The sequence below is a fragment of the Staphylococcus roterodami genome (assembly GCA_022493055.1).
Classification (GTDB): domain Bacteria; phylum Bacillota; class Bacilli; order Staphylococcales; family Staphylococcaceae; genus Staphylococcus; species Staphylococcus singaporensis.
The window spans coordinates 576,716-807,401 of sequence record CP092781.1 but is presented as its reverse complement, the minus strand read 5'-3'; the positions used below and the strand labels follow the sequence as shown (position 1 = coordinate 807,401).

At 31.0% G+C, this 230,686-nt stretch carries 225 protein-coding genes and 5 pseudogenes (1 of these 230 only partly in view); 72 read left to right on the top strand and 158 right to left on the bottom strand.

Annotated elements, in window-relative coordinates; translation table 11 throughout:
* Window positions 1-106: 106 nt before the first annotated feature.
* From uvrA to fakB1, 11 genes are all read right to left on the bottom strand, one after another.
* A complete protein-coding gene (gene uvrA, locus ML436_03880; protein UMT78881.1) occupies window positions 107-2,953 on the bottom strand; it encodes an excinuclease ABC subunit UvrA in 2,847 nt (948 codons plus the stop codon).
* A gap of 7 nt (window positions 2,954-2,960) precedes the next feature.
* Window positions 2,961-4,946 carry an excinuclease ABC subunit UvrB gene (uvrB, locus tag ML436_03875; protein UMT78880.1) on the bottom strand — a complete coding sequence of 662 codons (1,986 nt, stop codon included), beginning with the start codon at window positions 4,944-4,946 and terminating at the stop codon, window positions 2,961-2,963.
* 266 nt (window positions 4,947-5,212) lie between these two features.
* The gene (locus ML436_03870; protein ID UMT78879.1) at window positions 5,213-5,449 is read right to left on the bottom strand and encodes a CsbA family protein; all 237 of its coding nucleotides are present in this window, start codon (window positions 5,447-5,449) and stop codon (window positions 5,213-5,215) included.
* Window positions 5,446-6,096, bottom strand: coding sequence for an HD domain-containing protein (locus tag ML436_03865; GenBank protein UMT78878.1), 651 nt, complete (start codon window positions 6,094-6,096; stop codon window positions 5,446-5,448). The genes ML436_03870 and ML436_03865 overlap by 4 nt, the downstream gene beginning before the upstream one ends.
* A 167-nt stretch (window positions 6,097-6,263) precedes the next feature.
* Window positions 6,264-7,091, bottom strand: coding sequence for a CHAP domain-containing protein (locus ML436_03860; GenBank protein ID UMT78877.1), 828 nt, complete (start codon window positions 7,089-7,091; stop codon window positions 6,264-6,266).
* Between the two features lie 408 nt (window positions 7,092-7,499).
* A protein-coding gene (prfB, locus tag ML436_03855) for a peptide chain release factor 2 (protein ID UMT78876.1) occupies window positions 7,500-8,610 on the bottom strand; the annotation gives its coding sequence in 2 pieces (ribosomal slippage) (window positions 7,500-8,537 and window positions 8,539-8,610; 1,110 coding nt in all).
* A gap of 331 nt (window positions 8,611-8,941) precedes the next feature.
* On the bottom strand, window positions 8,942-11,473 hold the full coding sequence (secA, locus tag ML436_03850) for a preprotein translocase subunit SecA (protein UMT78875.1): 2,532 nt from the start codon (window positions 11,471-11,473) through the stop codon (window positions 8,942-8,944).
* Between the two features lie 412 nt (window positions 11,474-11,885).
* Window positions 11,886-12,458: a ribosome-associated translation inhibitor RaiA gene (gene raiA, locus ML436_03845; GenBank protein ID UMT78874.1), complete on the bottom strand. Its 573-nt coding sequence runs from the start codon at window positions 12,456-12,458 to the stop codon at window positions 11,886-11,888.
* Window positions 12,459-12,518: 60 nt separating this feature from the next.
* Window positions 12,519-13,193: a ComF family protein gene (locus ML436_03840; GenBank protein ID UMT78873.1), complete on the bottom strand. Its 675-nt coding sequence runs from the start codon at window positions 13,191-13,193 to the stop codon at window positions 12,519-12,521.
* Window positions 13,186-14,307: a DEAD/DEAH box helicase family protein gene (locus ML436_03835; protein ID UMT78872.1), complete on the bottom strand. Its 1,122-nt coding sequence runs from the start codon at window positions 14,305-14,307 to the stop codon at window positions 13,186-13,188. The genes ML436_03840 and ML436_03835 overlap by 8 nt, the downstream gene beginning before the upstream one ends.
* A gap of 324 nt (window positions 14,308-14,631) precedes the next feature.
* The gene (gene fakB1, locus ML436_03830; GenBank protein ID UMT78871.1) at window positions 14,632-15,498 is read right to left on the bottom strand and encodes a fatty acid kinase binding subunit FakB1; all 867 of its coding nucleotides are present in this window, start codon (window positions 15,496-15,498) and stop codon (window positions 14,632-14,634) included.
* Window positions 15,499-15,641: 143 nt separating this feature from the next.
* Here fakB1 and ML436_03825 point away from each other — a divergent pair, with 143 nt between their 5' ends.
* Entirely contained in the window at window positions 15,642-16,283 is a 642-nt protein-coding gene (locus ML436_03825; GenBank protein ID UMT78870.1) for a YigZ family protein, read from the top strand.
* 112 nt (window positions 16,284-16,395) lie between these two features.
* Here the strand turns inward: ML436_03825 and ML436_03820 are convergent, their stop codons facing one another.
* Window positions 16,396-17,451 (bottom strand): undecaprenyl/decaprenyl-phosphate alpha-N-acetylglucosaminyl 1-phosphate transferase, encoded by a 1,056-nt coding sequence (locus ML436_03820; protein UMT78869.1) that lies wholly within the window; start codon window positions 17,449-17,451, stop codon window positions 16,396-16,398.
* A 317-nt stretch (window positions 17,452-17,768) separates the two neighbouring features.
* Between ML436_03820 and ML436_03815 the strand changes: the two genes are divergently transcribed.
* The 4 genes from ML436_03815 (at window position 17,769) to pepT (ending at window position 21,549) form a co-directional block, all read left to right on the top strand.
* Window positions 17,769-18,839 (top strand): GGDEF domain-containing protein, encoded by a 1,071-nt coding sequence (locus ML436_03815; GenBank protein ID UMT78868.1) that lies wholly within the window; start codon window positions 17,769-17,771, stop codon window positions 18,837-18,839.
* A gap of 196 nt (window positions 18,840-19,035) precedes the next feature.
* On the top strand, window positions 19,036-19,797 hold the full coding sequence (locus ML436_03810; GenBank protein ID UMT78867.1) for a threonine/serine exporter ThrE family protein: 762 nt from the start codon (window positions 19,036-19,038) through the stop codon (window positions 19,795-19,797).
* Window positions 19,798-19,814: 17 nt separating this feature from the next.
* Entirely contained in the window at window positions 19,815-20,309 is a 495-nt protein-coding gene (locus tag ML436_03805) for a threonine/serine exporter family protein (protein UMT78866.1), read from the top strand.
* Between the two features lie 13 nt (window positions 20,310-20,322).
* A complete protein-coding gene (gene pepT / locus ML436_03800) occupies window positions 20,323-21,549 on the top strand; it encodes a peptidase T (protein ID UMT78865.1) in 1,227 nt (408 codons plus the stop codon).
* 241 nt (window positions 21,550-21,790) lie between these two features.
* On the opposite strand, the gene ML436_03795 is transcribed toward pepT, so the two are convergent.
* The 3 genes from ML436_03795 to ML436_03785 form a co-directional block, all read right to left on the bottom strand.
* Entirely contained in the window at window positions 21,791-22,915 is a 1,125-nt protein-coding gene (locus ML436_03795; protein ID UMT78864.1) for a glycerate kinase, read from the bottom strand.
* 420 nt (window positions 22,916-23,335) lie between these two features.
* On the bottom strand, window positions 23,336-23,656 hold the full coding sequence (ytxJ, locus tag ML436_03790) for a bacillithiol system redox-active protein YtxJ (GenBank protein ID UMT78863.1): 321 nt from the start codon (window positions 23,654-23,656) through the stop codon (window positions 23,336-23,338).
* A gap of 153 nt (window positions 23,657-23,809) precedes the next feature.
* Window positions 23,810-24,688, bottom strand: coding sequence for an EMYY motif lipoprotein (locus ML436_03785; GenBank protein ID UMT78862.1), 879 nt, complete (start codon window positions 24,686-24,688; stop codon window positions 23,810-23,812).
* Between the two features lie 119 nt (window positions 24,689-24,807).
* On the opposite strand from ML436_03785, the gene ML436_03780 reads away from it, so the two are divergent.
* The 3 genes from ML436_03780 (at window position 24,808) to ML436_03770 (ending at window position 26,708) form a co-directional block, all read left to right on the top strand.
* Entirely contained in the window at window positions 24,808-25,326 is a 519-nt protein-coding gene (locus ML436_03780; GenBank protein ID UMT78861.1) for a GrpB family protein, read from the top strand.
* 126 nt (window positions 25,327-25,452) lie between these two features.
* Window positions 25,453-26,376, top strand: a complete 924-nt coding sequence (locus ML436_03775) for a UDP-N-acetylmuramate dehydrogenase (protein ID UMT78860.1) — start codon at window positions 25,453-25,455, stop codon at window positions 26,374-26,376.
* A 17-nt stretch (window positions 26,377-26,393) separates the two neighbouring features.
* Window positions 26,394-26,708: a CHY zinc finger protein gene (locus ML436_03770; GenBank protein UMT78859.1), complete on the top strand. Its 315-nt coding sequence runs from the start codon at window positions 26,394-26,396 to the stop codon at window positions 26,706-26,708.
* A gap of 128 nt (window positions 26,709-26,836) precedes the next feature.
* Here ML436_03770 and ML436_03765 read toward each other — a convergent pair whose 3' ends face one another.
* The 7 genes from ML436_03765 to nrdI form a co-directional block, all read right to left on the bottom strand.
* A complete protein-coding gene (locus tag ML436_03765; GenBank protein UMT78858.1) occupies window positions 26,837-27,865 on the bottom strand; it encodes a siderophore ABC transporter substrate-binding protein in 1,029 nt (342 codons plus the stop codon).
* A 113-nt stretch (window positions 27,866-27,978) separates the two neighbouring features.
* Window positions 27,979-28,740, bottom strand: a complete 762-nt coding sequence (locus ML436_03760; GenBank protein UMT78857.1) for an ATP-binding cassette domain-containing protein — start codon at window positions 28,738-28,740, stop codon at window positions 27,979-27,981.
* Window positions 28,737-29,693: an iron chelate uptake ABC transporter family permease subunit gene (locus ML436_03755; protein UMT78856.1), complete on the bottom strand. Its 957-nt coding sequence runs from the start codon at window positions 29,691-29,693 to the stop codon at window positions 28,737-28,739. The genes ML436_03760 and ML436_03755 overlap by 4 nt, the downstream gene beginning before the upstream one ends.
* On the bottom strand, window positions 29,680-30,651 hold the full coding sequence (locus tag ML436_03750) for an ABC transporter permease (GenBank protein ID UMT78855.1): 972 nt from the start codon (window positions 30,649-30,651) through the stop codon (window positions 29,680-29,682). The genes ML436_03755 and ML436_03750 overlap by 14 nt, the downstream gene beginning before the upstream one ends.
* Window positions 30,652-31,028: 377 nt before the next feature.
* Window positions 31,029-32,000 (bottom strand): class 1b ribonucleoside-diphosphate reductase subunit beta, encoded by a 972-nt coding sequence (gene nrdF / locus ML436_03745; protein UMT78854.1) that lies wholly within the window; start codon window positions 31,998-32,000, stop codon window positions 31,029-31,031.
* 116 nt (window positions 32,001-32,116) lie between these two features.
* The gene (gene nrdE / locus ML436_03740; GenBank protein ID UMT78853.1) at window positions 32,117-34,222 is read right to left on the bottom strand and encodes a class 1b ribonucleoside-diphosphate reductase subunit alpha; all 2,106 of its coding nucleotides are present in this window, start codon (window positions 34,220-34,222) and stop codon (window positions 32,117-32,119) included.
* Window positions 34,185-34,583, bottom strand: a complete 399-nt coding sequence (gene nrdI / locus ML436_03735; protein ID UMT78852.1) for a class Ib ribonucleoside-diphosphate reductase assembly flavoprotein NrdI — start codon at window positions 34,581-34,583, stop codon at window positions 34,185-34,187. The genes nrdE and nrdI overlap by 38 nt, the downstream gene beginning before the upstream one ends.
* An 806-nt stretch (window positions 34,584-35,389) precedes the next feature.
* On the opposite strand from nrdI, the gene ML436_03730 reads away from it, so the two are divergent.
* The 5 genes and pseudogenes from ML436_03730 to ML436_03710 all read left to right on the top strand — a co-directional run bounded on the left by ML436_03730 (window position 35,390) and on the right by ML436_03710 (window position 39,951).
* Entirely contained in the window at window positions 35,390-36,259 is an 870-nt protein-coding gene (locus ML436_03730; protein UMT78851.1) for a DMT family transporter, read from the top strand.
* A 19-nt stretch (window positions 36,260-36,278) separates the two neighbouring features.
* The gene (gene queF / locus ML436_03725; GenBank protein UMT78850.1) at window positions 36,279-36,779 is read left to right on the top strand and encodes a preQ(1) synthase; all 501 of its coding nucleotides are present in this window, start codon (window positions 36,279-36,281) and stop codon (window positions 36,777-36,779) included.
* 35 nt (window positions 36,780-36,814) lie between these two features.
* Window positions 36,815-37,042 (top strand): annotated as a pseudogene (locus tag ML436_03720) (hypothetical protein).
* 75 nt (window positions 37,043-37,117) lie between these two features.
* Window positions 37,118-38,623: a peptide MFS transporter gene (locus ML436_03715; GenBank protein UMT78849.1), complete on the top strand. Its 1,506-nt coding sequence runs from the start codon at window positions 37,118-37,120 to the stop codon at window positions 38,621-38,623.
* Window positions 38,624-39,036: 413 nt separating this feature from the next.
* Complete coding sequence (locus ML436_03710) at window positions 39,037-39,951, top strand: diacylglycerol kinase family lipid kinase (protein ID UMT78848.1); 915 nt, start codon at window positions 39,037-39,039, stop codon at window positions 39,949-39,951.
* A gap of 371 nt (window positions 39,952-40,322) precedes the next feature.
* Here the strand turns inward: ML436_03710 and ML436_03705 are convergent, their stop codons facing one another.
* The 13 genes from ML436_03705 to ML436_03645 all read right to left on the bottom strand — a co-directional run bounded on the left by ML436_03705 (window position 40,323) and on the right by ML436_03645 (window position 56,223).
* A complete protein-coding gene (locus ML436_03705) occupies window positions 40,323-40,865 on the bottom strand; it encodes a 5'(3')-deoxyribonucleotidase (GenBank protein ID UMT78847.1) in 543 nt (180 codons plus the stop codon).
* A gap of 485 nt (window positions 40,866-41,350) precedes the next feature.
* The gene (gene hisC, locus ML436_03700; protein ID UMT78846.1) at window positions 41,351-42,409 is read right to left on the bottom strand and encodes a histidinol-phosphate transaminase; all 1,059 of its coding nucleotides are present in this window, start codon (window positions 42,407-42,409) and stop codon (window positions 41,351-41,353) included.
* Between the two features lie 230 nt (window positions 42,410-42,639).
* Complete coding sequence (locus tag ML436_03695; GenBank protein UMT78845.1) at window positions 42,640-44,154, bottom strand: ABC transporter permease/substrate-binding protein; 1,515 nt, start codon at window positions 44,152-44,154, stop codon at window positions 42,640-42,642.
* Entirely contained in the window at window positions 44,147-45,124 is a 978-nt protein-coding gene (locus ML436_03690; GenBank protein ID UMT78844.1) for an ABC transporter ATP-binding protein, read from the bottom strand. Before ML436_03690 ends, ML436_03695 begins: the two co-directional genes overlap by 8 nt.
* 221 nt (window positions 45,125-45,345) lie before the next feature.
* A complete protein-coding gene (gene recQ / locus ML436_03685) occupies window positions 45,346-47,127 on the bottom strand; it encodes a DNA helicase RecQ (protein UMT78843.1) in 1,782 nt (593 codons plus the stop codon).
* Window positions 47,128-47,137: 10 nt separating this feature from the next.
* The gene (locus tag ML436_03680; protein ID UMT78842.1) at window positions 47,138-49,021 is read right to left on the bottom strand and encodes an ABC-F family ATP-binding cassette domain-containing protein; all 1,884 of its coding nucleotides are present in this window, start codon (window positions 49,019-49,021) and stop codon (window positions 47,138-47,140) included.
* Between the two features lie 381 nt (window positions 49,022-49,402).
* Window positions 49,403-51,343 (bottom strand): polyglycerol-phosphate lipoteichoic acid synthase LtaS, encoded by a 1,941-nt coding sequence (ltaS, locus tag ML436_03675; protein UMT78841.1) that lies wholly within the window; start codon window positions 51,341-51,343, stop codon window positions 49,403-49,405.
* 475 nt (window positions 51,344-51,818) lie between these two features.
* Complete coding sequence (locus ML436_03670; protein UMT78840.1) at window positions 51,819-52,823, bottom strand: biotin-dependent carboxyltransferase family protein; 1,005 nt, start codon at window positions 52,821-52,823, stop codon at window positions 51,819-51,821.
* A complete protein-coding gene (locus ML436_03665; GenBank protein UMT78839.1) occupies window positions 52,807-53,517 on the bottom strand; it encodes an allophanate hydrolase subunit 1 in 711 nt (236 codons plus the stop codon). The genes ML436_03670 and ML436_03665 overlap by 17 nt, the downstream gene beginning before the upstream one ends.
* Window positions 53,518-53,615: 98 nt before the next feature.
* The gene (locus ML436_03660; protein ID UMT78838.1) at window positions 53,616-53,822 is read right to left on the bottom strand and encodes a hypothetical protein; all 207 of its coding nucleotides are present in this window, start codon (window positions 53,820-53,822) and stop codon (window positions 53,616-53,618) included.
* Window positions 53,823-53,886: 64 nt separating this feature from the next.
* The gene (locus tag ML436_03655) at window positions 53,887-54,495 is read right to left on the bottom strand and encodes an aminotransferase class IV (GenBank protein UMT78837.1); all 609 of its coding nucleotides are present in this window, start codon (window positions 54,493-54,495) and stop codon (window positions 53,887-53,889) included.
* The gene (locus ML436_03650) at window positions 54,495-55,646 is read right to left on the bottom strand and encodes an anthranilate synthase component I family protein (GenBank protein ID UMT78836.1); all 1,152 of its coding nucleotides are present in this window, start codon (window positions 55,644-55,646) and stop codon (window positions 54,495-54,497) included. Before ML436_03650 ends, ML436_03655 begins: the two co-directional genes overlap by 1 nt.
* Window positions 55,630-56,223, bottom strand: a complete 594-nt coding sequence (locus ML436_03645) for an aminodeoxychorismate/anthranilate synthase component II (protein ID UMT78835.1) — start codon at window positions 56,221-56,223, stop codon at window positions 55,630-55,632. The genes ML436_03650 and ML436_03645 overlap by 17 nt, the downstream gene beginning before the upstream one ends.
* A 353-nt stretch (window positions 56,224-56,576) precedes the next feature.
* Between ML436_03645 and queC the strand changes: the two genes are divergently transcribed.
* The 8 genes from queC to saeS all read left to right on the top strand — a co-directional run bounded on the left by queC (window position 56,577) and on the right by saeS (window position 62,300).
* Window positions 56,577-57,245, top strand: coding sequence for a 7-cyano-7-deazaguanine synthase QueC (queC, locus tag ML436_03640; protein ID UMT78834.1), 669 nt, complete (start codon window positions 56,577-56,579; stop codon window positions 57,243-57,245).
* A gap of 1 nt (window position 57,246) precedes the next feature.
* Entirely contained in the window at window positions 57,247-57,666 is a 420-nt protein-coding gene (gene queD / locus ML436_03635; GenBank protein UMT78833.1) for a 6-carboxytetrahydropterin synthase QueD, read from the top strand.
* Window positions 57,667-57,669: 3 nt separating this feature from the next.
* Window positions 57,670-58,383 (top strand): 7-carboxy-7-deazaguanine synthase QueE, encoded by a 714-nt coding sequence (gene queE / locus ML436_03630; GenBank protein UMT78832.1) that lies wholly within the window; start codon window positions 57,670-57,672, stop codon window positions 58,381-58,383.
* A gap of 98 nt (window positions 58,384-58,481) precedes the next feature.
* Window positions 58,482-59,066, top strand: a complete 585-nt coding sequence (locus tag ML436_03625; protein ID UMT78831.1) for a hypothetical protein — start codon at window positions 58,482-58,484, stop codon at window positions 59,064-59,066.
* Window positions 59,067-59,321: 255 nt separating this feature from the next.
* Window positions 59,322-59,762, top strand: a complete 441-nt coding sequence (locus tag ML436_03620; protein UMT78830.1) for a DM13 domain-containing protein — start codon at window positions 59,322-59,324, stop codon at window positions 59,760-59,762.
* Between the two features lie 348 nt (window positions 59,763-60,110).
* Window positions 60,111-60,584 carry a DoxX family protein gene (locus ML436_03615; protein ID UMT78829.1) on the top strand — a complete coding sequence of 158 codons (474 nt, stop codon included), beginning with the start codon at window positions 60,111-60,113 and terminating at the stop codon, window positions 60,582-60,584.
* Complete coding sequence (gene saeR, locus ML436_03610; GenBank protein ID UMT78828.1) at window positions 60,559-61,245, top strand: response regulator transcription factor SaeR; 687 nt, start codon at window positions 60,559-60,561, stop codon at window positions 61,243-61,245. Before ML436_03615 ends, saeR begins: the two co-directional genes overlap by 26 nt.
* Window positions 61,245-62,300, top strand: coding sequence for a two-component system sensor histidine kinase SaeS (gene saeS / locus ML436_03605; protein UMT78827.1), 1,056 nt, complete (start codon window positions 61,245-61,247; stop codon window positions 62,298-62,300). Before saeR ends, saeS begins: the two co-directional genes overlap by 1 nt.
* 66 nt (window positions 62,301-62,366) lie before the next feature.
* Here the strand turns inward: saeS and ML436_03600 are convergent, their stop codons facing one another.
* The 10 genes from ML436_03600 to norA all read right to left on the bottom strand — a co-directional run bounded on the left by ML436_03600 (window position 62,367) and on the right by norA (window position 74,209).
* A complete protein-coding gene (locus tag ML436_03600; protein UMT78826.1) occupies window positions 62,367-63,356 on the bottom strand; it encodes a glycosyltransferase family 2 protein in 990 nt (329 codons plus the stop codon).
* 129 nt (window positions 63,357-63,485) lie between these two features.
* On the bottom strand, window positions 63,486-64,325 hold the full coding sequence (locus tag ML436_03595) for an aldo/keto reductase (protein ID UMT78825.1): 840 nt from the start codon (window positions 64,323-64,325) through the stop codon (window positions 63,486-63,488).
* A 232-nt stretch (window positions 64,326-64,557) separates the two neighbouring features.
* Window positions 64,558-65,907, bottom strand: coding sequence for a hemolysin family protein (locus ML436_03590; protein ID UMT78824.1), 1,350 nt, complete (start codon window positions 65,905-65,907; stop codon window positions 64,558-64,560).
* 220 nt (window positions 65,908-66,127) lie between these two features.
* Window positions 66,128-67,309: an N-acetylglucosamine-6-phosphate deacetylase gene (gene nagA, locus ML436_03585; protein ID UMT78823.1), complete on the bottom strand. Its 1,182-nt coding sequence runs from the start codon at window positions 67,307-67,309 to the stop codon at window positions 66,128-66,130.
* Between the two features lie 349 nt (window positions 67,310-67,658).
* Window positions 67,659-69,617, bottom strand: a complete 1,959-nt coding sequence (locus ML436_03580) for a fructose-specific PTS transporter subunit EIIC (GenBank protein ID UMT78822.1) — start codon at window positions 69,615-69,617, stop codon at window positions 67,659-67,661.
* A 5-nt stretch (window positions 69,618-69,622) separates the two neighbouring features.
* Window positions 69,623-70,543, bottom strand: coding sequence for a 1-phosphofructokinase (gene pfkB, locus ML436_03575; GenBank protein UMT78821.1), 921 nt, complete (start codon window positions 70,541-70,543; stop codon window positions 69,623-69,625).
* The gene (locus ML436_03570) at window positions 70,540-71,304 is read right to left on the bottom strand and encodes a DeoR/GlpR family DNA-binding transcription regulator (protein ID UMT78820.1); all 765 of its coding nucleotides are present in this window, start codon (window positions 71,302-71,304) and stop codon (window positions 70,540-70,542) included. The genes pfkB and ML436_03570 overlap by 4 nt, the downstream gene beginning before the upstream one ends.
* Window positions 71,305-71,677: 373 nt before the next feature.
* On the bottom strand, window positions 71,678-72,160 hold the full coding sequence (ybaK, locus tag ML436_03565) for a Cys-tRNA(Pro) deacylase (GenBank protein UMT78819.1): 483 nt from the start codon (window positions 72,158-72,160) through the stop codon (window positions 71,678-71,680).
* A gap of 146 nt (window positions 72,161-72,306) precedes the next feature.
* Window positions 72,307-72,750, bottom strand: a complete 444-nt coding sequence (locus ML436_03560; protein ID UMT78818.1) for a hypothetical protein — start codon at window positions 72,748-72,750, stop codon at window positions 72,307-72,309.
* Between the two features lie 298 nt (window positions 72,751-73,048).
* On the bottom strand, window positions 73,049-74,209 hold the full coding sequence (norA, locus tag ML436_03555; protein UMT78817.1) for a multidrug efflux MFS transporter NorA: 1,161 nt from the start codon (window positions 74,207-74,209) through the stop codon (window positions 73,049-73,051).
* Window positions 74,210-74,416: 207 nt separating this feature from the next.
* Here norA and ML436_03550 point away from each other — a divergent pair, with 207 nt between their 5' ends.
* The 3 genes from ML436_03550 (at window position 74,417) to ML436_03540 (ending at window position 75,930) form a co-directional block, all read left to right on the top strand.
* A complete protein-coding gene (locus tag ML436_03550; GenBank protein ID UMT78816.1) occupies window positions 74,417-74,839 on the top strand; it encodes a DNA-binding protein in 423 nt (140 codons plus the stop codon).
* 192 nt (window positions 74,840-75,031) lie between these two features.
* Window positions 75,032-75,649: a DUF1361 domain-containing protein gene (locus tag ML436_03545; GenBank protein ID UMT78815.1), complete on the top strand. Its 618-nt coding sequence runs from the start codon at window positions 75,032-75,034 to the stop codon at window positions 75,647-75,649.
* Entirely contained in the window at window positions 75,646-75,930 is a 285-nt protein-coding gene (locus ML436_03540; protein UMT78814.1) for a hypothetical protein, read from the top strand. Before ML436_03545 ends, ML436_03540 begins: the two co-directional genes overlap by 4 nt.
* 70 nt (window positions 75,931-76,000) lie before the next feature.
* Here the strand turns inward: ML436_03540 and ML436_03535 are convergent, their stop codons facing one another.
* From ML436_03535 to ML436_03515, 5 genes and pseudogenes are all read right to left on the bottom strand, one after another.
* On the bottom strand, window positions 76,001-77,374 hold the full coding sequence (locus ML436_03535) for a DNA photolyase family protein (GenBank protein UMT78813.1): 1,374 nt from the start codon (window positions 77,372-77,374) through the stop codon (window positions 76,001-76,003).
* Between the two features lie 86 nt (window positions 77,375-77,460).
* Window positions 77,461-79,001, bottom strand: a pseudogene (locus ML436_03530) (anion permease).
* A gap of 280 nt (window positions 79,002-79,281) precedes the next feature.
* Entirely contained in the window at window positions 79,282-79,569 is a 288-nt protein-coding gene (locus tag ML436_03525; GenBank protein ID UMT78812.1) for a hypothetical protein, read from the bottom strand.
* Window positions 79,570-79,601: 32 nt separating this feature from the next.
* Window positions 79,602-80,510 carry an aldo/keto reductase family oxidoreductase gene (locus ML436_03520; GenBank protein ID UMT78811.1) on the bottom strand — a complete coding sequence of 303 codons (909 nt, stop codon included), beginning with the start codon at window positions 80,508-80,510 and terminating at the stop codon, window positions 79,602-79,604.
* A 99-nt stretch (window positions 80,511-80,609) separates the two neighbouring features.
* On the bottom strand, window positions 80,610-81,548 hold the full coding sequence (locus ML436_03515) for a GTP-binding protein (GenBank protein ID UMT78810.1): 939 nt from the start codon (window positions 81,546-81,548) through the stop codon (window positions 80,610-80,612).
* Between the two features lie 226 nt (window positions 81,549-81,774).
* On the opposite strand from ML436_03515, the gene mgrA reads away from it, so the two are divergent.
* Window positions 81,775-82,218 (top strand): HTH-type transcriptional regulator MgrA, encoded by a 444-nt coding sequence (gene mgrA / locus ML436_03510; protein UMT78809.1) that lies wholly within the window; start codon window positions 81,775-81,777, stop codon window positions 82,216-82,218.
* A 127-nt stretch (window positions 82,219-82,345) separates the two neighbouring features.
* Here the strand turns inward: mgrA and ML436_03505 are convergent, their stop codons facing one another.
* Window positions 82,346-84,019 (bottom strand): amino acid ABC transporter ATP-binding/permease protein, encoded by a 1,674-nt coding sequence (locus ML436_03505; GenBank protein ID UMT78808.1) that lies wholly within the window; start codon window positions 84,017-84,019, stop codon window positions 82,346-82,348.
* Window positions 84,016-85,647: an ABC transporter ATP-binding protein/permease gene (locus tag ML436_03500; GenBank protein UMT78807.1), complete on the bottom strand. Its 1,632-nt coding sequence runs from the start codon at window positions 85,645-85,647 to the stop codon at window positions 84,016-84,018. The genes ML436_03505 and ML436_03500 overlap by 4 nt, the downstream gene beginning before the upstream one ends.
* Window positions 85,648-85,865: 218 nt before the next feature.
* Here ML436_03500 and ML436_03495 point away from each other — a divergent pair, with 218 nt between their 5' ends.
* The 4 genes from ML436_03495 to ML436_03480 all read left to right on the top strand — a co-directional run bounded on the left by ML436_03495 (window position 85,866) and on the right by ML436_03480 (window position 88,618).
* Entirely contained in the window at window positions 85,866-86,741 is an 876-nt protein-coding gene (locus ML436_03495) for an undecaprenyl-diphosphate phosphatase (protein UMT78806.1), read from the top strand.
* Window positions 86,742-86,905: 164 nt separating this feature from the next.
* Window positions 86,906-87,589 carry a hypothetical protein gene (locus tag ML436_03490; GenBank protein UMT78805.1) on the top strand — a complete coding sequence of 228 codons (684 nt, stop codon included), beginning with the start codon at window positions 86,906-86,908 and terminating at the stop codon, window positions 87,587-87,589.
* A gap of 2 nt (window positions 87,590-87,591) precedes the next feature.
* On the top strand, window positions 87,592-88,050 hold the full coding sequence (locus ML436_03485) for a YaiI/YqxD family protein (GenBank protein ID UMT78804.1): 459 nt from the start codon (window positions 87,592-87,594) through the stop codon (window positions 88,048-88,050).
* Between the two features lies 1 nt (window position 88,051).
* A complete protein-coding gene (locus tag ML436_03480) occupies window positions 88,052-88,618 on the top strand; it encodes a TIGR00730 family Rossman fold protein (protein ID UMT78803.1) in 567 nt (188 codons plus the stop codon).
* 98 nt (window positions 88,619-88,716) lie between these two features.
* Here the strand turns inward: ML436_03480 and ML436_03475 are convergent, their stop codons facing one another.
* The 4 genes from ML436_03475 to ML436_03460 form a co-directional block, all read right to left on the bottom strand.
* On the bottom strand, window positions 88,717-89,259 hold the full coding sequence (locus ML436_03475) for a GNAT family N-acetyltransferase (GenBank protein UMT78802.1): 543 nt from the start codon (window positions 89,257-89,259) through the stop codon (window positions 88,717-88,719).
* 81 nt (window positions 89,260-89,340) lie between these two features.
* Window positions 89,341-89,640, bottom strand: a complete 300-nt coding sequence (locus ML436_03470; GenBank protein ID UMT78801.1) for a hypothetical protein — start codon at window positions 89,638-89,640, stop codon at window positions 89,341-89,343.
* 138 nt (window positions 89,641-89,778) lie between these two features.
* Complete coding sequence (locus ML436_03465) at window positions 89,779-90,159, bottom strand: hypothetical protein (GenBank protein UMT78800.1); 381 nt, start codon at window positions 90,157-90,159, stop codon at window positions 89,779-89,781.
* Between the two features lie 66 nt (window positions 90,160-90,225).
* Window positions 90,226-90,669, bottom strand: a complete 444-nt coding sequence (locus ML436_03460) for a GNAT family N-acetyltransferase (GenBank protein UMT78799.1) — start codon at window positions 90,667-90,669, stop codon at window positions 90,226-90,228.
* A 127-nt stretch (window positions 90,670-90,796) separates the two neighbouring features.
* On the opposite strand from ML436_03460, the gene ML436_03455 reads away from it, so the two are divergent.
* Window positions 90,797-91,486, top strand: a complete 690-nt coding sequence (locus tag ML436_03455; protein UMT78798.1) for a DUF1129 family protein — start codon at window positions 90,797-90,799, stop codon at window positions 91,484-91,486.
* A 97-nt stretch (window positions 91,487-91,583) separates the two neighbouring features.
* On the opposite strand, the gene ML436_03450 is transcribed toward ML436_03455, so the two are convergent.
* The 9 genes from ML436_03450 to ML436_03410 all read right to left on the bottom strand — a co-directional run bounded on the left by ML436_03450 (window position 91,584) and on the right by ML436_03410 (window position 100,928).
* Window positions 91,584-92,072, bottom strand: coding sequence for a DUF456 domain-containing protein (locus ML436_03450; GenBank protein ID UMT78797.1), 489 nt, complete (start codon window positions 92,070-92,072; stop codon window positions 91,584-91,586).
* Window positions 92,069-93,289, bottom strand: a complete 1,221-nt coding sequence (locus ML436_03445) for a sugar efflux transporter (protein ID UMT78796.1) — start codon at window positions 93,287-93,289, stop codon at window positions 92,069-92,071. The genes ML436_03450 and ML436_03445 overlap by 4 nt, the downstream gene beginning before the upstream one ends.
* A 133-nt stretch (window positions 93,290-93,422) precedes the next feature.
* Window positions 93,423-94,289 (bottom strand): LysR family transcriptional regulator, encoded by an 867-nt coding sequence (locus ML436_03440; GenBank protein ID UMT78795.1) that lies wholly within the window; start codon window positions 94,287-94,289, stop codon window positions 93,423-93,425.
* Window positions 94,290-94,399: 110 nt separating this feature from the next.
* Entirely contained in the window at window positions 94,400-95,050 is a 651-nt protein-coding gene (locus tag ML436_03435) for a DUF402 domain-containing protein (protein UMT78794.1), read from the bottom strand.
* Between the two features lie 483 nt (window positions 95,051-95,533).
* Window positions 95,534-96,013: a cupin domain-containing protein gene (locus ML436_03430; protein UMT78793.1), complete on the bottom strand. Its 480-nt coding sequence runs from the start codon at window positions 96,011-96,013 to the stop codon at window positions 95,534-95,536.
* Window positions 96,013-96,729 (bottom strand): YebC/PmpR family DNA-binding transcriptional regulator, encoded by a 717-nt coding sequence (locus tag ML436_03425; protein ID UMT78792.1) that lies wholly within the window; start codon window positions 96,727-96,729, stop codon window positions 96,013-96,015. Before ML436_03425 ends, ML436_03430 begins: the two co-directional genes overlap by 1 nt.
* A gap of 189 nt (window positions 96,730-96,918) precedes the next feature.
* The gene (gene sarX / locus ML436_03420) at window positions 96,919-97,278 is read right to left on the bottom strand and encodes an HTH-type transcriptional regulator SarX (protein UMT78791.1); all 360 of its coding nucleotides are present in this window, start codon (window positions 97,276-97,278) and stop codon (window positions 96,919-96,921) included.
* Window positions 97,279-97,423: 145 nt separating this feature from the next.
* The gene (locus ML436_03415; protein ID UMT78790.1) at window positions 97,424-99,574 is read right to left on the bottom strand and encodes an AraC family transcriptional regulator; all 2,151 of its coding nucleotides are present in this window, start codon (window positions 99,572-99,574) and stop codon (window positions 97,424-97,426) included.
* Window positions 99,575-100,274: 700 nt separating this feature from the next.
* Window positions 100,275-100,928 (bottom strand): Bax inhibitor-1 family protein, encoded by a 654-nt coding sequence (locus ML436_03410; protein ID UMT78789.1) that lies wholly within the window; start codon window positions 100,926-100,928, stop codon window positions 100,275-100,277.
* A gap of 356 nt (window positions 100,929-101,284) precedes the next feature.
* Here ML436_03410 and ML436_03405 point away from each other — a divergent pair, with 356 nt between their 5' ends.
* The gene (locus ML436_03405; protein UMT78788.1) at window positions 101,285-102,082 is read left to right on the top strand and encodes a LysM peptidoglycan-binding domain-containing protein; all 798 of its coding nucleotides are present in this window, start codon (window positions 101,285-101,287) and stop codon (window positions 102,080-102,082) included.
* 741 nt (window positions 102,083-102,823) lie between these two features.
* Here ML436_03405 and ML436_03400 read toward each other — a convergent pair.
* The 7 genes from ML436_03400 to graX form a co-directional block, all read right to left on the bottom strand.
* Complete coding sequence (locus ML436_03400) at window positions 102,824-103,831, bottom strand: inorganic phosphate transporter (protein ID UMT78787.1); 1,008 nt, start codon at window positions 103,829-103,831, stop codon at window positions 102,824-102,826.
* 15 nt (window positions 103,832-103,846) lie between these two features.
* Complete coding sequence (locus tag ML436_03395; protein UMT78786.1) at window positions 103,847-104,464, bottom strand: DUF47 domain-containing protein; 618 nt, start codon at window positions 104,462-104,464, stop codon at window positions 103,847-103,849.
* 654 nt (window positions 104,465-105,118) lie between these two features.
* Window positions 105,119-107,008 (bottom strand): ABC transporter permease, encoded by a 1,890-nt coding sequence (locus ML436_03390; GenBank protein UMT78785.1) that lies wholly within the window; start codon window positions 107,006-107,008, stop codon window positions 105,119-105,121.
* Entirely contained in the window at window positions 106,998-107,759 is a 762-nt protein-coding gene (gene vraF / locus ML436_03385) for an ABC transporter ATP-binding protein VraF (GenBank protein UMT78784.1), read from the bottom strand. Before vraF ends, ML436_03390 begins: the two co-directional genes overlap by 11 nt.
* Before the next feature lie 143 nt (window positions 107,760-107,902).
* On the bottom strand, window positions 107,903-108,943 hold the full coding sequence (gene graS, locus ML436_03380; protein ID UMT78783.1) for a histidine kinase GraS/ApsS: 1,041 nt from the start codon (window positions 108,941-108,943) through the stop codon (window positions 107,903-107,905).
* Window positions 108,936-109,610, bottom strand: a complete 675-nt coding sequence (gene graR, locus ML436_03375; GenBank protein ID UMT78782.1) for a response regulator transcription factor GraR/ApsR — start codon at window positions 109,608-109,610, stop codon at window positions 108,936-108,938. The genes graS and graR overlap by 8 nt, the downstream gene beginning before the upstream one ends.
* A gap of 15 nt (window positions 109,611-109,625) precedes the next feature.
* Window positions 109,626-110,549, bottom strand: a complete 924-nt coding sequence (graX, locus tag ML436_03370) for an auxiliary protein GraX/ApsX (protein ID UMT78781.1) — start codon at window positions 110,547-110,549, stop codon at window positions 109,626-109,628.
* Window positions 110,550-110,661: 112 nt separating this feature from the next.
* On the opposite strand from graX, the gene ML436_03365 reads away from it, so the two are divergent.
* On the top strand, window positions 110,662-111,168 hold the full coding sequence (locus ML436_03365; GenBank protein ID UMT78780.1) for a GNAT family N-acetyltransferase: 507 nt from the start codon (window positions 110,662-110,664) through the stop codon (window positions 111,166-111,168).
* A gap of 207 nt (window positions 111,169-111,375) precedes the next feature.
* Here the strand turns inward: ML436_03365 and ML436_03360 are convergent, their stop codons facing one another.
* From ML436_03360 to ML436_03295, 14 genes are all read right to left on the bottom strand, one after another.
* Window positions 111,376-111,804: a hypothetical protein gene (locus ML436_03360; protein ID UMT78779.1), complete on the bottom strand. Its 429-nt coding sequence runs from the start codon at window positions 111,802-111,804 to the stop codon at window positions 111,376-111,378.
* A 319-nt stretch (window positions 111,805-112,123) separates the two neighbouring features.
* On the bottom strand, window positions 112,124-113,167 hold the full coding sequence (locus tag ML436_03355; protein ID UMT78778.1) for an alpha/beta hydrolase: 1,044 nt from the start codon (window positions 113,165-113,167) through the stop codon (window positions 112,124-112,126).
* 151 nt (window positions 113,168-113,318) lie between these two features.
* On the bottom strand, window positions 113,319-114,386 hold the full coding sequence (locus ML436_03350) for a hypothetical protein (protein UMT78777.1): 1,068 nt from the start codon (window positions 114,384-114,386) through the stop codon (window positions 113,319-113,321).
* A 659-nt stretch (window positions 114,387-115,045) separates the two neighbouring features.
* Window positions 115,046-115,543: a hypothetical protein gene (locus tag ML436_03345; GenBank protein UMT78776.1), complete on the bottom strand. Its 498-nt coding sequence runs from the start codon at window positions 115,541-115,543 to the stop codon at window positions 115,046-115,048.
* 116 nt (window positions 115,544-115,659) lie between these two features.
* On the bottom strand, window positions 115,660-116,022 hold the full coding sequence (locus tag ML436_03340) for a PTS-dependent dihydroxyacetone kinase phosphotransferase subunit DhaM (protein ID UMT78775.1): 363 nt from the start codon (window positions 116,020-116,022) through the stop codon (window positions 115,660-115,662).
* Window positions 116,015-116,599, bottom strand: coding sequence for a dihydroxyacetone kinase subunit L (dhaL, locus tag ML436_03335; GenBank protein ID UMT78774.1), 585 nt, complete (start codon window positions 116,597-116,599; stop codon window positions 116,015-116,017). Before dhaL ends, ML436_03340 begins: the two co-directional genes overlap by 8 nt.
* A gap of 44 nt (window positions 116,600-116,643) precedes the next feature.
* Window positions 116,644-117,609 carry a dihydroxyacetone kinase subunit DhaK gene (dhaK, locus tag ML436_03330; GenBank protein UMT78773.1) on the bottom strand — a complete coding sequence of 322 codons (966 nt, stop codon included), beginning with the start codon at window positions 117,607-117,609 and terminating at the stop codon, window positions 116,644-116,646.
* 355 nt (window positions 117,610-117,964) lie between these two features.
* On the bottom strand, window positions 117,965-118,981 hold the full coding sequence (locus ML436_03325) for an iron ABC transporter permease (protein UMT78772.1): 1,017 nt from the start codon (window positions 118,979-118,981) through the stop codon (window positions 117,965-117,967).
* Window positions 118,978-119,982 (bottom strand): iron ABC transporter permease, encoded by a 1,005-nt coding sequence (locus ML436_03320; protein UMT78771.1) that lies wholly within the window; start codon window positions 119,980-119,982, stop codon window positions 118,978-118,980. Before ML436_03320 ends, ML436_03325 begins: the two co-directional genes overlap by 4 nt.
* A gap of 31 nt (window positions 119,983-120,013) precedes the next feature.
* Window positions 120,014-120,811 carry an ABC transporter ATP-binding protein gene (locus tag ML436_03315; GenBank protein ID UMT78770.1) on the bottom strand — a complete coding sequence of 266 codons (798 nt, stop codon included), beginning with the start codon at window positions 120,809-120,811 and terminating at the stop codon, window positions 120,014-120,016.
* A gap of 271 nt (window positions 120,812-121,082) precedes the next feature.
* Entirely contained in the window at window positions 121,083-121,916 is an 834-nt protein-coding gene (locus ML436_03310) for a YitT family protein (GenBank protein UMT78769.1), read from the bottom strand.
* A 175-nt stretch (window positions 121,917-122,091) separates the two neighbouring features.
* Window positions 122,092-122,184, bottom strand: a complete 93-nt coding sequence (locus tag ML436_03305; protein ID UMT78768.1) for a hypothetical protein — start codon at window positions 122,182-122,184, stop codon at window positions 122,092-122,094.
* 249 nt (window positions 122,185-122,433) lie between these two features.
* Window positions 122,434-123,663: a NupC/NupG family nucleoside CNT transporter gene (locus ML436_03300; protein UMT78767.1), complete on the bottom strand. Its 1,230-nt coding sequence runs from the start codon at window positions 123,661-123,663 to the stop codon at window positions 122,434-122,436.
* Window positions 123,664-124,029: 366 nt separating this feature from the next.
* Window positions 124,030-125,757, bottom strand: coding sequence for an ABC transporter ATP-binding protein/permease (locus ML436_03295; protein UMT78766.1), 1,728 nt, complete (start codon window positions 125,755-125,757; stop codon window positions 124,030-124,032).
* 548 nt (window positions 125,758-126,305) lie between these two features.
* Between ML436_03295 and pbp4 the strand changes: the two genes are divergently transcribed.
* Window positions 126,306-127,601 (top strand): penicillin-binding protein PBP4, encoded by a 1,296-nt coding sequence (pbp4, locus tag ML436_03290; protein UMT78765.1) that lies wholly within the window; start codon window positions 126,306-126,308, stop codon window positions 127,599-127,601.
* Between the two features lie 80 nt (window positions 127,602-127,681).
* Here pbp4 and tagD read toward each other — a convergent pair whose 3' ends face one another.
* From tagD to tagG, 4 genes are all read right to left on the bottom strand, one after another.
* Window positions 127,682-128,080 carry a glycerol-3-phosphate cytidylyltransferase gene (gene tagD, locus ML436_03285; GenBank protein ID UMT78764.1) on the bottom strand — a complete coding sequence of 133 codons (399 nt, stop codon included), beginning with the start codon at window positions 128,078-128,080 and terminating at the stop codon, window positions 127,682-127,684.
* Between the two features lie 56 nt (window positions 128,081-128,136).
* Window positions 128,137-129,204 (bottom strand): glycosyltransferase family 2 protein, encoded by a 1,068-nt coding sequence (locus ML436_03280; protein UMT78763.1) that lies wholly within the window; start codon window positions 129,202-129,204, stop codon window positions 128,137-128,139.
* Complete coding sequence (locus ML436_03275) at window positions 129,201-130,301, bottom strand: CDP-glycerol glycerophosphotransferase family protein (protein UMT78762.1); 1,101 nt, start codon at window positions 130,299-130,301, stop codon at window positions 129,201-129,203. The genes ML436_03280 and ML436_03275 overlap by 4 nt, the downstream gene beginning before the upstream one ends.
* A gap of 98 nt (window positions 130,302-130,399) precedes the next feature.
* A complete protein-coding gene (gene tagG / locus ML436_03270; protein ID UMT78761.1) occupies window positions 130,400-131,212 on the bottom strand; it encodes a teichoic acids export ABC transporter permease subunit TagG in 813 nt (270 codons plus the stop codon).
* A 346-nt stretch (window positions 131,213-131,558) separates the two neighbouring features.
* Between tagG and tagH the strand changes: the two genes are divergently transcribed.
* Window positions 131,559-132,353, top strand: coding sequence for a teichoic acids export ABC transporter ATP-binding subunit TagH (gene tagH / locus ML436_03265; GenBank protein UMT78760.1), 795 nt, complete (start codon window positions 131,559-131,561; stop codon window positions 132,351-132,353).
* A 61-nt stretch (window positions 132,354-132,414) separates the two neighbouring features.
* Here the strand turns inward: tagH and ML436_03260 are convergent, their stop codons facing one another.
* Entirely contained in the window at window positions 132,415-133,179 is a 765-nt protein-coding gene (locus tag ML436_03260; protein ID UMT78759.1) for a WecB/TagA/CpsF family glycosyltransferase, read from the bottom strand.
* A 236-nt stretch (window positions 133,180-133,415) separates the two neighbouring features.
* Between ML436_03260 and ML436_03255 the strand changes: the two genes are divergently transcribed.
* Window positions 133,416-134,168, top strand: coding sequence for a M50 family metallopeptidase (locus ML436_03255; GenBank protein UMT78758.1), 753 nt, complete (start codon window positions 133,416-133,418; stop codon window positions 134,166-134,168).
* Between the two features lie 74 nt (window positions 134,169-134,242).
* On the opposite strand, the gene ML436_03250 is transcribed toward ML436_03255, so the two are convergent.
* Window positions 134,243-134,887: a metal-dependent transcriptional regulator gene (locus ML436_03250; protein ID UMT78757.1), complete on the bottom strand. Its 645-nt coding sequence runs from the start codon at window positions 134,885-134,887 to the stop codon at window positions 134,243-134,245.
* Window positions 134,888-135,008: 121 nt separating this feature from the next.
* Between ML436_03250 and ML436_03245 the strand changes: the two genes are divergently transcribed.
* From ML436_03245 to ML436_03220, 6 genes are all read left to right on the top strand, one after another.
* On the top strand, window positions 135,009-135,752 hold the full coding sequence (locus ML436_03245) for a metal ABC transporter ATP-binding protein (protein UMT78756.1): 744 nt from the start codon (window positions 135,009-135,011) through the stop codon (window positions 135,750-135,752).
* Window positions 135,746-136,582, top strand: a complete 837-nt coding sequence (locus tag ML436_03240) for a metal ABC transporter permease (GenBank protein UMT78755.1) — start codon at window positions 135,746-135,748, stop codon at window positions 136,580-136,582. The genes ML436_03245 and ML436_03240 overlap by 7 nt, the downstream gene beginning before the upstream one ends.
* On the top strand, window positions 136,579-137,508 hold the full coding sequence (locus ML436_03235; protein UMT78754.1) for a metal ABC transporter substrate-binding protein: 930 nt from the start codon (window positions 136,579-136,581) through the stop codon (window positions 137,506-137,508). Before ML436_03240 ends, ML436_03235 begins: the two co-directional genes overlap by 4 nt.
* Window positions 137,509-138,404: 896 nt before the next feature.
* On the top strand, window positions 138,405-139,415 hold the full coding sequence (locus ML436_03230) for a YqcI/YcgG family protein (GenBank protein UMT78753.1): 1,011 nt from the start codon (window positions 138,405-138,407) through the stop codon (window positions 139,413-139,415).
* 32 nt (window positions 139,416-139,447) lie between these two features.
* Window positions 139,448-140,089, top strand: a complete 642-nt coding sequence (locus tag ML436_03225; GenBank protein ID UMT78752.1) for an HAD family hydrolase — start codon at window positions 139,448-139,450, stop codon at window positions 140,087-140,089.
* Between the two features lie 3 nt (window positions 140,090-140,092).
* On the top strand, window positions 140,093-141,247 hold the full coding sequence (locus ML436_03220) for an MFS transporter (protein ID UMT78751.1): 1,155 nt from the start codon (window positions 140,093-140,095) through the stop codon (window positions 141,245-141,247).
* A 92-nt stretch (window positions 141,248-141,339) separates the two neighbouring features.
* On the opposite strand, the gene ML436_03215 is transcribed toward ML436_03220, so the two are convergent.
* The 9 genes from ML436_03215 to ML436_03175 all read right to left on the bottom strand — a co-directional run bounded on the left by ML436_03215 (window position 141,340) and on the right by ML436_03175 (window position 150,136).
* On the bottom strand, window positions 141,340-143,382 hold the full coding sequence (locus tag ML436_03215; protein ID UMT78750.1) for a sodium:proton antiporter: 2,043 nt from the start codon (window positions 143,380-143,382) through the stop codon (window positions 141,340-141,342).
* Between the two features lie 340 nt (window positions 143,383-143,722).
* Window positions 143,723-144,163 carry a Na+/H+ antiporter Mnh2 subunit G gene (gene mnhG2 / locus ML436_03210; protein ID UMT78749.1) on the bottom strand — a complete coding sequence of 147 codons (441 nt, stop codon included), beginning with the start codon at window positions 144,161-144,163 and terminating at the stop codon, window positions 143,723-143,725.
* The gene (gene mnhF2, locus ML436_03205; protein UMT78748.1) at window positions 144,138-144,440 is read right to left on the bottom strand and encodes a Na+/H+ antiporter Mnh2 subunit F; all 303 of its coding nucleotides are present in this window, start codon (window positions 144,438-144,440) and stop codon (window positions 144,138-144,140) included. The genes mnhG2 and mnhF2 overlap by 26 nt, the downstream gene beginning before the upstream one ends.
* A complete protein-coding gene (gene mnhE2, locus ML436_03200; protein UMT78747.1) occupies window positions 144,437-144,919 on the bottom strand; it encodes a Na+/H+ antiporter Mnh2 subunit E in 483 nt (160 codons plus the stop codon). The genes mnhF2 and mnhE2 overlap by 4 nt, the downstream gene beginning before the upstream one ends.
* Complete coding sequence (gene mnhD2 / locus ML436_03195) at window positions 144,920-146,416, bottom strand: Na+/H+ antiporter Mnh2 subunit D (protein UMT78746.1); 1,497 nt, start codon at window positions 146,414-146,416, stop codon at window positions 144,920-144,922.
* Window positions 146,406-146,750, bottom strand: coding sequence for a Na+/H+ antiporter Mnh2 subunit C (gene mnhC2, locus ML436_03190; protein UMT78745.1), 345 nt, complete (start codon window positions 146,748-146,750; stop codon window positions 146,406-146,408). The genes mnhD2 and mnhC2 overlap by 11 nt, the downstream gene beginning before the upstream one ends.
* Window positions 146,747-147,172 carry a Na+/H+ antiporter Mnh2 subunit B gene (mnhB2, locus tag ML436_03185; protein ID UMT78744.1) on the bottom strand — a complete coding sequence of 142 codons (426 nt, stop codon included), beginning with the start codon at window positions 147,170-147,172 and terminating at the stop codon, window positions 146,747-146,749. The genes mnhC2 and mnhB2 overlap by 4 nt, the downstream gene beginning before the upstream one ends.
* Window positions 147,159-149,561, bottom strand: a complete 2,403-nt coding sequence (gene mnhA2 / locus ML436_03180) for a Na+/H+ antiporter Mnh2 subunit A (protein ID UMT78743.1) — start codon at window positions 149,559-149,561, stop codon at window positions 147,159-147,161. Before mnhA2 ends, mnhB2 begins: the two co-directional genes overlap by 14 nt.
* Before the next feature lie 14 nt (window positions 149,562-149,575).
* Window positions 149,576-150,136 carry a tyrosine-type recombinase/integrase gene (locus tag ML436_03175; protein ID UMT78742.1) on the bottom strand — a complete coding sequence of 187 codons (561 nt, stop codon included), beginning with the start codon at window positions 150,134-150,136 and terminating at the stop codon, window positions 149,576-149,578.
* 153 nt (window positions 150,137-150,289) lie between these two features.
* Here ML436_03175 and ML436_03170 point away from each other — a divergent pair, with 153 nt between their 5' ends.
* From ML436_03170 to sarA, 4 genes are all read left to right on the top strand, one after another.
* Entirely contained in the window at window positions 150,290-150,493 is a 204-nt protein-coding gene (locus tag ML436_03170; GenBank protein ID UMT78741.1) for a DUF1659 domain-containing protein, read from the top strand.
* 16 nt (window positions 150,494-150,509) lie between these two features.
* Window positions 150,510-150,734: a DUF2922 domain-containing protein gene (locus tag ML436_03165; GenBank protein ID UMT78740.1), complete on the top strand. Its 225-nt coding sequence runs from the start codon at window positions 150,510-150,512 to the stop codon at window positions 150,732-150,734.
* Window positions 150,735-150,914: 180 nt separating this feature from the next.
* The gene (locus tag ML436_03160; protein UMT78739.1) at window positions 150,915-151,844 is read left to right on the top strand and encodes a DMT family transporter; all 930 of its coding nucleotides are present in this window, start codon (window positions 150,915-150,917) and stop codon (window positions 151,842-151,844) included.
* Between the two features lie 941 nt (window positions 151,845-152,785).
* Entirely contained in the window at window positions 152,786-153,160 is a 375-nt protein-coding gene (gene sarA, locus ML436_03155) for a global transcriptional regulator SarA (GenBank protein UMT78738.1), read from the top strand.
* 288 nt (window positions 153,161-153,448) lie between these two features.
* On the opposite strand, the gene ML436_03150 is transcribed toward sarA, so the two are convergent.
* From ML436_03150 to ML436_02990, 33 genes and pseudogenes are all read right to left on the bottom strand, one after another.
* A complete protein-coding gene (locus tag ML436_03150; protein ID UMT78737.1) occupies window positions 153,449-154,237 on the bottom strand; it encodes an alpha/beta hydrolase in 789 nt (262 codons plus the stop codon).
* Between the two features lie 168 nt (window positions 154,238-154,405).
* Window positions 154,406-155,122 carry a hypothetical protein gene (locus ML436_03145; GenBank protein ID UMT78736.1) on the bottom strand — a complete coding sequence of 239 codons (717 nt, stop codon included), beginning with the start codon at window positions 155,120-155,122 and terminating at the stop codon, window positions 154,406-154,408.
* Between the two features lie 167 nt (window positions 155,123-155,289).
* Window positions 155,290-155,796, bottom strand: a complete 507-nt coding sequence (locus ML436_03140; GenBank protein ID UMT78735.1) for a hypothetical protein — start codon at window positions 155,794-155,796, stop codon at window positions 155,290-155,292.
* Window positions 155,797-155,931: 135 nt separating this feature from the next.
* Window positions 155,932-156,732 carry an alpha/beta hydrolase gene (locus ML436_03135; GenBank protein ID UMT78734.1) on the bottom strand — a complete coding sequence of 267 codons (801 nt, stop codon included), beginning with the start codon at window positions 156,730-156,732 and terminating at the stop codon, window positions 155,932-155,934.
* The gene (locus tag ML436_03130) at window positions 156,716-157,435 is read right to left on the bottom strand and encodes an HAD family hydrolase (GenBank protein ID UMT78733.1); all 720 of its coding nucleotides are present in this window, start codon (window positions 157,433-157,435) and stop codon (window positions 156,716-156,718) included. Before ML436_03130 ends, ML436_03135 begins: the two co-directional genes overlap by 17 nt.
* A 54-nt stretch (window positions 157,436-157,489) precedes the next feature.
* Window positions 157,490-158,440: an iron ABC transporter permease gene (locus tag ML436_03125; GenBank protein ID UMT78732.1), complete on the bottom strand. Its 951-nt coding sequence runs from the start codon at window positions 158,438-158,440 to the stop codon at window positions 157,490-157,492.
* 146 nt (window positions 158,441-158,586) lie between these two features.
* Window positions 158,587-159,471 (bottom strand): helical backbone metal receptor, encoded by an 885-nt coding sequence (locus tag ML436_03120; protein UMT78731.1) that lies wholly within the window; start codon window positions 159,469-159,471, stop codon window positions 158,587-158,589.
* A 326-nt stretch (window positions 159,472-159,797) separates the two neighbouring features.
* Window positions 159,798-160,433 carry an endonuclease III domain-containing protein gene (locus ML436_03115; GenBank protein UMT78730.1) on the bottom strand — a complete coding sequence of 212 codons (636 nt, stop codon included), beginning with the start codon at window positions 160,431-160,433 and terminating at the stop codon, window positions 159,798-159,800.
* A gap of 481 nt (window positions 160,434-160,914) precedes the next feature.
* Window positions 160,915-162,576: an arginine--tRNA ligase gene (gene argS, locus ML436_03110; GenBank protein ID UMT78729.1), complete on the bottom strand. Its 1,662-nt coding sequence runs from the start codon at window positions 162,574-162,576 to the stop codon at window positions 160,915-160,917.
* Window positions 162,573-162,989: a DUF1934 domain-containing protein gene (locus ML436_03105; GenBank protein ID UMT78728.1), complete on the bottom strand. Its 417-nt coding sequence runs from the start codon at window positions 162,987-162,989 to the stop codon at window positions 162,573-162,575. Before ML436_03105 ends, argS begins: the two co-directional genes overlap by 4 nt.
* 273 nt (window positions 162,990-163,262) lie before the next feature.
* Entirely contained in the window at window positions 163,263-164,273 is a 1,011-nt protein-coding gene (adhP, locus tag ML436_03100; protein ID UMT78727.1) for an alcohol dehydrogenase AdhP, read from the bottom strand.
* Window positions 164,274-164,776: 503 nt separating this feature from the next.
* Entirely contained in the window at window positions 164,777-165,298 is a 522-nt protein-coding gene (locus ML436_03095) for a YwhD family protein (GenBank protein UMT79483.1), read from the bottom strand.
* Between the two features lie 27 nt (window positions 165,299-165,325).
* Complete coding sequence (locus ML436_03090) at window positions 165,326-166,621, bottom strand: HD domain-containing protein (protein UMT78726.1); 1,296 nt, start codon at window positions 166,619-166,621, stop codon at window positions 165,326-165,328.
* A gap of 36 nt (window positions 166,622-166,657) precedes the next feature.
* On the bottom strand, window positions 166,658-167,134 hold the full coding sequence (locus ML436_03085) for a GNAT family N-acetyltransferase (protein UMT78725.1): 477 nt from the start codon (window positions 167,132-167,134) through the stop codon (window positions 166,658-166,660).
* 168 nt (window positions 167,135-167,302) lie between these two features.
* Complete coding sequence (locus ML436_03080; GenBank protein UMT78724.1) at window positions 167,303-167,839, bottom strand: flavodoxin family protein; 537 nt, start codon at window positions 167,837-167,839, stop codon at window positions 167,303-167,305.
* 621 nt (window positions 167,840-168,460) lie between these two features.
* Window positions 168,461-169,399, bottom strand: a complete 939-nt coding sequence (locus ML436_03075) for an aldo/keto reductase (protein ID UMT78723.1) — start codon at window positions 169,397-169,399, stop codon at window positions 168,461-168,463.
* A 270-nt stretch (window positions 169,400-169,669) separates the two neighbouring features.
* A complete protein-coding gene (locus ML436_03070; GenBank protein ID UMT78722.1) occupies window positions 169,670-170,296 on the bottom strand; it encodes a DUF443 domain-containing protein in 627 nt (208 codons plus the stop codon).
* A pseudogene (locus ML436_03065) lies at window positions 170,297-170,514 on the bottom strand (transposase). It abuts the gene before it with no gap.
* A 16-nt stretch (window positions 170,515-170,530) separates the two neighbouring features.
* Window positions 170,531-171,166, bottom strand: a complete 636-nt coding sequence (locus ML436_03060) for a DUF443 domain-containing protein (GenBank protein ID UMT78721.1) — start codon at window positions 171,164-171,166, stop codon at window positions 170,531-170,533.
* Window positions 171,167-171,202: 36 nt separating this feature from the next.
* Window positions 171,203-171,844, bottom strand: coding sequence for a DUF443 domain-containing protein (locus tag ML436_03055; GenBank protein ID UMT79482.1), 642 nt, complete (start codon window positions 171,842-171,844; stop codon window positions 171,203-171,205).
* Between the two features lie 125 nt (window positions 171,845-171,969).
* Window positions 171,970-172,599, bottom strand: a complete 630-nt coding sequence (locus tag ML436_03050) for a DUF443 domain-containing protein (GenBank protein ID UMT78720.1) — start codon at window positions 172,597-172,599, stop codon at window positions 171,970-171,972.
* 461 nt (window positions 172,600-173,060) lie between these two features.
* Window positions 173,061-173,690, bottom strand: coding sequence for a DUF443 domain-containing protein (locus tag ML436_03045; protein ID UMT78719.1), 630 nt, complete (start codon window positions 173,688-173,690; stop codon window positions 173,061-173,063).
* Between the two features lie 46 nt (window positions 173,691-173,736).
* Window positions 173,737-174,371, bottom strand: a pseudogene (locus ML436_03040) (DUF443 domain-containing protein).
* 22 nt (window positions 174,372-174,393) lie between these two features.
* On the bottom strand, window positions 174,394-174,510 hold the full coding sequence (locus tag ML436_03035; protein UMT78718.1) for a hypothetical protein: 117 nt from the start codon (window positions 174,508-174,510) through the stop codon (window positions 174,394-174,396).
* 56 nt (window positions 174,511-174,566) lie between these two features.
* Window positions 174,567-175,196 carry a DUF443 domain-containing protein gene (locus ML436_03030; GenBank protein ID UMT78717.1) on the bottom strand — a complete coding sequence of 210 codons (630 nt, stop codon included), beginning with the start codon at window positions 175,194-175,196 and terminating at the stop codon, window positions 174,567-174,569.
* Window positions 175,197-175,270: 74 nt separating this feature from the next.
* Window positions 175,271-175,888, bottom strand: a complete 618-nt coding sequence (locus tag ML436_03025) for a DUF443 domain-containing protein (GenBank protein UMT78716.1) — start codon at window positions 175,886-175,888, stop codon at window positions 175,271-175,273.
* Between the two features lie 87 nt (window positions 175,889-175,975).
* Window positions 175,976-176,617: a DUF443 domain-containing protein gene (locus tag ML436_03020; protein ID UMT78715.1), complete on the bottom strand. Its 642-nt coding sequence runs from the start codon at window positions 176,615-176,617 to the stop codon at window positions 175,976-175,978.
* Between the two features lie 125 nt (window positions 176,618-176,742).
* Entirely contained in the window at window positions 176,743-177,369 is a 627-nt protein-coding gene (locus tag ML436_03015) for a DUF443 domain-containing protein (protein UMT78714.1), read from the bottom strand.
* Between the two features lie 74 nt (window positions 177,370-177,443).
* The gene (locus ML436_03010) at window positions 177,444-178,064 is read right to left on the bottom strand and encodes a DUF443 family protein (protein ID UMT78713.1); all 621 of its coding nucleotides are present in this window, start codon (window positions 178,062-178,064) and stop codon (window positions 177,444-177,446) included.
* 186 nt (window positions 178,065-178,250) lie between these two features.
* A complete protein-coding gene (locus ML436_03005; protein ID UMT78712.1) occupies window positions 178,251-178,877 on the bottom strand; it encodes a DUF443 domain-containing protein in 627 nt (208 codons plus the stop codon).
* Between the two features lie 130 nt (window positions 178,878-179,007).
* The gene (locus ML436_03000; GenBank protein ID UMT78711.1) at window positions 179,008-179,631 is read right to left on the bottom strand and encodes a DUF443 domain-containing protein; all 624 of its coding nucleotides are present in this window, start codon (window positions 179,629-179,631) and stop codon (window positions 179,008-179,010) included.
* Window positions 179,632-180,005: 374 nt separating this feature from the next.
* On the bottom strand, window positions 180,006-180,644 hold the full coding sequence (locus ML436_02995; protein UMT78710.1) for a DUF443 domain-containing protein: 639 nt from the start codon (window positions 180,642-180,644) through the stop codon (window positions 180,006-180,008).
* Between the two features lie 3 nt (window positions 180,645-180,647).
* Complete coding sequence (locus tag ML436_02990) at window positions 180,648-182,045, bottom strand: LXG domain-containing protein (GenBank protein ID UMT78709.1); 1,398 nt, start codon at window positions 182,043-182,045, stop codon at window positions 180,648-180,650.
* Window positions 182,046-182,646: 601 nt separating this feature from the next.
* Between ML436_02990 and ML436_02985 the strand changes: the two genes are divergently transcribed.
* Window positions 182,647-183,087 carry an Rrf2 family transcriptional regulator gene (locus tag ML436_02985; GenBank protein ID UMT78708.1) on the top strand — a complete coding sequence of 147 codons (441 nt, stop codon included), beginning with the start codon at window positions 182,647-182,649 and terminating at the stop codon, window positions 183,085-183,087.
* A complete protein-coding gene (locus ML436_02980; protein UMT78707.1) occupies window positions 183,074-184,396 on the top strand; it encodes an FAD-containing oxidoreductase in 1,323 nt (440 codons plus the stop codon). The genes ML436_02985 and ML436_02980 overlap by 14 nt, the downstream gene beginning before the upstream one ends.
* Before the next feature lie 51 nt (window positions 184,397-184,447).
* On the opposite strand, the gene ML436_02975 is transcribed toward ML436_02980, so the two are convergent.
* The 6 genes from ML436_02975 to pta all read right to left on the bottom strand — a co-directional run bounded on the left by ML436_02975 (window position 184,448) and on the right by pta (window position 190,369).
* Entirely contained in the window at window positions 184,448-184,789 is a 342-nt protein-coding gene (locus tag ML436_02975) for a YuzB family protein (protein ID UMT78706.1), read from the bottom strand.
* 176 nt (window positions 184,790-184,965) lie between these two features.
* A complete protein-coding gene (locus tag ML436_02970) occupies window positions 184,966-186,042 on the bottom strand; it encodes a phosphomevalonate kinase (GenBank protein UMT78705.1) in 1,077 nt (358 codons plus the stop codon).
* Between the two features lie 12 nt (window positions 186,043-186,054).
* Window positions 186,055-187,038: a diphosphomevalonate decarboxylase gene (mvaD, locus tag ML436_02965; protein ID UMT78704.1), complete on the bottom strand. Its 984-nt coding sequence runs from the start codon at window positions 187,036-187,038 to the stop codon at window positions 186,055-186,057.
* Window positions 187,039-187,042: 4 nt separating this feature from the next.
* The gene (gene mvk / locus ML436_02960; protein ID UMT78703.1) at window positions 187,043-187,963 is read right to left on the bottom strand and encodes a mevalonate kinase; all 921 of its coding nucleotides are present in this window, start codon (window positions 187,961-187,963) and stop codon (window positions 187,043-187,045) included.
* Window positions 187,964-188,543: 580 nt separating this feature from the next.
* Complete coding sequence (locus ML436_02955; GenBank protein ID UMT78702.1) at window positions 188,544-189,380, bottom strand: lipoate--protein ligase family protein; 837 nt, start codon at window positions 189,378-189,380, stop codon at window positions 188,544-188,546.
* A 2-nt stretch (window positions 189,381-189,382) separates the two neighbouring features.
* Window positions 189,383-190,369: a phosphate acetyltransferase gene (gene pta, locus ML436_02950; protein ID UMT78701.1), complete on the bottom strand. Its 987-nt coding sequence runs from the start codon at window positions 190,367-190,369 to the stop codon at window positions 189,383-189,385.
* Window positions 190,370-190,536: 167 nt separating this feature from the next.
* Between pta and ML436_02945 the strand changes: the two genes are divergently transcribed.
* From ML436_02945 to ML436_02935, 3 genes are all read left to right on the top strand, one after another.
* The gene (locus tag ML436_02945; GenBank protein ID UMT78700.1) at window positions 190,537-191,289 is read left to right on the top strand and encodes a heme-dependent peroxidase; all 753 of its coding nucleotides are present in this window, start codon (window positions 190,537-190,539) and stop codon (window positions 191,287-191,289) included.
* A gap of 543 nt (window positions 191,290-191,832) precedes the next feature.
* Window positions 191,833-192,597 (top strand): threonine/serine exporter ThrE family protein, encoded by a 765-nt coding sequence (locus ML436_02940; protein UMT78699.1) that lies wholly within the window; start codon window positions 191,833-191,835, stop codon window positions 192,595-192,597.
* A 13-nt stretch (window positions 192,598-192,610) separates the two neighbouring features.
* Entirely contained in the window at window positions 192,611-193,063 is a 453-nt protein-coding gene (locus ML436_02935) for a threonine/serine exporter family protein (GenBank protein ID UMT78698.1), read from the top strand.
* Between the two features lie 107 nt (window positions 193,064-193,170).
* Here the strand turns inward: ML436_02935 and ML436_02930 are convergent, their stop codons facing one another.
* The 4 genes from ML436_02930 to ML436_02915 all read right to left on the bottom strand — a co-directional run bounded on the left by ML436_02930 (window position 193,171) and on the right by ML436_02915 (window position 196,308).
* The gene (locus tag ML436_02930) at window positions 193,171-194,655 is read right to left on the bottom strand and encodes an APC family permease (protein ID UMT78697.1); all 1,485 of its coding nucleotides are present in this window, start codon (window positions 194,653-194,655) and stop codon (window positions 193,171-193,173) included.
* Between the two features lie 120 nt (window positions 194,656-194,775).
* Window positions 194,776-195,144 carry a DUF423 domain-containing protein gene (locus tag ML436_02925; protein UMT78696.1) on the bottom strand — a complete coding sequence of 123 codons (369 nt, stop codon included), beginning with the start codon at window positions 195,142-195,144 and terminating at the stop codon, window positions 194,776-194,778.
* Window positions 195,145-195,276: 132 nt separating this feature from the next.
* On the bottom strand, window positions 195,277-195,651 hold the full coding sequence (locus tag ML436_02920) for a YwdI family protein (GenBank protein ID UMT79481.1): 375 nt from the start codon (window positions 195,649-195,651) through the stop codon (window positions 195,277-195,279).
* The gene (locus ML436_02915; GenBank protein UMT78695.1) at window positions 195,652-196,308 is read right to left on the bottom strand and encodes a uracil-DNA glycosylase; all 657 of its coding nucleotides are present in this window, start codon (window positions 196,306-196,308) and stop codon (window positions 195,652-195,654) included.
* 183 nt (window positions 196,309-196,491) lie between these two features.
* Between ML436_02915 and thiD the strand changes: the two genes are divergently transcribed.
* Window positions 196,492-197,322 carry a bifunctional hydroxymethylpyrimidine kinase/phosphomethylpyrimidine kinase gene (gene thiD, locus ML436_02910; GenBank protein UMT78694.1) on the top strand — a complete coding sequence of 277 codons (831 nt, stop codon included), beginning with the start codon at window positions 196,492-196,494 and terminating at the stop codon, window positions 197,320-197,322.
* 505 nt (window positions 197,323-197,827) lie between these two features.
* On the top strand, window positions 197,828-197,995 hold the full coding sequence (gene vraX, locus ML436_02905) for a C1q-binding complement inhibitor VraX (GenBank protein UMT78693.1): 168 nt from the start codon (window positions 197,828-197,830) through the stop codon (window positions 197,993-197,995).
* 202 nt (window positions 197,996-198,197) lie between these two features.
* On the opposite strand, the gene ML436_02900 is transcribed toward vraX, so the two are convergent.
* From ML436_02900 to nagB, 9 genes are all read right to left on the bottom strand, one after another.
* Complete coding sequence (locus tag ML436_02900; GenBank protein ID UMT78692.1) at window positions 198,198-198,464, bottom strand: hypothetical protein; 267 nt, start codon at window positions 198,462-198,464, stop codon at window positions 198,198-198,200.
* A complete protein-coding gene (locus tag ML436_02895) occupies window positions 198,454-198,831 on the bottom strand; it encodes a protein VraC (protein ID UMT78691.1) in 378 nt (125 codons plus the stop codon). The genes ML436_02900 and ML436_02895 overlap by 11 nt, the downstream gene beginning before the upstream one ends.
* On the bottom strand, window positions 198,806-199,945 hold the full coding sequence (locus ML436_02890; protein ID UMT78690.1) for a thiolase family protein: 1,140 nt from the start codon (window positions 199,943-199,945) through the stop codon (window positions 198,806-198,808). The genes ML436_02895 and ML436_02890 overlap by 26 nt, the downstream gene beginning before the upstream one ends.
* Complete coding sequence (locus ML436_02885; protein UMT79480.1) at window positions 199,946-201,322, bottom strand: AMP-binding protein; 1,377 nt, start codon at window positions 201,320-201,322, stop codon at window positions 199,946-199,948. It lies immediately after the preceding gene.
* Window positions 201,323-201,872: 550 nt separating this feature from the next.
* Window positions 201,873-203,273 carry an MFS transporter gene (locus ML436_02880; protein ID UMT78689.1) on the bottom strand — a complete coding sequence of 467 codons (1,401 nt, stop codon included), beginning with the start codon at window positions 203,271-203,273 and terminating at the stop codon, window positions 201,873-201,875.
* Between the two features lie 500 nt (window positions 203,274-203,773).
* Window positions 203,774-204,421 (bottom strand): HAD family hydrolase, encoded by a 648-nt coding sequence (locus ML436_02875; protein ID UMT78688.1) that lies wholly within the window; start codon window positions 204,419-204,421, stop codon window positions 203,774-203,776.
* 112 nt (window positions 204,422-204,533) lie between these two features.
* Window positions 204,534-205,082: a 6-phospho-3-hexuloisomerase gene (hxlB, locus tag ML436_02870; GenBank protein ID UMT78687.1), complete on the bottom strand. Its 549-nt coding sequence runs from the start codon at window positions 205,080-205,082 to the stop codon at window positions 204,534-204,536.
* A 1-nt stretch (window position 205,083) separates the two neighbouring features.
* Window positions 205,084-205,716: a 3-hexulose-6-phosphate synthase gene (hxlA, locus tag ML436_02865; GenBank protein ID UMT78686.1), complete on the bottom strand. Its 633-nt coding sequence runs from the start codon at window positions 205,714-205,716 to the stop codon at window positions 205,084-205,086.
* A 75-nt stretch (window positions 205,717-205,791) separates the two neighbouring features.
* The gene (gene nagB, locus ML436_02860) at window positions 205,792-206,550 is read right to left on the bottom strand and encodes a glucosamine-6-phosphate deaminase (GenBank protein ID UMT78685.1); all 759 of its coding nucleotides are present in this window, start codon (window positions 206,548-206,550) and stop codon (window positions 205,792-205,794) included.
* Window positions 206,551-206,827: 277 nt separating this feature from the next.
* Here nagB and ML436_02855 point away from each other — a divergent pair, with 277 nt between their 5' ends.
* The 4 genes from ML436_02855 (at window position 206,828) to ML436_02840 (ending at window position 210,496) form a co-directional block, all read left to right on the top strand.
* Complete coding sequence (locus ML436_02855; protein UMT78684.1) at window positions 206,828-207,190, top strand: YojF family protein; 363 nt, start codon at window positions 206,828-206,830, stop codon at window positions 207,188-207,190.
* A gap of 13 nt (window positions 207,191-207,203) precedes the next feature.
* The gene (bshB2, locus tag ML436_02850) at window positions 207,204-207,869 is read left to right on the top strand and encodes a bacillithiol biosynthesis deacetylase BshB2 (protein UMT78683.1); all 666 of its coding nucleotides are present in this window, start codon (window positions 207,204-207,206) and stop codon (window positions 207,867-207,869) included.
* Window positions 207,870-207,881: 12 nt separating this feature from the next.
* Entirely contained in the window at window positions 207,882-208,760 is an 879-nt protein-coding gene (gene folE2 / locus ML436_02845) for a GTP cyclohydrolase FolE2 (GenBank protein ID UMT78682.1), read from the top strand.
* Window positions 208,761-209,005: 245 nt separating this feature from the next.
* Window positions 209,006-210,496, top strand: a complete 1,491-nt coding sequence (locus tag ML436_02840; protein UMT78681.1) for a glycosyltransferase — start codon at window positions 209,006-209,008, stop codon at window positions 210,494-210,496.
* Between the two features lie 115 nt (window positions 210,497-210,611).
* Here ML436_02840 and ML436_02835 read toward each other — a convergent pair whose 3' ends face one another.
* From ML436_02835 to tadA, 5 genes and pseudogenes are all read right to left on the bottom strand, one after another.
* Window positions 210,612-212,078: a glycosyltransferase gene (locus ML436_02835; GenBank protein ID UMT78680.1), complete on the bottom strand. Its 1,467-nt coding sequence runs from the start codon at window positions 212,076-212,078 to the stop codon at window positions 210,612-210,614.
* A 118-nt stretch (window positions 212,079-212,196) separates the two neighbouring features.
* Window positions 212,197-214,848, bottom strand: a pseudogene (locus ML436_02830) (MSCRAMM family adhesin SdrC).
* Window positions 214,849-215,302: 454 nt separating this feature from the next.
* Window positions 215,303-215,869 carry an NAD(P)H-dependent oxidoreductase gene (locus ML436_02825; GenBank protein ID UMT78679.1) on the bottom strand — a complete coding sequence of 189 codons (567 nt, stop codon included), beginning with the start codon at window positions 215,867-215,869 and terminating at the stop codon, window positions 215,303-215,305.
* 19 nt (window positions 215,870-215,888) lie between these two features.
* Window positions 215,889-216,758 (bottom strand): Cof-type HAD-IIB family hydrolase, encoded by an 870-nt coding sequence (locus tag ML436_02820; GenBank protein UMT78678.1) that lies wholly within the window; start codon window positions 216,756-216,758, stop codon window positions 215,889-215,891.
* Window positions 216,759-216,905: 147 nt separating this feature from the next.
* The gene (gene tadA, locus ML436_02815; protein UMT78677.1) at window positions 216,906-217,376 is read right to left on the bottom strand and encodes a tRNA adenosine(34) deaminase TadA; all 471 of its coding nucleotides are present in this window, start codon (window positions 217,374-217,376) and stop codon (window positions 216,906-216,908) included.
* Window positions 217,377-217,442: 66 nt separating this feature from the next.
* Between tadA and ML436_02810 the strand changes: the two genes are divergently transcribed.
* The 16 genes from ML436_02810 to ML436_02735 form a co-directional block, all read left to right on the top strand.
* Window positions 217,443-218,060: a deoxynucleoside kinase gene (locus tag ML436_02810; protein UMT78676.1), complete on the top strand. Its 618-nt coding sequence runs from the start codon at window positions 217,443-217,445 to the stop codon at window positions 218,058-218,060.
* Window positions 218,053-218,715: a deoxynucleoside kinase gene (locus tag ML436_02805; GenBank protein UMT78675.1), complete on the top strand. Its 663-nt coding sequence runs from the start codon at window positions 218,053-218,055 to the stop codon at window positions 218,713-218,715. The genes ML436_02810 and ML436_02805 overlap by 8 nt, the downstream gene beginning before the upstream one ends.
* 175 nt (window positions 218,716-218,890) lie before the next feature.
* Entirely contained in the window at window positions 218,891-219,175 is a 285-nt protein-coding gene (locus tag ML436_02800; protein UMT78674.1) for a hypothetical protein, read from the top strand.
* Window positions 219,176-219,315: 140 nt separating this feature from the next.
* Window positions 219,316-219,618, top strand: a complete 303-nt coding sequence (locus ML436_02795) for a transposase (GenBank protein UMT78673.1) — start codon at window positions 219,316-219,318, stop codon at window positions 219,616-219,618.
* 42 nt (window positions 219,619-219,660) lie between these two features.
* Window positions 219,661-219,996 (top strand): YdcP family protein, encoded by a 336-nt coding sequence (locus tag ML436_02790; GenBank protein ID UMT78672.1) that lies wholly within the window; start codon window positions 219,661-219,663, stop codon window positions 219,994-219,996.
* Window positions 219,997-219,999: 3 nt separating this feature from the next.
* A complete protein-coding gene (locus ML436_02785; protein UMT78671.1) occupies window positions 220,000-220,302 on the top strand; it encodes a hypothetical protein in 303 nt (100 codons plus the stop codon).
* Window positions 220,303-220,481: 179 nt separating this feature from the next.
* The gene (locus tag ML436_02780) at window positions 220,482-221,582 is read left to right on the top strand and encodes a replication initiation factor domain-containing protein (GenBank protein ID UMT78670.1); all 1,101 of its coding nucleotides are present in this window, start codon (window positions 220,482-220,484) and stop codon (window positions 221,580-221,582) included.
* A gap of 16 nt (window positions 221,583-221,598) precedes the next feature.
* Window positions 221,599-222,660 (top strand): conjugal transfer protein, encoded by a 1,062-nt coding sequence (locus tag ML436_02775; protein ID UMT79479.1) that lies wholly within the window; start codon window positions 221,599-221,601, stop codon window positions 222,658-222,660.
* Window positions 222,661-222,664: 4 nt separating this feature from the next.
* Window positions 222,665-222,925: a TcpD family membrane protein gene (locus tag ML436_02770; protein ID UMT78669.1), complete on the top strand. Its 261-nt coding sequence runs from the start codon at window positions 222,665-222,667 to the stop codon at window positions 222,923-222,925.
* Between the two features lie 5 nt (window positions 222,926-222,930).
* Window positions 222,931-223,320 carry a conjugal transfer protein gene (locus ML436_02765; GenBank protein UMT78668.1) on the top strand — a complete coding sequence of 130 codons (390 nt, stop codon included), beginning with the start codon at window positions 222,931-222,933 and terminating at the stop codon, window positions 223,318-223,320.
* Window positions 223,321-223,354: 34 nt separating this feature from the next.
* Window positions 223,355-225,850, top strand: a complete 2,496-nt coding sequence (locus ML436_02760; protein ID UMT78667.1) for an ATP-binding protein — start codon at window positions 223,355-223,357, stop codon at window positions 225,848-225,850.
* Between the two features lie 870 nt (window positions 225,851-226,720).
* Window positions 226,721-228,079, top strand: coding sequence for a cell division protein FtsK (locus tag ML436_02755; protein ID UMT78666.1), 1,359 nt, complete (start codon window positions 226,721-226,723; stop codon window positions 228,077-228,079).
* Between the two features lie 5 nt (window positions 228,080-228,084).
* Window positions 228,085-228,252, top strand: a complete 168-nt coding sequence (locus ML436_02750; GenBank protein ID UMT78665.1) for a hypothetical protein — start codon at window positions 228,085-228,087, stop codon at window positions 228,250-228,252.
* An 18-nt stretch (window positions 228,253-228,270) separates the two neighbouring features.
* On the top strand, window positions 228,271-228,504 hold the full coding sequence (locus ML436_02745; GenBank protein ID UMT78664.1) for a hypothetical protein: 234 nt from the start codon (window positions 228,271-228,273) through the stop codon (window positions 228,502-228,504).
* Between the two features lie 47 nt (window positions 228,505-228,551).
* Window positions 228,552-228,836: a hypothetical protein gene (locus ML436_02740; protein ID UMT78663.1), complete on the top strand. Its 285-nt coding sequence runs from the start codon at window positions 228,552-228,554 to the stop codon at window positions 228,834-228,836.
* A gap of 15 nt (window positions 228,837-228,851) precedes the next feature.
* Window positions 228,852-230,686: the 5' portion of a hypothetical protein gene (locus ML436_02735; protein ID UMT78662.1), read on the top strand. The gene runs 79 nt beyond the window's last position; 1,835 of the gene's 1,914 nt are visible here — the first part of the coding sequence; the start codon lies at window positions 228,852-228,854; its stop codon lies beyond the right edge, outside the window.

Genomic DNA, 230,686 nt, shown 5'->3' with positions numbered 1-230,686 from the left:
TATATTAACATACTTCATTTCAACAATCTTAAATAATGATGTTCGTATATCACAATATAAAAAGAAGTGAAAGATCTCCAAATAACATCTTCCACTTCTTTTATTATTATTTATTTTCAGTATATTGTTTATCTCGTTCAAGTACTTCTTTTAAATATTTACCTGTATATGATGCTTCTGTTTGTGCAATATCCTCTGGCGTACCTGTTGCTACAATCGTACCGCCACCATTTCCACCTTCAGGTCCTAAATCAATAATATAATCAGCAGTTTTAATCACATCTAAATTATGCTCAATTATAACTACAGTATCACCATTTTCAACTAATCGATTCAATACCTTTAATAACCTACTAATGTCATCAACATGTAATCCAGTCGTTGGTTCATCTAAAATGTAAATTGATCGTCCAGTAGAACGTTTATGCAATTCTGAAGCAAGTTTTACACGCTGTGCTTCACCACCAGATAATGTTGTAGCTTGTTGACCTAACGTTACATAGCCTAGTCCAACATCCACAAGCGTTTGAAGCTTACGATTAATCTTAGGTATATTTTCAAAAAATTGCGTTGCTTCTTCCACAGTCATTTCCAAAATGTCTGCGATATTTTTACCCTTATATGTTACTTCTAACGTTTCGCGGTTGTATCGTTTACCATCACATACTTCACATGGCACATATACGTCAGGTAGAAAATGCATTTCAATTTTAATAATACCGTCGCCTTTACAAGCTTCACAACGCCCACCTTTTACGTTAAAACTAAAACGTCCTTTTTGATAACCACGAATTTTAGCTTCATTCGTTTGCGCAAATACATCGCGTATATCATCAAATACACCTGTATACGTTGCCGGATTAGAACGTGGCGTTCTACCGATTGGAGATTGGTCAATATCGATAATTTTATCTAATTGATCAATACCTTCAATTTTGTCGTATAATCCCGGTTTAACTTTTGATTTATTAATTTTTTGTGCTAATGATTTGTATAATACTTCATTCACTAAAGAACTTTTACCAGATCCTGATACACCAGTTACTACTGTCATGATTGATAATGGTATGTCTACATCCACACCTTTAAGATTATTACTTCTTGCACCACGAATCGAAATTTTACGATCTGAAGCAGGTCTACGGTATTCTGGAACTTCAATTCGTTTTTTCCCACTTAAATATTGACCTGTTAAAGACTTTTTATCTTTCATTACTTTCTGAGGCGTACCACTAGAAACAATTTGACCACCATGTTCACCGGCACCAGGGCCAATATCAACCAAATAATCAGCTGCCCTCATCGTATCATCGTCATGTTCTACTACGATTAAAGTATTTCCTAAATCTCTCATTTCTTTGAGAGTATTTATTAATCGATCATTATCTCTCTGATGAAGACCAATTGAAGGTTCATCCAATACATATAATACACCTGTTAATCGGGATCCTATTTGTGTTGCCAATCGAATACGTTGTGCTTCACCACCCGATAACGTTCCAGAAGATCTATTTAACGTTAAATATTCCAATCCTACATTATTTAAAAATGTTAATCGAGAAATAATTTCTTTTAGTATTTGATTAGCAATCGCTTGATCTTGTTCTGACAAATTAATGTTTTCATAATAGTTTAATGCTTGACTAATTGAATACTCAACAACTTCTCCAATGTTTAATCCACCTACATACACCGATAAAGCCTCCCGACTTAATCGTTGCCCGTGACAAGTTTCACATGGTAATTCTGTCATATATTTACTCATCATTTCACGTGTATATTCTGATGGAGATTCATGGAATCGACGACTAATATTTGGAACAACGCCTTCAAATACCATCGTTCTTTTTCTAGTCCCACCTTGACGTTGAGTAAACGTAAACTCTATTTCTTTTTCACCTGAACCATATAATAAAATATCACGTTGTCGCTCTGTTAACTTTTTAAATGGCTTATCCATATTAATTTTATATACTTCACAAACACGCTTTAATAAAGTTGGATAAAAATCAGAACTTGTAGGTATCCATGGTTCAATGGCACCTTCATTTAATGTTTTATCTTTATCTGGTACCACTAAATCAACATCTACTGTTAACTTTTGGCCTAAACCATCACAGGTCGGACATGCACCAAATGGGCTATTAAAACTAAACATTCTTGGTTCTAATTCTCCTATTGAAAAGCCACAAATTGGGCATGCATGGTTTTCGGAAAATTTTAAGTCTTCACCATCGATAACATCAACAGTTAATTGACCTTCAGCAAGTTCAAGTGCTGTTTCAATAGAGTCAGCCAGTCGTGTTTCAATGCCCTCTTTTACAACTAAACGATCGACAACAACCTCAATTGTGTGATTTTTATTTTTATCTAATGCTGGCACTTCATTTACATCAACAATATCTCCGTCAATTCTTAGACGTACATATCCTTTTTTGCCGATATCTTCTATTAGCTTTTCATGACTACCTTTACGATGAGAGATGACAGGTGCTAATAATTGAATCTTTGTACGTGTATGTAAATCCATTATACGGTCAACCATTTGTTGTACCGTTTGAGATTCAATTTCTATATTGTGATTTGGACAATATGGCTTACCTACACGTGCATATAACAGACGAATATAATCATATATTTCTGTTACCGTAGCTACAGTAGATCTTGGGTTCTTACTCGTTGTTTTTTGATCTATTGAAATTGCTGGTGATAATCCTTCAATCGTATCAACATCAGGTTTATCCATTTGACCTAAAAATTGACGCGCATAGGCACTTAATGATTCAACGTAACGACGTTGACCTTCAGCATAGATTGTATCAAATGCTAATGAAGATTTACCTGACCCTGACAAACCAGTCATTACTATTAATTTATTTTTGGGTAATTCAATATCAATGTCTTTCAAGTTATGCGCACGAGCACCTTTTACTACTATAGATGGTTCTTTCATTTACTTGTCACCCTTCTGCTTTTAATTCAAATAACATATCTCTTAATTCTGTAGCTCTCTCGAAATCTAAATCCTTCGCTGCTTGTTTCATTTCTTTTTCTATATTTTCGATAGTTTTTTGTCGTTCTTTTTTTGTCATTTTCTTAGGTATTACAGTTTGTTCTTTATCATTATTTTCATCATTTTCAACAGTTGCACTAATTAAATCATGAATCTTTTTATTGATGGTTTTAGGCGTAATGCCATGTTTTTCATTATGCTTCATTTGAATATCACGACGACGTTGCGTTTCATCAATTGCATATTTCATCGAATCCGTCATTTTATCAGCATACATTATGACTTCACCTTTTTCATTACGTGCAGCTCTACCAATTGTTTGAATTAATGATCTATTTGAACGCAAAAAGCCTTCTTTATCTGCATCTAAAATCACAACTAAAGAGACCTCTGGTATATCAATACCCTCTCTCAATAAATTAATACCTACAATGACATCATACGTACCCATACGTAAATCTCTAATTATTTCAATTCGCTCTAATGTCTTAATTTCCGAATGCAAGTAGTTAACTTTAATACCTGCCTCTTTCATATATGTTGTCAAATCTTCACTCATTTTTTTAGTAAGCGTTGTTACTAAAACTCTTTCATTTCGTTCAACTCTTGCTTGTATTTCACTTATTAAGTCATCGATTTGATTTTCAGTAGGTCTAACTTCAATTTTAGGATCTAGTAAACCTGTTGGACGAATAATTTGTTCAACCATTTTATCTGTATGTTCTATTTCATAAGGTCCTGGTGTTGCCGAAACATATACTAACTGTTTCGTCTTTTCTTCAAATTCTTCAAATTTAAGTGGTCTATTGTCCAAAGCACTAGGCAACCTGAAACCATGGTCTACAAGTACTTGTTTACGTGCTCTGTCTCCATTATACATACCTCTAACTTGAGGTAATGTCACATGTGATTCGTCAATCATTACTAACCAGTCATCCCCAAAATAATCTAATAATGTATAAGGTGTTGAACCTAGTGGACGTAATGTTAAATGTACGGAATAATTTTCAATTCCTGAACAGAATCCCATTTCTCTCATCATTTCTAAATCATAATTAGTTCTTTGCTCTAGGCGCTGTGCTTCTAATAATTTATTTTCATCACGCAATTCCTTTAATCGTTCTTCTAATTCTTTTTCAATACGTTCTATTGCAACTTTCATTTTTTCTTCACGCGTTACGAAGTGAGACGCTGGGAAGATCGCAAAATGCTCTCGTTCCTTTAAAACTTCCCCTGTTAAATAGTTAACTTCTCTTATTCGATCTATTTCATCTCCAAAAAATTCAACCCTAATGCACAACTCTTCTTTTGAAGCTGGGAATATTTCTACAACATCACCACGAACTCGAAAAGTACCACGTTGGAAGTCGATATCGTTACGTGTATATTGAACATCTACAAGTTTTCTAAGTAACTCACTTCTATCCATTTCCATACCAACACGGACACTTACTACTAAATCTTTATATTCTTCAGGATTACCTAAACCATATATACAACTTACACTTGCAATAATTATTACATCATCACGCTCAAACAATGCACTTGTAGCTGAGTGACGTAATTGATCTATTTCATCATTTATGGATGCATCTTTTTCAATGAATGTATCTGTAGATGGAACATATGCTTCAGGTTGATAATAATCATAATAGCTCACGAAGTATTCTACTCTGTTTTCTGGGAAAAATTCTTTGAATTCACTATATAATTGACCTGCTAATGTTTTATTATGTGCGATGATTAAAGTCGGTTTACCAACTTCTTTAATTACATTACTCATAGTAAATGTTTTACCAGTACCAGTAGCACCTAATAGTGTCTGATGCCTCTTACCTTCTTGAATACCTTGTACAATTTCTTTAATTGCTTGTGGTTGGTCACCTTGAGGCTCAAATTCAGAATGTATTTTAAAAGGATAATGTTCAACCATTGTTGCATACGCCTCCTATTTATCGTGTTATTTATATACCCGTTCAAATTTGCTCGTTCTTACATCATATTTTATCAAAACAAATGCTAAAAAAGCAAACATTTGTTCGTAATATTTTAATGCAAAGAAAAACAAACATAGTTGTTCTAACTATGCTTGCATTTAATCAATTCATTTATCTAGTTATATTTTGTGTGCATATACACTTTATATCATTCATCTTATTGTTTCAATTAATTTGTTTTACCCTTTTACTTAGGTTAAAATTAGCTGTCTCCATCTTGATGCTTATGAAACTCAAGCTGATCTATTATAAGATAACCTGCCAATAGTGATACTACATCAATAAAGATAATCCACTCATTATGAAAGTATTCCTTATATATGGAAGCTCCTATTAATATCAATGTTAGTGTTGTACCAACCCATTTACTTCTTGTTAATACACTAAATAACACTACTAAGACACATGGAAAGAATGCAGCGCTAATATACCATATCATTCATTTTCCTCTTTTCTTTTGTTTAAAATGTTCATGGTAGTTTCTCTTAATTCTGTTTTAGGAATGAAGTTTTCAGTTAACATTTCCGGAATGATATTATTGATGAAATCTTGTACAGAAGCTAAATGATCGAATTGAATAATTGTTTCTAAGCTCATTGCATAAATTTCAAAAAATAATTCTTCAGGATTGCGTTTTTGAATCTCTCCGAATGTTTCGTATAATAAATCGATTTTATCTGCAACTGAAAGTATTTGTCCTTCTAAAGAATCATCCTTACCTTCTTGCAATCGTAGTTTATAAACTTCTCTATATGGCAATGGAATTTCTTCCTCTATAAATGTTTCTACCATTTCTTCTTCAACTTGTGAAAATAGTTTTTTCAATTCACTGCTTGCGTATTTCACTGGCGTTTTAATATCACCAGTAAACACTTCCGCAAAATCATGATTTAATGCTTTTTCATATAAACTTTTCCAATTTATTTCTTTTCCATGATATTCTTCTACAGTCGCTAAATACTGAGCAATTTTAGTTACTTTAAAGGAGTGTGCCGCAACGTTATGTTCAAAATATTTAAATTTTCCAGGTAATCTTATAAGTCTTTCCATGTCTGATAATCTTTTAAAATATTGATGTACACCCATTTCAATTACCTCCTTATTATTTAATCATAAATTATACTTTCTTTTTACATATCATTCAATTAAATATCATTTAAATATCTTAATTGTTTAACTTCGTACATATTATAACAAAAAAATCCTCCTAACCCATTTCAAAAAATAGGCAAAGAGGATGATTTAATATCAAATTAGTGAATATAATTATATTTACCTGGATTTAAAATTGTTCTAGAAGATTTTACATTAAATCCTGCATAGTTCATTTCAGATACTGTTATTGTTCCGTTAGGATTTACTGATTCAACTACACCAACATGACCATATGGACCAGCAGCAGTTTGGAAAATAGCACCAACTTCTGGTGTTTTATCTACTTTAAATCCTGCACTTTTCGCTGCATAATTCCAATTGTTTGCATTACCCCATAGACTACCAATACTTCTACCTAATTGTGCACGGCGATCAAACGCATAATACGTGCAGTTTCCATATGCGTATAAATTACCTCTATTCGCAACAGATTTATTGTAGTAATGTGCAACTGGTTTATTTGATGCTACTGTGTGTGATTTCACAGGTTTATATGCAACATTAACTGATTTAGCAGCAGTTTGCTTAGTTGCTACATGTTTTGAAATTTGCTTAGCAGGTTGCTGTGTTGACTTTGTTCTTTGAGTTGCTTTACTTACTGGTGTTTTAACAACCTTAACTTGTTGTGCTTTATTTTGAGGTACTAATGAAAGTACGTCACCAGGGAAAATTAATGGTGTTACACCAGGATTGTATGAGTATAATTGATTCAATGTTAAATGATGCTCTAATGCAATTTTATATAATGAATCTCCAGGAACAACTGTGTATGTTGTTTGAGATTGTGTTTGAGCTTGAACATCTGATACATAATTATGTTTAATTGGTGATTTAACCACTGTGCCTTGTTGTTGTGCATGTGCTGCATTATTAAAAGCTAAAAAAGCTAACACTGACGAAACTGTCACTGTAAGAGTTTTCTTCATCTTGTTGTCATTCCTTTGCTGTTAGTATTTTAAGTATGAAAATACTATAGCACAATACATTTTATCAAAAGCTATTGTTATGACGATGTAATCAAATGGTTAACAATACAAAAATCTTACTAACACATATTTTAGTGTAAAACATTTTGATTTCAACGATTCGGTAACGCTTTCACAACTTTATTTCTAGCTGTAAATTTAGTAATAGGTAATATTTCTTAATGTACTCTACATGTTTTCTATAAATAAATACATCATTCAAAAAGGTCCATCCACCGATTTAAAAAATAAATTGTACTAATTTATTCATAATCTCATTTTTCTATTTGTGAGCCTCATTAGAACTGAAAATTTCTTATTTACACACAAAAAACCGAAACCAAATACGGTCTCGGTTTAACATATAATTTAGTCATGTGACATTGTTTGTCTCAAATATGATTCAATGAATGGACCTATTTCTCCATCCATTACAGCATCGACTTTACCAGTTTCTTCGTTTGTACGATGATCTTTAACCATTGAATATGGATGGAAAACATACGATCTAATCTGACTTCCCCACCCTATTTCTTTTTGTTCACCACGAATTTCAGCCATTTCACGTGCCTGTTCTTCTAATTTTAATTGATATAATTTAGACTTCAGCATTTTCATTGCCGCTTCACGGTTTTTAATTTGAGATCGTTCATTTTGGTTATTAACTACGATACCAGACGGATGATGGGTAATTCGAATAGCTGATTCTGTCTTATTAATATGTTGTCCACCTGCACCAGAGGCTCTAAATGTATCTACTGTAATGTCATCTGGATTGATTTCAATTTCTATTTCATCATTATTAAAATCAGGTATCACATCACATGATGCAAATGATGTATGGCGACGACCAGATGAATCGAATGGAGAAATTCTAACAAGTCGATGTACACCTTTTTCAGCTTTTAAATAGCCATAAGCATTATGTCCTTTAATAAGTAATGTCACGCTTTTAATTCCAGCTTCATCTCCAGGTAAATAATCAACCGTTTCAACTTTAAACCCTTTCTTTTCACAATAACGTTGATACATTCTAAATAACATATTTGCCCAGTCTTGTGATTCCGTACCACCCGTGCCTGGATGTAACTCTAAAATAGCATTATTAGCATCATGTGGGCCATCTAAAAGTAATTGTAATTCATATTCATCCACTTTGGCTTTGAAATCAATTACCTCTTGTTCTAAATCATCTTTCATTTCTTCATCAAATTCTTCTTGTAATAATTCCCAAGTTGCTTCCATATCATCTACATCTTGTTGTAACGTTTTATAACCATTAACAATTGATTTTAATGCATTATTTTTATCTATAATATCTTGAGCCTTTGTCTGATTATCCCAAAAATTCGGTTCAGACATCATCTCTTCAAATTCTTGAATATTGGTTTCTTTGTTCTCTAAGTCAAAGAGACCCCCTAATTTGTGTTAAATCTTGATTATATTTATCAATATTACGTTTTATTTCTGATAATTCCATAGTTTTCGCTCCTAGCTTTAATTCAAATAATGTCACACTCTAGTACAATTTATAATGTTAAATTCTAACATAAATTAGTTAAATAACGATAATAATAAATTTAAGTGCATTCAAATTTTATCGTCGCAATTAGAATGACACACTTTTGTTTACTTCCCATACTTTGATATAAAAATCCTCATTATTATAAGGTACTAGAATATTAGTATAATATACACTAATCAGTGAATTCATGAACATCTCTAACTAAATTTTTATTCATTAGATATTAAAAAATTACTCCTTCCAAAAATACCATATTGGTTTTCTTGGAAGGAGTAATTAATATCATTTATTTACCGTGACAATTTTTATATTTTTTACCACTGCCACATGGACATTCGTCATTTCTACCAACTTGTTCACCTTTTACGATTGGTTGTGCTTTAACTTTTTCTTTACCATCTTCAGCTGAAACGTGTTTAGCTTCACCAAATTCAGTCGTTTTTTCGCGTTCAATATTATCCTCGACTTGTACTACAGATTTCAAAATGTATTTACATGTATCTTCTTCAATATTTTGCATCATAATATCAAATAATTCATGACCTTCGTTTTGATAATCACGTAATGGATTTTGTTGGGCATATGAACGTAGGTGAATACCTTGACGCAATTGATCCATTGTATCGATGTGGTCAGTCCAATGACTATCAATTGAACGCAATAATATCATACGTTCAAATTCATTCATTTGGTCTTCTAGAATATCTTTTTGACCTTGATATGCTTTTTCAATTTTAGCCCATACAACTTCAAAGATATCTTCAGCATCTTTACCTTTGATATCATCCTCTGTTATATCGCCTTCTTGTAAGAAGATATCATTAATATAGTCGATAAACGGTTGATACTCAGGCTCATCATCAGCAGTATTAATATAAAAGTTTATACTACGTTGCAGCGTTGAACGTAACATTGCATCTACAACTTGAGAACTATCTTCTTCATCAATTATACTGTTTCTTTCATTATAAATAATCTCACGTTGTTTACGTAACACTTCATCATATTCTAATATACGTTTACGTGCATCGAAGTTATTACCTTCCACACGTTTTTGCGCTGACTCAACAGCTCTCGAAACCATTTTTGATTCGATCGGTGTAGAATCATCCAATCCTAATCGACTCATCATTTTTTGTAAACGTTCAGAACCAAAACGAATCATTAATTCATCTTGTAATGATAAGTAGAATCGACTATCACCTTTATCACCTTGACGTCCAGAACGACCACGAAGCTGATCATCTATACGACGAGACTCATGACGTTCTGTACCTATTACTGCTAAGCCGCCTAGTTCTTCTACACCTTCGCCTAATTTGATATCTGTACCACGACCAGCCATGTTAGTTGCAATTGTAACTGCACCTTTTTGTCCTGCTCCTGCAACAATTTCAGCTTCTCGTTCATGGTTTTTCGCGTTTAATACATCATGGCGAATGCCTCGTTTTTTAAGTAAGTTAGAAATATATTCTGACGTTTCAACTGCAACTGTACCTAATAATACTGGTTGTCCAGCTTTATGCTTTTCAACAACATCTTCAACTACGGCATCAAATTTACCTTTTTGGCTAATATAAATTAAATCTGACTTATCGTTACGCTGCACAGGTTTATTAGTAGGAATTTGAGTAACTGTCATATTGTAAATGTTTCTAAACTCTTCTTCTTCAGTTTTTGCTGTACCTGTCATACCTGCAAGTTTATTGTACATTCTAAAATAGTTTTGGAATGTAATTGAAGCCATTGTTTTAGACTCATTTTGTATTTGCACGCCTTCTTTAGCTTCAATAGCTTGGTGTAACCCTTCTGAAAAACGACGTCCAGGCATTGTACGTCCTGTAAATTGGTCGACAATTAATACTTCGCCATCAACAACCATATAGTCTACATCACGTTGCAATGTAACGTGCGCACGTAATGCTGTATTAATGTGGCTAATAACATCAACATTTTGTACATCATATAGGTTTTCAACTTTGAACATACGCTCTGCTTTATCTGCACCTTGCTCAGTTAAATGTACTGCTTTTGTTTTTTCATCATATTTATAATCTTCATCTTGCTTTAACATTTTCGCAAATACATTTGCTTGTGTATAAAGTGACGTTGACTTTTCAGCTTCTCCCGAAATAATCAATGGTGTACGCGCTTCATCAATTAAAATCGAGTCAACCTCATCTATGATTGCAAAGTGCAAAGGACGCATAACTCTATCTTCAGAGTAATTCACCATATTATCTCTTAAATAGTCAAAACCTAACTCGTTGTTAGTACTATAAGTAATATCTTGAGCATAAGCTTCGCGCTTCTCTTCAGTTGTCTTACTATTTAAGTTCAATCCAACAGTCAAACCTAAGAAATTATATAATTCTGCCATTTCTTCACTTTGAACACTTGATAAATATTCATTGACTGTAATAACGTGAACGCCTCTACCAGCAAGTGCATTTAAATAAGTTGGCATTGTTGCTGTCAACGTTTTACCTTCACCAGTTCTCATCTCAGCGATATCGCCCTTATGAATTGCAATACCACCCATAATTTGAACTTTATATGGTGTCATATTAAATACACGTTTAGAACCTTCTCTAACTAGTGCATATGCTTCTGGCAAAATTTTATCTAAATAGTCATTCTGTTTTTTGACATTTTCTATGTCAGCTAATTCTGTTTGGAATTGTTTCGTTTTATTTCGAATTTCTTCATCAGTTAAAATTGCCGTTTTTTCTTCTAAAGCGATTACTTTATCAGCAAGTTTACCTAACTGTTTAATTTCTTTATTATTGCCATCAAGAATTTTTGATAAAAATCCCATTTCGTTCGCTCCTTTAGCTAAAAAACTGTTTGGCCTACAACAATATATCTTATCATTTATAGTTATAAAATTATACTTATTTACTCATTTAAGGAAACAATATAAATATATTTACGACAAACTTCATTCACATTCTGTTGATAACAAGTTTATCACTATTAAATATAATCTCAATACACATTAATACTTCCCTGTAAAATATAACATCATTATTTTACGATTATTTAAGTGGATTGTTCAATAAACTGACATACTATAATTAACTTTTCATTCAAATATATACATCCATTAACATTAGCATAGACACTATGTTTCATTCAACAAATTACATAAGTGAATCCTGAAATAATTAAACTAACCATTTTGAATTAAAAAAGCACTTGTGCTAGAACACAAGTGCTTAAAATTTCATTTATTGTTCGCTAGTTTGAATTAAACCATATTTACCATCTTTACGACGATAAACTATGCTTGTTCCATCTGTTTCTCTATCTGTAAATACAAAGAAATCATGACCAAGAAGATTCATTTGTAGTACAGCTTCTTCTGAATCCATAGGCTTTAAGCTGAATTCTTTAGAACGAATAATTTCGATTTCGTTTTCATCATAAGTCTCATTGTCAATTGGAGTTTCTTGCATTTCTTGCAACTCTGCAACAAACACTTCTTGATCTCCACGATCACGGCTCTTACGATTAACACGTGTTTTATATTTTCTAACTTGTCTTTCAAGTTTATTGTTAATTAAATCAATTCCTGCGTATAAATCATCGTTGCGCTCTTCAGCTCGTAACGTTACATTTTTCAATGGAATTGTTACTTCAATTTTAGTTGCTGAATTTGAATAAGTTTTAACTTTTACATGCGCGACTGCATTTGGTACGTCATTAAAATAACGTTCCAACTTACCAATTTTTTCCTCAATATAGTTGCGAATAGCATCTGTGATAGTGAGGTTATCTCCATGAATTTCAAATCTAATCATAGTAATCTCTCCTTAAACCTCTTTATTGGTAACTCTTTATTATATTTTAACATTTTTACGCTATCGTGCAAACGCAAACACTTTGAATTTTCTGATATTTGTAGTATATAATTTACACCCAGCACGATGAATTGTTAATCCTGTTGTATAAATATCGTCAATGAGTAATATTTCTTTGTCTTTTAAATCTAAACTTGTATCAACTATAAATGGATTCTCTTCTATAAGTCGTTCTTTTTTAGATAGACTGGCTTGTTTGGGCCGATCAACCATTTTTAAAATCTTATCAAAATGAATTCCCTTCGCTGTTAAAACCGCTTCAACGGGATTAAATGTTCTATATTGATCATTTGATACAGATGAAGGTATTGGCACAATATAATCATACGTTGTCGAAGGTATTTCAATTAAATGCGCCAACAATTCACATAAATAATAGTCTTTCATAAATTTAAATTGATGAATAATTTCTTTCATTATCCCATTATAATTATATCCACAATACAATTGTTCCATTAATTTAAAATGTGTTGCTAAAAATTCACAATCTAAGCATATTTCTTCCTCATCACTTAAACATTTAAGACATTTTTCACATCGTCTTTCTTTATGATTGATTTTCATCTGTTCCCATTTACTCTCGCAAAGTTCACATAATCTATTAGGCCTCTTAAATAAATTATAAATTGAAATAGTTTCATTAATATTTCTACCACAACTCAGACACTTATTCATCAATCCACCCTCTTTTTAAAGCTAATCGATTCATTTGCAAGATTTCTTTTCTTGCTAGCATCATGCTTAAACTAACACCTTGATGAAAATATAATACTTTACCTTTTGGACATTCTAATTTACGACCAACCCTTCCAGCTATTTGAATTAATGCTTCTTTAGAAAACTGATGCGCATCGATGACGATAACATCCAAATTAGCCATCGTGAATCCTCGTTCTAAAATCGTTGTAGTAAAAATGACATCATAGTTTCCATTTCGTAAATTTTCTACTTTTTCAAAACGAAAAACGTCTTCACTATGTACATATGTTAATCTTGAAATTTCGTTCTTATAAGTCGAGAAAGTTTTAATCATTATATCTATATTATTAAAAAAGACAAGTGTGTAACGTTTATTAGAAGTTTGTTCTATTAATAATTTATACAGCGAATGCTGAATTTTACTTTCCTTTAATTTGAAATATTGGAATTTTGGAGCTGGTAGTGACTTTTTATGAAAACGTGCAGGTAATTTAATAATATTTTCTCGAGGAATTGTTGCTAAAAGATGCTTTGGGGGTGTAGCAGTCATATAAGTCATTGTGTGAATTTCTTTAGCGGATGAAATTAATGCTTGTTGTAAAGTATTGTTCATTGCTAATGGAAAAGCATCTACTTCATCAACAAAAATAGTATCAAAATGTTTTTTGAAGCGGTAAAGCTGGTGAACAGTACTTACTACAAAATGACCGTTAAATTGTTGCTGTGACTGTTGATGTAAGACATCTATATTTTCTCCTTTAAACGCGTCTTGAATTCGTTTGCTAATTTCCACGACTACATCTACACGCGGTGATACTACAGCAATGTTATCTCCTTGACGTCTTGCATATTGAATACCTTGAAACATCATTTCTGTTTTACCAGCTCCTGTAACTGCATATAGCAAAATTGTTTGCCGGTTCTGAATTGCCTGAACAATATGTTCAGAAGCATATGCTTGTTGTGCAGATAATTCAAATGGTAGATTATAATAGGCTTGCGAAGGATTCTGAAAACTCTCAGTTATTTTATATATTGTTATATCATCTATACGGCCAAGTGAGATACAATTTCGACAATACACAATCATTTTTGAAAGCGTTGATGAATAATATTGATAAAAATGTTGAGGCTCGTTACTTCCGCATTGAAGACACCTATAAAATCGTCCTTCTTTTGTTATACCAGTAGCTTCAGTTTTAATTACCTCAGTCGTTAGTTGCGTTCGTGGGTGTATTAATTTTCCATAATGTTTGATGTGATTTACCTCTTTTCAATAAAAAAGTCTACATTTAATAATTATTATGTTTTAACTATAGAATTTCAGCATTCAAATGATAAATCATATTAATACTTAAAATACTAAACTTAAAACTTTAATCATAATGTAGACTCTTCAATTAAAATTTTATAATTATGTTAATCTTATTTTTCTACCAACGTATCCTAAACCTAATCCACCAGAACCTAAATGCGCTGCAATTACTGGACCAAATTCTGAATATGCAACTTGATAATTTGAAGGACAATCTTCTAACAACTTTTTGTATAATGCTTGACCATCTTCATAGTGATCTCCATTAATGACAAATAACGTTACTTCCTCGTAGTCCTTAACAATTTCTAACACTTTCTTTTCGAGAGTTTGGATTGCACGCTTTTTAGTACGGACTTTTTCTTCAGGTATAATCTTACCATCTTCAAATTTAAGCACTGGTTTCATTTTTAATAATGTTCCAACCCATGCTTGTGCTCCAGTAATTCGACCACTTTTTTGTAAGTTTTTTAAATCATCAACAATTAAAAATGCACCTGTATGTTTTCGCATCTCAGTTAAATCATCAATAATATGCTGTGGTTCATACCCTTCGTCAACCATTTCAATAGCTCTTAAAACATAGCAACCTTCAATCATCGCTGCTAGTTTACTATCGAAAGCATGTACATTAACTCCGTCAACCATTTCTCCTGCTTGATAACTAGATTGGTAACTACCACTAATTCCACTTGATAAACAAATGACAATGATATCTGTGTAACCTTGATCTCTTAGCATTTCATATTTTGTAATCCATTCGCCAATTGCGGGTTGGCTTGTCGTTGGTATCGTTTGTGACGATGCCATTTTATTATAAAATTCATCAATTGCTATTTCATTACTTTCTGTAAAATTCTTACCATCATCAAATGTCACACTTAATGGCGCGATTTGAATGTTATATTTATCAATTAAGTCTTGCGACAGATAACTTGTAGAATCGGTCATCACAGCAATTTTCATAGTCGTCCTCCTCAAATATACTCATAGTCATGATACAATATTTCTGTTAAAAAGAAAATGGCAATCAAACGATTTATTGTTGTGTCATTTTCAGTGTATAATGAAGTTTAAATAATCTTAAGTTGATGAATTAAGGAGTTATTATGACACAAAATATCATTACTATTAAAAAAGAACACACCATAGAAAATATAATTAGTAAGTCGAAATTTATTGCTCATATTAAGCCAGTTCAAAGTGAGGATGACGCTAAAGCATTTATTGCCAAAATAAAAAAAGAACATAAAGATGCAACACATAACTGTTCAGCATATACAATAGGTCCTGAGATGAATATTCAAAAAGCCAATGATGATGGTGAACCTACAGGTACTGCCGGTGTACCAATGTTAGACATTTTGAAAAAACTTGAAGTTCATAATACATGCGTTGTTGTTACAAGATATTTTGGTGGTATCAAATTAGGTGGTGGTGGCTTAATTCGCGCATATAGTGGTGCAGTAAGAGATGTCATTTATGATGCTGGACGTGTTGAACTACGTGAGGCAATACCTTGTATTGTCACACTTAATTATGATCAAACTGGAAAATTCGAATATGAATTAGCCTCTACACATTTCATGTTAAGAAATCAAACTTATACTGATAAAGTTAGTTATTATATCGATGTCGTTAAAACTGACTACAACGATTTCATCAATTTTTTAAATCAAATAACTGCTGGTAATTTTGAATTAACTGAAGAGAATACAAAGCAGTTACCTTTCGATATTCCAACAACATAAAAGCACTAGCAAATGATGGTGTATTTCAAATACAATTGAATTACCACGATTATGCTAGTGCTTTATTTATAATCTTTTTTAATTCCATTAGTATATTAATCCAAAACCCTTCTCACTCTTCTTTATGAGAAGACTTACGACTAATTAAATTCAAAATTGGTCTATAGTTATTATCAATTAGCCCTGTGAATTCAACAATCAACTCAATACTAAAAATAATTAACACAAACATCAATACGACACCTAATGGTGGCGATACATATAAAATAATACTGGAAAGGCTAAATAAAATAGAAATTGAATAGATTAATAATACTGTTTGTCTATGCGTATAACCTAAAGCCAATAATTTATGATGTAGATGAGACTTATCAGCTTGCATAATATGCTGACCTTTTTTAACACGTCGAATCATGGCAAATAAGGTATCGATAAATGGCACTGCTAAAATAACGATTGGGAAGAATAAAGCAATGATTGTAATATTTTTGAACCCTAATAAAGATAAAAATCCAATAATAAATCCAATCATTAATGCCCCGCTATCTCCAAGGAATATTTTTGCCGGATGGAAATTATAAAATAAAAATCCAATCAATGAACCTAATAATACGCAACAAATCATAGTAATAAATATGTTCGCTTGTAAAATCGCAATAAATCCAATTGTAATAAGTCCGATTGCTGAAACCCCAGATGCCAATCCATCTAATCCATCAATTAAATTAATTGCATTAGTAATTGCAACAATCCAAATAACTGTAATTGGTATACTTAAAAATCCAAAGTGTATCGTCGTACCCATTGGTAATGAGATAAAGTCAATGGTCACACCATAAAAAGCAACAACTAAAGCTGCAGCTATTTGGCCAGCAAGCTTAATATAAGGTTTCAAATCATAGATATCATCTACAAGTCCAAGTATGTACATAATAATCGCACCAATAATAAGTGGCTTGATTTCTGTTTCAATAGGATGTCCAATCCAAATACCTATTAAAAATGAAAAGAGAATCACAGTCCCACCCATTACAGATACAGGCTTTGTGTGTACTTTTCTAAAATTTGGTTTATCAACTAAATTTAATCTTTTCGATATTGCAATAATGATTGGCGTTATAATTAAACTGACAATCATCGTGACTGCAACAAGTAATAATGTAACCATTTATTCACCTTCATCGATATTAATTGTTTTTAACGTTGTATTTATTTAATATAATCTTTATAGAATGACTTATATACTCTCTAGGTATATCTTATGCCTTTATTATAAATTAATTTGCTCAATAAATGATATCATATTTACAACTATACGATTCATTTTGTTTATATCGTTTATTACTCATTTTTTTATCATATCATTTAAGGCAACATTTTAACATTAAAGTCTATATTAAGCGTTAATTTTATATATAAATTAATGACAAAATGTAAGTTTTCACTTACAATAGCTAGTGGTCAATTAAAGGAGTCGATTAAGACATGTTCGAAGCATTTATATACAATATATCTGTTATCGTCGCTGGAATTTATTTATTCCATCGATTACAGTATTCAGAAAACAAACGTATGGTTTTTTCTAAAGCCTATGTCACAGTATTAATGACACTTGTTTCATTATTATTATCTGTTTACCCTATTCCTTATCGTGAGGATTATTTAATTCATTTAACATTCGTTCCTTTATTGTTTTTAGGTAGATTTACCAATATGGTCTATACATTATCTGCTACTTTAATTGTATCAATTGTTGAAATTGTAGTATTCAACAACTCAATTATGTACGGTGTCACATTAATCGTTATTGCTGCCGTAACAAGTGCTATAGGACCATTTTTAAAACAAAACGATGTACTATCATTATTAATTCTAAATGTTGTCACAATTATTATTTTATTCGGTGTTGCATTAGTGAGTCCTATTTACACGCTATCGGAAGTTATCATTTTAATACCAATATCATTAATTATCACGTTAGCATCTGCAATAACTTTTGTAGATATATGGCACTTCTTTTCACTTGTTAATCGTTATGAAAATGAGGACAAGTATGATTATTTAACAGGATTAGGCAATGTAAAAGAATTCGATAGACATTTAAATGAGATTTCACAAAAAGCTGAAAAAGAACATCAAAGCATCGCGTTATTATTAATTGATATCGATGGCTTTAAAGATGTCAATGATACGTATTCACATAAATCTGGTGATGCAGTATTAAAACAAATGTCACAATTACTTAAAAACTATGTACCAAATCAATTTAAAATTTTTAGAAATGGTGGCGAAGAGTTCTCTGTAGTTATACACAATTATTCACTAGATCAAAGTGTTAAATTAGCTGAAAACATTCGTTCAGGCGTTGAAAAATCTTCATTCCATTTACCAAACAAAGAAGTTATTAAATTATCTGTATCAATAGGTGTCGGTTATCTAACAGACGAAGACCCTAAATCACAGCGAAAAGTATTTAAAGATGCAGATGACATGGTACACGTAGCCAAAAACCAAGGGCGAAACAAAGTCATGTTTAACCCTATTATCAATTTATAACAACGACAAAACTGTTAATCATTTGCTATTATTAAATCATGATACAATAGCAAAGATTAACAGTTTTTTATTATTTTAATTTTAACCTTGCAATTACTTCATACAGACACAGTGTCTCACTATTGAAAGTTGCAACGACAAGTTGTAAACTTCAATTGTTCAAATAAATAAACAAAATCATTGGAGGTGAATTGATATGCCTGATTCAATCACAATTATAGATGAAAATAAAGTGATTGATGTTGTATTGATTGCAGGAAGAATTTTGCTAGAGTCCGGTGCAGAAACATATCGAGTTGAAGATACGATGAATCGTATTGCACATAGTTATGGTCTTCATAATACATATAGTTTTGTCAGTTCAACTGCAATCATCTTTTCATTAAATGATCGAACAAGCACGCGATTAATTCGTGTACAAGAACGTACTACGGATTTGGAAAAAATCGCTTTAACAAATAGTCTTTCACGTAAAATATCAAACCAAGAATTAACAATTGATGAAGCAAAGTCAGAGTTCATTCATTTACAACATGCATCATTGCAATACTCATTTTTAACAAATTTCTTTGCAGCAGCCATCGCATGTGGCTTTTTTCTTTTCATGTTTGGTGGCGTTGCATCAGATTGCTGGATAGCAGTAATAGCAGGTGGTGCAGCATTTTTAACGTTTAGTTTTGTACAACGTTATATTCAAATTAAATTTTTCTCAGAATTTGTTGCAGCAGCAGTCGTCATATCGATTGCCGCCACGTTTACGAAATTAGGCATTGCAACAAATCAAGATATTATAACTATTGCCAGCGTTATGCCACTAGTACCTGGTATATTAATTACCAATGCGATTCGTGATTTACTAGCTGGTGAATTACTTGCCGGTATGTCGCGTGGTGTTGAAGCTGCCTTAACGGCATTCGCAATAGGCGCTGGTGTCGCAATTGTTTTACTAATCATTTAAGAAAGGACTGTTAAAGCATGTTATTTTATTTATTTCATTTTACGATAAGCTTTATTTCAACAGTACTTTTCTCTATTATCTTTAATGCACCAAAAAAACTTTTAGTAGCATGTGGTTTTGTTGGTGCCATTGCATGGACAATTTATCAATTAACAGTTGATTTAGAATTTGGAAAAGTTGGCGCGTCATTTTTAGGAAGTTTAATTTTAGGTTTAATGAGTCATACGATGAGTCGTCGATATAAACGCCCCGTAATCATTTTCATAGTGCCAGGTATCATTCCATTAGTACCAGGTGGTGCTGCTTATCAGGCAACTCGATTTTTAGTCTCAAATGATTATACAAGTGCTGTAAATACCTTTTTAGAAGTTACTCTAATATCAGGTGCCATTGCATTTGGTATTTTAGTATCCGAAATACTGTATTACCTCTACACACGTATCAAACAACTGTATGGTAAAATTAAAGGTAAGACATATAAAAAATCTTATAACATGAATAATAGAGTTTAAGGGGTCGAATAGGATGAAGAAACAATTAATAGATAGATTAACAAGATATGCGACAATTGATACACAATCTGATCCACAATCCACAACAACACCTTCTACCGAGAAACAATGGAATTTGCTACATGTATTAGAAACAGAATTACAACAATTAGGATTACCGACTGATTTAGATGAAAATGGATATTTATTCGCTACATTAGAAAGCAATATTGATGCTGATGTACCAACAGTCGGTTTTCTAGCACATGTAGATACTTCACCTGATTTCAATGCTTCTAATGTCAAACCACAAATTATTGAACACTATGATGGTAAACCATATAAATTAGGTAATACGAAACGTGTATTAGATCCTAAAGTATTCCCGGAACTCAATAGTTTAGTTGGTCATACATTGATGGTTACTGATGGCACATCTTTATTAGGGGCAGACGACAAAGCTGGCATCGTTGAAATTATGGAGGCCATTTGTTATTTAAAAGCACATCCCGAAATTAAGCATGGTACAATTCGCATTGGATTTACACCCGACGAAGAAATTGGTCGCGGGCCACATAAATTTGATGTCGAACGATTCAATGCTGACTTTGCCTATACGATGGATGGTAGTCAATTTGGTGAATTACAATACGAAAGCTTTAATGCGGCTGAAGCGGTGATTACATGTCATGGTGTAAATGTTCATCCAGGTTCTGCTAAAAATGCAATGGTAAATGCGATACGTTTAGGTGAACAATTTGACAGTTTATTACCTGATAGCGAAGTACCTGAACGCACAGAAGGCTACGAGGGCTTTTATCATTTAATGCGCTTTGAAGGAACTGTCGAAAAAGCAACATTGCAATATATTATTCGTGACCATGATAAAAAACAATTTGAATTACGTAAGAAACGTATATTAGAAATTCGCGACGATATCAATGCACATTTTGAAAATTATCCTGTAAAAGTTGATATTACTGATCAATATTTTAATATGGCTGAAAAAATATTGCCGTTACAACATATCATTGATATTCCAAAACGAGTATTTGATAAATTAGATATCCCAGCAAATACTGAACCTATTCGTGGTGGTACTGATGGATCACAATTATCCTTTATGGGATTGCCAACACCTAATATTTTCACTGGTTGTGGCAATTTCCATGGTCCTTATGAATATGCATCGATTGACGTTATGGAAAAAGCTGTACATGTTATTATTGGAATCGTTCAAGATATCGTTGAAAATAAATAACTGAGACATTAGTATAAAGCGAACTCCACTTCAATCTTAATTCACAATAAAAATCACGCTAACATTTTGTACTACGTTAGCGTGATTTTTATTTTATTTATCTATAATTCGTATCTAATACGGAAATTAAACTTTAGCCACATACATCCTAAATATAAGACATGATTTTCTCTTGCAAATATTTATCATGCAATTTTTCACAAAACTAACAATGCAAAATTTGTGACCCTTCTAAAATGTACTAATTTTCCACATTAAATTGCGTTTTCAATAATTTTAATGATTGAACAGTATAATGTCGTATTTGTAAGCCCATTTTAAAATCTGTATAACTTTCAGGCATATCAATAAATGTATTAAACATTGCTGTTACACCTTGTGATTCAAATAAATCAAACTTTTCAGCAGTAGCGCAAATTGCAATTGAAATTTTTTGATGTTTGTGACAAAGTTCTGCGATACGTAAAGTTGTAGTTTCTAACAATTGATCATTTTCATTTAAACCTTCACCAAAAATAATTAAATCAGCTTGTTCTACTAAGTTTTCTAAATGTGTTAGTTGATCTACTAGTGCATGACTCGTCAAGATTTCAGCTTGGTATAAACCGTTCAATACAGCTGCAATTCCTCCACCTGCACCACCACGTTCAACAGGACCAATAGCTATTTTCAATTCACTCTTAAATAATTCACTAAAATACCAAATTAAGTTATCAATTTCAGCAGCTTGGTTATGATTTAATTGATGCGCTTCATAAGTTTGCATGATTTCACTTTGCTTTCCATATAATCTACTTGAGAAATCTGACATTACTTGAATTCTTGTCTCTGCCAATTTAGGATGCAATTTTGACATATCCATTCGTCTAATATATTTAATTAATCCTGCTCCTTTTCTCATATCAACGATGCGACCTTCATCATCATAAAATGCCGCACCAAGCGCTTGTAACATACCTGCTCCTGCATCAAAACTGTCAATACCACCAAGAGAAATGACAATATGATTAGCCTCATTATCTAATGCATGTTTCATCATTTCACCTAAGCCGTAACTCGTACGCTCTGTAATTGGTTTATCCCCTTTTAAAAATAAATTCCCTTCAATGACTGTCATACCAGTATCTGTTTGTCCATAAACCCCTTCAATTTCATTCATATCTGCATCATGAACAGGAATACGATACTTTTGACCTGATTGCCATAAAAATACTGAGTCCAACAATTCATGTCGTCCATTAAATAAAGGAACTTGTACAACATCCGCTGTTTCAATTTGACTTGCAACTGCTTCTTCAACATATCTATTGGCTTGATAACTTGAAATAATACCATTAAATTCATCCATGGCTACTAATACTTTCATAACCTTGACCACCTTACTTTATTATTTATTGTGTAACGTTTCAATTAAGGTATATCTAACCTTATTATTTACATTTAATTTTATAATTTAAAATGACTTACATCTCTATTTATACTAATATTTAACACATATCATACACATAGTTTAACTTCATTATCATTCATTTTACCGCAAATTCCCCATTAAAAAATCTTTAAAAAGTTTTGCTTTCAAAGTATTTCTTCGTATAATTTTTTAATAAAAATACTCGAATACATTATACATATGTTTATTAAAAAGTACTAACGTTACTGCTTTTACATATTTTTAAAAATAAAAGGTTAGAACATGATTATAACCTTAGTACCGTGCATATGAATTTAAAATCACAATTCACATGAGGTATTGCTAGGCAAATATGTTCCAACCTTATAGTTTTTATTATTCTTCTGCTTGTGCTAATGACGAAACATTAATATCACCGTGGTCTCTATTCCAAACCATTTCACCATTTACAAAATAAAATGCTTGAGGTGATTCGTGTTTAACGTTCGTTTTTTCAGCAATATAATCTGACAAATCGCGTTCTTGTTGGACAATAAGATAGTATCCGTCCATATCGCGTTCATATAAAAATTTATTAAATTGATCATACGCATTTGCCGATATTGGACAAGTTTCACTATGTTTTAATACAAAAACATATTTGTTTTCTTCAATAACCTGTTCAAATTGGTCAATTGAACTTAGCTTTATAGCCACTCTATTCACCTCTAAAAATAATTATCACATTTAAATAGCATCTGCGTGACATTTCTATACATATAGTTAATATCAATGTTTATCATTATACACATTGAATGTTGTCCTGTTAACCATAAATTCAAATTTTTTAACTTTGAATAATAATGATAGTTATTTATCTTCTAATTTTTCAAGCTTTTTTTCAAAGACTTTATCGCCACTAGTTATATCTATACCCTTTTTTGGCAACTTATCTACATCAATCTTTGATAACTTTTCACTTACTTCAATCGTCTCTATACGTGTATTATAATAGTTCTGTAAACTATAGTACATTTCTATAGCATTTTTACGAGCATTATTAACATGTTTATCACTTATATTTGTTTGATTAATATCTGTAATTTGTTTCTCAATCATTGGCATAATATGATTTTTAATAGCACTCTTCACTTCATTTTCCTTACTATCATCTAAATTTTTCTTAGCAGTATCTCTTAATGCTTTATTATTTTGTTCTAACTTTGTTGTTAAACTTGTTGCTTCATTTTTATTATCTGCTTGTTTTATTTCCGATTCAACTTTGTATCTATTTTTTTCAAATTGCTTCGTATAATCTAAAATATCTTCATTATACTTAATCGATTGATTACATAAATCTATAAATGTCTTTAGTTGTTTTATCGACTTCTTTTTCTCATTTGAGATAGCCATGTATTCTTTTTTTAATTGTTTCACCTTTGTAGTATCATCTGGTAAACTTTCAGCAGATTTATAGTATGCTTGAAACTTTGGTATTAGATGATTATTCACATCTTGCTGTAAAGCTTTAAATTCTTTACTATTTTTATCCGTCGTATCAGTTTTACTTAAATGATCAATCTCTTTAAGGTGAATATTATCCATGACATGTTGCAGTTCTTTTTGTTTTTGCTCTACTTCTTTAAATTGCTTAGTAAATTGATGTTGTGCCTCTTTTTCTTTATTACCACATGCACTAATTACTATAATTAAAATCGCTAACATAGCGAATATGACAATTTTTTTCATGGTTGCACTCCTTAACAGATACATTATACAAAAACATGTTTATTATGAAAATGAATTATGTTATAGTATTTCAGACTTTATCGCGATTAAATTAAGTTTTATTATCAAAGGAGTTTATCATGTATTCAAATGTTCAACCATTCATTAATAATGATTCAAATTATGACTTTCATACGCAATATACAAACATAAAATCATTATTATTCAATTTATTAGACAGCCCTGTAAAATATACAAAACATATCGGTGGTACGTATCACTTTATGTATTCAACTGAGCCGATTTTAGATATTTTAGTTGGTGTTGAAAATTTACATGATATCACTGCACTCGATGAAAAACGTTTAAATTATGTTGGTTTTTACCGCCTTCACCATAAATATAATAAAAAAGTTATGATGGCAAAGTTTAACAATTATCATGATTTAAAACAAGAAGTACGCTTACATATAATCCAAATGAATACGTCTACATTCGAATCATATATTGCACTTGATCATGTCTTATCTAGTAACAACGAAATAGCCTTGCTGTTCAATTCTAAGAAACAGCAAATTTTACAACACTCTCCATCAATAAGACAATATGAGATTCAAAAGCAACAATACTTCGAAAAACTATGTAAAAAATATTTATAACAGTAGTTATATCGTGTTTTACAATTATACTAATTTTAATACTTAATTTTCAATTTTCGCAAATGAATTTTAAAATTGGTATAATACTATATGATATTAAAGACATAAGAAAGGATGTACTTAAAAGTGATAAATAAAGACATCTATCAAGCGTTACAACAACTTATTCCTAATGAAAAAATTAAAGTTGATGAACCTTTAAAACGATACACTTATACAAAAACTGGTGGTAATGCAGATTTTTATATTACCCCTACTAAAAATGAAGAAGTACAAGCCGTTGTGAAATATGCCTATCAACATGGCATTCCTGTAACTTATTTAGGAAATGGCTCTAACATTATTATTCGCGAGGGAGGTATTCGTGGTATTGTCATAAGCTTATTACCATTAGACCACATTGAAGTGTCTGACGATGCTATTATAGCTGGTAGTGGTGCTGCTATCATTGACGTCTCTCGCGTTGCTAGAGATCATGCTTTAACAGGCTTAGAGTTTGCATGTGGCATCCCCGGTTCTATTGGTGGTGCTGTCTATATGAATGCTGGTGCTTATGGTGGCGAAGTGAAAGATTGTATTGATTACGCACTATGTGTCAACGAACAAGGCGCACTTATTAAACTCACAACAAAAGAATTAGAATTAGACTATCGCAACAGTATAATTCAAAAAGAACATTTGGTTGTATTAGAAGCTGCATTCACACTAGCTCCAGGAAATATGACTGAAATACAAGCTAAAATGGATGACTTAACAGAACGTCGTGAATCAAAACAACCTTTAGAATATCCTTCTTGTGGTAGCGTATTCCAAAGACCACCAGGACATTTTGCTGGTAAATTAATACAAGATTCTAATTTGCAAGGCCATCGAATTGGTGGTGTTGAAGTGTCAACTAAACACGCCGGCTTCATGGTGAATGTTGATAATGGCACTGCTACAGATTACGAAGATCTTATCCATTACGTACAAAAGACTGTTAAAGAAAAATTTGATATTGAGTTAAATCGTGAAGTTCGTATTATTGGCGAACATCCAAAGGAATCATGAGTTAAGGAGATTTACTTATGCCTATAGTTTATGGTTCTTTGATTGATACAGAAACACGTTGTCGCCATTATTTTACCGAACAAGATATTATTGCGATTAAGTTTAAGTGCTGCAATAAATATTATCCATGCTATAAGTGTCATAATGAATTTGAAAAGCATACTATTAAACGTTGGCCAGAACGTACATTTAATGAAAAAGCAATTTTGTGCGGAGTATGCCAACATGAATTGACAATTAACGAGTACATGATGGTAGAGCATTGTCCAAATTGTCATTCAAAGTTTAACAATCGCTGTAAATATCACTATCATATTTATTTTGAAATTTAATTTACTAAATCATTACATATACGGACTTATATATTTATCGTTACGATAGGTTGTAAGTCCCTTTATTTTGACAAAAAAGCGTGGAGAGCATGGATTATAGTTAATAATCTTTGCTCTCCACTTATTAATTATTTTACAACTTTTTCAAGTTCATCAATTTGTTTAATTGTAGTTGTAGTTGATCCAGCTGAAAAATACCATAATTTTGGATCTAAGTTATAAACTTTATCTTCTTTAATCGCTTTAACGTTTTTCAATACTGGGTTATTTAACGCTTGTTTAGCTGTCGATTTACCACTTATAGCTTGTCCTCTATCCATCGCTAAAATTACATCTGGATTTTCTTTGTTTACATATTCATTAGAAACATTTTGTCCATGATTGCTATTACTTACTTTTTTATCAACAGCATTGAATCCTAATGTATCATATACTAATCCACCAAAACGTCCTTTAGGTCCAAACGTTGATAATTCACCTTCGTTAACTAGTAAATACATTACAGTTTTATTGAAATGTTTCGTTTTATCTTTCATAGATGCAATTTTATTATCTAAATCTTTATTTAATGCTTTAGCTTTATCTTCTTTGTCGTAAATTTTACCGATGTTTTCAGTAATTTGTTTCATTGAACCAATTAAATTTTTCTCATCAGCACCAACATAAACTATTTTTGCTTTAGGTGCTGCCTTTTTAAATTCATCTAAATTCTTTTGATTTGCTGTACGTCCAGAAATAAATATTACTTCCGGTTTAGTTGCAGCAATTTTATCAAAGTTTACTTCTTTCAAATTACCTACATTAGTATATTTATCATCCTTAAATGACTCTAGGAAATTCGGTAATGATTTACCACCTTCACCTTTTGGTAATGCTTTAACTTTATCAGCTAATCCCATTTCTTTCATGACATCAAGTGCACCATAATCTAATACAACTGCATTTTTAGGATTCTTTGGTACTTCAACAGTTTCTTTAACTTTTTTAGCATCGCTACCGTCTTTTTTCTCGCCACGCATTTTGTAGTTATTTTCAATTTTTACTGTTTCATTTGTACCTTTAGTATTCGATTTTGATTGTTCTTTTTCAGAGTTGTTACCACATGCTGCTAACACTAACATTAATGCTACTACTAAATATAAGACTGTTTTCTTCATAATATAAATGTCTCCTCTATTGACTTATTCTGTGTGCTTAAAATGACAAACGTATAATGATCAGATAATACTTCTTTGATTAACGCATCACCCCTTTAAAGTATTTTCTAAAGTTAATCTTTAAAATATAAGCAAATTCTTTGGTTTCTAATAAGTTCTATCTGAATGTCCATATCATATAAATCGCTTAAAACACTACTTTGAATGACCTTATCTTTCAAATCTGATTTAACTAATTGCCCATCTTTCAGTGCAACAATGTGATCTGAGTAACAGGACGCAAAATTAATATCATGCAGGACAATGACGATTGCTTTATTCATTTTATGTGCTAACATTTGCAACGTTTGCATAATTTGAACAGCATGTTTCATATCTAAATTATTTAAAGGCTCATCTAGTAAAATATATTCCGTATCTTGTGCTATTGTCATTGCGATATAGGCACGTTGGCGTTGTCCACCTGACAATGATTTAATGTTTCGATGCCTAATGTCCTGTAACTGTAATAAATCTAATGCATCATTAACAATGGCATGATCTTCTTTTGTTAATCGTCCTTTTGAATATGGAAATCGTCCAAAATTAACTAATTGCTCAACTGTAATGTTCATTTCAGTATGATTTGTTTGCTTCAAAATTGATATCTTTTTAGATAAATCATTATTTTTGTAATCAGACATAGCTTGTCCATCAATTTTCACTTCACCTTCATCAAAGCGAATTAAACGACATATCGCTGAAAGTAATGTACTTTTACCAGCGCCATTTGGTCCGATTAATGACGTTAACTTACCTTTTTCAATAGTTATACTGATATCTTTTAATATCGTTTGATTATGTATTGTCTTAGTTAAATTCTTAACTTGTATCACTGCGCATTTCTCCTTTTAACTAATAGATAAATGAAATAACTTCCACCTATCAAATCAATAAGTAAGCTCATCTCTGTCGTAGCTTCAAAAACATTTTCAACAACCCATTGCGCACTAAATAAACTAATCCAACTCAAACAAATTGTCGCAATTAATATATATTTATGTTCATATGTCTTCATTAATTCATGAGCCAAGTTCACAGTTAAAAGACCTAAAAACGTAATAGGACCTACTAATGCAGTTGAAACTGAAACTAAAATTGATACAATCACTAATAAAATTCGCGTTAATTGTTCATACGAAACACCTAAATTTATTGCTTCTGCACGACCTAATAGTAATACATCTAAATAAGGTAGTAAGAAAATCGTAATGATTAATAGTATTACTAAAATGACTGCTGAAAAAGTGACTAAATTTGAATTAGAAGCATTGAAATTCGCAAACATACTACTTTGTATCGCTAAAAATGATTCAGGGTCCATAATTAATTGAATAAATCCGGTAATACTTCTAAAAAACGTACCTAGTAGTACCCCAACTAGCAAAATAAAGTAAATTGAAAAATGGCCAATTTTAAAAATGACTTGAAATAGTATCAATGCAAAAAGCACCATGGTAATTAACGTTAAAATAAAATTCAAATATACATTAGTCACCCAAACCGATTGAATGCCAAGTAGAAATACCGGGATAACTTTTATAAACAAATAAACTGCATCAAGTCCCATAATCGAAGGTGTTAACAAACGATTATTCGTAATTGCTTGAAAGATGACAACTGAAGTCGCAATAGCAGCCCCAACAAGTATAATTAAAATAAATTTTCTCAAACGACTTGAAAATTGATATTCAAAAATTTCAAAATCAATACCTGCAAATAAATAGAGTAAAGCAACCAGACATGTCACGATGATTAAAATAGTAAGTTTTTTATTATTGTTGTGCATAATTTTTCCTACCTTTCATCAATAAGATAAGGAAAATAATTGTTCCAAAAACACCAATTGTTAAACCAATATTTATTTCATATGGATAAACGACTACTCTACCTACGATATCTGAAAACAATACAAATATTGCACCTAACATCATTGTGTGTGGTATAGCATTTTTCAAATGATCGCCTCTATAAATTGAAATAATATTCGGAATAACTAAACCTAAAAATGGCAAAGTTCCAACTGTGACAACTACTAAAGCTGTAATTGTTGCAGTTATGAAAAGCGCAATATTAATTAACTTCTCATAACTCAAACCTAAATTATTAGTGAAATCTTTACCCATTCCTACAATAGTGAAGTGATTAGCAAACAGATATGTCAGTGCTAAAAGAGGAATACTTAAATATAAAATTTCATAACGTCCGCTTGTAATAATGGCAAAGTTCCCGTTAAGCCAGTTACCAATGCTTTGTACAGCATTCGTACGCAATGAGATGAAGGTTGTAAAACTTGCAACAATACCACCTATCATAATCCCTAATAGTGGGACAAAGATGACATCTTTCACTTTGATAAAATCAATTATTTTAACAAATAAAAATGTACCGCATATGCTACATACAACAGCAAATACTAATTTCAATAATATATGACCTGTTGGAAAGAATAATAAGGCTATTAAAATACCTAATTTAGCCCACTCCATTGTTCCAGCTGTAGTAGGACTTACAAACTTATTTTGCATCATTTGTTGCATAATCAAGCCCGCTAGCGCCAATGAACTACCGGCAATTAAAATACTCATCGTTCTAGGAATTCGACTTGAAAATAAAATATTTTGCTGATCTTTAGTTAAATGAAATATATCTTTGATCGATAATTCACTCACACCGATAAACAGCGAAATAATAGTCAACAACATAAGTAATAGAAGCAAAATATTTCCCTTCAATAAATACTTCATTACAAATTTTTCTCCCTTTTATTAAATGATAATCGTTATCATTGATAATATTTCTCATTAATAGTATCGTTTTTTGATACTCATTTCAATAGTCTTTCAGATAATTTATTGTCAATATTATTGTTTTTTGCAATTAAATTGAAAATTAATTTTCTTAATGATGTATTTAAAGCCATAATGAGAAATAAGAAACTAATTGTAATGTACTATTGACTAAATGAATTATGGCTCTATGTCAAATTGAGCTAATGAGTTCAATTTGACATAGAGCTATATAATGCCAGTCTTCTTCAATTGAAATATAAAAAAGGACCTTCTACATGAAAGCAGTGTTATATATCACTATCCCTTTTCATGTAAAGGTCCTTTTAATTTATTTACTTGTTATCAAATACAAAGTCATCATCTTGTAGTGCTTCAACATTTAATGCTAAGACATAACCATCACCTTTTACAGAGAAGAAGTCATGGTTTTTAGTTGTTGTATCTAATGCATTTTCAATGATTGGGTTAAATTCACGTTCTTCAAAATATGGTTCAAAACCTAAGTTAGAAAGTGCTTTATTCCCATTATATTTAACGTAGTTTAACACGTCTTCAGTGATTCCAAGATCATCGTATAACATCTTTGTATATGACTCTTCATTTAAGTATAAGTCATTTAAAAGTTTATACATTTCTTGATCTGCTTTTTGCTTCTCACTTTCAGATAATTCATTACGTAAATGTTGAGCATCTAGCCCAGTAAATACACCATGAATAGATTCATCTAATAAAATTTTACGAATGATTTCACCTGATGTAGTCATTTTTCCTTGACCAGCTAAGTATAACGGATAATAGAAACCTGAGAAGAATAAAAATGTCTCTAAAAATACACTTGTTACTCTAGCCATATATTGATCATAAATTGAAGCCTCTTTACCCCAAAGTTTATGATAATTTGCAACGATTTTATCTGATTTATATTTTAAATGAGGTTCTTCTAATACCCACTCATCTAATAAATAATTTGTTTCGCTAGATGGTAATAATGTTGTGAAAATATGCGAATAACTTTTCGCATGAATTTGTTCCATCATCGCCATAAATGAATAAACAGCCTTTTTTCTTAAATCTGTAGTATGTAGCATGACTAGCGGCATACCATCGTCTGCTTGATGTGTATCTAAACCTGTTAACCCTGCCAAAGCCTTTTTAAAAGTGTCTTGTTCAGCTTCAGATAATGTTTTCCAACTTGCAATGTCTTTTGATACTTTAAATTCTGTTTCAACCCACATTTGAGAAATATTTTGTCTCCAAAACATATTCGTCATATCTTCTTGTGTGTTCCAATTAACAGCTATCATGAATATAATTTCCTCCTGTAATGTTAATCAATTATTGATAAATATAGACATGATAGTCTAATCATCTGTCACCTTTTACAGATGATTAGCTGATATTGTCTATAAACGTTGATTTATTAAATAGAACAACTAGTACATTCTTCTACGCTTAATAATTTATTTCTAGTATAGTAAAGTGATTTTAATCCTTTATAGTGCGCATATACATATAATCTTGCTAACTCACGTGTAGAGATTTCAGAGTTAACATATAGAATTGTTGAAATACCTTGATCAATATGTGTTTGTATCGTTGCTATTAAATCAATTAACTTCATTTGATCTGTATTAAATGCTGATTTGTAATACCACATTGTTTGTGGTGATAAGAATGGCATTGGATAGAATGTTTCAGCATTACCATAAGTACGACGTTCAATTTGATCAACAATAGGCATTACAGAACTTGTAGCATTTTGAACATAAGAAATACTTTGAGTTGGCGCAATCGCTAATCTATAGGCATGATATAAACCGTATTGTTCAATATCTTGTTGTAATTTCTTCCAATCTTCTGAAGTAGGAATTGTCATTCCATCGAATAATTCACGTACTTTTTCAAATTGTGGTTCAAATTCTTGAGACGTATAGAACTCAAAATATTTACCATTTGCATAATCAGATTTCTCGAAATCTTGATATTTAATACCACGTTCTTTAGCAATTTCCATTGAACGTTCAATTGAGTAGAAGTTCATCATCATAAAGAAGATATTTGCAAAGTCTTTTGCTTCTTCTGACTCATAACCAATTTTATTTTTAGCTAAGTAACCATGCAAGTTCATAACACCTAAACCAACTGAGTGTAATTCGCTATTTGCTTTTCTAACGCCAGGTGCATTTTGAATATTTGCAACGTCACTTACAATCGTTAATGCATCCATACCAGAATGTACTGAGTCTCTAAACTTACCACTTTCCATTACATTCACAATGTTTAATGAACCTAAGTTACATGAAATATCACGTTTGATTTCATCTTCAACACCATAATCATTAATAATTGATGTTTCTTGTAATTGGAAAATTTCAGTACATAAATTACTCATTTTAATTTGACCAATATTTGAGTTCGGATGCACTTTATTTGCATTGTCTTTAAACATTAAATATGGATAACCTGATTGTAATTGCGTTTGTGCAATTAAATTCAACATTTCACGCGCATTCTTTTTCTTTTTGTCAACATTTGGATTTGCAACCATGTCATCATAATATTTATCTAAATCAATATCATCTAATGTCACACCGTATTCTTCTTTAACTGTATGAGGTGCAAACATATAGAAGTCTTTACCTTCTTTAGCTAAATCAAAGAATTTAGATGGAACGATTAAACCAGTTGAAATTGTAGATAAACGTAGGTCTTCATCGGCATTTACTTTTTTAGTATCTAAAAACTCTTCTACATCGTAGTGGAAGATATTTAAGTACACGGCACCAGCACCAGGTCTTTGACCTAGTTGGTCTGCATAACTGAAACCACCTTCAAGTGATTTAGCGATTGGTAACACACCTTTAGCTACGCCTTTGATACCTTTAATCGCTTCACCACGTGCACGCAATTTAGATAAATTAATCGCTACGCCGCCACCAATTTTACTTAATTGCTTTGCAGTTGAATCAATAAAGTTAATTGAATTTAAGCTATCATCTACTTCTAATAAGAAACATGAAACTAGCTCACCACGACGTGCACGACCTGCGTTTAAAAATGTTGGTGTCGCTGGTTGATATCTTTGTTCAACCATTGCTGAAATAAATTGTTTCGCTTGTTCTTTATTACCGTTCGCTAAGTATAAAGCAACAATAGCAACGTGTTGATTGTAGTCTTCTAAATATTGACTTTTATCATTAGTTTTCAAAGCATAATCTTTGAAAAATTTACTTGCTGACATATAACTTGCAAATTTAAATGGAATAGATTTTGCATAGTCAGTAATTTCAATAAGATCAGCTTCGCTATATATATCAAACACATTGAAATAGAAATCATTAACTACTAAGTAACGTAAACGTTCTATTTCTGAATCGAAAAAGATTGTTTTGTCCTTTACTTCTTCTAAATAAGCAGCTAATGCTTCTTGGTCTTTTTCTAAACTAAAGAATCCATCTTCTCTTCGTTTAGTGACCTCATTATTTAATTCAATATGATTGTACTTTTTCTCTTCCATGGTTTTCATTAAAATTACCCACCTTGTTCTTAAATTCAATAACGTCTTTGTTTTTTCCATGTAACTCAAACTTCATTAATAAAGGGACATTATACTCCTCTGATATCGTGCGACCCGCTTTAGCGAAATTTAGTCCCCAATTTCGATTACCGCTAGCTGCCACACCTCTGATGTATTGATGATTAACTTCTAAAAAAGATTGAACTGGTTTTGGTACTTCTCCAAATCCAATAGTGCCTGTAACGATAATAAACGGTTCATGAACTGGTTCCATACAATTATCTGCTGTAATCTCAAGTGTATTTTCTAGTTCTGTTCTCTTGATAAATCGACGGACATTTCCAGTAAATGAAAAATATATTATTTTCATTGGATCACCTTCTTTCTTCAACCCTTTTAAATTAAGTAGCCATTACAATTAAAAAATGCTTTAACAACATTAAAATTCATGTTTATCTCAGCATTGCTTTAACTATAATGAAGCTACTTATTTTCTCAAATGTAAACCAAACCAATTGCATAGATTTATATTTGAGAAAATAGTAGCTTGTATGGGTTGTATGTATCAAAATCACTATATGTAGTGTTTACATCATTTGACATCTTCCATTTGCTTAGTGCATTTTCTGAAAATATGACTATAAATTGATAATAACTATTAAATTTCAGTGTTAAATTACTTTTAAAAGTAATTTCTTCATAAATAAAGCATTTGCATACAAAACACAAGATATTGTGTCTTTTTCGTATTAGCAACACTATATTATGTGTTTCATTATACATAAGACCATCAATGATTTAAAGTGTCATTTTCCGTTTGAATGTTCGTAAAACGTTCCAATTAGGCACCATTACTTAAATAGAAAAACTTCGGCAAATTTAAAAATTTTTTTCAGTAGATATCACTTGCTTTTTTTAAATCTGTAACAAACTCAATCGTATCAACAAAAATCAAGAAATAACCAATTACTTAGATGCTTAATTGATTTTATTTAAACGTAATAACACAAACATTCATGACTAAGTAATGCCCTATAATTCCGTCAAATAAACACGAGAACATTTGTTCGTATAATCAATTATAAATCTTTTCTTTTAAATTTCAACTATTTATGCACAATATGTTGATTTATGCTAATATAAATACGTTAATTTTATATAAAAGAGGCGATAAAATTGAATCCTAAAGTAAAAGGTATCATTGCCATATTAATTTCGGCTATTGGTTTCAGTTTTATGTCAGTGTTTTTCAGACTTGCAGGTGATCTTCCTGTTTTTCAAAAATCATTAGCACGAAACTTAGTAGCAATGTTTATTCCACTATTTTTTATATATAAATATCATCAACCAATGTTTGGTAGACTCTCTAGTCAACCATTATTACTAACGCGTTCAACCTTAGGACTTATTGGTGTATTGCTAAATATTTATGCAATCGACCATATGGTACTAAGTGATGCAGACTCTTTAATGAAACTCAACCCTTTTTGGACGATTTTATTAAGCATTATTTTCTTGCATGAAAAAGTGAGAAAGTATCAAATCACAGCTATGATAGTTGCAATACTAGGTATGCTTTTAATTGTTAAACCTGAATTTTCTTCATCAATAATTCCTTCACTAGCTGGATTATTCTCAGGTATCTTTGCAGCATCAGCATACACTTGTGTCAGAGCACTTAGTACAAGAGAAGCACCATATACAATAGTATTTTACTTCTCATTATTCTCTGTCATCGTTTTAATACCTTTCACTGCATATACATATGTTCCAATGACTCAAATGCAAATACTGTACCTTTTAGGTGCTGGACTAGCCGCAGCAGTTGGTCAAATTGGTGTTACATTGGCATATAGTTTTGCTGCTGCGAAAGATATTTCTATTTTTACGTATGCATCTATAATATTTACAGCAATACTTGGCTTTATTTTATTTGGAGAGTCTCCAGATTTCTATGCAACATTAGGTTATGTCGTTATTATCGGTGCAAGCTATTACATGTTTGAAAAAGCACGCCGAGACGCTAAAGTATCATTAAATAAATAAAATCAAAGGAGCATTTTTTATGGCACAAGGCCGTCAACAAGATGAATTACAAGATATTACTTTATTAGGAAACCAAGAAAATACTTACAATTTTGACTATCGTCCAGATGTATTAGAATCATTTGACAATAAACATCAAGGCCGTGATTATTTCGTTAAATTCAATTGTCCTGAATTTACTTCTTTATGTCCTATTACAGGACAACCAGATTTTGCAACAATCTATATTTCATATATTCCGAACGTTAAAATGGTTGAATCAAAATCGTTGAAGTTATATTTATTTAGCTTTAGAAACCACGGAGATTTCCACGAAGATTGCATGAACATCATCATGAATGATTTGATTGCACTGATGGATCCTCACTACATTGAAGTGTGGGGTAAATTCACACCACGTGGCGGTATTTCAATTGATCCATATACTAATTATGGACGTCCAAACTCTAAATATGAAAAAATGGCAGAACATCGCTTAATGAACCATGATTTATACCCTGAAAAAATAGATAATCGTTAAAAAAGTTATACAAATACACACCTAAAGTTGTTTAGATATCGACTTTTTGGTGTGTATTTTTTTGTACGTGTTTTGTAATTTAATTTTAAATTTTAAAATTCGAAGTAATCAAAAAGGATAATTATACACAAAATAAATAACAATTTTATAGAAACCTATTGCACTTTAACGCCAATAAGTATATTTTTATATTATCTCTAATTAATTGTGCGCGCTTAATAACAGAATATTCTCAATATTTCTATTTTTTTGTGATTTATTGAAAGTACTTAGTTGATGACGCGCAACCATTTTAAAACTAACTATTGTATTAGGGGAAGAAAGGATGGGATGTATAAATGACACAACAAAACTCCCATGGAAGTCAAATTCAAGACATACCTCAAACAGGATTTTTCGGGCATCCTAGAGGCCTAGGCGTACTATTTTTTGTAGAATTTTGGGAAAGGTTTAGTTATTATGGCATGCGTGCCCTACTCATTTTCTACATGTACTTCGCTGTAACAGATAATGGCCTTGGAATTGACAAAACAACAGCTATGTCAATCATGTCAGTTTATGGTTCATTAATCTATATGACATCAATACCAGGTGGATGGATCGCTGACAGAATTACAGGCACAAGAGGCGCTACTTTATTAGGTGCAGTCTTTATTATTATCGGACATATTTGTCTAAGCCTACCATTTGCTTTAATCGGCTTATTCACATCAATGTTCTTCATCATTATTGGTTCAGGTTTAATGAAACCTAATATTTCAAATATTGTTGGTCGTTTATATCCTGAAAATGACAGACGTATGGATGCTGGTTTTGTAATTTTCTATATGTCAGTTAATATGGGTGCATTACTATCACCTATCATTTTGCAACACTTTGTTAATGTTAAAAATTTCCACGGTGGATTCTTAATCGCAGCCGTAGGTATGGCACTAGGTTTAGTATGGTATGTACTTTTCAACCGTAAAAACTTAGGTAGTGTAGGTATGAAACCAACTAATCCATTGACACCAGCTGAAAAGAAAAAATACGGAATTATTATCGGGAGCGTTGTATTAGCAATTGTGTTAATAATCACAATTGGCGCTGTAACTAATTCACTATCATTTAACTTAGTTAGTAACACTGTTTTAGTATTAGGTATTGCATTACCTATCGTCTACTTCACAATAATTATTAAAAGTAAAGATGTGACAGATACTGAACGTTCTCGTGTTAAAGCATTTATTCCATTGTTTATTCTTGGAATGGTTTTCTGGGCTATCCAAGAACAAGGATCAAATGTATTAAACATTTATGGAATCGAACAGTCAGATATGAAATTAAATCTATTTGGCTGGAAAACAAACTTTGGAGAAGCGATTTTCCAATCAATTAATCCATTGTTTATTTTATTATTGGCACCAATTATTTCGCTTTTATGGCAAAAGCTTGGTACTAAACAACCTAGCTTACCAGTGAAATTTGCAATTGGTACATTTTTAGCAGGTGCATCTTACATACTTATCGGTATTGTAGGTTACACATCAGGTTCTGCACATTTCTCAGTTAACTGGGTGATTTTATCTTATATTATCTGTGTAATCGGCGAACTTTGCTTATCGCCAACTGGTAATAGTGCAGCTGTAAAATTAGCACCAAAAGCATTTAATGCACAAATGATGAGTATTTGGTACTTAACTAATGCTTCTGCACAAGCAATTAACGGTACATTGGTTAAGTTAATTGAACCACTTGATCAAACTAATTACTTTATCTTCTTAGGTATCGTAGCAATTGTCGTTACAACAATTGTATTAGCATTCTCACCTTTAATCATTAAAGCGATGAAAGGAATCCGCTAATTAACGATCTTAAATTACTTTATAGATATCAAAAACTGTAAGTCATTCAATTGGCTTACAGTTTTTTTATTTCACATTGAAAATTAAATGTTAGCATTATAATTGGTCCGGCTGCAGTTCTGAAATGATAAAAAACCACTAATGATTTATTATGTAACGGTCCTTACACTTCAGCCACAGCAATTGTAAGCTATCTTGCCGTCAGCTTCTGTGTTGGGGCCCACCCCAACCTGCATTGTCTGTAGAAATTGGGAATCCAATTTCTCTTTGTTGGGGCCCCGCCAACTTGCATTGCCTGTAGAAATTGGGAATACAATTTCTCTTTGTTGGGGCCCCGCCAGCTTCTTTGGTATTTACAATTAAAAATGGGTATATATAGTTAGTAAACCAATTTTTAGAAAGTAGGCTAAACTATGGAAAATAAATATACACATGGTGTCCTCTTTTACCATGAACACAGTGGATTAAAAAATATTAATCAAGGTATTGGGGAAGTTACAACAGCATTAAGTTCAATTTGTAAGCATCTTTCTATTCAATTGAGTGAAAATGAAGGAGATATTATCAAATATTGCCAAGAAATCAAAGCTAAAGACTATGCAAGTGATGTAGACATATTATTTATTCTCGGTGGCGATGGTACTGTTAATGAGCTTATTAATGGTGTTATGACATATGACCTTAAATTACCTATTGGTATATTACCAGGCGGTACTTTTAATGATTTTACAAAAACGCTTAATATAGCACCTAATCATAAACAAGCGAGCGAACAAATGATTTCGGCACAAGTTGGTACATATGATGTAATTAAAGTAAATAATCAATATGCACTTAATTTTGTTGGTTTAGGTTTAATAGTTCAAAATGCCGAAAATGTACAAGATGGCTCAAAAGATATATTTGGTAAGTTAAGTTATATTGGCTCTACAGTTAAAACACTATTAAATCCAACACAATTTAATTATCATTTAACTGTTGATAAAAAGTCTTATTCAGGTGAGACATCAATGATATTGACGGCAAACGGCCCATTTATTGGAGGTAGCCGAATACCTTTGACTGATTTATCACCTCAAGATGGTGAATTAAATACATTCATATTTAATGAACAAAGTTTCAGTATTTTAAATGATATTTTCAAAAAACGTGATAGCATGAATTGGAATGAAATTACTCAAGGTATCGAGCATTTACCAGGTAAAAAGATTTCACTTACAACTGATCCCGTCATGAAGGTCGATATAGATGGAGAAATATCATTAGAAACACCTCTTGATATTGAAGTTATTCCAAATGCAATTCAATTGCTAACTGTAAATGAATAGTAATAGTGAATTGACTGTGTATTTAATATCAATAAGATGTGATGATATCATTTTTCCAAATTCTTTATAAAAATATTGGTTTATTAATCTAAATCACAATCTATTAGCAAAAAGTTATTAACTATAGAACCGGCAAATCGAATTTGAATCATCATGGATAATTCGCCCTCTCTATTTTTTTAAATACAAAAAATCGGATGGTGTTTAATCTATTTCAGATTAAATCACTCATCCGATTTATAAAATGTAATATGTTAACTTAGAATGTTTTTTACATGCTATTCTGTATCTCTTGTGATACACATCATATAATATTCTTGCAGGAACTCTGCTCAGTAGTTAATTATCCTCGGTTTTACATTAATATATCTTTACTTATCTATATCAGATAAAAAATACTGTTCAACATCTTTCCACCCATTTACACGTTCAAAACGATCATCATTAATATTATGCACCGCAGTAAACATAATTGGTGTACCAGTAAAAATTTCAAGTTGTCTAGGATTATCGTCAATTAAGTAATCGGTTTTGACAATATTTTTTCTACCACAAAAAACAAAATGTTGCGGGTCTAAAAATGGAAAGAATTCAAGTAACCATTCATATTTATCACTAAATGATGTAGGAACATCCATTGCAGCAGTGGCAATATACACATCATAATGTTTAGTTAACTTTTCAACAACTTCTTGTGCATGTGGCATCACTTTAAGATGTCTAAAGAAACCAGGCTCTCTCAAAACTTCAGTAATTAAACCATCATGTTCTGGAATAACATGTTTTAACTTTTGACCATTTAGGGCTTCCATTTTAATACCTAAATCCGCTCTATGATTGACAGCATCTATTATTTCCCCTAATGTATCTGCCAGAACTTCATCCATATCAATCGCAATTGATTTACGGGTCATTTTAATCTTCTCCTCAAAATATCAGTATTAGTTCAGTATAGCAAAAATATATGTTCGACAAAATAATATAAGACTTATATTATCACATTACCTTTATAATAAATTTATAACGTCAATGATTTAACAATTTTATCAGTATCACTAAATTCAACTTAAAGTTGTCACTTTTTTTACCCAATGTGATATGACTTAGTAACAAAAATATGACGAGGTTGAGACATAAAGTTTTTGTGCTATGGGAAACCGATTAACGGCGTCCCAAAAGCAGGATTTTCGGCAGAAACTCTCACAATTCGACAAAATTTGGAAAACAATTTTGCTCATCGTTCTGTTCTGCTCAAATCCTAAACGCTTTTGTCTCGACCTCCATTGAAATACAAGTTTTTGCATTGTCAGTTGAAATAATCTATTTTTATTGCCATAAATGACATATTTCCATCAACACCTGATTCAAGATAGGATTTCACGCAATGTTATTTTGATTTTTACTCATATTTAAAATTTGATAATACCTCTAACATTTTGTCATTTTGTTCTTTAAACCCTATCGTAATTCTTACCCCATTTGGAAATGGTCGTGTAATACATCCTACATTTAAAAGCGCTTCATACAATTCATTTACATGTGTCGTCTTTACAAATATAAAATTCGTTTGACTAGGTAAAAAATGTATACTTTGTGGTAATTGATAAAATCTTTCTCGCTCGATACTATTTTTATGAGTAATTTCTTTCAAATATTGTTGGTCCTCTAATGCTGCAACTGCTGCATATTCAGAAATACGTGTAACATTAAACGGTGGTCTAATGATATTCCATTTTTCAATGGCTTGTTTACTCGCAACAACATATCCTACACGTAAACCTGCTAAACCATATGCTTTTGAAAACGTACGTAGTAAAAAGGCGTTGTCGTATTTTTCTTGCAATGCTAGAGTATCTGGAAAATCTTGAGATGTTACAAACTCAAAATATGCTTCATCAATAATTACTGGAACATTTGAAGGTACTTGAGATAAAAACGAGTCAAGTGCTTCATGATTAAAGTAAGTACCTGTAGGATTATTCGGATTACATAACCATACTAATGCGGTATCCTCATCAATTGCTTTTAAAATGCCCTCTAAATCGAAACCACCATCTTTTAAAGAAACTTGTACTACATTAGCCGCTTCTACAATTGCATTATGGTAATATTGACCAAATGTTGCTTCACTTGTAACAATAGTATCGCCTGGTGTTAATACTGCCCTTGAAATCATTAATATAACTTCATCTAACCCAGCACCAAATAATATACGTGAAGGGTCCACGTTTAAAAATTTGCTTATCGCCTTTCTCAATGTAGGTGCTCCTGTTTCTGGATAATAATACAACTCATCTAAGTGTGCAGTTATCGTCTCTTTTACTTTAGGCGATGGACCATACAAATTTTCATTCGATGCTAGTTTATATAATTCTCCTTCAATACCATATTTTTCCTTTAATGCCCTTGGTGATAACCCCGGCTGATATGCTGATAATTGATTAAGTTGTTCTTTCATAATAGAAACAGCCTCCTTTGAATTGACTGAAATTTTAAAAAACTTATATTTATTATATCGCTCAATGTTTCTAAAATGCAATGCTACTATTTTCACAATTCGCAATTGTATCAGTGTGATTTCTTGCTCATAATATGTAGCTAACTTTTTTTAACATATACATACATTTAAATATAGCAACGCCACATAAGATATAATGTGGTGCAGCTCATCTTATGTGGCGTTGGTCGTTATTTGATTAACCCTTTTGCTTTTAAATAATCCTTTGCAACTGTGTAAGGGTCTTCGTTTTTGACAGTTACTTTGTAATTCATCATTTGCATATCTTCGTCAGAAATTTTGTTTGCTAGTTTGTTTAGTGGTTTGATAATTTCTGGATGTTTCTTTAAAAAGCTTTCTTTGAATAAAGGTGCACCTTGATATGGTGGAAATACATGTTTGTCATCTTTTAACACAACCATATCATATTGCTTTAATTCAGCGTCAGTTGAATACGCATCGATTAAATTAATATTGCCTTTATTAATTGCTTGATATCTTAATTTAGGTTCCATTGTACGTATATTATTCAAGTCTAAATTATACGCTGTCTTAATTGCTTTGTATCCATCTGGACGATCATTAAACTCTAAAGTAAATCCTGGTTTAAGTTGATCTTTAACTTTATTAAGATCTCCAATTGTCCGTATATTATACTTTTTAGCAAAGTCACGCTTTACTGCTAATGCATAAGTATTATTATATTTCATTGGTTTTAACATTGTCATCTGATATTTCTTTTCAAGGCTCGTTTTAGCTTGTTCATAAACTTTATTCTCTTCTTTTGATTTCAACGGTTCTTTAGTTAATTCACCTAAAACTGTACCTGTAAATTCCAAATATCCATCAATATCATCAGATTTTAAAGCATTGAATAAAAATGCAGTTTTGCCCATGCCATCTTTTACTTCAACAGTGTTATTTGTATTTTCTTCAATTAATATTTTGTACATGTTCGTAATAATAGATGGTTCAGAACCAAGTTTACCAGCTAATGTAATTTTATCTCCTTTTTGTGCAAACATAGGAATAGCGATTGCCAATATAATAATCATTACAATGACACCTAACGTCACCAATAATTTTTTATATGATAATTTAGCCATAAATCTTAAAATTAAATCAAAAATAATTGCTAATAATGCGGCAGGAATAGCACCTAACAAAATTAATGATGCATTATTTCGGTCTATACCTAATAAAATTAAGTCACCTAGTCCACCTGCACCAATTAATGCGGCAAGTGTCGCAGTACCAATGATAAGTACCATGGCAGTTCTAATACCTGCCATAATTACAGGCATTGCAATTGGTAATTCAACCTTAGTTAAACGTCTGAAAGGTTTCATCCCTATACCTTTTGCCGCTTCAATCAAAGAAGGATCTACTTCTTTGATACCAGTATACGTATTCCTTAAAATAGGCAAAAGCGCATAAACAACTAATGCAATAATTGCCGGTACACGACCGATACCAAATAGCGGTATCATTAATCCTAATAATGCTAATGACGGAATCGTTTGAAGTATTGCAGCAATATTCATAACGATTTCAGATATCGTTTTAGTTTTAGTTAGTAAAATACCAAGTGGTACAGCAATCGCAGTCGCAATTAATAATGCTATAAATGATATTTGAATATGTTCAATCATTGTAGATAGTAATTGTCCCTTACGTTCACCCAATATTTCAAAAAAGTTAGTCATGTTGAGCTACCCCCTTTTGTTGGGACAAAAACTTAAATATATCTTGTCGATCAATGACATACTGTCCAACATGGTTTTCAAGCATAACAATAACACGTTCGTGCTCTGCTAAAAGCTGATATAATTTTTCAACTCGTTCATTGTCATCTACAATTGGAAAATCTCCAGTTGATGTAATTTCATCTATTGGCCTCATAATATTCAAATCACGAATACTTAAATTATGCTCTACACATGGTGCTTCATCTTCCAAATGGCTACCCATAAATTGCTTTACAAATTCACTTTGTGGATTGTTTTTAAATCCTTCTGGTGTATCAATTTGTTCAATGTGACCTTCATTTAAAAGACAAATTTTATCACCAAGTTTCATAGCTTCTTGAATGTCATGTGTTACGAAAATAATTGTCTTCTTTATTTTTGTTTGAAGTTCAATTAAATCATCTTGTAATTTTTCTCGGCTAATTGGATCTAATGCACTAAACGGTTCATCCATTAAAATAACTGGAGGGTCAGCTGCTAATGCTCGTATAACACCGACACGTTGGCGTTGACCACCTGATAATTCATCAGGTTTTCTATTTTTATATTTTTCTGGTTCTAAGCCAACCATATCAAGTAATTCATCCACTCTTTTATCTATGTCTTTCTCTTTCCACTTTTTCATTTGTGGCACTTGTGCTATATTCTCTTTGATTGTCATATGTGGGAATAACGCAATCTGTTGTAATACATAGCCAATATCCCAGCGCATCTCATACACAGGATAATCACTAATTGGTTTATCTTTAAAATAAATATAACCTTCACTTAAGTGAATGAGTCGATTTATCATTTTTAAAGTCGTTGTCTTTCCACAACCTGAAGGTCCGATTAACACAAAAAATTCACCTTCATTAATATTGAAACTAATGTTATCGACAGCAACATGTTTGCCATAACGTTTAGTTACATTTTTAAACTTAATCACTTTGCCACCTCTTTTTTTCTCATAGCATAAAACCGAGATTATATGTATGTATTCCCTATTTAACCATGTTTATTACAATTTTCAAATTTAAATGATTAATATTTGAAGTTTTTTATCAAAATAATGAATGAAATACAATTTCTCGTATAGAATTAGGATTATTTTTCTTATATTTAGAAAAAACACCCAGTAAAACAATGAATGTTTACTAGGTGCCTCAATCATACTTTAGCTTTATAATTTTGGATTGTTTCTAAAAATGCTGGGCAATAGTGTTTTAGCTTATAACTACCAACACCATCAATATTAATCATATCTTGCTTCGAGGCAGGTTTTCGTTTAGCAAATTCTTCTAGTGTATAATCCGAAAAAATACTTACAGGTGCAATGGTTAATTTGTCACTTAATTTTTTACGAACTTCCACTAATTGACTGAATAAAGCACGATCTACACCTTCGACTGTATTAATAAATACTTTTTCAGTTGCTTTTTGTTTAAATGGTGTAGTAAAAACTTCTACCTTATTACTAAGTAATTTTTTAATTGATGTATCACACATTAATATTTCATCATTTTCATTTAAAAATCCTTTAAATCTTAATTCATCAATTAAATGACTTAACTCTGATGTTGTGTAACCTTTCATTAATCCATGAGTTGAAATTTGGTCATAACCTTTATATTTAATATAATCGGTTGTTTCACCTCTAAGCACCTGAATGATTACACTATAACTTTCTTGTTGTTTCATACGCGCAATACAACTAATAATCATCTTTGCTTCTTGAGTCATATTATACGATTTATCCTGTTGAACACAATTACTGCATTGTTCACATTCTTCTAATTTCTCATTCGGCTCAAAATAATGAACAATTGTTGCTTCTAAACACTTTTTCGTTTTAGTATATTGAATCATTTTAGTTAATTTTTCGCCCATTTTATCTTTATAATCATCATCAGCTTGTGAGACTGTTATAAAATATTCATGCAAATTGATATCACGTTCACTAAATAATAAAATACATTCACTTTTTAAGCCGTCACGACCTGCACGTCCAGCTTCTTGATAATACGATTCTAAATCACCCGGCATATTATAATGTATAACAAAACGAACATTTGATTTGTCAATTCCCATACCAAAAGCATTTGTTGCAACAACTACCTTCACACGATCAAATAAGAAGTCGTTTTGTGCTTCCTCACGTTCTTTATTACTTAAACCTGCATGATATATAACACTTTCTATCTTTTGACTTTCTAAAGCTTCTTGAAGTTCTTCAACTTGCTTACGTGTCGAACAGTAAACGATGCCTGCATCTTCATCGTGAGATTTAATATAATCAATGACAAATTTTTGACGTTGATACGTAGGATTCACTTTAAAAATCAAATTTCTACGTTTCGTACTCGTTTTTATTTGATCTGCTTGAGCAATATTTAACTTTTCTCTAATATCTTGTTGAACTTCAACAGTTGCAGTTGCTGTTAACGCAATAATTGTAAAATCTTGAGGTAAAGTAAACACTTTAGAAATTACATTTTGATAACTCGGTCTAAAATCATGTCCCCATTTGGAAATACAATGGGCTTCATCAAATGCAACTAAATGAATTTTGATACGTTGAAGTAAATTTAAAAAATATCGATTTTCAAAACGCTCTGGTGCCACGTATAAAAATTGAATTTCACCATTTGATAATTCTTTTTCAATACGTTGTTGTTCTTTTTGTGACAAGCTACTATTAAGAAAGGCAGCTTGTACCCCCATCGCTTTTAGTTGATCCACTTGATCTTTCATTAATGAAATCAATGGACTTATAACTATCGTTGTACCGCCTAACATCAAACCTGGTACTTGATAGCATATCGACTTACCACCACCTGTTGGTAAGACACCAAGCACATTACGATGGTCAAGCACTTTACTTATAATTTCTTCTTGTCCTGGACGAAACGTTTCATATCCAAAGTAATGCGATAAAGTTTGTTGCATCATATTTGACCCCTTATTGTAGTTCTTTAATTTCTTCTAACTCACTCCATCTTGTGATGTCAATATCATATTGATTTTCCAGTTGTTCTTTTTCTTCATTTAATTCTTTAATTTTCCCATAATCTGCACTAGCTTCAATCATAAGTGAATCAATTTCTTCCATACGTATTTCAGTATGTTCAATACGTTCCAATAATTGTTCGTACTCTAATTTTTCTTTGTATGATAATCCGCTTTTCTTACGTACATTTGCTGATGCTTTTATTGGTTGCTTGATTGTAGCTTTATTTTTATCTAATGACTTTTTATAATTTTCATAGTCTTCGAATGTGCCTATAATCTTTTCCATTTTACCATCATGAATAAACCAATATAGCTGTGCGACTTTATTTAAAAAGTATCTATCATGGCTCACTGTAATGACTGTACCACCGAAAGTATGAATATAATCTTCAAGTATTGTTAATGTTTCGGTATCCAAATCATTAGTAGGCTCATCTAATAATAAAACATTCGGTTGATGGACTAGTAAACGCAATAAGTATAAGCGTTTTTGTTCACCACCTGATAATTTATAAACTTTTTTACCATGTGTTGCACTTGGAAATAAAAATCGTTCAAGAAGTTGTGTAATAGAAACGGAAGTACCATCTTTTTCTTTTGCCAGTTCACTTTCTTCTCTTAAATAATCAATCATTCTGATGTCTCTATCTAAGGTTTCATCCGTCTGCTTAAAATAGGCTACTTTAACTGTCTGTCCTGTTTTTAATGTACCTTCAAAATATTGGTCTTCTCCACTCAGAATATTCAATAAAGTCGTTTTCCCAGCACCATTAGGACCTACAATACCAATTCGTTGTCCTTTTTGGATAATTTCATTCACGTTTTTAAATAGTACTTTATCGTTAATTGCCTTTGAAACATTTTCTAATTCAAATACTTGCTTACCTAATCTTGAATATGCAAGGTTCAATTCACCTTTATCTTCTTTGAATTGTTGATTAACTTCCTGTTCCAAATCATTAAATCGATTGATTCTAGCTTGTTGCTTTGTTGTACGTGCCTTAGCACCTGCTCTCATCCATGCAAGCTCTTCTTTATATAATGCACGTTGCTTTTGTTGTTGTTTTTGAAGCGTAATTTCTTTTTCTGCACGCATTTCAATATAGAATTCATAATTACCTGGATATGTTTCTATTTTTCCTCTTTTTAGCTCTATAATTCTGGTAGAGACTTCATTTAAAAAGTATCTATCATGCGTTACAAATAATACAGTGTGTGGATATTGCTTTACGTAGTTAATTAACCAATTAATTGATTCAAAATCTAAATGGTTCGTCAGCTCATCTAATAACAATAAGTCTGGTTGTTCAATTAACGTTTTAGCCAGAACAACACGTTTTTGTTGTCCACCCGATAATTCCTTAATTTGCTTAGTCGTATCATGAATACCTAATTTTGATAAAATGGTTTTAATTTCAGCATTATAGTCCCATGCATCATGTTGATCCATAGCATCTTGCGCGTCCATCATTCTCTTAAATAATTGATCACTTTGATTAACAGAATAAGCTTGAACTGCTTGTTCATATTGCTTAATGATTCTTAATGTTGTTGTATCAGAGCTTAATACTGCATTGAAAACAGTCAACTCATCATCTAAGTCCTGTTTTTGAGACGAATATCGAATTCGATATTGGTTTGGATGCATTACATTGGCAGTAAAATCATCATCAATACCACCAATTACTTTTAATAACGTACTTTTACCTGTACCGTTTATACCGACTAGACCAATTTTTTCACCTTCTGATATTGATAAATCAAGGTTATCGAAAATAATTTTATCGGCATATGATTTATTTAAATGTTCAATTTTATATGCTTCCATACCCATCTTCCTTTATCTAATAAAATCTATACGTTCTTAAATCAGTTCTATATATTATACACCTTTTTCAATTTAAATGAAATCGATACCATTAAGTAGCTTCCAATAAAAACTAGGTCGGGACAAAAGCGTTTAGGATTTGAGCAGAACCGAACGATGAGCAAAATTGTTTTCTAAATTTTGTCGAATCGTGAAAGTTTCTGACGAAAATCCTGCTTTTGGAACGCCGTTAATCGGTTTCCCAGAGCACAAAAGCTTTATGACTCAACCTCTTATTCATTAAAATAAACAAACACTTACTAAGAAGATATTCATCATGTCTATTTTATCGGCTCTAAATAAGACAAAACCCGAATTGATAATAAATCAATTCGGGTTGAAATTATATTATTTTTTAGAGTTTGCTTTTGGCCCAGTTTCATATTTATACTTCGAAGGATTTACCTTTTTGAAGTCTGGATTTTTGTAAAATCTAAACAAGTCACCATTAAGCACGTTGTCACTCATTTCGAGATCTTTTTCAACTTGCTTTTTATTCTTTTCAAAGTCAGCTGGTTTAGTAGTTAATAGTTCATTATTTTTATTTGAATAAATTTTACCATTAACATATTTATAATCTTTCGTTATAAAGTCACCATTTCTGAATGGTACAACTTGATTATGATCTTTAGAGAATAAATCAGTACCAAACATTAAGTAGTTTTTAGAATCAATACCAGCTAAATGTAGAATTGTTGGCATTACATCTACTTGTCCAGCATATTCGTTGTTGATACCACCAGATTTTCCTGGGATTTTAATCCAGAAACCAGTTCTGTTTAAATCTGTAAATTTCGCTGGTGTAATTTTCTCGCCTAATAGTTTTTCCATTGCATTATTATGATTTTCAGAAATACCATAATGGTCACCGTAAATCATAATTACAGAGTTGTCATATAAACCTTTTTTCTTCAAGTCATTGATATATTCTTCTAAAGCTTCGTCTAGATAACGTGCAGTTTGAATATATCCGTCTACCGTCGCATCACCTGTATTAGGTTTCTCAATCGTTGCATCCTTTTCATCTAATGTGAAAGGATAATGATTTGTTAATGTAATTAAATGTGAATAAAACGGTGATTTCATTTTAGCTTGATAATTCGCTGAATCTTTGAAGAAGATTTTATCTTTCAAGCCTAAATTAACAACATTTTTGTCTGACATATCATAATATGTTGCATCATAAAACTTGTCTATACCAAAGTGTTTGTATACTTGGTCTCTGTTCCAGAATGTTTTATAGTCACCATGCATTACATCAGATTTATAACCTTGCTTTTGATCTAAAATTGCTGGTAGTGACTGATACGTATTATCACCTTTTAGTGAATAAGCAGAACCTTGTGGTAAACCATATAAACTATTATCCATTGTAAACTCAGAGTCGGATGTTTTACCTTGTCCTGTTTGATGGAAGAAATTAGGGAAATAAGTAAACTGTTCTTTCCCGCTTGATAGTTTATTTAAAAACGGTGTTACTTCTTTACCATTAACTTTCTTATTAATTAAGAATGTTTGGAAACTTTCTAAATGTATCTTAATGATGTTTTTCTTCTTAGCTGCCCCATAATATTCTGGGTTTGGTTCTGTTTGACGTTGTTTAGTATAATTCAATACTTTTGTTAAATCATCTTCAGATGCCAGTGCTTTTTGTTGATTATTTTCGATTGTTTTCACACCATCATATACTGTGAAGTTATATGGTCCTAAATATTTAACTAAATATTTATGGTCAAATGTACGTGTTAACAATTCAGGTCTGTCTGTTTCAGCAAAAGCTAAGTTTAAGAAGAATAGTGCTACTGATGCCGCCATAACAACAGGAACAAATTTCTTACTAAATGCTTTAGTGTCTAACCATTTCGTTTTAAATATTAAAATGAATAAGTAAACTAACGTATCTATGAAGTATACAAAGTCATACCACTTGAATGAAGCACTAACAGCTCCACCCATTGATTCTACGTTACCTACTTGGTTCAAAGTACTAAACGTTAAAAAGTCTGAGAAGAATCTAAAGTACACAACGTTGGCATATAATAGGAAAGTTAATAAGAAACCACCTATAAACATGAACCAAAATGCTTTCTTACCTTTAAAGAATAGGAACACACTTAAAATAAGTGCTACTAAACTATATGGATTCATCAATAAAATTAAGTTTTGTACTAAACCTTTAACACCTAAAGAAAAATCAACATAATAAGAAAAATACGTCTTCAAGGTAATCGTTATTACAGTTAGTAAGAAGAACGCAAAAAGACTAATTTTCTTTTTTTGTGAACTCATGATTCTTTCCCCCGTTATTTAGATATTAAATCTTGCGAAAGTACTTGAATAAATTAGATATTAACATTATGTAGTTATATAATCAGCGTGTTTAAAAGTTAACATTGTCATAATTAAAGTATTTACTTTCAGATTTAAGTTTTAAAAATTCAATTGCTTGTAACATCAACCCGATTGTTAACCGATAATTGATTGCTACAATACTTTATTAATCGTGTGAATTTTTATGTTTATATTTATCATTCAATTAACAAAGTTAAACTTTGTAATCAAATTGTAATAATAAGTATAGCTCAATTAATTAATATAGAGTAATTTTAGTCAAAATTCAAGTAAAAACACACTTTATCTTTATCATTTTCTGCAAAACAAGAAAAATATTAATGTATTTTGAAATCAAAACACAGTATTTTTTTATTATACAGCAGGAGACTTTTTGAATCATCAGACTCTAGTATGAGCTTTCTCAATTGACTTACTTCAACATTTCTAACTGCATTCTATATTCTATACCGTGGAATAGTTGATTTAACCAATTACTATATTTCACAAGATTTTTTTCAGCCGTTAAAATATCTATAAATTGAAATTTCAATCTTGAACCTTGTGGTTTTTGCGCTAATTTTGTTAAATGGTAGCTTGCTATTGTACCTAATTGCGGATAGCTACCTAATGTATAATGGTCATTCAATAAGATGATTGGTGTACCGTCACGCTTTATTTGTATAGTCCCTTTTTTTACCGTTTGATATGGAGGCATGTCTTCGTAAAAAGCTTTAATCTTTTCACCTTCTAACATCATACCCATTCTATTCGCTTTGCTCGTCACTTTATAATCATGTTTAACAAAACGTTGTATTGCATCTTCTTTAAAGTCTTCAGTACCTTTATTTTTAATAACATGAAAGACATCAGACATATAATTAAATGATAGCGCGTATCCATCAATACCCCAATCAGTTTGTTTAGTGTGTTGAAGGTTTTCGAATAGTTTATGATGACGAGATGTATATGATCGTTTCAGTTTGATTTCATCGCCATCTTGTAATTTCCTGCCATGAAAACCACCGATTTTCACATTAAAATCTGTAGAATTTGAACCAAGCCATTCATCTAATTCGAATCCGCCACCAACTGCAAGATAAACGCGAGAAGTATGACTTGTTTCTTTAAATCTTAGTACGTCCCCTTTATCAATTAAGTATAATTTATAAGGCACTATTGTCATTTTATCTGTGTAGGCTTTAACATGCCCACCAGCCAATGCTATAAGTGTAGGTTCCGTAAAACGAATCGTCGCCATCTTATTCGTCATTTCTAATGTTGCTTCATTTTTATCATTAGCGACTAATCGATTAGCAATTTCATGTGCTAAAGTATCAAGTGCACCACACGGAATTACACCGTCATGCTCATATCCTCTTCTACCAAAGTCTTGAAAGCTACTGAATAAGCCACTTTTTTCAATTATAATTGCCATCTTTATACGCTCCCAGTTCTAATTCATCCTTATTAATTGGTTTGAATTTAATATTATCGCCTAATTTTAATCGCGCGAAATTTTTTTCATTCGGATTAAAAAGAGATATTGGTGTATAACCAATGACTAGCCAATCGTTAAACGTATCAGTAGTCACAATCCCACACTTTTTACCTTCTAAGACAACCGAACCAGCAGGGATAAATTTTTTCTCATTACTCGTATGATTAACATATAATTTTTTATTTAAGCCAGTTAAATAAGGGAAACCAGGTGAATATCCCATCATTGAAACAAAATATTGTGATTTGGAATGTAGCTCTATAAATGATTCTAATTTCAGTTTGTAGTGTTTTAATAGCGCTTCTAAATCAGGTCCATAATTTGATCCATAAACAATAGGTATTTCTATCGATTCTTGTTGCTTAAATTCATGTTTTATATTTAAATGAATAGATTCTATCAACGCTTTCATATATAGAAAAGGTGACTGGATATTATGATGTTTAATCATATCTCTTGCATCATAAACAATCATCATATCTGATTCAGAAGGTACAATTTCTATAATAAATGGATAATTTTGTTCAACTAAATATGATCGTAATGTTAGTAAATCTTCTGTTAAACTTTTAGATACTTCTTTTTCAATTGCTACAACGATAGCTTGGTCACCTTGACTATATATTTTCATATGTACACCTCTTCAAAATTTATACACATTGGTATATTTACGTTATTTCTATTTTAATAAAAAACTCATTAACGTTTTAATCGAACTTTATACATGACTTACTGATGATACAGTAAATCCATCATCCTAACAACATATGGCATAATTTCACGTATCAAAGCATAGACTAGTACAAAACTAATAAAAGTCGTAATCGTTGCTACTAGACGAACAAAGTATGTTCTATTTTCAGTAAGCAATCGATTTACAATGCGATGATTTGCAACAACTAAAATTAACAACAGTACGATATAAACAATGATCATATTGGTCCCCATTTAACATTATTTTAGCTTTCAATTTAATTTCTACATTATTATCTCTTTAATTTTAAAGGCAAAGGTGTACTACGGCAACCTCTCGCAAACTATTTATGAGAAATAAACGAATCTCACCATTACGATATTTAACAATTAATTCATTTTTATCAAAGTCTTTCTCAGTTAGCTTGTTTTGGTCTATTAAATAAGTCCGCATACACCCTTTCAAGAAATCTCCATCATATATGGGCGTGTACCATTTACCATTTTCTTCAATTACTATATTTCCAATATCGAATTCAAGTACTTTACCGTTAGTAGATGTTAGTAATACTAAATCTGTTTCATGCTGATGATCTAAATGCTTACGTTCTGTCGTTTTGTTATTTAAAAAAATGGGATTAACCGAATCTGGGAGTGTTTGTATCTTAGATGTAAATACATTTTTCTTCGGTAATGGTGCAACTATCGTTTCAAAATCACCTTCAGCATTCAAAATGACTTTCAATCTATATTCCCCTGTACGATATTTAAATGCCATTTCATCGATAAGTTTATGCCATAGTTGCTCATTGAATTGAAAGTTCAATCGTTGAGCGGAAAGTTTTAAACGCTTTGTATGATATTTAACTCTTGAAATCTGACCGTTATCAATTTTCATTGTTTCAAATAATTGCATCATAACATCTCCAAAATCTTAGTCTTTGCATAAAATTCTTTAACTTCATCCAATGGATTAGAGTCAATCGTTATACCAGCTCCAACCCCATAAACCGCTTGTCCATTTATATATTCGATGGTACGAATTGGAATATTGAAAATCATCTTTTGATCATTATTAGGTAGTAATAATCCAATTGCACCACAATAAATACCACGAGGTGAGCTTTCTAATTGTTTAATGTACTTCATTGTATTGAGTTTAGGTGCACCTGTAATCGAGCCACATGGAAATAGTGCTGTTAAAATTTTTAATAAATCGGTATTCGGTAATAAAGTTCCGCCTACCATAGTCGTCATTTGAAATACTGTATTATACGTCTCTATAAAAAAAGGTTTATATACATTAATTGTCCCGCTTCTTGATATTCTACCTATATCATTGCGCAATAAATCAACAATCATTACATTTTCTGCACGATCTTTTGCAGATAATTTTAAAGTTTCATAATTAAATTGGTCCTCTGCATCTGAATTTCCACGGGGCATTGTACCTTTCATTGGTTTACTAATAATGATATTCTCCGTACCTTGAAAATTCCCTTTTTGAAAAAATAATTCTGGTGAAATTGATGCTACTTGAACTTCATCGGTATCTAACAATACGGTGTAATTTCCGTTACCAAATTGTGTTAACTGATTATATAAAGTCGTGATTGGATAATATATTTCATCTATTAATCGAGTTGTATAGTTTACTTGATATGTTTCACCTTCTACGATTGCTTGTTGGACACGTTTTATATTAGCTATCATATTTTCAGATGTCTCGGTAAACGAAAATTGATGATTGGATTCATACGTTTCATTTTGCTTGTTATTTGAATCCAATTTTTTAATTTTTCCAAAACTATATGCCGCCGCAATTATATTGTCTAACTCTTGAAAATGAGTTGCCATTGAAGGATTAAAATACTTCGATGCTTCGTAACTTAAATATAACGCAACATAATTACCTTGCTGTTGTTGTGCTTCAGCAAATTGAATTACCCTACCAACTTCATTTATATTTGTAGCTATATTTTTAGCAACTAATTCATTCATTTGAATATGATGTTGCTCATAATCATGCTCATTTAAATAATAGCGATAATTAAATTCTATTTTCATTATTTTCACACACCTTTGCTAAAAATAATTCAATTTGCTTATAACCATATTCACTCAATATAGACTCGGGATGATATTGCACACCATACATTGGGTATGATTGATGTTCTAACCCCATAATGATGTTCTCATCATTTGTGGCAGTTATAGTTAAACATTTTGGGAACGATTGTTGCTCAGCAATTAATGAATGATAACGCATAACATTAAAATTTTGTGGAATATCTTCAAAAATACCGACGCCTAAATGTTGCAATTGTGTTGTATGCCCATGTACAGGTCGATGGCTATGTATTATTCTTCCTCCAAAAAATGAAACGATACATTGAAAGCCTAGACACACACCTAAAATTGGAATCTGTTTATGAAAATATTTTATTACTTTATAAAGTAAAGGATAGTCATCTGGTTTACCAGGTCCAGGTGAAATGACGATAGCTTGTGGCGATAAATTAATCACCTGTTCAATCACAAGTGAATCAATACCTATAACCTCAACCGGTAATTTTGTTTGTATCTTAATATAGTCTATTAAGTTATATGTAAATGAATCATTGTTATCTATGACTAGAATCATATTAAACTCCCGTTCTAATTATGTTATTTATTTGTAATATATTATTCTTGTATCTTCAACATTAGTAGCATTGTCACTTTACTGACCTTGATTTTAACTACTATATGGTTTATTCTAATCTTCGTACATAAATTAATATCAGAGGTTCCTAGCTGAAACCCTCTATAAAAAACTAGACACTGAAATTTCAAACTTCTGTTGGTATGCCTTATAAATTATATTATATGAGCAACCCATTTCTTTCGTCTATCTTTTATGGAGATAGGCTTTTTTTATTTTATTAATTAAAAAGAAGCTTATCAACGTCATTAACCTCTCTATTAATTTTACAAATGATAGGAGCGATTATAATAATGGAAAGCGTATTAAATAATGAAAAAGCAATCGTTGTCTTTAGTGGTGGTCAAGACAGTACTACATGTCTATTTTATGCAAAAAAGCATTTTAAAGATGTAGAGCTCGTGACATTCAATTACGGACAAAGACATGATACTGAAATTGAAGTAGCAAAACAAATTGCAAATGAACAAGGAATGAAACATCACGTTTTAGATATGTCATTATTATCTCAACTCACTCCTAACGCCTTAACTCAACATGATATGGAAATCACTAACAACGAAGATGGCATACCTAATACTTTTGTACCAGCAAGAAATTTACTTTTCTTATCATTTGCAGGCGCCCTTGCATATCAAATTGGTGCAAAACATATTATTACTGGTGTTTGCGAAACTGATTTTTCAGGTTACCCAGATTGTCGTGATAGTTTTATAAAATCAATGAACGTGACTTTAAGTTTAGCTATGGATAAAGATTTTGTCATTCATACCCCATTAATGTGGTTAAACAAAGCAGAGACTTGGCAGTTAAGTGACGAGCTTGGTGTTTTAGATTATATCCGTACCAATACATTAACTTGTTACAACGGTATCGTTGGTGATGGCTGTGGTGAATGTCCAGCATGTCAATTACGTCAACGTGGATTAAATCAATATCTTGAAAGTAAAGGAGTGCTTTAAAATGTTACAACAAATATATCCAAGTACAACTCATCCATACCAGTTCGAATTAAACAAAGACTTCAATTTTTCGGCGGCGCATCACATTCCATGTGAAGAAGCTGGTATTTGTCAAAATGTTCACGGCCATACTTACTTTGTTAATTTGACAATTGTTGGTGATAAACTTGATGATACAGGTTTTTTAGTAAACTTTAGTCATTTAAAGAAGATGATACATGGTAAATTTGATCATCAATTATTAAATAACTTACCAGCTTTTAAAAATAAAATACCTTCAACAGAAATTGTTGCTGAAACGATTTATCAAATTGTAAAAGAAAATTTAGATATACTTGAGCATCAACCTAAATGTATTCAAGTGTTTGTAAGAGAAACACCTACTAGTTATGTTGTATATAGACCAAAGGAGCAGGTGTAATCCATGGCAAAGATTCCTGTACTTGAAATATTTGGCCCAACAATACAAGGCGAAGGTCGTGTAATTGGTAGGAAAACGATGTTTGTAAGAACTGCTGGCTGTGATTATCGTTGTAGCTGGTGCGATTCAGCATTCACATGGGACGGTAGTGCAAAAGGCGATATAAAACTTATGACCGCAGAAGAAATATATGATGAATTAAGGCGTATCGGTGGCGAACAATTTAACCATGTCACTATTTCTGGCGGCAATCCAGCATTAATTAAAGGTATTCAAGAATTAGTTGATTTATTTCAAGATAAAGGTATTTATAGTGCATTAGAAACACAAGGAAGTAAATTTCAACCTTGGATGACTCAAATTGATGATTTAACGATAAGTCCAAAACCGCCAAGTTCTTCAATGACACCTGATTTAATTAAATTAGATGAAGTTATCAAACAATGCGTACCATCTTCATTGAATTTAAAAGTGGTTGTATTTGATGATAATGATTATGAATTCGCAAAAATGATTCATCATCGTTACCCTGATATCCCCTTTTATTTACAAGTTGGTAATCCTTACTTGTCTGAAAGTGTCGATAATCATACTGCTAAATTATTAGAACGCTACGAACAATTAGTAGATTTAGTTATGCAAAGTAGTGATATGAATCATGTTTATGTGTTGCCACAGTTACACACTTTACTATGGAGCAATAAAAAAGGTGTATAAATATTAGCTGATTTTTCTTTTTATAAGTCGTATCTAATGAATAACAAAATATTAATTGATATAATAGTTGATTGAAGTATAACGAACAGGAGTCCATCATGATTGTATATATATTAATTAATATTGCTATCGTCATACTTATTACTGGATTTAATTTATATCGGCATCGAATGCAACAATTATCATTAAGTGCTATGTTGTTGTCTATCACAGTCAATGCCATTATAAATACATTCATTATTGATAAATATAATTTCATTACAATATGTACTATAACTATGTTTATCATTTGGACGATACTACAGATTTATATCGATAAAAAATTAAAACCTGTATATATTACAGATCAAAAATTTATTGCCATTATATTAACGATTGTTGTCAGCTTAACACAACGTGTCACAGACTTCTCAAGTACACAATCTATATATATGTCTATACCGTTTTTAGCCCCTGCCATTTTCATTGTCGGTGGTATCATGTTGTTTACTGCAACTTTCAATAATTTAGATAATGATGCTGAAAATAATAAAAAAATTAAACGACTAATGATTAAAGGACTTATTATCATTAACATATCATTTATCGTTATGATGGTCTTAACGCCATATTGGTACTTATATTTAATCGTTTATATAATTTTCTTATTATTCTTGTTATGGCAAAAGGTGTACAAATTTTAAATTAAAACGCTAAAAAACACTACTGATTTAATGCTGAATCAGTAGTGTTTTTTATTTTCTATTTTAAGTTGATTTATACCTATCATCTTTCCAACAACCCATTTATTTAAATCAGACAAATATTTACATTTTCAAATTATTCTTTCTTCAATATTAGTTAAGCGATATTTAAACGAAGTTAAGAATTAGTTAATGGCATATTATTTGCCTTCATTTTAAACTTAACTTATCAAATTGAAGAAATGAGGAGTTAGCATGAATACAAAATATTTTTTAGCAGTTGGCGCTGTTGCAGCTGTATTAACTTTAGGCGCTTGTGGTAATTCTAATTCACAGGATCAAGGTAATAAAACTGAACAAAAGACAAAATCAGAAGACAGCAACGTTAAAACTGATAAAACAAAACACCTAACAGGTACATTTAGTTCTAAAAATGGTGAAACTGTTGAAGGTAAAGCTGAAATTAAAAATGGTAAATTAATGCTTACTAACTACAAATCATCTAAAGGTCCTGATTTATACGTTTACCTAACTAAAAATGGCGACATAAAAAATGGTAAAGAAATCGCAATGGTAGACTACGATAAAGAAAAACAAACATTTGATCTTAAAAATGTTGATTTAAGTAAATACGATGAAGTTACAATTTATTGTAAAAAAGCACACGTTATCTTTGGTGGCGCTAAATTAAAATAATCAATTTCTGAGTTACACATTTTATTAAAATCATAACATCATACTATTACATTACTAACTTTTAAAATATACATTACACACATTACTCAACGGAAAGCGTATGATTTCACAGCCCCCCTAGCTCGTAGAAATCATACTTTCCTTTTTTAACATATATACAAAATAATTCAATCCCATAAGAATTTATAGCACAGAAGGCACACTTTTTAGAGCTTGAGGTTTAATTGGCTTATAACAACCATGAGCTCAACCACTTCATGTTCACATGACACTACAATTTAGCCTATGTTGCTCAATCTTATGTTTATATAAATTATTAACACAAAAAATAGAAAGAATGTGAACATCATGAATAAATTATTGCTACTCGTTACATTTATCATTCGTGTTGGTTCTGGTATTGTCATGTTAATGCAAGGTTATGAAAAATTAACAGGCGGTTTCACGCTAAAAGGCTTAGTACCAGTAATTGCAAACAATACTGATTCACCTGAATGGTATAAATGGTTTTTCGCAAATGTAGTTGCGCATACGACGTCATTATTTGATATTATTGTTCCTATTGGAGAACTTGCAATTGGTTTAGGTTTAATTTTTGGAGTATTTGCATATACTGCTAGTTTCTTTGGAGCCTTTGTTATGATAAATTATATCTTAGCAGATATGATATTTACGTACCCTCTTCAATTAACTTTCTTTATCCTTTTATTAATGAGCCATTCATTGTTAAAACAGATTTCACTTAAAGAAATCATTAATTACTTTAGAGGTCGTAAGAACAGAGGTGAAAAAATAGATGACCCACTTACTGATCGTGGATGATGAACAAGACATTGTAGACATTTGTCAAACCTATTTTGAATATGAAGGATACAAAGTAACAACAACAACTAGCGGTAAAGAAGCTATTTCTTTATTATCAAATGACATTGATATTATGGTGCTAGACATCATGATGCCAGAAGTTAATGGTTACGACATTGTCAAAGAAATGAAAAGGCAAAAATTAGATATACCATTTATCTATTTAACTGCCAAAACACAAGAACACGACACCATTTATGCATTGACTCTTGGTGCAGATGACTATGTCAAAAAACCGTTTAGTCCAAGAGAACTTGTTTTACGTGTAAATAACTTACTTACACGCATGAAAAAATATCATCATCAACCAGTTGAACAACTGGCATTTGATGAACTTACGCTTGTTAACTTAAGCAAAGTGGTGACTGTTAATGGTCACGAAGTCTCAATGCGTATTAAAGAATTTGAATTATTGTGGTATTTAGCTTCAAGAGAAAATGAAGTAATTTCAAAATCAGAATTACTTGAAAAAGTATGGGGTTATGATTATTACGAAGATGCAAATACCGTAAATGTGCATATTCATCGCATAAGAGAAAAATTAGAAAAGGAAAACTTTACAACTTATACCATCACAACTGTATGGGGATTAGGATATAAATTTGAAAGGAGCCGATAATGGTGTTATCAATTAGAAGTCAAATCATTATTGGCGTCGTATCGAGTATACTATTAACTTCAACTATTTTAGCAATTGCATACATTTTAATGTGGTTTAATGGCCATATGACACTAACTTTGACCTTAACGACAATCATTACAAGCTGTTTAACTTTGTTAATATGTAGTATTTTTATTAACCCGCTTATTCAAAAAATTAAGCAGTTTAATATTAAAACAAAGCAATTTGCTAATGGAAATTACGCAAGCAATGATAAAACGTTTAATTCACCAAAAGAGATTTATGAATTAAATCAATCTTTTAATAAAATGGCTTCTGAAATTACGCAACAAATGAATCAAATTAAATCCGAACAACAAGAAAAAACAGAACTGATTCAAAATTTAGCCCATGATTTAAAAACACCTTTAGCCAGTATCATTTCATACTCTGAAGGTTTACGTGATGGTATTATCACAAAAGATCATGAAATTAAAGAGTCATATGACATTTTGATTAAACAAGCCAACCGCTTATCAACGTTATTCGACGATATGACTCATATTATCACTTTAAATACAGGTAAAACGTATCCCCCAGAATTAATACAACTAGACCAATTACTTGTATCGATATTACAACCATATGAACAGCGAATGAAACATGAAAATCGCACATTAGAAGTAAATTTCTGTAGTGAAATTGATGCATTTTATCAATATCGTACCCCACTTGAGCGTATATTAACAAATTTACTTGATAATGCTTTGAAATTTTCAAATGTTGGTAGTCGCATCGACATTAATATTAGCGAGAATAAAGAACAAGATACCATTGACATTGCAATTAGTGATGAAGGCATTGGTATTTTACCAGAACTACAAGACCGTATATTTGAACGTACATTTAGAGTTGAAAATTCACGTAATACTAAGACGGGCGGTTCTGGATTAGGTTTATATATTGCTAATGAACTTGCGCAACAAAATAATGCAAAGATTAGTGTAAACAGTGATATAGATGTAGGAACTACGATGACTGTAACATTACACAAATTAGACATTACGTCATAATTCGATTTATTTTTATAAATGAAAATGCAAAGACTAAAAAGAAGCTCCCATTTAAGAGCTTCTTTTTTATGCCTTTTTAGAATAAATCTTTTGTATTTCTTTCTTATTATCTTCTGCAAAAGATAAATTTGTAGCTTGAATAATATATTTTGGTCGTGCTTTAACTTCATAATAAATTCTACCAATATATTCTCCAATGACACCTATTGAAATTAACTGTATTCCACCTAATAATAAAATGGGGGCAATAGTTGAAAAATACCCAGGAATATTAACACCTGAAATTAAAATATTTACAAACAAATAAATGATATATAGTAAGCTTATTGAAAAAATGAACAAACCTAAATAAATCATCATTCTGAGCGGTTTACTGTTAAATGAAATTAAGCCATCAATGCCATAATTAAATAATTTTTTAAATGACCATTTAGACTCACCTTTTTGTCTTTCAACATTTTGATACGTAAATACCTTGGTATTATAACCAATCCATTCAAATAACCCTTTAGAAAATCGATTATATTCTTCAAGTGAGGCAATAGATTTAACAGCTCTTTGACTCAAAAGCCTAAAATCGCCAACACCATCATCAAATTTCACTTCCTCAACAAAGCAATTGACTAACTTATAATATACATGGCTCAATGTTTTACGACTTAAATTTTCGCCATTACGATCACGCTTTGCTACTACTTGATCATAACCTTCCATAAAACCTTCAACCATTTTAGGAATATATTCAGGTGGATGTTGCAAATCACAATCAATCATTATGACAGCATCAAAATCCGTACTATGTTGATATCCTGCTATCATAGCCGCTTCTTTCCCAAAATTTCTACTAAAAGAAATGAAACAAACATGACTATCTATAGACGCCAGATGTTGCATTTGATCAATTGTAGTATCAGTGCTTCCATCATCTATAAAAAGCATATTATAATCATAACCTTTTACATGACTATCTCGTGCAAGTATCTCAGTTAATTGTTGATGTGTTTGTGTAATGACTTCCCCTTCATTAAAACAAGGAATGACAACTCTAATTTTCATCTATGTCCATCCTTTATATTCTAAAGATTTGTCTGTGCCAAAGTAAATCTTAATGGATTAAAATAATTCTTCCATTTATTTTATAGTACACATTAAAAGGCATTCATAAACGTAAAATCTAATATTTGATTATTTTAAATCACCTATTTTCACATCATCTGAATCTTTACCTTGTCTTGCATTTTTATTTAAAGCATCAATTTCAGCTACTTCTGTTAGCTCTAAATTAAAATCAAATAAATCTATATTTTCACGAATACGTTTTGGAGTTTGAGATTTTGGAATTATAATCCTATTATGAGCTAAATGCCAACGTAAAACGATTTGTGCAGGTGTCTTTTCATATTTTTCAGCAAGTTTATTTATGACTGGGTCATCAAGTAATCCTCTATTTCTCATCAATGGCATCCAAGCTGTCACTTTAATATCATGACGGTCACAAAAGTCTTGAACATCTTGCTGATTGAAATAAGGGTGTACTTCGATTTGGTTCACCATAGGTACAATGTGTGCTTCAGACATTAATGTTTCCAAATGATGCTGTTTAAAATTACATACACCTATTGCTTTTATTTTACCTTGTTCATAAAGTTCTTCCATCGCTTTATATGTTTCCACAAACAATCCATCTTCCTCACATGGCCAATGTATTAAAAATAAATCAAGATAGTCTGTCTGCAAATTTTCTATCGACTTATTGAAAAACTCAAATGTCTTATCATAACCTTGATAGTCATTCCATAATTTTGTTGTTAGAAATAAATCTTCGCGAGATACACCACTATCTTTTAAAGCACTTCCTAGTGACGCTTCATTACCATAAAAATATGCTGTATCAAATGCACGATATCCGGCTTTAATCGCAGCATTAACTACTTTCGTCATATCTTCATCAGTTATTTTATATACGCCTAAACCAACTGATGGCATTGGATAACCATTATTTAAAATTTGTACATCATTCTCCATTATATATCTCTCCATTCTATGTATCGTTTATATTTATACTTTTACATTACCCTAATTTTTTTATCAAACTCAATTAATTCGTTTTCTCTTATTCACTTTAAAATAAACACTATTACCTTATTTAATTTTCTGAAATCTATTGTTTCAATCTTTTTAGTATAATTACTATTATAAATAAAAAAGCCAACCAAAAATGATTTATATCATTCTTAGTTGGCGTAATTATTATTTCTTATTCTGACTTTTCATCTTCATCAGTATCTCCAATAGTTGGTCGAGCGTGATTATATTCATAGTTTAATATCACCCAAATGATTTGATGATTATCAATTTCTGAAATAACCCAACGATCATATGTTGTATCGACAAAATCATCTTTTTGTAAATTCGTATTGCGCGATTGCAACCATCCGCCTATTGTATCGATATCTTCAGAATCTTCAAATTCAATACCAAAGTCTTCTGTTAAATCGTCCAATAAAACTCTACCATTTACTTGATATGTTTTATCGTCTATTTTAACAATATCATTTACTTCATCATCATCAAATTCATCTCGAATTTCGCCGACAATTTCTTCTAAAATGTCTTCCATTGTTAAAATACCTGCTGTACCACCATATTCATCTATAATAAGACTCATATGAACATGTTCACGTTGCATACGTATTAAGGCATCACTAATACGTGTTGTTTCTGAAATCATCGGTAATTCGTGAATGTAGTTAGCAATCTTAATCGTCTTTCCAGAAGCATATTCGGTTAAAAATTCTTTTACGTTAATAAATCCTTTTATATGGTCTTTATCGCCATCATCAGTAATTGGATAGCGCGTAAATTGATGTTCTTTTATCGTATCTAATAATTCATCAACATTAAAAGGCTCATTTAAAGTAATCATTTGTGTTCTAGGTACCATTATATCTTTCGCATGTCTTTCATCGAATGAAAAGATATTTTGCATATATGCCAATTCAGTTTGGTTGATTTCTCCACCATTATAACTATTATTAATAATAATTTTGATTTCTTCTTCTGACATTGCATCTGTTTGTGCATCAGGATTCACACCAAACATTCTAATAATCACACGCGCTGAACCATTCATTAACCAAATCAATGGTTTCATTATGTTACCAAAATAGAATAGTGGTCTAGCATATATTAAAGCAAGCTTTTCAGTATGTTGAATTGCTATAGATTTAGGTGCTAACTCACCAAGTACAACATGTAAATACGTCACTATAATAAACGATACTGCAAACGAGATTGTTGTAGTTAAAGCAGTAGGTAAATTAATCGCTTCAAATACCGGGTGTAATAATTTTTCAAAAGTTGGTTCCCCAAGCCAACCTAAACCTAAAGATGTTACCGTAATACCTAATTGACAAGCAGACAGGTAATAATCTAGATTAGCAATCATTTTCTTTACTATTTTAGCAGGTTTATTACCTTCATCTGCTAACTGTTCAATTCTTGTTGCTCTAATTTTTACTAATGCAAATTCTGAACCAACAAAGACTGTGGTTAATGCAATTAATAGAATAAATATAATCAAACTAATTATGGTCGAAGTTTCCAATTAATTCCCTATTTCTAGGGATTCACCTCCATGTTATATGTGCCACTCATGGGTAACACGTATTCAAACTTATCACTATGACTTAAATTACAACTACATGTTATCGCCTTCCCATTTAGACACCCCCAGAAAAAAATGTTATTGCTTCTATTCTATCATAATATAAAGTGCTTATGTTAACAGATTAAATCTATTGCATACCTTTAATTATGTTTATATTTTAACAATATGAATGAACCTTACCTTGCTTGATTGTATATTGTACATTTATTTCATCATCAACAATAACGATATCTGCATCTTTTTCAATTTTAATACTACCTTTTCTATCATCGATACCTAATGCAATGGCTTGATTTAAACTTGTTACACGCCATAAATTTTCTAATGTATCACCTGTAAATGATATTAAGTTACGTAACCCTTGATTCATTTTTAAAATACTACCAGCAAGCGCACCACTTTCTAGACGAGCTTGTTGGGATTGAACAATAACTTTTTGACCACCTAAATCATATTCACCTTCTGGCATACCTTTAGCACGCATTGCGTCCGTAATTAAATAAAATCGCTCATTACCTTTCATACGATAAGCAATTGCCACTGATGCTGGATGTGAATGCGTACCATCAACAATCATTTCGGTGTTCAATCTATCATTTAACCATGCTGCTCCAAACACACCAGGTTCCCTATGTTGGAATCCTGTTGCTGCATTGTATAAATGGGTAACATGTTTCGCACCTCGCTCAACTGCTTCAACAGCTTCCTCATATGTAGCGACTGTATGGCCTATTGAAAATATAATTTCATCTTTATATGTTTCAAGAGCCTCCTTTGCACCTTCAACTTCTGGAGCAAACGTCATAATCTTAATTAATCCGTTAGCGGTATTTTGAAAATGATTAATTTTATCTATATATGGTCGCACGACAAATTGAGGATGTTGTGCACCAACTTTATTTTCAGAAATAAATGGACCTTCCAAATGAATACCTACGATTTCAGCTGCATTATTAATATCTTGATGCGCTTCATATTTTGCTATATTTGAAAGTGCCTGATCAATTTTATCTGTTGATTGTGTCATAGTTGTTGCCAAATATGACGTCGTACCTTCGGAAAGTAAGTTTTCAGATAAATATTTTAATCCATCGTATGATCCATCCATGGCATCTTGCCCATAACCACCATGAATGTGTATATCTATAAACCCTGGTAATACATGATGTCCTTGTACATCTATAACTTGAATTTTATTTGTTGTATCGTTAACAATACTTTCTACATTTTCAACTTTTCCAACTGATACAATGCGCCCTTCTTTAATATGCACATAACCTTTATCGATCGTTACGTCTTCAGTGTAAATTTTGCCGTTATATATAATTAATTCTGACACGTATGAACCCTTCTTTTTATATAAATTTTCATTATAAGACAATCATATTTTACTATATCTATAACATTTGGCATAACTTTTTGCAGAATTTTAAAAATTTCTATACATTCATGACATCTTTTACGAAATGACATAAATTAATTTCTCTGTCACTCTAAAATACCACACCTTTTATAAATTATTATTTAAATAGAAAAGCACTTTCGCATCAATCCATAAAATGAACTAACCGAAAGTGCTATTATTGTAATTTAAAACTATAACCAACCATAAATGGTACATTTTAATGACTTCTTTAGTCTTACATTTGTATCATTATGTTAGTCGAAAATTTATAAAGTTAATGAAATTATTCATCCATTGATTTTGAAGCTTCGATTTCAGTTTCTGTTAATTTAGGTTTAATGAAACCGTATATAAGTGCTGAAACAAGTGTACCTACTACAAGTGCGATAATTGTCTGTAATAAGTGTGCGCCATCAGTTCCAACTATTACAATTATTCCACCATGTGGTGCTGAAATTCGAGAGCCTAATCCTAAAGCGATTGCGCCACCAATACCAGAACCAATCATCATTGATGGGATGACACGTAATGGATCAGCTGCTGCGAATGGAATCGCACCTTCTGTTATAAATGATAATCCCATCACATAGTTAGGAATAGTAGAGCCTCGTTGTTCTTTTGTAAATTTACGTTTAAAAATCAACATCGCTGTCGCAATTGCTAATGGTGGAATCATACCACCAATCATTGCTGCTGTAATTGGTGCAGCATTACCTTCAATTAATGCACCTGTTGCGAAAACATAAGCTGCTTTATTGAATGGTCCTCCCATATCAATCGCCATCATTGCTCCGATAACTAAACCTAATAATACAATGTTTGAACCTGATAAATTATTTAAACCATTTAACAATAAATGATTTAACCATGATGCTGGTGGATTAAAGACATATATCATTAGTAAGCCAGTTGCAGTCACTGTTAATAATGGATAAATTAGTGTTGGTTTTAATCCTTCTAAAGATTGTGGTAACTTACGAGTCATCGCTTTAACGCCTTGAGTTAAATAACCTGCTAAGAAACCAGCAATGATACCACCGATAAATCCAGAACCACCAGAAATTGCTAACATACCACCTACAAGACCTGAAGCAAAACCAGGTTTATCTGCAATACTACGAGCAATGAATCCTGATAAAATCGGAATGATTAAAGCGAATGCACTTTTACTACCTATATTCCAAAGTTGTTCTGCAAACGCGTTATATTCTGAACTTTTTGGGTCAAATGAGTTTGCACCAAATAAAAACACGATTGCCATTAAAATACCACCAGAAATAACAAGTGGCAACATGTTAGAAACACCATTCATTAGATGTTTGTAAAATGCTTTACCTGGACTTAATTTTTCTTGACTATCATTTGAATTACCTTTTCTATGACCATCACGAGCAACAAACGGTTTACGACTTGTGTCTAACGCTTTATTAATCAATTCTTCTGGTCGTTTAATACCATCTGCCACTGGAACTTCTACGACATTTTTGCCATCAAAACGATCTGTTTCTACATGAACATCTGCAGCAACGATAATACCTGTTGCATTTTTAATATCTTGTTCAGTTAAATGATTTTTAATACCACTTGAACCGTTAGTTTCAACTTTAATTTTAATTCCCATTTTATCTGCTTGTTTTTTCAATGCATCTCGTGCCATATACGTATGAGCAATACCTGTTGGACATGCTGTAACAGCTAAAACATATGGTTCATTCGATTCTTTTGTTGCTTGTTCTGAAGCTTCAACTTGCTGTGCTTTAGCCTCAGCTTCTTCTTCTTTTGTTGCCTCATCATCTGCTTGATCAATAATCTCTAACACTTCTTCAGGAGATGATGCATGTAATAACTTTTCACGTACATTTTCATCCATTAAAATACCTGATAATTTAGCTAAAGCATCTAAATGTGTTTGTGCGCCACCTTCAGGAGCTGCTATCATAAAGAATAAATGTGCAGGTTGCATATCTAAACTTTGATAGTCTACACCCGCTTTTGATTTACCGAATGCGATTGCTGGAGATTTAACTGCAGCTACTTTGGCATGTGGAATAGCGATACCTTCACCGATACCAGTCGTACTTTGTGATTCTCGATTATGAATCGCTTCTTTGAAGGCTACAACATCACTCAACTTACCAGCTTTATCTAATTGATTGACTAATTCATCAATGACACCATTTTTATCATTTGCCATTAAATCCATTGCAATTGTATCTTTTGTTAATAACTCTGTTACTCTCATTTTATTCACTCCCCATCAAGTACGCTGATCGTAACTTGTGATTTTATTTTTTCTATAGCATCTCGCGTCGCTAAGTCCTCGTCAAATGCAGTCGCAGTACCACATGCTACCGCTTGTTGGAATGCTGATTCAATGGTTAAACCTGAAGCAATTCCCGCTACCATACCTGCAACAGTGCTATCTCCTGAGCCAACTGTATTAACCACCTTCCCTTGTGGATTTACAGCTTTAATACTTTTTTCTTTATCAATATAAATAGCACCATCACCACCAAGAGAAACGATAACAGATTGTGAACCTTTATCTACTAATTGACGTCCATATTTAATGACGTCATCATCTGATTTCACAGTTGTATTAAACATCTCTTCTAACTCATCCTTATTAGGTTTAATAAATAACGGGTGATATGGTAAAACGCTTTCAGCTAATGATTTTTCAGCATCAACGACTAGCTTCGCTCCAGTATTTTCTGTAATTTGTGCTATTTGTGCATAAGCATCACTAGGTATACTGCCTGGTACACTTCCTGCAACGATAACAATGTCATCACTTGTCATATTTTTAATTCGACTTAAAAGTTGCTCGAATTGTGCTGAAGTAATATGAGGACCTGGTGCATTAATTTCTGTTTCTTGTCCCGTTTTTAATTTCACATTAATACGCGTATCTTCATCTACTTCAATGAAATCTGATTGAATTTCACTGTTGTTTAATGTTTCGATTATAAATTTCCCAGGAAATCCACCTGCAAATCCTAAGGCAGTTGATTCAACATCTAATGTCTTTAAGACACGTGAGACATTTATACCTTTTCCTCCAGCGAATTTATATGTTGCTGTTGCTCTGTTCAAACCATCAATTTTAAAGTCATCTGTGAAAATGACATAATCAATTGAAGGATTGAATGTAACTGTATAAATCATAATGTCCCTCCTATAAAGTGATACTTATGTTGGTATTCTTTTAACGCTTGATGATTTAATGCTTTTTCAGATGTGATGATTGTCGTGCTTTCTAACATTGGTACACGAGCAAAATATACTTTATTAAACTTAGAGTGATCAATTAGTACATAAGACTTGTTAGCTAACGACATTGCCGTTTGTTTCACTAAAGCCTCTTGCTCATCTGGTGTACTTAGACCAAGTTCAATATCTAGACCATTCATACCGATAAACGCCTTATCAAAACAATAACGCCTCAGTATTTCCATTGCGCTTGAACCAATAGTTGCCAGTGTATTTTCTTTAACTTGACCACCTAGCATAATCGTTTTAATTCCCTTTTTAAGCAATGCTTCTACATGAGTTAAACCATTTGTTACAACAATAATATCTTTTGCTTGAATGCATTGAATAAGCTCAAGCGTAGATGAACCAGCATCAATAAACAAACATTCGTTGTCATTGATTTGAGCCGCTGCCAATTTAGCAATCTTTTTCTTTTCATCTAGATTAGTAGTTAACTTTTCAGTTAAATTTGCTTCGACCATACGATTCTCTTTTAACATGGCACCACCATGAATACGTTGTAATTTACCTAATTGTTGTAATTTTGATAAATCTCTTCGAATAGTTGAAGCACTGCAACCCGTTCTATCAATTAATTCTTGCAATGTTAAAAAATCCTTATGCGAAAGCTCCTCTAATATTAACTCGTGTCTCTTTTCAGTAATTATCATCATCACCCCATCTCAACTTGTATTATAATGAGTACGCTTTCACATTTCAATCATAAATTACCAAAAACAATCACAAACAATCAAAATGTGACGATAAAATTACAATATTCACGTGTTTTGATCAAAAATTTGATTATTTCCAATCATAATCATTAAAATGCCAACAAAAAAGAGGTCAGGACAAAAGCGTTTAGGATCTGAGCAGAACCGAACGATGAGCAAAATTGTTTTTCAAATTTTGTCGCATCGTGAGAGCTTCTGCCGAAAATCCTGCTTTTGGGAAGCCGTTAATCGGTTTCCCAGAGTACAAAAACTTTATGTCTCAACCTCTTCATCTACCTAATTAATCACTTTTTGATTTGCATAATTACATTGTTTAATCATGAACAACCGAGCCAATTTTAGCTTTAGTAATACTTATCAAATCGTCAACAGCAATTGTTATTTGCATCGTACGAAGTCCTCCACTTACACTAATAAATTCATACTGTTCACTTGATGCGTCAATGACTGTTGGAAATAATTGTTTCATACCTATTGGTGAACAACCACCACGTATATATCCAGTTACATTTTTCAAATTTTCTAAAGGCATAAGATTCAATTTCTTTTCATTAACAATCGCAGCTGCCTTTTTCATATCTAACGTCTTATTAACTGGAATTACAAAGACAAAATGCTCATGTTTCGCATTTTCTAGTACCAGAGTTTTAAATACCGTTTCAACATTTTCTTTAATAATCTTGGCAACTTCTTCCCCAGATAAATGTTCCTCTGGTACTTCGAAACTATGTACATCGTATTTAACTTTAGCTCGGTCAAGCATTCTCATTGCATTAGTTTTCTTATTTTTAGCCATTTCAACACCTCATAAAAACTATTTCAAAAACTATAATATCACTTTCACAAGTAGCATAAATTGATAAGTTTTTGACATTCATTATTATCTCTGTCATTTCATTTAAAATAAAAAACAGCATATTCAAATCGAATACACTGCTTATATTATTTCAATAAAAGAACACCTTGATTAGATATATTTACATGTTGTTTTCCATTTGGATTTCCATTTGAATAAATATAATTGAATCCTTGATGCGTTTTCGATACTTTTTCCAATTGATAATTATCATTCATATGTTTATGTGAATAACGCTCTGCGATAACTTGACATTCTTGTTCATTAAACATATTTGTGTGATTAGCATATAAATCATTATGCTTATTAGTATCATTTTTTAATTCCGAGGCGTTAGCCGTATGACTATTGAAAATACCAATTGTCTTTTTATTATTATCTTCATCTGAAACTTTTATTTTATGAAGCGTATTTATCGTTTTATGCACTTTAGCAAGCGCTTCTTGATTTGTCGCCAATACTAGCAAACCTAAAAGGCACACTGTTAATATGATTGCGACAACACTTAAAAACAAATTTTTAAAAGTCATCCCCTACCCACATTTCCTTACTCATTTTTTTACATCTTAACATAATACTGTTATGCAAATAGGTAAGTGGAATGCAATTTAAAAAGAATGTAATATTTGTAACATGATTATTACTCAATATCATTTTTTGTTACATGTAATATTTAAATTGAAAGACTAAAACATTCTAAAAAATTGAATCTTTAAAAATATAAAGCATCAATTTTCTTAATTAATATTTCAAGAAAATCGATGCTAACTCCGAATTGTTATTCTAACTCATACCATATTCCAATATTATTTCGACGTGACATTACAATTATTGTTGTTCCAATTTTGTTCTATGTTGCTTTTCAATCAAAACAATAATTATACCTGCTAATGAAACTGCAATTGCCATATAAATCGGCGCTTCTATATGAACATCAAATAATGCGCCTGCGATTAATGGACCAATAAAGTTCCCCATACTCGTAAATGTAGAGTTTAATCCACCAGCAAATCCTTGTCTATCTCCTGCTATATTAGAAAAATAATTTGTAATAGCTGGTCTTATCATGTCAAATCCTATAAAGACTATAAAACTAATTATCATAATAGACCAGTAACCATTTGCAAAGACTAATAAGATTAAAACAATTACTGAATATAATAGAGACCATGCGATAAATGTTAGTTCTGAGAAATATTTCATAAATTTATCAAAGAAATATATTTGGAATATCGCACCAAATATACCACCACCTGTAATCGCAATTGAAATATCTTTAGGCGTATAGTTCACTTTATATGATGTATATAGTGAGAAAAGTGTTTCAAATGCTGATAAACCAAAGGCTAACACTAATGTTAAGATTGCCGGTGTAATAAATACTTTCCAATTAATTTTCGTTAACAACTGCGGTTCTAATTTTTGGAAGCCTGTAGTTGTTGACTTCTTAGGATCATAAATTAAAATGACAGACATAATAAACGCCACGATACCTAACCCACCTGCAAAATAGAATGGCAATCGATGTGATACTTCTGCCATAAAACCACCTATACCAGGTCCTAAAATAAATCCTGAATTAATTATTGCGGACATATAACCAAAGTTTTTCGCTTTTTGGTGGCTTGGTGAAATATCAGCGATTAAGCCTGTAACGCCAGGCATAACCATGCCAGCACTCATACCACCAATAATTCTTGATAACATTAATATTGAAAAATTATGTCCTACTGCAAACATAAATTCAGAAGCAGAAAAAAGAATTAACCCAATACAAATAATTAACTTTTTCCCTAATTTGTCAGCCAATGTTCCACCAAAAGGCGATATGATCATTTGAGATAAAGCAAAAGCAGCAACTAAAAGACCTAAATCACTACCAGTTAATCCCAAATCTTCTAAGTACACAGGTAAGACTGGAATGACTAAACCAATTCCTAAAAATATTAAGAAAATATTAAAATATAAAACGATAATCTGTTTGTTCATATGCTCACCTCTTTTTCATTCCCTATCAATAAAATGTTATTATAATCTTTCCACATAAAACAGCAGTTAAAGCTATTTATCCGTAAAAAGTTTCTATATTGTATTACAACCTTACTATATTTGACAATATTTTAATCTTTATAATTATCGTTATTATCCTTTTAATTGTATAATTAAAATCGAATAAGGATAAAGGGGATGTATATAATGAAAATACAAAGAAACAATCATACCACGTTACTCGTTTTAGAAAAAGGTGAAGATATCGTTGAATCTATTACACATTTCGCCGATACAAACAATTTGAAATTTGCCACTGTGAGTGGTATTGGTGCCTGTGATGATGTCGTTTTAAAATTTTTCAATTTAACAACAAAGGAATATGAAGAACGTCATATCACTGAACCTCTGGAACTTACAAGTCTACTGGGTAATATTTCTCGTTTAGACAATGGACATTTCGCTCATTTACATGCAACTTTTGGCACTCAAACTTATCAAACATATAGTGGTCACCTATCTAAAGCTATTGTTTCTGCTACCGCTGAAATCATAATCACTCATACAGATATGGACATTCATCGTACTTTTAATGAAGCTATCGGTTTAAATTTACTCGACCCAAAATAACACATTACTTTTTAGTTGAATCACATTTTATTACAAGTTATCATTAGTGCTTAATTATAGTTTCACATATATTTACATTCTAAATATGTCATTGTGTTTACGCAACGCGACATTAACAGTCAATGTAAATATTTGTAACTGTTTGATTCACATTAATAACTTTTTATCATCAGAAAGTAGTGTTTATATTTTATGAAATCAAGATACATCGCTAGAATATACTTTTTAGTCTTATTCATAGCCTCTCTTTTTGAGACTAAAATATTTCAATTTATGACTTTAAATTTATTTTTAGCATATATACCATTTGAGTTGAGCCTTCTTTTACGATTATTTAAACCAAATAAAAAATATGAATGGCCACTCTTTATCATTTATAGCTTTATTTTTGTATTATTATTACCAAATACATTTTATATGGTCACAGACTTAATTCACTTAAACCAATTTCAATTTAATTTTTATGCTGGCCTTAATTTAGCCGAATGGAAATACTTTACGTATTTATTACTGGGCGTTTTTCTAGCTGTCTATGTAATGATTTTAATTTATTTTGAAATTCTAACACTTACAACACACCAATGGCTTAATAGAACCATTATTATCTGCTTGATGTTTTTAAATGGGTTTGGTATTTATATCGGCCGCTTCTTACGCCTACACTCTGTTTATTTCTTTAATGAACCATTGCGTGTGTTAAACCATATTTTAGAAAGTCTGACTTTAAATACAGCTGTTTTTGTTTGTTATATGGTAGTGATGCAAGCAGCTATTCTATTATTTGGTAAAGGAGTGAGGTTGATAAAGTGACACTAAATATAATTGTATTAATCATTTCGGTCATTATTCTTCAAATGATTATTGGTCACCTATGGCATGATATAGGTCTAAGTTACACTAAAAGCATTATGCTTATGCTCCTTCCTCTCGGTATAGGTGTTTTCATCCAGCAAATGCTTTATTTTGAACGTCAATATCCTAAATGGCAAGTACCTCAATATATTAAAATTAGACTCAAGTATATTTACATCATCACATTTTTACAGTATGTCGTTTTATACTTCACACTGTTTACAAACTTATTACGATAATCTATTTGAAAAAAGCCAACTAAGATGAAAATTATCTTAGTTGGTTTTTTAATTTATCCTCATTCAATTACTAATCGATTGCTTTAAAATTCGCTAAAACTTGCTCCCTTTTTTCTTTGTGATTCACAATTTGCTTTGCATAATGATGACCTAATTCTACGCCTTGTTCCATAATTTTAGACTGATTATGATGTGTATCATGTAAATATTTTGCATCTACTGGATTTAAAATTGGTAAATACTTTTTTATATACAATGCTTTAGGATCAAATCGCTCACTCTGTCTAATCGGATTAAACATTCTAAAATATGGCACTGCATCAGTTCCTGTCGATGCTGACCATTGCCATCCATGAATGTTGGAAGCTGCATCGTAATCAATTAGATATTTTCTGAAAAAATTTTCTCCCCAAGTCCAATCAATAAATAAATCTTTTGTTAGAAATTGCGAAACAACCATTCTCATCCTATTGTGCATAAATCCGGTTTGTTGTAATTCCATCATCGCTGCATCAATGATTGGAAATCCTGTTTGTCCATCACACCATGCACCAAATTCCGCTTCATTATCTGACCATTTAATTCGACGATATTTTTCTTTAAATGATTGATATGCAGTTTCTGGAAATTGTGTCATTAAAACATAATAAAATTCTCTAAAAATAAGTTCACGAATAAATGCTTCATAATTAGATTCATCTTCTTCATAACGAGACAGTAAATCATTAAAAATTTCAATAATATCTAACAACCCATATGCGAGTGCAATACTTAATTGGCTTGTTAAAACTTCAGGTAAATACTCTCTATTATATTCGTAGTTTTGTATTTCATGATTTAAAAAACGTTGCCATTTATCTTGTTCTATAGTTTCAGACGATCCTTCATTTAAATCTCTATAGTTTAATTCATTTGATGCTTCAATGACAATGTCTTTTAATTGACTCAAATCATAATGATAAACATCTCTAATTCGCAAATATGGTCTCCATTTTTTATAAAAACTTGTAAAAACTTTATAAGGCTCTCCTTGTTGATTCATGGTTTTACTCGCTTTAAAATAATGATTTCCGCGCACTAATGTCACTTCAATTTGCGCTTCTTCAAAATATGGACGTTGATGTAAAATATCATAGTCTTCAAGATGATAACTCATAATATCCCCAGCTACCACTACTTCAGTTATATTATTTTTTTTACAAAAAGAAATAATATTTTCATAAGAAAGTACATGTGGAATAAAGCCTTTATTTACTAATGATTGATAAAAGCGTTGCATCGTACCACGATAAAATCTTGCTTTCAATTCAGATGCTGTTGACATGTCCTCTTCAGCGATAATAAAATAACATGATTTGATTGTATCCTTTTGTTGATATATATATTCAAATAACGGGTTGTTCTCTATGCGAAACATCCGATTCAATAACACAGCTACTGCCATATTTTAATCACCTATATTTTCTATAATTTTTATCACAATCTTATCACGATTTTAAAAGTAATGTATTGTTACTAGTGTTTACCTTTTTAAAGTAAGCCTAACCATTTCCAATATGTCAAACTGAAAATTAAAACTAAAATATAACCAACAATTGTTAATGGTATACCAGCTTTTAAAAAGTCTTTAACTGTAAATGTACCAGTTCCATATGCAAGCATATTTTGAGGTGCACTAACTGGTAATAAAAATCCAAAGCTAATTACAAATTGTTGAATTAAAACAAATCCTATTAATGTAGCGTAGAAGTTAAAGAAATAAATACAGGTATTAATGCTGATGAAAGACTTGTAGCACTAGCGAAACCTAAATGAATTAATATATTAAATAACGTTATGAGTGCAATGGTTGCAATAAGAGGTAAATGCGTTAATCCTAGCGCACCAAATGTTTGATCACTTAACCATTGTGCTGCTCCCGTTTTTAATAATACATTCCCTAAAGAAATACCAACACCAAACACAATAATTGTTCCCCATGGTATTTTATTTTCTACACCTTTCCAAGTCATAACACCTATTTTAGGCATCAACATAATACCTAAAGCAATGATTGTAATCGATGCTGAATCAATTGGATGTAATACTTTTTCAGTTGACCAAAAGACTAATAATAAAAGTGAAATGACTATAAGACGCCATTCGCGTGCACTCACTGGTCCAAGTTTATGCAATTCTTCTTTAATTAATTCTCTTCCCCCTTCAATTGCATTAATTTCAGGTGGCATCACTTTAATCATTATGAAATATAATGCTATCGACATCATGACTGACCATGGTGCAGCATATAAAAACCATTCACCCCATGACACATCAAATCCAAGATGTTGATTTATAAAATTAATAGCCACTATATTTTGTGCTGCAGCCGTCTTAATACCGATATTCCAAATCGAAACAGCTTGTACTGACGTTATGATTAATAATGACGCTAATCTACTATCTTTTGATACTTTAAATGCTGCAATCATCCCTAATAAAATTGGTACTACTGCACTTGCTCTTGCTGTTGCTGAAGGTACAAAAAATGCTAAAACAATTGAAACAACAATAGCACCTATGACTATATTACGTGTCTTATTGCCTACAATTGATAAAACAATTAATGCCAATCTTTTGTGTAAATTTGTTTCTTGCATTGCCGCAGCTAAAAATAAGGCGGCAGCTACAAGTGCAACAGCTGATGTTGCAAATCCACTAAATGCTAATGATAATGCATGATTAGTACCTAAAAAATCACTACCAGTTAAAATGGCTCCACCACTTTTAGGGTTTCCTAATTTAGTCGCTAAGTTTTGAACAGGACTAAATCCTAACAACAATATCATAAGACCAATAATTAATGTCGCTGAAACTGGATAAGATACCGCTTCTGTTACCCACATAATGACTGCAAAAGCTAAAATGGCTAACACAGCTTTTGCCATTAAAGGCAAACTTGTTGGTGTGGGCAATAAAAGTACAACAATAAGCACTATAAAACTCATAACAATCCAAATTGGTTTATATTGCTTTTTGTTCTTTTCATTCTGTTGTTGCACATTATTTACTGCATGAAATTCTTTTGTCATATCACTCGCCCCTTTGTTTTAATTCATGTTCAAGTTAATTATATCAATTTTTCAAAACATAGTTTTTCAATTAATGCAAAATACACAGTTTTTTCAAAATATTTTGTAAATAGCTACGAAAAGCAAAGCGATGCCTATAAAGACCAAGTCTTGCATTCTAGCAAAATATGCATAATAAAAAACTACCTACAAAATCTTATCCGTAGAGAGTTACAATCAATTAAGTCATTTTGATTAGTAAATTTCGGATGTAAATTTCGTAGATAGTTCAAATAAAAATTTAAAAATGATTTATACCGTAAACATATATAATACCAAAGAATGCAGCTCCACTTAATATTGCTAAAATAAAGCTTAAAATTAATGTGCGTTTGTAATGTTTAAGGAATGCTATAAATAAAATCACAACATTATATGCAAAAAATAAGCCGAAAAGTGTCATTGTTATTTTTAAATCAGAATAGAAAATGTTTAACATTAATACGATAACGGCATAAATTACATATGGAATAATTATAAATTTACGCTCAAAGCCTAATTGTTCAAAACGTTTGTCTTCGTTTGTCATGTTATGCTCCTTTATATGTTGAGTAATTATTTTTATGGAATATCTTGTCCAAGTATGGCTGTGTATATATCAAACCATGATTGATCATCAAGTGAAATCTGCAATCCATCAATTGCTTGGTCAATTCGTTGTAATTGTCTTGTCCCAAGTATCGGCATAACACAGTGTGGTAATTTCACCAACCATGATATCATCACTGCCATTTCAGTAACACCATATTTTTCAGCAATTGGTTTTATAACTTTCATAATTCGTCTAGCTTTAACATTATCATTATCAAAAATTTTACCACCTGCAAAAGGACTCCATGCCATTATCTGAACATGATGTTGATACATTGAATCCATAGTTCCATCTTGTAAATTTCCAATATGATATGGTGATAATTCCAATTGATTCACACTAATATGTAGGCGTTCTTTAGTGATATATTGATTTAACAATTGATATTGTGCATCATTAAAATTTGAAACACCGAATGATCTAATCTTGCCCTCTTTTACAAGTTTCGTTAACGCGTCAGCAACTTGTTCAGGATCCATTAATGGCGAAGGACGATGAATCAGCAAACTATCTAAATAATCAATATTTAAATTATTTAAAGATCGTTCAACAGATTTAATAATATGCTTACTATTTAAATCATACCGATGCCCATTTGTAAAATCAAATTGTGCGGAAGGCAAAACAATTCCACATTTCGTAACAATTTGAAGCTTAGATCTCAAATCAGGTGATAATTTCAATGCATTTCCAAATAATTTCTCACATTGATAATCTCCATATATATCTGCATGATCCATTGTAGTTATACCACGTTCAACTAACTCATTTATAAAATAATTCAACTCTTGTGCAGTCATTTTCCATTCATTAGCACGCCAAAATCCTTGTACAAGTCTAGAAAAATGTACATAATGATTTACCATAATTTGTTCCATAAAACATCCTCCCATCCCTCGTTGTCACAAAAATTTCATAACATTAATTTGCAACAGTACTTCAACTTTTTAAAAGTAAGTTTTATGAGGTTAGTTTAATTACGTAAATTGTAGCATATCTAATTGATTACGTAGTTGATTAGTATCTAAAGTCTCCCCTATGATGACAATGGTTAAAGATACGTTCATCGAAACAATACCATAATCAGGTAATCCATATGCATATTGAAATTCATATATAGCATCAGGTTTATCTCTAAAAATGACATAACCTTTTAAACGTAATACTGAATCTGGTAATTTTAAAATGAATTGATAAAACAACTGTCTATCTATCGGACCACTAAACGTATAATGCATACTTTTAATTCCATGATGGTGATGGTGGTGTTGATGATTTTCATTTGCTAATTGTTTATTTTTAGTTTTTAAAAGTAGCGTATTGAAAGGCACATGGCCAAATGTTGTTGTATACGTCATAACACCAGGACATATATCATATAATTGGCTTTTGATTATTTGAATATTATCATCAGTTACAAGGTCAATTTTATTAATTATAACTATATCGCTTAACTTAAGTTGATCTTCCATAAGTGAAACTGTATTGTCAGTATATTGATGTCGATTTAAAAATCTCTTAGCATCTAAAACACCAATTATCGTTGGCTTTTCAAAATAACTAACTAGCTTTGGATCTTGACAAGCAATTAGTAGTTCTAAAGGATGAGCAATTCCAGTAGCCTCTATGATGACATGATTAACATCGCCGTTCAAAGCAATTGCCGTCAGTTCTGAGACAAGTTCTTGCTTAAGATCACAACAAACACAGCCATTTATCAATGAATACACTTCAATTTCATTAGAAATACTATTGCTATCAATATCAAAACTACCGAATTCATTCATGATGATTTTAATTTTCTCATCATTTTTTAATAATTCACTAATATAATGTGTCAGTAACGTGGTTTTACCACTACCTAAAAATCCGTTAATTATGGATATTCTTATTTTTTCATCTTTATTATTTTTCATTTTATATTCTCTTTTCTATTACAGTTATTTTTAAAAATGATAACATATATATTAAATTATCTTTTTGCTTGATTTAATCAAAAATATCTTCTAAACTTTAAACATACTTTAATTTTAGCATGGCATTGAATCAAAGAAAGTTGTGAATTAATAAACAATCAACTTTTTAATGATTACCAATCCGAAAAGAGAAAAAAACGGATAGTATGTCTGGAGGAGAACTTTAATGTCTGATCAACATAATTTAAAAGAACAGCTATGCTTTAGTTTGTACAATGCTCAAAGACAAGTTAATCGCTACTACTCTAACAAAGTTTTTAAGAAGTACAATCTAACATACCCACAATTTCTTGTTTTAACTATTTTATGGGATGAATCTCCTGTAAACGTCAAGAAAGTCGTAACTGAATTAGCACTCGATACTGGTACAGTATCACCATTATTAAAAAGAATGGAACAAGTAGACTTAATTAAGCGTGAACGTTCCGAAGTCGATCAACGTGAAGTATTTATTCACTTGACTGACAAAAGTGAAACTATTAGACCAGAATTAAGTAATGCATCTGACAAAGTAGCTTCTGCTTCTTCTTTATCTAAAGATGAAGTTAAAGAACTTAATCGCTTATTAGGTAAAGTGATTCATGCATTTGATGAAACAAAGGAAAAATAATTAACTTTTGTCATGACAATTAAAGTAATGTTTAGAATTTATTAAGAATAAAACACAATTAACAAGCTTTTGCTTGTTAGTAAAAAACTGCTTGAAAGGTTTATTCAGCCTATCAAGCAGTTTTTTGTTATGCATTATATTGAATCATATTCCATAAAGCACCTTGCTCAGCAAGTAATTGTTGATAGTTTCCCTTTTCAACTATTTTACCATTTATCATCACGATGATGGTGTCAAAACGTGACAATAAATTTAAATCGTGTGTAGCAACTATTAACGTTTGGGCTTGCTCTTCAATTAAATCCATTACTTTTGTAGAATTTTGCTGGTCTAAGGCTGTCGATGGTTCATCTAAAATCCATGTTTTTGAATGTTCTTTCAACATCATTCTAGCAATAGCTAATCTTTGTATTTCTCCACCAGATAATGTACTGCCATTTAAATCTAAATGCTGGTCTAATGATAAATGAGTTAAATCAAGTTTATTGAAAATGTTATAAATAACTTCATCGTCTGCTTCAGAAAATAAATTATCACGTAATGTACCATCAAATAATTGCTGTGATTGTAACAGGACATTTAAAGTTTCAAATTTATCTTCGTCATTGATCTCAAACATATTCATGTTTTCATATACTATTGAACTATTATCAAGTTGATATAGACCTGCCATTATTTGTAGCAAAGTACTCTTGCCAGACCCAGACGGTCCCACAATAGCAACCTTTTCTCCTCTATTAACTTTAAAATTAATATCTTGTAATACGTAGGATTGCTGGTTCCAATATTTAAAGCTCGCGTGTTTTATATCAAATACTTGTTTTGATACCATATCATAATTTATAGACGAATATCCGTTGGCAGTTGGTGTTGATATCACTTCATTAATATCATGCAAAGCTTGGTCTGTATCAGCTTTGTAATATGCAACGTTAGTCATCGGAACAGCTTGTTCAAATAACGTTAATATCATTAGTACAATACTAGTCATATAAATTATGTTTAGATGCCCTTCATTAATTTGAATTAACCCTAAAACTAAACTACCAAATATTGAAATCATAGCCACAATATTTAAAATAAAATCATATAATGTTAAAAATCTCTGTTCTTTAAGTTGTAAATGAGCAAATTGACTAAGTTTAGTCATCAATGCTTCTCGATACATGTCAACACGATTAAAACGCTTCAATTCTCCCATTCCAGCTTTATAATCATAAAAATAATTTAAAAATTGTGATTGTTCTTCAGCAACATACTTTTTTAATGTACGTGCTTTTTTAGCACTTAACCAAGGAACAATGAGTAATGTGAACAACATGCTAATCATGATTAGCATTGCATGACCAATCGAAATAAATATCATAACCACCGCTGTTACAATGGCTGTCAATCCAATAACTATTGGCGGATAATAAACACGAAGATATATATTTTGTAAAGCCTCCACACGACTTATCATACGAGCAATTAAATCACTCGAACTTAACTTTCGATAAACATTAGGTATGACATTAACTAATTTCCCGAAAAATTGCACTCGAATATCACGTAACATTGTAAATGTTGCTTTATGAGAAACAAGACGTTCCACATATCGAGTGATTGCCCTTAAAAATCCAAATAGCTTAACCGTAACAACTAAAATCATTAATGCATAAAGTGGTGCACCTAGCGCACTTTGAGTCACCATATATCCACTTAAAAAGAACATAGCAAGTGCAACTAAACTTCCAGTAACGCCGACAACTATTGCTAAAATTAAATCCTTATCTATTTGAAATTTTAATCGTGTTTTCATAAGTGCTCACCATTTTCTGCTAAATTTACTGAAATATTATAGTCATCAGCTATCACTTTTCCTTTTTCTAAGTAGATACGTCTTCGTAAATGGCGAATCGTATTATCTCTATGAGCAATGACAATCATCGTCGCTGTATTAAAATGCTTAAATAATACATTCTGAATCATATGTTCTGTTTGTACATCCAAACCAGTTGCAGGCTCATCAAAAATAACGAGATCTGGCTTCATAACTAATAGACGACAAAGTTCTATGCGCCTCATTTGTCCTCCTGAAAGCATTTCCCCACCCTCACCAATTTTTGTATCAATACCATGTTTATAAGCATGCACTTTTTCAAGCAAACCAACCTCATCGAGTACAGCTTCAACTTTGCTATTCTCCATGTCTTTAAACATCGTAATATTATCCTTTATTGAAGCACTAAAAATATAAGGATGCTGACTTAAAACACCTATATCAATATTGTCTTGATTTGAAATAATAATCCCACTTGTTGGTGAGTATGCTCCTGAGATAATATGTGTCAAAGTAGATTTACCTGCGCCACTTGGTCCAACAAGTGCTATTTGATCACCTTTTGAAATGTCTATATTTATTTTATTCAATACAAATCTATCAGTATTAGCATAACGAAAAGATACATCATTCAAGCGAATAAATGGTTGTTGCTCTTTTAAATATTTTATTTGAGATGTCTTATCATCATTAGGTTGTTCTAGAAAATCGAATACGACATCACTTGCACCTTCACTTTGTTTACCTGTATGAAATGCTTGTCCTAAATCCTTGATTGCATTATAGAATTCAGGTGCTAAAATAATTGCAATTGCAGCTGTTTTAAAATCAATATGATGAAATACTACTAAGCTTAATGTTGCTTCCAATGCAACAAGTCCTATTCCTAACATACTGATGAATTCAAGCATTAACCCCGATAAAAAAGCACTACGTAATATGCGCATCGTCAACGTTCGAAACTGTGTACTATCTTCATAAATATGCTTAGCTGCTTTTTCTGTACGATTAAATAATTTCAACGTAACTAATCCATTAGCAATATTTAAAAAACGTTGACTAAATTGATTTAAATATGTCATTTGATCTTTAGATTCATCTCGAGTTTTTAGACCAAAAATAATATAAAACAATGGGATAAACGGTGCAGTTATTAACATAATTAAAGCAGTATTTAAATGAATGAAAAACATAGTGACGATAATTATAAATGGAACCATCATTGATTTGAATACTTGTGGTAGATAACTTTTATAAAAAGGAGCTAATCCATCTATATTTTCAGTGAGAATTGTCATTTGTTCCCCAATTGGATAGATTCGCTTTGAATGAATGATACGTTGTCGCAACATATGCTTTACTTTAAATGCTAAAGTATCACCCAACCATTGATTTAGAAATTGCACAGTTGCTCTTAATAAAAGTACACCAAGTAAAATGAATAAAATTGGCCACAGACCTTGTAATTGATGTTTTATAATTTTAGACAAAAAGTCTGCGATTAAAATGTTTTGAGTTATAACGAGTAACCCAAGTACGGTACTTACAACCAACATTAGTACTGGAAAAACTTTATATTGAAACAATATTGTCGTTAATTTTTTCACAATTATATCACCTAAACCTATTATAAAAGGTTTTTCTTAAAATCATATTAAATAGCTCATTAAAATTTTGAATTTTTTCATGTAAAAAACGTTGTATATTTTCACCTTTAGTCTCGTATTATAACTAGAACTGGCATGTAATTAAATGAATATGCTATCATAATATGGTAATTTTGATATTTAGACTAATTAAATTGAGTAATGAAAGTGGGTACATTATGTTTATCATTGAATTAATTAAAGGTATTATCTTAGGAATCGTCGAAGGATTAACAGAATTTGCACCTGTTTCTTCTACTGGACATATGATTCTTGTTGATGATATGTGGTTAAAGTCATCTGAATTTTTAGGTTCTCAATCAGCATTTACGTTCAAAATTGTTATTCAATTAGGTTCTGTTTTTGCAGCAGCATGGGTGTTCCGTGAACGCTTCTTAGAGATATTACATATTGGTAAACACAAACACGTTGATGTAGACAATAATCAACAAAGACGCTCGAAGCCTAGAAGATTAAATCTATTACATGTGTTAGTAGGTATGATACCAGCTGGTATTTTAGGATTATTATTCGATAACTTTATTGAAGAACATCTTTTCAGTGTCCCTACCGTTATGATTGGATTATTCGTAGGAGCAATTTATATGATTATTGCTGATAAATATTCAGCTAAAGTTAAAAATCAACAAACCGTTGATCAAATTAATTATTTCCAAGCATTTGTTATTGGTATCTCTCAAGCAGTAGCAATGTGGCCTGGCTTCAGTCGTTCAGGCTCTACTATATCTACTGGTGTATTAATGAAACTAAATCATAAAGCAGCATCAGATTTCACATTTATTATGGCCGTGCCAATTATGTTAGCTGCTAGTGGACTGTCACTATTAAAACATTATCAAGACATTCAAATTGCAGATATTCCATTTTACATTTTAGGATTTTTAGCTGCATTTACAGTAGGTTTAATTGCAATTAAAACATTCCTACATCTTATTAATAAAATTAAATTAATTCCATTTGCCATATACAGAATTATCTTAGTTGTCTTTATTGCAATTTTGTATTTTGGATTTGGCATTGGTAAAGACATTTAAATCATATTAAATGTGGACTGTCAGTTAATTTATACTTAATTGGCAGTCTTTATTTTTACCTTTCAAAAACATAAAATACATAGATGCATTCACTACTCTCATCGTTTATATTGATGTATCATAGGGTATGTAAAAATAATAAAGTAATTATGGAGGCAAGATCTATGGATAAGAAAAAAGTCATCAAATTTATGATTAATGTATTACCAATAGTATTAGTACCTTTGTTTGTTGAACGCAAACGAATTAAACAACATCCTGATGTACAAAAAGTTACTGATGCAACTAGTAAGGTAGATTCAAAAACATCTTCAGTAATCAGTAATACAGCTAGTGATGTTAAAGAATATGTTGGTGATAAAAAACAAGATTTTGAAAATAAGCGTGAGCTCAAAAAGTTTGCTAGAGAACATGATCCTGCCTATATTGAGAAAAAAGGCGAAAAATTAGCAAAACAAAATCGCAAAGACGCAGATAAAATGAATAAAATCCTTCAAAAAAATATTGAAAAACGCCATAAAGAAGAACAAAAAGAGCGTGAAAAAAATCAATTACAACGCATTAAAGATATGAAAAAATCGCAAAAGTATGAAGAAAAAGTCGGTCTAACACCTACTAAGTTAGACGAAAAGACCGAGAAAAAAGGCGATAAACTTGCAGAAAAGAATCGCAAAGAAATTGACAAAATGAATAAAAAGTTACAAAAGAATATAGAAAAACGTCACAAAGAAGAACAAAAACAACAACAAGAAGCTGAAAAAGCACGCATCAAGTCATTTAAAAAATATAAAGATTATGTTGCTAGAAGCCCAAAAACACAAAATAAAAGCAATGATACTGAGGCATAATAGTGACAAATATTATCATTGATGGAGATGCTTGTCCTGTTGTTAATTCTATAATTGAGTTAACAACTGAGACAGGCATTTTTGTGACAATCATTCGTAGCTTTAGTCATTACTCAAATCAAGTATATCCTCCACATGTATCAACAGTTTATGTCGATGATGGACCGGATGCAGTTGATTATAAAATTGTTCAACTCTCTAAAGCTGAAGACATAGTTATCACTCAAGATTACGGTCTTGCGAGTTTATTAATCGATAAAGTAGATACTGTTATGCATCATAATGGGAAGATATACAACCCTAAAAATATCCAACAACTTTTAGATAAACGATATCTTAATGCACAAATTAGAAAACAAGGTGGTCGTCACAAAGGCCCACCCCCTTTTACTAAACAAGATAAGAAAACATTTGAAATGTCTTTATCAAAAATTATTCATCAAGTAAGGGAGAGAAATTAAAATGAAACGAATCGCGGTATATTGTGGTGCAAGTAAAGGTCACAATCCTTCATATGTTAAAAAAGCTTATGAATTAGGAAAGTATTTTGCTGAACAAGGCTATGAGTTAGTATTTGGTGCAGGATCAATTGGAATTATGGGTGCCATTCAAGATGGTGTTTTAGATCATGGTGGTAAAGTTATTGGTGTCATGCCTAAAATGCTAGATGAACGTGAAATTACAAGTCAACGTTTAACCGAATTAATTTTAGTAGATTCTATGCATGAACGAAAAAATAAAATGACTGAACTTGCTGATGCGTTTGTTATGGCTCCTGGTGGTGCAGGGTCTCTTGAAGAATTTTTTGAAATGTATAGTTGGGCTCAAATTGGTATTCACGAAAAACCAATAGCTATATATAATATTAATGGCTTTTTTGACCCACTACAGTCAATGATTGATCATATGATAGAAGAAGGATTTATTGATCCGAAGTATCGTGCACTTGCGCCGTTATGCGACACAAAAGAATCTTTGGTGGAAGCAATTTTAAATTACAAACCGTTAGGAACTCGTACTTATGATTAAGATGCGTTTTCCAAATTAAATAAATATCACCTACTGTATTTATATAATACTTTAGGTGATATTTATTTATCTTTGAAGAATTATAGTCATATACAATATTACTTACTCAAATCTATGTAATAGCGTACTTGTCTTTTTAAAAAATGATATTTACTAAGTTGAGGTAACTCAAATTGATCATAATATGACATACCTATTTTTTCCATAACACGTTGTGACGCTTTGTTCGCTTCAGCTGTAAAACTATATACGTCTTGTATGTTATGTTTTTTTGCTAGTTCTAAAACAGCTTTTGCGCCTTCAGTAGCCATACCTTGCCCCCAATATTGTGGTAACAAACGCCAGCCTATTTCATATAGAGGTAACTCCTTGAAAGGATATTCACTATTTTCCGGAATATAATTTAACCCTATAAAGCCAATCCATTGACGAGAAGCTTTTTCTTCAACAGCAAATAAACCTATACCATAATCTTTAATAATAGTATCCATTTTTCTCATATCTAATTCTGAACGGCGATAACTTAATAAACTAGGAAAGTACTTTCGTACGGCATGATTTGCATTCATTTTTTGAAAAAGTAATAAATCGTCTTCATGCCAATCTCGTAAAATCAGACGATCAGTTTCACAATAAATCATGTTATTACAACTCCTATAAAACAATTTCAATAAAAAACACAAAATCGACATGATAATCAACTCTGTGTTTCGGATAATAAATTATTCAGATTTTGAAATATAACTAATTAGTTCAACATGCACTGGCACTTCTTTTAATCGTGCTCGGTCTGACTTTAACGCAGTAAATGTTGCATCAATAAAATCATGTTGATGATTTAGTCGATATGTAGCTACAAATGTATCTGTATCAGACTCAAAATTTGGTAATTGTGCAATCACACGCTTAATTTCTCCAGTAGAATCTACAATTGTTCGTCCGGTAATATTTTCTAATTCTCTACCTAACTCTGGCAAAGTGATATTTTGACCTTCTAAAATTTTAAAATCTTGTTCATGCATGCCATATCTCTCCTTTAATCATTACGAAGTTGAACAGTAAGTATTGTTTTTAATCGTCGCATATTTTTAATTAATACATACCCTTAAAATAAGGCTTAAAACGTTGTGAAACACGTTAAGCCCTTTTCAACTCTCGAATCATGATTGATTTTTATCATTAGACTTTTGCTCTTTATCTTTAGTAGTAGAATTTTTATTATCATCTACTTTAGATTTATCTTTTGTGCCTTTATTTTGTGATGTTGATTTATCTTTTGTGTTGTCTTTTTTGTCGTCTTTATTATCATCTTTATTATCGTCTTTAGATGGTTTTAAATCTTTCACTTCTTTTTCAAGGTCTTTTTGCTTGTCTTCTAGTTTATCTTTTTCTTGTTTTAACTTTTCTTTTTTATCTTTTAAATTTTTATTTTCTTTTTGTAATTTGTCGATATCTTTTTCAAGGGAGGCTTTCTCTTGGCTCTTGCCACAACCAGCTAGTAATATCATAATTGACATGATACTGATAATAAATTTCTTCATATTAAACTCCTTAACGTCTTTGAAATCCTTTTTATTTTAACATGAATTGACTATTTAATCCTAATCCTATTCTATATCTTTATACATTTTCACATGACTCAAATGATATCCTAACCTTTTGTTCAGCGATATCATTGTCATGTTGTCTTTATGTACTGTACTAATGATTTGTTTCGCTTTTATACTTTTTGCCCAATTCTCAATACCACACTTCAATCTAGTTGCTAACCCTCTGTTTCTAAATTGTGGCTCCACATATAATAATTCAATATTAACAATCTGTTTCTCTGAATTAAAATGCCCCCAAATAAATGCACAAAGTTGAGTATCATTTTCAACAATATAAATCTTATCATTTGAATATTCCAACCTCGAACATATCATCTCAAACCTAAGCGCAACACTAAGCGATGTAAATTGATAACCTGATTCAGTTTCAGCTAATAATGTTTCGTGGATATTAGCTATTTGATGAATGTAATCCCGCTCATTTTTATTTAAAACTCTCATTTTCCCGCTCCAATATTAATCGTTATCATTATGTGTGTAATATGATATGATTGGTTTTATTAATACTATAAAATCATTTCCGTTTTAAATTGGAATTAAACATTATTAAAGGAGCGCTTAAGCAACAATGAAAAGTACTGCGCAATTAACTAAAGAAAACAATGTTAAATCATTAAGGTTAAGCAATACAGATAGAGAAATATTCGAGAACTATATGACATATATGCGTTCTGATTTTCGTGTTAATCCACATGATACTGAGTTAATTATCAATCGTATACTCAAACAATTATTAAGCGCAGAACAACACGGTCTATTAGCCCTAGATTTTTTTGATCATGATCCAAAAGCTCATGCAAGAAAAGAACTGAAAGCAATGCCGAATGAAACATTTAAAAATATATTTAAATATATATATCAACACATTGTGTTATTAATAGGTTTTGTAAGCTTTCTCAAAGGCTTTTTAGGTTTTTTTATGGAAAAAAATGGTAGTAACCTCTATTTCTTTTCATTTCCATTTTCTATAATAGTTGGATTCTTTATTGTCTTCCTATTCATATGGTTCAGTTTTAAAACAATCCAATTGCAGTGTTTTAATAATTCAAATTGGATATGGATATTCACATACCTAGCCATTATCTTGCTAATCGTAGGATTTTTCTATGTGTTCTTTATTCCACAATCGGTACTTGCTTTTGGCCCATACATCCAAGTTAGCAACTGGATATTTATTATTCTATCCTTTATTATATTGCCAATTGGTTTTCGTATAGAAAGAAATATTTCGAAGAAACATTCACATACATTTTTATAAACAAAAAGCTTATTGCCTTATATGAATATCAGATACTGTAAATGATAAAACTACAAATTACAGTTATCATCAAACATATTTTGCAATAAGCTTTTTATTAATTAATCCATAATGCGTCTACAAAGAACCAAACTATCATAATAAACATAATAATAGCTTGTGCAACACTACTCGTTAAAAAAGCAACAATTGAACCAAAACTTACTTTAATAGCCTTTTCAAATGAATAGCCTTGAATTAATTCAACTATAAACACTAATACAAATGGAACAATAATAATTCCAAATGGTGGTAATACAAAACAACCAATAATTACTCCTATTAAAGCTGCATACTCTCCAAATTTTGATCCACCAAATCGATTAACAAAATATTTATTAGCCAAAAAGTCAGCACATAAGATGAAAATCGTCAGTATGGCCATTGATACATAAAATATCCATGATAAATGCTGGTTATGGAATCCAAATTGATAGATTAAAAAGCCAATCCATAATACTAAAACCGATGGAATGATAGGCTTAATCAATCCAACAAATGCAAAAATGAATGCTGCAATAATAAGTAACCATAATACTATTGTCATGATGATATCACATCCTCTTTTGTTATTTTTTGATTTTTGGTAAAGAATATTAGTATCATACCTAACAAAATTGACGCCGATGATACGAAAAACACATTTTCCAAACCTACCCAGTGACTCATTGCACCACCTAATAAGTTACCACCCAACTGTCCAATCACCATTGCATTAGAAAATAAAGTAGAAGCATAACCTGGAAAATCTGGTAAGATGTCTTGGAAATAACTAATACCAATACCTAAAAGAACCGCTAAAAATATAGCTAAAAATACTTGTCCAGCAAGCATCATATAAAAGTTCTTAAATACGCCAATACTGAAATAGAATAATCCACCGAAAATAGCTCCATAAATCAATAATGTGCGCGTTTGTAATCTCGATGATAAAACCCCTAAAATAATCATAAAAGGTACTTCTAATCCTGCACATAAACTCGCTAAATAGCCTACATGTTGCTCATTTTCATTTAAATAATCTGTTACAAATAATGGCATATTCATCGTATACATCCACTGTCCAATATGTAACAGAATAAATGCGATAAATGGTAATAACAGCGTTTTATCTTTAAACATATTCGGTGCAGCTTTTTCAACATGCTGTTGTGTACTTATTGGATGTTTTATTTTTAAATCTTTATAGAAAAATATTTGTAAAATGAGTGTGAATAAAATAATACTAATTGTTCCACCAAACAAACCAGCATAGCCTTTTAATCCAATTAGCTGCGCACCAATAAATGGTCCAAATAAAAAGCCCAATGAAAACATTGAACGTAATACCGTATTAGCAAATTGAGCCCTATCTCTAGAACTTGAAACATTAATTGATTCTCGTGCAGATGCGTATAATTGTGGCATGGCAGGCGCAAATAATCCTTGGAAAATAGCATATAGTAAAATAAATAACCATATTGTATCTACAAAAAAGTAAATCGAAAAACCGAGCGCTCCCATCAATAATGCGAGAATAATAATAAACTTCCTATTAAAATGATGCGTGTCCGAGAACCTTGCTATAATTGAATTTACTGTAAACTGACTGATAGCTGCTGATGCCAGTAATAGTCCATATTGATTTGTCGTCATACCTAAATCTTTTGTCGCAAACAGTACGAGATAAGGGACCGTCACCGCTATTCCCATACCTAATAAAAACATATTCACAACAAAAAGTTTATAATTCTTTATTTGTAATAAAGCTGCAAACATATTCATAACCCCGATTCTTAGAGCCCCTTTTACTTTAGTAATTAGGGGCTCTTATGCAGTTGCGTAGACAACTGTATTCCTATTATTGCAATTTATCCAATATCAGACTGCTAAATACTTGTCTCAAATAAGCCCTTAACTATCCCTTAGGCTTGTCTACAAAATTCGTCATAAGATTTACAAACGACTCTACTTGTGGCAATTGTAACATGCTCGGATCATAACTCATATATGTTGACCGTATCAGCGGTTCATTATCGATTTCAACTTTTTCAAATTCAAATTGTTCTTTACTTATATTTTTCATCATGATTTCAGGTAAAATTGTTACACCAACACCGCTAATCAACATTTCTTTACATGTTGCAACTTGATCCACTGTAATCGTTGCATGATAATCCTGTTCGAGATTATCGTTATACCATTGTTTAATTTGATTGATATAAATAGGATCTGCTTGGAATTCTATGAAAGGTAATTTAGTTACATCATCACGTCTATTTTTAGGATAAATAAAGTAATGATCATCATTAAACAAATGAGAATTTGCTAAATTCATAACCTTATTTCCACGCGTTATCATTACATGGTAATCTCTATGATTTGCTTTAATTTGCTCTGTTGATCCAACTTGTACTTGTATCTCAACATTAGGAAATTGCGAATTATACAAACTCAATACTTCCGGCAGTAAAGTTTGACCAATCAATGAAGAACATCCAATTGAAATAGTACCATTTACTTCACCGATATGTGCTTGCATTTTGTCAAAAAACAATCGTTCCCTTTTCAACATATCACGCGCATGTTCAATAATCATTGTACCTTCGGTTGTTGTAATCAATTGTTTTTTTGTTCTAATAAAAATATCTACACCAAATGCATTTTCAATTGCTTTTAACCTTTGTGTAACAGCAGGTTGGGATATATACAAAATTTCAGCTGCTTTACGTAAAGTTTTTGTTTCATCTAATGTGATTAACAAACGATAATCTTCAATCTTCATAATTTCCCCCCATAAATTATTCATATACTACACTTTATTAGTTTCAACAACCAAAGTGCATAATAAACGAATAATTTCCACCAATTTTGTTGGTATGGCTGCATTTAACTTTATTTAATGTTCTTTTGATGTTGGTGTTTGTTGTTAGCTTGTTTATAATGTTTAGGATTTAGAGCTTTGCTCTTTTCATTATTTGATTTATTTTGTGGCTTATGATTATTTTTCTGAGCTTTCGCATTTATTTTATTAAAACAATACATGATTTTCTTTTGAAAACCTTTAAAATCATTTTCTAACTCTGCCATAATTTGATGGGCAATCATATAAGCCTCATGAAATTGTTTTTTAGTAATTTGTTCACTTTCAAGTGCATACATCAAATCATCTTCATCCACTAACTCATATTCTCCACTTGGTAACGCTAAAACATCTAAACACAAATCAACTGTACGCGCATTACCTTTTTGAGTAATATTTTTGATATTAATGTCAAAATAATATTCTAATGGATTACCTTTATTATCAAACATTACAGTAATGCTATAACGTTTCTTTTCAGGTAGTATTTGCAACCATTTATAATTGTCATCTGCGACAATAATACTTTGTCCAACTACCGTCACCTCTAAAGGATCACGAACCTTCTTCATCGTGACTAAGCCTATAATACCCTTGAACCTATTATTATTAACTTTTACCTCTGTATACTCTCTATCAATTAGGCGACGCCAGTGACGTTTATCTATATACTTTACTTTCACAGTCACCAACTCCTTGTCATAATTATATTAAACTACATGATTGATGTCATGTCATGATGCAGTTTTATATTTATTGTTTATCAAATGAAAATATTTATTATTATTTTACTACAACTCGACTCAATTTACTTAAAATAGACAATATTATTTAGATCGTACACATATTTCTTCATAACACTAATTTTATAGAAAATAAACATGATATAAAATTACCATTATCGATACTAAGGTTGAGACATAAAGTTTTTGTGCTATGGGAAAACGATTAACAGCGTCCCAAAAGCAGGATTTTCGGCAGAAGCTCTCACGATTCGACAAAATTTGGAAAACAATTTTGCTCATCGTTCTGTTTTGCTCAAACCCTAAACGCTTTTGTCCCGACCTTTTTATCAAAACTACATTTTCACAACTTTCTGTTCAAATCAATCCAAAAAAATAAAGTGATTTAAAGATTACAGAATCAACTTTAAATCACTTCATTATTTATATTTGCTTCAATGCATATTTTTCGATAACCGCTTCAAGGTGAGGAAATTGATAAAGTAGTTCACTTTGTGTAAACAATTCAAAATGTGCAAACTCAAATGCTGGCTGACACATACAGCCAACTAAACTATAAGTATTTTCATTTTCAATTGACGAAGCAAAAATAGTCCCTTTGGGTACTACATATTGTAGTACATCACCATTTTCAATATCTGGGCCTAAAGTTACTGCTTTGTAGTGCCCTTCCATATCAATCATATGGATTGTAAGTGAACTACCCGCATGGTAATACCAAACTTCATCAGCATCAATTCTATGAAAATGTGAAATATTATCGTCCGTAAGTAAGAAATAAATACTACTGAATGGCGCTCTTTGCTCATTCAACATATCTTCTCTAATTGTTTCTCTATAGAAACCACCTTCTGGATGCGATATTAATTTCAATTCGTCAATCCACTGTTGTGCTGCTTTCATTATTTGATATCCACATTATGGAATACGTTTTGAACGTCTTCCAAATCTTCTAATGCATCTATTAATTTCTCAAATGTAGCTTGGTCATCTTCTGATAACTCAATATCTGTTTGAGGAAGCATTTCAAATTCGGCAACTTTAAATTCTTCCACACCCGCTTCACGAAGTGCATCTTGAACAACTGCAAACTGATCTGGCTCGGCATAAACTATTGTCAATCCATTATCATCAATAACATCTTTTACATCAACATCTTGTTCCATTAACGTTTCAAGAATATCATCGACAGATTTTCCTTCAATACCAAATGTAGCAACATGATCAAACATATATGCAACTGAGCCAGACACACCCATGTTCCCACCATTTTTACCGAAAGCAGCACGAACATCTGAAGCAGTACGGTTCACATTATTTGTCAATGCGTCTACAATTAACATTGAACCGCTTGGACCGAAACCTTCATATCTTAAATGGTCAAAATTTTCATCTCCAGCACCTTTTGCTTTATCAATTGCCTTTTCAATAATGTGGTTTGGCACTGAATAAGTTTTAGCGCGTTCAAGAACTAATCTTAAAGCTTGGTTTGACTCTGGATTAGGTTCTCCTGATTTTGCAGCTACGTATATTTCTTTACCAAATTTTGCATAAATTCTACTTGTATTTTTATCTTTTTGGGCCTTTTTTTCTTTAATGTTATTCCATTTACGTCCCATAATGTCATCTCGCTTTCGAACTGTTTAATTAACATTATTTATTATACATGATTTTTTACCGATTATATACATTTTCCCCATTAACGTTACTATTCACTTTTTCTTTTATCTTCAATTAATTCTAGAAAATTGAATTTATAAAAAATGTGCCGATAAGCAAATAAAAATGCTTTCGACACTTAGTTTCAATTAAATATTTAAAAATTGTTCTACATCTTCAAATAAAGCATTAAATTTAGAAATATCTTCTTCATCTAAATAAATATAAATTTTACGCTCATCTTTAGAGGATCTAACTTTACTTAATCGTTCTTTTTCAATCAATCTTCTGATAGAAACCAATAATTTAGTTCTACTTAATTCCAACTCATCCATTGCAGTTTTTAAAAAAGATTGCATGAGTACTTTTTCTTCTTTGCAAAACTTCATTGTTAAGTCTAATACTGCTAAATCATTCAGCGACAACTTATATTTCTTATCAATATATTCAGATAATGCTTTATATTGTTTATAGAAGTCAAGCAATGTTTCTAATTTCTCTGTGTTCAAAATGTTGCACCCCCAAATATATAAAGACAATGCTTCTGTCATTATTATCTTAAATTTTTTTATCATTGTCTTTCTCATTTGTTTTTAATACGTTGTCAAAATTACCAACAAATGCAAATTAAATTTTGCAATACATATCAGAGTGCTATTTTTTGCCGATTTTAATTATGTATAATGCATTGAAAGTAACGTTAATATTTAATGAATCATTACTAAAATTATGCTCTTTTATCTCGATTGCTGGTTTAAGATAATTGTCAATTTTTGATAGCAAGCTCGGGTTCCACTCATATTTATCTCTTAAATCCTTAGATATCAAATGATTAATATTGCCACTAATTTCATCCAATGTTTCAATTATTATAAGATACTTATCGTTTAAAACATTATTTTTAAAATTTATATAAACTTGACTATCCTCAAAGTCACTTATTACTGTCTCACTTTCAATAACTCTCCAATCATATACCACAAGACAATAATAATTTTCTATATCAATAATAGAATAATAACTATGCTCATATTTTGGCTTTGAGACAAATTCAATAAACTTCTCCAAAATAAGACCAAGTGTTGTTTTAAATCCATTTTTATCAAATAGATGCATCGCATTAAAAGATTGATGATTATCAAAAATATTTAATCCAAACCCATCAAAATTATGATACAGCGCGCTTAAAGTCTTATATATTAATGGTGCGCTGTTACTTAAATCACGTTCTTTATTATTAAGTAACTTATGATTTTCGATGTTTAAAAAAATCAATTTTTCTTGTTCTAGATCTAGTTCATTGATAACTTGTTTTAAATTTTTAAAATGTAAAATATTTTTCAATAATAATTCATCACTATCTCCCATTAAATAAGGATTACTTAAACTTGCATTATCAATAATTAAAGAATCAAATTTCAACCTTTTAATTTGTGATACTAATGATTTATACTCTGACGTTTTCTCCAATAGGCAAGTAATATTTAATCCTAACTTCACATTCAACATAATATTATGTAGCTTTAAGATCATGCGATAAATTGTTCTGATTTCCATTACTGATAAATCGAATACAAAGTGTACTTCATACTTATTTAAATATTCTAATTCACTAGATGATAATTGCCTACGTACTTTCATAAAGGCTTCTTCAACATAATAGACTGTCTCAATTTCGTTAATGTTAAATGCAACCTTCAAATTACCTTCAATTATAGTCTTGATGATTTCAACCTTTTCTACTTCAGAAATAGTATTTTGACTGTTTAAAATGGAAGGCATGATAAAAAAAACAACCTGACTATCTGTTTTTAGTAGCGTTTTAAAAATACCTTCTAAGAAAACAAGTTTCATTTCAGTATACGTATTAATTTGAATAATCGTTTGGAATGATTTTGGGGTTTGAAATTTATCTTCATCAATATGGATAACATCAGTTAAATGATTTTTATAATGATCAATATAATTAATCACTACCTCTTTAATCTCATTAACTTTCTCCTCTTTTAGCACTTCTGGTTTCAACATTATACATTTATCAAATTTTGATAAATTGCGATACTCATTTGGCGTTATATCCATATAACTTTTGAACATTTTAGAATATGTAGAGCTACTACTAAATCCAAGATGCTCACTAATATTGCTAACCGTACTATCAGATGTCAGTAAAATCTCTATCGACTTACCAATTTTTAAAGTATCAATATATTTTTTGAAGCCCATGCCCATTTGCAAATGAAATTGTGAAGATAAATTCGACTTAGAAAGAAATAATTTATCAGCTACACTTTTTAAAGTTAAACGCTGATTAACATTTTGATAAATATATTCTAACTCATCTCGTAAGTCACCATAATAGGCATAACGATATTGGTTTTGGGCAATTTTTTTATCCATACTTGCTTCTTTTGCAATAATTGTAATAATTTCTTGTATTTTTCTTATATCTGCATCATTTAGGGGTTGTTGTTCAAGATATCGATACGTCAATTTTAATAATAAGCATTTTAAATTATAGGATGATTTAATCAACTTTGCTGTGTAGTGATAATTAAAAAAAGTAAAGCCTAATTCTGAAAACCAATCGCTACTTAAATACAACATAATCGTTTTCTTATTATTTTTTACACTAAAAACATCCAGATGATTAATAATATAAATATCATCTTCAATTATTTTACTTTTGCGAAATTTTTGTAGTTCAAATTCCCCTTCAATCGGCCAAAATAAGACAATGCCATCTTGGCAACGTGTCGTCGCATACTCATTATTAGTAAGTATATGCAAGCATGAATTTGCCATAACTTTACCTCTTTCTTTATTTAAGTAGCAATTTTATCATTCCCTATAATATTTAACTTATTTAATTAAATGTAAATTTAACACAATACGAATACTAAATCAAAAATAAATAATTCTATATAATGGGTATTTTTTAAACTTTTATGACAATCATTTAAATATTACAAAAATAGATGTAGTCATTTTAATTAAACTATCTAATTGAAAACACACCACTTTTTAGTATTTTCAAAATAATTTTAAATGACCACATCTACAATTTAGTACTATTATCTATTTTCAGCATAACGATTACTTCAATATACAGTAACTTTTTCTAATTAAAACTGAAATATTTATGATTTAATATAGTGTCATTTTAAAGAAGTTAACTAAAATGAACTATCATTATCACTTGTGCCTTCATCAAATAATAAACTTATTTCTTATACAAACGGTTGATTCAATAATGTAGATTTTAGATGAATGAAAAGCTATGATTATTGATTACTTTAGACTATTAAAACTTTCTTGACTAAATAAGATTTAGAAAATAAGTCGTTATTTTACTAGATGGTTAAATTGACTTAAGAAAAATGATATTACTAATTAGAAAATCACAGTCAAAAAAGATATTATCTCTTTTAAATTTTTAATATAGCTTTAACGTAATAACAAATTACAATGAAGTACTTTTAACGTTTACAATATGATTGATTGTTTATCTACGAAATGTATTTGCTAAATAAAGGATATCTTTAATAATATTTAGTAAATTAATAAATAGGTTGAAGCCCATTTCTTGCGGAGAATATTCTCCTCGTTTCAAACGATTAAAATCATATAATGTATATAGTAAAAATAGTAATAGACTTACGACTGTAATCACTGTATAAAAAATAGGATTGCGAAGAAATATACCAATAATACTTGCAATAATTAATGCGATTAAAGTAACAAACAAATATTTACCAATACTTGAAGCGTCTCCTACAACAAAATAGCCAATGATACCAAAGGCAATAAATGCAATAACTGCTAATGCTATATTTTTATAGAAAATATCTGGTCCTAAATTCTGTAAATATGTGGCAAAGGTAGCATAAGATAGTAGGCCTATACCTACAGCATATATATTCGAAATAATTAAACCAAATCGTCTTGCTCGATTAAATATAAGTGTAGCTAGAATTATAATGAGTAAACCGAATGATAAGGGCTGTCGCCAACTTAATGGTAAAAATTGCCCTAAATAACAACCCACACCAAATATAATCCAGTAATACATAAAATAGAGCCAAACCTTACTTATGGAATGATCTTGTTGCTTTGATTGATTTTGCTGATAATACGAATGATTAGTATTATGCGCCAATGTAATGCCTCCTTTATCATTTTATGCGTCAAATTTTACAGTAAATTTTGATTCTTCAAAAGAAATAACCTTTGATGCAAAATGTTATTTTACACTTTTAAATGTTACAAAATATATTTTTTCCTAGATGAAAAAAACGATTTGAATTGCTCTTATTCTCCATCAAACCAGCTTTTTTCAACTTTTGTTTCAAAATCCTAAAATGTTAATAATATTACAAGATAATAACAAACCACACAAAGCAACTAATTTTTGATAATATGGAAAGCGTAATAAAAAACGAAACTTAATTTACTATATAAATTGTTTTACAAATTTTAAAAAGTAGTAAATCTTAATTTTAAGGAGGAGTCCCTTTGAAAAAATTAGCATTTGCAGTAACCGCAACATCTGGTGCAGCAGCATTTTTAACGCATCATGATGCACAAGCATCTACACAACATACAGTACAATCTGGTGAATCATTATGGAGTATTGCACAACAATACAACACTTCAGTAGAGAGTATTAAACAAAGCAACCAATTAGATAACAACTTAGTATTTCCTGGTCAAGTTATCTCAGTAGGTGGAAGTGGTGCACAAAGTACATCAAACACTTCTTCACAATATGGTTCAGCATCATCTCATACTGTACAAGCTGGTGAGTCATTAAACATTATCGCTAGTAGATATGGTGTATCAGTTGATCAATTAATGGCAGCTAATAACCTAAGTGGTTATTTAATTATGCCTAACCAAACTTTACAAATTCCTAATGGTGGATCTGGTGGTACTACACCTACAGTTGCAACTAGCACTAATGGCAATACATCATCATTTAACCACCAAAACTTATATACTGAAGGTCAATGTACTTGGTACGTATTTGACCGTCGTGCTCAAGCTGGTAAACCAATTAGCACATATTGGTCAGACGCAAAATATTGGGCTGGTAATGCAGCTAACGATGGATACCAAGTGAACAACACACCATCAGTTGGTTCAATCATGCAAAGTACACCTGGGCCATATGGACACGTTGCTTACGTTGAACGTATCAATGGCGATGGTAGCATCCTTATTTCTGAAATGAATTATACTTATGGTCCATATAACATGAACTATCGTACTATTCCAGCTTCAGAAGTTTCTAGCTATGCATTCATCCACTAATTAAATAAATTGTACTGATATATACTAGCAATTCACAACAAGTGATATTGCTAGTTTTTTAATTTGAAAAAAATTTTCATTTTAGTGCAAAAAAATTTACTTGTTTCAATTTCGCTATTATCATCGTTTTTGTATGAATGGTAGTTAGGTTAAAGATAATGAAATATACTTTCGATTAAATTAAATGAATAATATATTAAAAATCAAAATAATGCAACTAAGTTGACTTTATATAGACTATATAATGATTTCATTTGTTATACCAGTATTTTACGCTTTTTTGTCTACATACACAAATTTATATTAAATGAAGTTCAATACAATTTAGATTAATCATATAAATTGCTAACTATTCAAATAATTTTGCATTGTAAAAAAAGGTCAGGACAAAAGCGTTTAGTATTTGAGCAGAACCGAATGATGAATAAAATTGTTTTACAAATTTTGTCGAATCGTGAGAGTTTCTGCCGAAAATCTTGCTTTTGGGGCGCCGTTAATCGGTTTACCAGAGCACAAAAACTTTATGTCTCACCCCCCCTTCAATAATATAGTAACCTGGAATCCAGTTAATCTATCTAGATAACAAATGATTGTATGATATAAATCCAATATGAGTTCGAAGCATAAATCCCCGAAAAACAGCAGTAAGATTTTATATTTTCTTTTAAAAACTTCTTTAAAAATGACAAAACTTCAGTACCACATATTACACGTGATACTGAAGTTCTATTTGTAATTCAATTAGAAAAATAAGTTAAGAATATAGAATAATAATGCTGCTAATATAGCGGAGATTGGTAACGTAATTACCCATGTAATAATCATTCTCTGTGCAGTACTCCACTTAACACCTTTGGCTCTGTTAGAAGCACCTACACCTAAAATTGATGATGAAACAACGTGTGTTGTTGATAATGGGAAATGTAATGATGACGCGACGAAAATTGTTAATGCAGATGATAAATCAGCCGCTGCACCATTAGCAGGACGAATTTTCATAATATTACCACCTACAGTTTTGATAATTTTCCAACCACCAATAGCGGTACCAAGACCCATAGCTGTTGCACAAGCTACCTTAACCCATAATTGAGGTTCTACACTACCATCAGTTTGAACATTTGCAACAATCAAAGCCAATGTAATAATCCCCATCGATTTTTGTGCATCGTTTGTACCATGTGAAAATGATTGTAACGCTGCTGTGAAAATTTGGAAAAATCTAAAGTTACGGTTCGCTCTTGTTAAGTTTGCATTTTTAAATATCACTTTAAAAATAGAATACATTAAAAAACCAACACAAAATGCAATAATCGGTGAAACGATTAATACAATAATAATTTTTGTGAACCCTTGATAATGTAACACTGAAAATGAACCTTCAGATGCAATCGCAGCTCCTGCAATTGACCCTATCAGAGCATGAGAAGACGAACTCGGTATACCATAAAACCATGTAGCTAAATTCCAAACGATAGCTGCTAATATTGCTGCTAATACAACAACTAATCCATTTTCTAATTTAAATGGATCGACAATGTCTTTAGTAATAGTGCCTGCAACGCCCGTAAATGTTAAAGCACCTATAAAGTTCATCACTGCTGCCATTAAAATTGCCGTTTTTGGCGTTAACGCTCTAGTCGATACTGCAGTAGCTACTGCATTGGCTGTATCATGGAATCCATTGATAAAGTCAAATACCAGCGAGAAAATAACTACAGCTATAGTGACGATGATTATATATGACATAAATATATACTCCCCTTAGCTATTTTTCATAATAATAGTTTCAAAATTATTTGCTACGATTTGACATTTATCAGCAATTTCTTCCATACTTTCATAAATATCTTTTATTTTTATTAATGTGATTGGATCCGTTTCGCTATTGAAAATATGTTTAATTGACTGTCTTAAAATACCATCACAATTTGTTTCAAATTCTTTAATATTAATTGAATGGATACGCATATGTGATAACTTTTTATCTACTAATAAGCCAACTGCAAGTTTCATCTCTGCTACAGCTTTTTGAATGTTATCAACAAATTCAGCCATATATTCATCTGTGTATTCAATTGAATACATTTCAAACATAGCAGCTGTTTCTTCAATTGCATCTAAAACATCATCAATTGCATCACATAATGATAAAATATCTTCACGTTCAATTGGTGTGATAAATGTTTGATTTAAATCAGTAATAACTTGATGTACTAATTCGTCACCATGTGACTCGTAAGTTTTAATGTTGTCTGAGTATGCTTTTAAATCTAAATGAGTATTGAAGTCCATTTTACCGAATTCAATAGCTGCACGATCTAGATTAAAAACCATCTCTTCTAATTGAACCATAAACTTATCTTTTTTCTTACTAAACATTTAAAATCCTCCATTTAAGCGATTGTCACCAATCACATTCAGTTATAATTTGTTTCAAATAAGACAAGTGAATTTACAAACTAATGATACAAATTTGTTATTATCAATCGTCAGTATATTTTTAGTGTACTGATACTAATTTCAAATATGCCTCACAGTAAATATTTACTGTATTTGCCCTTATATGAAAATAGCACAAAATTTACAATCCCACAATTCAATTTACAAATTTTTAACAAAGACGAAACTTAATATTTACACAAAATTTAAATAATCGTAGGCGTTTGTTTAAAAACGCTTATTTAATAAGCGCTTTTTTATCTTGGTATATCTAAAAAATGTAAATTAAAATCATTGAAAATTTTACAGTGATACAATATGTATTACATAACTTTTACATATTAATTAGTTTGGAATACATTTTCGAACTAGTTGTGCTATTTATAGTATTTAATACTTACTATTCTATTTTCTCATATTTATCACTATTTACAAAGTTTGAGCCCATGTTTTCACTTTCAAAATCCCTAAAATTTATGCTGGTAAAAGTAAAAGCTGTTCAATCATTCCAATTTATTCATAGAACCTAAAAAAGCTTCCAGCGAAGTATATTAGATTTCTATCCGTTACTTCCCTGAAAGCCGTAAAATATAATTATATTGAATGTCTAATTGTGCGTTTCGAATGATTATAGGCTATTATTGCAAAAATGGCATACATACAAATATATAGTCCCATTACTATAAAAATCGGTATTTGATTCGTTGTACCCATCAATTTCATATAGGCTAATGATGTAAAATATGCATGGGAGAGCGCAATAACTAAAGGTAATCCAAAATTAAATGTAATTTTAAATTTTAATCCCCTCGCCATATCTTTTTGTGTAAATCCAAGTTTTCTTAAAATACTATAATTTTCTAATTCATCTTCAGTCTCATCAATTTGTTTGATATAAATGATGCAACATACAGCAATTAAAAATGTAACACCTAAAAATGATGTTACAAATAATAATATCCCCGTTAAACTAGATATAGAACTTGCCGCTTCACTTCTTGTTTCAATAGATTTATCTACTTTATTTTTTGCTTTTTCTAATGCCAATGCATCTTTTTTATGTTTTAAATCGAATCCAAATTGTGAAACGATATGTTTAGGCTTGGTATATTTTCTTATTTCTTGATAGTCCTGATCATTTAAAACAAACGTCGGACCACCTAAATCAACATCCGTCATAAAATATATTTTGTTAATATCTTTACGCAACTTGATATCAACATGATGCTTTTTAGTTCCTATAATGGCTTTACCATGTTTCTTGTGTTTAACTAAATCTTTAATAGCTCCTTCTGCTACGAACAAATCAGCTTGACCACGCTTTAAATTCGTATTAGGTATATATTTATCACTAGTAATCGTTACATTATATGGTTCTTTCATTTTCACATCAAACAAGTCATCTTTATATAACTTTGTGTGTATAACTTCTTTGTAATTATAAAAATGAGGTATCTTTTGATTATTCAATTCATTAGCTAACTCATTAGCTTTTTGCTGATCTCTAATTGTAACGTCATGTGGCGAACTATATTTAATTTCACTATCTAAAGATGCTCTACTGATTGCAGCAAAACATAAGACTGACACAGTAATTGCAGAAATGATTGCCATAACAGTCAACGAAAATGCATTTTTCTTGATTCGATACATAATCGATGATGAAAACATCACATCGTTTACACTAATAACACCTTTTCTAAATTTTTTAACCATTTTAAAAACAAGAGAAACTGAGCTCTTGAAAAAGAAATAAGCACCTATTACTGTTGAAAATAGTATAAATAACAAAATGCCAATAGAATTATAATATTGGACTATATTGAGGGAGAGATAGTATCCGGTGATAATCAATATAATACCCAAAATGCCTAAAATAACTTCTTCAAATGTAATTTTATTATGGTTACTTTCTTTTACTTGGTTATTCTTTGAAAGTTGCGAAATGGACTGCTTAAATACTAAAACAAAATTTTGAATTGCCGTAAATAAATATGCTACACCAATTAATAATAATGTTTCGATAACTGCCCTTAAACTAAAAATAATCGGCACCTTTTCTTTAATACCTAACAATGTAAATACAATCATTAATAAAATTTTCGAACCGAATATTCCTATAATGATACCTAGCGTCGCCGTAATTATGAATAATAATAATTGTTCAAGCATCAAAATATATAAAATATTGAACTTAGATAACCCTAATGTTTGATATAATGCTAGCTCATAACTTCTACGCTTAATAAATAGCACATTAGCATATAATAAAAATGCGATTATGATAAAGAATAAAAAGTAACTACCTACTTGTGATCCCTCTTTAATGATAGGGTATGATTCTGTCATATTAATTTTATGTGCATATTTTAACGCTACAAAACTAAAGTACAATACTATGCTAGTTATTAGAGAAAATAGATAGATAGCATAATACGAAAAGTTTTGGCGAAAATTTTTAAATATAATCTGATTAAAGCTCATAATTAACGCCACCTAGAACACTTTGAACACGCATTATTTCTTTGAAAAATGTTTGTTTATCATCATCACCTTGATACAATTCAGTAAAAATCTGACCATCTTTAAGCATTATCACTCTATTAGCATAGCTAGCCGCAACAGGATCGTGTGTAACCATAATGATTGTAGACTTAAATTCTTCATTCATTTTTGTTAATCGTTTTAATAAATCTTGCGTACTTTTAGAATCAAGCGCACCTGTTGGTTCATCTGCAAAGATAATTGACGGAAGCGTAATAAACGCCCTTGCAGCAGATGTTCTTTGTCGTTGTCCACCAGATAGTTCAGATGGGTATTTTTCACTAATATCAAATATATTTAATGCTTCAGCTACTTTTTGATAGCGGTTTAACATTGTGTCTTTATCTAGTCGTTGAACGGTTAATGGCAACATAATGTTTTCTTTAACTGTCAATGTATGAAGCAAATTATATTCTTGGAAAATAAAACCAATGTCATGTTTCCGAATATTTGAAAGGTCTTTATTTGAGAGTTTTTCTAATTTTTGGCCTTTTAATGTAATGGATCCTTGAGAAATATAATCGATTGAACTTAAAACATTTAATAGCGTTGTCTTTCCAGATCCAGAAGGACCCATAATCGCGATAAATTCACCCTCTTCTACTGACATATTGATATCTCGTAGAACTTCTTGTGCCATTTTTTTATTTCCATATATTTTTGTTAATTGTTTTACTTCTAAAATTGCCACTTTAACACTCCTATAATTAAGCTTAACTTCATTTCCATTAAGTTTTGGCACTAGCATCTTCAATTTAACATATGACTAACATCTATTTTATTATATCGTTGAAGTTGATTAGATGTATCAATTCAAAGTAACAAAACACATGTTTAAAATGACAAATTTGTCACTTCTGACATGCGTTCAACAATTTCATTTTGTAATGGGAAAACTAAACTAACTGTTGTCCCTTTACCGACAGCAGATGTAACATCGACTTGAATACCTAATTGATCTTTCACATTATTTACTAAATATAGTCCCATACCCGAAGATGTTGTTTCATTTCGATTTGCAGTTGACGTGAAACCACGTTCAAATATTCGAGGCATATCTTTCTTACTAATACCTCTTCCATGGTCTTTAATAATCAAAGATACATGTTTGTCGATTAATTCTGTTCTAATTTCAATATTATAATTCTCACTATATTTCAATGCATTAGATAAAATTTGTCTAATAATCATGCGACACCATTTAATATCTGTATACACATGATCATCAACTTTAAAGTCAACATCAAAGCCAATGCCTTTAACTTGACTAATATGTCTTGTTAATTGAATTTCATCAATAACCATGCGTTTAAGAGGCACATAATCAAAATACATATCCTTACGTTGTGACTCTAACCTTGTAATATACAGTTGAGTATCTAACATTGAATTAATACGAGACCATTCATATAATAGTGCTTGTTTTCTTTCATGATTCTCTTCTTGATCAATTAGTAATTTCATGGCTGTCACTGGCGTTTTTATATCATGTACAAATTCAGTGATGGTTTGTTCATGCATATTCAATTGTAACTGTTGATCAACAACCTTATCTTTATGCGCTAAAATTTGACGATATAAATAATCCACAGTATGACGTTGAAATGGTGTCTCTGCTAAATCTTTATGTTTAATCTCCTCAATTTCTTTATCTTTATCAAAATGCTTATATAACTTTACTTCTTTAAAATACGTTATGATTAAAAAAATCAATGTTAAACTTAAATTAAGCGAAACAATATAAAACACACTATCAATTGGAAAATCATAATCAATTAGACTAATACCTAACATTATAAAATTCAAAAATAATATCCAAAATATCCAATTCATACGTGATTTAAGGAAATATCCTACCCATTTTAAATTATTCATGTGCCATATATCCTTTTCCTACTTTGGTTTCAATTGCACTATCCATTCCTATTTCTGATAATTTCTTACGCAAACGATTCACATTAACCGTTAATGTATTATCACTGACAAACGCTTCATCATCCCATAAAGCAGTAATAATTGTATCTCTAGAAACAATTTGATTCTTTTTAGTAATCAGTATTTCTAATATTATCATTTCAGTTTTTGATAAAAATATAGTTTCATCACCTTTTTGAATACTATCCTTTGATAAGTCTACTACTGCATCTTGCCATGTAAGTGTACGTTTTTCTTCTGCAGTAAATTCATAGACGCGACGATAAATCGCTTGTAATTTAGCGATTAAGACATTGGTATAAAAAGGCTTTTGCATATAATCATCTGCACCTAACTCCATGCTCATAACTTGATCCATTGGATTATCACGAGATGATAAGAATAATATTGGTACATTGGATACCTCTCTCATTTTTCGACACCAATAAAATCCATCATATTTAGGCAATTGAACGTCTAATATTACAATTTCAGGATTAAAGCTTTCAAATGTATCCATCACTTTACCGAAATCTTCTATACCAGCAACGTTAAAATCCCATTGTTCTAATTCTTTTTTCAATTCTTGAAATAAAGTATTGTCATCTTCAACTAATAATATTTGCATTCATATCACCTGATATCATTTAGTATATTTCATATTTTCCCCTGATTTTAAACGACTTTGAAAATCTTTTATACGACAATCTACTTCAAAGCCATGTATCATCATTTTTTGCATTGGTGCTTGTATAAAATAATAAATTGGCCAAAATACGCGAGGAATATAATCATACAGATGGATATAGACTACTGCGGATGCTTTAATAAACCTAAATTCCAGTTTACCTTGTGTGACTGCTTTCTTTTTGACTAGGCTCCCGCTTATTAATTTCAAAGTGATTATTCCTTCTGCCGTTTCCATTATTTTAAATACCGCAAGCGGTCGTGCTTTATTCTTTATATAAACTTTAACTAAATCTTGTACTTTCTCTGTTTTCACAAATGTCCCTTTTGTATATCCCATCCATGCGATAAAGTGATTAACCAAATGTTGTAGTGTCCATCCTTTCGGCAATGGTACTTTCATTGTTGACCTAACGTCATCATATTTAGATACTTGTAACTCTACATTGACTAAAGCGCGTTTAAAAACTAAGTTTGTTGTTTCAACAGTTATACCGTATGCCCCTAAACGTTCAATCGTTTCATTATCATATCGACTTCCAGGAATATAAATCACTTTTTTAACTTGGTTTATAGCAGCTGCTCTACCAAAATTGTCTGCTGCAATTAACGTTAAGTCTCTTGCTGAAGATTGGGTAATCTTAGCAGAATTTTTCGTTGGATCTATAAAAAATACTGCAATATCTATTTGATTCATTGCTTTTACTACTTGATCGTAATGATAAATATCACATTGAATCCAAGTCATGTCGACATTGTCTGTTTTTTTATTTTCAGGATATTTTGAAATAACATAAAGATCCGCATCGTTTTCAATAACTTCACTTAAATATTTACCGATATATCCTGTTCCACCTGCTAATAAAACTTTAGGTTTCATATAAAATACTCCTTTAAACTGTAACCAAAAAACATATTACTCCACCTTTTAGTCACATATATATTATAATAGTAGCAAATGTTTTAAAATTTCAAAATACTGGAGGCTTTTCATGGCCCATATCATACGTAGAGTTAGTATCAAAGATGTTGAGAACTTTATTTCAATGTTATCAAAAATTTACGACGAATCTCCATATATGTTTTATACTCCTGGAGAATATGACCCAAGCGTCACGTCAGCTAGTAAACAATTAGAGGAATATATTACTTCTCCACATAAAGTCATATTTGTAGCTGAGAGTGACGAACAACTTGTTGGCTTTGCATTTGTTAACACGATGCATTTCAAACGAATTAAACATGTTGCTAAAATCGATTTAGGTGTTAAAAAGCTTTACCAGCATCGTGGTATCGGTCAAGCACTTATAGATGCCATTATGGCATGGTGCTTAAACAATCAAATACATCGCATCGAAGCAAATGTACCACTCAATAATCAGCCTGCGCTTGAACTATTTAAAAATGCTGATTTTCAAATTGAAGGTGTCTTAAAAGACAAATTATTTATCGACGGTAAATATTATGATGACTACATGATGGCTAAAATTCTTAATTAAAGCTATTTTATCATAATCTTGAATTAGAATCGCATCACGACAATTGTCTATGCACTTTCTGAGTTTAATTTAAATCGCTAAATTTCATATTAGAAAATACTTGAGGATTTCGACATGACAAATCATTATATAATAATAAAGCACCACTAATGTGTAGTTGATTTATAATCAAATACCTTAAGTGGTGCTTTGCTATTTTTGTATTTTTTAATTTTCCTTGCTAAAGAAATCTTCAAGCTTAAAATCTATATTTGGTAATTTTTCGTAAATCGAATCCTGTACTTGATTATTTTGATTGTATTTCTCTTCAGATATCAATTTGCTTTTACGTTTAATTCCATAATCTTGTACAAAAAGGTTATTACTTTTATTGATCTTATAATACGGCACAACATGAGCGCTAAATTTTACACGACGATAAATAAGTTCCATTGCCAATGCATAATATTTATTTGTCTCGTATAACCATATATGATCTATAGAGACCCCTGCGACGACTACGTCTTTTAATAATATTCTTACATTTGGTTTAAATGTACTATGCCGATCTAAATAATTTTTATATAACACTCGCTGAATACGCCCACTAACTATTACACGTTTATTCTTAAATGGTTTTAATGATAATCTAGTCATTTCCTTTCACTACCTTATTTCAAATCACTTTGTACTCAATCTATATTTTTATATTTTCGTTTTAAATTCATTTCATATTATCAATTTATTATATCACGTCTGCGATATTTTTTGATAAATTAGTTGTAAAAAGTTATTTTATGTAAAGATACGTATTCATTTCGAATAAAAAAACTACGTCATCTTAATTGAAATTAATTAAAATGACGTAGCTATTGTTCATATGCGTTATCCTTACTGACAACAGTATTTTCTATTAATATGTTTAACTATTTTTAAATTTAAGTAATGAATAAAGTTTTAAAAACCTACCCATATTCTAATTTAACGGATTTAATGGTACCTCATTACCTGGGTTTTCTATTTGAGGCTTTTCTTCAGTTTGAACTCCTGAAGAAGATGTATTACGACTTAGGAAAAGTAACACTTTTTTGATGTTTTCAATTGATTCAGGTTTATCCAGATGAAATTGGTATTGATGATGTAAATGATGTGTACCGTCATAAAATAATGTATCTACAGGTACCCCTAGTTCATCTAACCTTTTACTAAATTCAACATTTTGGCTTTCAAAAGGATCGCTATCTCCTACTGATAAATATGTTGGTGGATAATCACTTGTAGCCTGTTTAACTGTCGACATTTGAGAAATATTTTTAAATCCTTTTTCCCAGTCCTGTTCACCAGTATAGCTTTTCATAAATAACTGTATTCTAGGAAACTCAGTTTTCCTAACAGTTTGCATGTTATAAAATCCCCCAAAAAATATAGCACCTTTAATTTGTGATGGTTTAAATGTTTGATCAAATTGCATTGCTTTTCTTAAATGGTTGTTTGTTTGAATAGCTGTAAATTGACTAGCTAATTGAGCTCCTGCTGAATCACCACCAATGACAACTTGGTCAAAGTCGATAGGTATATTCATTTTATTTTCTTTAATAAACTTAGTGGCTTGGCTCATTTGAATTAAAGGTGTCGGATATTTATACTGTGGTGCTAATGCATAATTTACATTAACTACGATATAACCTTGTTCAGCAATTTTTGCTAGCAATGGATTTTTATATTGCTTATCTCCTGCAATGTACCCACCACCATGCATCCAAAAAATAACTGGTAATTTAGTATTAGAGGACATATCAGCTGGTGTAATAATATCTAACTTACTATTTGGAAATACTCTGTTATATGTAATATTTTGATAAATGTGCACATTTTTATTCTTAACATTTATTTTATCTTTATTGGATTGATTCTCTATTGTAGCTTGATCATAATGTTGTTTTAAATGAAGTGCTAATAATACACCTACGACAGCTATAATGAGTGCTGTGATTATCGCCCATTTGTTATCTCTATTCATTACATCTTACCTCTCTATTTCTATAGACACTAATGTTAAAAGACTTAGTAAATATAAAAAGCAATTCGTCTAAAATAAGTAGAGACGAATTGCTTTTAAGGTTAAAACAAAGTGCTTCAATTGTAAAGTTTTGAACATTCAACATACACTGTTAAGCAATATGTTTTTTGTCCGCATTTTTACGTTTGAAATATTTTATTATTACAGCTACTACAATAAATAGACCTACATATCCCATTATTGTGTATAATTTATTAATTAATTCAGCGAATCCTACGAAACTTAATAAATAACCTGCTACCATCATTACTATAATAAAAATATGATATTTTTTACTATATGGTTCTGTAAAGCGCGCTGCAAATGAATACATAAGCCCTAAAATAGTATTATACATAACTGCAAGCATAATAACAGATAGCACCGTTGCGATTAACGGATGAATGTTATTTGCTAATGTCAAAGTTGGAATTGAAGCATTTTTAATTGTAGGATATTCACTTTGTAAAGCAAAGTTAATCAATGCTAATAATACGGTATAGATAATACCGCCAAACATTGCACCTGCACCAGATACTGTACGTTTATCAGTATCTCCGCCAATTGCTACTATAGTACTAAAGCCTACAGAGAATGCTAAACCACCATATATTGTACCGAACCAAATACCTTTCCAAATACTAGCATCAGGTACTACTTGGTTTACTTCTGCTAATGATACATGACCTTTAAATAAATAAACGCCAGCAATAAGTACAACTAGCACAATTAAAAATGGTGTAACAATACCAAGTGCACGTACTATTTTGTTAAAGTCCAATAGTAACGTGACGTATATAGCTACTGTCATAATTAGAGCACCTAGCCAAGTAGGTATGTTATAACTTTCTTCAAATGTTGCACCAGCACCTGCAATCATAGTTACAGCTATACCAAATAAGAAGAAAATTAAAATATAATCAAAGATTTTACTAAACTTTTCACCGAATACGTATTGTAGCGTCGATTCATGGTTAGTCGCTTCAAATGCGGTACCAATTTTGGCTACTTGGCGCCCAATAAAAGCTAAAATAAAACCAGATATAATCACACCTAAATAAGCCCACAAGCCATATTTAGTGAAAAATTGCATAACTTCTTGTCCTGTTGAAAATCCTGCGCCCACTACTATGCCGACGTAGGCAAATCCAATTTTTGTTGCTTCCTTATTCATCATCATGTGAATAATAGACCTCCTTAATTTTGCACAGTGTGCATTATAACGTACTCAAAATTAATTGCAAGTCGCATAGGTTCATTTTCATTTTTATAAAATCGCTCAATCCATTCACATTATCACGTTTAATGACATTTAAATTTTTTATAAATTTTCCCTTTTATAATGCTGTCATGCGAAATTTTTGTATACGCAAACCTATCAGAAAAACACTGTTTTGAAACCTAATCCAAGAGCTATTTTCAAGCTGATTATGCAGATAAACAGGTCGGGACAAAAGCGTTTAGGATTTGAGCAGAACAGAACGATGAGCAAAATTGTTTTCCAAATTTTGTCGAATTGTGAGAGTTTTTGCCGAAAATCCTGTTTTTGGGACGCCGTTAATCGGTTTCCCAGAGCACAAAAACTTTATGTCTCAATCTCCTGCTATTTTCTAAAGTGACACAAAATAATATTACGTATGCGTGGATTTTATTAAATTCTTATCATTCATTTATATAAATTGGATGCCAATTGTATAATCTTTTAAAATACTGCATAAAAACTTTTTAGAATTCATATCTTCCTAATAACAAAATTTGAGTATTAAAAAAGGCTGGAACCAATGTCCCAACCCAATCAAATGTTAAAACTATTATTAAGCTAATATAATTGAAATAAAATTAACGTGCATTACGTTGGTGTAATTCATTTATATCAACAACAACGTTGTCCATACGTTTGGCAGTATCCTTTAAGACGTTACGAGCAACATTATTATTAGGATCTAATTTTAATATTTGTTTGGCGATATCAAAAGCCTTCTTATCTGAAATAACAGGTGTTGGTATCGCATGCAATAATAACATTTGTAACAAACTTTTAACTTCTTTGCCGTCAGTAAGTTTTATGGAAGCGTCTGCATGGTAATAAGCAGAATCCAAAGCACCTTCATATTCACTTAGTGGATACACAAGCAATAAAAATGCTAGGTCATGCATTTCAGAAGATTCTTCATGTTTAATCATATCTAAAATACATGTATAAAACATCATACTTTCTACTTCATGCGCACTTGAAATATATGCTTCTTCAAATTCCATAAAATCTGTTTCGGACATCAATTGTCGTACTAAATCAAACTCGCCATTCAATACATGTTTTTTTATAAGGTGTTGCATGGCAATGTCCTCCTATTTTCTCCAGATTTTATTAAACATTTACATATATACTATCATATTTTTTATAAAGTTTCATTTGAAAAAGGTTTACTTTTTTCATTATTAGTAAGATTTAACTAAAATGATTGTTTGATTTCGGCTAATGCATCATCGACAGTACCACCAACAGACAGTCTTACAGCTGCAATAAAACTTCCTTCAACAATTGGTGCATCAACTTTAATTACACGATATTCTCCCTCATACATTTCAATTGCCATATCAACATTCATCTCAGATGATCCAATATCGTAAAAACATAATGCATCATCGTCTAAGTCGGTCAAAGCTCCTTGAATTAAGTCAAATGAAGTACCAATGGATCCATCTTCCAATCCTCCGACAGCTAAAATATCAACTTCGCCTGCCATTTGTTGTAACAATGATTTCGTACCATTTGCTATGTCCTTACTATGACTCACTAAAATGATTTTAGCCATTATTTTCATCTCCAATCAAAGCGTTTAGTACATAAACCATACTTTGCGCTCCGGGATCTACATACCCTTTTGATTTTTCACCAAAATATGCTGCTCTTCCTTTTGTTGCAACCATATCTTTAGTATTATCAGCTAATTGCTGTAATTGATTCAGCGATAATGTTTCTCCATTTTCAAGCTTTTCAGCAGCACGAGCCACAACATCATACATTGTTTTTTCATTTAAGGTAACTTTTCCACGTGCAGAAATTGCTTCTGCGAATGTTTTAATTAAGGTGATAATGTCCTGGCGATTCATATCATCTTTTGCAACGGAAGCCATTTTCACAAAGCTAAAGCCATATAAGGGTCCTGAAGCTCCTCCTACATTAGACATTAATGCCATACCCGTTGATTTTAATAGTGCTTGCATTGAACTATCATCCAATTTATCTTTAACACTGCTGAATCCACGAACCATATTTACACCATGATCACCATCACCAATCGCTCTGTCTAATTCCGTAAGTTCTGATTCATGTGTTTTAAATGTTTCTTCTAATTGTAATAATCGTTCTTTCATATCGTTAACATTCATTTGTGACACCTCGTTAATGTATATTTATTCATTCATATTTGATATCATTTGAAATATTGACTTGTTGTTGGCGCTAAAAATGCCTCTAAATATTCTGGTTTATTAGGTAAGATAGTAATTGAAAATCCTTGCATATCAAGTGATGTCATGTAATCACCAACAAACCATTTAGTAACATTAACTTTTCTCGTTACTAAATGATGTTGTATATATTTAGTAACGATATTTAATTCAGATAAAGGCGTACCACCCATACCATTAACCATTAAAATAACATCATCATAATTTACTTCTTTATATAATTCATTAAACAATGCTTCTATAATATGTTCAACATCTTTCATTTCTTCTCTATGAATACCTTTTTCACCATGTATTCCAATCCCAATTTCCATTTTGTCATCTTCAATATCAAATCCATATTTTCCAGTTGTTGGAACAAGTGGTGGCTCAATTGCCATTCCTATACTTTTTATTTCTGATAATAATGCTTCAACTCGAGATTTAATATCTGATAGAGAATGACCTTTCTCGGCAAGGTAACCTGCTAATTTATGCACAAATACTGTACCAGCTACACCTCGACGCTGTTCTTCATTTGCAACAGCGATATCATCTCGAACAATCACTGTCTCTACTTTGATACCTTCCATTTCAGCAAGCTCTTGTGCCATTTCAAAATTCATGACATCTCCAGCATAATTTTTCACAACAAGTAGCACGCCATCTCCAGTGTCTACTGCTTTAATAGCTTCTAATATTTTGTCTGGAGTAGGTGATGTAAATACCTCGCCACATACTGCTGCATCTAACATTCCTTCAGCAACGAATCCAGCATGTGCAGGTTCATGTCCGCTTCCACCACCAGATACAATTGCCACACCTTTTTCTTTTTTGGCTTTTTTTACTACAACTGTATTGGCAATCACATCTAGTTCTGGATGTGCGATTAATAGACCTTCAAGCATATCAGTTAAAAATGTTTCTTTTTTATTGATTAACTTTTTCATCTTGTTGTACCTCCTTGGTTTTGTCAGTCATAGTATAAAACAGAATAAATGAATGCGCTAACATAACGAGTTGTAATCCTACCCTTTGACCTTAAAAGTTATATGATAGCAGAGGTCGGGACAAAAGCGTTTAGGATTTGAGTAGCACCGAATGATGAGTAAAATTGTTTTCCAAATTTTGTCGAATCGTGATTGTTTCTGCCGAAAATCCTGCTTTTGGGACGCCGTTAATCGGTTTCCCAGAGCACAAAAACTTTATGTATCAACCTCTTCTATCTTCCATCATTTATAAAATAAAAAACTATGAAAAGCCTTTAGATAAAGAACCTTTCATAGTTATATTGTTTGAATGACACTATACATTTTTAGTTTTGTACATTAAATATAAGAAATACGGTGCACCAATGATTGCTACAACAATTCCGGCTGGAATTCCACCCGGTTGCAATGCAATTTTACCAATTGTATCTGCTATAACTAGTAAACATGCACCAACTAAAATTGCTATTGGTAAAAACAATTGATGGCGTGGCCCAACGATACGCTTCGCTATATGTGGCCCCATCAATCCAATAAATGAAATTGAGCCTGCTACTGCTACTGCTGCAGAAGATAATGTTACTGCTATAAAGAATAAAATTAATCGTTCTCTGCTTAACCTTACACCTAAACCACGCGCAATGTTATCGCCCGTATGAATAATATTAAGTACATTAGATTTTATTAGTAAATATGGAATAATGATGATAATCCAAGGTAGAAAAGCAATAACGAATGGCCATTCATCACCCCAAATATTACCAGCAAACCACGCAGCGATAAATTCAGATTGATTGTCGTCAAATTTAGACATAATTGTAATCGAACCACCATATAATGCGGTTTGCAAACCTACTCCGATTAATACCATACTTGCAGGTGTTACGCCTTCGTTTTTATTGAAACTGAAAATAAAAATAATTAGCGCTGTAGTAATACCACCTAATATACTAATTAAAGGTAGTACATAGACGAAATTATCTGCATTAATTTTACCAATCGCAATAAATAATGCAATGGCAAAACCACCACCCGCGTTTATACCTAATATACCTGGTTCAGCAATTGGGTTTTTCGTGACACTTTGCACAATTGCACCACTAATACTAAGTGCTGCACCAGCTAAAATAGTAATTAACATTCGAGGTAATCTAAAATCTAGTAAGATTAATTCATCTGTAGGATCACCTTGCCCAATTAAAGTTTTGAAAAATCTTTCGACAGGAATATTGTATTCACCAGAGGTAATACTCCAAGTGCATCCTAGAAAAAGCAGAACGCTAAATACTCCTAGAGCAATCCATTGTTTACGTATATTATTTGAATTTATCATATTGTGCGCCCTCCTTTTTTAACTAAATATAAAAAGTAAGGAACGCCAATAAATGAAATAATTGCACCAACTGGCGCCTCTCCTAAATAGCGTGCTATAACATCAGCAACTAATACGAGTAATCCACCTAATAATGCTGTTAATGGTAGTATTTTAGTATAATCTGTTCCAATTAAAAATCGTGCTATATGCGGTACCATTAAACCTACAAAAGCTACTTGACCTGCAATTGCAACAGAAATACCTGCAAGTATCATAGCAATAATCAAGCATATCCCTCTAACCACTGTTACATTTTGACCAAGCCCTGTAGCTAATGATTCACCAAGATTTAAAATAGTTAACTGCTTGCTAAATATTAATATAATGAGTAGCGCTATACCTATTAATGGGATTGCCCACTTAAGATGCGTCCATGTCGTACCTGATACACCGCCGGCAGTCCAGAATGTTACAGTCTGATTTAGTCTAAAAGCTAATGCAATACCTTGACTTAGCGCAGTTAACATTGCACTTACGGCTGCACCAGCTAAAATTATTCTCATCGGATTAAATCCATCACGTCTAGAACGTCCCATCATTAAAACGATGGCACCACCTAAAATCGCCCCTAAAAATCCTGCAAACATTAGTACTAAAAACGAAGTACCTGGTAATAGCGAATACGTTAATGCTAACGCAAACGATGCACCTGAATTTAGACCTATTAGTGCTGGATCAGCAAGACCGTTTCGAGTAACACCTTGTATAATCGCCCCAGAAACCGCCAATGCCATACCTACAATAACTGCCGCAATATTTCTCGGAATTCTAATTTCATTGATAACATTCTGTTGTTGATTAGATGGGTCATAATTAAAAACAGCCTCTAAAATTGTAGAGGCTTGAATTTTGGCATCTCCCATTAATGTGGAGATAAATAATGCTATAACTAATAAAACACTCAAACCTATTACATAGGTTACGAACTTCAATGTGGTTTGATTCTCTTTTTTTGTCATTTTTATTTTCCTTTTAATCATATTAACTTATTTAAGAATAAGCTCTGCGACACAAATCATAAGTTACAAGTAAAGGTTTGCCAGTTTTTGGATCTTTACTTAATACGACATCTATGTTGAAAACTTTTTCTAAAATCTCTTGTGTTAATACATCCTCTGTAGAACCATGAGCAACAATATCGCCAGATTTCATTGCAATAAGATGATCTGAAAATCGAATTGCTTGATTTATATCATGCAATACCATGACAATTGTACAACCCTGCTCCTGATTTAACTTCTGAACTAATTCAAGGATTTCTAACTGATGACAAATATCTAAATAAGTTGTTGGTTCATCTAAAAAGATAATGTCAGTTCTTTGTGCTAAAGCCATTGCAATCCACACACGTTGTCTCTGACCACCACTTAAATCATTAATTGAACGATGACGAAACGCATCCGTACCAGTCACTTCCATTGCCCAATCAATTTCTTTTTTATCTTCTTCAGTTAACCTACCAAAACCTTTTTGATGAGGGAAGCGTCCATATGACACTAATTCTCCGACAGTTAAGCCATCTGCTACTTCAGGTGATTGAGGTAATATAGCAATTTTTTTAGCAATTTCTTTAGTAGATTGTGTATGAATGTTTTGTCCATCTAAAAATACTTCGCCTTCTTTAACTGCTAATAGACGTGACAATGCTTTTAATAAAGTTGATTTTCCACAACCATTAGGACCAATAATGGACGTAACTTTTCCATCTGGAATTTCAACATCTAAATTATTTATAATCGTGCTATCCCCATAACCAATTTTAACTTGTTGTCCATGCAAGCGACTCATAATTTCCCTACTTTCATTAAAAATACTTTATCTTTATATAATGATTTCTATTTAAATTTTTATATTATCAAAGATCGCTCAATTGATAATGATTATCATGAACATCATTATAACATTTTTCATTCTTATTGCCTAACATTACTTTTAGACTTAGTCTATATATTTGCCTTTCGAGTTTTAAAAATTTTTAATGCAAAGAGGCCACAGCAAAGTTATCATAGGAAGTGAACTTTACTGTGGCACTACATTTAATATAATTCAAAAATTTTATTTATTCATCTGCAAGAAAACCATTTCCATAAACGTCACGTACGTCATGTATAACTAGGAAGGCATCTTTATCAATGTTTTTAATCAAACGTTTAGCTTTTGATACTTGCGTTTTAGATATAACAACATATAATACATCTTTTTCTTCGCGAGTATAATATCCGTGGCCGTTTAAAATTGTTAAACCTCTACCAATCTGTTCATCAATTGCTTTAGCTAATTTATCAGGATTTGTGGAAATAATTGTCATCGCTTTTTTCGTATTTAAACCTTCGATGACATATTCCATTACTTTTGTACCTATATAAAGTGAGATTACAGTTACTAATACTTTGTCGAGTGGAATAACTGTAAGTGAAATTGCTACAACAATCATATCAAAAAAGAGTAAGGCATACGGTGTACTTACATCAAGATATTTCGTAGCGATTCTCGCCAAAATCGTTGTTCCAGCTGTCGTACCACCTGCTAGTATAATTACTCCGATTCCTAATCCAACACTTAAACCACCAAAGATAGCATTTACAATACTATTCCCAGTTTCGACTTGCCATGATTTAGTTAAACTCAAGAAGATTGAAATGAGTACTGTAACTAAAATTGTTAAATACATACTTCTTTTACTTAAAAATTTGTAACCAATTGCAATTAGTATTGCATTTACCACAAAGTTTGTGATGGCTGGGGAAAGATGAAATGCATAATATAAAATAATTGCTAAACCAGTAACCCCGCCTTCACCTAAGTTACCAGAAATAATAAATGCATTCACACCAGCAGCAAAGATAAATGAACCTAAGACAACTAGTATTAAATCTTTAACTGTTTTATTCACGAAACCATCCCCTTTGTTTTTATTAGACTATAAAAATAGTAGCACAACAAAAATACTGTCACAACTCTATTAAAGTAGTTCTACGAAATAGAGGCAACTTAATTTAATATTGTTTTGTATGTTTGAATCAATTAAATATGACGTGCAATATAATAATTAAAAATATTCTGAATTTTTAATTTACTTTCATTTCATTCTCTGCTATAATGTTTTTAACTTCTTCAATAAAGAAGTTATCTCCTTTGTGTTGTTTATAATAACAAAACAAATTTTGCTCGAAGTACTATGACTGTACCTAGTCCTTACTGTCATATGTACAATAATATTCATTTCCCATAAAAGCCAAGTGCATTACCATGTGCACTTGGTTTTTATAATGTCCAAAATTTGTTTTCATACGAAATAGTCTTTCTTACACTAAGTATTAAAAAAACCAAGCACACCACCTTTTCATTAGATGGCATGCTTGGATATTCATGTTTGTTATGATGTGCTATAGCTGTCACAAGTCAATAAATTACCACGCAAATAATCCAACGAATGCTGCTGTTAATAATGAAACTAAGATACCTGATAATAGCATCATAGGAACATATTTAGATACAAAATCTGATGTCTTCTTATCAACAATACCTTTCAAAGTACCGATAATCATACCAATCGTTGAGAAGTTTGCAAATGAAATTAAGAATGTTGTAATAACTGCACGATGGTGTGGTGTATATGAAGCGATATCTTTAGTTATTTCGCCCATTACAACAAATTCGTTTGTGACGATTTTCTTAGCCATTTGTTGTGCAACTAACCATGCTTCATCAAATGGTAAACCTAGTAATATCGCAAATGGATACATAAACACACCTAAAATTTGATCAAGACCAAAACTTCCTTTTATGCCAATCCATCCTGCTACTAATCCTGTAATCAAGTTAATTAGTCGATCAAAAAGATCAGCTAATGCTACAAAACTAATAACAAATGCAATGATAATTAATACTAATTTACCCGCTGCTAGAACTGAATCACCTAAAAATGAGAAGAACGGCTGACGTTCTACTTCATCATTTTTAAGACTGTAAATAATATCTTCTTTTTCTTCCACACTTACAGGATTTAATAAACATGCCACAATAATCGCGTTGACAATATTTAGTGGAATCGCTGTTAATACAAGTTCACCAGGTACCATTTGCACATAAGCACCTACAATAGCCCCTGACACTGAACTCATCGACATCATTGCGATCGTTAACACACGCATTTCATTCATGCGCTTTAATTGTTCGCTTGAAACTGCTAAAGCTTCTGTATTCCCTAAAAACATCATTTCTATCCCAAAGAACGACTCGAATTTAGGCTGTCTTGTTACTTTAGCTAGTAACCAACCAATACCCCCAATAATTTTCGGTAAAATATTAAAATACATTAAAATGTCGAATAATGGCACAATTAATAAAATTGGAAATAAAGCTTGTACAGCCATATCCATCATTTTACCGTTTGTAAAACTTGCAAATGCGAAACCTGTGCCGGCATGTGCAGATTGAACTACCCATGCAATACCATTAGCTGCACCTTTAACTGCTATTTGACCCCACTCAAAATAAATAAAGAACCATGCTAAAAACAGGTTTAAAACAACTAAGATCCCAATTGATGTCCATTGGATATTTTTGCGGTCTCTTGAAAATAACACCGCGATACCAAGAAATACAATTAGACCAATAATGTTGATTAATAAAAACATTTGGCACCCACCTATGATTTAATTTTTTAAAAATTTAGAAACATTGAAATATCAAATATCTGAACCTCGAAATATATAATCAGTTAATTTACACATGTTATGTAAAAATAAAGAATGACGACTATTGGTTACAGTTTTAATATATGTATGTTTGCTTATAACTTGTATTATACCACGCGCCATTTTTTCTTAAAATAACGATTTCATTTATTTAATAATTAAAATGTCACTCTACTTAAAAATATTTAAAATAGACAAAAGCTTGAAGCAAATTGTAAACATTTTCAACCAGTATAGTTTAATAACTTTACTATATTAGTTGAATTCATGGCTTTGCTTCAAGCTTAGTATTATATTTATATGAAATTAATCTGTTAATTTTTGAGACATAACGAAGTTTTTATATTTATCATGCGATGCCATTAATTCTGAATGTGTACCTTTACCTGTAACCCGTCCTTTATCCAAGAATATAATTTGACCTGCTTTTTTAATTGTAGATAAACGATGGGCAATAACAATTGTTGTTCTACCTTCCATTAATGTTTCTAATGCTTCTTGGATTTTCAGTTCACTTTCACTGTCAAGATTTGCCGTTGCTTCATCAAGCAGTAAGATATCTGGATTTTTCACAAAACTTCTAGCAATATCTATACGTTGACGCTGACCCCCTGAAAGTTTCAAACCTCGTTCACCTACGAGTGTGTCGTAACCTTCATCAAATTGCATAATAAAATCATGACAGTTTGCCAATTTAGCGTAGTTAATAAGCTCTTCATCAGTTACATGACGATTAATACCGTATAAGATATTATCTCTAATTGTGCCATTCATCATCGAATTAGATTGCATAACATATCCAATTTTACGACGCCATTTAGATAGTGGAATATCATATACACTTTCAAGCCCATATTTAATATCTCCAGACTCAATTTCATACATACGTTCTATCAAATTGAATATAGTACTCTTACCAGAACCAGATGGTCCTACAAAAGCACTTACTTGTCCTTGAGGAATTTGGAATGATACGTCATCCAAAATTTTCTTAACATCATATTTAAAGTCTACATGTTCAAATGACAGTACGCCATCATCTATTAAGACATTTTTAGAATCCTCAAGATCTTCTGTTGGTTCAATAGGCTCTTGCATAATTTCATAGATTCTACTACTTGCACCAACAGCTTTTTTATAATCTGTAACTAATGTAGATAAATTAATTAGTGGCATAGATAATTGAATAACATAAAATATCATTGCAATTAAAGTACCTGCAGTGATAGCCCCTGTCGCAATTTCCAATGCACCAAATCCTAAAATAATAGCAATGGTTAATAGCATAACGATTCCTGAAATTGGTTGAACAACTGCTGCAATTTTAGCCTGTTTTAAACCTAATTTGTAAATTTCATTAAGATTTTTATGGGCATTATCCAATTCAAGTCGTTCTGTATTTGAAATTTTTACTAGTCTCATTTCAGTAAGTACTCGACCTAGCAATCCACTAAAGTTTGCAATTTCTGATTGTGTACTTGTCGAAATCTTTTGCATTACACGACCTAAAGGAATCATAATAAGTACAAAAATCGGAATTGTTATAAATGTTAATAGCGTCATTTTCCAATCTAAAATGAACAACATAATCAAGGATCCAATTAAAGTAACGATTGATGGTAACAAGTTAGGAAGCTTTTGCGAAATAAATTCGTTAATCACTTTTGTATCGTCAGTTAAACGACTCATTAATTGTCCACTTTCATTTTTATCAAAAAATGGCATTTTCAATTGTATAATATGCTCCCATAAAACTGAGCGAATTGCATAAATAATTTTCTCACCAATTTTACTTAATAAATATAAACCTAATCCGCTTAATAACGCATTGATGACAAAGATACCACCAAACAATGCGATTAAATTCCAATTGATATGGCTCACGGAAAACTTATCTACAATTCGTCCAGTAAACAGTGGAACTAATAGTCCACTTAAACTCCCTAGTGATGAAATAGTGATAGCTGCAACGATAAGACCCACTGGCCATGAAAGTTTTTTAAATAAGAAAAACAATGGATTTTCTCGTTTCATAATAATACCTCTTCTGTTTGAAAATTATAGTTCATTAATGTTAGATAGATACATGTAATCCTATCAATTTCTTTTCTCCCAACAAAATTTATAAAATTAAATAAAGCGTTGCCCCAAAATACCGTTCATAACATTTATATGATAGAATATTTCTATTGCAATTTTTGTAATACTAACCGTAATTAGCTGTTATTACTATATGAAAATTAATTGCTTTTAAGTAATTTTGTTCTTCGTATCAACATTATAACACCTTTAGCTACGTGAGTAATATATTTAGATTATTTTTCAAATTAACTGCAAAAAACTTAATTTACAGCAATTTAATTTATGGGAAGTAACATCGAGGTTAAGACGTAAAGTTTTTGTGCTCTGGGAAACCGATTAACGGCGTCCCAAAAGCAAGATTTTCGGCAGAAACTATCACGATTCGACAAAATTTGGAAAACAATTTTGCTCATCATTCGGCTCTGTTTAAATCTTAAACGCTTTTGTCGTGATCTCTTTAGGGAATATTTAAAGAATGGAAAAGGGAAGATTAACGTTTTATGAAAAATTTAATATCAATCATTATAACCATTTGTTTAATAGTAAGTATTATGACACCAAACGCACAGGCTGCTAATAGTACGGAAACACCAGTACAAGTAGCAAATCAATATGGTTATGCAGGATTATCAGAAGCATATCAACCAACTAGTGCAATCAACGTAAGTCAAACAGGACAACTGTTGTATCAATATAATATAGATACAAAATGGAATCCGGCTTCTATGACAAAATTGATGACGATGTATTTAACATTAGAAGCTGTAAATAAAGGACAACTTTCATTAAATGATACTGTTACGATGACAAATAAAGAATATATCATGTCTACACTACCTGAGTTAAGTAACACGAAACTTTACCCCGGCCAAGTTTGGACAATTGCTGATTTATTACAAATTACAGTATCTAATTCAAGTAATGCAGCAGCATTGATTTTAGCAAATAAAGTATCAAAAAACACAAGTGATTTCGTTGATTTAATGAATAATAAAGCTAAAGCTTTAGGTATGACGAATACACATTTTGTCAATCCTACAGGTGCTGAAAACTCCAGATTACGTACATTTGCTCCAACGAAATATAAAAATCAAGAGCGTACAGTAACCACCGCTAGAGACTATGCAATTTTAGATTTGCATGTATTAAAAGAAACACCTAAAATATTAGATTTCACTAAACAATTAGCTCCAACTACACATGCAGTAACGTACTATACATTTAACTATTCACTAGAAGGCGCAAAAATGAGTTTACCAGGTACAGACGGTTTAAAAACTGGCTCAAGTGACACAGCAAATTATAATCACACAATAACTACTAAACGAGGTAAATTTAGAATCAATCAAGTAATTATGGGTGCAGGTGATTATAAAAACCTTGGTGGTGAAAAACAACGAAATATGATGGGAAATGCATTGATGGAGCAATCATTTGACCAATATAAATATGTAAAAATATTGTCTAAAGGTGAACAAAAGATAAACGGTAAGAAATACTATGTTGAAAATGATTTATATGATGTTTTACCAAATAATTTTAGTAAAAAAGATTATAAATTGGTAGTTGACGATGGCAAAGTACATGTCGATTATCCAAGACAATTTATTAATAAAGATTATGGACCTCCTACAGTAGAAGTTCATCAACCTATTATTCAAAAAGCAAATGCTGTTGCTAAAAATATATGGACAGAGCATCCAGTATTTACCATTATTGGTGGTGCGTGTCTTGTCGGTGGTTTAGCGCTAATCATTCATATGCTTATCAAGCGTATATTTAGAAAAAGAAAATAATAACGTTAAAAAGGACAAGTTGCATACTCAAAAATGCAACTTGTCCTTATATATTATATCTTTGCTAAAAAATGAATGGATTATTTTGCGTCTTTTCCATACAATTCTTGCTTAATTTTTGTGGTTGAAATACCTTCTGTTCGTTTTAAATAAATTACTTCACATTTATCTTTTAAGAAATCAAATTCGCCTTCCCAATCATGACCCATCACGAAGACATCTACATCAAACTTTTCTACATCATCTTCTTTTTGTCCCCATCCTTTTTCAGGAATAACTAAATCGACGTACCGAATTGATTCAAGCATCATTTTGCGTTGCTCATAATCATAATATGATTTTTTATGCTTAATTTGGTTAAACTCATCAGTAGATAATGCCACGATTAAATAATCGCCCATTTCTCTTGCGCGACGAAGTAACTCAATATGACCATAATGAAGTAAATCATAGGTGCCGTATGTTATTACACGTTTCATTAAAATGTCCTCCTCCTATTGCTACATCACTTGATTGCTAATACATATCATCAATATTAATTTTGTCTTTTTAAAATTGATTTTGTTTGATGAATAATCTTTCTCCCTTTAAGTTGTATTAAAAACTTTCTATAACTAGGTCTATTAATCTCTACTTGAATTAACATTTGACGCCACTTTTCATAAGTTTCTTTATTCCAATTAACACCTAAAAATTCTACAGTATTTATTATTTCAAACATATTTTGTGATAAATAATCTGAATGTTGCATTGACATGATATAGTCACTAACCAATGAAATAATTGTTTCCGTCATCTCTGGATGTAATAATAAGTATCGTTTTAAATGTGTATTAAATAGTTGTTGATCAACCATATCACTATAAATTAATCTTTGTTCAAGTAATAACAACATTTCCATCACACGCTGTCTTACCGACATTATTTCCTTAGTATATTGATGAAGCTCTATAACATTATTAAAAGCTACTTCATGCTCTTGATTATCACCAACAACAAGTTGACTTACTAATTGAATATCCGTAGCCTTTTGTAATGCTTTAACAATCATTTCGTGATTATAAGCATTTTCAAAATTTTCGTCACAACGTAAATCAGCAAATTTTACACTTAATAATTTATTATCAAATGTCAAAGATTCTAATAATTCTGGTTGTTGTGGCAAAGTAACTATATGATTATTTTTAATATAACTGTCGATATCATTTAACTTCCATTCTCCATGATAATCAACTGCTCTTTGTCCTATAACTATATCAATATTCTCATTATTTTTAAAAGTTGAAGTTAACAAGTCTAATTTATTAGGCAATAAGATTGAGGTTGGATTTAAAACAATAAATGCGTCGCTATGATGTCCTTCAGTTATTTCAATTTCCTTTAATCCTGTATTAATACAACTAGCTTTTGAAGCATTTTGTAATTGGATTAATGAAATATGCTTTAATTCTTTTTGTAATTTTTCAATTAAAGGAATTGTTTGATCTGTAGATCCCCCATCAATGCACAGGATGCGATAATGTTCTTTACTATCGATTGATACCAACAATTGTCGAATCGTCGTCTCGTTATTTAATGTTGGTATGATTATCGTTAATCTCATTTTGTCACCATCTTATCTATATATTCTATCAATCGGGACAAACTATGTTCAGTATTATAAATATGCCAATCTTTAAATAGCGGTTTCAACTTATGCTCATTTGTTTTAATCGCTGTAATTAAATCGGTCTCAGAATATACTTTATAGTTTTCAGGTATGCCAAAATAATATTTATTTAAGCCTCTTACTTTATCATATGTTGATTCGTCATACACATAAAAAATAGTTGGAATATCTAACAAGCTCGCTTCTATTGGTAACGAACTATAGTCGCTAATGATTAAATCTGCCATCAGCATAAGTGTAGATGTATCAATTGAAGACATTTGGTCACTTTCTGAAACTTCAATTGATGGGTGCAACTTATTTATTAATGTATATCCTGGAAGTTCATTTTCAAAGTAAGCTTTATTTATCTCCCTATTATCCGCACTATCTTCTCTATACGTTGGAACATATAATGCTAGTTTATTCTTTATTCCATAACGTTCTTTCAATTGTACCTTGATTGCTTCTCTATCTACCGTAAAATATTTATTAATTCTTGGAATACCAAAATATAACATTTGATCATCACGTGCATCTAAAGACTGTTTAAAACAATGCGCCATATACGTACTACCTACTAAATAGAAATCTGTTGCTTGATAAACATGACGATATTGTTTAATCATCGCTTTATTAGATAAATCTACCTGGTTGTCAGTTAAACCAAAATTTTTCAATGCGCCACTTGCATGCCATGTTTGAATGACACGTTGATGTGGCGCTTTTTTATATCCACCTAATAGCAAGTAATAATTGTCGATAATGATGAGTTGTGCACTTTTCAAAGCTTTAATTTGTTTTACGAGAGTCTTATTTGACATTTCTACTACTTTAATATTATTAATTTCCGATAAATGAAATTTATTTTTTGGTGCTGTTAAAACAGTTACATCATACAACGATGTATTTAAAGACTTAATGATAGGTAAAATGTCTTCTGGAAAAGTCATCATGAAGACAATATGCGGTTTATTACTATTTTCGCTCGAAATTATTTTACATAGCATTCGAATTAGCAAATGATAAAATCTCTTTATTAAAACGTTCATAATACACCAACTTAATATGTTATTTTATTAAATTATAAACAAAAATGTACCCCACTTCCATTTATTAATGGTTAGCGGGGCATCATCTTGTATTCATTTTATAAGAAATCTGCAAATTGATCTCTATACTTCATGTGTAAATATGAACCAATTGCGAAGAAAATGGCAACAATACCGAAATTATATAACATTAATTTCCAGTGATCCATAAAGTACCATTCATGATATAAAATCGCAGCACGATATGATTCAGCAATAAAGTATACAGGATTATATTTCATAATTTCATGAATTACACCACTGATACCATGATTTTTCGGTAGCCATAAAATTGGTGAAAAGTAAAATAATATTCTTAATATCGCTTGCATTAACATTTGCGTATCTCTAACTAACACACCTAGTGTTGATGTTAATAACGTCACTGAAGCAGTTAAGAAAAAACAAAACGGTACATATATCAATAATTGAATGATATGTATTGATGGATAAATCCCTGTAAACATACATGCGATGATAACAAGTAAAAGTAAACCTAAATGTCCATAAAATCTACTTGTAACAATATATGTAGGTATAATTGATAAAGGGAAATTCATTTTCGAAACTTGATTAAACTTTTGCGTAATAGCTTTTGTCCCCTCTAAAATACCTTGGTTGATGAAGAACCACATACTAATACCAACCAATAACCAATATACAAAAGGTACGCCATGAATCGGTGCGTTACTTCTTATTCCTAATCCAAAAACCATCCAGTAAACCATAATTTGCATAACAGGGTTTATTAATTCCCATGCTACACCTAAATAGTTACTATGATTGATAATTTTAACTTGAAATTGCGCCAGTCTTTGAATTAAATAAAAGTTCTTTACGTGTTCTTTAAAAACTGTTCCTATTGCTGACATTCCATTAAACCACACTTTCAAATGTTTAACTATTTCTCTACTTAACTTAATAGTATTATAATAATTGTTGTAAATACTATCACTATACATTGGTGTTATCAAAATTATTGTCTAGTTCTTTAAGATATTAGTTTATTACAAGTACATTATAGTATACAATCATGTAAGTTGAAATAAGTTTAGTTTTTAAATATCATTGTTGTCACTAATGATTAAAACTTTGTGTCATATTACCAACTCTGATAATAACAAAATCTTCTATACACTTTACAACAGGTTTTAAAATTTAACAACTGTTGAGTAGTATATTATAATCTAGATAACTGTGAATAAGGAAGGTCTACAAATGAACGTTTCGGTAAACATTAAAAATGTAACAAAAGAATATCGTATCTATCGTACGAACAAAGAACGTATGAAAGATGCACTTATTCCCAAACATAAAAACAAAACATTTTTCGCCTTAGACGATATTAGCCTAAAAGCTTATGAAGGTGATGTGATTGGGCTCGTTGGCATAAATGGATCTGGTAAATCAACGCTAAGTAATATTATAGGTGGATCATTATCACCTACCGTTGGAAAAGTTGACCGCAATGGCGAAGTAAGTGTTATTGCCATTAGTGCTGGGTTAAGCGGACAATTAACAGGCATTGAAAACATTGAATTTAAAATGTTATGCATGGGCTTTAAACGTAAAGAAATCAAAGCTATGACACCTAAGATTATTGAATTTAGTGAACTGGGTGAGTTTATTTATCAACCAGTTAAAAAATATTCAAGCGGTATGCGTGCAAAGCTTGGATTCTCCATTAATATAACAGTAAACCCAGATATCCTAGTCATTGACGAAGCTTTGTCTGTTGGTGACCAAACCTTTGCTCAAAAATGTTTAGATAAAATATACGAATTTAAAGAACAAAATAAAACTATTTTCTTTGTTAGTCATAATTTAGGCCAAGTAAGACAATTCTGTACAAAAATAGCATGGATTGAAGGCGGCAAATTAAAAGATTATGGTGAACTTGATGATGTATTACCTAAATACGAAGCTTTCTTAAATGACTTTAAAAAGAAATCAAAAGCGGAACAAAAAGAATTTAGAAATAAACTTGATGAATCACGATTCGTCATCAAATAAACAAACAAGAACCGAGATTATGCTTTCAGCAAATACTCGGTTCTTGTTTTTTATTATAAGATTACTTAATCTTTTTATTTTTTCTTTTTACCTTTGCTATTTTATACATAAATATTGGAATGCTCTTAAGCCTACCAATTCGTTTCCAATCAATTAATGCACGATACACCCACTCAATATTTAATTTTCTGAAGATAAACGGCGCTCTCTTTTTAGCTCCTGCAAACACTTCTAAAGAACCACCAACTCCCATCATAACAGTAGAAACAAATTGTTGTTCATGTGTCATAATCCACTCTTCTTGTTTAGGGAATCCCATACCTACAAATATATAATCTGGTTTAAATAATTTAATGCGCTTAACCACCGTCTCATCTTCTAAATCAATATATCCATGGTGGTGCGCGAAAGTAATATTTGGGTATCTTAGTTGTAATGCATGTTGCGCCGCTTCAACAATTTCATTTGTTGCGCCAAGTAAAAATACTTTTTGATGATTTACATGTGCAATTTTTAAACATTCATCCATCAACTCAATGCCTGGAATACGTTGAGATAATGAACGATTCAAGCGACGTGAAGCTTTTACTACACCTGTCCCATCCGCAACAATATAACTTGCTCGATTAATTAATTCTAAATATGCTTGATGTGTTGTCGCATAATTTACTATTTCAGGGTTAGCTGTCACTATAAAAAGATTATTTGTTGATTGATGCGCAAAAAATGTTTTAATGTTTTCGACCATCTGTAACATTGTTGTATTATCAAAATTGACCCCTAAAATATCAACTTTAGATGTATTGCTTGTTTCTTCAACAGTCATAAAAGGAATCTCCTATCTTTTATCATTATTATATTAGTGAAATTAAAATTAACAAGAATCATACTTATCCCATTTATATCGAAATGATTTTGCTTTATTTTAACACATTATTTCCTTCACAAAAATTAAAATTAGTTTAACTAACGTAAGTCTAAAGTCTAACGCCAATTATGACATTATCCTTTATAATAAGAGAGAATGAATTTTTAATTTACAATCTTATACGAGGTTACACAATGAATTACTTAAATAATTTTCTTAATACTACAACAGAACTAAATATATACATCATTGTTTTCGTTGCAATAATATATATCATTATCCACCAATTTAGACATAAACCTTTATTGAATTATTTAGATATCATATTAAATTATATACCTGTGCTTACACATGAGTTTGGACATGTGTTATTTAATAAAATAGCTGGAGGACGTGCAAAAGATTTAGTTATTGTTACAAGCCCAAGAGAAAGACAGCAAACTCTACAACAAGGGTTTGCAGTTACGCAATCCAGACATTTAGCAGGTCAATGGCTTACAACGCTAGGTGGTTACTTAATGTCGCCAATGATGTTGCTCATAGGTTTAGCATCAAGTCACTATCAAATACCTAGTATATTTATTTTTAGCTATTTATTGATATTTATCTATTTTCTAATATTAACATCTAGAAAAGGTTCGCCTCTTATTGTTATTACATTAATTTCAATTATGCTTTACTTTATATTAAAAGATGACAATATATTAGCAATCCAAATGATTGTCACGATTAGTTATCAATTTATATTAGGTACTTTATTAGGCGAAGTCCTTCAGTCTAGTTGGACAATTGCAAAATTAACTTTCCAGCGTCCAAGTCCACAATGGGACGGAAGTGCACTTAAAGATCTTAGCCATGTTCCAATCTTTATTTACAGTACAATTTGGATTATTTTTAATCTTTATACAGTAAATATTTTACTTAAATACACACATTTAATAAGTTAATAAAAAGAAGCCTTAAATTATTATCCGTCAATGTCTACTAGTACATTAACGTTTAACTTTAAGGCTTCTTTATTTTATTTTTCAGCGAACATGTTCATAGCATTTTCATAGCTAATAATTATAACATTGTCATTGCGTTTAATAATTATCACTTTATTCATTTCATCTTTGGAAACAATTTCAACTTCATTACCTATCGATATATCTTTACTAGACAGGTACACTAACAAATCTGTTTTATCTCTCACACGTTTGATAGTTACAAGATCACCCGGTTCATAATTTAAAATAGTTGTAACATATTTCTCTTTATATTCATTATTTCTCGGTATAACTCCGCCATGCGGACACGTTTCAGGAAAATTTAATAGACTATCTAATCTCTCTACAAATAGATCTGAAATTCGATGTTCTAAAATTTCTGCTTCTTGATGTACTTCTTCCCAATTATATTTCAATATCTCTATTAAAAATAATTCTAATAGTCGATGCCTCTTAATAATATCAAGTGTATGCGTTAAACCATCTTCTGTTAATCTAACACCTTTATATGGCTTTGTTTCGACATAACCTGCTTTTTCAAGACGACCTACCATTTCACTTACAGATGGAGGCTTAATATTTAAAAATTGAGATAAGATTTTATTTGTTACAAAATTTTTATCGCCATTATTCGTAAGAATTGCCTTTAAATAATCCTCTTTTTCTTCAGTTAACATACTTTCACCTCACATACATTCACTTTATTATATCACGAATTTACTTGACATGATAAATATTCTCAGTTTATTATACAATTAATTAGGTTAGCCTAAACTTTTAATTAGGAGGTGTAAACGTTTGTTAGAAACAAAAGATTTAAATTTGTTTTTAGGTAATAAGCATGTACTTAAAAACATTTCTTTATCGATACCAGTTCGCGGTGAAATCATTGGTATCATGGGCCCAAACGGTGCTGGTAAATCTTCGCTAATCAAATCATTAATTGGCGAATTTAACGCTACCGGTACAAAATTGTTATATAACAAACCTATACAACACCAACTGCAACATATTACATACATTCCACAAAAAGCACATATTGATTTAGATTTTCCAATAAGTGTGGAACAAGTGATTTTATCAGGTTGCTATAAAGAAATTGGATGGTTTAGACGACCTAATAAATCAGCAAGGGATAAACTTAAACAGTTATTAAGCGATTTGGAATTAGAAACTTTACGTCATCGACAAATTTCAGAATTAAGTGGTGGACAATTACAACGTGTATTAGTAGCGAGAGCATTGATGTCCGAAAGTGAAGTATATTTTCTAGACGAACCTTTTGTAGGAATTGATTTTAGTAGCGAAAAATTGATTATGACAAAAATAGAAAATTTAAAACAACAAGGAAAACTTATCCTGATTATCCACCATGATTTATCAAAAGCAAAACAATACTTTGATCGCATTATTCTTTTAAATCAAACATTACGATACTTTGGTGATAGTGAAGAAGCTATGAGTGTCACTCGCTTAAATGAAACTTTTATGAGCAGTACAGACTGCAGTGACCCTAGTCAAAGGAGCAATATAACATGTTAGAGTTTGTCGAACATTTATTTACATATCAATTCTTAAATCGTGCATTGATAACTTCAATTATTGTAGGGATTGTTTGCGGTACAGTTGGTAGTTTAATTGTATTACGAGGTCTTTCATTAATGGGAGATGCAATGAGTCACGCTGTATTACCAGGTGTTGCCCTATCATTCTTGTTTGGTATTCCAATGTTTGTAGGTGCGCTTGTAACTGGTATGATTGCAAGTATTTTTATCGGTTATATCACATCTAGTAGTAAAACGAAACCAGATGCCGCGATTGGAATTAGTTTTACCGCTTTCTTAGCTTCAGGGATTATTATTATAAGCTTAATAAACACAACGACAGATCTATACCATATTTTATTTGGTAACTTACTAGCTATCACAAATAGTGCTTTTCTAACAACTATTGTGATTGGTTCAATCGTCCTTATATTAATCATTATTTTCTATCGTCCATTAATGATTTCTACGTTCGATCCTACGTTCAGTAGAATGAGTGGTCTAAATACTACGTTGCTACATTACTTTGTGATGTTATTACTTTCATTAGTAACAGTCGTAAGTATTCAAACAGTTGGTATTATTCTTGTAGTTGCTTTATTAATCACACCTGCATCTACAGCATTTTTAATAAGCAAAAAACTATACTCAATGATGATTATTGCGAGTTTAATAAGTGTCATAAGTTCAATTGTCGGGCTTTATTATAGTTATATTTACAACATTCCTAGTGGTGCAACAATTGTACTTTGTACATTTGTAATTTATATCATCACATTATTTTTCACAAAATTTACGAATAGAAAGAAACGAGGAAGTTTAACATGAAAAAATTAATACCTTTATTATTAGCCTTATTACTTCTAGTAGCTGCATGTGGTACTGGTGGTAAACAAAGTAGTGATAAGTCAAATGGCAAACTAAAAGTTGTAACGACGAATTCAATTTTATACGATATGGCTAAAAATGTTGGTGGAGACAACGTCGATATTCATAGTATTGTCCCAGTCGGTCAAGATCCCCATGAATATGAAGTTAAACCTAAAGATATTAAAAAGTTAACTGACGCTGACGTCATTTTATATAACGGCTTAAACTTAGAAACTGGTAACGGTTGGTTTGAAAAAGCCTTAGAACAAGCTGGTAAATCATTAAAAGATAAAAAAGTTATCGCAGTATCAAAAGATGTTAAACCTATCTATTTAAACGGTGAAGAAGGCAACAAAGATAAACAAGACCCACACGCATGGTTAAGTTTAGACAACGGTATTAAATACGTAAAAACAATTCAACAAACATTTATCGATAACGACAAAAAACATAAAGCAGATTATGAAAAACAAGGTAATAAGTACATTGCACAATTGGAAAAGTTAAATAATGATAGTAAAGATAAATTTAATGATATTCCAAAAGAACAACGTGCCATGATAACAAGTGAAGGTGCATTTAAATACTTCTCAAAACAATATGGAATTACTCCAGGTTATATTTGGGAAATTAACACTGAGAAACAAGGTACACCAGAGCAAATGAGACAAGCAATCGAGTTTGTAAAAGCTCATAAATTAAAACACTTATTAGTTGAAACAAGTGTTGATAAAAAAGCAATGGAAAGTTTATCAGAAGAAACGAAAAAAGATATCTTCGGTGAAGTGTACACAGATTCAATTGGTAAAGAAGGCACTAAAGGTGATTCTTATTATAAAATGATGAAATCAAACATTGAAACTGTACACGGAAGCATGAAATAACTCGCTGAGTTTTAATGAAGTATGATGAATTGATGTTGATGCAACCTAAAATATTGGTTTTTCCAATATTTTAGGCCATACATCAACATAACAAAGTCGAAGACTAATAGTCCCATATCGTGCGTTAAATATATATTACCCTCCTATTAATATATATACCGTTCCCGATCGCACGATATGGTGGTATTAGAACTTCTCTTTGAACGAAAGAGAAAAGCTAGAAGTTCTTATGCAGTTTAAATAAACTGTCGTTCCCTTCATCTCTTTTAACCACAGAGATGCGTTAGAAGTTCTTCTAATACAATTTATGTAACGCCATTCCCTACACACTCTTTTAAAGAGATTCACACGCGCGAATAAATTGTATTACATACTAACTTTAAAAAGGCTTTTCTTAATCGTAGCAACAAAGTTTGAGGTTCTTATGTGATTGGACAACTGTTCTCCCTACTAGACTTTTAGCATAGCTGGTTAAAAGTACTATTACAGATTGTTCAATTGTATGCCCCTTTCCTTTGAACGGAATATTAAAAGTTATGTGCAGTAACTTTTAGTAGGCATACCACTTTTGCATCAAGCTATAAATAATCGCATACTTTGATATTTAATCTGGCCTATCAAAGTAAACATCTATGGTTTCCTCCCCCCATAGATCCTTAAGCCACACTCATCCGATGTCATATGAGTGTGGCTATTTTTTTGTGAATACACTTATCTGCATTTTTAATCACTTAGTTTAATCTATCTCCTCCAATTTTTAAAACTTATTTTAATTAAATCTCAAATGTTAACAACACCTTCAAATTCCTTTAATTAACTTTACATAAATTTAATTTGTAATTGCAAATTAATTAATATAAAATACAAATTATTCAATACTATTTTGAGGTGATGGAATGTTCTTTTTTCAAAACAATGTAAAACAGTTACCTAAAGATTATAAATGGTTAGAAACTGAAACTCACAAATCTATAGAAGTTATTGAATCAAAAGGCTTTCCTTGTGTATTTGGCGTGCAAGGTCACAAAAAAGAAGTACATTTTTATTCTGCCTTAAACTATCCATATGATCCTAAAGAGCTATCTTCCGATATTGACCAATATTTAAAAGAATTGAAAAAGATGAAAAAGAATGAACGAGGAATTTCTGGCCTATTAGTTTATTTTGAACCAATTGGTAATATGAATATTCATGCGAAACAATTTTTAGCTTGGCAAGTTCTTTCCACAATGAAAAATTTATATGGCAATAAAAACGATAGTATTGATAATGACCCATTTACTGATGAATATGCTTTTAAATTCAAAGATGAACTATGGTTTATTAATTTCAGCTCAAATAGTTACACACATAGAAAATCAAGAAACTTAGGTTCATTTATTACATTAGCTATGCAAACACTGAGCAAATCTGATGAGTATTTTAATTCAAATATTGAAACAAAAGCTAAAGCACAGAAATTAGTTAGAAATCTTGCTGAAAAATATGATGGTTGTCCTGTTCATTCTGGTTTAGGCCCAATTATAGGTTCAGGTAAATTTTCTCCTGCCAAATTATCATACTTTATTGGAGATAAAAATGACGATCCATCATATGAACCTTGGAAATACTCCCCTTTTAAACCTCAAAGAATAATCATAGACGATGCAATAGTTAAAGACTATGCCTTACAGTTTGATCAATTCTATCAACTATATAACAACAAAACTTTTTTAACACTTACAGAATCTCATAATAATAATGATATTAATAAAAATAATGTCTTAATCACTAATAACCCAAGTCATATTGAAAAATATAAAAATAAAATTAAAGTAGCTACTTTTAATAATCGTTATGAAACCGATAAGAATATTTGTAAAATTGACTATATCAATGATTTAATTGCCTTACGCTATTTAAAATAAAACACGATAAATAATTAGAGAGGTGTAGACTTTTGTATAAAAATATTATATTTGATTTTGATGGTACTATCGCTGATTCAAAAACATGTAGTGTAATCGCTACTAAAAAGGCATTTAACGACTATGGATTGAATATACCAAGCGATGAACAAATAGAATATTATATGGGGATTCCAATTGAAGAGTCTTTTAATTTAATGAGTACTATAAAGCTGAATGACAAAGAACTTACAGAACTAATGACATTGTTTAGAGAAAATTACAAAGAAACAGAAGAACAACATTTAAAAATTTATGATGACATGCAAGAACAGCTCAAAACACTTCATCAAAACCATAAGTTATTCGTTGTTTCTAGTAAAAAATCAAATGTGTTAGAAAGAAATTTGGCTAAATTAGGCGTGGATAATCTATTTGTTGAAGTTATTGGTTCAGATAAAGTAATGAAATACAAACCCTCTCCTGATGGCATTATATATATTTTACAAAAATATGATTTACAGAAGAAAGACACTATTTATGTTGGAGATGCTGCTTTTGATATTAAAATGGCTAAAAATGCAGAGATTGATTCTTGTGCTGTAACTTGGGGAAGTCATAGTATTGAAGTATTAAAAGCGGAAAATCCCAATTTTATAATTAATAATGTTAAAGAACTTAATTTTGAGGAGTAATATATGTCAGATACTAAAATTGTAACTTTGATTGGTTTTTTGACAATGTTTATTGTTGGTGTTTCAGACTTGATTGTTGTAGGAATGTTAAATGAAATGAGTAAAGAATTCCATGTAAGTAATGCCTTAATAGGTCAGCTGGTAACATTGTATGCTGTTGCTTTTTCAATTTTAAGCCCTATTTTAACAAAAGCAACTAGTCATATTAATGATAAAAAATTATTAGTGTCCTGTTTAATACTTTTTATTATTTTTAGTATGCTCACAACTGTAATGACTAATTATTTCTTCCTATGTATTGTTAGAATCATTATGGCAGGCATTGCTTCATTAATCACTGTGAAATTAATGTCTACTGGGGCAAATATTGTTCCAGAAGAATACAAAGCATCAGTTATCGCTAACATATACGTAGGCTTTAGTGCAGCAAATATACTAGGTATACCTATAGGAACATTAATTGCTTCACATTACAATTGGAAGATTCCGTTTTATATCATTACAATCATCACCTTTTTATGTCTTTTAGGTGTAATGCTATTTATTCCGAATAAATCACATTATAGTGTTACTAATCAATCTAAATACCAATTAGTAAATTTCAGAGGCATATTAATCATGTTGAGCTTTTTATTAATCATGATGATTTCTAATAGCATGTTGTTTACATATATAGAGCCTTTAGTTAAAAGTAAAGGTCATAGCATCTGGATAGTAAGTTTATGTTTATTTTTCTCAGGTGTAGCAGGTGTTCTAGGTTCAAAATTAGGAAATAATTTAGCTGAAAAGAAAGGCTACCGGATTGCGGGAAATATAATTATAATTGTCTATATTATTTCTATTACGGTCATCTTATTTACTGGACAAAATGTCATACTTTTAATTTTGTCTATATTTACATGGAATTTATTTCATTGGGGAACAAATCCAACAGTACAGTATGCTTTACTTAAATTTTTAAAAGGCGATCCAAGTCAAATATTGAGCTATGATATTTCGATATTAAATTTAGGAATCGGATTAGGATCATTAATTGGTGGTATATTATTCTCTATCGATAATCAGTTCAACTTATCAATTGTTGTTGCTATTTTATTGGCAATGGTTTCATCTATCTTATTAAAAATAGCTGTTCATAGCGAAACAACAACTAAGTAATTACTCATAAGCGAATTATAACGCGTAATCATAATTCATTTAAAAAAGGCATGATGAAAAACAAACTAATTTTTCATCATGCCTTTTTTCAACTATGTCATGCTATCTACAATAACCATTTCATCGTAATTGATTGCCTCTCTTAATTTCAAAGCAGTACCTTCAGATACTTCATCTGTATCAATCAATTCACGTAAAATGCGACGTTGTTCTCTTAAAGCATTTAATTTAATTTTAGTGATTGTATCTTCACTTGCTGAGTTAAAGAAATTAGATGGCGTTAAATTTTCAATTCTCATTAAATAACCATCACAAACCATCCCTACTTCAAGTGTATTATCTTTCGTCGTCTCTTTAGATAATCGACTAACAACATTATAATGAACTAACTTATTGATTTTATTTAATTCCATTAAGTTATCCGTAACACTTAACGAAGAAGCAGAGTTGACTTTCGTTTGAACTCGTCGTTTCAATAATGCACCACGTAATAACACTATCATTCTTCTAATTAATGACGCTTGTCTATATACCTGTGTTCTTTCTGCATAACGCATATAGTTTTCAAGTACACTATTTGTGATTTGTCCTTCATCTACTAAAGATTCTAGCGTTTTCGTTTCAACATTAAATGCAATTTTTTGCAATCGTTCTAATTCTTTTGAGTTTTCATCATCTTTTTCTACTGTTTTTAAAAATGCTAACTTATCATGATACTCTTTTATGACATTGCCATATTTATAACTTGTTTCAAATGTTGATTTCTGGTTTAAGTAGTCAATAACATGTTCGAGTATATAAATTCTAGCGACTTTAAATGACATATTACCAATAACAGTTTTAGGTGCTGGTTTTGTTAACATTGGTAACAAGACTTGTGCAACTACTAAACTAATGATTACCATTCCTGATGCTATAAACAATAAGTCATTTCGATAAGTAAACGCATGATGTCCAGCTAAAAAGTACGGTAATGTTAAGGCAATTGCTAATGAAATTGTCCCATGCACACCACATAAAGTCATAATTAAAGCATATAAACTACGCTTTGGTGGTTTCTCAGTCGTTGGATTATCATCATCATTTTTAGACATCATTTTTTGGAATGGACTGATGGCTAAATAAAAATATGGATATAAGACATAAACCCAAACAAATCTAAATAAGTATACGGCTAATGCAACAACAATTGTTATACCAATTAAAAAGATCAAATTGTGTGGTTCTGTTTTAATAATTTTAATGACAACTTCAGGAACTAAAAAACCTAGTATTGAAAATACAAAGCCATTCAAAACATAGCCTAAAATATTCCACGTATGATTGTAACTCATTTGTAATTGTGTACGTACTTGCATAATTCTATCTCGTTCAAATCCATGAACTAGACCAGCAACTACTGCTGCAATAATACCTGATGCATGGAATAATTCAGCAATTAAATATGTAACGAACGGTGTTAACAATTGAATGATCGTAAACATATTAATGTTTTCATATCCTCGACGCATCAATGTCAATCGGAATCTTACTAATGCCATACCTATAAGCAAACCAATGACTGCACCACCTAATGATGCAACTAAAAATAACTGCACTGCATCTACAAGTGAAAATGCACCTGTTACTAATACGCCAACAGCTATTTTAAAAGAAATGATACCAGCAGCATCGTTTAATAATGATTCACCTTCAAGGATAGTCATTGCGCCTTTTGGCAATACTTTTCCTTTAGTGATTGCTTGTACAGCTACTGCATCGGTAGGACAAAGTATTGCTGCAATTGCAAATGCTGCCCCAATAGGTAAATCTGGCCATATCCAATGTATAAATAAGCCAACACCTATGACAGTAGTGATTACTAAACCTAATGCCATCATCATTACTGGTTTAATGTACTTTCTTAAATGTACTCTAGATACATTAACACCTTCTACAAATAACAAAGGCGCAATCATTGTTACCATAAATAATTCAGAATCAAAATTAAATTGAACAGGGATTGGGGTAATAAATAGTAACATGCCCAAGAAAATTTGTATAAATGCTAGGGGTACTTTAGGTATGAAAGTATGGACGAAAGAACTTAGTATCACAACAGCTATAAATATAAGTATTGTTTCAAATATTTCCAAACTTTCACCTCTCTAAAAAGTATTGTTTAATTGAAAATTAAGTATCACATCTCGTTGTAATAATACTTTTGAGGATAAATTTAATTAACGACCACGAAAGTACTTTAATATAGATTTTGTTCTACGATTGCAGTACTCAAATTTGCAATTATTTAATTTTATTTTATCACTAATTGTTTGAATAAATAAACATCTTGCTTTCTGTGTATCGTATCTTTAAGAGTGATTAATTAACAAAATGAGCACTTCGACAAAACAATACATGTCTCAAAGTGCTCATTTAATTATTTATTTTAATGTTAAAAATGGGATTAACTATCTTTTCACTATATTCATCGGTCTATCGGTCTTTTAGGTACCAAGTTTTTCGATGTGCTTCTCTTTTTTGTGCCCGAGCTTTTAATGCGTCGCTAGAATTTTGTTCATTATAACTTAAAAGTATTGAAGTGGGTGTTTGGTCATCATTTTTTCTATACATGTAAGCCCCATTTCGATATGCGGCTCGAGCTACTAAATGCATGCCTACAGGTGAAGTTAAATTTATAAAAACAAGAGAGAGTATTAACCTTACACTGAAAAAACCTGTATTCACAATAAAATAAATGAATACACCTATTAACGTTAGTAATACAGATAACGTTGAACTTTTAGTAGCAGCGTGACTTCTTAAGAATACGTCTTGGAACTTCACAATTCCTATTGCACTAATAAGCGCAATAATGCTACCTAGCAACAACATCACAGCGGCAATAAGACTAAAGATTTCTTTTGTTATTTCCATTAAACACATACCCCCCACCAATAAATCTAGAAATCGAAACAGAACTTACAAAAGATATTATGGCGATTAGCATGATGGAATCTAAAAAGGATACCGTACCCATTAATACACTTAACACGCCAACAATAGACATAACGACTGCACTTGTAGTATCAAATGTGACTACTCGATCTGCTGTTGTCGGACCTTTAATTAGTCTAAATAAACAAATGATTAATGCGATACCAAAAATAATGAGTGCACTAATTATCATCATATGCGTTATTGACTGTATCATCGAGACACCTCCAATATTAAGTCTTCATAATGCTTAATACTTCTTACTAAACTTTCTTTTTCTTTCTCAGATACATCAATACTATGAATAAAAAACTTTTTAGAGTCTTGCGAAATTCTTATAACAGTAGATCCAGGTGTAATGATAATTAATATAGTTAAAAATGTAATTGCCCAATCACTTGAGAGCCTTGTTTCATAGGACAATAATCCTGGATTCATATCTTTAGTTTTGAAAAGAATATAATTGATTGTGCTGATACTCGATGTCAATAATTGATATAAATAAACACCTACAAATTTGATTGCCACCCATATTTTTCGAACATAAAAATCATCACTAAAAAACCTGTGTAATATATATATGACAATTAAACCAATTAGATATCCAGAAAAGAAAGTCGAAAATTTAAAATGATCTTCATCTTGAAATAATACCCATAAGAATGCAATGATAATATTTAAAACAATTTGATTCATTTAGTCCTCTCCTTTCAAATGCGGATTAACAAGTTGATGATATAATTGGTCATTTGTATTAAGTTCCGTTGCATCATTTGTAATTTTTAATAGTATTGGTGCAGCTATTCCGATAGCAATTACAGCAAAGACTAAAATACTAAGTATACCTTTACGATATTTCGGTATTTTCTTAAAACGAACTTCTTCGCCGTCTTTATCTCCAAAATACATATAAAATAAAATTCTAAACAAACTGTACATAGCAATTAAGCTCGTAATAATCATCAAACTTAGTCCTACATAATTACCATTTTGCAATGCACCTTGGAAAATAAGTATTTTTCCTGGGAATCCACTAAACGGAGGTACGCCACCAATTGCAAATATCATTACAATAAATGCAACACCAAAAAAGGGTTCTTTTCTAGCTAAACCGTTTAGATATTGATATTGGCGAAGACCTGTAATGTAAACTAAGCTACCAATAATAAAGAACAGTAATGTCTTTACAACAATGTCGTTTACTAAATAAAAGATGGCACCGTTAATACCAGCAAACGTATTTGTCCCTAAACCCAAAATGATAAATCCTATAGAAATAACGACTTGGTATGCTGCAATCTTTTTAATGTCTTTATATGCTAAAACCCCTATGGCACCTATAATCATTGTTATCGAAGCCATAACAGCTATTAATGGATGTATCAAATTATTATGTTGATCAAATATTAATGTAAAGAAACGAATCAATGCATAGGCACCAACTTTAGTCATTAAAGCTGCAAACAATGCCGCTAATTCAGTATTTAACACCGCATATGCTTTAGGTAACCACATAAATAAAACAAGTGCTGCTTTACTACTAAATGCGACTAAAAAGATAAGCGAAATCATCGTTACTGTTTTATTATCACCCATTTCATTTAAGCGTAAAGCAATATGCGAAAAGTTAAGTGTGCCTACAGTCTTATATAACAAGCCTATTCCTAATAAAAACAACCATGAACCGATAATGTTTAATACGACGTAGATAATAGCTGCCCTTAATTGCTCAACAGATTGTCCAAGTGTAATTAATACAAATGAAGCGAGTAACATAATTTCAAACATGACATATAAATTAAATAAATCAGATGTTAGAAATGATCCAATCACACCTACACTTAAAAACAATATAAAAGATGGTAAGTGATAACGATTTGCTTTCTGTTCTCCACGACCAAATCCGTAAGCCATGATTAATGTAATGACAAAAGAAGCGGTAGTAACCATAATTAAACTTAAAGAGTCTCCTAAAAATTGTATGCCAAACGGTGCCGTCCAACCGCCAAAATCTAATGTAATCGGTCGATGATTTTGAACATAAATTAATAATATTAATGAAATCAATGTTGTAACGGTCATCGTACTAAGATACAAATATTTTGATATCCTGTCATTGCTTTTTAAAAATACAAGAATCAAAGCACATAGAAATGGTAATAACATCGGTAAAATCAGTGCATTACTTAGCATCGTCATCCCCCCTTAAACCATCAATTTCATCTTCTTTCGTTACTCTGTACGTTCTGTAAACAAGCACAAGTAAAAAGGCAGTCATACCAAATCCAATAACAATCGCAGTAAGTACAATTGCTTGCAGTAATGGATCTACAAATAATTGATTTCCACTTGTAATCAGTGGCTCAGATTTGTTAGAACCGTAAGTCCCCATACTCATAATAATTAAATTGCCTGCATGCGTGTAAATTGATATACCAATGACAATACGTATTAAATTAATAGATAAAATCATGTATGTTCCAATAAACACTAAAAATCCTATAACTAATAATAATATTAAATTCATGACCTACCTCCACTAAGTGACAACATTACAGTGACAATAACACCGACTACAGAGAATAATATGCCTAATTCAAATAGCGTTATTGTAGACACATGGATTTGTCCTAAAATAGGAAGCGCCCAGGTTGTTTCATATTGAGATAAGAATGGCTTTCCAAAAAATGTCGGTATAATAGCTGTCATAGAAGATACCAATGCTCCAACTATCATTAATACTCTGAAATCAATTGGCAAACTTTTTAAAACTTCATCAACATCAAATGCAAGAAACATTAATATAAATGCTGAACTAAATATCAATCCACCAATAAAACCGCCACCTGGATTATTGTGACCGGCAAAGAAGACATAGAATCCGAAAGTCAATAATATAAATACAACTAGTTTAGTAACAGTTTTTAATACAACATCATTCTCTTTCATCTTGTCCCCTCCGATCTTGATAATTTAATAATGTGTAAATACCTAGTCCAGTAATAATCAATACTAATCCTTCAAACAGCGTATCTAATGCTCTAAAATCACCTAGTATCGCATTTACAATATTTTTACCACCTGTTAATTTATCAGCTTTATGGTAAAAATCTGATATCGATGATAGACCATCTGCTTGTTGCGCAATAAAAATAAGTGATACAACTATAATTGCCATCAATAGAGATACAACAATTTTGATAGTTTCTCTTTTTATATTCACTTTAGACCTTGGTACGTTTGGCAACCTTGAAAAGCTAACAATAAATAATATTGTCGTAATCGTTTCAACTACAAGTTGAGTCAATGCTAAATCTGGTGCCTTCATAACGATAAAGAATAAAGTTACAACAAAACCTATAACACCATTTAAAATTACCATCGTCAGTCTTTGACGAATAAAAATCAATGACATACCTATAATGACAGTAACGATTGCCAAAATGATTTCCATAGGACCAAATTCAGAAACATGTAATTGATGTACTTTAGGAAAGCCTATACGGATATAGCCATATCCGATAATAATCATAAAAATAGATAAAGTAATGATTATATATTGATTTAAGCGATCTTGCATAATTCGTTTTAAGGTCTTCGTACCAAATTTTTCAAATTGTCGATAAACAATTTCATACCCTTTTGAAACTGAAATCTGTTGTATTTTTCCAGATATAATTCTTTTCCAGTCAACTTTCAACGCCATTATAAGTCCAACTAAAATAATAATTAACGTCAATATGAATGGTAAATTAAATCCATGCCATTGTGATATATGTGGAGTGATTTGATTAATTTGTTGTCCTATTCCAGAAACTGCTCCTAATGCCGGTACAATGATGGATTGTCCAAAGATGTTTGGAATGAAAAATATTAAAGGTATAAGTACTGTTAATAGGATTGCTGGAAAACTAAACGTCCAAGGTTCGTGTATATTTTTTTTAGTACAAACTGACGTATCGTACTTTCCCCAGAATACTTCTTTAATCATGTAAAGCGCATATGTGAATGTAAATATGCTCGCAATAACACCGATCATAACTAACATAATCATCAGTCCGAAATTAAATTGAGGTAACTGGCCTGCCTTTGTTAAAACATCTAGAAACATTTCCTTACTTAAAAATCCATTTAAGAATGGTACACCCGCCATAGATAAAGCAGCAATTGTCATAACAATATTGATTTTTGGGAATAAATGACGCATCCCACTTAAAATTCTAATATCTCTAGAACCTGCTTCATGATCTAAAATACCAACACCCATGAATAGTGCGCATTTAAAAATTGCATGGTTCATTAAATGAAATAACGCTGCAAACAAGGTAAATGAATAAATTGTAGATAGTTCATCATGTGGATGTTGTGCAAAACCGCCACCAACGCCAACCAAAGCCATAATCATTCCTAACTGGCTAATGGTAGAATAAGCTAAAATTCCTTTTAAATCCCATTGTTTTAAAGCTGTTATCGATCCAAACAACATTGTCGTTAAGCCAACAATCGTCACAATATATATGTACAAATTACTTAACCCTAATACCGGCGTAAATCTAAGTAATAAAAATATACCTGCTTTAACCATCGTGGCAGAGTGTAAATAAGCACTCACTGGCGTTGGTGCAGCCATAGCTTTAGGCAACCAAATGTGAAACGGAAATTGTGCAGACTTTGTAAAAGCTCCTAGTAAGAACATGAAAATCATCGGAATAAATAACACATGATTTTTAATATGATCTGCTTGAGCTAATATGTCAGATATAGTGTTTGTTCCAGTCATTATATATAACATGATAAAGCCAATTAATAATGCTAATCCTCCAAATACAGTAATCATAAATGATTGCAATGCGCCAAATTGACTGTCACCATTGTTATACCAGTATGAGATTAAAAGAAATGACGACACACTCGTTAATTCCCAAAATACATACATCATTATCGTATTATTAGACAGCACGATGCCAATCATACTAAACATGAACAGCGTTAAATAAAAATAAAACCTTGGTAAATTATCTTTTCGAGAGGATAAATACTGTGTTGCGTAGAAGAAAACAGCGATTCCTATAATTGAAATAATAAGCGCAAACATTAAACTCAAACCATCTAAGCGCAATTCTAAATTAATATCTAATGCAGTAAGCCACGGTATTGAAACAGAAATATATTGTTGCTTTATCACAGATGGTATTTGAATTAAAAAGTAAAAAGATGATAAAACAGGTGCAATAAGCGCGATATAACCTGTATAGTTAGCCATAGAACGATGACTAACAGTTACTAAAATCACAGCCATAATAACTAATATAGCTATTAATAAATAAACCAAACTCATTATTTGCCTCCTTTTTATAAATTTAATGTGATATAAATACTGTGATCACAGTCATTTTCTATCCCTATAAAATTCAATGTTTCTATAGTCGATTGATGTCCTAAATATTTTTGAATAATCACTATTGGTATTCCCTTTTGATATGCGTGAAAAGCAAATGTCTTACGGAGCGTCGTTAAACCCACATGTTCAATATTAGCTTCTTTTGCAGCCTTGTGAATAATTCTATACGCCTGTTGTCTAGAAAGTATTTGATTTGTTCGTAATGATTGGAATAGAAAATCTTCATCCGACAAATTTTTCCGCTTAATATAATGCAGTAATTCCTTAGCTAAGGATTCTGGTAATTTTATTTTAATCAACGAATGATAATGTGCTTTACACAATTCCGATAACCTACAATCATCAATAAGTATTTTTACTTGTGCAACTGTGAGCCCCAATAAATCAGTTACTTTTAATCCACTATGAATTGCTAACTTAAAAAATAAATAATCCCGTTCTGACTTATGTTTGAGTACTTGATACATTTTGGTAATATCTTCATTTTTCTTAATTGCCTCTACTTTATTCATTGTTACCTCCTTACTTCGAAGTGTCTTAATCATAAACAAACGATATTTTAGTCACATATAACTATTTCCTTTTTTATAGATTTTAAACATAAATAAAATAACTAACCCTTTTTAAAATTCATTTCGATATATAGAGTGAAAGGAGGTATAAAAATGAGTAAAACTAACCACATTACAATTGTCTTATCTATGACAACAACGGACGTAAATGGCAAACAAATAGAATATAAACGTCGATTTGCCAACATTATCCCTGAAGCAACAAACGACCAAATCAAAGCATTTAGCAAAATCATCGAAAGACTTACTGGCGAATCTTACAGTAATATCGAAGTTATCAAATCATTCTCAATTTAACTAGGAGGCACAACTAATGACTAAAACGCTTGAATTAAGTTTTAAATCTGCATCTGACAAACCAGTCAAATTACAATTACCTCAATTGAACAATCTCGTAACAGAGCAAATTGCACGAGATAGTATGAACGCTTTAGTAGGTTTAAACATATTACAATCTAATAGTGGCGCAATTACAAAAGTACATGCTGCTCAAATTGTTGATAAAACAACAACTGTATTATTCGAAGATAAGAAATAGCATTTTTGATGACAAAATAATATAAATCGTCACATAAACACCCTAGATTTTCATAATGAAAGTCTGGGGTGTTCTTCGATATTAATAATTTTACTCTTAAAATATAGTTGTATATTCTCCCTTTAATGGTAAGCTATTCTTATCGTTCATTTATAAAATAGAAAGAGTGGTTTATCAAATATGCTTTTACTTTATCTTTTAGGTATTATTGTTGGAATGCTTATCCCTATTCAAACATCAGTTAATTCGAGATTATCACTTTATACTAAATCACCTTTCTATACATCATTAATTTCATTTTCAGTTGGGACATTATGTTTAATCATTTTAAATATTATAATTAATCCAGAAGTGTTTACGACTCATTTTTATAGTAATCAAACGTATAATTACACATGGATTTTTGGCGGAATATTAGGTGTTAGTTTTTTAACTGGAAATTTATTATTGTTGCCAAGGTTAGGTGCAACATTAACTGTTATTGCCACTGTAGCAGGACAAATTATAATGGGTGTCCTCATTGATACTTTTGGCTTATTCGGTGCTTCTATCCATGAATTTAATTTTATAAAAGCATTTGGAGTCTTATTGTTACTTTTCGGGATAATATTAATGAACCAATTTAATAAAAACAACTTATTATTAGTAAATCAAAATCATATAATATTATGGTTAATTCTTGGTTTTATATTCGGATTCTTTCCACCAATTCAAACTGCCATTAATAGTACCCTTGCCTACAATACGCATTCACCAGCATTCGCTTCACTCGTTTCTTTTTCAGTTGGGACAATAACGTTATTTATTTTAACCATTATTCTTAATCGCTCATTAAAAATATCTATAAAACATGAACAATTTGGTAATTTGAAACCTATTTATTTCGTCGGCGGAATTCTTGGTATGGCATTTGTAACAGCTAATATTATATTGATGCCCCACTTAGGTGCAGCATTGACCACAATGATCGGTATGTTTGGACAAATTTTAATGGGTATATTGATTGATCATTTTGGATTATTTGGTTCACCAAAAATTACTATGACATTAAGAAAATCAATTGGTTTGTTAAGTATCATATCCGGTATCATACTTTTGAGATTATTTTAAAATTTAATCTAGCTTATCATTTTAACTTGTAATTTTTTCTAAAAATGATAAGCTATTTTTTTGTGCTCAAAAAATGTTTGAATAAGCTATGATTCTAAATCAAATGATCTGCAACAACTTATATTAATTTGTAGATTTAAATGACAACTCATTCTTTAGTCCTAAATTTATGTTATTTTGCAATAATGTGAACCATATTAATAGCAAAATTTATGTTATTCGTGCTAATATTTCATAGTTGGTTATTCAATTAATTAAAAATAAGTCAAAATATGCAACATTTTATAATTCATTGAGTCGAAATTATAAATTAAAGATGTTCTTAACATTTACAATTATCGTACTTTCTACTATTGATTACTAACTATCAATCGGATTACCAATCAGTCACTTTAACGTGCTATAGTTTGATTTTTTGATGAAAATTAAGGGGTTTTCATTTAAATTGAACTACTATGGTAATTACTAAATTAAAAAAATTATAATAAATTTTCTTTTTTTGTGATAAAAGTTTGAAAAATGGGTATAAATAGTAGAAGAAGTTAACTTAAAAGAAAGATTCTATAACAAGAGATTACTTAGATTCACATTGAGTATTGGAACATTTAATTGCGCTAAATCGTTTCATTAAAAAAATAACCTTTTCAAGCTTATTAAATTAAGGCAAATTTTAAAAAATGGTGATATTTTTGACTGTTCAAATTGCTACCTCAAAAATACAATCAATGTGTCTAATGAATAATTTGTTTTATAAACACTTTTTTGTTTACTTCTCATTTTTAATTAGTTATAATTAACTAAATAATAGAGCATTAAATATATTTAATAAAACTTATTTAATGTAAAATTATGACTAACATATCTATAATAAATAAAGATTAGATATCAATATATCGGGCAAATGTATCGAGCAAGATGCATCAAATAGGGAGGTTTTAAACATGGCAATTACAAAAATTAATGATTGCTTTGAGTTATTATCAATGGTAACTTATGCTGACAAATTAAAAAGTTTAATTAAAAAGGAATTTTCAATTAGCTTTGAAGAATTCGCTGTATTGACATATATCAGTGAAAACAAAGAAAAAGAATACTATCTTAAAGATATTATTAACCACTTAAACTACAAACAACCACAAGTTGTTAAAGCAGTTAAAATTTTATCACAAGAAGACTACTTCGATAAAAAACGTAATGAGCATGACGAAAGAACTGTTTTAATTCTTGTTAATGCACAACAACGTAAAAAAATCGAGTCATTATTAACTCGAGTAAATAAACGAATCACTGAAGCAAATAACGAAATTGAATTGTAATTTTGTTTAGCGCAATTTGGTGAAGTTTGATAGATGATACATTCTATTAAACTTCCTTTTTTTATGCCCTTTTTTATCTTTGAGTGACAAGATGTTAGTATGGATTGCTTGTAATCTTATAATTTAATCAAAAATATCACATTCACATTTTATGAATACATTTTGGATAAATTAAATGAAATTCACACAAAATTCTCTTTTTACTCTTAATCAACGAAAATTTTTACCACATAAAAATATACCCCATAAATTAGATAAAAATCTAACTTATGGGATACATGTCACATATCACGATATGTCTTTAATAAAATTCAAATAGTATTCTAAAAATGCTTTAGGCTCTTCAATATGTGGTGCGTGACCAGAATGATCAAAGATTTTTTTAGTTACATTTAAAAAGTGCGCTTCTAATTTAAAATGTAATTTATCTTGAATTAATGGATCATGTTCACCATTAATTAATAAAGTTGGTACACACGTGCGCTTTTTCATATATATTGGTTCATCTTTGTGTAAAATTAATGAACGAATTGCCGCCGCACTATCATCTTCAGACTTAGTACTATATAGTTTTTGCTTTTGATACCATTTCATCGTATTTTCTTGATTTTTAAACAGCTTTGAAAACAATAAAATATAAGCTTCTGATTTATTAAATCCAGCTATTTCATCTTGATATTTAATTAATAACTGTGTAAAACTGTGAATCAAATCATCTTTTTTTGCAGCTATGGTGGTTAATGATTTGACACGATAGGCATATTTATCTGTAAACAGCTTAGCAACGACACCACCTAAATCATGTCCAAGTATGTGTGCCTCATGAATATTTAATTTCTCCATTAAAATTTTCAAATCCTCAACGTGATCGTTTAATTCGTATGATTCACTTTTAGAAGACTTACCGTGACCTCTTAAATCATAACTAATAACTTTAAATGATGTTGCAAGTTGATGCTGTAAATCTTCAAATCCAGCTAAATTACCATCTAAGCCGTGTAACAAAATAATTGGTTCCCCTTTACCCTTCATTTGATAAGTTAATTGGATTTGAGGATTAATAGTGACTTTATTCATTGTGACACCTCCCTCAATAAACTATATACCCAACCTGCTTTCTAAATACGCTTTCATTTTATAAACAATTTTTTTAAATTATTTATAAATTTCTAAATACTACTCCACTATTAAAAAAACTATTCATCTAAATTTATACATTAAATCAGACGAATAGTTAATAAATATTTATACTCTTGTACGTGAAGATAAACGAATTGTAAAATAAATAACTAGAATAACTAGTAATACCCATATTATGAGTGAAAATACTTGTGCAGTTTGTGGATTATGAATCATTGCATCAATCGTTTTTTGACAGAAAAGTAATCCAATTCCTGAAAATTCAAGGTGTTTATAAAAAATACCAGCAATAACTAAAATAATACCAACAAAAAAGAAAAATTGATGGCCATAATTAGTAATTGGTATTATTCCCCAAGTAACATTAAACGCTTGTAGTACAATCAGAAATAATGAAATAATAGCGATTATCGTTCCCATAATCATTTCTAGTTTATTACTTCTCAAATAATTCTTTTTCGATATCCTTAAACAAACAACTATTGTCATCGGAAAAATAACTAAACAATAAAATAAACTCATACCTGTAATTGCTTGAAATTGCACGTATTGCTTATCATATAAATATGCAATAAGAATAAAATTAAGGATAAAGAATATAACTGGATTCAACTGTAATGCAAATAGATTTCTTTGAATCATTAATATTATTTGAGCTGGCGATTTACCTTTATATTCTATATAATCTTGATCTTGCTCTTCAGAATTTTTAATATCTGTATTTACTTTTTCTTTAATATCATCAATCAAATGTGGTGATAAACCTTTATGATTAAAGTAATCTTCTATATTATCTAGTAAAATTTTATCATTAGTGCGCATTTGGTAATACTCCTTTAAAATGAAACATCTTTATTTATTCTATACTTCGAATATCCCCTTCGTAAAACACAAAAATTTAACATTCACTGTAGTATTATGACATGTAAAAAAATAACCGACAAGCATTGCGATTTAACTTGTCGGTTAAGCACGGTTTATTTAATTAGTTATTTTTCTAAATCAATACGATATAATTTTATGTTTTTATCTTTTGGTGCTGATGCAAATTGATAAGTCGTTTTTCCTTTTTCAATATAGCCAAAATTACCTGTAACTTTACTATATTCAGTATGTGTTACTGCTTTGCCAACATAATTTTTAACATCTTGATATGTTGGACCATTTGCATCGTTATACATCATTGATACGCGTATGACTTTACCGTCATTTTTCTTACCATCAGTAGTTACTAATAACATACCTTTGTTAGTGTGGAACTCATAATAATGTTCAGTTCCATTTTCATTGTAAGAGTACATTGGATTTTTGTACTTAGTTAAAACATCTTTAATAGATTCGCCAATTTTCACTTTTTCTAATGACTGGTCACCCTTAGTTAATTGTTTAACAGTATCAATAGAGTTGCCACTTGCTGCTTCAGCGTTAGTATTTACTAAGCCTACTCCCAATACAACAGAACATGCAATTATACTTGCCGTTAGTAGCTTTTTCATAAGCACTCTCTCCTTTTATTTATATCGTCTTGTGCTCACAACCATTATACAACAATCATTTCTAAAACAACAGTCATATTACAATTATATTACAAATAATAATTACTACTTTTATATTTCACTTATTGCTAAAAATTAAACATGTTTATTTTCATGATGTTCATTAATAAACATTGTTGCATCCTCAACAAATTTTTCTTGTTCTTCCACAAATGGGAATGCACTTGATTCTTGATATACTTTAAAGTCCACATTTTGTATTAAATCAGCCACTTCTTTAGCTTCAAGCCTTGTTGTTCTTTCACCAAATTCACCTGCTATTATCATTGTAGGAACTTCAACATCGTTATAGACTTTGGAAATACCCTGTCTTTTAAATACATCTTTAACAGCTTGTATTTCTTCTTTAGTTGAAATTTCATTTGTATCTTCAACATGTTTAAGAAATCGGTTCATTTTGCGAGGACGATAATACTTACGCTTATTTAAAAATTTATCTTGTTTTTCAGGATCCCAATTACGAATAATATGTGCATATTTTCTAAATAAACGTTCTTCAGGTAATTCCCCTTCTATTGAAGTTGGATTTACTAAAACAAGTGACGAGGTATGCTGTGGGTATCGAACTGACATATCTGCTCCAATAAAGCCAGCCATTTCATGACAAATCAATGATACCTCTTCTATATATAAATATTTAAGTAATGCTACTATATCATCTGCAAAATCATGTATATCAATGTGTCGTGGTTTATCTGAATAACCGTGCCCTCTTAAATCTATTAATACAACTTGAAATGATTTTGCAAGCTCTGCAGCTAATTTATTAAATACCGAGTAGTTATCAAGCACGGTATGAATCAACACGATAGGATAACCTTCGCCTAACGTACTATAATGTAATGATGTTCCATCTTTTCTAGTAAATAGATCCATAATTATCTCCTTTATTGTCATTTTTTATAGGTAAAATAGTTAATAATTGTTCAACTGTCGTTATTGTGAAATCCACTTCTTCTTCGAGGGGTTCAATCTCTGCATCTTCTTGCTTATACCAAACACTGATCATCCCCATCGCTCTTGCTGGCGCTACATCATTCAATGCATCATCACCCACATACATAATGTCTTCAGGTGGAACGTCGAGTTGATTAATCATATCTTCAAATATTTTAGGATGTGGTTTACGAAACCCTACTGTTTCTGAAGTTGATAAATAATTAATCACATGCATTAGACCTAATGAATGTAAACGGAATTGCTTAATTTTTGATTTACCATTAGCTATAACACCAATTTGATAGCCTTCTTGAGACAACTTTTCTAATGTATATAATGTATCGTAATAAGGAAATACATAACGATAAAAGTGCATTTCAAAATCGCTAAAGAGGTCTTTCCAAGTTAATCTATCTACATGGAATCGTTTAATGATTTCTTTATATAAATCAGGTTTATCATTATCTTCATCGTCATCAAGCTCTATAAATGCTTTTTTAAAATCTGCAAGTTGAACATGGATTAAATAATCATGAAATCTTTCGTATTGTTCTTCGATAAATTTCTCTCTAGACTTAACCCTATCCAACAAAGTACCTTCTAAATCAAATACCACTGCTTTAATTTGATTCAAATCCATCGCTTATGCCCTCTTTATGTTTATAGTTAATCCTATTTTAGCAAATGTACTGTACTAGTGTAACTGTTTCGACTGAGATATTAACATGTAAAATAAAACTGGTATACCTATTAGTGCAATAATAATACTTGCAGGAATTTGTATCGGTGATAATAAATGACTTCCTATAAAATCAGCTATAACCATAGTTTGTCCACCAATGATACTATTCAACGTTAACTGTCGTCCTAAAGTTTGTCGCCATTGCCATTTTTTAATCAACTGTGGAATAATCATACCTATAAACCCAATAATACCAACATAAGCAACATTGATTGCGGTCATCATTGAAGCTAAACATAACGCTATGAATGTTATAATTTGTACATTTAAACCTAATGATTGGCTTTTCAACTCTCCTAATTGAAGTAATTTAAGCTGATTGAGTATTAAAATAATGCCACATAGTCCTACTATAAATACAAATGTAATCACTGATACATTTGAATATTCAGCATCACCAAAACCACCAAATAAATAATTGGCAATCGTGTTTAATTGTCGTGGTTTTAATAAAATTAGAAAATATAGTAAAGAATTAAATAAAGCACCAATCATTAAACCACATAAAATTAGTATTCTAACTGGATACCCACGGCTTAATATTGAAGTTATTAAAAGGACGATTAATAATGTAATTAAGCTAAATACTACTGAAAATATGGGAATCCACAATGTAGTTAATCCTAGAAATAATGCCAATCCTGAACCAAATGTTGCACCACTTGCTAAACCTAACGTAAAACTATCAGCTAATGCATTATTTAATACTGTTTGAAAGATTAATCCTGAAACAGTTAATATCATACCTGTTAACAATGCCTCGATAAGCCTTGGCACTCTCACATTCATTAATATGGATTGATTAAATGGGTCATTGATACTGCCTAATTGCCAAAACAAATATATGGCAGATGTTACTATTAATATAACAATCCAACTTAATATAGTTTTATAAAATGTCATAATATACTCTTTTCTTTAATAGATAATTACATACATTATAGCAATCACTCACAAACGTTTCTATGTATCGTGAAAATATATTTTAAAATCCCTTATAACTCTACACAAATGATTTTATGTAGCTATAAGGGATTCTTAATTATGTTTTATTTTCTATAGATTGCATCTCTTAATTCTTTTAAACCTTCATCAATGCGTGGACCGGGTCTTGAAACTTCATCGCCATTTACAACTTCAATACGTGTATTTTTAACGGCATTAATTTTATTAAACCCGCCTCTTTTTTTGATGATATTCATATAATCTGATCTTGTTTTAGCTTCAGTAGAAATTAAAATATCCGGATTCTTTTTTATAATGCTTTCTTTCGTAACAGGCTGCCAACCATCTATATCATTATAAATATTTTGAGCTTCTAACTTTTCTAACATATCATTGAAGAATGTATGCTGCCCTGCTGTATATATTTCAGGTTTTGATGATACTTCAATAAATACTTTAGATTTTTTATGATGTGCTGGAATCGAGGCTATGACTTTATCAATATTATCCTTAGTTTCCTCGACAAGTTGTTCAGCCTGTTTGTCACGGTTAGTTAATTTACCAATTTGTTTAAACGTATCATATGTTTCATTAATCGATTGTGCATCTATTACATAAACAACCTTAATACCTTGTTTCTCTAATGATGACAACACTTTATTAGCCGTTGCCTTTTGCGACTCATGCGCAAGAATTAAATCTGGCTTTGCCTTTAAAAGTTCTTCTTTATTTAGATTCAAGGCATCGAATTGTTTTTTACCATTTTTAACATCTTTCGGATAATCATCAACAGTAGAAACACCTACTATGTATTTACCCAACCCTAATTCATATAAAATTTCTGTATTACTAGGCATTAACGACACAATTCTATGATAAGGCGTTTTAGACGCTTCCTTCTTATCACTTTCATGTTTGTCATCATTATTACCACAAGCACTCAAAACAAGTACAAATATTAATATAAAAGCAATTAACGATTTCTTCACACTATCACATCTCCCTTTTAATCCCTCTTTTCGCTTTAGCGATTAGAGGGATTTATGCAGTTGTTGCCTTAGCAAGCAACTGTAATCCTCTTTAATCCTTAATTTATTAATTAGGGGCTTTTATGCAGTTGGTGCCTTAGCAAGCAACTGCGTTCCTCTTTAACCCTTGAGTTTCAGCGATTAGAGGCTTTTATGCAGTTGGTGCGTTAGCAAACAACTATTTTTTCTTTATACACTTCTATTTATTATATAAGTCCACTTACTAAAAGAAAATAGTAAATTATTTTTTTATTTCATATAAACTTATCTAGCTAACTTTACAGCGTTTAACTTTTAAAATAAGCTTCTAAAAAATCGTAATTCTTTATATCTTTATCTCTAAAGTATTGTTTACCAAATACATCTAACAGAGCATGAAACTCATTAGCATCTTGATTTGTAAAATGACTTGGTAATGTGACTACTTTTTTAAATTGATCATAACTTTTAGTGTTTTCATACCCTAACTTATCATATATTTTTCTTGTATAGCTATCTGGAATAAATTCAATACGTCCGAATATATAGACAAGTAAAACATCTGCTGTTTCGCTTCCAATACCTTTCAAAGATAATAATTCACTTCTTAATTTACCTTTATACCGCTCGTTAATTTCTTGATAATTAAAATCATGTCGTGCCAACCATGTTAATAATGTTTTAATCGTCAGTGATTTACTTTTATAAAAGCCACTTGAACGTATCAATGATTGTAACGTTTCTATAGGCAGTTCTAATATATGATTTGGATTGAATTGTGTTTGTTCTTTAATTTGTTTCAATGCTATTTCAGCATTTCGCCATCTTGTATTTTGAACTAAGATTGCACCTAACATCATTTCAATGTCATTATCTGCAGGCCACCAAAATTGTGGTCCAAGATGTTCATATAAAATTTTATATAATTCATCAGTTCCTAACATTTACATCCTCCATTTTAGAGCCCCTTATTAATTTATTAATTAGGGGCTCTTATGCAGTTGCTGCGCAAGCAAGCAACTGTATTCCTCTTAACTATTAATTTATTAATTAGGGGCTCTTATGCAGTTGCTGCGCAAGCAAGCAACTGTATTCCTCTTAACTATTAATTTATTAATTAGGGGCTCTTATGCAGTTGCTGCGTATGCAAGCCAACTGTATTCCTTTAATCCCCTTGAGCTTTATAGATTATGTGCTCTTATGCAGTTGTGTGCAAGCAAGCAACTGTGTTCCTCTTAACTATTAATTTATTAATTAGGGGTTCTTATGCAGTTGTGCGCAAGCCAACTGTAATCACTTACCTATCGTTTCCCTTTACCTTATTCACGAATCGCTTATTCACCAAACGTCCTATTTCAACCTAAAAAACACTCCAACACAAAGTATCTTACGAAAAACTCTGCGTTGGAGTGTATATAAATGTTTTTACATTGATTCAGGTGCGCTTACACCAACCATTGCCAATGCATTTTTCAATGTAATTCTAACCGCTTCAATCATAGCGACATGTGCTTTTGTTTTTTCAATATCATCTGTTAATACTTTTTCAGCATTGTAGAATTTATGGAAATGAGCAGCCAAGTCTTGAATATAGTTAGTAATTCTATGTGCTGATCTATGTTCTGCAGCACTTTCAATTGTAGGCTCAAAGTCAGCTACTTTTTTCAACAATTCAATCGCTTTTTCATTTGTAATCGTTGTAAAATCATTCGCAGCAGTTACTTCAATACCTTGCTCTTTTGCTTGTTTTAAAATTGAACAAATACGTGCGTGAGCATATTGAGCATAATAAACTGGGTTATCTTGAGATTGCTCTTTCGCTAATTCCATATCAAAATCAAAGTGGCTATCAGGACTACGCATAGTTAAGAAATAACGTGCAGCATCAACGCCAACTTCGTCCATAATTTCTCTTAAAGTAATGGCATTACCAGTACGTTTACTCATCTTAACTTCTTTACCGTTTTCCATTAAACGAACCATTTGCATGATTTGGATTTCTAAACGATTGCTATCCACACCAAACGTTTCAAGTGATGCTTTCAAACGATTAATATAACCATGATGATCAGCACCAAATAAATCAATTAAAATATCATTACCACGTTTAACTTTATCAAAGTGATATGCAATATCCGGTAAGAAATACGTATATGTTCCGTCATTTTTAATTAATACTCTGTCTTTGTCATCTTTAAAATCAGTTGTACGTAACCACGTTGCACCATCTGCTTCATACGTATAACCTAATTCTTTCATCTTAGCTAAAACTTCAAGAATTTCACCTTTTTCATATAAAGAAGTTTCACTAAACCAGTTATCAAAATGCGTATTAAACTCTGCTAAATCATTTTTCAGTTTAGCCATTTCATATTCTACGCCTAATTTTCTAAATTCTTTCAAACGAGCTTCTTCAGTATAATCTTTAATTTCAGGGTGTTTCTCAGCTAAATCTTTTCCAATTTCAATAATATCTTTACCATTATAGCCATCTTCTGGCATTGAATAGCTATTATCACCTAATGCTTCAAAGAAACGTGTTTCAATTGAACGCGCTAAATTAGTAATTTGATTACCAGCATCATTAATATAATATTCACGTGTTACATTATAACCCGCTGCAGTTAAAATATTAGCTAAAGCGTCACCAACCGCTGCATTTCTAGCATGACCAATATGTAAATCTCCTGTAGGGTTAGCTGAAACATACTCAAGCAATACATTTTGACCTTTTGATTCATTTACATGTCCAAATTGGTCACCTTTTTCAATTGCTTCAGGAATAATTGCTGTTAAATACTGATTATCTAAGTAAAAATTAATAAACCCAGGACCAGCAATGTCAATTTGTTTCACATGTGCTTTTTCAGTATCTAAGTTATCAACAATCGCTTGAGCAATTTCACGTGGATTACGTTTTGCAATTTTTGTCAGTACCATTGCAATGTTAGTAGCATAATCCCCATTTTTAGTGTCCTTAGGAACTTCAATTTTAATATCAGGAATGTCTTCTGCTAATCCCGCTTTGCTAATACTCGCTGCGATTTCTTCTACTAATGTTTGTTTCACTTGATCAATAATATTCATTCGCTTATCTCCTTATAGTTAATTTCATATTGATAAGAACCCATTTTTTCATTATCTTGGTATAATTCATAATGAATCTTTAACTTGCCACCGTCTCCACTTACGAAATGTAAAATGCGTAATGTTTTAACTTCTAGTGGTATTCGTCCAGCCGATATATCGTAAAAAGTTGTTGTCGTTTGTCCTTCAACAAAATGCAAATTCATATTAATGTCGCCCTTACGAATCAACTTAACACTATCATCATCCACTTTTATTGTAACATTAACTGTTGCATCCTCAATTTGTTCTACATACCGAATAAAGTTAGATTGCCTTTGTTGCCAAGTACCTTCAGTAGTAAATTCAAATTTATCTTTTTCGTTGTGCTGTTTCAACACTTGCTTTGTTTGAATACTTACTTTTTTATCCAATTTACTACTCACCTTAATCTTCGCATAATAGAAATATTATAGCATAAAATAATACCGTCTTGATATGCCTTCTTATAGCTAAATATGTTCAATTAAATGACAAACATAATTTTAAATGTCTTTTACAATATATGATTATTTATAAAATCCAGACTGCTCTTCAAAACTTAAAAACACGAGATTTTCACTTCATTCCATGAAAACCTCGTGTTTTACTATATCAATAGCACCTTAAGCACTATCTTCCTATCTATATTTAATCAATTAATATTTTTAAAATTTAATAACCATTCTACCAGTTATTGTACCATTTTCCATTTCTTCAAAAATATCATTGATTTCTTCTAATTTTCTTAATTGAACTTTAGGTGTTACTTTATTTTCAGCAGCAAATTCAAACGCTTCACGTAAGTCTTGTCTTGTACCAACAAGTGAACCTACTACTTCAATACCATCAAGCACTAATCTTGGGATATCTAAGTTCATTTTATCAACAGGTAAACCAACGGCAACAACTCTTGCACCAGCCTTTACAACATCAACCGCTTGGTTAAATGGTGTCTTAGCAACTGAAGTTACTACTGTTGCATCTAATCCTTTGTTATCAGTTAATTTCATAACTTCTGCAACTGGGTCTACATTTTTAGAATTAATAATGGCATCTGCACCCAATTCTTTCGCAAATGCTAATTTGTCATCGTTGATATCGAAAGCAACAATTTTTGCACCCATAACGTTTTTAGCATATTGTAAAGCTAGGTTACCTAAACCACCGATACCAAATACACCTAGCCATTGTCCAGGTTTTACATTACTTACTTTTACTGCTTTATAAGTTGTTACACCTGCGCATGTAATAGAAGACGCTGCTGCTGGATCTAATTTTTCAGGTACTTTCACAGCATAGTCTGCAGTAACAATAACTTGTTCAGCCATTGCACCATCTACTGTATAACCAGCATTTTTCACACTACGGCAAAGTGTTTCACGACCTGTTGTGCAATATTCACATCTTCCACAGCTTTCGAACATCCAAGCGATAGACACACGGTCTCCAATTTTTAATGATTCAACATCATCAGCAACTTCGATGACTTTACCAATACCTTCATGACCTAAAGTAATCCCTGTAACATCACCAAAATCGGCATTCTTAACGTGTAAATCAGTATGACAAACACCACAATATTCCGTTTGTACTAATGCTTCACCAGGTTTTAAAGCTCTTAACTTTTTGTCCTCAATACTTACTTTGTGATCTTTTGTTACAACTGCTGCTCTCATAATAATGTCCTCCTTATAGTCAATCCAGCATGTATGATTTTAATTGGCAATTACTTTCAAAAAATGAAAACGAATAATTATTTTTCATCCGCATTTTTTATTTGTAATTAACGCCAGATTAAAATATACAACTGTGACCTTTTTTTAGTTAGATATCAACCGTTAACTTTTAACGTTTCCCTAGTTAATATGTTAAAAGAAATGACATAATCGATATGCTAACGTGTAATTTTTACTTCACATATATTTATTTAAAGATAAAGTTTATTAATCTTATCTTCATTTTCATTATAATGTGAATTTATTCACAAAGTATATAGCAATAATCAAAAAATTGTGTCAGTTATTCAAATTTTTTATTAACTGCAGATTAATTTAATTTCAAAAAAATTAAAAAAACACCCAATCAATCTATGACTTCATTTTCAACTCACGATTTACATCGCCATTGAGAAATGAATCATATCTTTATAGATTAATTGGGATAATTTGATTTCTTATATTTAATTAAATGCTTGATGTAGTTCTTCAGAAGAGTGCTGCCACATACCTTTATCATGGTTCATTAAAAAGTCTTTTAAAATAGCCTTATTCTCTTCACCAATTTGGTCAATAATAATATGATGTTTCATTGATTTATCCATCATATTAACGTGTTCAGGCATACTTTTATAACCTCGACGAATTGCTTTATTCACTAATAAATAGCACGCTGTTAAACCAGCATAATACGGTCCTTGTTCATTACGTTCTGTTGTTACCCAACATAACCAATATTCTTTAGCTTCATCACCTTCAACAGCAGCTTTATCAGTAATCCATTTCACGCCTTTTTCAACTTTGGCGCGAGCATGCATGCCTCCAATATCAATAAATGCTTCTTTGTTAGCAACATCAATAAAAACTGGCGCAATATTGTCTAAGCTGATTGAACCGATATTTGTACCTTTATGACCGTCTAAAGGGTCATTCTTAATGATATTAAAATTAAAGCCTTTTTTCTCAGACAATGATATAACCTCCATATTTAACGATAACAATTTTAGCCCTGTTTAATTAAGCTCGTTAATCAAATTTTCAATAGCTTCTCTAATCGTCTTATCTTCAATCTTCGCAACCATTTCTTTAGGATAATACAATTTATAATCTTGGCGATTAATACCTGTAATGCTATGAATAACTAGAGATTGATTACTGATTTCTCTAATTGAACCGTCTTGTCTCAATAAATGAATCGGTTTGCGATTTGACCCAGGTCGATCATAGTCATATGGTAAGTCAGAAAATGCTTCACTCACAAAATAATAATCTGGATTAATACCAGCAGCTTCAAATAATTCCTGCAACTCTGATATTGTTATAATTGAACCATCAAATGGAATATATTTAAATAAATCTCGATTAATAAAACGACTTGCTAAATCACTTAAAATAGCATCTTCTTCTTTAGTCCATTTTTCCAAATAATACGTAACTACCGCTTCATCAAGTTCAACATATTGTTCAATCGTGACCGTTTCTTCAAAAAATGGAATAAAATCATGTGGATGAAACTTAAATTCATAACCTTCATTATATAGTTGCTTTGCACGTTTCAAACAATTGTTAAGCAACACTTCTCCTCCACGACTAACTGGATGGAAATAAATTTGCCAGTACATTTGATAACGACTCATAATAAAGTTTTCAACAGCATGCATACCACTTTCTTTAATGAGAACTTCATCTTTTGAAGGTCGCATTAATCTTAAAATACGTTCCATATCAAAAGCACCATATGATACACCTGTGAAATACGCATCACGTTGTAAATAATCCATTCTATCTGCATCAATTTGTGACGAAATCATCGAAATGACCAATTTATTATGATGCGTTTTATTAATTACTTCCGCAACTTCTCTTGGAAACTCAGGCGATACTTTACGTAATACAGCATTCACCTCAGTATCACCTGTAATAATTGCTTGTGTATAAGCTTCATGATCTGTATTAAATATTTTTTCAAAGCTATGCGAAAATGGACCATGTCCTAAATCATGTAATAATGCAGCACATAATGCCAACGGTCTATCTTTATTGTCCCATGCTTCATGACCAATAAATGACTCGTCAATTAATCGTCTAACAATTTCATACACACCTAAAGAATGTCCAAAACGACTATGTTCTGCTGTATGAAAAGATAAGTACAGTGTACCTAGTTGTTTAATTCGACGTAATCTTTGAAATTCCTTAGTTTTAATTAAATCCCATATCAATTGATCTTCAACATGAATATATCGATGTATCGGGTCTTTAAAAACTTTTTCTTCTACTAATTTTAAATCTACATATGCGTTAGTCATTATTCCCCTCCTTTTCAATTTTTTTATTTAACGCGCTTAAAATACTTTGTACATAAGTGCTAAGTCTAACTTTTCGCCATACATTTCTGGCTGATAAGAGCGTAAGATTTTAAAACCTTGCTCTTTATAGTAAGCTACTGCTTCTTCATTTTTATTATCTACTTCTAAGTAAACACCTTCAAATTTATCTTCAAAACGTGATAATCCTTCATTTAACAATGCTGTACCATAACCTGTATGTTGCGATTCTGGTTTAACATAATGAGCTGATAAATATAATTCTTCACCGTAAATAAAGTTAGCAAAGCCAACGATGTCATTACCTTCTTCAACGACTAAGAATAATTGTTCTTGCAGTCTTTTTTTCAAATGATGTTCATTATATGAAGCTTCTAATAGATGATTTACTGTTGTCGCTGCATAAATATTTAAATATGTATTAAACCAAGCTTTAGTTGCGACATCTCTAATTTGAACAACATCTTTTTCGGTTGCTTGTCTTACCTTGAACATGACTTTCTCCCCTTATTAACAAGTTTTAATAACGGCATTATACCACAACTTGCTCAATACTTAATAAACAATGATTGTCTATTCAATTTATATATTTATATTTTCCGTTAAAATTAAAATAAAAAATAACGAAGCAAAAATTCACTTCGTTTTGTAATGAGGTATTACTTATTGCAATAGTTGATTCCATTCTGTCGCACGTGCTAAGGCATAGTTGTCTTTCATGATGTCACCAGGCTTTTCAGCAGTTCCAATAATATAACCATTTAAAGTGGCACCTAAAAAGTCTAAACTATATTTCATTTGAGTAATTGCTGGCTTCGCTTTTATTTTTGGGCAATCTCCACCAACTAAAATAACTCTAAAATCCTTTTCGGCCATTTGTGACTTAAAATTAGGATAACGTTTATCTTGTAGTGTTTCTGACCAATGTTCTATAAATGCTTTTAATGGCGATGAAATGCTATACCAATACACTGGTGATGCAAAAATAATTGTATCACTTGCCAATACCTTATCTAAAACTTCCTGGTAGTCGTCTTCATAGTCTGTGATACTTTCTTCAATATGTCTGACATCACGAATTGGTTTAAATCGATGTTGTGTTACGTCAATCCATTGATAATCTAATCCCTGCAAAGCAAATTTTGTTAATTGCGCAGTATTACCGTTTGGTCTACTTCCACCAAACAAAACAGTAATCATTTTAGCCTAACCTCACTTTTGATTGAAAATTATCGTTTGCGATATTGTTACCTAATTATACTATCATAAGCCTTGCCTACCGAATAGTAAAACGCTTACAACTTTTATGGAAATTTGACAAAATTTCGTCATGCCTTATATGACGTTGTTTGTGGTGGGAGTGGGACAGAAATGATAAAGAGCCACTAATGATTTATTATGTAGTGGTTCTTACACATTAGCCACAGCTAATGTGTACTTAAAAATAGGAATACATGAGTAAAACTCATGCATAAGAAATACTAATTTCTATAGAAAAAGTATTTCTTTATCGTCGTCACACCCCAACTTGCATTGTCTATAGAAATTGGGAATCCAATTTCTCTGTGTTGGGGCCCACACCCCAACTTGCATTGCCTGTAGAATTTCTTTTCGAAATTCTCTGTGTTGGGGCCCACACCCCAACTTGCATTGCTTGTAGAATTTCTTTTCGAAATTCTCTGTGTTGGGGCCCCTGACTAGAATTGAAAAAAGCTTGTTACAAGCGCATTTTCGTTCAGTCAACTACTGCCAATATAACTTCGTAGAGCATAGAACATTGATTTATGTCCCAGCCTGATGTCACCATTAAATACAATTCATTTAGTCTTCAATTGGAAACAATTCATCGATATATTGAATTTCATCTTTAGATAACACAATATCTGCAGCTTTGATATTTTCAATTACTTGTTCGGCACGTTTTGCGCCAGGAATAATTACATCGATAGCTGGTCTCGTTAAATAAAACGCTAATACAATGTTCGCAATTGAAGTTTGATGTGCTGCAGCAATCTTTTCCAAAGCTTTTACACGACGAACATTTTCTTCAAATACACCTGGTTTGAAATCACGACGTGTAGCACGATGGTCACTAAATTTAGTGTTCTCATCATATTTCCCCGCTAAAATACCAGATGCTAATGGGAAATATGGAATAAATGTTATTTGATGATCAACACAATATTGTAATACTTCCTCATTTTCGCGATGCAATAAATTATATTCTAACTGTACAACATCAACGTAACCATCTTTATTTGCTTCTTTAAGTTGATCTAATGTGAAATTTGATACACCAATGGCTTTAATCTTTCCTTGTTCTTTAAGCTCTTGTAATGCTGCAACTGCTTGATCTTTCGGAGTATTGTCATCCGGAAAATGAATATAATATAAATCGATATAATCAGTTTGTAGACGTTTCAAACTATTCTCAACTTGTTGTTTTAAATATTCCGGTTGATTGTTCTGATGCACATCTTGATTTTCATCAAATTCATGAGACCCTTTCGTAGCAATTTTAATTTGTTCTCGAGGATATTCTTTAACAACTTCTCCAACCAATTCTTCAGAACGTTCTGGTCCATAAATATATGCCGTATCTAATAAATTAATACCATGATTAATTGCTTGACGAACAACTTCTTTTCCTTGTTCTTCATCTAAGTTCGGATATAAATTATGCCCACCTACTGCGTTCGTCCCAAGTGCGATTGGAAACACTTCAACATCAGATTTACCTAAGTTTACAAATTGCTTCATTAGCCCCAGCTCCTTATCTTTATAACTTTTCCACTATCACACTACCATGATTTAATACAACTTCCAAATGTTAGAATTAGGGTTTGAATTTAGGCGGTGTTTTAGAAAAACGTTATGTAGAACTCAGTTAAAATAAGTATTGCTTAAGTTGATATGCATATAGTGCGATTGCTAGTCAGCCTTTAAATTACATGTACTTTTGAATCAGAAATTGAAAAAACATTTAAGAACGACAACATTAAAGCCATTGCAAATTCAATTTGGTAATTTCTATTGGTTTTTAAGTATGACATGAATGTTTTTATCTATAATTAAAGCTATATTCACTAGAAAAAAACCCATTATAACTGCAATCCAAGCAAAATATACTATTATATTTTGGTAACTCATTGATAATAGAGCATCTAGGAATAGCATAGTCAATCCGCCAAATAAAATATATCCAAATAATGTGAAACAAACATTTTTTAGTGTAGGTATTAAGACAATTTTTGACCTTTTATTTTTAGCATTATAAATATTTAAAGATGATTTTTTAATTAGGCGTACATAAAATATTAAAATCCCTATAAATGTGATGCAACATATGGCAATAACTAATTTCTTATCTAGTTGAATATCAAGTAAATGTGTATACCTTCTTAATGCAATTCCCAGCAAAGCAGAGCTACCTGCAACTGGCCAAAAAACATTCTTTTTAGCAGGTTTAACAATATTTAAGTTTTCAAATTCTTTTTTACTGATTTTGACATATCTTTTTGGGATGAACCAATTAATAAATGGAAAAAACAAACTAATCCAAGTGCTTATTATATCGACCATTAAATACTCATCATTATATTTAATAATTCTATATTTTGGGTTTTTATTGATGATTTTAGATTCGCATAGCAACATTTACCAGCTCCATTTCTTAGGGCTTATATGATTAGAAATACTTTTTGAAGCTTCACCATGACATTTTCAACACCATCTACTGTTTTTTCTGCAGATTTTTCTACAGCCTCTATACCAGCGTCTAGTTTATGTCCTATCCAATCGTTTTTATCTTTTATTCCAAATTCATTTTTTTGATTGGTCCAATATACAAGTATTGCCGAAATAGAACCTGCAGTAAATCCAGCTAAACCATCATTTTTCCACCGTGTTAGTTTTAGATAATACATAAATTTTTTTGTCAATAATCGATGACATGTTTAACAGAAAGAAACCTGCAGTCATTACCAACCAACCAATAAAGCCTATTATATTTTGAGGATTTAAAGTTAATAACATACTTAGAGCCATTATTGAAAGACCGCCAAATAAAAAATAATAAAATATTGTGAAGCAAAAGTTTTTTAATGAAGGAAATAAAATTATTTTCCCTTTACTAGAGTTATTATTATAAATTTCCAATCTTAGCTTACGATTCAGAAATAAAAAAAGTATTAAAACACCCAGAAATATTGCACAACATATTACAATCACCATGTTTTTCTCTAATTGAATATTAAGTGAAGGAATATATTTTCTAAACGTAACTCCGAACAAAATAGTACTACCTGCAACTGGCCAAAAAGCTTTATTTTTAACAGGTTTGACAATGTTTAAATCGTCAAATTCATTTTTACTGATTTTGACATAATTTTTTGGAATTAACCAATTAATCATAGGAAGAAATAAAGTTAACCAGGTACTTACTAAATCAATCATTAAATATTCATCACCATATTTAATAACTCTATACTTAGGATTTTTGTTGATAACTTTAGATTCACATAGCAATACTTATCACTACCATTCCTTTGTTTATTATTCCTATTAAAACTTTTCAATTCCATTTGATTTAAATAATACATGAACTTTATTGTCATATAGTGAGCACATATTTAAAAATAAGAAAAACAAAAATATTACAAACAAAGTTATAAATAATATTATATTTTGAACTTCAATCGTCAATAACATATAAATAGTAAAGAATGAATCACCACCTAAATAAATATATAAAACTATTGATAAACAAAGACTCTTTAAAGTGGGAAATATGATTATCTTATTGCTTTTATTTTTGTTTTCATTATAGATTTGTAACTTTAACTTTTGATTTACATATAGAAAAAACAGAAAAATACCTAGTATTATGATGCAACAAATTAAAATTACTATACTATATTCATATTTAACGATAAATAAATGGGAATACCTTCTTAATATAACACCAAATAAGACCGTACTTCCTGCCACTGGCCAAAAAGAATTGATTTTAGTTGTCTTCACAATGTTTAAAGTTTCAAAATCTTTTTCGCTGATTTTGACGTACTTTTTTAGAATCAACCAATTAATCATTGGGAAAAAGAGTGCTAACCATGTGCTTACTAAATCAATCATCAAATATTCATCTTTGTATTTGATAATTCTATATTTGGGATTTTTATTAATATTTTCAGTTTCACAAAGCAATGTCTCCACTTCTTTCCCATTAGGTTTTATATTTAGTACACTTTCATATACATTAGAAGTCGTTTAAATTCTACTAGCGTCTTAAAAGGATTGTGTCGACAACATTTAGAATATTTTAAATGTAATCAATTATTTTTCATTATAACGCGAACTTTTTCATTACCTATCGAAGTCATATTTAACAAAAAGAAAAGCATTGTCATCATAATCCAATAAATAAATATTATTATATTTTGAGGTTCGATTGTCATAAGGGCAATTAGTGAAAATATTGAAAAACTTCCAGCGAAAATATATCCGAAAACTAAAAAACAGCCAAGTTTAAACGTTGGTATTAATATAACTCTCTTATTTTTTTCAATATTTGTATCAAACACTTTTAACTTAAGCTTTCTATTTAAGTTAAAATAAAAAACTATAACACAAATTAAAGCGAGAGCGCACAATATCATTACAACTAGCTTATCTAATTGAACATCAAAAACATGTATGTATTTCCTTAAAGTAACTCCAAACAAAACCGAACTTCCTATAACTGACCAGAAAACATTATTTTTATTTGGTTTAACAACATTTAAATTTTCAAATTCTTCTTCGCTAATTATCGCGTACTTTTTTGGAATGAACCAATTAATGAAAGGAAGAAAATATACAAGCCATGTGCTTACTAAATCGACTAATAAATATTCACCGTTATGTTGAATGACTTTGTATTTCGGATTTTTATAAATGACTCTAACATCGCAAAGCAACATTTACCACTCCCATTTCATTAGGTTTAAATGATCCCCAATACTTTTTGTACCTTCACCAACTATCGTTCCAACACTATCTACAGCTTTTTCTGTGGTATTTTTAACAGCATCTATACCAGCGTCTATTTAATGTCTTATCCAATCAGTTTTATCTATTAATCCAAATTTATTAGTATGAAAAGTCCAATTTATAAGAATTGTCTAAACAGATTCCGCAACAAAACCAGCTAAAACCGTCCATCCTATTGGATTAATAACGCCAATGTTATAAGAGCTATCATACAAAATAACACGCTCTATATTTCATTTTTAAATTAAAGCAGGGCTTCCTTTATCAATTACAACAGGCATTTTCACTTGGTATATTCAAACATTACTATCTATTTTCCTGTTCTAAGATATGATTTTCTTTTTTGAACTATCATTTAAGTATGCGTTACTACCAATTTCGATCATTTTTACTACTCGTTTATTCTTAAAATAACATGAACATTTTTATTACCTATCGTAGCCATATTCACTAAAAAGAAAAACATCGTGATAATAACCCAAGTTAAAAATATTATTATATTTTGTGACTCTGTCATCAAAAGAATGGTTAAAGTAAATATTGAAGCACTTCCTAAAAAAAAGTACGCAAAAACTATTAACAACCCTTGTTTGAAAGTCGGTATTAATACAACTCTATTCTTATTAACCACGTTGGTATTAAAAATTTTTAATGTTAATTTTTTATTTAGATAGAAATAAAAAATTAACATCCCTATTAACATGATAAAAAATACAGTGATTGCTAGTTGTTTTTCAAACTGAACATTAAAGAAGTTACCGTACTTTCTCAATATAATTCCGAATAGAACTGAACTTCCTGCAACCGGCCAAAAAACATTGTTTTTAATAGGTTCGATAATATTTAACCTTTCAAATTCATTTTCGCTAATTTTTGCGTATTTTTTGGGCAAAAACCAATTAATCATAGGGAAAAAATAAGTAATCCAAGTACTTACTAAATCGACCATGAAATATTCATTATTATATCTAATAACTCGATATTTAGGATTTTTATAAATTTGTTTAGATTCACAAAGCACTGTTTACCACCCCTAATTAACAATTGAAAACTAACTAAATTTGTAACTATTTATTAGACTTTAAGAATATATGTACTTTTTTATCTATAATTGAATGCATATTCATAAACATGAATAGCATAGTCATGAAAAGCCAAGAAACATATAAGATTAAATTTTGTACATTTTCAAACACCAACAAGTAAAATGCCCCATAAGACATGAAACCAGTAAATAGGTAATAAAAAATTGTGAAACAAATATTTTTAAAGGAGGGTAATAATCTTAATTTAAGTTCATTATTTTTACTTTCATTATAAATATTTAATGTTAATTTCTTATTTAGATAACAATAAAAAAATATAATCCCTAAAAACCCAATGAAACAGCTTTGCTCCAAACAATTATTTCTTCTAATTGAAAATCAAATAAATAAGCGTTTCTTCTTACAGTACCACCAAGTAGCACAATACTCGCGAATACAGTCCATACTATCGATTTATTTTTAACTGGTTTTACAATATTTAATTTCTCATAATCATTCTTAGTGACTTTGACATATTTTTTCGGTACGAGCCAGTTAATAAATGGAAAGAAGAAGACAATCCAATTACTTGCCAAATCAATCATTAAATATTCACTATCGTATTTGATTATTCGATATTTAGGGTTTTTATTAATAACTTTAGATTCGCAAAGCATTGATTATCAATTCCACCTTATTCTAATTATTTTTTATTTGAAGCGTGGCTAACATAATATAATTAGTTATTAATTCGCTTTTTATAACTTTGGCTTTTTTATTTCCCTGTTCTAAGATAGCTCCTCGATTTAAAATCATTGCTTTTTATGAACCAACATTTAAGTATCCGATACTACCTAAGTTAATCAATTTTACTACTTATTTGTTTTTAAAATAACATGAATTTTTTTATCTAGAACCGATGACATATTCAGTAGAAAGAAGCATACAGTCATGCCAATTAAAGCAAGAAATTCTATTATATTTTGAGGGGATGTAGTTACTAACATACTCAGAGCCATTGTTGACAATCCACCAAAAAATATATAAGCAAATAAGGATAAACAAATATTTTTAAATGTAGGTATTAATATGATCTTTTCGTCATTACTTTTATTTTTATCAAAAAAATGTAACTTTAATTTTGTATTTATATATATAAACAATGCGAAAACACCTAGAAGTATCATACAGCATGTTAATATAACTAATTCTTTTTCTAAATGGATATTAAGCAAATAAATATATTTTCTTGTTAAGGTTGTTAATAACACTGCAAATCCTGCAACAGGCCAGAAAGTATTATTTTTAGCGGGTTTCACAATATTTAAACTTTCAAATTCTTCTCTACTAATTTTCGCGTACTTTTTGGGAATAAACCAATTAATCATGGGCAAAAAATAAGCAATCCAAGTACTTACTAAATCAACCATGAAATACTCCTCATTATATTTAATGATTCTGTATTTTGGGTTTTTATTAATGAATCGAGATTCACAAAGCAATGTTTATCACTTCCACCTTATTCTAATTATTTTTTATTTGAAGAATGGCCAACGTAATATAATTAGTTATTTATTCACGTTTTTATAACTTTGGATTTTTTATTGACAACGAGAGTTATATTCATCAAGAAAAACAACATTAACCCAATACCCCAAGCTATAAAAGTTATTAAATTCTGGTTTTCTAATGTCAGCAACATGCTTAAAGCTAATATTGACATGCCTCCAATCAACAAATAGCCATATAATATAAGAACAGCATTTTTTAATGTTGGTACTAAAATTATTTTTTGTTCTTCTTTTTTATTATCGAAAACTTTCAATTTTAATTTTCGATTCAGAAGCACAAAAAAGATTAAAATACATAGAAATACAACGAAGCATATAATTATAACCAATATTTTTTCTAATTGAATATTAAGTAAGTGTATGTACTTTCTGGAAGTAACACCTAGTAAGATTGTTCCTCCTGCAACAGGCCAAAAAGTTTTATTTTTAACTGGCTTAACAGTGTTCAGTTTTTCATACTCTTCTCTACTAATTTTGGCGCATCTTTTTGGAATGAACCAATTAATAAATGGAAAAAAGTATACAAGCCAAGTGCTTATTACATCGACCATTAAATACTCATCATCATACTTAATAACTCTGTATTTCGGATTTTTATTGATAATTTCGGTTTCACAAAGCAATAATTATCACTTCCTATTAATAACAAATTCACACAGCTATATTATCGTTTGTGTTTCTCAAAACACTTGTGCCCTTTTGTATCAAAATTAATTTTTATATGACCTTAAATATATAACATGAATCTTTTTGTCTATTATTGAAGACATATTTATAAAGAAAAATAGCATTGTCATAATAACCCAAGCAATAAATACTATAATATTTTGGATAGATAAACTAATCAAAACATCTAAGAACATGATTGATAATCCACCACAGAAAAAATAAGAAAATAGTACAAAGCAAAGATTCTTGAATGATGGAAAAATCATAATTTTTCCATTGCTACTCCGATTATTATAGATAGATAACTTTACTTTCTGATTTAAATATATATAAAACACTAGAATACTTAATAATAAAACCGAACAAATGATAATAACGCAATTTTTTTCTAAATGAGAATCAGGTATATATATTTTATCTTTAAACATAGTGCCAAATAAAAGTATGCTACCTATAACTGGCCATAAAGCTTTATTTTTAACTGGTTTAACAATATTTAAATTATCAAACTCTTCTCTACTGATTTGGACATATCTTTTTGGGATGAACCAATTAATAAACGGAAAGAACAAAACTAACCAGGTGCTTACTAAATCAATCATCAGATAGTCGTTTTTATATTTAATAATTCTATATCTGGGATTTTTGTTTACAACTCTAACCTCGCAAAGCAATATTTCCACTTCCGTCTCGTTGGTTTTATATCTAATACACTTTCAGATACTTTATAGGTCTTTTGCATTTTAACAACATACTATTTTCCTGCTTATTACTTAACTTGCGAACTACAATCTAAGTTTAGTAATTTCTATTGCTTTTTAAGTTTGGCATAAACCTTTTTATTACTAATTGAGCCCTTGCTTATTAGAAAGAAGAAAATAGTAATAATAATCCACATAATAAATACCAGTAGATTTTGAGGTTTTATAGTCAATAGCCATATTAAAAATAATATTGAACAACCTCCTAATAATAGATATGTGAAAACTATAAAACTTCCATCTTTAAAAGTAGGCATTAATATAACCTTATTTTCATTATCTAGATTATCATCATATATCTTTAGTTTAAGCTTTTTATTTAAGTAAATGTAAAATACTGCAATACCTATAAATCCTATAAAACATAAAGCTATTAAAATCTTATTTTCTAATTGAACTTCAAACGTATGTACATATTTCCGTAAAATAACTACTAATAAAAACGAACTACCAGTAACTGGCCAGAAAATATTATTTTTATTTTGTTTATCAACATTTAAATTTTCAAGTTCCTTCTCGCTAAGTTTTGCATAATTTTTGGGAATGAACCAATTAATAAAAGGAAAAAAGTATACAAGCCAAGTGCTTACTAAGTCAATTAACAAATACTCATCATTATATTGAACGACTTTATATCTCGGATTTTTATTAATAACTCTAATATCACATAGCATCGTTTATCACTTCCTACTTTTACTTAGTAATCTTTATTTGAAGAACGGCTAACATAATATTGTTAGTCATTTTTCTACCTTTTTATAACATTTACTTTTTTATTGACTACCAAAGCTACATTACTAAGTAAGAACATTATTACAAGCATAATCCAAGTAATAAATAAAATGATGTTTTGAATACCTTCTGTGATAAACATATAAAAAGCAAGTATGCTTAAACTACCAAAAATAATATACGAAAGGAGCATTAAGCATAAATTTTTAAAAGTTGGTATTAAAATTATCTTTTCATCACAGTTATTTCTATCATAAACGTTTAACTTAGATTTCGAATTAATATATAAAGCCGAAAGGAAAAACCCCAAAAGTACGAGAGAGCATAAAATATTCACAGCAATTTGATTAATTTGTATATTTAACAACTGTATATATTTTCTCGTCAATACTGCTAATAAAACTGATCCCCCACCTGCTATCCATCCAGCTGAGCTACTATTTTTCGGTGTAAATGTATTTAATTCTTCAAACTCACTTTGACTAATCTTCGCATATTTCTTAGGTACACCCCAATTAAGCATTGGAATGAAAAAGAAAATCCAAGAACTAGTTACATCAACCATTAAAAACTCGTTCTTATATTTTATAATTTTATATCTCGGGTTCTTATTTATATTCCAGGACTCACATAACATTTTTACCTCGCCCACTTCATATCTTTTTAAGTTCAAACAATTAATCAGCTATTCTCATGATTTTAAAATATTGAATATATTACTAAATTAAAATATTATTGTTTGATATCCTTTATAATATGCAGATTTTTATAACTTCCATGCTAAAACTTTAAAGTTCTCAATTGACTTTAAATTTAGCGATTGCTAATGCTTTTTAAGTATGACACGAACATTTCCACCAATTATTGATGACCTGTTAACAAAAAAGAAACATGACGTCGTTACAATCCAACCAAGAAATCCTATTATATTTTGAGAATTCATTGTTAATAATATATTTAGAGATAAAATTGAAAAGTCGCCAAAAAATATATAAGCTAACAAAGATATAAATATATTTTTTAACGTAGGTATTAATATAATTTTTTCGTTTTCACCTTTATTTTTGTCCCAATTATGTAGTTTTAGTTTTTGGTTCAAGTATAAAAACCATGTTATTACACATAGAAACATGACAAAACATATGATTATTACTGTTTTTTTGTCTAAATGGGTATTGAGCAAATAAATATATTTTTTCGACAAGGTTACAAGTAAAACTAAAGCGCCTGTAACAGGCCAAAAAGCATTATTTCTAACTGGTTTGAAAATGTTTAAGACATCAAATTCTTCCTTGCTAATTTTGACGTAATTTTTAGGGATAAACCAATTGAGCATTGGAAGAAAAAATACTATCCAACTACTTGCTAAATCAACCATCAAATATTCATCATTATACTTAATAATTCTATATTTTGGATTTTTGTTGATAATTTTAAATTCGCAAAGCAAAACTCACCACGCCCATTTCATTGGATTTATATCTAATACACCATCATACTACATTAGAAGTCTTTTGAATTTTACAAGCGTCTTAAAAGGATTGAGTCGACAACATTTAGAAAATTTTAAATGTTGTCAATTATATTTTGAATATAACGTGAACATTTTTATTGCCAATTGAAGCCATATTCAATAGAAAGAAAAGCATTGTCATTATAATCCAAGCAATAAATACTATTATATTCTGGGAGTCTATAGTTATTAACATACATAGACTCATTATTGAAAAAAATCCCGAAAATAAATAAGAAAATAGTACAAAACAAAAATGTTTGAAAGTAGGTAGTAGCATAACTTTTTCTTTATGTTCTTTATTTTTATTAAAAACTTTTAATTTTAATTTTTGATTTAATTTCATAAAAAAGATTAAAATACTTAAGAATGTTATAAAACATATGGTAATAACTAAACTTTTTTCTAGTTGGATATCGAGTAAATGAGTATACTTTCTGAACGTAACTCCAAATAAAATTGAGCCACCTGCAGCTGGCCAAAAAGCTCTATTTTTCGAAGGTTTAACAAGGTTTAAATTATCAAATTCTTCTTTATTAATCTTCACGTATTTTTTAGGGATAAACCAATTCATCATAGGAAGAAATAACGTTAGCCAGTTATTTGCTAAGTCAACCATCAAATACTCCTCATTATATTTAATGATCCTGTATTTTGGATTTTTATTAATGACTCTGGATTCACAAAGCAATGTTTACCACACCCATTTCATTGGTTTAATATGTTTACCGATACTTTTTGTAGCTTCACCCACTGTATTTTCTACACTATCTATGGTAACTTCTGCGGATTCTTTTACAACGTGTATGCCATCGTCTATTTTGTGACCTATCCAATCCGTTTTATCCTGTAATCCAAGTTTATTTGTTTGATAAGCTCAATCTGCAAACATGTCAACAAGAGAGGGAAAAGCTAATACACCAACAACTGCCCAACCAATTGGATTACTAGCGAACAATATTATGAGAGCTATCAGACAAAATTACACGCTCTATATTGCTATTTTAAAATTGAACTAGTGCTTTTTTAAACCACCTTTTAAATATGCAATTCTAGCTAATTTAATCACTTCTCAACCTCTTTTGACCTTAGTATTGCGTATACATTTTTATCGATAATTGAAGACCTGTTTGCTATAAAGAAAGCTGCAATCATACCAAACAAAGCTAAGAATTCTATTATATTTTGAGGGTTAAAGGTCATCAACATACTTAAAATCATTATCGAAAAGCCACCGAAAAACACATAGGCAATTAGGGATAAGCAAATATTTTTAAATGTAGGGATTAATATGATTTTATCGTTATCATTTTTATTGTCCTCAAACATATGCAACTTTAATTTTTTATTTAAATATATAAATAATGTAAAAACAGCTAGAAATATCATGCAACATATGGCAATAACCAAGTTTTTTTCTAATTGAATATTAAGAAATTGAGTATATTTCCTGAATGTAACTCCAAATAAAACTGAGCCACCTGCAGCTGGCCAAAAAGCATTATTTTTAACAGGTTTTACAATCTTTAAATTTTCAAATTCTTCTTTACTAATCTTCACGTATTTTTTAGGGATTAACCAATTCATCATCGGAAGAAATAAAGTTAACCAGGTACTTACTAAATCGATCATCAAATATTCATCATTATATTTAATAATTCTATATTTTGAGTTTTTACTAATGGCTCGAGATTCACAAAGCATAGTTTACCAACTCCATTTCATAGGGTTTATATGATCAGAAATACTTTTTGTAGCTTCACCAACAACATTCCCAACACTATCTACTGCTTTTTCTGTAGATTTTTTAACAACATCAATACCGTCGTCTATTTTGTGACCTACCCAATCTGTTTTATCTTTTATGCCTTTCCAATTATTTTGATATGCCCAATCGGCGAATTTCGTAGCTAAACATCCTAAAGCAAAGCCAGCCAAAACAGCTATACCAACAGGGTTACTACCTAGGAAAGCGGTAATTAAAGCAGTTGTACCAACACCTGCTGCAAGTGTCATACCATTATGCGACAACGCCTCTCCAAATGTTTTATCATCATTTGCAAGGTCATCATACATACCTATACCAAATCCTACACCAGCAACACCTTTACCTAGGTATTTTCCGCCTTTTGCAAATTTACTACCATTTTCTATAAACACATTACCTGATGTACGTTTGACTTCTACAAATGAATTTGGACCGGCTGGGCCTTTCACACCACCTGCTGTATTGATAAATACACCGAATTTACTTGCATTTATACCGCCTTGCTCTAAAAGTGTTGACGTGATATCTAATCCTATATCTCGTTTAATACTGTCTTTATTGTCATTTATATATTTCATTATACTTTTCGGGATATCTTCTTCTGGATGCTCTTTGGCATATGCCTTTATAACAGCAAAGTCTGCTTTATTTAAAGTTTCTTTCTCTGCTTTATGTTCAATTTTCCCCATGGCAACTTTCAAATATTTTTCATGGCTTGCTTTGGCCCAATCAAGTTCTTTACCTGAAGGAATATTAAATTGATTTGTTGAAAAGTTCCAAAAATTTTGCGCTTGTGTAAGTCCTTGTTGGACAATTTTTTGAAATTCTTCAACTTCTTTAAATATTTCTGGTGCTTTTTGATTAAACTCACGCAATTTGCGTAGCTTCTCTTCTAATTCATGTTTTTGTTGACCTAATGTTTGTATTATTTGTTGGTTCGATGAAATGGCTTGCTGATTATCGGAAGCATGCTTTTTCAAATTGTTAGTTAAATTTTCATATCGCGTAATTTGTTGACTTAATGATCTAATATCTTCTTCAAGTTCTGATTCTTTTAAAGATATGCTATCAACCTCACTCGTATAACGTGACACGAAATTATCGCAAGCTTGCTTCGTTAAATCACTCAATGTTTTCATACTTGTTGATAATGGAATTAACACCGTACTAAAAAATTGCTTAGCTGACGTATATGCTTTACCTTTAAGTGCATCATCATTGATAAATTGAGTAATCGCTTTTTCCAACGCATCATAATTTGAATTCATTGATTGACTCAAATCACCCACACTTGAAGCTTGGTTTCGAGATCTGTCTAAATACATGTCAATACTCATCGGCATGCTCCTTTTCCAAAAATATGTAATTTTCAAACTATTTAAAACCAAATGCTTTTTACATCTAAAAAATTGTAAATTTTAAAACTCGGCGATGATTATTTCTTATGTAAAGGGAGTCTCGATGCAAGTAAATTGAGATAACATGTCGCCTTTTTTCTTATTTTAGCATATGGATATAATGGTGTCTTTGTATATTCGCAATTAATCAATAAAAATTATCTTTCAATATTTTAATTTTATTGCGACAACATCCTTAACCTAATATATATTAATGTCTTAAAATATATTTACGATTTAAATGAGTGTTAAATCACTCTAATCATTCTTCATAATGACGTATTTGCAAACTTCAAAAATCAAAAGTCAATCAAAACAATTACACATAACAAAACGATTTAAAACTTTACTTTCACCAATTTTGAAACGAGCATCCTTTATATCTCTCTAACACTTAAATCAACAATCTGTCATTTCAAACCATTCTAAAATCATATCTGATTCATTACATTTTCTACAAAAATAGTCATAAGTATTGACACATTGAACAAAATGATTTTTAATTGTAACTAATAAAGTTACAATTACGAGGTGAGAAATATTGAATTTAGAATTTAACATTGCCGTGCATGTATTAGCTTTTTTAACTAAGCATCATTCAGAAAAATTCAATAGTAGTTCATTAGCAGAATTAACTTGTTTAAATCCTGTTCAATTACGACGCGTGACGACTCAACTTGTCGATTTAAATATGATTGACACAATACGAGGTAAAGATGGCGGTTATTTAGCAAATGATCAAAGTGCTGACGTCTCTCTAGCAACATTATATAAACATTTTGTCTTAGAGAAAGAACACCACACACGTCTATTTACTGGCGACGAAGGCAGTCACTGTCAAATTGCTCGTAATATTGCAACTACCATGTCACATTATCAGCAAGACGAACAGAATATCATTATTAATTTTTATAATGGAAAAACAATCAAAGATGTCATTGAAGACATTCAAAAGGAGGATTTATGTCATGAAAACATATGATTTAATTGTAATAGGATTTGGGAAAGCTGGTAAAACTTTAGCGAAATATGCTGCATCAACAGGTCAACATGTCGCAGTTATCGAACAATCTTCGAAAATGTACGGCGGCACTTGTATAAATATAGGATGTATACCTTCGAAGACACTTGTACATGATGGGTTAGAAGGCAAATCTTTTGAAGCAAGTTATAACCGTAAAAACGATGTTGTCAATGCGCTAAACAATAAAAATTACCACTTATTAGCAGACGATAGCAACATTGATGTACTGGATTTTAAAGCACAGTTTAAATCTAATACTGAAGTGAATTTATTAGATCAGCATGGCGATATCGCCGATAGTATTACTGCACCTCATATCATTATTAATACTGGTGCTACCTCTGTCATTCCTAACATTAGAGGCCTTGATCAAGCTAAACACGTCTTCGATTCAACAGGTTTATTAAACATTAGCTATCAACCTAAGCACCTCGTTATTGTAGGTGGCGGTTATATCGCCTTAGAATTTGCTTCGATGTTTGCGAATTTAGGTAGTAAGGTTACAGTATTAGAACGTGGTGAATCATTTATGCCACGCGAAGATCAAGATGTCGTTGCACATGCTATTACTGACTTAGAAAATAAAGGCATTGCATTGCATACAAATGTTGAAACGACTGAATTATCATCTGATGATCATCATACAACAGTCCATACTAACGTTGGCAACTTTGAGGCTGATGCAGTACTTTTGGCTATCGGACGCAAACCGAATACGGATTTAGCTTTAGAAAATACTGATATCGAATTAGGCGATAGAGGCGAAATTAAAGTCAATGCTCAACTTCAAACATCTGTGCCACATATTTATGCTGCAGGTGATGTTAAAGGGGGACTTCAATTTACGTATATATCTTTAGATGATTATCGAATTATCAAATCAGCGTTATATGGTAATCAGTCACGTACGACTGACAATAGAGGCAGCGTGCCTTATACAGTATTTATAGATCCACCATTATCACGTGTTGGATTAACTAGTAAAGAAGCTGCCGCGCAACATTATGATTACACTGAACACCAACTTTTAGTAAGTGCAATACCTCGTCACAAAATTAACAATGATCCAAGGGGTTTATTTAAAGTAGTCATTAATAATGAAAATAATATGATTTTAGGAGCTACATTATATGGTAAGCAATCTGAAGAATTAATTAATATAATTAAACTTGCGATTGATCAAAACATTCCATATACCGTATTACGAGATAATATTTATACACATCCTACGATGGCCGAATCATTTAATGATTTATTTAATTTCTAAATGAGACATAAAAACCTGGTGGCACGCATTGAATGATGCTGCCATCAGGTTTTATTGTTGTGCTTTTCGCTTTTCTAATTTTTCTTTAAGCTTTCTATCTTGTTCTTCTTTACGACGTTTACGTTCTTCATGTCGTTTTCTTAAACGCTCTTCTTCATCAGGATCACGAGGTTTCTTTAATTGTTGAGAAACTTTTTCGATCAATTCTTCTTCAGTAAGCGCAGCCAGTGGGCGGTTATTTACAAAAGTGAATGTTTTACGGCGTCCAGGTCCACAATAAGATTGACAACCTATAACGATTTCAGCATCGGGATCTAATTTTTCCAGCTTTTTTTGTAACGTTTTTATATTGACTGCCTGACATTCATCACAAATAAGGAATGTATTTTTCATATTGCTACCCACCTTTCTTTATCATATCTATATCGTTGATTTCATTAATTTTTTCGTTAACTCTATCTATTTTACTCTTTTTAATATTTTTTTCAAGATACGTAACACGACTGACAATAAAAAATGGAGCATCACTCTTCTAATTAAATTAGATGATTGCTCCCCTATCAATTCATTTATTGCCCATGATAAATATTAAATTTTAAAGGTTTAATACCATGTTTTGTCCATTCGTCATATATTTTTTCTTTATCTACATCTTTATCAATAATTGTAATACCACAGTCTCCACCACCAGCGCCCGATGTTTTAGATGCGCCGTGATACTTTTCAGCGATATCACATAAATATTTTAGCTTTTCAGTTTCTATATCAACTGTAGCTTCTTTATCCATACGTTGAATAATAGTACGATTCTGGCGTACCATCTTTTGCACACCTTTAATATTGTTTGTTTTAAAAGCATGAATAAGCTTTTCAACACAACGATGTGAATCTTCTAAGAAGTCTCCGTAAAATGAAGGATCTGATTTTAAACGTTTCACTTCACTAACAAAGTGTGGTGATGACGCCGGTGAGCCAGTCCAACCGATAAGTACTTCCATATTTTCAGGAGCTTGTAATGGTTCGATGTGTAATCCAGGCCAGTTTTTGATTAAAACTTCTTCCACAGTTGTATCTTCAATTTGATGTTTAACCCATTCATGATCAAAAGTACTATACGCTAACCATCCACTATAAACACTAACGGCAATATCTCCGCATGAACTTAAACTTTGTAACTTCATATTTGCAATTACTGCCAGTTTATAAATGTATAAATTAGATAACTTCATATCATAAAATTCATTCAATACTTTTATAACTGACACAAGTACTGCTGCACTTGAACCTAATCCATATTTGTGGCCATTTGAATCATCTAAATTACTATCAATTGTCAGATGAAAATGCTTCATTGCAATATTGCAACTTTTAGCATACTGTTCAAATATTTCAATAGCTGTAACCACATAATTTAATTGTTTTGCTGCATGTGGATCTGAGATGACAATACTATCTTCATCTCTACTAAATGTTACTGGGTTATGATGTAAAGCTTTTGAATGAATGGTACCTTTGTAATTATCTGCTTCCTCAATAGTAGCAGTTACAAAGCGATCTAATGCTATAAGTACAGATTTATATCCTGGTTCTGTTACAGCATATTCTCCAGCAATATAAAGTTTTCCGGGTGCTTTGACCTGAATCATTTTATCTCTTCCTTACTCAATTATTTCAATTCCTGTGGCAATAATGTCACTATCAATAATTTGGTTATTATCAAACTGTGTTAATAATTTATCTATAATCTGTTGCTTGTTTTTCTTTTCTACAAGTATTTTCACATTAGGACCCGCATCCATCGTAAAATAACACGGATATCCCGCTTCTCGGCATTCGTGAACGAGCGCCATGACATCATAACTTTCTTGCACAAGATATGTGAACGGCGGTGTTGATCCTAGGTTTGTAGCATGCATACGTAAACCATTTTCTTCAATTACTTCACCAAGGCGTTTAAAATCTTTGTCTTGAATCGCTGCTTTTGCTTCAGCTAAATCTTCATCAATATGATCTAACCAATATTGGTAAAACCTTGATGTGTTTCGTGTCAATGACATACCATATCGACTAGGTACCTTTTTAGAATGTTGATTAATCACAACAAATATCATGGCAAGGTCATCTTCAAAATGGTCTGATTCAAGTGGAACGGCATATGACGTCTCATCACTATACCCTTTTTCCCATTCTGCAAATCCACCATAAATACTACGCGACGCAGAACCAGAACCAATTCGCGCCAATCTCGATAAGTCTTTATCTGACAACTGCATGTCTAGCGCTTCATTACAAGCTGCTGCTAAAGCTGCATATGCACTCGCTGATGAAGCCAATCCTGCTGCAGTTGGTACAAAATTGTTGCTTTCAATTTCTGCATACCAATCGATGTCAGCTCTATTTCTGACAATATCCATATATTTTGAAATTTTCTCAAATTCTTTACCACTAACCTGTTCACCATTCAACATAAATTGATCCTGTGTCAACTGGTCGTTAAAAGTGACTTTCGTTTCAGTGTAAAATTTTTCTAATGTAACAGATATGCTATTATTCATTGGAATGATAAGTGCTTCATCTTTTTTACCCCAATATTTTATAAGTGCAATATTTGTATGTGCACGTGCTTTGCCACTTTTAATCAACGCATTAACCTCCTAAATTCTCAATCCATGTATGTGCTGCACCAGCTTTTTCTACAGCTTTCACAATATTTTTCGCTGTTGGTAAGTCTTTAGCAAGCAATAACATACTTCCACCTCGACCAGCACCTGTAAGTTTACCTGCAATGGCGCCATTTTCCTTACCAATTTTCATTAATTGTTCTATTTTATCATGACTAACTGTCAATGCTTTTAAATCCGCATGACATTCATTAAAGATATCCGCTAAGGCTTCAAAGTTATGATGTTCAATCACATCACTCGCACGTAAAACTAAATTACCGATATGTTTTACATGTGTCATGTACTGAGGATTCTCACAAAGTTTATGAACATCCTCGACTGCTTGTCTGGTCGAACCTTTCACACCAGTATCAATCACAACCATATAACCATCTAAACTTAATGTTTTCAATGTTTCAGCATGACCTTTTTGGAACCAAACAGGTTTTCCAGAAACAATCGTTTGTGTGTCGATGCCACTCGGTTTACCATGTGCAATTTGTTCTGCCCAATTTGCCTTTTCAATAAGTTCTTCCTTCGTTAAGGATTTCCCTAAATAATCATAACTTGCACGAACAAAAGCTACCGCAACAGCTGCACTTGATCCTAATCCACGTGATGGTGGTAAATTCGTTTGAATCGTAACTGCTAGCGGCTCTGTAATATTATTTAATTCTACAAAACGGTTCACCAAAGACTTAAGATGTTCAGGCGCATCATATAACATGCCATCATAGACATCACTTTTAATAGATGAATAGTTCCCACTTTCTAACGCTTCTATTAAAACTTTAATTTTACCTGCGTTAAACGGTACTGCAATCGCTGGCTCTCCAAACGTAACAGCATGTTCCCCTATTAAAATAATCTTTCCTGTCGATTCCCCATATCCTTTTCTTGTCATGTCAATATCACCTTTTATATTTATCCTATACTTGAATCATTATTTTTTAATAGTAAAAGACATCATATTCTAAGTTGTTTACGCAAATGCGTTTATTGTATTTTACAGTCTTTTGCTTGTATTATTATTACTATGTATAAAAACTTTATTTTCAGTTTATAATTGATTTAACTTGATTAGTATAAATCTAACTTTCAATAACTTCAAAGTTTATATCTTATCAAGTGATATCTCAGATTTTTATATTTTTATAAAATAGCCCTACAATTTATAATTTTCCACCCTAACTATAATACTACAAATAATTATTGGAATATATAGATTTACTACTAAAGTATTAGAACATTTCAATATATAGTATGATTATTTAACTATTCACATTCATTCCTTATACCCATTTCTTAGTACATTTAATGCCTCAAGTTAAAAATTTAATTTAAAATTTTATCATTTCAATCATATCATTACTTTCAATTGAATGACGTCCCATTTTAAAATTAATTCGATTAACTTTTTTATACTTAATATGAAAAATAACAGCCCCAAACATTTCTATGAAAGGGACTGCTATTTCTCGAGACTACTGCATATTGTCTGTCATTTTTTTATTTCTATCAATCATTTTATCGAAATATTTATCAAATCTTTGCCATTCTTCATTCGTTACAGGTGTCATGTTCAAGACACCACCAAGGTCTTTAATTGCATAAAGCAATGAAAACATAACATCTTGAACTGTGATTGTTTTATTTAGTAATGTTTCCAAAGATGCCATGCATGATGGTTCAATTTCAGGATACTTAAATTTTGTAACTTCACCTTTTAAAGCATGTGTATAAAATTTTTGCATCATTAATGCACGTTCTGAACCGGATCCTTCAACACATAGATAAATTTGTACGGCAATGCCACCTCTAACTCTTCGTTGTGATATGCCTGCAAATTTCTTGCCATCAATACTTAAGTCGAATTTTCCTGGGCAATATGAATGTTCAATTTCCATTGTATCAATATCAACGTTCTCATCTTCAAACATCTTACTAATTAATAAATACATCACAGTGAATGCTTCATCTATAGTTGTTTCTGTCTGCCCTTTAAATATCAGTGAAATATTTAATACACCTTGATCGAGCACAACACCTAAACCACCTGAATTTCTAACGATGGCATTATATCCAATCTCATTTGTTAAATACTCAATGCCATCTTTCAAAAAAGGTAATCTTGAATCATGAATCCCTAATATAACTGTATGTTGATGCACCCAAGTACGAACAACATTATCCGACAAATCTTTGCCTACACTTTCAGAAAACGTATCATCGAAAGCGAAAGATTGCATCGGTTCTAATCCTGATGAATGGTCTATATATCGCCAGTTGACACCATTAAAATATTTACTCGCTAAATCCATTGTTATTGTAATGTTTGTGCTGCTGTGATAATTGATAAATTGTATATATCTTCAATTGAACAGCCACGAGATAAGTCATTTACTGGAGAATTTAAACCTTGTAATACTGGACCAACTGCATCGTATCCACCTAAACGTTGTGCAATTTTATATCCAATATTACCCGCTTCTAAACTTGGGAATACAAAGACATTTGCATCTCCTTGCAATTTAGCACCTGGCGCTTTTTTCTCTGCAACACCTGGTACGATCGCAGCATCAAATTGGAATTCACCATCAATAATGGCATCTAATTTTTCTTCTTCAGCTTTTTGTTGTGCTAATTTTACAGCTTCTTGAACTTTAGTTACATCGTCTGATTTAGCAGAACCTTTTGTTGAAAAGCTTAACATTGCAACTTTTGGATCCATACCAAAGCTTAATGCTGATTTAGCACTTTCTACTGCAATTTCTGCAAGACCTTGTGAATCAAGTACAGGGTTAATTGCACAATCACCAAAAATGTATTGCTCGTCACCTTTAATCATGAAGAAAATACCTGAAGTTCTTGATACTCCTGGCTTAGTTTTAATAATTTGTAATGCTGGGCGTACAGTATCACCTGTTGAATGTGCAGCACCACTTACTAATCCATCAGCTTTACCAGCGTATACTAACATCGTTCCGAAGTAGTTCACATTGTTTAATAATTCTTGTGCTTGTTCTTCAGTAGCTTTACCTTTACGACGTTCAACAAATGATTGAACTAATTCTGCTTTCAATTCACTTGTTGCAGGGTTGATTAATTCAATATTAGTAATATCAAGGTTTAATTTTTGCGCTAGTGATTGAACTTTTTCTACATCACCCAATACGATTGGTGTTACATAATCCGTTTGTTGTAATTGTGTTGCTGCAGTTAGAACACGTTCGTCCTCTCCTTCAGGCAATACGATTTTAACGTTTTTACCAGAAAGTTTGTCTTTTAATACATTTAATAAATCAGCCATAATATCCTCCTAGATTGATGTTTTTATTAATAATTCACGGTATAATTATACGCCATTTTATTTTATAATGCCAAGTCACCATTTTGTAATCATTATTTTATCGTTCATACTATTGTTTATGATAAAATTTGTAAAGAACTGATGATTTTTGAAAAGGAGCGATTCACATGAGTCAAGCAGCCGAAACTTTAGATGGTTGGTATAGTCTACACTTATTTTATGCAGTTGATTGGGCATCATTGCGCCTAGTTCCAAAGGATGAACATGATGCACTTGTCGCTGAATTACAGTCATTTTTAGAAAGTACAGCAACTGTAAGATCATCAAATGCAGGTGATCAAGCAATTTACAATATAACTGGACAAAAAGCAGATTTATTATTATGGTTCCTACGTCCAGAAATGAAGACCTTAAACCATATTGAAAATGAATTTAATAAATTACGTATTGCCGACTTCTTAATCCCAACTTATTCATATGTATCTGTAATTGAATTAAGTAATTATTTAGCTGGTAAATCAGATGAAGATCCATATGAGAATCCACATGTAAAAGCTAGACTTTATCCTGAATTACCACATTCTGATTATATTTGTTTCTACCCAATGAATAAGCGACGTAATGAAACTTATAACTGGTATATGTTAACTATGGAAGAACGCCAAAAATTAATGTATGACCATGGTATGATTGGCCGAAAATATGCTGGTAAAATCAAACAGTTCATCACAGGTTCTGTTGGTTTCGATGATTTCGAATGGGGCGTAACATTGTTCTCCGATGATGTATTACAATTCAAAAAAATTGTTTATGAAATGCGTTTTGATGAAACAACAGCACGTTATGGTGATTTTGGAAGTTTCTTCGTAGGTCATATTTTAAATACAGACGAATTTAATCAATTTTTTGCGATTTCATAACCTACGATAATGACTATAAGTTAATAAAAAATTCCAAGCTTAAATGAATAAGCTTGGAATTTTTCGTTTATCTTCAGTATATTCCCGTATACATAAGATGTGATTTAGTAAATAGTTGAAATCTTTATGTTTGAACTTTTAATAATGTGCTATTGTATTATCAATAACAAGGTACACTTTGCGCATAGCAAAGTGTACCCGAGTAGTCTTCCTTGGGAGAACTTTAACTACTATCACTACATATAAACGTTAACCTCAATAGAAATTATACAGTCGCTACTCTATACAATTTTTGTAATGGTTAACTAATATTATTTTAACCTATTTGAAATATTTGAAACATATTTTTGTCGAATTTTTTCAATAAATTTTCCTTTTTATCCAATAAGAGAATATTGGCTACAAAGATTTCCGATGTTTGTTATTATAATCGTTTCAAATATTAGTTATTTTAGATCAATAACAACTTTTCAATAGCTCATGTGGTTATTTTATAGTGTATAAACTATAATGAGTATTAATTCTTAAAACAATGGTGATGACATGGATATAAATTCAGAAGAATATAAACAAGAAGTACTAATTAAAGATGTTGTAATGCTAGTTGCCCGCATATTATTAGAATCTGGTGCAGAAGGTACGCGTGTAGAAGATACAATGACACGTATTGCAAAAAAACTTGGCTACAGTGAAAGTAACAGCTTTGTTACAAATACTGTCATTCAGTTTACATTACATTCGGAATCGTTTCCTAGAATATTTAGAATTACCTCTCGGGATACTAACTTAATTAAAATATCGCAGGCGAATAAAATTTCGCGTCAAATTACAAATAATGAAATTACATTAGAAGAAGCAAAATCACAGCTCGAAAAAATATATGTAGCTAAGCGAGACAGCAGTCTTCCTTTTAAAGGTTTTGCTGCAGCAATGATTGCAATGAGTTTCTTATATTTACAAGGTGGTAGATTGATTGATGTCTTAACGGCAATACTAGCGGGTAGTCTAGGATACTTAGTTACTGAAATTCTAGATCGTAAGTTACATGCACAGTTTATCCCTGAATTTATAGGCTCCTTAGTCATCGGGATTATCGCTGTTATTGGACATACACTTATTCCAACAGGTGACTTAGCAACTATTATCATTGCCGCAGTCATGCCCATTGTCCCTGGTGTATTAATAACAAATGCAATACAAGATTTATTTGGTGGACACATGTTGATGTTCACAACGAAATCATTAGAAGCATTGGTTACTGCGTTTGGCATCGGTGCTGGCGTTGGTAGCGTATTAATTTTAGTATAGGAGTATCATGACTATGTTTTGGATATTAAACTTTATCTTTAGCTTTTTAGCATCAACGTTTTTCTGTGTCATATTCGATGCACCTAGAAAATTATATTTATCTTGTGGCTTCGTTGGTACGTGTGGATGGATGGTTTATATACTGTTTTTCAATGGTTTAAATGTACACACAATATATTCTAGTTTCTTTGGCAGTTTAGCATTAGGCTTGTTAAGTCATTATATGGCTCGCAAACAAAAAGAACCTGCCATCATTTTTATGGTAACTGGTATCATTCCATTAGTACCTGGTGGTTTAGCATACGATGCTACAAAAAATTTAGTCTTATTAAATTTCAGCACAGCAATTAATACAATGTTAGAAGTAACGCTTATTGCAGGCGCCATTGCACTAGGCTTATTATTTGCAGACCAAATTTCTAAATTAATTGTTTCAGGCTTTGTAAAATCTTTTAAACGGTTATAGATTGTTTTTTTCACTGGCTCCATCTCGACTTAAATACCAATTTTTACAATACAAAAAATCGCACGATACGCCTCCAAATTAAGAAGGTATATTGTGCGATTCTTTTATTATTTAGTTGTTTCTTTTTCAGGTTCTTCAATCATATGATCAACTTCATTTTCACTTTTATTTAAAATTAAACGGCTCAATTCATCATTATCCATATTTTTCAACTTAGGATATCGAATTATAAAGAATATCAATCCAATGATTAACCATCCAATCAAAGCAATATAAGATGGTGCCGTCAATGCAGCTGGTGATCCTGGCACTAATAACAATGCTAAGAAAATAAATGATACGACTGAGCCAATAATAGCAAATGTTTTATATACAGGAGCATACGTATTACTTTGTTTGTTATAACTAAATAATTTAGCCGCAGACAAACATGTAATAAAGTAAGCAATTGATACGCCTGTAGAAGACATATTAACTATCCATGTCAATGCCGTTCTTCCTAACCAAGGTGCAATTAATGACACCCCTACTAAGAAAATGATTGCAACATAAGGCGTTTTGTATTTACTATGTAATTTACTAAACATTGTTGGCATAATACCTGAACGCCCCATTGAAAATAGCAAACGACTTGAACTCATTAAGAAACCATTTAAACCTGTAAAGATACCCATCATTATTGCAATGGCTAGTATACCTAAACCAATATAACCAAATGCTGTTTGTGTAACTGCACCCGTTAACCATAATTGTCCATTTAAACTTTGGTGACTTGTTGATAACCAACCTGTATAAAGAATCATAATAACATACGTTAATGATGCTGCCAGTAAACTATACACAATAAGTTTAAATGTCTTATTCGGTGCAAAGTTAAACTCTTCCGCTGTTTGAGGTATATTATCAAATCCAACATACGCCCATGGAGCGACTGATACAATAACAATTATAGATACAAACCATCCTTTGCTAGGTTCAGCTAAAGGCTTTAAATTTTCAAGAGCAAAATTATTACCGAAGAATGAACCAAAGAACATTAATAATACAACGATAACCATTGCTACACAGAAGTAATATTGTAATGATCCAGATACACTCGCACCACGAATTGTCACAAGCATAAATACAAGTAACAACACAGTAGCAATAATGATTTCCGTGATATAAACGTCCCAACCTGCAATAGTGTATAATTTCCCGTTATTTAAGACGTCTGGCAATAAGAATTTAACTAATAAACTGAATGCGGTCGCATTTAAAGCAACTACACAGACATAACCAAAAGTTAAAAACCATGATGAGAAGAAACTCACATATCTGCCAAAACTTAAGAAACTAAAGGCAAATGCGCCCCCTGATACTGGAAATCTTTCTACTAATGCGCCATAACTTACCGCAATTAATATCATTAACAATGCACCAATAATAATACCAATTGATGCTGCAATCGGACCTGATTGCTTAATCCAGTCTCCTGGTAAGATGAATGCGCCCCATCCGATACATGAACCATATGCAATAGCCCATACAAATTTTTCAGATAGGTTTTGTTTTAAATCGCCTCTATCTATTTGCTTATTCTTTTTTTCCATAAATAAAAACTCACCTCGAAGGTATTCTATACCCAAAAGATGAGTTTGTAACTCTTTTTCTTGATTATTTTTATTTAAAATTTAATGTTTAGTTACATAGGTAATCTAAAATTTTAAAATTTAACCAGCAAATTTAAATGTCGCAATGATAAGCATGATCCATCCAACGATGAATAGCACACCACCAATCGGTGTAATTGCACCTAATATTTTAATTTGTGTTAATACTAAAATGTATAATGAACCACTAAAGAAAATAATACCGGCAAATATTAACCAACCTGCCCAATTAACATTGATAGATGTTGTGCCACTAATCACACCTAAAATCAATAATGCTAACCCATGATACATTTGGTATGTTGTTGCTTTTTCCCATACTGATAAATAGTGGTCACTTACTTTACCTTGTAAACCATGTGCACCGAATGCACCTGTTCCAACTGCCATCATAGCATTTAATGCACCTAAAATAATAAATAATTTCATAGTTACCTCTCCTTAAATAATTCAGTAATAAGTTAATACTGAAGTCACAACATTTGGATAAATCTACATGTCGCTTGATTAATATCATTCAGAATTAAAGATGTTTAAATTATTGTAGTTTATTGTTATCCTTTAAAAATCAAATATGGATTCACCATTGCCAATGTCATCATCTGTCACCAATCTTTGCTGTTGAGTAGTAGTTTGTGTATACTGCTTACTTTGGGATTGTTGTGTACTCACCTTACCACCCATCGCTTCAATTTCAGCAGCAGTTACTTGATGCGTTGGTTGTGTTCTTTGTGATTGCGACACTTGATTTTGGTTGGCAGAACGATAATTCAATGGTCGTTCACCAATATATGATGTATTTGATGTTGCCGCATACAAAGATGTTAATATATGTATGGCATACATATGTTTTTCGAAGGCATGTTCATTTTGCGCCTGCTCAGCTTGTACTAGTTCTTGCTCAATTTTTGTAATTAACGTTTCTTTATTCACAATCTATGCCTCACTTTCGCACCAATTAATTGGTGATTTGCCTACTGATTCAAGATACGCATTCGCTTTTGAGTATGGTTTTGATCCAAAGAATCCTCTATATGCAGACAGTGGACTAGGATGCACTGATTTTATAATACAATGTTTAGATGTATCGATAAGCTTTATTTTTTGCTGTGCAGGTTTCCCCCATAAAATAAATACTACATGTTCCTTATAATCAGAGACAGCTTTAATAATTTCGTCAGTAAATGTTTCCCAGCCAATATCACGATGAGAATTTGCTTCCCCCTGTCTTACGGTTAAAACTGTATTTAATAACAAGACACCTTCTCTTGCCCAATCTTGTAAATGTGGTGTTTGTCTAACACATCCAATATCATCTGCTAATTCTTTATACATATTACGTAAAGATGGTGGGAATTTTGCGTTAGGTTGCACTGAAAATGCTAATCCATGTGCTTGGTTTGGACCATGATACGGGTCTTGTCCTAATATAACAACTTTGATATTTTCAAATGGTGTTAAATCAAATGCTTGATAGATGTTTTCCCTATCAGGATAAACAATTGATGTCGAATATTCTTTTTCTAAAAAATCATGCATAGCTTTAAAATCATGCTTTGTTGTTATGTCATGAAAAATTTGCGACCATTCCATTCTATCTCACCTCAGGACATATTTTAACATATCCAACTTATCTAAAGTGAATGACATTTTCAAAAGTTACAATAGTATGTATGATTCATTTGAACAATCATCAAATATTGAAGGTTTAATATTTTTCAAATAGATTAAAAATGATATGATGAATACAATATTATAATGTAGGAGTGAAGCTCAATGGCTTTAAAGAAAGTTTTAACAATCGCCGGTTCTGACACAAGTGCTGGCGCAGGTATGCAGGCAGATTTAAAAACATTTCAAGAATTAGATACGTATGGCATGGTCGCTTTAACTGCCATCGTTACTATGGATAAAGATACGTGGTCACATGATGTTACACCATTACCAATGGATGTATTTGAAAAGCAACTTGAAACGGCTTTATCAATTGGTCCTGATGCAATCAAAACGGGAATGCTTGGTACAGAAGAAATTATTAAACGTGCTGGAGAAGTATACGAAGCATCTACTGCTAAATACTTTGTAGTAGATCCTGTTATGGTTTGTAAAGGCGAGGATGAGGTTCTTAATCCTGGAAATACTGATGCGATGATTAAATACTTACTTCCTAAAGCAACAGTAGTTACACCAAACCTATTCGAGGCAGGTCAGTTATCAGGATTAGGTAAATTAAGTTCAATCGAAGACATGAAGAAAGCTGCGAAAATTATCTTTGATAAAGGTGCACAACATGTCATTATTAAGGGTGGCAAAGCATTAGATCAAGATAAATCGTATGACTTATATTTTGATGGCAAAACATATTATCAACTTACAACAGATATGTTCCAACAAAGTTATAATCATGGCGCTGGTTGTACATTTGCTGCAGCAACAACTGCATATTTAGCTAATGGTAAAACACCAAAAGAAGCTGTGATCAGCGCGAAAGCATTTGTCGCTTCGGCTATTAAAAATGGTTGGAAGATGAATGACTTTGTAGGACCTGTTGATCATGGTGCATACAATCGCATTGAACATATTGACGTTGAAGTAACAGAAGTTTAACGATTAGGCGGTTCTTCTATAAATCAACATTATTAGCCACACCACTTAAATTGGGTATGAACTCAATTTATGTGATGTGGTTATTTTTTTATAATCATCACGCTCTGTATATAATTTGAATTTGAAAGTAACATATAAGCGTTATTAGCTTTTATTGAAAATTTCATACATATCGAACAATACATACAAATATTTCCTATACATCTGCACCCATGACTATATACACTTTATTTTCAAGATGAACTTCAACTCATCTATATGCTCAATACCTCTATCATTATCATTCTTTTGTGATAGATGCCTCTCCAATCATATATGTTATATTTCCCAAATGACTGCCAGGCGACTCTATAAATATATATTTATTTGGAACTTTTATACATAAATAGTCCTAGTAAAAAATACGTTCTATGTCTGATTAAAAGTTGATACTTAAGATTGATGTGATACATATAAATGTTATTTATAATATGACTATAGAGTAGCAAAGGAGGTAATATAGGTTATGATTATTTATCGACAGTATCACCATGAAGGTGCACCAGTGTATGAAATTATAACCAAAACATTTCAGCATGTTTCTATTAAATGTGACGATTCATTTAGTGATACTGAAATTTTTAAATTGCTCTCTTTATTACAAGACGATATAGATCATATGAAAGTTAGTTAAATTGACTAATCGTTCCAATAATCCAGAATTTATTAAACATTTCATAAAGTTGTTATTATTATTTTCAAACTAATGCATCCCCGTGCAACAGAAATACCTTAACCTATATTTATCTCTGATTACAATAATAATAACAATACATAACTGATATTAGCTGTCCTTTCATCTCCTAATTAATATGCGTTCATGCAGCTAATATCGGTTATTTTTTGTTCGTTATAATTTTAATTTTAATCTCTCCATCGTCATTAATTGCTATAATGTCTTGCTCGTTTTGTTCCATGAATTCGATATTTTCATTTATTAAAATCGGTTTAATATAATTAATTTGACATTGGTTCGCCTCTAACGACATAGTCATCAGCATCATTTGACCCACTAATTGCCCTGGCACAATCTCATTATGTATTGGATTGTCATCATTTACGAGTGTTAAATATTCGTTTACCCACGCTTGATTAAATCTCATTTTGATTCATCACCTTAATAAAAGTTTGTGTAATCTTTATGACATGTTGATCATTTTTAATTAAAGTTAAAGCCATTTTATAACGAGTAATATTGCGAATCTTCTGGCATTCTATATCTTCAAGAGTTGCGACATAAGTCGTATCAACTTCTATTTTCTCCGTTTGATCAATTGCTGTTTTTGTTAAAATCAGTTCACTATTTGCATATTGTTTAAATATCTCAAACTTAGGCCATAATGATGCGCACATCAATGGTGGTACTTCTTTTATAAAATATTGATTAAAACATTGATAATATGCAGTCACACTATCCTTAGTAAATGCCACGTTTAATCTTTGGCTAGAATCTGACAAATAATGCTGCATTGCCTAAACCTCCTCCAATTCCCATTGAAGCAATCAACGTATCTTTTTCATACATATAAAACAAACGTGTCACCAATTGCGCACCACTTGCGCCATAAGGATGTCCTGTCGCTAGTGCACCACCCCAAATATTTAATTGACTATTTTTAATATTTAATGCTTGTTGGCAAGCAACGACTTGTGCACTAAATGCTTCGTTTATTTCAATAGCATCAATATCTTCAATGTTTAATTGATTTCTTTTTAATAATTGGGAAATTGCTGGAACTGGACCGATACCAGGTAATGTAGAATCAACACCTATCGTCACACTATCCTTAAATAATAATCCATGCTTGAACCCCAATGCATTCGCAATATCTTTTTCCATTATAAGTAATAACACTGCTCCATCGTTTTTCATACAACTATTCGCAGCTGTAACTGTTCCATCTTTTATAATTGGCTTAAATCTATGGTAATTTTCTCTAAGTATATGTGATTTTATGCTTTCATCTGTATCGACTATTTTTCCTTTTACTGTCAAAGGTAGTATTTCCTGAGAAATATTTTTATTTTGCACATTTTCCTCAGTAAGTTGATGACTTCGAAATGCAAAGTCATCTTGTAATTCTCTGGTTACACCATAAGCTTTTGCCACATTTTCTGCGCCTTCAATCATCGAAGGGTCGCTCAATTCTGGTGCAAAAGATGCACGTTCATAAAATTCTGGTAGCGACGTCTCGTATACAGATTGTGGACGTTTAATTTTCCATGGTGCTCTACTCGTGCTTTCTACACCACCTGCAATATATATTTTACCAGCACCAGCTTGAATCATTCGACATGCATATTGAATACTTTCAAGACCAGAGCCACATTGACGATCAATTGTCACACCAGGTATCGATTCTTGCAGACCCGCTTCAAGTAATGCCTTTCTAGCAATATTACCACCATTGCCTACAACATTTCCTAAAATGACATCATCAATTTTAGTTATTACCTCTGGATATTGCTTTTTATAATATTGGAATAATGGCTTAAGTAATTGCTCAGGTTCTAAATGTTTTAAAGTCCCACCATACTTACCAAATGCTGTTCGTTTGGCTGCAACTATAACTGCTTGTCTCATTTATATCTCACCTCTTAAATACATCGACGTCATTTTCTCTCTTGCGATTTTACCACTTGCTGTATAATGCATCTTTTCTACACGGTAAATAATTGAAGGTATTTCATAACGTTTCACTTTATTACTCAGAAAGTGTTTCACATCTTTGTACATGAGATTATTATCACCTGTATATAGTAAAACAGCAATTTGACCAAATTGCTCATGTGGTACGCCGATCATCATTACTTCATCAATTTTATCCCATTGTTTTAACGCATGCTCAACACTTGATGGGTATACGTTATAACCTCCAATTATGATCATGTCATGTTTCCGCCCTGTTAAGTACAAATATTGTTCATTTACAAAGCCGATATCACCTGTAATTATCCATTCATTTTCATTTAAACATTTATCTCCGACATAACCACTAAATGTCATATTACTTTTCACACATATTTGTCCTACACCATTTTGATCACGATTTAATGTTTTCAATTCAACATTCGGAAATAATATACCTACAGATTCCAATGGTGCTTCTTGATTAAAGTTATAACTTATAAAACTTGTTTCTGATGTCCCAAAAAATTCAATTAAATTTATATCAGGCGCCTTATCTTTAAGTTTTTGAAAAACAGTTGAGTGTAGTTTATCGCCACTGCTAAAAATCGATTGAATTGCATACTTAGAATTGAATAAAGACACTAAAGACTTAATCATTGTTGGTACCATGAACAAGGCACTTTTATATAAATTATTATCTAAACATTGCTTAAGTAATTGTTTAGGATTAAATGTCGTCTGACCTATGAAAGACCGTCCTGTACTTAACGCATAGATTAATGCATAAAGTGTTAATGAATGTGCAAGTGGTCCAGGTGCTACAATTGCATTTTCTCCACGCTTCATTAACATTTCATTTACCTCAAATGAAGCTATCCAAGAATTTTCATCACGATAATAAGCTTTTGGTAATCCGGTTGTCCCAGAAGTAAAGCCAATGTGCAACAAATTTTGATGGCGCTTTAATTGAGATGTATCTATAAATGACGGTGAATCTATCTTCGGTATGAGACCATTATTTCCAATAACATCTTTAATCTTATATTTTTCAAATAATTGATGATGAATCGTACTTTGCCATTTAGGTTCTACCATCATAGGGATTCTATGTAAACGATGCAAAGCTAGGTAATATACGATAGTTTGAATTGGTGATGTAATATTTAATGCCACTACTGTGTCTAATGATAGTGATTTTAATGATTCAACAACCGTCGAAACTTTATCTTCTAATTGTTGATATGTTAATGTTCGGTCATCTATATGAATGGCTATGTCATTGGGTTTATTTTGTATATGAGTTTTCAACTTTTTTAGTATTTGATTCATCATTATACCTCGCTCATTGTAAACTTTAACGATATATTCGTTAACATTATATAATGGATTCGCTTTTTTATCAGTCATTCTACATTCATCAGTTTATCAAACTTAAGCCCTAGATAAATTTGATACTGAGGTACCATGTTTTTCAATAGCTAACGAGTTATTATATGAATATAGAGAAAATAAGTTATGGCAATCGCAATAACTGACACAAATAAGTCACCCAATCTATTTAAATTTGTGTTCTCTATAAAGCTAATATTGAAGGTTAGAGTCTCAATATTAATTGCGTTGGACAAAATACTCTAAGACATATTTACATCCTAACATTTCAATAGCAAAGAGAATTTTAAGTATTCAAAGCTAAACATATGCTTTAAGTCCCCTCTTCTCCCATTGTGATAATCATTGCAATGGGGGTTTCTATATATACACAAACTTTGTTTCCATAGTTACACTTCCAATTTAAAAAGCACTTTAAAGTTAGCAAAATTTACTAGCTTTAAAGTGCTTATATAATATACGTTTGATTTATACTTATTTGTTAAAATGTCTAATCTTTTCTTTCTTTAATCCACCATAACGCTTCTTTAGGATGTTCAGCATAATACGCTCTATCTTTTTCATTATCTACATTAGGATAAGAACCTTTAAGTGATTTCCCTGCTGTACTTAAATGTAAAAACGTAATTACTAAAAAGCCAATTAAGCTAACTGCAGTTAAATAATATGCTGGTGCCAGTGGATTCCCTGTTTCAGCTACTAACCATGAAGCTACTAATGGCGTTGTACCACCAAATATAGAAACAGAGACATTAAATGTAACTGATAATGTACGATATCTTATATGACTGTAAAACATCGTTGGTAGTGATCCAGGCATTGTTGCTTCATATGTTGATAAGAAGAAACCTAAAATAAATATTCCAATTACTATAACAATAAATGATTGTGAATGTAATAATACGAATGCAATAATGCTAAATACTGTCAATCCGCCAGTACCGATAAGAAATACTTTCTTTTCGCCTATTTTATCGGCTATCTTACCAAACATTAATGCTAATGGAATCATTATTGCCATTACACATGTGATTAATACACTAGTAGTAGTGGCATCTAATTTGATGACTTGTTCTAAATAAGTTGGCAAGTATGCAGTTACCATGTAATTCGTAACGTTGAAGAACACGACTGCTATAAAACATACAAATATGTCTTTGTAATAAAATCTAATAATTTGTAAAAAGTTAATGTTATCTCTTTCTGGTTGAGTTGCAACATCATTTTCAAATACTGGAGATTCTTCTAATCTACGACGTAAATATAACCCAAATAGTCCTAAGAATAATCCTAATAGGAATGGAATTCTCCAACCAAATGATGCCATTTGCTCATCAGTTAAAAAGAATGTCAATAATGCAATCATAATTGAAGCTGCAATATAACCTGATAGTGTTCCGATTTCAAGACCACTTCCTAATGCATTACGATGTTTATCAGGTGATGACTCTGCGACATATGTCATTGCGCCTGCATATTCCCCACCAGTTGAAAAACCTTGTAATACTCTAGCAAGTAATAACAATATTGGAGCCCAAAGTCCAATTTGATCATAACTTGGCAATAAACCAATAGTTAATGTTGAAAATGCCATTAAAATAATTGTTGATGTTAATACAACTTTACGTCCATATTTGTCACCAATAATACCGAATACGACACCACCAATTGGTCTTAATAAAAATGCAATTGCTAATGCTGCAAATGTAAGTATTTGTCGAATATCTTGACTTTCCACTGGAGAAAAGAAATTCGCCCCTATGTACGCAGTTGTATATGCATATACACCAAAGTCGAACCATTCCATTGCATTCCCAATACCGGTCGCAACAACAGTCTTTTTGGCTTTCTTTGCATCCACCATGTTAATATTCTCTTTATTAAAATCCATGAATTCATACACTCCCTCTTGTATGTTTCATAATTATACGGAGTTAATTAGTTTTGTCAAATTTATACAAATTCAAACTTTTATATAAATACAAAATTGTGTTTGACAAAAACTTTCGTTTTAGGAAAATAAATACAACTATTTTATACCCATAACTATTTGAATCAAACTATTATAATTCATAAATTACTGAATCTTTAACATTTTCAACTTATAACTAAAAATAGCGATAGCATACAACTACGTAATAGTCATATACTATCGCCATAATTTAACTGTTTTGAAATGATTTCAATAAATCTAATATGTTTTTGATACTGGTTATTCTGCTAAAATTCACTATAGTTAGTCTGTTACTAAAACATTGACTAATATTATTAAACATTCAAAATTATTTATAAATATTTATTTAGACAGTCAAGAACACACAATGATAAATCTACTTATTTGGCTAATAATTTCTTTAATTTTCAGCTCAAAAACACTTCATTTTATACGTTTTATAGTACTGTATTTATTTCTGATGGATCATTGATAATAAAGTCAGGATTCGAATGTAGTAATGACCTTGCATCATGTGCACCCCATGTCACTGCTGCCGATTGTACACCAGCTCGTTGTCCCATCTCAACATCAAATGTTGAATCTCCAATGTAAACTGTATGTTGGCTATTTAAATTATAGCGTTGCAAAATCGTATGTATGCCTTCAGGATCCGGTTTATATTTACTTACTTGATCAGAACCAACAGCTTCAGTAATTAAATGATTTAATCCAATTACCGATAAATTTCTTTCAAGTACATCACTTTTTTTACTAGATACTACGAAAAGCTTTTTCCCTTGGTTATGTAAACTTGTAATAGCCTCTGTAATTCCTGCAAATTCATAGATATAGTCTTTTTCTATTGCTTTATATGTATTTCTAAATGTTTCAATTAACTTTGTCAAAGAAGTCTCATCTAATTGATTATCTGCTAATTTTAAAAATGATTCTTCAATTGGTAATCCCATATAATGTGTGATGTCTTTTGATGATGGTTCCGATAATCCGCATGCTTTAAATGCTCTTTGCGTAGCTATTTCCCCGCATTTTTTCGTATCTGCTAATGTGCCATCGAAATCAAAAATATAATTATCAAACTTCACTATTAACACCCCTATTCGTTTATTAATATTATTATACTATAATTTTATATTTAAATAAAAAAATAATCGATAATATTATCATATACCCATAATATTATCGACTATCATTTATTTATTCTAAATTAGCATGATTTTGTTGCATCGTTTGTTCTGACACATCCATCTCAGTCATCAACCCCATCACGACAGTATCCAAAAATAATTGTGATGCTTGTTCAAATAAACTTCCTAATGGTTGTGCTGAACCTTTTTCGTCGTATTTCATTCCTGCTGGCAAAACAACATTAGAGTTTGATAATTTACCAATTGCAGAATCCTTTTTCGTAGTGATTAATATAATATTAGCACCTACAGATTTTGCTTTGTCAGCTAGTAATCTCAAATGTTCTGTTGAACCTGAACCTGAAATGATTACGAATAAATCATCACGTTTAATTGCAGGTGTCGTTGATTCACCAACTACATGTGCTAGTTTACCTAATTGATTTAAACGCATTGCAAAGCTATTTGCTACGAAGCCAGAACGGCCTTTACCAGCAACAAAAATTTGCTTTGCCTTAACAACTTGATTAGCAAATCTGGAAAATTCATCCGTCTCCACATGAGAAAGTGTTGTCGTTAATTCATCAAGAATTAATTGATAATTACTAAAAGTAGCCATATTATTTACCTTCTATAGCCGCTCGACATTGTTTTGCTGCTTCAACTGGATCGTCTGCATTTGCAATTCCACCACCAACAATTACAAGGTCTGGATTTTCAGCAACAATCGTTTTAATTGTATCTGGTTTAATACCACCAGCTACTGCAACTTTTGAATTTTTAATTACTGATTTAACTGTTCTTAAACTTTCCAAAGGTGATTGTCCTTCAGCTTGTAAATCATAACCAGTGTGTACTGCAATATAGTCAGCGCCCATTTCATCTAGTTCTTTTGCACGTTTTTCCAAGTCTTGAACAGCAATCATATCAACAAGTAATTGTTTATTATTTTTATGAGCTTCTTCAATGGCTGCTTTAATTGACGCATCTTCTGCAACTCCAAGAATTGTAATTACATCTGCACCAAATTTAATTGCTTGGCTTACTTCGTAATCAGCTGCATCCATAATTTTCATATCAGCTAATACTTTTACATTACTAATGTTGTCTGCCATATGTTTGACTGCTGGCAAACCTTCGTTATAAATAATAGGTGTACCGATTTCTACAATGTCTACATAATCTTTAACTTTATTTGCTAATTCAGCCGCTTCTTCTTTGTTTAATAAATCAATTGCTAATTGTAGTTCCACTATAAATCATCCTTCCAATGCTTTTTTCTTTCTATTGGAAACTTTCCCGAGGCATTTCTTAATTAAACATTGCAATCAATTCATTTCATCTACATGAATTTTCGCAATATTTTTAGGACAAGCTTCGTCATCTAAATATATCTCAACATTCGGGTGTTTGTGAAGTAATGTGGCTGGTACATCAATAGAAATTTCTTGATTTAATAAATGTGTAATAGCTGCGCGTTTCTTTTCACCAAATGCAAGTAAAATGATGCGTTTTGCTTGAAGTATATTTTTAAGTCCCATCGAAATAGCTTGTTTCGGAACATCATTTTCATTTTCAAAATACCGACTATTAGCCTTAATCGTGCTTTCAGTTAAGTCAACAATATGCGTAATACTATCAAATGGTGTCCCTGGTTCATTAAAGCCGATATGTCCATTTTCACCAATTCCTAAAATTTGAATATCACGTTTACCATGTTGTGCTAAAAGTTCATTGTATCTTGACGCTTCAGCATTCATATCATTCGCATCACCATTTGGAATATGTATGTGCTTCTTATTAAAATATGGATATTGTTTAAAAAGCATACAATCCATATAATAGTGATAACTTTGAGGATGCGCTGAGGATAAACCTACATATTCATCTAAATTAAATGTAGTTACATGATCTACATTGAGTTGATTTTTATTTAATAGTTTAACAAGTTGATGATATAAAGCTGTCATTGTTCCACCCGTTGCTAATCCGAGTGTACATTCTTGATTAAAAGCCATTTCTTTATATAATTCACATGCAACATAGAATGATGCTTGTTCTTTTGATCCTAAGTTTAATACTTTCATTGTTTACATGCCTCCACAAATTTAATACATTTTAAAAACTTATGAATTCATTCATACACCATTAATATAGCATCATTTTTAATGTTTAACACTTTTTAAATTCCAACAATTTATTTGATTTTTAAAAGGAAGAATAATGAAATTTTGCACCTGTTCATATGAATTATTTATCTCCTATCGAAAATAAATTTCCAAATAATTGAGCAATCGTATACAATTATTGAATAGTTTTTAGTAAAATAGAAAGATAAACACATTGATAGTGTAAGGAGTGAACGTGTTGGAACCAATTAAAGAACAAGAAGTTTTAGAATTACTAGCTTCTTATGAACATAAACCTGTGTATCTACATGTTGAAACGACAAATGGTGCCTATGCGAACCATTTCGATCAACGTGTTTTTAATGCTGGTACTTTTTTAAGAAACATTCAAGTAACATATACACATGCTCAGTTAAAAGGTGGCAATAAAGAACCTTATCGCATTGGCCTTAAACTATCAAATGGTGGCTGGGTTTATGTACAAGGTCTAACGCATTACGAAGTTAACGAGCATGACGAATTTTTAATTGCAGGTTTTAATTATGAAGGTCAACTCGCTGCAGCGCTTGAAATTAGCGAGCAACCATTTAATTTATAGAGGAGGCATCAACATGACTGATGAAAGACATGTATTAGTAATATTTCCACATCCTGATGATGAAACCTTCTCATCTGCAGGGACACTAGCAAGTTATGTCCAACGAGGCGTACCAGTAACTTATGCATGTTTAACTTTAGGTCAAATGGGACGAAATTTAGGTAACCCACCATTTGCAACTCGTGAATCATTACCAAGCATTCGCGAACGTGAACTTGAAGAAGCATGTAAAGTTATTGGCATTACTGATTTAAGAAAAATGGGTTTACGCGACAAAACAGTCGAATTTGAACCTTATGAACATATAGATAGTATGATTAAATCTTTAATTGATGAAACTAATCCATCATTGATTATTTCATTTTATCCAGGTTATGCTGTACATCCTGATCATGAAGCAACTGCTGATGCTGTGATTCGAACTGTTGAACGCATGCCGGAGGAAGAACGTCCACGTTTAACTTTAGTTGCTTTTAGCAATGATGCTACTGAAGCATTGGGCGAACCTGATATTCAAAATGATATTACAGATTTTAAAGATCTGAAAATTAAAGCTTTTGAAGCACATGCTTCTCAAACAGGTCCATTTTTAAAACAATTAGCAAGTCCTGAAATCGATGGTAAACAGCACAGCTTTTTAACTGTCGAACCATATTGGACATATCACTTTAAATCTTAACGGAGGAAAATAATGACTGAATTTGATTTATCGACACGAGAAGGTCGTTGGAAACACTTTGGTTCAGTAGACCCTATCGAAGGTACGAAACCTACTACTAAAAATGAAATGACTGATTTACAAAGCACGCATAAAGATTTCTTATTTGAAATTGAAGAAGTTGGTATAAAAAACTTAGTATACCCTGTACTTGTTGACCAGTATCAAACAGCTGGTACATTTAGTTTTTCAACAAGCTTAACTAAAGATGAAAAAGGTATTAATATGAGTCGTATTATTGAAAGCGTTGAAAAGCATTATGATAATGGTATTGAACTCGAATTTAATACGTTATATCAAGTTTTACGAACTTTACAAACAAATATGAAACAAAATGCGGCTGGCGTTGATGTATCTGGAAAATGGTTCTTTGATCGCTATAGTCCAACGACTAACATTAAAGCAGTTGGTAATGCTGATGTTACTTATGGATTGGCCATTGATGGTGACCAAGTGACACGTAAAGAACTTACAATTGAGGCTACAGTTACAACATTATGCCCATGTTCAAAAGAAATCAGCGAATATTCAGCACACAACCAGCGTGGTGTTGTTACTGTTAAAACATATATTAATAAAGAACAAGACATTGTTGATGATTATAAAAACAAAATTTTAGATGCTATGGAAGCAAATGCAAGTTCAATTCTATACCCTATTTTAAAACGTCCTGATGAAAAACGAGTGACAGAGCGTGCATACGAAAACCCTCGCTTTGTTGAAGATTTGATTCGTTTAATCGCGGCTGACTTAGTTGAATTTGATTGGTTAGAAGGTTTCGATATTGAATGTCGTAATGAAGAATCAATCCATCAACATGATGCGTTTGCCAAATTAAAATACCGTAAATAGTATCATAAATCATATTAAAACGCGTAACAGTAGTTGCGCGTTTTTTGTTTTGTAGATTTACTGTAATGTCAGGATCGTTAGGATAATGATTTGTTGGTTTTTGGTATAACGCAAATTTTATTGGTAATCACTCTCTTCGAACCTTAAAACTCGCTATTTTTAAAATAATTTCTTTTTCTATTTAAAAGAGTTAATTAAATGTTATGTGATATAATTATAAAAAACAGACATAAGTGGTGTTAAAAATGAATTATTTTGTAGGTAACAGTTTAGGTGTAAATTTAACCGGCATTGAAAAAGCAATTATTAATCGATTAAAATTATTTAAAGAAATGGGACGACCAGCGCAGTGTGTATTCCTCTCATGGAATAGATTTTTATATAGAAATGCTCAAAATTATTTATCGGATGGCGATTACATCAATATGTATGATTTCTTTCAAGAAGCTATGTATGTGGACCGTAATGATCCTTTTGATTGGTTATCCTATTGGACTGATGAATGTCATTATACTTTAAAACCCGTTGAGAATAGTAATGATTTTAGAATTTATGATCAAGATCGTTTTTTAATGTATGCACATTTTCAAGATCCAAAACATCGTATATTGGATTATGTAAATCATTTTGACCAACATAGAAGAAAGGTCAAACGTGATTTTTACGATGTGCGTGGCTTTTTAAGTTGTAGTCGAATTCTTGTCGGTAAACAACAAACACTTTGTGAATTTTTCTATAATCCAGATGGAGATACAAAAATAGAAAAATATTATACTTATGTTAATGACAAACCGGAAGTACAAAAAATCATTGTTTACTATGCGAATAAATCGTATTTCTTTAATAATGATACCGAATTAGGCGCCTTTTTTATTACAAACGTCTATCGTAAAGGTGACGTGTTTTTCAGCGATCGTAACGTTTATACTGCACCTATTTTTAATTTAACGCCTGACACAATTCCTGTCGTTGCTGTGTTACATAGTACTCACATTAAAAATATTGATGAATTAGAATCTTCACCTTTTAAAAATGTATATAAAGCAATGTTCGAAAATTTATCTCGATATCGTGCCATAGTCGTTTCTACAGAACAGCAAAAAATCGATGTTTCAAAACGGATTAATAATGAAATTCCTGTTGTTAATATACCTGTCGGCTACAGTGAGCCTATAGATACACCAATACAAATTTTAGATCACCGAAATATAAAATTAATTTCCGTTGCTCGTTATTCACCGGAAAAACAATTGCATCAACAAATTGAATTAATAAAACGCCTAGTGCCATTAATTCCAAATGTCGAACTACATATGTATGGCTTTGGTTCAGAAAGTACAAAACTAAATGAGTTAATTCAGCAATACGGATTGGAGAATCATGTCTATTTACGTGGATTTTTAAGTCAATTAGATCAAGAATATAGTGATGCGTATTTAAGTTTAATTACGAGTAATATGGAAGGATTTTCATTGGCCTTACTCGAATCTTTGTCCCACGGTGTTCCTGTAATTAGTTATGATATTAAATATGGTCCTAGTGAATTAATTTCGTCTGATATTAACGGTTATTTAATTCCTAAAAATGATGAAGATGCCCTTTTTGAAAAAGTAAAATATGTAATTGAACATCCAGAAGAGCAACAACGCCTTTCTGTTGGTAGCTTAACTAAGGCGCAACAATATAGTAAAGCATCATTGATTAATCAATGGGATCAATTTATTCGACTTATTTAAATGTAATTTTCATTAGTATATAAAAAATGCATTTTCCTAAACTATTTAATCAAACATTAATGTTCAAATTGAACTTGTTTTGTTTAATTATGTTTCTAGGAAAATGCTTTTTATTTTAATTTAAAATATTTCGCCATTTATTACCAACAGTTGTCATATTAAAATGCTGGGCTGATTGAATACTATTCATTGAAAATTGTTCCATCTTTTGACTGTCATTCAACAATAGGTCTACCTTTTCAACCATCTGATCTATATCTCCTTCAGAGACTAAATATCCGTTGAAACCATCTTGAATAAGTTCTGCTGGGCCATAATCTACATCATAGCTTATAACTGGCGTACCTAGTGAAAGAGATTCTAAAATTGCTAATCCAAAGCCTTCCATTTTACTTGTAGACAACATAAGTTGCGCATTAGCAATTGCTTCACTAACTTGTGTCTTAAATCCGTGAAATTTAATATGATTTAATAATTGATACTTTTCTACAAGTTGTTGGTATTCTGCTAAACCATTTCCATGGCCATATATATTTAATTGAATATCAGGATATTTTTCAACTAGACGTTTAATTACTTCAATTTGGTGTTTGATTTGCTTATTTTCTACTAAACGCGCTACAGATACGATATGCCTTTTTTCTTTACTATTAAAGTCGATGTTGTTTGGTATATTATCTACAAAACCAACCGGAATATTGACAACTTGAATTTCATTTTCAATATAATCAGCGATATCTCGACGTTGTTTATCTGTAGAGACAACAATAGCTTTATAACGTTTTAAATGATTGAATACTGATTTGTAAAAGCTTTTTACCTCATTCCCAGTTAAATGCGTACTATGAAGAACTACGATAACCGGAATTTCATTAGGTAACTCTGCAATAACATTTCCTAATTCATGTGGTCTATCTAATATTAGCTGATCACTATTTTTACATAATTGTTTTAGAAAATAGTGGACTAATTCTTCTTCACTATCAAAATATTGCTGATGCTGCCCTTCATATAAAACACCTTTCGTAAGTGTGTTTTTACCATTAATATCCTCAAAATACTTTTGGATTACGATCTTACCATCTGCAGTAAAATAGTTTTCCAGAACTATACGTTGTCCTTCGCCTAAAATTCTAGAGCAACTAAGAAATCCTCTACCATCAAATAATTCACGTTTAACCTTTCTTCTTTGATGATCAAAATAATTCACATAGTTTAAGTTTCGATATTGTTTGTCTAAAAAATGTGCGTACATTATAAATTGTTCTTCATCATATATTCTAACGTCATTTGAATTTTCTACAAATTTCAATGTATATTTACATGACTTTTCCCAATATTGCAACCAATTCATTTGTTTTGTCTTTTTGTAATTAATTGTTTTTTGAAAATAATCATACATTGTAAATACATCATTTTCTATTTGATGTTGCTTCGCATATGTATACAAATAAGGATTCCATTTAACATATACACATTTTGAAGGAATTCCTTGTTGTTTAAACAACTTTAGTCTATTAATTTGAGCTTTTTCTACACCTGTAATTTTACTTTCTAAAATTGTTCCTAAAATGTAATTCATATTATCGCCTCATATAATTTTTATTACGTGTCTTTATTGTTTATTTTATATGAAAAATACATCCATTGCATGTTTCATCATTAAAAAACCAGGCCACACGGACCTGGTTCAAGTTAAATTATTTATTTTGTTTTTTACGACGACCGAATAGTAATAATGAACCTAATGCCGCAAATAATCCACCGAATAATGTGCCATTATTTGAATTATTATTTTCACTACCTGTTTCTGGTAATGCTTTAGCTTTGTTGTGATGATCTTTAACCGTACTCATTGGTTTAGCCGGTATATGTTTACCTGCATCTGAGTCGCTATCTGAGTCACTGTCTGAATCTGAATCGCTGTCTGAGTCTGAGTCGCTATCTGAGTCGGAATCACTATCTGAATCTGAGTCGCTGTCTGAATCGGAATCGCTATCTGAATCTGAATCGCTGTCTGAGTCTGAGTCGCTATCTGAATCTGAGTCGCTATCTGAGTCCGAATCGCTGTCTGAGTCTGAGTCGCTGTCTGAATCTGAGTCACTGTCTGAATCTGAGTCACTGTCTGAATCTGAGTCGCTATCTGAATCTGAGTCGCTGTCTGAATCTGAATCACTATCTGAGTCTGAATCGCTGTCTGATGTTTCTTCTTCGTAGTAGCCATTATCTAGTGTGAAATCATCATGATCCGTAATTGTTACGTCAACTTCGCCACCATCAGCATCTTTATCATCTTCAGTTGTATTTGTACCTGTTTGTGTTAAGCCAGCAGGCTTTTCAAAGATAACTTTTTATTTACCACTATCTAAATTATCAAAACGATATTTACCATTTTCATCTGTTTCAGTTGTACCAATTACTTCGCCTTTTTCATTTTGTAAAGTAACTTTAACACCTTTAATTCCTTTTTCAGTCGAATCTTGTTTACCATCTTTATTACTGTCATACCAAACATAATCACCTAAACTATATTTTGGTGTTTTGTAGAATCCACTATCTAACGTCATGTTATCAGCATCTTTAATGACACCTGTTGTAGTTAGTCCATCAGAATCTATAGCATCATCTGTACCTGCATTTGCAGTTGTTGGTGTATAACCGGCTGGCGTTGAAAATTCTACACTATATGTTCCATTGCTTAAACCTGTGAACTGATATTTACCATTTTCATCTGTTGTCGTACGATCTAATTCTTTACCATTGCTATCTTTAAGAATGACATACACACCTTTAATACCCATTTCGTTAGCATCTTGTTTACCATCTTTATTTGTATCTTCCCAAACATAATCACCAAGATTGTATTTTTTTTGATCGCCATTTGCAGTTGATGAGCCATTCACATTTGAATAACTATTTGACCAACTACTTTTTCCATTTTGTGTTTCTAAAGTATAATCAATTTTCCCATTATCTGTTGAACTATTATCTGGATAAGCAACTTGTTGAATGATGTATTGTTTATTACTGCTTGTTTGACCATTCAATAAATCTACTGTTGCCGTTTTGTTATCGTTACTATATGTAATTTTAAATTTATCAGTAACATCTGTAAGTTTTGAAGTATCTGGTGTGAAACTATCCACAAACTGATTTTGGTTAGTTACTTCATAAATTTTAAAGTTTTTAGCATCTGGATTAAATTTATAACCCGTTAAATTTGTTACTAATGTTTCTTTTGTATATGTATTTTTAGGTTGGTTTACATAAACAGTCATATTACGTGATAAATCTTCATTGTTGATATAGTTTGTACTTGAAATGAGTTGTTGTCCTTTTTTATTACCATAATCGACAATAACTTCTTTACTATAAGAGTCATTTCCTAAAGTTACTTCCATTTTATAAGCAGTTTTATCAGTTGTTGCATTTTCACGTTTGGCGAATGAAACTTGTTCAATACTACCACTAATATTTGTATATTGATCAACATAGTTTGTAAATGTATATGTTGTTGTATTTGTTGCACTGTCATAAATTCCTTTGGCAATAATGTTACCTTGAGCATTATATAAATTTTGTGTTTTCGATGGTAATCTTACTGATCCTGGACGGAAATATTGACCATATTTAAAAGTAAATGTATCGCCCTCTTTAACAGAATCATCGATTGTGTAATTTGCTTTTAATTTTAAAACATCACTTGAAGTTGCCCAAAATTCAGTATTTCCTGTTGTTTTATTAACATGTCCTTTATCAATCGCAATATCAATATCCTTAAAATGCACTTTATCGTTAACATTTGTACCTGTTTGTGGTGCTGCAACAGTATTCACTGCCATACGGTTTAATGTTCTTGGTTTAATAGTTGTTGTTTTAGGCGTAGTTGAAACGTCTTTTGCCTTCGTTAAAATGCTTTTACTAGTTTCGTTACTATATGTAGTTGCTGATTTATCATTTATTGTTGCATTGCTAGTTTGTGTAGTAGATTGATTAGCAGTAGCAATTTGTGATGATTGTGTGTTTCCACTAGTTTCTTTAACTGATGTATCATTATTCATCGTCACTTTAGGCTGTTCTGAAGTTTTTGTTTGAACATCGCTATTTTGTTGACTACTATCAACTTTTTCACTTGCTTGCTTCTCACTTGTTCCTGTCGCTTCATTTTTCGCCTTATTTATTTCTTCACTTGTGCTTTCTGCAGCTTTTGCTTCGTGATTACTTAACCCAAAAATTAATGTCGTACCTACTAAAATCGAGGCTGTACCTACTGTATATTTTCTTATTGAAAATTTGTTTAATTTACTTGGCACCATGCCATTTCTAGTTGTTGCTGTCTTTTTATTATTCATAATAATACTCCTTTAAAATATCAAAATTTGATAAATATAATAAATTGCATATATAAATTTCTGCCTTACTATCGTAATACACTTTTTAATAAAGTACAATACTTTAATTATTTTTCTTTATTTTATAATGCATTTTGGATTAATAATTTAATTAAAAATCCTTTAAGAACGCGCTATTTTAAATTTTCGTTTTCTTTAATAGTTTTACATTAATTAAAACTTATTTTTAATACTGTTTTTTATTCATATACTTATTCATTTCGAACTTGCATTGTATTTAAATCAATAACATTCCCAACAAGCTTTGTGAATCTATATAAATAAAATTGAATTATTATACAAAAAATCGAATTAAAAAAGGCATGCCACCTCAAAGCTAACACCTCTCAATGTTAGGCTTAAAAGTTACATACCTGTAAGTACAATGCGTATTTTCATATTTTATTTACTAGCCTTATTTTAAATGCTCATATGGACTATTATGTGCAAAGGATACAATTTGGTCAACAAATAATCTTGCACGTAATTGGAACTCACTGTCATTTAAATAATAAGTACCATCTTCATTTTTTGCAAAATCAGAATCATGCGTTGCAATTTGAGTTGGTACGGCAATGCCTAATAAACTTCTGACAATAACTCTTAAATGTGATAATGGCTCAGAGCTTACAATTCCACCACTATTACCAATTAACCCTACTGGCTTCATTTTAAAATAATCCATATTTAAATGATCTAGTGCATTTTTTAAAATACCTGAATATGAGCCATGATAATTTGGTGTTCCCAAAATTAAAAAATCAGCCGCCATTGCTTTATCTTTTAAACTTTTAATATTTTGTTTAATTTCATCAATAGAAGGTGTTGTTCCAGAAAAATCTAATTGATTTAATGGATTTTCTGCTAAATCAAATATTTCCGCTTCAATATTATGTGTTTTAAAATGTTCTGTTAAATAAGTTGCTAGTGCATTTGTATGTGAATTCACTTGTGCACTTCCAATAATAATTAGTCCTTTCATCTTTGACCCCTCTTTTTTATTAATCTTGTTGTTCACGTAATAATTTCATTATTGCTTTTCCTACACCACTATTTTCATTCGTATCTGTGATATATTTTGCTATTCTTTTTACTTCATCAGCACCATTTTCCATAGCAACAGGATAACCAGCTTTAGCTAACATTGATACGTCATTTAAATTATCACCAATTGCCATAACATCTTTCATTTCAATACCTAATTTTTCAGCTATCGTTTCTAATGCTATGCCTTTTTGGGCATCCGAATGTGTAATCTCGATATTACCTCTTGATGATGATGATATTGCTAAGTTTGGAGATTCAGCTAAAATCTTACTTGCTTTATCAATTTTTTCTATATCTGCATCAAATGCTAAGATTTTCATAATTAACTCACCAGGTATATTTTCAATTGCATCATAATTGTCAACAACTTTTAACGTACCATTATCAATACGTCTTTGAATACCATTTTTAATACGTTCAACATTTGCATGCTGACCTGCGCGTTCAGCAATATCTATATAAATTTCTAAGTCGCGTTGAGGATCTTCAGTATATATAGCTCGATTCGTGTATACTTGATAATAAATACCAGCATCTTTTAATACTTTAGTAATCTTATGTACTAATGATTTATTAAGATGTGACGTACTCATTACATTAAAAGTTTCATCACGTACTTCAGCGCCGTTCAAACAAATGTAAGGAACTGTCAAATCTGTATCTGCGACAGGTGCTTGTGCTTCATAAAAAGCTCGACCAGTTGCGATTACGACTGTTATTCCTTGATCTTGTGCGTATTTAATCGCGTCAATATTAGGTTGAGAAATTTCATGTGCTGCATTTAGAAGCGTCCCATCCATATCTGTAGCTATTAATTTTATCATTATGTTACCTCGTTTCGTTATTTTAAAACCATGTTTTGAGATTAAGAAAATATTCTCAGCGCACATACTTTTCTATTTACATTTATATTGTCATTAATTTATCTTATAATGTAATTCTAACAAATTTTAATTAGTATGTACTATCGTCTACTTGGTGGATTTCTTATTGGTTCTTAAGTTTTTGAAAAATGCTGTTAATAACGTACTACATGTTTCTTTAAGTACACCTTTATCAACAATGGCACGATGATTAAAATCAGACTGTTGTAATAAATTCATTAAACTACCACTACAACCACCTTTTGGATCATCTGCACCATAAACTACTCTTGGTATACGACTCATTACAATCGTGCCTGCGCACATGACACAAGGTTCTAAGGTTACATATAATGTACAGCCTTCTAAGCGCCAACTACCTAATACTTTTGCTGCACGTTCAATTGCAATGTGCTCAGCATGTGCTGTTGGTTGTTGTAATGTTTCTCTTAAATTGTGTGCTCTAGCGATAACTACATCATCTTTAGTAATGATGGCACCTATAGGTACTTCTCCTAGTTGTGCAGCCTTTTTAGCTTCTTCTATTGCTAACGTCATAAAATATATATCATTTGTCATTTATGTCCAGATACCTCACTTATGGTACAATACTCAATGTCTATTTTAACATTTGGAGATGTGAATATGAACAAACCTTTTATTGCAATTGAAGGACCTATTGGCGTAGGAAAATCTTCACTTGCACACAAACTAAGTCAAACTTTAGATTTTTATGAAGAAAAAGAAATTATCACTGAAAATCCATTTTTATCAGACTTTTACGAAGATATCTCTAAATGGAGTTTTCAAACTGAAATGTTCTTTTTATGTAATAGATATAAGCAATTTCAAGATGTAACACAACTCAATCAAGGCGTAGTTAGTGATTATCATATACATAAAAATAAGATATTTGCTAAAAATACTTTGAGTCCTGTTGAATTTCAAAAATTTAGTAAAATTTATGATATTTTAACGGAAGATATGATTATGCCTAATATGATTATCTTTTTAGATGCAGAACTTGATGTGTTAAAAGCGAGAATTGCTAAACGTAATCGTAGTTTTGAGCATCAAATAGAAGACGAATATCTTTTAAAATTAAAAAAAGATTATCGTGAATATTATGAATCGTTACAAAGTAATGGTTCAAATGTTGTGCTAATTGATACAACTTCTATTGATTTTCTAAAAAACGAGCAAGATTATGAAGATATACTACATATTATATTACCTATGATAGGAGATATTACAAATGAATAATTACGGTATTCCACAAAATGCCATTATAACCATTGCAGGTACTGTTGGTGTAGGTAAATCGACACTAACACAAGCACTTGCTGATAAATTGAATTTTAAAACTTCTTTTGAAAATGTAGATCACAATCCATATTTGGATAAGTTTTATAGTGATTTTGAACGTTGGAGTTTTCATTTACAAATTTATTTTTTAGCAGAACGTTTTAAAGAGCAAAAACGCATGTTCGAATATGGTGGAGGCTTTATCCAAGACCGCTCGATTTATGAAGATGTGGATATTTTTGCAAAAATGCATGAAGAAGAAGGTACAATGAGTCAAGATGACTTTAAAACATATTCAGACTTATTTAATGCCATGGTAATGACACCTTATTTCCCAAAACCAGATGTACTAATTTATTTAGAGTGTAATTACGATGAAGTTATTGACCGCATCATTGAACGTGGCCGTGAAATGGAAATGAATACTGATCCTGAATACTGGAAAAAGTTATTTAAACGCTATGATGATTGGATTAATAATTTTAATGCATGTCCTGTTGTTCGTATCAATATCAATGAATATGATATTCACGAAAATCCTGATTCATTAAATCCTATAATTGATAAAATATCACGTATTATACAAACATATCGTCAAATAGATATGCGATAAATATATTAAGACATAGTATAAGTGCTTTAATTCAATGTATATTCCATAGAAATCATCTATTACCTTATTGAATTTCTATGCGTACATTCTTCTGCATTTACACTATGTCTTTCTTTTTTATTTTGTGGTGTAAACTCTAATTAACAACAAATTCTTAAGAAAGGAATTGATCGTTATGACAGAGTTTACACCTTATTTTTATGATTTTAAGCGTTTAGATTATAGAAATTTTGTTATTTTAAGATTTCATGGTATTTCAAAACGTCATATTTGTAAGATGTATAAAATTGCATATTTTTGTATATTGAACGTGTGCAATAAAGCGAAAAATAATGACTATCAATTTACTTATAAGGATTATGTATATTTAAAAAAGTATGGTGTGTCTAACGCATTTATATGCAAGATGTATCATATTGATAAATTAGACCTAGAATTCTTTGAGGTGATGAACCGATAGGTTTCAAAAAAATTGAATAGGTCAGGAGAAGCATAGACACTCCATTATCAAAAATGCAGTGGTACGGATTTGCGGGAGTTATTCCTATTCGTGCGACCCTAAAAAACTCTGATTTGTATGAGTCTGCCGAGGTGACTTTTATGATAGAACCAGTCATTGATATTGAAGCAACTATGGGGAAAGAGTTTCGTTATTTGTCCCATGTTGAAAAAATATCGCGGTTTGATGAAGCTTATTATCTGTATACGATTATATGTGTTGATATTGGTGAACAAGTTAAAGTTAGACTGTCAAATGAAAAATACTTTGATTCTTTAGAACGTGTTGATTTTGATAATTTAACAATCAAACCTAGAGTATATCAAGATATGAATACAGGTTATTGTAATTTATATACAAGCTTTTCAGCTGATGATATTTATAGTTTAGAAACAAAAGCATAAAGCGTATAAATAAAAATTATAAAAAGAAATGAGGAATTTATTATGGCATGGAGTCCGAAATTTGATTTAAAAGAAACGTTTGGAGATTTATATTTCATGGGTGTTGATGAGAAATACAAATATGAAGATGGAGAAAAAACCGATCAAAAATTATATGCATACAAATTAGCGTCAACTGGACAAGGTGAACAAGTAACAGTAAAAGTACCTAAAGAAGTAAAACTTGATATTATGTCAGTTTGTGAACTTGTAGGTGTAGAAGCAAAACAATATGTACAATCTTCAGGTGATTTCCATTCAATTCAACCGAGTATTAAGGCAGAAGATATTAGACAAATTGCGACAATTCAACATAAAAAAGGTGCACAACAAGGTTAGTGTATGGAATTTTATACAGCTGACAACTTAGCGCCTTATGCACGTACTTTAAAATTATCTGAAGGCATGTTGTCATATATTGCATCTAGAATTAATACAGGTGAAGCATTATCATTAATGCTTATCGCAAAGGAAATACAAGAAAAATTTAATGGTGACTATGTTAAAAGTCGTTTACCATCAGGCAGACCGAGGATATACACTGACGTCTGCTTATTGTGTTTTAGTTTGAAAGAAGCAGGACACGGGCGATTACTACAAATTGATTTGAAGGATTGTATCTATATTGGTGATGTAGATAGTTAAATATATCATTTGTATTGTTTAACTTAAGGCGAGCTGGACTTTTAGCGCCTGCAGGCGCAGAAATGCAAGCCGGGACGGCGTTAAGCATTTGGGCGGAGCCTGCGACAAAGGCGCGTTAAGAAAGGGAAGCGACAGCCTTAAGTTATCAAATCGCTTGCGATTTGATAGGAGGTTTTTTCATGGAAAATCAAGCTTCTACCCCCCTTACTAATAGGGGGGTAGCGAAGCCAGAAAAATGTGGCTTGGAGGCAGTTGTTGACTGGGTCCAAGTGACTTTTCAGGTGCCCTCGATTTTCACCATTATGGAGGATGTTTTGAAATTGCCTCGGGCAGTGTTTAAACATCGTAATAGTGGCTTGTACTTTTACAATCGTGGTTATACGTTTGGAAATATTCAAATTTTTTATTCGGATAAAGATGAAGGTATGGGCTTTCATTTACAGTTAACTGGTTCTGGTTGTCGGGAATTTGAACATTATTTAATCAACCGCAATGAAACGTGGCAAGACTTTTTTAAGCGCTGTGCGGCTAAAAAGGCGCGTTTTACAAGAATTGATATTGCGATTGATGATACAAAAACATATTTAAAAATACCACGATTAATTAAAAAGGCTGAGCATGGTGAATGTATTTCAAAATTTAGAACAGCGAGTTCAATTGCTGGTTTTAAATTGTCCAACGGACAGTCTAAAGGTTCAACTTTTTATATCGGCTCTAAAAAAAGTGATATGTATTGTCGCTTTTATGAAAAGAATTATGAAATGGCGTATAAATTAAAAACACCTGTTGAAGATTTTGGATTATGGAATCGTTATGAAATACAAATGCGACGAAGTAATGCGGAAAATTGCGTAAATATTTTAACAGAAACATCAAGCATATCAGATATTGTTAAAGGTGTTTTAAATAATAGTATGCGTTTTGTAACTGAGCCGAAAGATGTATCAGATAGTCGAAAATCAAGGTGGCCAGTATATCAAGAATGGTCACGTTTTATTAAAGGTGCGGATAAAATTAGCTTAAGTATGAAACCGAGTTTAAAGTCCATTGAGGATAATATTGATTGGTTATGTAAACAAGTAGCTACAACGTTAGATACTGTTTTAACAGCTGAAGCAATGGCACAATCTGAAGGTTTACTTGAAGATACAGATTTTCTAAATAAAATATTGGCGCATTCATCATTTAATGATGAACACACCGATAGAATTAATCATTATTTAGAAAATCTAAAGCGTAAAAAGAAAGGAGATGATTCCTATCAAAGCTTTTCTAAGTAATATACGTAAAGCTTTTTTGAATATCATCAACAAGTTGATATTATCAAGATTTTCAAAAAAAGGCAAGCGTTTTGATGTTCCAGAAGAAGAACGTAAATCATTACCGAAGTATCGCAATCACAGAAAAAAGATTGTGATTGTTTTTTATATGATTTTAGTGTTGTTAACCATTTTGTTGATTGCCTCTTTCATTAGAGCTTCTAAAGCGAACAACGAAAGTAAAGAAGCAGTTAATAAAACGCAAGAAATTCAAAAGAAATATGAAGATAACGCTGAAACAGTTCAGTATAATCCTAATTTAAAGTTATATGCTGATAAGTATATTGATGCATATATGACTATTCCTAAAGATGGTAAGGCAAAAGAAGAGCGACAAAAAGCGTTAGCGGATTTTTATCCCTCTGATTATAAGACACCTACAGAAAATACTGAAAATGTTGAGCGTAAGCTGAATGAAAAAGAATTTTTTAATATTAAACGTAAAGATAAACAAACAATCATTCAGTATATTGTAAGTTACGATTTAAAAATTACAGAGAAAAAGGAGGTTAAAGTTAAAAAGGAAAAGGATAAAAAGGACAAAGATAAAAAGGATGAATATGAAACAAAGACAGAAGAAAAAGAACGAACAGAAACTAAGAAAGCATTATTAAACATTCCGATTAAAAGTGAAAATAATAAGTACGTGGTGATTGAATATCCTCATTTTTCTACGATTCCAAGTAATCAACTGAAAAAAGCAACACTTGTTAAAGATAGTTTGGAGAATGAAAAGCGTGAAGATAATCCGAAACTAAAAGCATTTGTTGAAGAGTTTTTTGATAAATATTGTAAAAGTAAATCGGATGATATGGCTTATTTAATGGATAACCCCGAAGGGTTAGAAGATACACGTGAAGTGTCTAAAATCAGTGATTTACGTATTTATCCTAAGGGTGACGATTATGTTGTTAAAGCAGAGGTTTTAATGAAAGATAAAGGGTCACCACTTGAAAACTTAGAACATTACACCTTAGATATTACAAAAAAAGATGGTAAGTATTATGTTAAAAAATTAACAACAACAATTGGAGGTTAAAGTGATGGAACATTTATTTAATTTAATGCTGGTACTAGGTGATGCACCTTCTATTAATCCACTTGGTCAATGGGTTAATAAAGAAGTTGGTACCGCAATTGGTATTATTGTATTGGTGATTGGTTGTGTTAAGTGGGCAACGGGTAAATATGGGCATATGCTTGCATTGTTTGTGATTGGTGGTTTGATGTTCTTGATTTCCAAAGGTCCTGAAACAGTGTTTAATTCAGTATCAGGGCTTTGGAAGTTGATTTTTGGGAGCTGATCGATATGGATAAAAAAGCTTACAATTTGAAACGAACATTTGAACAGCCGATTGTGATGTATGAATTTACAGGAAGTTACCGGTGGTCAAAAGGTATTCGTTTAGACTGGGTCGGTACGTTGTTTGTGATTGAATTGATTTTAATATTATTATATCTTAAGGCTGGATTTAATACATTAACGTCTTTAGTACCAGGTTTAACGATTATTTATTTTACAGTACTCCCCTATTATATGACGAAGCAATTAGTAAAATTAAAACAAGATGGTAAGAAACTGATATTCTTTCTTTGGGATTTTATGATGTATGTGTTTAACATTCAAATGCGCAATGTACATTATGCATATGATGAAGAAGTGAAATATCATGACAAGAAAATAATTAAATTGAAATAGTCCCTAACGGGGCTATTTTTAATGGAGGGATGACATGGAGTTAAAAGCCCCCTATGCAGGGATGAAAAATAATTTGTTATTAACGAAAAGCGGTGAAGTTTGGGCGTATTATCGTATTCGTTCTGAATCTATTTCAACAGCCAATTACGATAAAAAAGAAGCTTCAAAAAAACGTATGAAATATTTTCTTGAATCGATTAAAGGTTATCAGGATTTTCATTTTGAAATGTATGAGCATGATTTAGATTTACGTAATAAATTTAAAGAAATTAGTCAAGACTTTGATGATTCAGCGTTTGATGTGGCTAATTATTATGCCCAAGAAACGATTGATGTGTTAGAACAAGAATTACAAATGATTACACGTAACTCGTTTGTCATGGGTGTGAAACTTCGAGAATTAAGTGATGATGCGATTTCGATTAAAGAAATGCTTAAGAGTACATTATCAGATACAGCGGAACGAATGATTTCGAATTTTGGTTTTAATGTTTCATTAGATGAAAAAGTATTAAGTCGTTATGAAGTGTTTGAACGAGAACTTGCGGATAGTTTTTTAAGTATTGAGGGTGAACGCTTAACTGAAAATGAGCTTGCTTATATCGTGCGTAAGCCATTTATTTCAAATGCGACGCATGATGTACAAGAGGAATCATCAAGACGTGCCGTAACAGATGTATGTAATGTGGTGATTGACCCTACAAATATGCGTGTATTGAAAGTGACAAATGAAAATGAAACATTCTATACAACAACAATTGTTGTTGACGACTTTCCACTTGATATGGAATTTACACATATTTATGAAAAAGCACAAAATATGCCGTTCCCTGTGGAATGTCATGTAAAAGCAAAAATTGTTGAGAATGATAAAGTAAAAAAGAAATTTGATCGTGCAAAAATTAATCATAAAGCACAAGCAAGAGAAAAACAATCAGCTGGTGATAATGCATCTGAAGATATTCAAGATAATTTATTCGTATTAGAACAAATGGAAAAAGAAGTGACAGGTTCAGGTGTATTTATGGAATGGTCTTGTTCATTTGTGATTAAGAGTGATGATTTAAAAGATTGTAAGCGTAAAGCGAAACGTTTAATTAAACGTTTGAAAGAAACAAATATTTATGCGGTTAATCCATTAGCTGACCAATTACAACTTTATTATCAAATTTTACATGGAAATCCATTGTTTATTAATAAATATTGGGTGCAACGCACGACAGCAACTGGGATTGCAGAAAATTTATTTGGCGTGTCGCAAAGTTTAGGTACAAAAACTGGTTTTTATATCGGACGTATTGATAAGTTTATACGTTCTGTTTCACGTGAGGAAGCTGTTGCAAGTTCAAGAGATATTATTTTATTTAGTTTATTATTAGCAGCCAAAGGTATATCAGGAGCAGTCAGTGATAGCCCACACGTATTAATCACAGGTCAAACAGGTAAAGGTAAATCATTTTTAGCTAAGTTACTTTGGATATATACATCATTCTTTAAAGGTCAAATGATTTATTGGGACCCGAAAAGTGAATTTGCAGATTGGTTTAATAAAATTACAGAAAGTGAAGACATGCAACGTAAATATCCCCTATTTGTTAATCATTTAAAAACATTTAAGTATGTGACATTGGATTATAAAAAGCCTAGTAATTATGGTTGTTTAGACCCGATTGTTTTTCTTGATGGTATTGAAGCTAATGAAATGTTGAAATCAGTATTTGATGAAATTAAATCCTTTGAAAATGAACATCGTGTTGAAACAGCAATTTATAGGGCTATTACTGAAACAGTTGAGGAACGTGAAAAAGGTCAACAAGTTGGGTCATTAGATGTAATTAAAAAGCTTCAAAATGATGAAGATGAACATGTAAGTCAAGCTGGTGATTTACTTTTTGAAAAAACACAAAATAATATATTAAAACTTGTGTTTAGTGATGGTAGTAATCCGGCTTTGAATATTCAAGAAAAAGCAACGATATTACAAGTTCAAGGTTTAGATATGCCGAAGGCTGGTGATGACCCATCGGGTTATTCAACTGGTGAGAAAAATGGGATTACTTTAATGCTTTTAATCGGTAAATTTTTACAGAAATTCGGTTCACGTAGACAGATACAAACCACACTCTTTATTGATGAAGGTTGGGCATTTAGTGCCTCACGACAAGGTAAAAAAGTAGCTAAAGGTATTAAACGTATGGGTCGATCTGAAAATAATTCGCTAGTTTTTATTACCCAATCTGTTAAAGATAAAGCCGATGAAGACGGCGGTAACTTTGGTTGTCATTTCGCATTTGATGAAAAAGATGAACGAGAGGATATTTTAAAATCGCTTGGTTTAGAATATTCAAAAGAAAGTCCCGAAAATATGGAAATGTTGAAAGATTTGAAGAAAGGTCAATGTATTTTCAGTGATTTCTACGGACGTGTGGGCAAAATGGTCGTACATTGTCCTTTTGAAGAAATGACGGAAGCATTTAGAACACAAGAAGATTCAGCAAGTTCAAAAGCAGAAGAGAAATTTGCGATTTAATATATAGGAATATACCTTATTTCAGTATATTCCTAATGTGAGGTGTTAAAATGAATGGATTGATCGAAGAATTGTTTAGTATAGTTTTTGCATTTATTGTTTGTTATGGTGTGATACCATATGGTTTTTGTATGGTTTTAAAACAAAAACATTTACAAAAAGAAGAATCTATGCGTCAGAACAATCTTTTGAGGAATTGTAGCTCCCCAGATAAATATAAGTAAACAGTAGAAAGAATGTAATATTTATATAATTGAATTCTGAGAACATACTGTGGTTTATCATTATGACTATTAACATTATATTAAATTGATGTACTAATAAGCTTATAAACCATCCTAGTATATGCCCTAAACGAAGTGGGTTGATGGTGTTAAATTGAGCTAATATACCAGCAATTAGAAATAATGCCAGACATACACCTATTAGATAGAAATAGAACCAATATAAATTTAGAAGTATATCATAAGTTATATTTTCACTTATTTTAGATATATGGTTATTAGTGATAATATTTATTAATTTATTGATATTATTTAAAATATTAGGCTGGAATATATTAACGATAAATACGGTTAAGTTGATGTAAGTAAATAAAAATAGAGGTGTTCCGATATTTAACCAGTTTAAATTAAATTTTATCATCAGGGGGTGTCCTCTCTATGTTTATGATTTTTATTATGGCAATGATTTTGATTTTAAGTGTTATGAGATTAGAAAAATTATGCAGATTAGAAAATGAACGACATTCAAAAGAAATAACTAAGATTATTAACAATAAAGAATAATAGAATTATATATTATTTTATATAATTTGTTAATCACAGATCGATAAAATATAAAAAATAAAGGTAGTAAAGGAGTGATTCAATGGCAATGAATGAGATTGCTTTATTTAAAGGTGTGCGTATTCAACCGTATTTTAAACATATTGATTTTATTTTTGCGGGTGTGTTCGCATTTATCTTTTTATCCTATCGAATATTAATGTTATGGCAAGGTTATATTAGTCAACAAAAAGCTTTAAATGTGGTTGAAGTCTATCAGTACTTTAAACCACATTTTTTATATCTTGCGATTGGTACATTAGTTATTTTTATTATCGCAAAGTTATCTTCACAATTGATTTTAAGATTTCGTGAAAAAGATTTGGCTGAAATGATTGAAACACAAGGATTTCATAATCGTACAGTGATTAAGAAAACAACAGAATATTTAGATATTGATTATAAGAAAACAGAATATGATTATTATCCAACATTGTTTTATAAACGTAGACGTAAAACATTTGTGATACATGTAAAAAAAGATGGTTCACGTTTTCAAGATGATTATTTAGAATTAGAATCTATCATTGAACCCATGTTTAATTGTGAGCTTGTTGAGAAGCGTCATATTGGGCGTTATTTGAGATATGAGTTTATGCCTCTTAAATATAAAAAACGTATCGTTATGGAAGGTACAGAAGCATCAGAAACAACCTATTATGATACGAAGATTTATATTACACATCAAATTCTTTGGGATTTTGTGAAAGCACCACATGCTTTAATTACTGGTGTGACCGGTGGCGGTAAAACGTACTTTTTATTTTATATGATTAGAGAATTATTTAAGCGTGATGCAGAAGTACGGTTATTAGATCCGAAAGTATCTGATTTATCATTTATGAAAAATGTGATAGGTGCTGAAAAAGTGGCGGATACGAAAGGTCAAATTTTTAAACAATTAAGAGAAGCTAATGAAGAAATGGAACATCGCTTTAGAATGATGAGTGAAAGCAAACAATATCAATTAGGCAGTAATTTTAGAAACTTTGATTTACCACCCTATTTTGTGATTTTTGATGAAGTGACAGCGTTCACGTCTACTTTAGATAAAAAAGAACTTCAAGAAATGAATGATTATTTAATCAACATCATTATGAAAGGTCGCCAAGCTGGTGTGTTTATGTTTTTAACAGCACAGCGACCTGATGCAGATGTGATTAAAGGTAATGTGCGCGATCAATTAGGTTTACGTGTATCAATGGGTAATTTGTCAGCTGATGGTTATCGTATGACCTTTGGTCAAACAGATAAATCATTTCAACCGATTCACGAATCAGATATTGGACGCGGTTATATCTCAATTCTTGGACAATATAATGAACCGATTTTATTTGATGCGCCTCTCATGGAACAATATGATTTTGTGGAAGATGTGAAGCAAATATTAAATAAGGAGTAGAAAAAATGAATAAAGAACAAATAGAGAAATTATTAAGTGAGTTAGCTAAGGAAATTGGAATGAAAAATGTTATTTTAATAGCTTTAGATTTAGCGATTAAGGAAGATAAAACGTTACGTCCCGATGAAGTGAAACAATTAATTAAAGTACAGTGTCAAATTGAAAAAATTTAAATAAGGAGTGAGCATGTAATGAAAATTGATTTTAATGAGAATGGAGATTTCTATTTTTTACGTAAAGACGATGTGAGACGAGATTTTGATTGTTATGCTTATCGATTAGCTTCGGTTGATTTAGGTTCAGAAATTATTGTTTTATCAAAACAAAATTTAGATTTAAAGCCTTTAGAAAAAGTTGTATTGAATGACTTAGAAATAAATGATGCCAGTTACGTATTTAAAGGGGAAATAAGAGCTAATAATTGATTATTAATTGTTTTTTATGTATAACCAAAATAAAAAGGAGTTAAATAATGTTATACATAAAAAAAGCAAAGACAGGTGTTTTTCAGAGTAATGCGTTAGTTGGTAACCATTTAAAAATGTTAAAAAAAGACATAATATCCAATAAGGAACGTGTTTACACATTGCTTTCTTGTGATTTTATGTTTACGTTTGAATATAGAACTAAAAAAGATATTTCTTTTAAAACTATGAAAAGTGTTTGTATATCAGAAAAAGTTTGGTTTTGTACTTATGGCATAAAATTAGGTACTAAGTTTCAATTATATGGTGATGAAATTGTAGTTAAAAATTAAATAAGGAGTGATTAAATGAAGCGTAAAAGTTTATATCTTTTATGCTTTTTAATTTTGCCTTTGTTTTTAATAACAGGGGCAACGGCTGATGCCGTCGCTAATCCAGTAGGAAAACCAACGAATGCCGTTGATGCGAAGATTGAAAAGTATAAAGTAGATGATAAAGCTGATGGTGATATAGATTTAGAACGTTATCGTGTATGGTTTCAAAAAGATGAAGATTGGAATCCATTTGGTAAAGATGAGGTCGCAGAAACAGTTAATAATGTAACAAATTTCTTTTTTGAAATTGACAAGTTGATTGTAAGTATTACTGATTATGCGATAGAAAATTTATATCAGCTTGATGTATTAAACGATTTTGCGGATAAAGTCGGTCAATTTGTCGGTGATATTTATCAAAAATTGTTAAGTAATATTGTGATGACGTTGTTTATTGTGATTTGTTTAAATGCATTTATTATCTTTTCAGTTAAAGGTAATATGCATGAAGCGTTAAAACGTGGGTTTTTAATCTTTTGTTTAATTGGTTTTGGTGTGGGTGTGCTTGCCAATGCGAGCTTCGTGATTAAAGGTACAAATAATGTTGGTAAAGGGTTAAATAATGTCATTATGAATAGTACAAGTTCTATTAATGGTGATATTGATTATGTAAATGAAAATTCAGGCATTAACAAGATACGTAATCAATATTTTGATATGGCGTTATATAAGCCTTATCTGATTATGAATTATGGCACAGTTAACGAGGAGAAAATTAAGCAAAAAGGTAAAAATCGTATTGATGATATTTTAAATATCAAAGTGAAAGATGAAAAGACAGAAAAAGAAGTTGAAAGAAAAGTTGGTGATGAGGTTAAAAAATATGATAATACCTCAATGAAACAAACCCATGTATTTGGGCAACTAGGTATTGCGATGTTTACATTGATTATTACGATAGCTTTATCTATTATATTTTTATCGATTAGTTTTGCGAAAGTTATCTTTTCAGCTTTTGCGCTCATTTTATTCTTATTTTTAGTGTTTAGTTGGCTTATTAGTTTTATCCCTGGTTTTGAAATATCAGTATTCAAAGCATTAGCACGTACATTAGGGTATATTATTTTAAGTGCCTGTATGACATTTTTATTTGTGGTGATTGGTTTCTCAATTGATATCGCGAATGCATTTGTGAAACCAGAAAGCCAACAAGCTTATTTTTTAAATGTGATATTCCTAATGATTATTTTATTTGTTTTGTATAAAAAGCGTAGTGAAATCATTGATTTTGTGACACGTGGTAATTTAAGTTTATCACCTCAAAAATTAGGTGCAGAGGTAATACGTAAAGGACAAGATGAATTTAATAAACGTCGTCAAGCACAAGCGGAAGATAAAAAGAATAAACGTAAAAATCAACTTGATAATCCAGAACCACCGATGTTAAATAACAATGATAATAATCCAAAGCGAAATCAACAACCAGATACGCCTATTTCAATGAATAATCCGAAAGAAATTAAGCGACGTAATCAACAAGAAGAGATGCATGGCGCTCCTAATGTAGGTGTAGTTAGTTATTCGAAACCATCTTATTCAAAACCATCAGGTTATACTAAATCTAAACGAATCGCACAAGATGATGGTATGTATCGTGATGTAAAACATAAAAAAGAAATTAAACGTAACCTGCAAACAGAATCATTTAGCCCTACTTATTTATCTCAACCGCCAAAAGAATTGTCAAGACGCAGTCAATCGTTTAATCAAGATGTTCAATCTTCTTATGATAAAGATATTGAAAAACGTCATATACAGACTGGAGAAAATAATCCCTATCAACCACGTTCACATACAAATGAGCCGAC

Excerpts from the sequence above, each read along its gene's own strand:
- uvrB (UMT78880.1), bottom strand. The coding sequence starts at position 4,946 with ATGGTTGAACATTATCCTTTTAAAATACATTCTGAATTTGAGCCTCAA.
- ML436_03765 (UMT78858.1), bottom strand. The coding sequence starts at position 27,865 with ATGAAGAAAACAGTCTTATATTTAGTAGTAGCATTAATGTTAGTGTTA.
- ML436_03250 (UMT78757.1), bottom strand. The coding sequence starts at position 134,887 with ATGTTAACTGAAGAAAAAGAGGATTATTTAAAGGCAATTCTTACGAAT.
- ML436_03825 (UMT78870.1), top strand. The coding sequence starts at position 15,642 with ATGACACAAAATATCATTACTATTAAAAAAGAACACACCATAGAAAAT.
- ML436_03010 (UMT78713.1), bottom strand. The coding sequence starts at position 178,064 with ATGTTATGTGAGTCCTGGAATATAAATAAGAACCCGAGATATAAAATT.
- graX (UMT78781.1), bottom strand. The coding sequence starts at position 110,549 with ATGAAACCTAAAGTTTTATTAGCAGGTGGAACAGGATATATCGGTAAA.
- ML436_03795 (UMT78864.1), bottom strand. The coding sequence starts at position 22,915 with ATGAAAGTATTAGTAGCCATGGATGAATTTAATGGTATTATTTCAAGT.
- graS (UMT78783.1), bottom strand. The coding sequence starts at position 108,943 with ATGAATAATTTAAAATGGGTAGGATATTTCCTTAAATCACGTATGAAT.
- ML436_03460 (UMT78799.1), bottom strand. The coding sequence starts at position 90,669 with ATGAGAGTTTTAAATAAAAATGAGCGGGATTACATTCATCAAATAGCT.
- ML436_03505 (UMT78808.1), bottom strand. The coding sequence starts at position 84,019 with ATGAAAACACGATTAAAATTTCAAATAGATAAGGATTTAATTTTAGCA.
- ML436_03550 (UMT78816.1), top strand. The coding sequence starts at position 74,417 with ATGAAAATACAAAGAAACAATCATACCACGTTACTCGTTTTAGAAAAA.
- ML436_03750 (UMT78855.1), bottom strand. The coding sequence starts at position 30,651 with ATGAAGTATTTATTGAAGGGAAATATTTTGCTTCTATTACTTATGTTG.
- ML436_02935 (UMT78698.1), top strand. The coding sequence starts at position 192,611 with ATGTTTTGGATATTAAACTTTATCTTTAGCTTTTTAGCATCAACGTTT.
- ML436_03140 (UMT78735.1), bottom strand. The coding sequence starts at position 155,796 with ATGAAAAAGCTACTAACGGCAAGTATAATTGCATGTTCTGTTGTATTG.
- ML436_03325 (UMT78772.1), bottom strand. The coding sequence starts at position 118,981 with ATGATAAATTCAAATAATATACGTAAACAATGGATTGCTCTAGGAGTA.
- ML436_03480 (UMT78803.1), top strand. The coding sequence starts at position 88,052 with ATGAAACGAATCGCGGTATATTGTGGTGCAAGTAAAGGTCACAATCCT.
- ML436_03145 (UMT78736.1), bottom strand. The coding sequence starts at position 155,122 with ATGCGCACTAATGATAAAATTTTACTAGATAATATAGAAGATTACTTT.
- ML436_03785 (UMT78862.1), bottom strand. The coding sequence starts at position 24,688 with ATGAAAAAAATTGTCATATTCGCTATGTTAGCGATTTTAATTATAGTA.
- ML436_03455 (UMT78798.1), top strand. The coding sequence starts at position 90,797 with ATGAAAAGTACTGCGCAATTAACTAAAGAAAACAATGTTAAATCATTA.
- mgrA (UMT78809.1), top strand. The coding sequence starts at position 81,775 with ATGTCTGATCAACATAATTTAAAAGAACAGCTATGCTTTAGTTTGTAC.
- pbp4 (UMT78765.1), top strand. The coding sequence starts at position 126,306 with ATGAAAAATTTAATATCAATCATTATAACCATTTGTTTAATAGTAAGT.
- ML436_02750 (UMT78665.1), top strand. The coding sequence starts at position 228,085 with ATGAATAAAGAACAAATAGAGAAATTATTAAGTGAGTTAGCTAAGGAA.
- nrdE (UMT78853.1), bottom strand. The coding sequence starts at position 34,222 with ATGAAAACCATGGAAGAGAAAAAGTACAATCATATTGAATTAAATAAT.
- ML436_02955 (UMT78702.1), bottom strand. The coding sequence starts at position 189,380 with ATGGATTTAGCGAGTAAATATTTTAATGGTGTCAACTGGCGATATATA.
- ML436_03035 (UMT78718.1), bottom strand. The coding sequence starts at position 174,510 with ATGATTTTAAATCGAGGAGCTATCTTAGAACAGGGAAATAAAAAAGCC.
- ML436_03450 (UMT78797.1), bottom strand. The coding sequence starts at position 92,072 with ATGACAATAGTATTATGGTTACTTATTATTGCAGCATTCATTTTTGCA.
- ML436_03430 (UMT78793.1), bottom strand. The coding sequence starts at position 96,013 with ATGAAAGCAGCACAACAGTGGATTGACGAATTGAAATTAATATCGCAT.
- ML436_02990 (UMT78709.1), bottom strand. The coding sequence starts at position 182,045 with ATGAGTATTGACATGTATTTAGACAGATCTCGAAACCAAGCTTCAAGT.
- ML436_03350 (UMT78777.1), bottom strand. The coding sequence starts at position 114,386 with ATGATGATGAATAAGGAAGCAACAAAAATTGGATTTGCCTACGTCGGC.
- ML436_03780 (UMT78861.1), top strand. The coding sequence starts at position 24,808 with ATGTATTCAAATGTTCAACCATTCATTAATAATGATTCAAATTATGAC.
- ML436_02780 (UMT78670.1), top strand. The coding sequence starts at position 220,482 with ATGGAAAATCAAGCTTCTACCCCCCTTACTAATAGGGGGGTAGCGAAG.
- recQ (UMT78843.1), bottom strand. The coding sequence starts at position 47,127 with ATGATGCAACAAACTTTATCGCATTACTTTGGATATGAAACGTTTCGT.
- ML436_03300 (UMT78767.1), bottom strand. The coding sequence starts at position 123,663 with ATGTTTTTATTAATCAACATTATTGGTCTAATTGTATTTCTTGGTATC.
- folE2 (UMT78682.1), top strand. The coding sequence starts at position 207,882 with ATGACTGAATTTGATTTATCGACACGAGAAGGTCGTTGGAAACACTTT.
- ML436_03085 (UMT78725.1), bottom strand. The coding sequence starts at position 167,134 with ATGTTCAAGGTAAGACAAGCAACCGAAAAAGATGTTGTTCAAATTAGA.
- mnhA2 (UMT78743.1), bottom strand. The coding sequence starts at position 149,561 with ATGAGTTTGGTTTATTTATTAATAGCTATATTAGTTATTATGGCTGTG.
- graR (UMT78782.1), bottom strand. The coding sequence starts at position 109,610 with ATGCAAATATTATTAGTTGAAGATGACAATACTTTATTTCAAGAATTG.
- ML436_03125 (UMT78732.1), bottom strand. The coding sequence starts at position 158,440 with ATGACATTTTATAAAACTATATTAAGTTGGATTGTTATATTAATAGTA.
- ML436_02895 (UMT78691.1), bottom strand. The coding sequence starts at position 198,831 with ATGCAGCATTATTTGTCAGATTCTAGCCAAAGATTAAACGTGGCATTT.
- ML436_03695 (UMT78845.1), bottom strand. The coding sequence starts at position 44,154 with ATGACTAACTTTTTTGAAATATTGGGTGAACGTAAGGGACAATTACTA.
- ML436_03345 (UMT78776.1), bottom strand. The coding sequence starts at position 115,543 with ATGCAACACCTTATAAAAAAACATGTATTGAATGGCGAGTTTGATTTA.
- ML436_02810 (UMT78676.1), top strand. The coding sequence starts at position 217,443 with ATGAACAAACCTTTTATTGCAATTGAAGGACCTATTGGCGTAGGAAAA.
- secA (UMT78875.1), bottom strand. The coding sequence starts at position 11,473 with ATGGGATTTTTATCAAAAATTCTTGATGGCAATAATAAAGAAATTAAA.
- ML436_03620 (UMT78830.1), top strand. The coding sequence starts at position 59,322 with ATGAATACAAAATATTTTTTAGCAGTTGGCGCTGTTGCAGCTGTATTA.
- pepT (UMT78865.1), top strand. The coding sequence starts at position 20,323 with ATGAAGAAACAATTAATAGATAGATTAACAAGATATGCGACAATTGAT.
- ML436_03320 (UMT78771.1), bottom strand. The coding sequence starts at position 119,982 with ATGACAAAAAAAGAGAATCAAACCACATTGAAGTTCGTAACCTATGTA.
- ML436_02795 (UMT78673.1), top strand. The coding sequence starts at position 219,316 with ATGATAGAACCAGTCATTGATATTGAAGCAACTATGGGGAAAGAGTTT.
- ML436_03255 (UMT78758.1), top strand. The coding sequence starts at position 133,416 with ATGAATTACTTAAATAATTTTCTTAATACTACAACAGAACTAAATATA.
- ML436_03660 (UMT78838.1), bottom strand. The coding sequence starts at position 53,822 with ATGATCATTGTTTATATCGTACTGTTGTTAATTTTAGTTGTTGCAAAT.
- ML436_02765 (UMT78668.1), top strand. The coding sequence starts at position 222,931 with ATGGATAAAAAAGCTTACAATTTGAAACGAACATTTGAACAGCCGATT.
- mnhF2 (UMT78748.1), bottom strand. The coding sequence starts at position 144,440 with ATGATACAGTCAATAACGCATATGATGATAATTAGTGCACTCATTATT.
- ML436_03130 (UMT78733.1), bottom strand. The coding sequence starts at position 157,435 with ATGGATTTGAATCAAATTAAAGCAGTGGTATTTGATTTAGAAGGTACT.
- ML436_03075 (UMT78723.1), bottom strand. The coding sequence starts at position 169,399 with ATGAAGCAATTTGTAAACTTAGGTAAATCTGATGTTGAAGTGTTTCCA.
- ML436_03520 (UMT78811.1), bottom strand. The coding sequence starts at position 80,510 with ATGGAACAAATTATGGTAAATCATTATGTACATTTTTCTAGACTTGTA.
- ML436_03650 (UMT78836.1), bottom strand. The coding sequence starts at position 55,646 with ATGAAAATAGAATTTAATTATCGCTATTATTTAAATGAGCATGATTAT.
- ML436_03220 (UMT78751.1), top strand. The coding sequence starts at position 140,093 with ATGTCAGATACTAAAATTGTAACTTTGATTGGTTTTTTGACAATGTTT.
- ML436_02885 (UMT79480.1), bottom strand. The coding sequence starts at position 201,322 with ATGAATCAAATACTAAAAAAGTTGAAAACTCATATACAAAATAAACCC.
- ML436_02740 (UMT78663.1), top strand. The coding sequence starts at position 228,552 with ATGTTATACATAAAAAAAGCAAAGACAGGTGTTTTTCAGAGTAATGCG.
- ML436_03395 (UMT78786.1), bottom strand. The coding sequence starts at position 104,464 with ATGTTTAGTAAGAAAAAAGATAAGTTTATGGTTCAATTAGAAGAGATG.
- ML436_02745 (UMT78664.1), top strand. The coding sequence starts at position 228,271 with ATGAAAATTGATTTTAATGAGAATGGAGATTTCTATTTTTTACGTAAA.
- ML436_03170 (UMT78741.1), top strand. The coding sequence starts at position 150,290 with ATGAGTAAAACTAACCACATTACAATTGTCTTATCTATGACAACAACG.
- queD (UMT78833.1), top strand. The coding sequence starts at position 57,247 with ATGTTACAACAAATATATCCAAGTACAACTCATCCATACCAGTTCGAA.
- ML436_03860 (UMT78877.1), bottom strand. The coding sequence starts at position 7,091 with ATGAAGAAAACTCTTACAGTGACAGTTTCGTCAGTGTTAGCTTTTTTA.
- ML436_03095 (UMT79483.1), bottom strand. The coding sequence starts at position 165,298 with ATGGAGGTTATATCATTGTCTGAGAAAAAAGGCTTTAATTTTAATATC.
- pfkB (UMT78821.1), bottom strand. The coding sequence starts at position 70,543 with ATGATTTATACAGTTACATTCAATCCTTCAATTGATTATGTCATTTTC.
- ML436_02940 (UMT78699.1), top strand. The coding sequence starts at position 191,833 with ATGGATATAAATTCAGAAGAATATAAACAAGAAGTACTAATTAAAGAT.
- ML436_03475 (UMT78802.1), bottom strand. The coding sequence starts at position 89,259 with ATGATTTATTGTGAAACTGATCGTCTGATTTTACGAGATTGGCATGAA.
- ML436_03710 (UMT78848.1), top strand. The coding sequence starts at position 39,037 with ATGGAAAATAAATATACACATGGTGTCCTCTTTTACCATGAACACAGT.
- tadA (UMT78677.1), bottom strand. The coding sequence starts at position 217,376 with ATGACAAATGATATATATTTTATGACGTTAGCAATAGAAGAAGCTAAA.
- ML436_03260 (UMT78759.1), bottom strand. The coding sequence starts at position 133,179 with ATGACTGTTGAAGAAACAAGCAATACATCTAAAGTTGATATTTTAGGG.
- ML436_03600 (UMT78826.1), bottom strand. The coding sequence starts at position 63,356 with ATGAAAATTAGAGTTGTCATTCCTTGTTTTAATGAAGGGGAAGTCATT.
- queE (UMT78832.1), top strand. The coding sequence starts at position 57,670 with ATGGCAAAGATTCCTGTACTTGAAATATTTGGCCCAACAATACAAGGC.
- ML436_03445 (UMT78796.1), bottom strand. The coding sequence starts at position 93,289 with ATGAATATGTTTGCAGCTTTATTACAAATAAAGAATTATAAACTTTTT.
- ML436_02755 (UMT78666.1), top strand. The coding sequence starts at position 226,721 with ATGGCAATGAATGAGATTGCTTTATTTAAAGGTGTGCGTATTCAACCG.
- ML436_02925 (UMT78696.1), bottom strand. The coding sequence starts at position 195,144 with ATGAAATTATTTATTATTTTAGGTGCATTAAATGCTATGATGGCAGTT.
- norA (UMT78817.1), bottom strand. The coding sequence starts at position 74,209 with ATGAACAAACAGATTATCGTTTTATATTTTAATATTTTCTTAATATTT.
- queF (UMT78850.1), top strand. The coding sequence starts at position 36,279 with ATGGCACAAGGCCGTCAACAAGATGAATTACAAGATATTACTTTATTA.
- mnhG2 (UMT78749.1), bottom strand. The coding sequence starts at position 144,163 with ATGGAAATAACAAAAGAAATCTTTAGTCTTATTGCCGCTGTGATGTTG.
- ML436_03230 (UMT78753.1), top strand. The coding sequence starts at position 138,405 with ATGTTCTTTTTTCAAAACAATGTAAAACAGTTACCTAAAGATTATAAA.
- ML436_03805 (UMT78866.1), top strand. The coding sequence starts at position 19,815 with ATGTTATTTTATTTATTTCATTTTACGATAAGCTTTATTTCAACAGTA.
- ML436_02915 (UMT78695.1), bottom strand. The coding sequence starts at position 196,308 with ATGGAATGGTCGCAAATTTTTCATGACATAACAACAAAGCATGATTTT.
- ML436_03070 (UMT78722.1), bottom strand. The coding sequence starts at position 170,296 with ATGTTGCTATGCGAATCTAAAATCATCAATAAAAACCCAAAATATAGA.
- ML436_03815 (UMT78868.1), top strand. The coding sequence starts at position 17,769 with ATGTTCGAAGCATTTATATACAATATATCTGTTATCGTCGCTGGAATT.
- ML436_03175 (UMT78742.1), bottom strand. The coding sequence starts at position 150,136 with ATGAATAAAGTAGAGGCAATTAAGAAAAATGAAGATATTACCAAAATG.
- ML436_02805 (UMT78675.1), top strand. The coding sequence starts at position 218,053 with ATGAATAATTACGGTATTCCACAAAATGCCATTATAACCATTGCAGGT.
- ML436_02820 (UMT78678.1), bottom strand. The coding sequence starts at position 216,758 with ATGATAAAATTAATAGCTACAGATATGGATGGGACGCTTCTAAATGCA.
- mnhD2 (UMT78746.1), bottom strand. The coding sequence starts at position 146,416 with ATGCTAAGTAATGCACTGATTTTACCGATGTTATTACCATTTCTATGT.
- ML436_03755 (UMT78856.1), bottom strand. The coding sequence starts at position 29,693 with ATGCACAACAATAATAAAAAACTTACTATTTTAATCATCGTGACATGT.
- ML436_03770 (UMT78859.1), top strand. The coding sequence starts at position 26,394 with ATGCCTATAGTTTATGGTTCTTTGATTGATACAGAAACACGTTGTCGC.
- ML436_03440 (UMT78795.1), bottom strand. The coding sequence starts at position 94,289 with ATGAAGATTGAAGATTATCGTTTGTTAATCACATTAGATGAAACAAAA.
- nrdI (UMT78852.1), bottom strand. The coding sequence starts at position 34,583 with ATGAAAATAATATATTTTTCATTTACTGGAAATGTCCGTCGATTTATC.
- ML436_02770 (UMT78669.1), top strand. The coding sequence starts at position 222,665 with ATGGAACATTTATTTAATTTAATGCTGGTACTAGGTGATGCACCTTCT.
- nrdF (UMT78854.1), bottom strand. The coding sequence starts at position 32,000 with ATGATAGCTGTTAATTGGAACACACAAGAAGATATGACGAATATGTTT.
- ML436_03570 (UMT78820.1), bottom strand. The coding sequence starts at position 71,304 with ATGATGATAATTACTGAAAAGAGACACGAGTTAATATTAGAGGAGCTT.
- ML436_03680 (UMT78842.1), bottom strand. The coding sequence starts at position 49,021 with ATGGGTATGGAAGCATATAAAATTGAACATTTAAATAAATCATATGCC.
- ltaS (UMT78841.1), bottom strand. The coding sequence starts at position 51,343 with ATGAGTTCACAAAAAAAGAAAATTAGTCTTTTTGCGTTCTTCTTACTA.
- ML436_03870 (UMT78879.1), bottom strand. The coding sequence starts at position 5,449 with ATGATATGGTATATTAGCGCTGCATTCTTTCCATGTGTCTTAGTAGTG.
- ML436_03340 (UMT78775.1), bottom strand. The coding sequence starts at position 116,022 with ATGGCTAAAATCATTTTAGTGAGTCATAGTAAGGACATAGCAAATGGT.
- ML436_02995 (UMT78710.1), bottom strand. The coding sequence starts at position 180,644 with ATGCTTTGTGAATCTCGAGCCATTAGTAAAAACTCAAAATATAGAATT.
- ML436_03495 (UMT78806.1), top strand. The coding sequence starts at position 85,866 with ATGTTTATCATTGAATTAATTAAAGGTATTATCTTAGGAATCGTCGAA.
- ML436_02970 (UMT78705.1), bottom strand. The coding sequence starts at position 186,042 with ATGATTCAGGTCAAAGCACCCGGAAAACTTTATATTGCTGGAGAATAT.
- ML436_03015 (UMT78714.1), bottom strand. The coding sequence starts at position 177,369 with ATGCTATGTGATATTAGAGTTATTAATAAAAATCCGAGATATAAAGTC.
- ML436_03160 (UMT78739.1), top strand. The coding sequence starts at position 150,915 with ATGCTTTTACTTTATCTTTTAGGTATTATTGTTGGAATGCTTATCCCT.
- saeS (UMT78827.1), top strand. The coding sequence starts at position 61,245 with ATGGTGTTATCAATTAGAAGTCAAATCATTATTGGCGTCGTATCGAGT.
- ML436_03425 (UMT78792.1), bottom strand. The coding sequence starts at position 96,729 with ATGGGACGTAAATGGAATAACATTAAAGAAAAAAAGGCCCAAAAAGAT.
- tagH (UMT78760.1), top strand. The coding sequence starts at position 131,559 with ATGAACGTTTCGGTAAACATTAAAAATGTAACAAAAGAATATCGTATC.
- uvrA (UMT78881.1), bottom strand. The coding sequence starts at position 2,953 with ATGAAAGAACCATCTATAGTAGTAAAAGGTGCTCGTGCGCATAACTTG.
- tagG (UMT78761.1), bottom strand. The coding sequence starts at position 131,212 with ATGTCAGCAATAGGAACAGTTTTTAAAGAACACGTAAAGAACTTTTAT.
- ML436_03275 (UMT78762.1), bottom strand. The coding sequence starts at position 130,301 with ATGAACGTTTTAATAAAGAGATTTTATCATTTGCTAATTCGAATGCTA.
- ML436_03135 (UMT78734.1), bottom strand. The coding sequence starts at position 156,732 with ATGGATCTATTTACTAGAAAAGATGGAACATCATTACATTATAGTACG.
- nagB (UMT78685.1), bottom strand. The coding sequence starts at position 206,550 with ATGAAAGTATTAAACTTAGGATCAAAAGAACAAGCATCATTCTATGTT.
- hxlB (UMT78687.1), bottom strand. The coding sequence starts at position 205,082 with ATGGCTACTTTTAGTAATTATCAATTAATTCTTGATGAATTAACGACA.
- ML436_03820 (UMT78869.1), bottom strand. The coding sequence starts at position 17,451 with ATGGTTACATTATTACTTGTTGCAGTCACGATGATTGTCAGTTTAATT.
- ML436_02900 (UMT78692.1), bottom strand. The coding sequence starts at position 198,464 with ATGAGATTTAATCAAGCGTGGGTAAACGAATATTTAACACTCGTAAAT.
- mvk (UMT78703.1), bottom strand. The coding sequence starts at position 187,963 with ATGACAAGAAAAGGATATGGGGAATCGACAGGAAAGATTATTTTAATA.
- ML436_03655 (UMT78837.1), bottom strand. The coding sequence starts at position 54,495 with ATGCAATTATTTGAAACAATGAAAATTGATAACGGTCAGATTTCAAGA.
- ML436_03360 (UMT78779.1), bottom strand. The coding sequence starts at position 111,804 with ATGACTAGATTATCATTAAAACCATTTAAGAATAAACGTGTAATAGTT.
- ML436_02790 (UMT78672.1), top strand. The coding sequence starts at position 219,661 with ATGGCATGGAGTCCGAAATTTGATTTAAAAGAAACGTTTGGAGATTTA.
- ML436_03840 (UMT78873.1), bottom strand. The coding sequence starts at position 13,193 with ATGAATAAGTGTCTGAGTTGTGGTAGAAATATTAATGAAACTATTTCA.
- ML436_02840 (UMT78681.1), top strand. The coding sequence starts at position 209,006 with ATGAATTATTTTGTAGGTAACAGTTTAGGTGTAAATTTAACCGGCATT.
- ML436_03515 (UMT78810.1), bottom strand. The coding sequence starts at position 81,548 with ATGAAAAATAATAAAGATGAAAAAATAAGAATATCCATAATTAACGGA.
- ML436_03835 (UMT78872.1), bottom strand. The coding sequence starts at position 14,307 with ATGATTGTGTATTGTCGAAATTGTATCTCACTTGGCCGTATAGATGAT.
- raiA (UMT78874.1), bottom strand. The coding sequence starts at position 12,458 with ATGATTAGATTTGAAATTCATGGAGATAACCTCACTATCACAGATGCT.
- ML436_03235 (UMT78754.1), top strand. The coding sequence starts at position 136,579 with ATGAAAAAATTAATACCTTTATTATTAGCCTTATTACTTCTAGTAGCT.
- ML436_03715 (UMT78849.1), top strand. The coding sequence starts at position 37,118 with ATGACACAACAAAACTCCCATGGAAGTCAAATTCAAGACATACCTCAA.
- ML436_03415 (UMT78790.1), bottom strand. The coding sequence starts at position 99,574 with ATGGCAAATTCATGCTTGCATATACTTACTAATAATGAGTATGCGACG.
- ML436_03535 (UMT78813.1), bottom strand. The coding sequence starts at position 77,374 with ATGGCAGTAGCTGTGTTATTGAATCGGATGTTTCGCATAGAGAACAAC.
- ML436_02785 (UMT78671.1), top strand. The coding sequence starts at position 220,000 with ATGGAATTTTATACAGCTGACAACTTAGCGCCTTATGCACGTACTTTA.
- ML436_03080 (UMT78724.1), bottom strand. The coding sequence starts at position 167,839 with ATGATTACTGTTTTGTTTGGTGGAAGTAGACCAAACGGTAATACTGCG.
- ML436_03400 (UMT78787.1), bottom strand. The coding sequence starts at position 103,831 with ATGTCATATATAATCATCGTCACTATAGCTGTAGTTATTTTCTCGCTG.
- ML436_02760 (UMT78667.1), top strand. The coding sequence starts at position 223,355 with ATGGAGTTAAAAGCCCCCTATGCAGGGATGAAAAATAATTTGTTATTA.
- ML436_03465 (UMT78800.1), bottom strand. The coding sequence starts at position 90,159 with ATGAAGAAATTTATTATCAGTATCATGTCAATTATGATATTACTAGCT.
- pta (UMT78701.1), bottom strand. The coding sequence starts at position 190,369 with ATGGCTGATTTATTAAATGTATTAAAAGACAAACTTTCTGGTAAAAAC.
- ML436_03580 (UMT78822.1), bottom strand. The coding sequence starts at position 69,617 with ATGAGAGTAACAGAGTTATTAACAAAAGATACAATTGCAATGGATTTA.
- ML436_03560 (UMT78818.1), bottom strand. The coding sequence starts at position 72,750 with ATGACTTTTAAAAATTTGTTTTTAAGTGTTGTCGCAATCATATTAACA.
- bshB2 (UMT78683.1), top strand. The coding sequence starts at position 207,204 with ATGACTGATGAAAGACATGTATTAGTAATATTTCCACATCCTGATGAT.
- hisC (UMT78846.1), bottom strand. The coding sequence starts at position 42,409 with ATGAAAGAACAACTTAATCAATTATCAGCATATCAGCCGGGGTTATCA.
- ML436_03625 (UMT78831.1), top strand. The coding sequence starts at position 58,482 with ATGATTGTATATATATTAATTAATATTGCTATCGTCATACTTATTACT.
- ML436_03390 (UMT78785.1), bottom strand. The coding sequence starts at position 107,008 with ATGAGCTTTAATCAGATTATATTTAAAAATTTTCGCCAAAACTTTTCG.
- ML436_03315 (UMT78770.1), bottom strand. The coding sequence starts at position 120,811 with ATGAGTCGCTTGCATGGACAACAAGTTAAAATTGGTTATGGGGATAGC.
- ML436_02945 (UMT78700.1), top strand. The coding sequence starts at position 190,537 with ATGAGTCAAGCAGCCGAAACTTTAGATGGTTGGTATAGTCTACACTTA.
- ML436_03150 (UMT78737.1), bottom strand. The coding sequence starts at position 154,237 with ATGAATAAAGTCACTATTAATCCTCAAATCCAATTAACTTATCAAATG.
- ML436_02890 (UMT78690.1), bottom strand. The coding sequence starts at position 199,945 with ATGAGACAAGCAGTTATAGTTGCAGCCAAACGAACAGCATTTGGTAAG.
- ML436_03865 (UMT78878.1), bottom strand. The coding sequence starts at position 6,096 with ATGGGTGTACATCAATATTTTAAAAGATTATCAGACATGGAAAGACTT.
- ML436_03645 (UMT78835.1), bottom strand. The coding sequence starts at position 56,223 with ATGATTCTAGTCATAGATAACAATGATTCATTTACATATAACTTAATA.
- ML436_03090 (UMT78726.1), bottom strand. The coding sequence starts at position 166,621 with ATGACTAACGCATATGTAGATTTAAAATTAGTAGAAGAAAAAGTTTTT.
- dhaK (UMT78773.1), bottom strand. The coding sequence starts at position 117,609 with ATGAAAAAGTTAATCAATAAAAAAGAAACATTTTTAACTGATATGCTT.
- mnhB2 (UMT78744.1), bottom strand. The coding sequence starts at position 147,172 with ATGAAAGAGAATGATGTTGTATTAAAAACTGTTACTAAACTAGTTGTA.
- ML436_02980 (UMT78707.1), top strand. The coding sequence starts at position 183,074 with ATGAAAACATATGATTTAATTGTAATAGGATTTGGGAAAGCTGGTAAA.
- saeR (UMT78828.1), top strand. The coding sequence starts at position 60,559 with ATGACCCACTTACTGATCGTGGATGATGAACAAGACATTGTAGACATT.
- mnhC2 (UMT78745.1), bottom strand. The coding sequence starts at position 146,750 with ATGAATTTAATATTATTATTAGTTATAGGATTTTTAGTGTTTATTGGA.
- ML436_02930 (UMT78697.1), bottom strand. The coding sequence starts at position 194,655 with ATGGAAAAAAAGAATAAGCAAATAGATAGAGGCGATTTAAAACAAAAC.
- ML436_03670 (UMT78840.1), bottom strand. The coding sequence starts at position 52,823 with ATGGCAATTATAATTGAAAAAAGTGGCTTATTCAGTAGCTTTCAAGAC.
- ML436_03050 (UMT78720.1), bottom strand. The coding sequence starts at position 172,599 with ATGTTGCTTTGCGATGTTAGAGTCATTTATAAAAATCCGAAATACAAA.
- fakB1 (UMT78871.1), bottom strand. The coding sequence starts at position 15,498 with ATGAAAATTGCTGTGATGACCGATTCTACAAGTTATCTGTCGCAAGAC.
- ML436_02800 (UMT78674.1), top strand. The coding sequence starts at position 218,891 with ATGACAGAGTTTACACCTTATTTTTATGATTTTAAGCGTTTAGATTAT.
- ML436_03295 (UMT78766.1), bottom strand. The coding sequence starts at position 125,757 with ATGAAACGAGAAAATCCATTGTTTTTCTTATTTAAAAAACTTTCATGG.
- ML436_02880 (UMT78689.1), bottom strand. The coding sequence starts at position 203,273 with ATGGATTTTAATAAAGAGAATATTAACATGGTGGATGCAAAGAAAGCC.
- argS (UMT78729.1), bottom strand. The coding sequence starts at position 162,576 with ATGAATATTATTGATCAAGTGAAACAAACATTAGTAGAAGAAATCGCA.
- ML436_02975 (UMT78706.1), bottom strand. The coding sequence starts at position 184,789 with ATGAAAAATACATTCCTTATTTGTGATGAATGTCAGGCAGTCAATATA.
- ML436_03280 (UMT78763.1), bottom strand. The coding sequence starts at position 129,204 with ATGAGATTAACGATAATCATACCAACATTAAATAACGAGACGACGATT.
- adhP (UMT78727.1), bottom strand. The coding sequence starts at position 164,273 with ATGAGAGCAGCAGTTGTAACAAAAGATCACAAAGTAAGTATTGAGGAC.
- ML436_03470 (UMT78801.1), bottom strand. The coding sequence starts at position 89,640 with ATGCATGAACAAGATTTTAAAATTTTAGAAGGTCAAAATATCACTTTG.
- sarA (UMT78738.1), top strand. The coding sequence starts at position 152,786 with ATGGCAATTACAAAAATTAATGATTGCTTTGAGTTATTATCAATGGTA.
- ML436_03115 (UMT78730.1), bottom strand. The coding sequence starts at position 160,433 with ATGTTAGGAACTGATGAATTATATAAAATTTTATATGAACATCTTGGA.
- ML436_03705 (UMT78847.1), bottom strand. The coding sequence starts at position 40,865 with ATGACCCGTAAATCAATTGCGATTGATATGGATGAAGTTCTGGCAGAT.
- ML436_03595 (UMT78825.1), bottom strand. The coding sequence starts at position 64,325 with ATGGAGAATGATGTACAAATTTTAAATAATGGTTATCCAATGCCATCA.
- ybaK (UMT78819.1), bottom strand. The coding sequence starts at position 72,160 with ATGGCTAAAAATAAGAAAACTAATGCAATGAGAATGCTTGACCGAGCT.
- dhaL (UMT78774.1), bottom strand. The coding sequence starts at position 116,599 with ATGAATGTTAACGATATGAAAGAACGATTATTACAATTAGAAGAAACA.
- ML436_03355 (UMT78778.1), bottom strand. The coding sequence starts at position 113,167 with ATGAATAGAGATAACAAATGGGCGATAATCACAGCACTCATTATAGCT.
- ML436_03615 (UMT78829.1), top strand. The coding sequence starts at position 60,111 with ATGAATAAATTATTGCTACTCGTTACATTTATCATTCGTGTTGGTTCT.
- tagD (UMT78764.1), bottom strand. The coding sequence starts at position 128,080 with ATGAAACGTGTAATAACATACGGCACCTATGATTTACTTCATTATGGT.
- ML436_03665 (UMT78839.1), bottom strand. The coding sequence starts at position 53,517 with ATGAAAATATATAGTCAAGGTGACCAAGCTATCGTTGTAGCAATTGAA.
- ML436_03525 (UMT78812.1), bottom strand. The coding sequence starts at position 79,569 with ATGACAAACGAAGACAAACGTTTTGAACAATTAGGCTTTGAGCGTAAA.
- ML436_03490 (UMT78805.1), top strand. The coding sequence starts at position 86,906 with ATGGATAAGAAAAAAGTCATCAAATTTATGATTAATGTATTACCAATA.
- ML436_03545 (UMT78815.1), top strand. The coding sequence starts at position 75,032 with ATGAAATCAAGATACATCGCTAGAATATACTTTTTAGTCTTATTCATA.
- ML436_02835 (UMT78680.1), bottom strand. The coding sequence starts at position 212,078 with ATGAATTACATTTTAGGAACAATTTTAGAAAGTAAAATTACAGGTGTA.
- queC (UMT78834.1), top strand. The coding sequence starts at position 56,577 with ATGGAAAGCGTATTAAATAATGAAAAAGCAATCGTTGTCTTTAGTGGT.
- mnhE2 (UMT78747.1), bottom strand. The coding sequence starts at position 144,919 with ATGAATCAAATTGTTTTAAATATTATCATTGCATTCTTATGGGTATTA.
- ML436_03165 (UMT78740.1), top strand. The coding sequence starts at position 150,510 with ATGACTAAAACGCTTGAATTAAGTTTTAAATCTGCATCTGACAAACCA.
- ML436_03810 (UMT78867.1), top strand. The coding sequence starts at position 19,036 with ATGCCTGATTCAATCACAATTATAGATGAAAATAAAGTGATTGATGTT.
- ML436_03365 (UMT78780.1), top strand. The coding sequence starts at position 110,662 with ATGGCCCATATCATACGTAGAGTTAGTATCAAAGATGTTGAGAACTTT.
- thiD (UMT78694.1), top strand. The coding sequence starts at position 196,492 with ATGGCTTTAAAGAAAGTTTTAACAATCGCCGGTTCTGACACAAGTGCT.
- ML436_02825 (UMT78679.1), bottom strand. The coding sequence starts at position 215,869 with ATGAAAGGACTAATTATTATTGGAAGTGCACAAGTGAATTCACATACA.
- vraX (UMT78693.1), top strand. The coding sequence starts at position 197,828 with ATGATTATTTATCGACAGTATCACCATGAAGGTGCACCAGTGTATGAA.
- ML436_03240 (UMT78755.1), top strand. The coding sequence starts at position 135,746 with ATGTTAGAGTTTGTCGAACATTTATTTACATATCAATTCTTAAATCGT.